Here is a 230,686-nt window from a genome sequence, read left to right as displayed (position 1 = left end):
CCCTTTACGGATAAAGAAGCGCGGAGATTCCGGCATTATCAGCATGCCAATCCACAGCAGCGCGCCGGGAAGCGCCGGGATCGCCAGCATCAACCGCCAGTTGTGCGACATGTCCGGGTAGACGTTCACAATCGCGGCGTTGACCGAATAGGCCAAAAACTGGCCGGTAACAATCATCAATTCATTCACCGTCACCAACCGTTCACGCTGCGACGGTCGCGCCAGTTCGGAAATATAAATAGGGACGGTGACGGAAGCGCAGCCCACCGCCAGCCCGAGAACAAATCGCGCGATAATCATCGACGACATATCCCAGGCGCCAGCGGTACCCAACGCGCCGAAAATAAAGATAATCGCCACCCAGAGAATATTTTTCCGCCGACCCTGGCGGTCCGACAGCCAGCCGCCCGCCACCGAGCCGATAGCGGCGCCAAACAGTAAAAACGAAGTCACCAGCCCTTCCTGTAGCGGGCTAAGGCCGAGATCGTTTTTCATAAAAATGAGCGCGCCGGAAATCACCCCGGTGTCATAGCCGAAGCAGAGACCACCGATGGTGGAAACGAGGGTAATGAGCCGGATTCGCTTGTCATTTGCCAACTTACGACTTTCAGTTATCACATGATCGGTCATTTTGTAGTCCTGTCAGGGATGAGCGTTCTATCGTTTTGTTTTTATGAATAAAAGTGTCATACGGCGCCATTCAGCACGACACTTTCCACAATCGTAAATCTGGCTGCACCGCATTTGCACTCGGGTGCATAATTTAACAACTTGTTATACTCGTTCGATTTAAAAAATCCATCTGATTTTATTTTGGAATTTTCATTTCGTTAACGGCGTCATGATTTGGCGAAAAAAGTGCGGAATTTACCGATCGCAGTCACGAAGTTGACGATCGAATGGCTAGATGACGGTGGAAAAACTCAGGATCCTGGCTACGTGGAGGGTTAAATGACTGACGGGGGGAGACGGATATAAAAAAGAGATCGGCCGCCACGGCACGATCTCTTCAATAAAAAGGTTGCTTCAGGCGTACTTACTGGCGGCCAGCCGCAACCGGGCCTGATATTCGATATTTTCTAACAGCTCCTGGACGTCATCTTCACCGATATCGAGGAACTGCCCCTCCAGCAACGCGGCGTGGATATCTTCGCGGGTCACCGGAATGCCCAACGGCACCACCTTCGGCTTCACCTCTTCTGCCGCCAGCGGGTGCGGATAGCGGCGACCCACCAGGTTATTGAAGACGATAGCCAGCAGTGCCAGCATCATAGAGTTGAGCAATACCGGCGTTAAGACAAACTGATAGCCTTCATTGTGCACACCGGCCCCGCCGAGGATCGCCGTCAGCGCCACCGCGCCGCCGGGTGGGTGCAGGCAGCGTAAAAAATACATTCCGGCGATCGCCAACGCTGCCGCCAGACCGCAGGCGATTGCCGTATCCGGCACCAGCAACCCGACCGTGACACCAATCAGCGCCGAGAGCACGTTACCACCGACGATCGACCAGGGCTGAGCCAGCGGGCTACTGGGGACGCCGAACAATAGCACCGCCGAGGCACCCATCGGCGCGATAAACCATAAATTCACCTCGCCCAGCAACCAGTGGCTAAACATGCTGGTCACCGCCAGTCCGGTACCGGCGCCGATCGAGCCCAGCAAAATATGCTTTTTAGCGACGGGTAAGGCATGGGGTTTTAAACGGCCGAGGAAAATACGCACCCGAGAAAATAATGGGCGCTGTAAAACGCTTAACATCGAACGAATCGCTCACATCACAGGAAGAAGTTATATTTCATTGTCTTTATTTAACGCTTAATTAACAACCATGTATTTATGATGCCTATTTTTTGCAACTTTATAAGTCAGCGCTGGTTATGCGATTTTTACGCTCTGCGTTAGAATCGACTCCCCCGCCCGGGGTTAAACCCACTCTACGGATTAAAGGTCACAATACGGTGAATAATAAGACAAATTTAACGAAAGACGTGGCATGGGCCAGCCAGAATATGCCGCGTACCCTGCGTCAGGTGGCGGCGCTTCCCGACCTTAGCCAGGTGCGCCTGGCCTGCTGTATGCATCTCGATATGAAAATGATCCCACTGGTGCAGGGGATCCTCGAGAAAGGAGCGAAAGTATTTTTGACCACCTGTAACCCGACCACCGTACAGGATGATGTCGTCTCATGGCTGGTGGAGCGTGGCGCAGAAGCCTGCGCCTGGCGCAACATGAGCGACGCCGACTGGCAGCAATCATGGGAAAAAGCCATCGTCTGGGGGCCAACCCACCTGTGCGAAATGGGCGCGGATATCACCACCCGACTCCATCAGCGAGGTGAATTCGGCAATATCGTTGCCGGACTGGAAGCCACGGGATCCGGCGTTAATCGCCTCGGTGACATTCGCCCCGGCTACCCAATCTTCAACTGGGACGATCTGCCAGTCAAAGAAGGGCTGCATAACCGCCATATGGTCGGCCTGACCGCCTGGCATACCTTCTTCCAGACCACCCACCTCACCTTACATGAGAAAAAAGTGCTGGTGATCGGCTACGGTCTGGTGGGGCAAGGCGTCGCCGCGGCGGCGAAAGCCTTCGGCGGCCAGGTGATGGTGGCGGAAATCGATTCGGCGCGCCGTTTACAGGCGGCTTACGACGGCTGGCACGTGGTTGATTTACAGGATGCCATCGCCTCTGCCGATGTGGTCGCGACCGCCACCGGCTGCAAGAAAGTAGTCAACAGCAAGGCGCTGGAAAGTGCGAAAGATGGCGTGTTTATTCTCAATGTCGGTCACGTGGCGGAAGAGATTGATGGTGAGTACCTGCGCCAGTTCCCGCAGGAAGAGGTGATGCCGTATATCAATGCTTACCGGATGCCAGGGAAAACCGTCTATCTGATGGCCGATGGCTCAATGCTCAACCTTACCGCTGGCTTTGGCGATAGCCTTAACGCCTTTGACGTGACTCTCGCGGTGATGGCCAGCGGCATCCGCCATATTGTGACTGACGGTATGCAGGCGAAAGCCGATGTCTACCTGCTACCGCAAGAGGTGTGGCAACAGGCGCTATAACTGCATTATCGGGGCGCCGGCCAGCGCCCCGTATTCAGTTCAATGGGTTTCCGGCAGTACGATATGACTCTCCGCCAACGTTCCCATGTCGTTAAACATCGCGCCAGCCGCCTCGACCAAATTCATCGCCAGCGCCGCGCCGCTCCCCTCGCCCAAGCGCATGCCCATATCCAGATAAGGCTCCAACTGCAGGTGCTCCAGCGCAATACGCGCCCCCTTCTCTGCCGACAGATGCGACGGGATCAGGTATGGATGCAGCTGTGGCGCAATCATGCAGGCCGCCAGCGCCGAAGCGTAAGACAAGAAGCCATCGAGTATCACCGGCAATCCGCAGGAAGCGGCGCCCAGCATCACCCCGGCCATGCCGAGTAAATCAAAGCCGCCAACTTTTGCCAGTACTTCAAGACCGTCATCGGCGGATGGCTGATTGACGGTAATTGCCTGACGTACCACATCCGCTTTATGCGCGAGCTGCGACACAGGAAGGTTTGCGCCGATGCCCACCACTTCACCGGCGTCACGGCCGGTCAGCACGCTGACAACCGCCGCGGCCGGTGTGGTGTTCGCCATCCCCAGTTCGCCCACGCCGAACACACGCACGCCCTGTGCGGCGAGATCGCGGGTGTAACCTATGCTCGCCAACAGCAGCGCTTCGGCCAGCTCCCGGCTCATCGCGGCCGTGCGGGCGATATTGCCGCTGCCGCGCGCCATTTTCATATTGACCAGACCGGGGATGGGCTCGGCATCAATACCGACATCGACCACCTGCACATCCGCTCCCGCCTGCGCCGCCAGTACGCAAACGCCGGTATTTTTGCGGGTCATATTGGCAGCCTGAATGGCAGTGACCACCTGCGGCGAGACGGTGACGCCTTCATGCCAGACGCCATGGTCGGCGCACATCACCACGATAGTTTTACGGGGAAAACGTAACGCTCCCTGCAGCCCCGGCATACCGATGAGCTGTATCGCCAGCGATTCCAAACGCCCAAGACTGCCGGGCGGTTTTAACAGGCCGTCGATATGCTCCCTGGCCCGCGTCATCGCGGCTGCATCAGGTTGCGGTATCGCGGACAGCCATTCCGTTAATGTATTCATAGGGTTCCTGTCAGCGCGCGAGTCATGTTTCACAGCAACGCCAGTAAAAAGATAACTTCGCCCAGCTCAATCACCGCCCCGAGGGTATCGCCGGTTTGTCCGCCCAGCGTGCGCTTCAATGCCTGACCCAGCCCCCACACCACCAGCAGCGTTATCACCGCCGCGACCAGACCATGCAGCCCCAGCAGCAGTGTTGCCAGAACCAGCGATAACACCAGGGTAATCACGGTCTGGCGGAATGTCACCTTGCCGATAAACACGTTGCCAAGCCCCTGTTCGCGCGCATAGCGCTGGCGGTACATCAGCAACACCGACATCCCGCGCGCCACGGCGCAAGCGGCAGCCAACGCCGCGAGCATTGACGTTCCACGCAGTGCCAGTTCGCTAATCACCAGGATCTTCGCCACCAGCACAAAGATCAGCGCCAGGCCGCCATGGGTACCCAGCCGACTATCGCGCATGATCTCCAGCATCCGCTCACGGCGACGGGCGGAGAAAATCCCATCGCAAGTATCCGCCAACCCGTCGAGATGAAAACCGCCAGTCAACAGTGCCAGCGCCAGTACGGTCAATAGCGCCGCTAACGGTAGGCCGCACCAGGCATGCAGCGCCAGCATCACCAGGCCGGCGATGGCTCCGAGCAACAACCCTACCAGCGGGAAAGTGACGATTCCGCGTTCATATTCATCAATTTCCAGTCCCTGAGACCAGCGAGCCGGAACCGGCAGACGACTCATAAACGATAGCGCGGCAAAGAACGACTTCATCATTTGATTTTGACTCCTATCCCTGAAACAACCAGCCAGACCTCGTCGGCCGCTGCGGCCAACCGCTGATTCACGCGTCCGGCAATATCTCGAAAGTGGCGCGCCAGGCGGTTATCCGGCACAATCCCCAGCCCCACCTCATTGGTGACCAGCAGCACCGGCGATGGGCAGGCGCGGCAGGCGACAATCAGCGCAGCGATCTCGTGCATGACCGCCTGCTCCAGCGCAGTGTAATCCCAGTCATCAGGATCCACGTCACCGCCTTCAGCAAACAGAATATTGGTGACCAGCGTAGTGACGCACTCAAGCAGAATGGCTTCATCGGGGGCATTATCGGGAGTAATAAGTGACGTCAGGTCACGGCAGCGCTCTGCGGTACGCCAGTGCATCGGACGACTATCACGATGATGTTGAATGCGTGTGGCCATTTCGTCGTCAAGAATTGGGGAAGTGGCAATATAAAGCACCGACGCGCAGGATGTGAGTAGAGATTCGGCGTGTCGACTTTTGCCGCTACGCGCTCCGCCGGTAATCAGTATCATTGCGGCGGCTCCTGGTGCTGGGACAGCATGTGATAAACCCTTCCGGTATCAATAAGTTCACGGCGGCAGTATAGCAAACTGTCAGCATAAAAGGGGGGCTTGCGCGGTGGTTTATTCGAAGGGAAAACGATTCCGGCGACGAGGACCGCCGCCGGAAATGGAGAGTGGCTTATTCGCCGACTTTTGCTTCGCCCATAACTTTGAGCTTTTTGGAGATGTCGCGACGTTCTTGCGACAGCTCGGCATTTTTGATGATGTAGTCATCAACGCGGTCTTCGTAGTCAGTCTTCATGCTGGCGATGATGCCCTGGATGGCTTCCACGCTCATACCCGGTTTGATGTAATCGCTGAGGTTGTCCAGCAGCAGGACGCGCTTCTGGTTATCACGGATCTTTTTCTCAACGTCCTGAATTTCACGCTGCAGTTTGTTCTTACGACGGAACAGACGAACAAACTCCAGTACGTCCTGGAAAGAAGGCTTAGTTGTTTCCATTTTTACACCCCTAATATTTGAGATTCGGATTCGCTAAAGCGACTGCCCTATAGGGCTAACATAACTGCTAGCAGCCGCTGATGACAATGTTTTTTCCTTTACGTTTATCATACCCCGAAACGCTGCTGAATCGAAGCAACCTGTTCACATAGCACGCGTATCTGTTTTTTATTTGCGCAGTGCGCGGCAAATCAAGTGCGACAGCAGCTCAAGTTGGCGCGCCAGCTCAATGGTAAGCCAAACATAGCCGTGAATCGGCGTTTCCGACAGATTGTCGTCCTGATGCTCTCTGATAAGCTGACGCAGCTCGGCAACGATCTCATTCAGTTTTTCCGTGTTGGCGCGCACCGGCTGCGGATTACCTTCGTACAGGGCATGAGCGAGGGTCAGCAATGTCTGCTGGGTCATCTGTTGGGTTTCGCGCAGCGTATGGGCGTTGAGCATCACAAAGTGGCCCGGACGCGAGGCCCACCAGGCGTTGATCTGCAGTTCCAGCATACACACCAGATTACGACTGACGGTCTGGATCGCTTCGAAGATCGCTTTTTGAATATGCGTCTCTTTACTGGCGGGGATGATCAGACCGCGCATTTTCACCACGTCATTGAGCGCTTGTTGCAGATGCTTTTCCAACCGCGGGCGCTCCACCAGGTTTGGCGAAAACCCGGCCTGATACAGGCGGTTGAAGGTAGTGACATAGTTCGCCATCTGAATACGCCAGTGCAGAAACGCCCGCTGCGGCCAGATGCCGGTAAACAGCATCGCCAGCAGCGAACCGAAGATAACATCGCCGCTTCGCCACAGCGCGGTATTCATATCGCCCGGCGGCGCGCCAACCACTACCGCCAGCGTAATGCCGATCAGCAACGCCTGATAGGGCCGTTTGCCAAGCGCCAACCAGCCGCAGAGAAACATCGCCACCGCGCACCATAGCACCATGATCGGCAACGAGATAAGCTCAAGTTTAAGCGCCACCAGCCCTAGCGCCGAGCCGAGAATGGTGCCGCCGATACGCTCGAAGGCCCGCGGCACCACGTTGCCCCAGAAAGAAATAGGCCCCATTACCACCACCAGGGTGATGAGCGGCCAGGTCCCTTCCGGCACGTTCAGCAAGCGCACCAGCAGGAAGGTCAGGACAAAGGCCAACGCAATACGGATACCATGCACAATTCGGTAATGGCGATATAAACGAATCTCGAATGGCTTTAGTGATTTATCAGCGCGCACGGCCTGCTCCGGCAAAACGAAAAGGCCAATTGTAGCCCCTTTTTCAACAAGCGCATTGCGCCAGTGTAAGAAACCTTGCCTATTTCAGGGATAAAGAGTCATGCGCCGACGCGATTCACCGCCACGTACATCTCAATATCCCAGTGACCGTCCCGGTTACCGTCGTTAAGGTAGATTTCAAAACAGGGTTTATCGGCGATCTGGTAGTCGCTGCTTTGCAGCAGACTGTCGAAGAACTGCATCCACGGTGTAGTAAAATCATGGTTAATAACACGTGCGCGGGCGCTGGCGTATTCGCCGCCGGCGATCCCCGTGAGGATCACCCCTTCGCTATTCGGCGGGATGACATAATCGTCGGCCACGGTGACGGCGGTATCGCAGCGCAGTTTTTCCGCTGGCACCTGCTCCGGGTTATCATAATAGACCGCAACCCACTCGCGCGCCGGCACCTGACAGTGCTCGACCCACGCCGCCAGCTGTTCAAAGCCTTGCTTTACGGTCTGCTCCCAGGGGCCAACCATATGGAACCCGGCAATCCTACGGGTATCGAGAGATTTAATGCTGTAGTTCATAGCGCCTCCAGTGTCGATAAAATACTGTATGAATATACACTAAATTTAGCAGCCGGATAAACAACAGTATGTGCGCGGATTCACAGAGTCGCCATGATGACGGGGCAAAAAAGGCCCGCCGCAGCATGCGGCAGGCCTGGTTGGCATCACGCGTTGCGCAGCGTTAAATACCGTGATGCAGATAGTCGCTCAGACGCGAGAACATCCCGCCCTTGCCGACGCTTTCAAGGGTTACCAACGGCCAGTGCGCAACCACTTTATCGCCGTCGTACAACGAGATTTCACCCACCCGTTGGTTGGCGGCGATCGGCGCCTCCAGATCTTTAGTATCAAGGACATATTTCGCTTTGATGCGCGGTACTTCAGATTTCGGAATCGCTAGCCAGAAATCCTGATCGGTGCCGAGTTTGATCTGCTCTTTGTCGCCATACCAGATATGCTCGACGCCAACCTGTTTGCCTTTTTGCAGTACCTGTACGGTATCAAAGTTCTGTTGGCCCCAGTGCAGCAGCTTGGCCGCCTGCTCTTCACGCCCTTTCGAGCTTTCAGCGCCCATCACCACGGCAATCAGGCGACGCTGACCATCAACCGCCGAGGCGATCAGGTTAAAGCCTGCGCCCGAAGTGTGGCCAGTTTTCAGGCCGTCAACGTTCATGGTTTTGTCCCACAGCAAGCCGTTGCGGTTCTGCTGGGTGATGCCGTTCCACGTCAGACTTTTTTCACTGTACATGTGATAGATGGCCGGCTCGCCGTGAATAATCGCCCGTGACAACACCGCCAGGTCATAGGCGGAACTGTGCTGACCCGGCGCGTCGAGACCGTGAACGGTTTCAAAATGGGTGTCTTTCAGATGCAGTTTTTCAACGTAGCTGTTCATCATCGCCACAAACTGCGGCTGACCACCAGCGACATAATCGGCAAGAGCCACGCAGGCATCATTACCAGAATCAACGATCAACCCGCGGCTAAGATCGCGCACGCTTACGTGGTCCCCGGCTTTGAGGAACATTAGCGAAGATCCGTCAAACACCGGGTTGCCCTTAGCCCAGGCGTCTTTTCCGACGGTCACCATATCGTCAAAGGTAATACGATGGCTGTCGATCGCACGGTCAACAACATAGCCGGTCATGAGTTTAGTCAGGCTGGCGGGGTTACGCTGCTGGTGTTCATTACCCGCGGTCAGGATTTGACCGGTGGTATAGTCCATCAGCACCCACGCTCCAGCCTGAATTGAAGGCGGCGTCACGGTGACGGGAAAATCAGTGGCGGCAAAAGCGCCGGAAACGCTCGATGCGAGCAAAGTTACAGCAAATAAAAAACGGCCTTTCAACGGCATATCCTCAACATTTACAGATTCGCCGTCCTTTTTACGGAAGTTCGCCTGAGAGATCAGGGTTTAATTGCAAGAAAATATGACATGAGAGAGGATGCACCTGGTCGTTGCCCTTCTGATGGTCCGGTAAATCGTTTACCATGAAGAATGCCCGACACCACGGATAACAAATCGATTATGCAAGAAAGCGCCAATCCCGGATTTTTATTCCACGACTACTAACATCAACCAGTAATCAATTGATTTTAATGTACATATAAAAACAAAGCACTCAACAATGTACTAACTTATGTACTCATTTTCTATTCAGTCGCGCGGTACCAGGATTGCCAACGGTAAATGTTGGTTCGCAACTCCTGCCCGCACTCCGCCGTCTGAGTATCTGCCTGCAAATCCGCGTCGCTATCAGCACCTGCATTACTTAGTTTGCATGGTGGGTTCATCAAATCCGGGGATATTGTTGGCCGCGTCGATTGCTCGCTGGCGCAGCTGCACAGCAGCAGGATCAAACTGGCACTTAGTATGATTCGGGTCGTTGACATATTTCACCACATCACGATAAACGGTACGGTAAATTACCTTGGCTTCAGCGTTCGCCGTCGCCGCCTTTTGTTCGCCAGTCGCTACCGCCTTTTCCTGCTTCTTTTCCTGCTTCTTCGCCTGGCTGTTTACGTGCTCTGAATGCGCGTACCAGCCTTTCAGATACCCCGCATAGAAAATGCCGGCGGCCATCGCCAGCGATACCCCCGCAATAAATTTCGCTTTGCCATTCATTCGTAAATCCCCCAGCACGTCAGCGCACTTTCCTGATCGCGGCGGTCAACCTGACCGTAACAGCCGTTGGCCTGCCCTTTCGTTAAGCGACAATCACGGCCGCCGTCGAATATCCAGCGCCGGATCTCCGCGCATGCCCCTTTTCGGTCGCCGGCATTCAGCTTGCGATAAAACGTAGATGGAAAGCATTTCCCCGGCCCGATGTTGTACGGGCAAAAGCTGGCGATACCAACTTTCTGCGGCTCAGTTAGCGGAATATGAACATTCTTTTGTACCCACGCCAGCGCCTTATCGCGTTCGATTGCATTGTAATGGTCACACTGGCGCTGCGTTAACTTCATCCCCTTCACTACCGGGCGGCCATCGATGCGCGTTACCCCCCGGCAAATCGACCAGACACCACCGGGGTCGATAACCGCCGTCAAAGTGTTGCCTTCCCGTTCACCAATAAACTGGTCGAATAGCACCGGCGCTGACGCGCCAGCGGCCAGAAGCGCCAGCATGGCGGCGCTGAACTTAGCTCTGTTGCTCATAGTCCTGTGCCTTACGCCGGTTGTCTTTGATTTTGAAATACAGATTGGTGAGGTAGGTAAGTAACCCAAAAACAATACTGGCCAGAACACCGATTGCAGCCCACTGGCTGGGACTTACCTTATCGAGAAGTTGCAGCAACCAGTAGCTGCCGCTTACGGTGGATGTTATATACGACGTTCCCGCCGCCACATCCGGCAAATTCTTCATTCGCATGCCTTACCCCCACGGGGATCACTGTGTGTAGTGATGTGAGGGTAAGGCGTTGCTCAGGTCGGAATCCTGACCTTATAGATTGAGTCCATACGTTGTTTTGTAATACTCAATGAATTTCTTCAATAATCCCGCTCCTTCTGGAGCATTTAACGCAACATTACACATAAAGAAGTCGCCTACATCACCATTCCAGAACTGGTCTCCACCAGGCAAAGCGCCCAGCGCAAACTGTGAAGCCGAGGGAGAACCAGCAGCCACAGCAGATACGGTCTCTCCGTTTACCCTAAGAAAAATATTTTCTCCATCGTACCCGCAGGCAAAAACAAAAGGAGTATTCAGATCCAACACCGGCCCATAACAGGATGATGTTCCGTACAGAAAGGCTATTTTTCCTGGATTATTTCCACCAACCGAGACGTTAATAATTGTGCGCACTGTGGAAGTAGAAAACGTACCGCATAAATTGCTGGACGCAGCCAGGGTACGAAGCGTTGCAATGCCAGTCCAGCTGAAAGTATGGGTTAAATCTGGTGTTGAACCGTTAAACATAGAGCGATCGCTCTCTGCGGAGTTAAATCGCGCGCCAGGATAACCACTAAACAGGTTATTTAGAAGAGAAGCTCCGTTATTCTCTCCTGCACGATTTAGTTTTGCGGTAGCAGTAACCCGATCATTAAACGAGATTATATCTGTTCCGTTCAATGTAACGAATTCATAATCTGACTGAAACCAATGATCTAATCCTGTATCCAGCAAAAGCGCATCTGCAACGCTTTCGCCCTGGGGTAAATCAGGATGATTAAAAACATCTGGTACCTGAATGCCAGCCATAATAATTACTCCGTAACAGTGATTTCAAAACGAATAGCGTAGTGGCGAACGTTGCGCGGGATATTCACTCCCTGCGAGTTCCACCAGGAGCGGCGGTCAGTTTCGACCATGAGGTTACCGCGGCGTGTCGGCCAATAGGTCACATCGTCAAATGCGTCAATCGCGTAACGTAGAGTGCGCTGTGTCGGCGCTGCCGAAAGCGTCAGACGAACGGTTTTGGCCCCGGTTATTTCAACGGCTGTGATGGTCGCGCCGGGGAAAGAAAAGCCGTGGTTAAGCGTATCGGGTACCCAGTCTGAATCGATTGCCAGTTTTGCGCCAAAGGCATCCAGCGGCGTACCTTCGAAAGTAATATCGACAACATTTCCGGTTAGTACGGAAGATACCGGCTGTACCGGTTTCCACGCCCCTTTATCGACGATGCTGGAGTAAACGTCAGCGTAAGTTTCTCCCAACATCAACCGCCCTTCTGGGCCAGTGTGGACTGTGCTGGGGCCAGTGCCTGGCTCATCACCTAATTTAAACTGATACATCGGCCCAGCCAGGTAACTATCGGCGCGGCTGTTCGCTACGTCCCATTGCCCCTGACTGGCGTAGTTCTCGCCGCTTGCGGCTTTCGACATGTTTGTTTGCCAGATAGCAACCAGAACATCATTAGCCTGTCCGGTGGCGGCTTTGTACCCGGGTAGAATAGTGTTGAAAAGGTCATTCAGCTGAGTGGCGTAGTTATCGCGACCTGTTGGCCCCGCCTCTCCCTGAATCCATTGCATCACGTCAAGAATGGCTGTCCGCCCGTATTCCGCAGCAATCGCAGCGGCACGCTGCAGGAACGTCACTGCGTTCTCGTAGTTCCAGTATCCCGACTGCGCGTTCGGGTAGAATGAGCTAATAGGCTGCGAGCCATGCCAGGCTGTTGCGGCAATATAGCCGGGGTCATCTCGCCCAAGTTCTGCGTTACGCTGCGTGATTCCGTATGCAGAGCAGATCGCCGGTGACTGTGCAGCAGAGTAGTCCAGCGCCGGTACAAAGTCGGTGAGCGATGCTGCAGACATATGAACAGTGCCCTGCTGACTCGAACCATTCACGCCAGCGAAGCCCCAGGTGGAAAACGCCCACGGCGGCAGATTCACAAGCCGCCCAGTGCTCCCCCCAAGTCCTGCGTTTGATTGCCCGTAAACGAATGCAATACGGATTGCCGTAGCCAGTGGCGCGGCCATAACAAGCGTATCCTGCACGCCATCACGCAACTGTCTCGCATCAAACGTGCGCGAGCCTTTATCCAGAACAGATGCAGTATTGTAATCATCGCCTATATATCTGCGGGGATTAAATACACGCGCCCCCCAATCCCCGCGAATATCCGGGATCGTTGTTCCACCACCACCGATTTTATCTGCAATATACGCTACTGAATCATCATCCAGTAGCGCGAAAGTTAATCCTGTTTTTGGGTTAAACCCTATGCCTATTTTTCCATCGGCGAGGGATTTTATGACAGCGATCATTCGAGGCGCATCGCGCGGCGGGACACTGCTAATTCCTGGTAAATTTAAATATGCTCCCCATATTCCGCCATCGTCCTTAAAACCAACAACGCGTTTATTAGCGGCAAGGACGGGGAAAGAAAAACCGGATACACCATTACGCGTAAGAGTACGGGTATTAATCACATCCAGACGGTCAGATATTATCGAATAAATAAAATCAAAATATGCCTTTCCTGCATAGACCGCCACCGGCTGGGCCGTCCCGTTGTTATTCTGGTAGTAATAAAAAGCCTGTAGCGCACCAACACCCTGAGGAACGCGAAAGTATTTCCCAACGGCTGTATTTGCTATACCTGTTGCGATATCGGGATAAGTGCCTTCAACATCCACAACAGCTTCAGCTGTCGTTGCTGCGACCTCCGCACGGGTTGCATCTGAAGCAGCGCTGCTTGCAGAGGCTTCGGCCTCATCACGCGCATTTTCCGCTGCTGTTATCGCGCTATCTACATCACCGAACTTATCCGCTATTTCCCGGGTTTCGTCTCTTGCCTCTTTTGCCTCAGCTGCGGCCTGTTTTGCCTCCGAAGTTGGCACAGAATACTGAAGGTCTACCCAGCCCTTTGTCGCGGCGTCCTGTTTCCCGGTAGGGTCTTGCAGGTTAACGATTTTGAGACCGCCGGCGTTATATGGTCCCCCGAGCAAAGGACGCTTGAGCGAAAGACTATCGCTAAGAAACGCCTGCTGCATAGCTAACCAGAGGCGGTCGAAATCGGCGTTAATAGTCTCCGCCAGCAGATCGCCGTTATCCTGATACTCGGTATCGCGCTTAATGACTAATTTACGTAGCAACATGACCACTGAACCGTTTGCCGGTGGCGTCATAAATACCACCTGCCCCCCGCCAGTTTGCCCTGCTCCCTGTACGGTATAGCCGCTGGTTTGCGGGGTTCCGTTAATTGAAACCTCGATATCGCCAGCATTCATTATCATAAACTGGTAGGCAAATACCGTCGTCAGCCCGTTGGCTGTATAGATGTTATAAGGTGTCTGGTTTGGTACCGACATAGTGAGGAACCCCGGCGGCTAGTAATCTACGGCGACAGAAAAATCGCCATCGTTAGGTTGCCAATGTTCCCGCGCCTGCGCGGTCGGAATCCCGACTAATTTACCGATACGCACAGGCGTAGCGCTGATCGCACCGGATCCAGAATCGATATAATCATCAGGCTGATTGGTCAGCGCCGGGTTAAAATCACGCATCTGGTCGTACATCGGGCCGTCGAGCACATCGGAATGCGCCCAAAGGAACCGGGACGACAGCGGCGCTTCGAATGCATCGAGGATACGTTTTTGTTTATTGGTGACGCTGAATTCTTCCCGTACGCCACAGCCGGTACCCTTCAGTGCCTGAATAAGCAATTTCCCGGCAAAGCTGCCGGGGCCGTTTACCTCTACGCACACCAACGGGATCTGGTACTTCAGCACCAGCTCTTTAATCTGCATCACCTGCCCACCGGTGATTTTGTCGTTGTCGTCAAACTCTGCCAGCTCGCCTGTGAGCCCCTGGCATACATGCCAGTACAGATGCCCGCGCGCGTCGGTGAAAATCAGAGAAAATGCCGAGGCGTCGGCCTTAACTTTGCCGGTGGCCACATCCCACCAGGCGACAGCGCCGACGATTTGCGTCTGGCCCAGCCACATCGAGCAGGAACGGTTTGCATAGCGAATTTCAGGCTGGACGTTGTACTCGCGGATACGTTCAGGATCGAGGCGAACATCACCCACCGGCTTACTATGCAGCTGGTACTGGCTATCCCATTCGTTAATGGTGCGCGTTTCCCTACGGCGCTTTTCCATTTCTTCACGGGTAAAGCGCTCCGGCCATTCGCAGCCTGCATAGAAATCTATAAGCGCATCAGGAGCTGCGGCGAACGCTACACCGGTGTCGGTGAGCTGGTAATCAACGCCCTCGACAAGTAGCCGTGCCGCCTTATGGATACCTACGAAAACATAATCTGGCCGGAACGGAATTTCGTAGCGTAGCTGCGTGGCGTCTTTCGCCTCGATGCGGTGTTCATCGCGGAATAACTTAATGGTCAGACAGTCGGCGCCTTCGGCCTCTTTCTCGTCATACAGGCTATCGTGGGTATGCGGTGTACCAATAAACAGTTTGCGGCCGCCGGGGATCAGGATGTGGGTTTGCTCGCCGAGCCGGTACCGGAGCTTTTCGCGCGCTTCTGGTGTCTGGATGTTGCGCGGCACTTCTACATCATCGTTCTGGCATTCGTTGGCGCGTGCTGAAGTGACGTTAGACAGAATGCCTTTGGCGTACATGCTGCCATTACGCAAATCCAGTGCGCCATTTACCCACCATTGCTCGACAGTGCCCTGCCCGTCTGGCAGCATGCCTTTTGTCAGCGGGTGATTGCGCAGTACGTTCTGGGTATCGCGGCTGGTTTTATACGCTGTGCCGTCGGATTCAGACTGATGCAGGATCCGGTATTGCCTGTCCTGATAATATCGCCAGGCGTTATACACCGCGAGGATGGTAGATTTACCAAAGCCACGAAAACAGCGAAGCACCGCGAGATCACCGCGATGCTCCAGCCAGTGGCAGGCGCGATAGTGGCAGTCGGGAACATCCCAGTTCATCCGCTCCGCCCACATCAGGAAGAACGCGAGGAACGAGATCATTTCTTACCTTTCTGCAAACGCTCGATAATGGCGGCCGCTTCGCGTTCGGCTTTCGATACCTGCTGGCCCAGCTCGAATGCTTCATCATCCTGCCCCGGATTGTCAGAAGGTGTTCCGCCACGCGTTTGCATGCCGATAAGCGAATGCACTTTGATTAGCAGCGTCAGCGATGCCGCCGCGTTCTTCTTATCCCAGTAGCGATCGCCGCGCTCGTCCTTCGTCAGCTCACTCACTTTCTTATCAGCACCGGGCCAGTTAGCCGGGTCGGCCTCCTGCAGCACCACATCGGTTAATTTATCGGTCAGCGCGGTAAGGCGAGTTTTGTAATCTGAATGCATAAAAAAGCCCCGTGGTTATCCATGAGGCTATGATGTATGCTTTTCGAGGTCGGAATCCTGACTATCACAAGGAGCATAAGAATGAAAAAACTAATACCTTTATTGTTAATTTTTCCCTTTATTGCCTTTGCCTCCCCAGATTTAGTTGAGGATTCAGGATATATCGTCCCAATATCAGGCCCAGGAATACCAGTTACTAATCCATATACCGACTATAAGATCATTAATAGTATCGACAATGGTAAAAAAATTGAAATCCATGTAGCTGTATTACACTTGCGAACCTATAAAGAAAACGCAGATTTTAGTGAATCCAATACTCACTATGTGGAAGGAAGCAAAACCTTATCTAGTTACGACACTAATGTTTACACAGCCGATTTTATAAAATTCTCCTCAGAAGCTGCTCTAAACTCAACAAAAGAAGACTTAAAAAAATTATATTGTACGCCTGACGGTTTTTACCCGGTTTCATCTCAAGAACGGCTATTCTACGAAACCCGAAAAGAAAATAAAAAAATAATGCTCAATTACTACAGTGATTCAGGAAAAACCCTCATGTTTGGGTTTGGGGTTTCTCCAGAATCATGTAAATCGAAATAGCTATCGCATACCGGGGTCTACCTGGTTAATCAGCGGTGCAATCCAGAAAAGGTTATTACCCGGCAGTAACGTACGCACGCTATGCAGCACACGGTCGCCAGCGTCGCCATTCAGCACGCCGGCGGTCACATCGGTAACCGTATCCAGCAGGCCGAAGGTTGGCCCCAGTGCAGAACCGATAAAGCCGCGGCTGGCGTACCGGGACTGCGTACCGGTGCCGAGTAAGGGCCCTAACCCTATCATCCCGCCGGATGCCTTTTCCGCCATGTTGTTATACTCCATCAGCGGGCCGAGGATACCAGAACGGTCGATGCCCTCGAGTACCATCTTCTGCGGCGTCAAATCCACTTCCCGACCATTAGCCGCCTGCTTAAGCGCATAGGTCAAAGAGCCTAGGCCAATCTGGAAGGCGGTACCGTAATAGAACTGCGCGGTACCTTCCTGCAGGCCGCCGAGCGTCGCGCGGTTATATGACGCCGTGGCAAAAGACTTAAACTGGAATACGGTTTTCCCCAGCGGGGTACTGGCCCATAGCGGCGTATCACCAATCCCCGGCGTGATAACGGTATTGTTTACATCCTTCAGCACAGCAGATTGCAGCAGGCCAGCGGCGTACTGGTCATCCCATTTTTCGAAATTGCCGATATGCCAGCCCTGAATAACTTCGCCGTGCTTCTGAAATTCTCGCTGGATGCGTTCGGCCATCTTCTCATTGATGCCGAGTTTTGCCAGGCGCTTCTTAGGGAACGCCCCGGACAGAATGCCGTCGGACGTGATCATGCCATTCACTGATTTGTTCATATCGTCAAAGTGGCCCATCATGGTCAGCTTGCCGAACACATCAGTAATACGTTCCATGCCAGCTTCTGCAGCTGTCGTACGAGAAGAGCTATCGACCAGATCCCCCATCGTACGCGCGCGGGTATGCAGTATGGTTTCAAGCCCCACGGCCATTTTCTTCTGCTCCGCCCGGCTGGCGAGGTAAGCCGGCGAGCGGGTGATCAGCGCACCATATCCACGCATGGTATTGCTGAAGCCGTTAACCATCATGCCGCGTGCCAGATCCGGGATAGCGGATACCGTCATGCCGCCGAGTTTCGTCACAAAGTTGGCGCTACGCAGGAAAGCACCGGCTCGGACGAAAAATGATGATGGGTCATCAGGCATACCATAGGTACCAACGAGGCGATCGCGGAGCGCCAGAATATCGCGCAGGTCAGCTTCGCGCGCCTTCGCCAGCTTTTCCTGCTCTGCCGGGCGTAAACGCATCAGCGCATCGTATTCGTCCTGGATGGCAGCGAGCTGCGAATCCAGCGACTTGTTGCCGAAGGTGCGAGTTAATTCGATTTCCGCTGAAGCTTCGCGGATATGACGCTGCAGGACGTAGTTAGCGTCGCTCTCCAGATAATCTTTCATCAGGCGATCGGGAACGCTCAACGTACGTGATTTAGTGCTGCCCGGTGCTTTCACCATAAAGACGTTGGCGAACTCCTGCGGAATTTTAGCCCCGACAATACGGTTAATTGTGGTATCGGCGGCGATTTCGGCATCTTCGCGGGACATGGTTTTCTCACCGCGTGACCACCAGTCAACCAGCATATTGCGGAATTTATCGCGCTCGCTAACGATTTTCCCTACCTTGTACACGCGTGGGAAATAGCTGGTCTGTCCCATCGCTTTCAGTTCGGCATCCGGCGGAAGTAAGCCCAGTTCCTGCTGTGCCGTCTTCACACGATTGATGACCGTACGCATTGCCTGCGCCGCTTCCTGCACTTTCGCATTAACGTGCACGTCACCGTTACGCAGCGCCTCGCCAACCTGTTCACGGAAGGCCGTATAACCCAGATCGCCACCTTCAGCTTTATACTGAGTGTATGCCTGTTTGTTCGCGGTAACGACGGCCGCCTCTTCTCGGCGCCAGCCACGTACGCGCGTCTCAGCTGCTACCGGCGTTTCAATCCCACGCAGGTTGCCTTCCAGCGTAAAGTTATTCTCCGCCAGTTCCAGCGCTGTCCGGCGCGCTTCTTTTGATGGGGATTCCATCAGGCGGGTGATCGGCGTCAGATAGCTACCGGCTTTTTTAGCCAGCTTTCCGAGTGGGCCGCCAGACACTGGTGTGAGATCTTCCAGTGTAGCTTCACGAATACGCATAGCACCGACGCTGCCACCATTTGGTAAAGTATCCGCCAGTGCATCGGCTGCGTTGTTAATTGTTGGCGAGGCGTTCATATTATCGAGCGCCTCCGCCACTTCACGGGTGGCCGCATTTCTTACCGATGGGGTGATCATCGCACCAGCGGTAGCAAATACACCGCTGAGAAGAGCGCCGGCGGTAATGTGTGCGGCGCTCTCCCTTGCTGTTCTGGTGTACTGCTCATTATTGAGCGCTACCTCACTGAGCGCGGTACCGGCGGCACCAATAGCAACCTGAGAACCAATACGAACCGCCAGGCTTCCCTGCGCACCGGGGATAAACATCGATGCGACCGTGACAGGATCGATAATTCCAGCGGCGATACTAGCCAAAGTTCCTTCAGCGCCGGTTTCAGACAGCACCCGGCGGTCTTCGTTTTCATCGTCTATCTGGTTTTTAATCCAGGCGGTTTCCTCCGGGGATTTTGAATCCGCAAAGGCGGATCCCCATTGTTCGTACCCCTTTAGTTCGTTTTTATCAGAATAAGGGTTATAACCGTCCGCCGGCTCGAATTGTTTAGCCGGGCGGAACATCCCGGCGAGCAGGTTATTCTGACGAAAAGCGGCATCCCATATAGACGGTTGTTGCTGCTGTGGTTCCGGGTTAGTTCCTTCAGGCAGAGATACATCAAAACCAGTTGGCGCCTGAAGAGCGTTATCCATTACGCTCGGCGGAACATCGGATTGCGGGTAGATAGGCATTATTCATTGCTCCATGAAAAGTATTTTTTAAACCGGTTCATACGGTCATCATGCAAACGCTGATATTGCTCATCGAGCGCACGGTGTTTTTCCTTAAAACCTCGAATATCTTTCCCGCGTGATATTTCCTCTTCGCCTTGTTGCTCCCTCTCCTGCTGCATTTTTTTATACGGCTCCCAGTCTTCCAACGACGGCTTCCAGCGCAAAGGACGGCCAAATTTATCGTTATACAGCTGAACCTTCGGAATCCCATTCTCATCTTTAGAGCGTATAACTATTGAGTACATCCCATCCCGAGGGGTCATTACATCCGGGGTTATTTCCAGTTCTCCACCGATTCGCGATTCTGGGGTACTTGATGTAATAACAGGCGCTGAGCCTGAGGTAATTCCTAGTTTGGTCGGACTGGTTTCAATTATTTCTCCACGATCGCCATAAGTCAGACGCTCTTTTTCTTCTTTCCACTGAGCAGCCTGCCACCCTGAAGGGCCATAGTTATAAAGCGCTTCAGGCGCATATTTCATAAGCTGGGCGCTGCCATTTACATCGCTAAGACTCCAGGTGCGCGCGATCTGGGTATTGGTCATCTTTTTGGCAATATCAGCATTACCACCTGAATTGCGATAATTAATGTCATAAAGTGACTGGTAGTCATTACGGAATTTTACAGTATCAGGATTCTGGTCATCCGCGGCGGGGCCGCCAAAGCTGTACCACGGTTTCATGCTGCTGACTGCGGAATCCATTGCGCTATCACGCTCTTTTCTATATTCCTTCGTGCTCTGCGTAGAAGACAATTGCGATTTCAGGGCGTCAGTCTGGTTGTAGGTCACGTTCTGCGCCTGTTTCACCGCTTCGTCTGACGCCATACCGGAGTCGGTAAGCTGTTTAACGGTCAGGTAAAAGCTTTGCATATCCTTTGGCATATCGCCCACAGAGGCTGGATCTGTTTCGTACAGAGCGTTAAATAAGGTTGAGCCCTGCTTCACCACATCAGGACTGCTGGAACGGGCAATCGCATTCAGTTGTGATGTAACTTGCGATGGGATAATGCCCGTCTGGTTAACCTGCTGCACGATAGCGTCGTGAGTGGTGGCGTCGTTAATGCGGAAGTTAAGCGCCGATGGCGTATTGTCCGCCGCCTTCTGCATGGATTTGTTGCTCGGGTCGAGTTTCTCGCCGGAGATCAGCGCGTCATTAAAGCGGGTAGCATCACGCTGCGCCTGAATATTGGCATTGCTCTTCTGCACCAGCGCACTAAGTTTGCCATACGCATCGAGTTTCAGTGCGTAATCCGGGTCGTTTGCCTGCGGCTTCACTTTCGCCAGCTCGGCCTGCTGTTCTGCCGGGGTGACGTACTGGATAGCCTGGAATGTTCTGGCGGTATCGATCGCGATATCCAGCTGCTTGACTGCTGTCTGCCCCTGCTCACCGTACGCAAACAAAATAGTGGAGGCGTTAGGCATAGCATCTGGCACCTCGCCGTTATACAACTGCGCCATCGTATTATTGAGAATCGGGTCAATCTGCTGGCGCAGTGCCGTACGCTGCTGGCGGATCTGCGATTCGGCGATATTGTCGATTTTGTTTACCGCTACCGGGTCGAGACCAGTTTTATTTTTGTTGTAGCGGGACAGCCAACCACGCGTTTCGGCTGGCAGCTGCTTAACGAAATCCGCCATTGAGATTTCGCCTTTGCGCGGGTCGCCGACTTTAGCGATCAGCTTATCGACGTTACCCATCCCCCAGTTATATGCAGCGCCGGCCAGTGGTTCTGACTGATATTTTTTACTGAGCTGCCCGGCATAATCACGCGCCAGCTGCGCATGTTGCACAGGGTCATCTGGGTTGTACTCCACGCCACGTTTAGCCGCCAGTTCTTTCCCTGTGTCCGGCATCAACTGAAATTCACCCTGCGCGCCTGCGGGGGATGTAACAAGGCTACCATCTGCATTGCGGTGCTTGCCGCCAGACTCCACCAGGCCAACGGCGCGCATATCAAGTTCGCCGGTGCTGCTGTTGACCAGCGTAAAGTCGCCATTAAGCCAGCCGGTGGGATTGGTTACTGCGTAGTTCTGCGCGCGCTGCTCCAGCGCTTTTTGGTTCGCTTCCGATACCGCCGCGTCGATACGTTCCTGCGGCCAGCCGCGCGCCTGGCCATACATCTCGATCGAGTGTTTACGGGCGCTGCGTATTAGCCCCGCCTGCATCGGGTTATCGTAGGCGCTGGCCTCCTGTTCAACTGAAGATGTCACCGTCGCGTTAAGCTGCTGGCGCTGGGCTTCCTCAGTCTGTGCCCGTTCGAAACCGCTATAAGTGCTTGTCCGGCGTACCTGCCCCGCTTTCCACTGCGCATCAAAATAGTTTAACTGGCTGGGCGGCACGCGCTTGCGCGCTTCCTCGTAATCGCCAGCGTCGGCCTTATCCATATCTGTGACCACACCGGACGATTTAAAGCCCTGACGCGTAACCGTGGCGCCCGTCTCCGGGTTTTCCCAGCGGTCATTAGATTTAGCTTCCAGATCGGTCAGAATAGCCTGCGTGGCCGCGACGTCGGCTTTATCCTGATCACGCTGCACCTGCTCTGCTACCTGCCCAGCAGCAGCGCCAAAACCAGATACTGCGTTACCCACAGCGCCCACATTGCTGACTGCGACGCGCGTAGGTTGTACCTGCGGCGTTACATTGCCAAAATTACCCGTTGGAATTCTCACGTTTATTACTCCGCATATAATCCGTATTTGCCAGTTTTAGCCTTTTGCCAGCCGCTGTATGCCGTCCCGCCGGCGCTTAATAGCGAACTGCCGGCGCTGATATTTCCAGCCGTCGCCGCATTCCTGCCACTGATACGATCGGCCTGTGCCTGCGCCTGCAGACGGTTAGACGAATTCACGCCATTAAGGATCGTCTGGTAGGCGTCCTGTTCGGCGTCTTCGGTAATACCTGAAGTGATACGCAGTGCGGTGCCTTCGCCAGTTTCGACACCCGATGCCGCCAGCGAAGCATTCGCGGCAGCGGCCTGCGCACGTCCAGCTTTGCGGATACGGTCAGCTTCCACTCTGGCGGCCGCTTTTGACGCTTCGGCGTCAGCTTCCGCCTGGGCGGCCTGATAGTTCGCCATTTTTTTCTGCTGCTGCCCGCTGTACGCTGCGCCGCCAGCGGCTAACACTGTGGACGCCACCAGGGCAATTTCTACGCCAGTGCACATCGTTAAACCTCCATCGAATAAAGCAGGCCTGTTTGCTGCAGGCCGAGACGGGAATACAACTGGCCGGTGCGTTCTGCGTGCACGCCAGTTGTGATCCCCATGTTGATAACGGCGGCGCCGTGCTCTTTTGACCAGTCGATAAACGCGCGGGCCAGTCGCGGGCCAGCACTGCCGCCACGATGTTCTGGCGCGACAAATAAGCCATACTCGAAGGCCATCAACTGGCGGGAGAAAAATTGCTCGGCAATACCGCCGCCAAGCCAGCCGATAACCTGCCCGTCTTTTTCGGCGACCAGTACACAGCCAGACGGTGAATAAATCAGGCTTTGTGCCAGTTCTGCGCATTTATCGGCGTCAAACGGTGAGTTTTCCGAATAGCGGGATTCGAGATACATCAGAGTTCCCAGCTCGATAAGTGCCGGGATATCTCCGGAAGTTGCGTTGCGGATCATCATTAGCCCCCGTTGCTGGTAAATGTGAAAATAATCGCCAGGAGGTGGAACGGTAGCGGCTGGCGCTGCTGAATGGTCAGGGTATCTTCGCCACGTTCCCACCCCAGTTTCCCCATGTTGTGATCACCGGTGAACAGAGGCGCTGGCTGGTTGAGGATTTTTGGCCCGAACGTACGGAACGGAATAATTTGCCCGTTGCACTCTGCGCCGGTGGTATCGAGGAAGCGCAAAGTAACTTCGCTGGTTCGCTTACGCGCATTCTGGGTGGTGCCTTCTGTCGTGGAAACTTCCGGCGTTAACGTCTCTATGGTGGTTTCGTAATGCATACCCGCTTCGATAAGATGCGCTTTGCGCGTAAGCGTAATTTTTCCCTCCGTTACAGTTTGCTGTGGCATAACAGAACCATCAGCTACCACATCAACGATCTGCCCTTCGAGATGCGAAAAGCCAGACCATACCGCGGCACCTTCATTACTATGCCCGGTTGATGCGGCGTCGGTATTTAACGATTTATCGAACACCTCAACGTACCGGACGGTTTGCCCGTTTACTACGCGGCGCGCCAGCGCATACACCACGTCATCAGTATTCGAGGGAATACTTGCCACCGATTCAAAAGCGCCATTAGTGATTTGTCTGGACCACGCGACTACGTTCTGCTCACGGTCGATACCCATCGTTATCAGCGCGCCATCGGCTCTTACCATCCAGATCACGGAATCGGATTGCTGCTGATAAGCCATGTCCGAGACACCGCCGGCGGTGATGTGTTCTGCCAGTACAGTCATATCGTTGGCCGAATAAGCGACGTAGCTATCGGGGTCATAGGCCACAGCGTAGAGCTTTCGGCCAGCGCGCTGCACGAACATGATTTCAGTACCGACACGCACCGGGCGTATGCTGTTACAGCCGTATGGGCTCGGATTTTTTACCGATATGTTTGTGGAGGTAATTGCTGAATCATTACCTGCGGTGATCGTAAATTCCCCGCCGTACGTCAGCGCAATCAGGGTGTTCATCTGCGCCAGGTGCACTATCGGGTTCAACTGGTCAGAGGAAAGCGTAAAGCTGATCGCGTCGTCGTCATCCGTGCCAAGCTCAAAGGAGAGATAAACGCCCGTTTCACTAAACCAGATGGTTTGCGGATAGCGTGTTGAGCCCGCCAGCACCAGGCGCTGCTGGTACAAGGTAACGGCGCCCGGGTATCCAAACTCAGGCGTCCATACCGTGTCTTCCCGTGTCCATGCTCCCGGTGATGCTGCCTGCGTGGCGCTCAGGTCAGTACGGATAGTGCCTACTGCCTTCTGCGCACTGGTCACGCTCTTGATAAGCACCAGCCCGCTGTTAATCCGGACGTACGAACCGACATCCTCAGCCACCCATCCATTACCTGTTAACGTACCGTCACCGCTCTCTGGCGGTTCCGCATCACTCAGGGTCAGGGTGATTTCCGATCCGACAAATTCCTTAACAGAGGGTTTGCACCACTTTTGCGGGGTGTCGCGTACTTCGTCGAATGGTTCGACGATGAACGGTGCAGGCTCGAGTACCCAATTAGTCTGCCCGCGGCGCTGCAGGCGGTACGGCGGTACGCTCTGGTGAACGAGAAACATCGTATCAGCGCCCTGTACGTAGTTAACCTCAGGCAGCATGCCGACGGTGTACGGACTGGCGATCTCATATGGGGTATTGTCGCCGTTAACCAGCTGCTGGCCGTTCTGGTAAAAACGCAAATAGCCGTCGCCAAACTCCAGGACGTACGCCTGCGAACGGTTAAATACGTACGGAATAAGGCGCGCAGTACGATCGCCGTATTTTGCATGTGCAGCATAGCGAGTGCCCGGGCGGCGCATTACCCCGCCCTGCACCACACACAGGCCGTTTTCAATAATTTTCGCGCCGTTGGCGTAACGCTCAATATCAACACGCCCCATCAGGCGTGGGGAAATCTCTCCCGCGGTAAAATTTGTTTTTATCAGGTTAGCGCGCATCTCAGAACCTCGACTCATACGTTGGGTAGCCGCCGAGTTCTTCCGGCGGGTCTTCCTGCCCGTCAATTGCTTTTGCCTGACGAAGTAAAAATGCCGCCTCCTGCGTCAGACTGTCGCGGAGACTTGCAGAACCGGTAACCGCATAGGCCAGCTTTGCGGACATAAACGCTTCAGCCAGATTTATCAGCGCGGGATCCCATGTCGATTCGTCTTCATTGCGGAAGATATAACGCAGATAAATCACCTGTTGGTTCGCCATCAGACGACCATTTTCAACCCGGTACGGTACATCGTCGTGAACGTCGCCAACGGACAAGATGCGAAGTACGTCACCGGGTAGGGGGAACTGGTAGCTGAAACCAAAGGCTGGCGGTGTCACGTCGGGGGATAAAACCACGCGCTTAACGGCGCAGTTCCATGGGTGTTTACGCAGCAGATCGTTGCGCACTGTGGGATAGATGTTTGAGCAGAGCCGGGCGTGTTCGCTCGCTTCGTCAAAACTGTTAATAGGATGGGCGCCGAGCGCCAGCAATGCGTTTGAGCAGATTGATACACTGGAAGCCATAGCCTTACCTCAGATGAAAAAAGGCCGGGAGATATCCCCCGGCAAAGGCACCAGCGGCTTTATGCTACGAAATCGATGGCGACGACTTTGTTTTCCGCTGCGCGGCCTGCGCCATAGGACGCATCGACGGAAATCTGAATGGTGTTGTTTTTATCGCGGCGCGGACCGATATCGACGTTGTACTCTTCGCCGGTACCGAAATGCACAGCAGATTTACACCAGGCCGCAGCGGTTTTGGTGGTGACGGCTGGATCGCCTGCGGATGCAGAATCCAGTTTTTCGTAGGCCAGCCACTTAAAGCCCAGCCAGTTACCGGACACCGCACCTTCCTGCAGCATTTTCACTGCCATAAAGTCGGCGCTGGTCAGTGTGGTATCGCTGAGGATTTGGGTCAGCATGTCGGCGTTGTAGGTGATATACAGCTCTTCACCGTTCTGCTCGTCACACTCGTTACGGCGGAACATCGCTTTGGCGGCGATTAGCTTCGCTTTGGTCATCCCGGTACCGCCGGCGACAATTTTCTGCGATGCAGGCAGCGCAACCGGAGCGTACGCGCCAGTGTTAGAAGTTTTGCGCAGAACGGTATCGAGCAGCGCACGATAGATAACGTCATCCTTTTTGCGGTTGGATGCGGCCAGCGTCAGCTGCAAATATGGCCCCTGCGGGTCAGCAAGCAGTTTGCGCAGGTCGCGCTTTTCTACCGGCACGAACACGCCGTAGTCAGCCATCAGCGCATTACGGGTGCCGGCATCAGGCAGATCCCAGACGGTATCACCGAAACGCTCGGTGATCTGGGTCATTTCAATGGTACCCATATCGTTGATGGTGAACGACGCACCGGTGATGTTGCCGCGGTCGTAAACAGCACCTTGCAGGCGGGAATCCTTCTGCTGTGCGGCAATTTCGAAAGAATCATGGAACTGCTGGATAAACGCAGCGGTGATCATGTTCTTAGCGGTATCAAATGACATAACAATCACTCCAGAAAGTATCGCCTGCGGGGTATCGGTTTCCCGGCCCAAATCAGCACAATGCGGTTGGCGCTGGCGCATTGCGGGAAAATCAGGTATCCGGCGTCCCCACCGGGCTGGTTGTGGAGTGATTGTTAGCGAGGCGCACGGTCGGAATCCCGACCAAATACCTATATCTGCACAAAAACTAGTGCCATACTGGTGATGCTCTAAGCAACTAAGGAATGAAGTGATGAAAATTGAAGAAAAGGTTTGTTTCGATATCTTAAAATATTTGCAAGAGTTTTATCCCCATCCATTAATGACTGATGGATATACCAAATTATTAAGGACTTATGGCGAAGATAAACTTGATGGCCACCTTCTCTATATGTATCAAAAAGGACTGATATCCTCAGACATTCATTACGCATATATTGATGAGGATGGGTCCCAGATAGACAACCCTAAACGCGGCGAAGGTCGTTGGCTTATCGATACCATGCAAACCTTTATAACAGCCACTGGCCTCGATTTGCTTGATAAGCAATAAGACCAGTGGCCCAGACCGTAGTTGTGACATGTCACGCTACGGTTTGATCGCCGTAACGCTTCTGGTAGTACGCTTTCACCTGCGCAGATACGCGTTCATGGTCGGCATGCTTAGGATTCATATACGCTTCAGACTTCATCAGATCGCGGATGGTCTGCTGCTCTGCCGGGTTACTGTCGGCGCCCGCCGGTGCGTCCTCCTGCATTTCCGCACCGATTTTCGCCAGCATGCGGATCACCATCGGGTTATTGCCGATTTCATCGATGCGGCCGCGATCGCCTTCATCGGTCAGGGAATTGAATGCGAGGAAGGCCAGGCCGATATTCTTGTTAAATTCGGCGTCTGTCTTCCAGACTTCGCGCAGCTGCGTGGTGGCGGATTCAGCATCAAGTTCCGCTGCACCGTTAACCAGCGATGGGGCGATTTGCGCATACTCGCTGATGATGAAACTCATCTGGTCGTTGGTGATGCCCTTGCCGTGTGCCGATTTCATAAACGACTGCATGCGCGGATCAGCTTTGAACTCTTCCCAGTTGAAGCCTTCGGCCTTTACCTCTGGGGCGTAGTCATCAGCAGTTTTTGGCGGCGTGCCGACGCTGCCAAGGCGCTTTTCAAGAGACGTGTGAGCATCCGCCAGTTTGCGGGCAGAGCCTTCAATGTCGAGTTTTCCACCTTCGCCCATAACGCGGTATTTTTCAGGTATCCAGTCATTCGCGCCCGCTTCGCCTGCACCGGTGCTGAGAAGTGAATTACCAGCAGAATTACCAGCGTCTGCATTTTCAGCACCACCACCATTGCCGCCATCGTTACCCCCTGCACTGCCAGCTGACGCATCAGCGCCCTGCTCGGCGTTCATGAATAAGTGTTTAATCTTCCACATCGTCGTTTACTCCATCTGCACGGTTGATTTGCATCAGAATGAAATCGAGCACGGCGCGTTGTCCGGCCCGGTAACAGGTTTCACGATCGCCCTCGGCACCGCCGGGGACGTACGCCGCGCGCCCAAATCGCCGCGTTAATTCATCCAGCACCTGCGGCCCGCCTGGCATTTCCTCGAAAATGCGCTTGTAGTCCGCCGGTGATGCTTGTTTTGTAATCATTAGCCCCCCGCTACTCGTTGTCCCAGCGCTGCGCCCACCTGCTGCCCTGCTGTGGTTGCCGCCTCGCTACCTGCCTGCATCATCAGCGCCTGCCCTGCCTGCTGCTGCCGTTCCTTCTGGCGCTTCTCGCGAATTTCTGCGACCGCATCGGAAGTACGAACAACCTTAGCCGGCACGCCGAGCGCATCAGCCACCACACGACCGGCTTCATCGGCATCGAGAAGATCGATAACCTCCTGGTCGATATTGGCGAGGTTCGCAATATTCGCGCCGAAACGTTCAATGGCGGTGACGTTCTCCAGCTGCTGCGCGCGGGCAAGCGGCGAAATATAGCGCACGTTGAAATTGGCGTTTTGCAGGCTATCCGGTGCTGGCGGGAATACACCGGCACGGAATGCCAGACCGAAACAGCGCTCTACCAACGGCTGCAGGTATTCCGCCTGGAATCGACCATAGACCGGGCCGAGCAACTGGCGGATCAGCGCCACACGCACATGGACTTCGGTTGCGGTCATTGCCGGGCCGTCCTGCGGTTGCAGCTGATCGGCCATCATGATTTTGCGGATAGACGCCTGCAGGCGTTCTTCTGCGGTAAATGCCACGTTGAAATCGGAGCCGGTGAGCAACGGTTTCATGCTGTCTACGCTGTTCGCCACGACGATGCGTCGCGGGCCAACCTTGACCGTGCGCGGGTTCAGCACGCCGTCGTCTTCCGCAATCCACATCCCTGCAATTGCCAGATCCTGCGCGGCCTTCTCCATGCGCTTTGTTTCGTTCAGCTCTTTGCAGTCCGGCAGCGCATCGTATACCGGGCCGATACCGTACGGCGTGCCGGGGATTTTCATCCAGCGCGGTACGCAGCAGGGGAATTCGTGATAGCCGGATTCGCGCACAATGAGCTTGCCGCTCACTTCCACGTTGTACGATGCAAAGCGCAGGTTTTTAGCCAGGCGCGCATTCACCACGTAGTTTTCCCGCGGGAAAATGCAGTGCAGGAAGTCGAATTTGTCATCCGGCTTTTTGGCGGCCGCATCGCGAATTTTTTTGCTGACCTTATCCGCACCGAATTCTTTAATCGCCTGCTCCGCGGTGAGCTGGTAGCGGCGATAAATCGTGTCCACGATGCCATCGCGGCGGGTGGATGTGACGTAGCACTGCGCCAGCGGCCACTGCTGGAACGAGAATCCGCCCTCTTCGCGGTCTTCGTCGATGTACAGCGCGAACCAGCCGGCGCATACCACATCGAGGTTAGCCTCATAGCCTTCAGCATCGAAGTTTGCAGCGTGGATGTTTTCCCATACCAGCGTTGCACAGGTGGACAACCACGCGGCGGCATCATCCGGCAGCGATTCGCTGTCGAGGTTCAGCCACTGTGCGTTTGCCGGCGTCATGCCGGACATGAGAGCAGACGCCAGCATGCGGGCGCTGTCGGTGGCCGTGCCATCAAGCAGCCGTGCCACCTTTGATTTCGCGCTCTGTGCGTCCAGCACCTCATCGGATAGCCCCGCGCCGCGCAGCGGATAGGTGTAGTCATAGCATTCCCGCCAGACGCTTTCGTGCACCTGTCGGTTGGCTTTCAGCGTATCGGCACGCTTAACCAGCTTTACGGCGAGATCATCCATCGATTATGCCCCTAAGGTGTTTTTTGCAGCCTGCGCGCCGGTAGACAGCAGGGAAGATCCTGTATCCGTGGCGCCTTCGGCACCGCTCGCCAGCAGCGATGAGCCTTTCTTACGTTTCTTACGCGCTGCAGTGTCGGCGTTTGCGGCCTTCGCTGCCGCATCGGCTGCAGCATCTGCCTCAGCCTGTGGATCCTGCTGCACGACTTTTGGTCTACCGCCCCCACACATAACAAGTCTCCTTAGCCCGGCACATGCCAGCCGTGTTCGGTTAATACAGGTGCGCCACGTACCGGCTGCGGCTTGCCCTCTTCGTTCGTCACCATTGCGCCCGCGCCGCCGGTGCTTACATCAGTGGCTTTGCGTACGAGGGTGAGGAATTCGAGGTTGTCGGTAAGGTTCTGGTCAGTCAGGTCGGTGAAGCCCAGCTCTTCGAAGCGCGCAACGATGGTGGCGCCCTGCGCATTGAGCGTGGCAAGAATGGCGTTGCGCTCGGCCAGCGCCGTAGCGCCCAGCAGCGTCGCAACGTTCTGCTGCACCGACGGTTCGGTAGTTTCAGCGTTCAGCGCCGCGCCGGTGGCGTCCTGCGGCTGCGTTGTCTCCTGCCCCGGTGTCTCGATGGTTTTCTTCTGTCGTGCCATTGTGGTGGCTCCTGTGGAACGTGGAGCCTAGAGTGTGCGCAGGGGTGTTGGTCGGAATCCTGACCAAATGGATAATTTGTTAAAAAACGGCCTGATTTAACATAATGTACGTTATCGGCACCACGCGATCGGCACTCGTTACCGATTTAGCGTGAAGAGGTTATTTGTTGCGGTTTGCTGGCGGGAAAGTATGAAAATCGGCTGCATAAATCGTGCATAAAACAGGGCGGTTTTTGCATAGCGTTTTTAGTCAGTGAACGCCCTGTTTTTGCAAGTTTTCATGTTCACATGCGCTTTGTGCGCCAGGCGTATACGAATCGCCGTGATGTGACCTGCGCCGGCAGCTCGGAGCGCGGGCGCTGTGTGACGTAACACCAGAAGTCTATCAGCGCTTCGCCCGTATGGTGGTTCGGTGCTGCGCCCTGCTTCCAGCCGATGATAGCAGACTTCGATACATCCAGCTCGCGGGCTATCTCCTGCAGCGGGATCCCCGTCCTGGTTATGTCGCTGATGACACGGAACCAGTCTGTTTTAAACGTGGCAACGACTGGCATAGGCCACCTCGCAAAACGCGCGCACGCGCGAGCATAGAGAGCGGTTTTGTTGAGAATCCGGCGCCGCTGAATCGCCGTTGAGTGCGTTAACTGGTGATTTCATATCGCTACCCGCAATAAATTACATGTTGGGCGTGTTACCACTGTTACCACTGTTACCACCATCTTTCTAACCTTTCCCTGAACGACTTATATATATATATGGGGTTTTTAGTAAATAGGTGGTAACAGTGGTAACAGTGGTAACATCCTTTAAATTTCAATGAATTAAATTGTTACCACCTACACAATGGAGGTGGTAACAGGTGGTTACGCTTGCCGCCAAACCTTCATTAACTTGCCTTCAACGCGCCTTGTTTCGCGCTTATAACCGCAATTTTGCAAAACATTACTAATTCGCATTTCTTCGCGTTTTCCGATGTGGCGAGGATCTAACCCAATTGCATCGCGCAACACGTCGCTAGCGCGTAAAAATTCGCAATTTCGCGGAATGTCATTAGTCATCAGGTCAGGTGTATCGAGCCATTTCTCGACCGTCTCGAGCCACGCGTCTTTAATGGTGTACTGCTCATGGACACTCGCGCCGAGGCGTTCAGCATCGCGGAACTGGATACCGCCGAGGCGCTTAAATGTCTCGCGGGCTTCCGCCCACAGCAGTAGCAGGTCGCGCTTAATAGCCTGCACATCGACGCTGGAGACCTCGACGGGCAACCACCGGCGGTTACCGGTTTTATCCGCGAGGAACTCGTCTTCGTTGGTGGTACCGATGAACACAAGGCGACGCGGGAACTGCGTAGCGAACTCCCGGTATTTGGGGATCCAGTTCTCATGCGTACGCGTCACGAATGCCTTGATGGATTCCAGCTCTTTGGTGTTAAGGCCGCGCAGCTCGCCAATCTCAGCGACCAGCCGCCCGCGCATCTTGCGCGCGAGGTCGTCGTCTTTCTCTGCGAACGATATCTCTGTGAAGAAAGCAGGATCGGGGCTGAGCGCTTCCACGCCCGAGGACTTGCCGCAACCCTGCCGCCCGACGAGAATAGGCACCATGTCAGCTTTTATGCCGGGCTCCAGCACCCTGCCCGCCAGCGCCGTCCACATGTACATGGACACCGCGCGGGTGTATGGCGTATCGGCGGTACCGAAGTGGGTATGGTAGAAATGTTCGATGCGCGGTACGCCGTCCCATTCCAGCCCGTTCAGCCAGGTAGTCGCTGAATCGAAAGGCTGTTCATCTGCGGCCAGCAGTACCACATCGCGGATAAGCTCGCGCCCAACCGCTTTAAAGCCGCGTTTTTCCATCGTGATACGCAGGCGCGCGTAATCCGGATCGGTGAACGCCTGCCACTGGCCGGAGCCCGCCGGTGCGAACATGATTTCATCGCGGAACTGGTCGAAACGAATATCGATATCCACGAAATCAGGACGCACAACCGCTTTGGCCGCGTTGCTGATGGTGGCCTCGATGCGCCCCCATTTGTCACGCTCGAACGCCGGCAGCGGTAAAGGTTCGGCAATTTCGGTGCTGGTGAGGTCTTCGAAATCGTCGTTGCGGATGCCGATAGCATTCAGGTAATCACCATCGTTGCGGTGGGCGCAGCTGGCGTGCAGGCACTTGAAATGGCCGAGGTCAAAACCAGCTGTACCCGCCGGGAAGTAAACCGTACTGGTAGGGTCGCCGCCGGTACTGTGTCCGTCCTCGAACGGGCAGCGGATATAACGCTCGCCGTTGGTACCGTCCAGCAGAGTCCAGCCGTTGGCGTCCAGGTATTCCGCCGTTTCGTCGGTGGCGCCGGGTGTAAAGGTTGAGCGGTCACGCATCTTACTGCTACCCGCTTCGGTGGTGACCGATACAGGGAGAACGTCGGCCAGCTGCTGCCACAGTGTTTCGAGCTGGTCAGCCGATACCGCCGGCGGATCATCCGGCAGCTCGTTATCCCATTCGATACGGGCGCCGCTGCTGTGCGTACCGCAGGCAACGAATTGTTGACCGTTGGCCAGCAGCTCGATAATGCCGAGTTCGCCCTCGAGGCGGTGAATGCGTTTGCGGAAATCACCTTCCACACCCAGCAGGTACAGGCATTTATTGCTGTTCGCACGCCAGCGCCGCGGCGGAACGTCGCCCAGCAGCTGCGCGAGCAGGTCGCGGATCTTTTGCTGCACGTCGGCGTCTTCGCTGTCGCAATCGAGCGCCAGCCAGCCGTTACCGGTACGAACGCAAATCCCGTAATCAGGCTCTTTTGACCAGCGCGCAAAGTCGTGCTCAGTCACAACATGCTCTGTCCAGTCTTTGATACCAGTTGCCAGGCGGTCGCGGTTATACAGGCTCGGCGTTTTGCCCAGCGCTTTCAGTTTGCTGTTGGGGGAAATGGCAGCGTTCGGATTGCACACGACCGGCAGCAGCTGGTCAGTACGGCCCAGCACCAGATCGAAGTGGAACCAATCGTCAGGCGTCGCCCCCCAGTTCTTAATCTCTGGCATGGATTACGCCTTTTGTTTTGAGGCTGATTTTTTAAGCAATTTTTCAAGCTGTAAGGCGCGCAGTTCGGGGATCTCATCGCCCCACTGCGATACGGCACCTTTCGACACTTTCAGCAGCCTAGCTAGTTTAGCCTTGCTACCGGCCAGTTCTATGGCTTTTGATTTTTTCATATCCGTATTTCCTGGACTGATGAAGTTTAGATGAGGTTAAGAAAACTAAACAAATAAGTCAAGAAAACGATACCCTGAATAAGTTAAGCTAACTAAACCACATGAGGGGTAACACCATGATTAACGAACGTATTCGCAAAGCCCGCCGTGAAATAAAAATGACGCAGGAAGCTCTTGCTAAGCGTATAGGTCTGACTAAAGCCACGATTTCGATGTGGGAGTCTGGTAACACCGCGCCAAACGGTAAGAACTTGATTAACCTAGCGGAAGCTTTAAACGTCTCACCTGAATGGCTTCTGACAGGAAAAGAAACTGATAAAAAGCCTGTGGAGTCTAACGCTAGAGTGGAAGGCGGTTTTTCTGGGTGGGATTCGAATACACCACTCGAGGCTGATGAGGTGGAAATACCTTTCTTCAAGGAAGTTGAGTTGTCGGCGGGCAACGGTACCTATGTCGATTTAGATCGGTCCGGTTGTAAATTACGTTTTGCAAAGTCTACATTGCGCAAAGCTGGTGTAGATATCGAGTCCGCTGCATGTGTTAGCGTTAGCGGAAATAGCATGGAGCCGGTGCTCCCGGACGGTGCGGTTGTGGGGGTGGATATGGCAAAATCGTCGATCAAAGACGGTAAAGTCTATGCCATTGACCAGGACGGACTACTAAGAGTGAAACTACTCTACAGATTGCCTGACGGTATCCGCATCCGTTCGTATAACCGTGACGAATACGCTGATGAAGAGTATTTCAACCATGATGCCAATAAGATTAAAATTATTGGGCAAGTATTCTGGTATTCAGTTCTTCTCTAAAAATTAAGCACTCCGCTCAAGCCCGCTAAATGCGGGCTTTTCTTTACCTATTTGCAAAAAAGTACATTTTTCTTAACCTCCGCTCTTGACTTTAATGGTTTAGAGGTCTTAACTATGCATCACAAGTTAAGATATCTATACCAAACTTAACGAGCTCTTTAACAAACAGAACCGCGTGACAGGCAAGCCGCTGTGCTCCTGGCAAAACGAAATAGCACCCGATGGGATCGAGGTAAGCGCCGAGTCCGTATGCGTACGGTAAGCGTAGAGGACGACACCGCGGCGAGCTGACAAGTCACGCAAGTTGAAACGCCCCGATGATGGGGCGCTTAGTTTCTTTAACTCTGGGTTACCGGAAAGGTATCCCACGCTTAAAGAAATTACTGGTTGTAAGGATCGTAATCCGTGATTGCCTTCCCTGGATTTTCATCTTCAGAAGGCAGTCGGGCCTCTAAAGCATTTCGGTTGAACAAATAGGAAGCCCTACAGTGCGAACAAACCATATTAACGGCTCGCCCAAGACCTGGCTTAGTAACCAGACCTTCCGCTTGCAATATAGATTTTCTCTTTTGCTCGTAGCAATTGGGACAAATATAAACCGGAGTTTGGTCAACATCTGCAGAAAGCTTGCTGCGATAGACCAGAGTACCCCGCATAGGCTGGTAAAGTTCATAGCTCGCCGCTTCAGCGGCCCAGTTCTCTTGCTTTACTTTCTCATTTTCCAGTTCAACAATTTTCTCCTTAGCCGCAATCAGCAACTCCTGAAGCGACATTTGCTGCATCTGAACATCCATTAGCTTATCGAGTAGGGTGTGCGTCTTCTCTTTAACCGCATAGTCGACAGTCAGATTCTGAATTTCTCTTGCTGCTTCAACCGCGCCTTTAATTGCTCCTCCCACGCCGGATAAAGATTCAGTTATCCGGGAAAGAATTCCTTTTTCTTCAGACATATCTAATCACTCTCAAACTGTAGGGGTGAAGAGATATTAGACGATTTCTCACTGTAGGGGTACAGGGAGAACCACCTCGCCTGATGTGGTTAAAAGCAGGCACTCGCCGATATCCATTGCATTGCTGTGTGTAGTCTTTGCCCGCCTCCCATAGCGGGCCTTTTTTCCTGTCGGAAAGCGCATCCACAAAGGTGCTATGTCTCGCCCGCTGGCACCGGGTGCGCTCCCCGACATGAAAAGGAGCACTACCAATGAAACCTGAACACCTCCACCGGCTGACGGGGCGCGATGTGCTCCGCTGGCGCCGTAAACATTTCGACTTTATCACCGGGCTGGCTATCGCACTCGCGTGCGGCCTGACCATTTCCTTAATCCTTCTTATCGCGAGGATCGCTTAATGCAAATCACCAAAGAGCAGGTTAAAAACTGGCGCGCGTGCACCGACGGTTACCGCTGGTTCCTTGAAAAATTCCCGCAGGGTGGCGCGTACGCTGATGTGCATGGCGCTCTGGTTGCCGATAAGCGCTTCGACGATGCACGCTGGCTGGTCGATAAGATGTACCGCACCTTCCTGGACAGCGCTGAATTTATCCAGGCTGAGACAGCGGCCACCGATAAGATGATCGGAGAGCTCACCAGCATGCCGCAACCTTCCGGTCAGGTAGAAGGTGAGAACAGCTCCGGCTACAACGCCCGAATCGGCAGCTCCGGCTACAACGCCCGAATCGGCAGCTCCGGCTACAACGCCCGAATCGGCAGCTCCGGCTACAACGCCCGAATCGGCAGCTCCGGCGACGACGCCCGAATCGGCAGCTCCGGCTACAACGCCCAAATCGGCAGCTCCGGCTACAACGCCCAAATCGGCAGCTCCGGCGACGACGCCCAAATCGGCAGCTCCGGCTACAACGCCCGAATCGGCAGCTCCGGCTACAACGCCCGAATCGGCAGCTCCGGCTACAACGCCCGAATCGGCAGCTCCGGCTACAACGCCCAAATCGGCAGCTCCGGCGACGACGCCCAAATCGGCAGCTCCGGCGACGACGCCCAAATCGGCAGCTCCGGCAACTACGCCCAAATCGGCAGCTCCGGCAACTACGCCCGAATCACCGCTTCAGGTGCAGGATCTGTAGTGGCCTGTGCTGGCAGCATCCAGCGTGTTGTTCTGGGTGAAGGTGGCTGCGTTGCAGTTCCATGGCACGACGGTGAACGCAAGCGTTTTGCCGTGGCGTACGTCGGCGAAAACGGCATTGAAGCCAATACCCCCTACTACCTGAATGACGAAGGCCAGTTCGTCAAGATTGAGGAATAAAACATGAGTCTTGAACAAAATCTCGAACTGAACAACCAGCTGCTGACCAAGCAAAACTCGCTGTATGAACGCAATATCGAGCTGCTCGAACGTCTGGTGCAGTCGCTGGCGTCTGGCGTTGCGCTGAAACCCGACACCGTGGCGCAGGTTCAGGAGTACCGCGAAACAGTTACCGAATCGAAAACCTCGCTGACGCTCGACGATCTGCAGTTCGGCGACGTTATTGCGCTGGCGGCGTTCTACCCGGTACCGCAGCAAATCACCGAAGACATGCTGCAGCGCGCCGTTGATTACCGCGACGCCGAAGCTGACGCCCGAGTAGTGCAGATTGATGCACTGGACAGCGCCCTGCAGGGTGTGAAACGCGCTAAAGCGCTCCTGAAACCAGCCCTGCTCGACCTGTCCCGCAACGTTCTTAAGTACTGGGACGACCTGCCGACCATCGGCGAGCGCCGCAGCTTTGCCGAGCGCCTTCTCGACGCCGCACCAACCGAGCGCGACGCAGTGAAGCCGAAGAAAGGCAGCAGCAAAGCCAATCAGGAACGTAAAGGCCCGTTCTACTGGAGTCACCCGGAAAGCTGCGCAATCGGTAGTGTGGAAGACCTCGGCGCCCTGAATGAGTTACTGGAAGACGGTCTGACAGTGGAGATCAACAAAGTCGAATTCCTTCAGTTGCAGGAAGCCGCCACAAAAGAAAACACCCAGCCGGAAACAAAACACGACCAGGCACTTACCAACCGGTACGAAAACCAACGGAAACATGCTGAAGAGTGCATTAAAACACTGTGTAAAGGCGGTTATCGCGCTGAGGCGGTCGGCATCCTGGACAGCTTCGGCGCGAAAAAGCTGGGCGAAGTGGAAGACAAAGACCTCGCTGATCTGATCGCCAAAGCCGAAAAAGCTCTGGAGGACTGAGTATGGAACCGGGGATTTACTTCGATATCAGCAACGAAGACTACCACGCCGGCGACGGCGTGAGTAAGTCACAACTCGATATGCTGGCAAAGTCTCCTGCGCTTTTACAGTGGGTAAAAGCCGCACCGGAAGACGAAGAGAAAAAGTCAGCGCTTGATATGGGAACCGCTCTGCACTGTTTGCTACTGGAGCCCGAAGAATTCAGCAAGAGATTCATCATCGCGCCAGCTTTCAATCGCCGCACGAACCAGGGCAAAGCGGATGAAGAGGCTTTTTTAAAAGAGGTAGCCGACAGTGGCGCAACGGTAATGACCGCCGAAGAGGGGCGAAAACTGCAACTTATGCGCGAAAGTGCAATGGCCCATCCGGTAGCACGCTGGTTACTGGAGTCACACGGGCATTGTGAGGTTTCGATGTACTGGAACGACACCGAAACGGGCGAACTCTGCCGGATCCGTCCTGACAAGTGGCTGCCAGACCATCGAATTATCATCGATGTGAAAAAAGTCGCCGATATGGATCGTTTCGCAAGGCACGTTGACGAATTCCGTTACCACGTTCAGGACGCGATGTATCGCGAAGGGGCGCTACACGCAACGGGTGAACAACATAGTTTTGTCTTCCTCGCAGTGAGCGAAAGCATCGACTGCGGGCGCTATCCGGTAAGGGTGTTCGAACTGGATCCGCACGATGCAGCCGCCGGTAGCGCGTTATTCAGGCGTGACCTGAACACCTACCATCATTGCCGCCAGTCAGATGAATGGAACGGCATAGAAACACTAAAACGTCCGGACTGGGCGCGAAAGCAGGACAAAGAACTCATGAATGACGAAGGACAGAATACCCAAAGCCGTGTACTCGATGACTTCGAAGTAATTTCTACACCTCTCGAACTCCCGATTTGCGATCTACTGGAACGCGTCCCGTTGTTAACCCCCGAGCAATTAGCGGAGGTGTATAGCCAGGTAGAGCGCATCGAAATCTTTTGCACGGCCATCCGCGAAAAGGTAGGCAGTGATCTGGCCGCCGGTCTCACGGTGCCGGGTTATAAACTGGTCACAGCATCAGAAGGCGACCAGAAATGGTGTGATCAAGACGCTGCGGAAGAGCTGCTGAAGTCTTTCAGACTGAAGCAAGACCAGATGTACAACCAGACGGTGATTAGCCCTTCACAGGCGGAGGCGCTATTGAAAGAAGACAGCCCACGCCGCTGGACGAAAGTCGAAGCGCTGATAACCCGCTCTGATGGTATGCCCGCCATCGCGCCTGAATCCGACCCGCGCCCCGCCCTCAACGTTAACCCTGTAAACGATTTCGAGGACGTTTCTGATGAAACGTTCGCTGACGACCTCATTTGATTTAAGGAACAACACCATGAAATTGAAACTCAATAACGTACGTCTGGCCTTCCCTGCTCTGTTCGAAGCGAAAACTGTGAACGGTGAAGGCGATCCGCGCTTCTCGGCTGTTTTCCTGATGGACCCTAAGCACCCACAACTCGAAGAAGTTCGCAAAACGCTTAAACAGGTGGCGAAAGAGAAATGGGGCGAGAAGTGGGAAACCATCTACGGCCAGCTGGAGAAAAAGCTCAATCTCTGCCTGCACGATGGCGACGAGAAAGCCGAGTATGAGGGCTTTCCGGGTAATTTCTTCCTGAACGCAGCGAACAAAGCCCGCCCTACCGTTATCGACCGCGACCGTACCGCGCTGGTACAGGCCGACGGCCGCCCGTATGCCGGCTGCTACGTTAACGCCGTGGTGGATATCTGGGCGCAGGATAACAACTTTGGTAAGCGCATCAACGCATCGCTAAGCGGCGTCCAGTTCCTGCGCGACGGTGACGCGTTCGCGGGCGGTGGTGTGGCAGCGCCGGACGACTTCGACGATATCAGCGAAGGTGCCGACGCTGGCGAGCTGATTTAACCCGTCCACTGAAATTCCCCTTATCACCCGGCCATGTGCCGGGTGTTTTGCAAAGAGCATCCCTTTTCGCAAAGCACCCGCGAGGAATATCTATGTCTGAAACCATTCTCTGGGGCGACCTGGAAACCTATTGCGAAATCCCCATCAACAACGGTACCCACGCTTATGCCGAGGGCGTCGAAGTAATGCTGTTCGCCTGGGCTATCGGTGACGAACCGGTTAGCGTCTGGGATTTGACAGCTGGCGAACCTATCCCCAGCAGACTGCGCAAGGCTATTGCCGACCCTAACACCATTCTGTTTTTCCACAATTCGCACTTTGACCGCACGGTGCTACGCCATGCAATGCCGGAGTTAGCGCCGCCAGTTGAGCGCTGGCGCGACACAATGGTGCAGGCGCTGGCGCACAGTCTCCCCGGCGCACTGGGGGCACTCTGCGAAGTGCTGGGCGTTCCGCAGGATAAGGCGAAGGATAAAGAAGGCAAATCGCTGATCCAGCTCTTCTGTAAGCCCCGCCCGAAGAACAGCAAGCTGCGCCGCGCAACCAGCAAAACGCACCCGGTGGAGTGGCAGCGGTTTGTTGCCTACGCCGGGCTGGATATCGAGGCAATGCGCGAAGTCTATAAACGGTTGCCGAAGTGGAACTATCAGGGCACCGAGCTGGCACTGTGGCATCGAGACCAACGTATCAACGACCGCGGCGTATGCATGGATGTACAGCTCGCACAGGCCGCTATCGAAGCGGTAGACCTTGAACAGAAGCGACTGGCAAAGCGTACGCAGGTGATGACCGACGGCGAAGTGCAGGCGGCCACACAGCGCGACGCGATGATTAAGCACATTGTCGAATCATACGGCGTCGAGTTGCCGGACATGCAACGCAGCACGCTGGAACGCCGAATCGCTGACCCTGATCTGCCGTCGCCAGTGAAAGAGCTGCTGGCTATCCGCCTGCAGGCCAGCACCACGAGCACCAGTAAGTACAAATCGCTGATGAAGGGCATCAGTAGCGACGGGCGTCTGCGCGGTACGCTGCAATTCTGCGGTGCATCGCGTACCGGGCGCTGGGCCGGGCGGTTGTTCCAGCCCCAGAACCTGCCCCGCCCGACGCTCGAGCAGGAACACATCGATGAAGGCATCGAAGCGCTTAAATCAGGTTGTGCCGATCTGCTTTTCGATAATGTCATGGAGCTGACCAGCTCGGCGCTGCGCGGTTGCATTATGGCGCCGGCGGGTAAAAAGCTGGTCGTATCTGACCTGTCGAACATCGAAGGCCGTATGCTGGCCTGGCTTGCCGGTGAGCAGTGGAAGCTGGCAGCTTTCCGGCAGTATGACGAAGGCACCGGCCCCGACCTCTACAAACTGGCTTACGCCAAAGCGTTCAACATCACCCCGGAAGATGTGACCAAATACCAGCGCCAGATCGGCAAGGTGATGGAACTGGGCCTCGGCTTCGGTGGCGGCGTCGCGGCGTTTCTGACCTTCGCGCTGGTCTATGGCCTCGATCTCGAGGAGCTGGCAACCGCCGCGCTGCCGAATATTCCGCGCGATGTTCAGCGTGAAGCTAAGAGCTGGTATGACGAATCGGTGAAACGTAAAGCGACGTACGGGCTATCGGAGCGCGTCTTCATCGCTTGCGATTCGCTTAAACGCCTGTGGCGCCGGGCGCACCCGGAAACCTGCGATTTCTGGTACCAGCTCGAGCGTACCGTCCGCGCCGCAATTGTCACCCCTAAGAAAACGCTTTATTGCGGCTATCTGAAAGTGCGCCGCGATGGCGCCTGGCTGCGTATCCAGTTGCCGTCCGGACGCGCACTCTGCTACCCGTCGCCGACGATCGAGAAGGGAAACATCACCTATATGGGGATTAACTCATACTCGCGGAAATGGCAACGGCTCAAAACCTACGGCGGAAAGCTGGTCGAAAACGTCACACAGGCCGCCGCCCGCGACGTTCTGGCCGGTAACATGCCGCTGATCGAGAACGCCGGATACAGCATTGTACTCACCGTGCACGATGAAGTTATTTGCGAAGCGCCGGACACCGACGACTACACCGACGCTGCGCTCTCTTCCCTGCTCTCCACTAACCCCGAATGGGCGCCCGATATCCCGCTGAACGCCGGCGGCTTTGAGGCGTATCACTACCGTAAGGATTAATCGTTATGGCATTCAAATACAGAGACAGTCCGCTGTATTACCGGTCTGCGCGCGAAGCCGTGCAGCTGGAGCAGGCGGGAGAATTTGACCGCGCGGCGAAGGTCTGGGCGAAAGCCAACCGGGAATCGCGCAACGAACTAAATCAGGAATGGAGCGAACGGCGGAATGACTTCTGCCTGATGCAGAACATGCGCGAACGGCGCAAGGCGGTGGAAGATGAGCTATCGAGGTAAGGTTTTGCTGCTACTGCTGGCAACACTCACGTGTTTCTGGACGCTGCTCGCCTGGGCCATTGCGGAGGTTTTGTAATGGCCTACGAACGCGAGAGCATTATAGAAAAACACCTCGCCGCTGCGGTGAAAGCCGCCGGCGGGATTGCCTATAAGTTCGTATCCCCTGGGCGCCGTTCGGTCCCCGATCGCATCGTTCTGCTGCCCGGCGGCCGTATCGTTTTTGTGGAGTGCAAAGCACCCGGCAAAGCACCACGCGCCGACCAGCTGCGCGAGCACGAAAGGCTGCGCGCGCTGGGCTTTAACGTGGTTGTGCTGGATAGCAAAGATCTGGAGGGAATATTGTGAAATTCGATACCCGCGAGGCGTGGCTTCATGCAGCTACGCAGGAAATGGCGCCAGCGTTCAAGGAATACGGCGCACCACTTCCGCCAAAAATAAGGATCGCTATTGGCTTCCCGTCTGCTGGTTTGCGCGGGCGGGCAATTGGCGAGTGCTGGAGTAAGGAGTGTTCCGAGGATGAGCATTTCGAAATCTTCATCCGACCGGATTACAGCGACCACGAAAATTTCACCATGCAGGTGCTGGCAACACTGGCGCATGAACTTATCCACGCTGCGCTCGGCATTGAGGAAGGCCACGGCCCTAACTTCAAACGCGTGTACAAAGCAATCGGCCTCGCCGGTCGCGCAACCGCAACGTATGCGGGACCTGAATTTATCGAGGCGATGCGCCCGGTTATCGCCAAAATCGGCGAAATCCCTCACGGCGTAATGAAATCAGATCGTGGCGTGTCCACGCGCAAGAAAAAGCAAAAGAACCGATATCACAAATGCGCTTGCCCCGAATGTGGCTACACCGTACGCGCTGCAAAAAAGTGGCTCGAGCTGGGGCCGCCCTGCTGCCCCTTCCACGGAGAAATGATAACCGATGGTGACCTCTAAGCTATTCACCCCCCGCCCATACCAAGACCTCATAATCAATCACGAAATCGATATCGAGCGCTGCAATATCTGGGCGGGTATGGGTATGGGTAAAACCGTGGCGACGCTGACTGCGCTGGAAGATCTCTTCATGTGCGGCGCAGAGACACAGCCCGCGCTGGTACTGGCGCCGCTGCGCGTGGCGGCCAGCACATGGCCTGATGAAGCTGTGAAATGGGGCCACCTGCGCAATATCGAAGTGCAGCCAATTGTCGGTACCGCCAAAGCGCGCGCAGCGGCGCTGGCAAACAGCAACGCCAGCGTGTTCACCATCAACTACGACAATCTGGTGTGGCTGGCCGAAGAACTCGGCGGCCGGTGGCCTTTCGCTACTGTCATTCCTGACGAAAGCACCCGGCTTAAGTCTTTCCGGCTGCGCGGCGGTGGTAAACGCGCGGCTGCACTCGGCAAAGTGGCGCATAAGCATGTGCGCCGCTGGATGAACCTCACCGGCACGCCGGCGCCGAATGGCCTGGTGGATTTGTGGGGTCAGGCGTGGTTTGTCGACCAGGGCCAACGCCTCGGGCGCACGTACGGCGCGTTCACCTCCCGCTGGTTTAACTCGATACAATTCCCCGGCCAGAGCTGGACAAAGCTGGAGCCGTTCGCGCATTCGCAGGACGAGATCCAACGCGCGCTGGCTGACGTCACTATCTCGCTTGATGCCGCCGACTGGTTCGATATCGAAGAGCCAATCCATAACGTTATTCGCGTGGATATGCCACCAAAGGCGCGCCAGCAGTATCGCGAGATGGAAAAAGAAATGTTCCTCGAGCTGAACGGTGAAGGCATCGAAGCGCCTAACGCGGCCGCCAAAACCGTTAAGTGTCTGCAAATCGCCAGTGGCGCGGTCTACACCGACGACGACGGGAGCTGGTCAGAACTTCACGACGCGAAGCTGCAGGCGCTGGACAGCATACTCACTGAAGCAGCTGGCGCGCCGGTACTGGTTGCCTACCACTGGAAACACGACCTCGAGCGGTTGCTTAAAGCATTCCCCCGTGGCCGCCATCTTGACCAGGATCCGCAGACGCTGCGCGACTGGAACGCCGGAAAAATACCGGTTCTGTTCGCCCACCCTGCCAGCGCCGGCCACGGACTGAACATGCAGGACGGCGGCAACATACTGGTGTTTTTCTCGCACTGGTGGGATCTGGAGCAGTACCAGCAAATTATCGAACGCATCGGGCCAACCCGGCAGATTCAGGCCGGACACAACCGCCCGGTATTCATACACCACATTATCGCCGCCGGCACTATGGATGAAATGGTGATGGAACGGCGCAATTCAAAACGAACAGTGCAGGACATCCTGCTCGATGCCATGAAAAAGAGAGGCCAGTAGGCCGTAGGAGGTGGTTTGTGGCCAGCATTGAAATGATAACCGAAAAAGAAGTGATGCAGATGATGCGCATTTCATCGCGTATGACCATATGGAAATATACCGAGCGTTACAATTTTCCAAAACCGATACGCACCCACCCCAAACAATACCTGCTGTCGGAGGTGGAAGCGTGGATCTTAAACGGCGGTATCAACCCGAAATCTTCTTGATATGCCAGAATATCTTTTCTGCGTACAGCTCGTAGGCGTCTTTCTGTTCTGCTATCCAGTCATGCTTATTGTACACAGTCAGGACGCCGCCAAGCTCATGCCCCAGCATCTTCTCGATAACATGCGGGGCAACCCCCTCTTCAGAAAGGCGAGTTGCCAGCGTGCGACGAAAGTCATGTGCGGTAAATTCGCCAATCCCCAGTGAAACCTCGATTCTTTTCAGGAAGCGATTAGCACCGGCGATAGACATAGGCTTAGTCAGATCAGGCCCAGGGAAAAGAATGTTTCCGTAGGTCATTTCTGCCTTTTTCAGCAAAGTATCCGCCGCGTCAAAAATCGGTCTCCTGACAACTTTTTTGGTCTTACTCCTTTCGGCTGGAAGCAGCCAGACCCCCTCTTCCCTGTTAAACTCACCCTTTACCGAATCCCGTATCTCGCTATTTCTTGCGCCATAAAGCATTAATAACTGATGCAACAACCGGTTCGACGTTGAACCACGGCTGCGCTCAATAGCCAGCCAGATTTTTGCAAGCTGGTTGTAGCTTAGCGTCACCTCACCGACTGAGGGCTTAACACCGATATCCTTAGGCTGCAGGAGCATCAGCTCAGGCGCGCTGACAAACTGCCTACGAACGCACCACCCTATCGCCGTTCGTAATTGAATCAGTAGCTGCCTGGCACGCCGAGGGTTAATACGCTCCTCTTCGGTGAACCGCTCCACCCATAACCGCACGGGGATATCTTCGACAGGAACCCCTGGGAAAACATCGCTCATATGTTTAATGACTGTCGATTTATAGAGCGCCTGCGTTTTTTCCCTCAACGAGATATCAACGTAGTTTTCCCTCCAGTAGTCCAGGCACTCTTTTACCGTGGGCTTGTTTTGGGCGCGTAGCCCGCCGGCCAGGATCCGGGGGTCAATCCCTTTATCAACTGCCTCGCGCAAATCGGCAACCTTGTTGCGAGCGTCTCTTAACGTTAAGGATGGGTAGCGTCCAAGCCCCAGACGATGCTGTTTGCCGTCCCAACGAAAACGGAACTGAAAGCTGATTACACCTTTAGGCGTTATGCGGATCCCAAGCCCGTCTGAATCAGTGATTTCAGCCGGGCCCGAATATGGTTTACCATAGAGAGAACGCAGTTTTGTGTCGCTAATTGCCATTCTGTATTTTGTACTCAGCTAAATGATGATTTATGTACTTATCCTGTACTCAATATCGCATGTACTGGCGTAATCGACAATGTTTAGCGGTGTACAAAAGTTATCAAATAATGGCAATAAAGACGTTAAAACAAACCAAAATCAAATACATATAACATCGAGCGCATACATCAGGTGACAGTAAAAAACGAAAGCATACAGAGCACATTCCTCTTCCACGACTACGAAACCTTCGGTACCAGCCCTTCGCTCGATAGGCCGGCGCAGTTCGCCGCCATCCGCACCGATGAAGACCTGAATATCATTGGCGAGCCGGAAGTATTTTACTGTAAACCCGCGGACGACTACCTGCCGCAGCCACAGGCGGTGATGATTACCGGTATTACGCCGCAGGAGGCGCTGGCCAAAGGCGGTAACGAAGCCGCTTTCGCCCACCGTATCAACGATCTGTTCACGGTGCCGAAAACCTGTATCGTCGGATACAATAATGTCCGTTTCGATGACGAAGTCAGCCGGAATATCTTTTATCGCAATTTTTATGATCCTTACGCCTGGAGTTGGCAACACGATAACTCGCGCTGGGATCTCCTCGACGTGATGCGCGCCTGCTATGCCCTGCGCCCGGAAGGGATCAACTGGCCGGAAAACGAAGACGGCCTGCCAAGCTTTCGTCTTGAGCACCTGACCGTCGCCAATGGCATTGAACACAGCAACGCTCACGACGCAATGGCCGATGTCTATGCCACTATCGCGATGGCGAAACTGGTGAAGACCCAACAGCCGCGTCTGTTTGATTATCTGTACAGTCATCGTAATAAGCGCAAGCTGGCGACGTTGATTGACATCCCACAAATGAAACCACTGGTCCATGTTTCCGGGATGTTCGGCGCCGCACGCGGCAATACCAGTCTGGTCGCGCCGTTGGCCTGGCATCCGGATAACCGCAATGCGGTCATTATGGTTGATCTGGCGGGCGATATGTCGCCTCTGTTGGAACTCGACGCTGATACCCTGCGCGAGCGTTTATATACCCCCAGAGCCGAACTTGGCGATTTACCCGCGGCGCCGATTAAGCTGGTGCATCTCAATAAATGCCCGGTGCTGGCGCAGGCCAATACGCTACGTCCGCAGGATGCCGACCGGCTGGGAATCAATATTCAGCGCTGCCGGGAGAATGCCGAGCTGCTGCGCGCTCATCCGCAGGTACGCGAGAAAGTGGTGGCGCTGTATGCCGAAGCCGAGCCATTCACGCCATCCGATAACGTTGATGCCCAGCTTTATAATGGATTCTTTAGCGATGCCGATCGCACAGCGATGAAAATCGTCCTCGAGACCGAGCCTCGCAATCTACCGGCACTGGATATTACTTTCGCCGACCCGCGCATTGAGCGGCTGCTGTTTAATTACCGCGCGCGCAACTTCCCCGGCACACTTGATGAAAACGAGCAACAGCGCTGGTTAGAGCATCGCCGTAACGTGTTTACGCCGGAGTTTTTACAAGCCTATGCCGATGAGCTGCAGGTGATGTATCAACAGTATGCCGACGATAGTGAGAAACAGGCACTGTTGAAAGCGCTGTGGCAGTACGCGCAGAATATTGTTTGATTTGTGGGAAATCCCGGGTTGCGGCTAACGCCTTACCCGGGCAACCAACGGCGGCAGGATTCGTAGCCCGGGAACAACGCATCGCGTTGCGACCCGGGAACGATTCGTTAGCTTTTAGCGCGGCTGGCGATGATCTCATCCGCCACATTACGCGGCGCTTCCGCATAATGGTGGAACTCCATGCTGTAGATAGCCCGCCCCTGCGACATCGAACGCAGCGTGGTGGAATAGCCAAACATCTCGGCCAGCGGCACGTCAGCGCGAATAACCTGGCTGCCGAAACGCTCTTCCATCCCCTGCACCATCCCGCGACGGGAAGAGAGATCGCCCATGATATTCCCGGCGTACTCTTCCGGCGTCTCCACTTCGACGTGCATCACCGGTTCGAGGATCACCGGATCCGCTTTCCGCGCCCCCTCCTTGAAGCCGAAAATCGCCGCCATGCGGAACGCCATCTCAGATGAATCGACATCATGATACGAACCGAAAGTCAGAGTCGCTTTAACATCGACAACCGGATAACCCGCCAGCACTCCGGTCCCCATCGCTTCGCGTAGCCCCTTCTCCACGGAAGGGATATACTCGCGCGGCACCACCCCGCCTTTAGTCGCATCGTCAAACACGAAGCCGCTACCCGCCGCCAACGGTTCCAGGGTCAGCACCACGTGGCCGTACTGCCCTTTACCGCCGGACTGACGGACAAATTTACCTTCGACATCCTTCACCGTTTTGCGAATGGTTTCACGGTAGGTCACCTGCGGGCGGCCAATATTCGCTTCCACGCCAAATTCGCGTTTCATACGATCGACGATAATCTCCAGATGCAGTTCCCCCATCCCGGAAATAATTGTCTGCCCGGATTCTTCATCCGTATGCAGATGGAACGAGGGATCCTCGGAGGCCAGCCGCTGCAACGCGATACCCATTTTCTCCTGATCAGCCTTGGTCTTCGGCTCAATCGCCAGTGAAATCACCGGTTCCGGAAACTCCATACGTTCGAGGGTGATCACGGCATTTGGATCGCAAAGCGTATCGCCGGTAGTCACGTCCTTCAGGCCGACGCAGGCGGCAATATCGCCAGCATGCAGCTCGTCGACTTCATGGCGATCGTTGGCGTGCATCAACACGATGCGCCCTATACGTTCTTTTTTACCTTTCACCGGGTTAAATACCGCATCGCCTTTTTTCAATGTCCCGGAATAAACGCGGATAAAGGTGAGCTGACCAACATAGGGGTCAGTCATCAATTTGAACGCCAGCGCCGACAGCGGCTCATCGTCACTCGGATGACGTTCCGCCGGTTGGCCTTTGTCATCAATACCCTGAATCGCCGGAATATCCAGCGGCGACGGCATCAATTCAATGACCGCATCAAGCATCCGCTGCACGCCTTTATTTTTAAAGGCGCTGCCGCAGAGTACCGGTTGGATCTCACCGCTGACCGTGCGTTTACGCAGCCCGGCAACGATTTCTGCCTCGCTCAATTCACCGCTTTCGAGATATTTATCCATCAGTTCATCGCTGGCTTCCGCCGCGGCCGATACCATTTTCTCCCGCCACTGCTGGGCTATCGCCATTAGGTTATCGGGTACTGGCGTATAGCTGAAGGTCATGCCCTGCGTCGCATCATCCCACAGAATAGCTCGCATCTTAATCAGATCGACAACGCCCGTGAAATGTTCTTCGGCGCCAATGGGGATCACAATCGGTACCGGATTGGCCTTCAGGCGGTCGATCATCATCTGTACCACGCGGAAGAAATCGGCTCCCGGACGGTCCATTTTGTTGACGAAGGCCAGCCGGGGTACGTGATACTTGTTAGCCTGACGCCAGACGGTTTCCGACTGCGGCTGCACACCGCCGACCGAATCATAGACCATCACCGCGCCATCCAGCACGCGCATAGAACGTTCCACTTCGATGGTGAAGTCTACGTGCCCCGGGGTGTCGATAATATTGATGCGGTGCGGCTCAAAACTGCGGTCCATACCGGGCCAGAAACAACTTACCGCAGCGGAAGTAATGGTGATCCCGCGCTCCTGCTCCTGCGCCATCCAGTCGGTGGTTGCCGCGCCATCGTGTACTTCACCCAGCTTATGGCTCATTCCGGTATAAAACAGAATGCGCTCAGTGGTGGTGGTTTTACCGGCATCGATATGCGCGGAGATACCGATGTTGCGATAACGTTCGAGGGGGATGGGTCGGGGCATGATGCGTCCTTAGTCGTATTGACTGTCAGTTAGCGGCTAAATCTGCCGCGGTTAGGTTTACGGCATTCATATTAGTACAACTGTACGAGTATATTCGAACTATTTTTGCTATCATTACTATCGGTCTGGTTGCGACGGCACGCGTGGCGTAACAAAAGGAGTTTGGGTATATTAGCCGCCAGCCGCCGATACGGGCTGCTGTTCGCATGAACAGCACAACCGCCGACACAGGAATATTATGATCGCCAATCACCCCGAACGTGAACAAATCCGCCTTGAAAATGTCCTTTTTGCCCTCGGCAATCCTCTGCGACTGGAGATAATCCGCACGCTGGCTGACGGTAGCGAGCAGACCTGTAACGCGCTGCGTAAAGAAGATATCGCCAAATCCACGATGACCCACCACTGGCGAGTACTGCGCGATAGCGGCGTAATCTGGCAGCGCCCGCAGGGACGAGAAAACTTAATCTCGCTGCGCCGCGACGATTTAGATGCCCGCTTTCCGGGGTTGCTGGATACGCTGCTGAGCGTGATGCAGCAGGAGAAGTAAACCGTCCATTTCTGCCGTATCTGTCCGGGCTACCAGATCGCAGAAACCTGTAGCCCCGGTAAGACGGCAGCCGCCACCGGGGAAAATCGACAAGCGCCAGATGCAAAAAAGCCGAAGGTTTCCCTCCGGCTTTTCTTATCACAACGCGTGATTAAGCAACGTCTTCGTACTGTGGTACCGGGTTGCGGAAGCTTTTGGTCACGCAGGCCAGGTAAACCAGGCCAATACCGCCCCAGATCAGACCCAGAATCATCGAACTCTCTTCCAGGTTCACCCACAGTGCGCCCACGGTCAGCGCGCCGCAAACCGGCAGAACCAGATAGTTGAAGTGGTCTTTCAGTGTCTTGTTACGCTTTTCACGGATCCAGAACTGGGAAATCACCGACAGGTTAACAAAGGTGAACGCCACCAGCGCACCAAAGTTAATCAGCGCCGTTGCCGTGACGAGGTCAAATTTAATCGCCAGCAGAGCAATCGCGCCAACCAGCAGAACGTTCCATGCCGGAGTACGCCACTTCGGATGAACATAACCGAAGAAACGCGTCGGGAATACGCCGTCGCGGCCCATCACGTACATCAGACGGGAAACGCCTGCATGCGCAGCCATACCGGATGCCAGTACGGTGACGCTGGAGAAAATCAGCACGCCCCACTGGAAGGTTTTGCCCGCTACGTACAGCATAATTTCAGGCTGCGACGCGTCCGGATCTTTAAAGCGTGAGATGTCCGGGAAGTACAGCTGCAGGAAGTAGGATGCACCGATAAAGATCAGGCCGCCAATCAGCGCGGTCAAAAAGATAGCCTTCGGAATCACGCGCTCTGCGTCTTTGGTTTCTTCAGACAGGGAAGAGATACCATCAAAGCCGAGGAATGAGAAGCACAGGATGGTTGCGCCGGTAATCATCGGCACCACGTGTGCGCCTTCAGACCAGAACGGACGGGTACTGGTCAGCGTGCCCGCGCCTTCGCCATGCGAAACGCCGTAGATAATCAGGCCAATAATCACCGCCACAATACCCATCTGTAAAACCACAATCAGAGTATTGAAGTTTGCCACCGCCTTGATACTGCGCAGGTTGGAAATGGTCATAAAGCCCACCAGCGCGACAACGAAGATCCACGACGGAACGGAAGGCACCAGCGCTTCAAAGTAAATTTTCGCCAGCAGAATGTTGATCATCGGCATGAACAGGTAGTCCAGCAACGATGACCAGCCAACCATAAAGCCGACAGCCGGGCTAATGGATTTCTGTGCGTAGGTATAAGCAGAACCCGCAGACGGGAAACGGCGAACCAGTTTACCGTAGCTCAATGCCGTGAAGAGAATGGCGATCAGCGCAAAGGCGTAGGCCGTCGCAACGTGACCATCAGTCAATCCAGAGACGATACCAAACGTATCGAACAGCGTCATCGGCTGCATATAGGCAAGGCCCATCATTACAACCGGAACTAACGTAAGCGTTTTACGTAATTCCACGCGAGAGGTATTTGGAGTAGCGTTATGCGACATAGTTATCCCCTTTTACGGCGAATGCCAGCGCGTAAGCAAAAAATTGCCCCATTTCTTTCTATTCCTCAGCGACAACGACTGTCGGTTTTTAGTAAATATCTATCCGGTACGAAGCCCGGCCTCTTGGTATTGAATGATGTGTCTTTCGACCAAAAAAATAACCGACACTTTAAAAAAGCGTCGGCTAGTCTCTGGTTTTCAGGCTGCGTATTTTGCAACAACTTCTGGCCTAATGACAAGATGTTGAAAGGTTTATTAATAGGCCAATAATTCTAACCGACTAATATTCATACTATTTTAGTATTATAGATCTGCCGAATAGCACTATTTGCTAATACCGTTTGTAACCACCATTGCGCCGCCAGGCCAAAAGCGTCTTCATTCCAGCCAATCCACGCCCGATGTATCGGCGCAGGGGCGGCGATCCGTTTTTCCACCAGTTGACGATCTTCCAACCTGGGTGCCGCCAGATAGCGTGGCAGGTAAGCCCAGCCCAAACCGGCGCATACCAGCGACAGCAGGCTGGCCATATCAAAAACCGCCAGGCTTGCCTGTTTCTCGCCGTGCGGCCAGCCGCCGCTACCGATAACCGCCCGATGTCGCTGCAGCGTCCGCCAGCTCAGCGGTTCTTTGGCCTGCGCCAACGGATGTTGCGCTGCCACCACAAAACACTGTTCCAGTTCGCCGAGTTGGCTGAAGCTGAAGTTCGCCAGCGCTGGCGGCTCATATAGCCCCCCCAGCACCATATCAACCTCCCCCGCGACGAGCATTTCCCAACCCTCGCTACGTTTGAACTGTAAACGAGCCACGTTGCGCTGTTGATAGAATTGTTCAATCAGCGGAGATAACCGTGAAAATGGAAAAGTCATATCGATACTGATGGTCAGCGTATTTTCCCAGCCCTGATGCAGCCGGATGGCCTGTTGTTCCAGCTCGCGGGCGATATGCAGCACCTCACGCCCTTTTTCAAGCAGCATCTGTCCGGTACGGGTAAAACGCGCCCGGTGACCGCTGCGGTCCAGTAGCTGAATATTAAGGTCGCTTTCCAGCTTATGAATGGTGTAACTCAGCGCCGAGGGAGTTTTATAGAGCTTTGCCGACGCGGCGGCAAAGCTCCCCTCTTTTTCTAAGGCATCAAGAATAACGAGGACATCCAGCAGTGGTTTCATCGCCCCCCCCTTGCGGTACGCGATCGCCTGCTGGCGGTTACTCCATCGGCATCACCAGCGGATCGGGGTACTGATATTCAAAGCCCAGCTCATAGCAAATCCGGTTACCGTCAATAATTTTGCCTTTCCCGCCTTTCGGGTTATCGGCAAATACCGGCAACGGCAGCCCAAGTTCGCGGGCCATCTGCGGGTAAAAGACGCCGCGCGCCGGATGCTGAGGCGCACATATATTATAGATGTGTCCGCCCTTCGGGGCCTGAAGCAGTAACTCAATCGCGGCAATCACATCCTGCAGATGCACCAGGTTTACACCATGCTGGCCGTCCGGCGCCGATTTACCGGCAAAGAAACGCCCCGGATGGCGCGAGGGCCCCACCAGCCCGGCGAGGCGTAAAATATCCACCGACGTTCCTGGCAGCGCATGCAGCCAGTCCTCCAGTTCTTTCAGTACTCTACCGCTGGCGGTCTGCGGCTGTCGCGGCGCACTCTCTTTTAGCGTTCCTTCAGTATCGCCATAGACCGATGTCGAGCTGGTAAAAATAATGCGCGGAATATGGCGGGCCAAAGCGGTATCGACAATCTCCTGTACCGCCTGCAGATAAAAATCTTCCCCGGGGCCGGTACGTCGCGCAGGTAACGTAATAACCAGCGCATCGACGTTCATCAATGCGTCCAGATCTTCGGCATCGCACACCAGCTGCGGCTCAAGACGTAGCGGATAACCTTCAATACCGCACATTCGCGCCGCCTCCACGCCATCCTGCGTCGTTTTACTGCCGGTGACCTGCCACCCGCGCGCTCTCAATGACAGCGCAAGCGGCATACCCAGCCACCCTAATCCGACAATCGCGACCTTTTTCATACCTGGCTCCTGACTCATTCGCTGTGCTGATACTAGGCTACGCCAGCCTGCGGGAACTGACAATTTGTTCAGCCAATATGAAATGAATTAATGATGGAAAAAAGGGCTTGCTTTATGCGCTGCAAGTGGTTTAGGTTAAAAGACATCAAATGCATAGTCATTCAACGAGAATTTTATGAGCAGCGTTCAATTTAAAAACCACCACCATCACCATCATCCTGACTAGTCTTTCAGGCGATGTGTGCTGGAAGACGTTTGGATCTTCCAGTGGTGCACGAACGCAAAGAGAGCCCCCGGAAGATTCACTTCCGGGGGCTTTTTTTTGGACCTAATTCGGACAGATTCAGACAGGTATTCAGAGGAAAACAACAATGTTAGACAACACCCGTTTACGCATAGCTATTCAGAAATCCGGTCGTTTAAGTGAAGATTCACGCGAATTGCTGAGCCGCTGCGGCATTAAAGTCAATCTGCACACCCAACGTCTGATCGCCCTCGCGGAAAACATGCCGATCGATATCCTGCGCGTTCGCGATGACGATATCCCGGGACTGGTGATGGACGGCGTTGTCGACCTCGGCATTATTGGCGAAAACGTGCTGGAAGAAGAGCTGCTGAGCCGTCGTGCTCAGGGCGAGGATCCACGCTATTTCACCCTGCGCCGTCTGGACTTCGGCGGCTGCCGCCTGTCGCTGGCGACGCCGGTTGATGAAAACTGGAACGGTCCGGCGGCGTTGGATGGCAAACGTATCGCCACCTCCTACCCGCACCTGCTGAAGCGCTACCTCGACCAGAAAGGTATTTCCTTTAAATCTTGTCTGCTGAACGGTTCCGTTGAAGTCGCTCCGCGTGCTGGTCTCGCCGATGCCATCTGCGACCTGGTATCCACCGGTGCGACCCTCGAAGCCAACGGTCTGCGCGAAGTTGAAGTTATCTATCGCTCAAAGGCTTGCCTGATCCAACGCGACGGCGAGATGGATGCAGTGAAACAGCAGTTGATCGACCGTCTGCTGACCCGTATTCAGGGAGTGATCCAGGCCCGCGAATCGAAATACATCATGATGCACGCGCCGAGCGAACGTCTGGAAGAAGTCGTGGCGCTGCTTCCGGGTGCCGAACGGCCAACTATTCTGCCGCTGGCTGGCGACAAACAGCGCGTGGCCATGCATATGGTCAGCAGCGAAACCCTGTTCTGGGAAACCATGGAAAAACTGAAAGCGCTGGGCGCCAGCTCCATTCTGGTGCTGCCGATTGAGAAGATGATGGAGTAATCCAGCGGTTTGGATACGGGACAAACAGGGGGAATGACTATGAGCTTCAATACCATTATCGACTGGAATGACTGCAGCGCCGCACAACAGCAACAACTATTAATGCGCCCGGCAATCTCAGCGTCCGCTAGCATCAGCAAAACGGTGGCGGAAATTCTCAGCAACGTCAAAGATCGCGGCGACGCGGCGTTACGCGAATACAGCGCCACCTTTGACAAAACCACCGTGACGACGCTGAAGGTGACCGAAGCGGAGATTGCCGCCGCTGGCGCCCGCCTCAGCGACGAGCTCAAACAAGCGATGGCGGTGGCGGTCAGCAATATCGAAACCTTCCACAATGCCCAGCGTCTGCAGGCCGTCGATATCGAAACTCAACCCGGCGTGCGCTGCCAACAGCTTACTCGCCCAATCGCCTCCGTCGGCTTATATATTCCGGGGGGCTCGGCGCCGCTGTTTTCCACCGTGTTGATGCTGGCGACTCCGGCGCGTATTGCTGGCTGTCAGGAAGTGGTGCTGTGCTCGCCGCCGCCGATCGCCGATGAAATCCTGTACGCGGCGCAGCTGTGTGGCGTTCGCAATATCTTTAACGTCGGCGGCGCGCAGGCGATCGCCGCCATGGCCTTCGGCACCGAATCAGTGGCGAAAGTCGCCAAAATCTTTGGCCCGGGCAACGCCTTTGTCACCGAGGCTAAGCGCCAGGTCAGCCAGCGTCTTGATGGCGCGGCCATCGACATGCCTGCTGGCCCATCGGAAGTCCTGGTGATCGCCGACAGCGGCGCGACGCCGGATTTCGTGGCGTCTGATTTGCTCTCTCAGGCGGAACACGGCCCGGATTCACAGGTTATCCTGCTGACCCCGGACGCAGAAATGGGAACCCGCGTTGCGGCCGCGGTTGAACGCCAGCTGGCCGCCCTGCCGCGTGCCGAAACCGCGCGCGAAGCGCTTTCCGCCAGCCGTATTATCGTCGCCCGCGACCTCGACCAGTGCATTGAGATCTCCAACCTGTACGGCCCGGAGCACCTGATTATCCAGACCCGCGATGCCCGCAAGCTGGTTGACGGCATCACCAGCGCCGGTTCGGTATTCCTTGGCGACTGGTCGCCGGAATCTGCGGGCGATTACGCCTCCGGCACCAACCACGTACTGCCGACCTATGGTTATACCGCGACCTGCTCCAGCCTGGGTCTGGCGGATTTCCAGAAGCGCATGACCGTGCAGGAGCTGTCGCGCGAAGGCTTCGCGGCCCTCGCCCCAACCATTGAGATCCTGGCAGCGGCCGAACGGCTGACCGCCCACAAAAACGCCGTGACGCTGCGCGTGGCAGCCCTTAAGGAGCAAGCATGAGCATTGAAGATTTAGCCCGAGCCACTGTTCGCGCGCTGACGCCGTATCAGTCCGCCCGCCGTCTCGGCGGTAAAGGCGACGTGTGGCTGAACGCCAACGAATTCCCGACTGCCGTGGAATTCCAGCTCACCGAGCAGACGCTGAACCGCTACCCGGAGCCGCAGCCGCAGGCCGTTATCGAAAACTACGCGCAATATGCCGGCGTTAAGCCAGAGCAGGTGTTGGTCAGCCGCGGCGCCGACGAAGGTATTGAACTGCTGATTCGCGCCTTCTGCGAACCGGGTCAGGACGCCGTGCTTTATTGCCCGCCGACCTACGGCATGTACAGCGTCAGCGCCGAAACCATCGGTGTCGAATGCCGGAAAGTACCGACGCTCGCCGACTGGCAGTTAGACCTGCCGGGTATCGAGGCCAATCTCGATGGCGTAAAAGTGCTGTTTGTCTGCAGCCCAAACAACCCGACCGGACAGATTATCAATCCACAGGATCTGCGCGCGCTGCTGGAAATGACTCGCGACAAGGCGATTGTCGTTGCCGATGAAGCCTATATCGAATTTTGCCCGCAGGCGACACTGGCTAGCTGGCTCAGCGACTATCCACATTTAGTTATTCTGCGCACCCTCTCGAAAGCCTTTGCGCTGGCCGGGCTGCGCTGCGGCTTTACGCTGGCTAACGCTGAGGTTATTAATGTGCTGTTGAAAGTCATCGCGCCCTATCCGCTGTCGACGCCAGTGGCGGATATCGCCGCTCAGGCGCTGTCGGCACAGGGCATCCGCGCGATGCAACAGCGCGTTACGCAGATCCTCGACGAACGCGCTTATCTGGTCAATGCGCTGCGCGGCATCGCCTGCATCGAGCAGGTGTTCGATTCCGAGACTAACTACCTGCTGGCGCGTATAACCGCCTCCAGTGCGGTGTTTAAATCTTTGTGGGATCAGGGCATTATCTTACGAGACCAAAATAAACAACCTTCATTAAGCGGCTGTTTGCGTATCACTATCGGTACCCGTGCAGAGAGCCAGCGCGTGATTGACGCTTTGACTGCGGAGAATGTATGACCCAGAAGTTTCTCTTTATTGACCGTGACGGCACGCTGATTTCCGAACCGCCGGTTGATTTTCAGGTAGACCGCTTTGAAAAACTGGCGTTCGAGCCGCAGGTAATCCCTGCGCTGCTCAAACTGCAGCAGGAAGGCTATCAATTGGTGATGATCACCAACCAGGATGGACTCGGTACCGAGAGTCTGCCACAGGATGAATTCGACGGCCCGCACAACCTGATGATGCAGGTCTTCTCCTCGCAAGGCGTTAACTTCGATGCCGTCCTGATCTGCCCGCATATGCCTGGCGATGATTGCGACTGCCGCAAGCCGAAAACCCGGTTGGTACTCCCCTGGTTGGAAGATGGCGTAATGGATAAGGCTCACAGCTACGTCATCGGCGACCGCGCAACCGACATCGAGCTTGCGGATAACATGGGCATCATCGGCCTGCGCTACGATCGTGAAACGCTGAGCTGGCCGACTATCTGCGAACAGCTGACTCGTCGCGACCGCTACGCCCACGTCGAGCGCATCACCAAAGAGACCCAGGTGGATGTAAAAGTATGGCTGGACCGCGAAGGCAGCAGCAAAATCCACACCGGCGTCGGTTTCTTCGATCACATGCTTGACCAAATTGCCACCCACGGCGGCTTCCGCCTGGAGATTAACGTCGGCGGCGATCTTTATATCGACGATCACCACACCGTGGAAGATACCGGGCTGGCGCTAGGCGAAGCGCTGAAGCTGGCATTGGGCGACAAACGCGGCATTAACCGTTTTGGCTTTGTGCTGCCGATGGATGAGTGTCTGGCGCGCTGTGCGCTAGATATCTCCGGCCGCCCGCACCTCGAGTATAAAGCCGACTTCACTTACCAGCGCGTGGGCGACCTGAGCACCGAGATGGTAGAACACTTCTTCCGCTCGCTCTCCTACACCATGGCGGTAACGTTGCACCTGAAAACCAAGGGCAAAAACGATCACCACCGCGTGGAGAGTCTGTTCAAAGCCTTTGGTCGTACATTACGCCAGGCCATCCGGGTACAGGGCGACACGTTGCCATCTTCGAAAGGGGTATTGTGATGAACGTGGTGATCCTCGATACCGGATGCGCCAACCTCAATTCGGTGAAATCCGCAGTTAGCCGCCACGGCCACGAACCGGTGGTCAGCCGCGAGCCGGACGTGGTACTGCGCGCCGATAAACTGTTTCTGCCCGGCGTGGGTACCGCGCAAGCGGCAATGGATCAGCTGCGCGAACGCGAGCTGATCGATCTGATTAAAGCCTGTACCCAGCCGGTGCTGGGGATCTGCCTTGGCATGCAGTTGCTCGGCAAACGCAGCGAAGAGACCAACGGCGTCGAGTTGCTGGGCATTATCGATGAAGAAGTGCCGAAGATGACCGATCACGGGCTGCCACTGCCGCACATGGGCTGGAATCGGGTGTATGCCAAAGCGGGCGACCGACTGTTTCGCGGCATCGAAGAAGGCGCGTATTTCTATTTCGTGCACAGCTATGCCATGCCGGTCAATCCGTACACCATCGCCCAGTGCAACTATGGCGAGGCCTTCACCGCGGCAGTGCAGAAAGATAACTTCTTTGGCGTACAGTTCCATCCTGAGCGCTCCGGTAGCGCGGGCGCGCAGCTGCTGAAAAATTTCCTGGAGATGTAATGATCATTCCAGCTTTAGATTTAATTGACGGGACCGTGGTGCGTCTGCATCAGGGTGATTATGGTCAGCAGCGCGATTACGGTACCGATCCGCTGCCGCGCCTACAATCCTATGCCGCCCAGGGCGCAGAAGTGCTGCACCTGGTTGATCTGACCGGGGCAAAAGATCCGGCCAGACGCCAGATCCCCTTGCTAAAAACATTGGTCGCGGGCGTTAACGTGCCGGTACAGGTCGGCGGCGGCGTGCGTACGGAAGAAGACGTTGCGGCGCTGCTTGAGGCGGGCGTCGCGCGCGTGGTGGTCGGCTCGACCGCCGTCAATTCACCGGATAGGGTCAAGGCATGGTTTAAACGCTTTGGCTCTGAACATCTGGTGCTGGCGTTGGACGTACGCATTGATGCCGAAGGCAATAAACAGGTGGCGGTCAGCGGCTGGCAGGAAAACTCCGGCGTCACTCTGGAAGCATTGGTGGAAAGCTATCTGCCGGTCGGCCTGCAGCACGTACTGTGCACCGATATTTCGCGCGATGGCACCCTCGCCGGCTCTAACGTCTCATTATATGAAGAAGTCTGCGCCCGCTATCCGCAGGTGGCATTCCAGTCTTCCGGCGGAATCGGCGATCTCAATGATATCGCCGCGCTGCGCGGTACCGGAGTTCGCGGCGTGATTGTCGGCCGCGCGCTGCTGGAAGGTAAATTCAACGTAACGGAGGCGATCCAATGCTGGCAAAACGGATAATCCCCTGCCTTGACGTCCGCGACGGTCAGGTAGTGAAAGGCGTGCAATTCCGCAACCACGAAATTATCGGCGATATCGTGCCGCTGGCGAAACGCTACGCCGATGAAGGCGCGGATGAGCTGGTGTTCTACGATATCACCGCCTCCAGCGATGGCCGCGTGGTCGATAAAAGCTGGGTATCGCGCGTAGCGGAAGTGATTGATATTCCGTTCTGCGTTGCGGGCGGGATTAAATCTCTGGACGATGCAGCACAGATCCTCTCCTTCGGCGCCGACAAGATTTCTATCAACTCGCCTGCGCTGGCGGATCCGACGCTGATTACCCGTCTCGCCGATCGATTCGGCGTGCAGTGCATTGTGGTCGGCATTGATACCTGGTTTGACGAACAGACCGGTAAATATCACGTTAACCAGTACACCGGCGATGAAAACCGCACTCGCGTGACGCAGTGGGAAACATTGGACTGGGTGCAGGAAGTACAGAAACGCGGGGCGGGAGAAATCGTCCTCAATATGATGAACCAGGACGGCGTGCGTAATGGCTACGATCTGGAGCAGCTCAGGAAAGTACGCGAAGTCTGCCACGTGCCGCTGATCGCCTCCGGCGGCGCCGGAACCATGGAACATTTCCTTGAGGCCTTCCGCGACGCCAACGTCGACGGCGCCCTCGCCGCTTCCGTATTCCATAAACAGATTATTAATATTGGTGAATTAAAAGCGTACCTGGCGGCCCAGGGCGTGGAGATCAGGGTATGTTGAGTGAACAACTGGATTGGCAAAAAACCGACGGCATGATGCCGGCGATCGTGCAGCACGCCGAATCAGGCGAAGTGCTGATGCTGGGATATATGAATCAGGAAGCGTTGGCCAAAACCGAGCAAAGCGGCAAAGTGACCTTCTACTCGCGCACTAAACAGCGCCTGTGGACGAAAGGAGAAACGTCCGGCCATTTTCTGAACGTAGTCAGCATTACCCCGGATTGCGATAACGATACTCTGCTGGTGCTGGTGAACCCAATTGGCCCAACCTGCCACAAAGGCACCTCCAGTTGCTTTGGTGAAACCGGGCACCAATGGCTGTTCCTCTATCAGCTCGAGCAGCTGTTAGCTGAACGTAAACATGCCGATCCGGAGAGCTCCTACACGGCGAAACTCTATGCCAGCGGTACCAAGCGTATTGCGCAGAAAGTGGGTGAAGAAGGTGTGGAAACCGCGCTGGCAGCGACGGTACATGACCAGTTTGAACTGAAGAATGAGGCATCGGATCTGATGTATCACCTGCTGGTGCTACTGCAGGATCAGGGGTTGAACCTGGGAGAAGTGATAGAGAATTTAAGGGCGAGACATAAATAATCATTACGCTTGCTCATAAACATAAAAAGGCAGATTTATCACCAAATCTGCCTTTTTATTATACCGGATTAATACTTATTTTGACTTTGTCGGCAGTGCTGACAGACAGCGCTTGTTAAGTTGCCGGCGTTCTTTATCAAAAAACCAACCCCATTTGTTGAAGTATTTAACCGCTGAACTCATATGATAAAAAAGAAACTTAACGCTGTGGTATGATTTTCGTTGTGATAAATGAACGACTGTCGAATCAGGACAATAAGTAACATTAAAATTCCCCGCGCTAATGCGACGCGAAAAATCAACATCTTCTAAATACATAAAAAATCGAAGATCGAAACCTCGAACTTGCTTAATGGCATTATTGCTCACCATCATGAAACATCCTGACATCGATGGTGCGTAGAATGCCGCATCAAAATTAGCATGACGAAGTTCATAGTCATCATTGATATCAGGGAAAAAGGATGACAGAAAGCGTCGACCAAAAAGCTGAAATGGCGCAGGCAATAGTTTTGTCGCATATTGCAATGCACCATTTGGATAAGTAATCTTTGGCACAGAAAGATCGACTGCTCTTTCCTTACAAAAATGAAAGAGCTTATCGACTTCACCCTGCGCATAATAAATATCAGGATTACAAATTAAAAAATAGTCACATTTGTTTTTATAAGTATCAAAAACTTTATTATGCCCGGCACCGAAGCCCTGATTATCAGACAGTTTTATGACATCGACTTTATCATGATTATAATCATCCAACCAATGACAAAAAGAGCCATTATCTACGATAACAAGTTTACTGATACTCTTTTCATTCAATAATGAATTAAGCGTGAGCTCAATTTCCTGAAAAGAATGTTTATAAAGAACAAGTGAAGCTAGTATATTCACATAGCACCTTACTAAATTTTTCCAACACAAACATAAAACATGACAGATAATGTACCGAGTTTATCTAATGGTCAATTCCAGATTGTCCGAAAGGGCAAATCCCTGATAAGGGGTTGCCACTGTTAATCATGTTCAGGGAGACTCGAAGACACAGCCAAAGTGTATGAATAAGATACCTTCACTATTAATTTATTCTATACCAACTATTTTATGTATTTTAAAGATGTTGATATTTGCAGAAGGGCAAAAAATGAAACTCCCCTTCACGTACGTACCAAATCGTCAAGCTGTACATAAAGGGGGGTTAATAACCAGAAATTTGACGCCAGGTACTTGAACGTAATGCTTAATAAGTGACCTGAACCACCATTTCCTGATGTTAAGCGTTAAGAGAGTGAGCGATAGCATCAGCGATTCGCGATGATGCTTTGCCATCTCCGTATGGATTGTGTGCAAAGCTCATTGCTTCATACGCAGATTGGTCTGTCAAAAGCGCAGAGACCGCATCAAATATACGCTTCTCATCGGTACCGACAAGTTTTACGGTGCCCGCATCTACCGCTTCTGGTCTCTCAGTAGTATCACGCATCACCAGTACAGGCTTCCCAAGGGATGGCGCTTCCTCCTGGATACCACCGGAATCGGTCAGGATGATACTCGATGCGTCCATCAGGAATACAAACGGAAGGTAATCAAGAGGCTCAATCAGGTAAATATTATCCTGTCCACGCAATACAGAGTTAACCACACCGCGCACGTTAGGGTTTAAGTGCACAGGATAGACAAAATCTACATCCGGGAATGTTTTAGCTAACTTGAGAACCGCATTACAGATTCTTTCAAAACCACCGCCGAAACTTTCACGGCGATGTCCGGTAATTAATACAATTTTACGATTATCATCAATAAACTCGAACTTTGCCTTCAACTCACTAGCCAGCACAGAGTCTTGTGCCAATTTATCTTTGACCATGAGAAGAGCATCGATAACGGTATTGCCAGTAATAATGATGCGATCTTGCGGCACATTCTCCAGACGTAAGTTATCAGCGGAAGTCGTAGTTGGAGCAAAATGCAAATTAGCCAGTGCTCCGGTAAGTTTTCGGTTACCTTCTTCTGGCCATGGCGAATAAATATCATTGGTTCTTAAACCGGCTTCAACATGACCGACTTTAATTTGCTGATAATAACTAGCAAGAGTAGCTGATAATGTGGTAGCGGTATCACCATGAACCAATACATAATCAGGCTTAAACTCTTGAAGGACAGAACGCAGCCCCAAAAGAATAGAAGATGTTATGTCAGTGAGATCCTGACCTGACTTCATAATATTGAGGTCATAATCGGGAGTAATATTGAATAACTGTAAGACCTGGTCGAGCATCTCTCTATGCTGCGCGGTAACACATACCTTACTTTCGAATCGACTATCTCCTTTAAGGCACTCGACTACCGGGGCCATTTTGATTGCTTCAGGTCGGGTCCCGAAAATAGATAATATTTTAATCGCACTCATGATTTCTCTCGTAAACTAATCATATTGAATCTCCTTGCCATAAAAGAAAGCAGTAACCTGGGGAAAGATTACGCCCCGCTGCATGCAAGGACTGGTGTGAGGTACCTACGGTTCATCACGCACGATACATCTTTCCGCACCACCAACAGTCTTCATTAGAGCGAAAATGTACCTTGTTAGCCTCTTTCCCTGAATGTACATCTCTTACGATCTTTTAATCCCAAACAGTTCTTCCGTTAAGATGCTGAATCTGTCCTCCCAAAAGATGGGTTTCTCTACAACAGGTTCAACGCCCGCTAAGTGCTGTTCAAGCGTCACGGCGAGTCCGCTATCGACTCGACTCGTCATTTCGCCAAATCGGGTTGTGATAACAGGGATACCAGCAGCCACATACTCATAGTATTTAACAGGATCGACGGATTCCGTTAATTCATTAATACGAAAAGGGATTAACCCGTATGTAAATGAATTAATTAGAGCGGGGACGTCTTTGTGATCAATTGCCGGTTTAATAACAACGTTATCCGGTATATAGTCTGGTCTGACATAAAGGGGGCCAACAATAACCACCCTGGCATTGGGTCTGGATTCAGAAAGTTTTGTAATAAACTCCCAATCAAACCACTTTGCAACGCTACCAATATAGCCATAGGTAACAGGCTTATCGGTGCTCCCCTGCTGTTCAGCTTTTATTCGCTGAATAGTAGAATAAAAACTCTTTGAACACGCATTTCTAACAAGATAAGCACGACTAGCATTATTACCGAACTTATTGAGTAAGCCTTCGGAAGAAAACATTGTAATATCGGTATTACCAAGCAGTTTCCTGAAGAGACGCGCGACGCTTTTTTCCGCATAACCAGTAAAGAAATGCGGATAATCATCCATTGCATCAGCAACGATATGATTAAATGCCATACAGCGAATCAGTTCAAGACCTAAGACACTAGGTTTCCCGACAACCAATATTGCCTGTTGCCCATTAATTATGCTTTTTAATCTCTTAATAAAACGGTGTATGGTTACCCAATTCACCACCTTATAGAGTAAGTTAAACGGTTCAATAGGAACAACATTACCCACACGAATAAAATCAATGTTGGCATGCTTCGAAATACTTTTTGATTCAACGCCAACAATTTTGGTTCTAATGTCTGAGTACTTCGGAAAGCGGGAAGGCAAAGGGTCAACCCAGATGACTTTTTCCACATCATGATCAGCAATAAAATCTGCAAAAAAATGTGGACGCTGCGCAATGCTATCCCAGTTAACCGGGGATAAATACACCACTATCATATTAGTGAACCCCAGGTCTGTAGCTATGTGGCTTCCATTTCCCCCACTTGCTTTCAAAAACAGCCTGATTCTTTTGCATCAGCAATTCTTTTTGATTATTTTTGAGTTTATTAAAACTTGCAGAAAGATGATGATGCACAAAAGCGTCGTCTACTGCCGCCATATCCCAACCGGCTAGCTCTACGCGCTTACAGTAGTCATCATCCTCAAAAAAGCCTAATCCATAATCGGGTGAAAGGCCGCCAACTTTTTCATATACTTCACGCCGTATTGCTGCGCAAAAGAAAGCAAGACAGCGCATTGGATACAATTGGTTGGCATGGTTAGAAATGTATTGCAAAGACCTAACATGCATTTCGGACCAGTTGTTGTAGGTAATATTAATTTTAGATTCATTACCGATATTGTTCGTCACCGGTCCAACAAGTCCTAGCCCAGGATTACGTTTGAACGCTTTAACGATGCCACCAAGCCAGAATGGAGAAACATAGGTATCGTTATTGAGTACAATAAGAATATCGCCAGTCGCCTGTTCGAGGCCAACGTTATTCCCTGCTGCGAATCCCATATTTTCATCATTAAGGATAACCGTATAGTTTGGTTTATCCATATAGTTTTTTTGCAGATAATCACGGGTATCATCAGTAGATAAATTATCTACAATGATGACTTCGTAATTATCGTATTCTGTATTTCGTTCAATGCTATGCAAGCACTCTTTCGTCAATGCCAGGTTGTTATACGTCAGTACAATCAGGCTGACTTTAGGCTTACTCGCGTTTAGTGTTTGAAGAGCATCGCCAAGTTGGCGTGCGCGACTTTCCCAGTCATGGTTTTTTGCCCACTGGCTACGTTTTTCTTTCAGATCTTCATCTGTCGTTTCCGCCATAGCCGTAGCAATCTGAGCAATGAATTGCTCTTTTGTATCAGCAACGTGGACGACATCGCCCATCACGATGACTTCCGGCATAGCTGTACATACTACCGGCTTTCCTGCCGCCAGATATTCATACACTTTTACTGGATTGGTACACAACGTCAGTTCGATGAGCTTGAAGGGAATCAAACATACGTCAAAATCCTTCAAGTAAGGTGTCAGTTGTGCATAGGGCACTTCGCCGAGAAATTTGATGTTATCAATTTTCTTCGCTGCGGTAATATCGCATGTTGCGCCGCCAATCATAACAAAATCATATTGCGGATAGGCTTTTGCTGCTGCAATTAAGAGATCAAGATCAAACCATTCCGCAATGGCACCATAGTACCCTACGACTGGGCGTGTTTTAGTCAGAGCACCCTGCTGAGGAATTTTTGCAAAATAATCTGCCTCGCAACCGTTACGGATAATGATATTTTCGCGATGCTTCGCAACACTCTCGGAGAGTCGTTGTGCTGTGGTGATGACCAGGTCTGAAGATTTGAATAACTTATCCTCTTCCGTCAACATCGTGGACTCGTTGTTTTCAAAGCCAGCATGGTGATCCATACAGTCGTAGATTATATTGTTAGAAGATAATCCTTCCACAACTTCTCGCCAAAATGGTAAGTCGATAATTGAATTGGTGAAACCGAAACCAAAAGCCTGTCGTACCAGATAAATGCTATGGATTAGAAAGTGGATCTGTTCTTGATCCAATTTATCCTTATAAATATTGACTTCATGTTTGTTGATATTCAATTTACATAAGACAACATTTTCCACTGGCATTTTTTCAATAGAAAAACCAGGAGAGGTACTTACATTAAATGTCGTCGAAAAATAGACGACACGGCTGCCCAATTTCGCCAGTTCTTTGACTAACTGCTGTGGCCGTTGCAAACGAAAATCCCAGTCAATAACCGGGAAAAGCAAGATATCAAAGCCGCCATTTCGCTTATGCAGCTGGTGTAAACATGACAAGTCACCGTTGATATCACCGCTATCTTTACCAAGATGCCCAGCAAAAGAACTTGTTACAGGATGCGATTCCAGATTAATACCACGAACACGTTGATAGGTTTTTTTGACTTTACCGCGTGTGGCTGGCGAGAGCTGATAATAAAACGGTCGCACTATATTTTTGATTTTACTTTTTAACATTTTAAATCAATCCCTATTGCCTTTTAAAAAACCGAACACCCGTTGTAAGGCATTCTGTTTTTTAGTCTCTTGCGTTAATTCAGTACTAACCGCAGTTACCGCTGCTAGTCTTTCCTTCTCTTCATATTCTTGAACTTTTAAATTCAGAGATTGTGCCCATTCAGAAATTTCCATGGCATTTTTCTCAGTAACTTTGAGCGTTTCAATCCATTTTTCATAACCCAGAATGGCGTCCTGTAAGACTTTATTCTGAAAACGGTTAACCAGGATTTCACGCTCCTTAAAGTATGATCCACTATCAAAGAAATAGGCAGTACTACCAGCATCCGTCGATTTGCTCAGTAAAAACCGGCGAATATGGAATTCTGCATTAAAGAATTTACTCTCGCTAATGAAATATTGCTGGTATGTCAGGTAAACAAATTTAAGTAAGGTAGCATCGTCAGCATTATAGCCAGCTAATTCTTTGAGTTCTTCAGCAGGAATACCTGCTTTCACATCAACAATCAATTCTGCTACTGCATATGGTGCATTGCCGAAAGTAAATACTTTTTTGCCCGCGACTAAAGCTTCAAAACCGAGTGAAGAATTAATAGTGAAAACAGCATCAGTTAGAGCGATCAATTCCGGTGTGCTATATTGGTCGACAATGACGGGAATATTCCCAGCATTAATAGCACACTGACCTTGTGCAGGGTGTTTCTTGATAATAAACTGAAGATCATCCCGTGAATAGCTTAAGCATTCATCGACAAACTGCTGCATAGATTCAAATTTAGAACCGGCAACAATGTTGGAGTCGTCTTCAACCTGCAACGCGATTAAGATAGTTTTCTTATTAGCAAGACCAAGCTGTGCTCGGATTTCATCTTTACGCTCAGCGCTAATACGGTAATTGCTTCTGACTTTACCTAACGTCAGTCGAGCCATGGTACGTTCATTTTCTGATAGTTCGAAATTCTCGAACTCGTTCCAGAAGCTTTTCAAAGCACTAGTACTATTTACACCTTCCCTGTCGCTGTAATAAACCACGGGATTCGGCGCTCGTGACAATCCAAGCTCATTGAAAAAAGCGGTGATATTGTTTTCACGGCAGAAGGATTTCAGCAAACCATCATAATTCCAGCAAAATACCATTTGTGGAGTCAGATCAGCGAGTGATTTTTCTATAAACGCGCTATGCAGCGAGTCCTCCTGGCCATTCAGAACGCGTTTCCAACGCTCAAACCACTCGTTTTCATCATAAGAGAGGCTGTAATCAGAAGGCGAAAGGCACTTCCATCCATCAGCACAAATAACATCTTTAAGCTCATTTGTTGCAATAAAAGCGACGTCCCAGTTTTGATCAACAAAAGACTCAGCCAACTTTTTATAACGATCATAAATACATTGGAAGGTTAATGCATCATTCCTAATGGTGAAAGGGAGTAAATAAAACACCACGCTATTACGAACAATACTCTGCGTCACGATTGCGTCAACCGGCTTCACAATGGAGTTAGGTAATACATCATTCTTGATAACGCTGTTTGCCCCAATGACGCAGCCGTCACCAATATTTACTCCTTCCAGAATCGAAACATTACTACCAATCCAGACATTTGAACCAATCGTTACGGGTTTAAATGACATGCCCTGTTCAACAACTGGAATCTGGTCCTTAAAATGATGTGATGAAGAGGTAATGATCGTATTTGCGCCAATAAGCGTATTTGCACCGATTTTAATTCCGCCAGTTGCATTCAACCAGCAGTTATAACCAATAACGGTTTTCTCACCGACATACAATTTCCCGCCGTCATGAGATTCAATAACCGCATTCTCTCTAATTTCAACACCATCCATAATGTTGTAAACCCCCTCTTTAAAGGAAGGTTTAAACAATACGGACTCCGCAACACTTGCTGACTCTGAAATGAAAGATGTTTCTTTAGTTTTGTTCATTACTTTGGTTTCTTTATCTTTAATCAGTAAGCTTAAATCTTCGATAGTTCTGTTTTTTGGGTATTTACATACGGCAACAACAAACCCCCAAAAAATCTCGTCATCGATACGATAGAATTTATCCTGATCCTGAAGATATACATCGACCTGATAAAAATAATGATTCAGGACACGTCGTAGGTCGGCACTCGTGTATTCAAGAACATGGTAACTGTTGAGTGGGTTTTCTCTACTAACTTCTCTTACTGGTGTAGACACCACAAACTGGCCATCGTCTTTAAGCACTTTCATGAAACCATCAAGCAATATCTGAGGGTCAGGAACATGTTCAAGAGTTTCGAGGCAAACGACGGTATCGACTTTATGCAAAGAATCCGCTATCTCACGGATATCGCCACACACATACTTCAGTTTATCTGATTTGTATTTTGATATTGCAAAATCAACCGCACTTTGATCAATATCGACACCAGTAACATCGTGGCAAAAGTCTTTTAAAATATCGCTACCATAGCCACTACCGCATGCGCAATCCAATACCGACATATCTGCAGTTAACTGCTTAGCCGCAAAGTAATAGCGAGATTCATGCCTTTCGATGTTTTCAGCATCATAGGCATTCTGCTTAATATCAAGGCTCTCATCAGAGGAGAAATAGAGTCTCTCAGTTGCCATCAATTAAAGTCCTCTTGTTTAAGTAATGTCGGCTGCATATTGATAAACCCGATTGTTTTTACCTTACCGACAATACTCAACAACTTCATGCCCCAGCGATGATCGTGTTCATGATATTGACCATCAGCAAACATATCAATAAGACCCGCATTCACGGTATAGGCGCCGGGACTCAAATGGTTTGGAACCTGCACAGTAATTTTCCGTTTTCCGGTGCCTGGTGGTATATCGATGCCAATCACTCTACTATTAAAGCCCCATACATCAATACCTGATGTATTACGCAGAGTCATAGTGAATACCGGGTTCTCAAATGCTATTTCAAGATCCAGCACAATAGAAATGGCCATAGACTGATCCACAGAGACATCAGTAGTATCTTCAGTCTCAGCGGTCGAGATAATCACATCCGTGATTTTTCCGCCTCCCATCCCGAATCGATACTCTGAACGCAACGCCACCTGGCTTTTGAGCCACTGGATCTCTTTTGTTTTCATCAATTCCTGATAGGAGTTCACCACCACATCAGGTTGATCGTCCAAAAGCATACAACCTTTGTCGATAAGAATTGCACGATCGCAGGTATTTCTGACTGCGGTCAAATCATGCGACACGAATAAGACCGTTCCGCCCTGCTCCTGGAACTGTTCAAAAGCACGGTGGCATTTCGTCTGGAACAGGTAATCCCCTACCGAAAGCGCTTCATCGACGATCAGGATATCGGGGTTAACATTGATTGCCACAGAAAACGCAAGTCGAACAAACATCCCACTGGAGTATGTTTTAACCGGACGATAAATAAAGTCCCCAATCTCAGCAAAGTCGCAAATTGCGTCGATACGACTTTCTGTCACATCCCGCTCAATACCTAAGAGAGAAGCATAAAGATAAATATTTTCGATGCCAGTAAATTCAGGGTTAAATCCAGCCCCGAGCTCAAGTAAAGCCGCAACCTTACCTTTGACTTCAATGGACCCACGTGTTGGTTGTAATGTGCCCGCAATCATTTGGAGAATAGTGGACTTACCCGCACCATTTGCACCAACGATACCAACACGTTCGCCTTTTTTAATACAGAAAGAGATGTTTTGCACAGCAGTAAACTTACCCGACCCTTCTCCGGGTATTTTCTTAAGCAAGCTGTAGACATTATGAAAAGGAGAACGATATTGATAAAATTCTTTCGTTAAATTTTCAATTTTTACAATATAATCAGACGACATCAGCGAATCCTCGGCTCAATCTTTTAAAGATCCAGCGTCCAAAAACAAATAGTACAACGGCGACAGCAAAATAGATGAAATAGCTGAGCAATGAGAATGACTCTATATTGAATGCGACAGCACGAAAGTCAATGACAATCAGAGATATAGGGTTCAAATATACTATAGCTTTAACAATTTCAGGGAATACGCTGAGAGGGAAAAGAATAGGACTGACGAACAGGAACATTGTTGACGCAAGATTAACTATGTGCGAGATATCTCTTATGTAGGTTCCCAAAGCACTAAAAATATAAGACAAGCCGAGTGTCAAAATAATAAACGGAGGTAGAACCAAGCCCATTGCCAGCAGAGAGCGTACTATACTTTCGCCCGAAACCACTACAGCAATCAGCAACAGAATTACCCCTATCATCAGGTTAAATAGTTGCGCGAGAAAGTTTGAAATGACTAACACTTCAAGAGGGAATACAACTTTTTTGACATAGTTAGCATTACCACTGATTAACTGGCTGCTTGTCATTAATAGTTCAATAATAAAGAAATGAAAGATCAGACCAGAGAACAGGATAACAGGATAGCTGGCAAGTGAACCACCGCCCCATTTCGTCTTGAATGCAAATCCGAATACCAAAGTATAGACAGCAAGAAGGAAAAGTGGATTTAGCAAGCTCCAGAAGACACCGAGCGTCGATCCCTTATATCTGGAATAGATATTGCGCTTAGCGATCTGTAGCACAAGCTCATTATGAGTACCGAATTTCATTACTATCCTCAAATTGCCATAAATTTTTTAAATGATATGCCCTGCATGTCTTTATCAGACAATAGTAATTGATATTCCTCATCAATTGGCCAGGTTATATTCAAATCTGAATCGTTCCAGATAATTGAATGTTCCGCTTTGGGATTGTAGTAATCAGTGCATTTATAAATAAACTCAGCGCTTTCAGACAACACGTAAAAGCCATGTGCGAATCCTTCAGGGATCCATAACTGACGCTTGTTTTCAGCGGATAACTCAACGCCAACCCACTTCCCACAAGTTGGTGAGTCCTTGCGAAGGTCAACAGCGACATCAAATACAACCCCTGCCCCCACACGCACAAGTTTCCCCTGCGTGTTTTCACTTTGAAAATGGAGTCCTCGAAGGATTCCTTTTTTGGATTTAGAATGATTATCCTGAACAAAATTAGTCTTTTTACCCGTCACAAACTCTTCGAATCGAGTTTGATTCCAGGTCTCCATAAAAAATCCCCGTTCGTCGCCAAAGACCGTCGGCTCAATAATTTTCACATCAACAATATCTGTATCAATAACTTTCATTAGAGTTAACTCTTGTAAGTTTTAATGCTTGCATCCAACCATTTCCTACAATACTGAAGGGTTGCATAAGAGGCTGAACATCAAGTCTGAAATTATTCTGTTATGGGGTAGTCAAAATAAATGATAAATAAAATATGGTTTCTTCCAGATACCTGAATCCTATTACATAGTTATAATAATACGTTATCAACCATTGTGTGATGGTATTCCCACCATTCAGATTCAGAGAATCTTAAAAATTTATCACACGGTTTCTATATCCTCTAACGGTGGCAGGTGAACATACTATGCCCCGCAGAGTTTTGGTTTATCCCCTGGAACCGTCCACAGCATACGCTGCCGTTAGAGACAACTATTCAATGATTTGGGTTGATCTTTCTTAGCAAACTCTACTCCGAAGCGTCTGCTTTACTCATTAATAATATTCGCTTACTTACCCAGTACTTCAGTCACCACACGCTCAACACCCTGACGCCAGTCCGGGAGCGTCACACCAAACGCCTGTTGGAATTTCTCATTCGACAGACGTGAATTCAGTGGTCGCTTTGCTGGCGTCGGGTAAGCAGTTGTCGGAATACCCTTCACTTCCTGGATAACTAATTCAGCACCATGCTCCTTCGCCACGTCAAACACAAAACGCGCGTAGTCGTACCAACTGGTTTCACCGCTCGCAACGAGATGATAAGTCCCGGCTACGGCCTTATTACCCATCTCTTCGCGGATAGCAATCGCCGTGCAGTCTGCCAGCAGTTCAGCGCCCGTTGGAGCACCATGCTGATCATTAATAATGGACAAGGTTTCTTTCTCACCCGCCAGACGCAACATAGTTTTGGCAAAATTGGCGCCGCGGGTGGCATACACCCAGCTGGTACGGAATATTAAATGGCGGGGATTAGCCTGCTCCAGCGCAATTTCTCCCGCGCGCTTAGTTTCACCATAAACATTCAGCGGGCCCGTAGTCTCATCTTCCCGACGATAATGGTTACCTTCTCCATCAAAGACATAGTCAGTGGAGTAATGGACCATCAATGCGCCAAGCTTAGCCGACTCTTTAGCCAGAACCGCTACGCCTTTCTCATTCAGTAGGTCAGAAAGTTCACGTTCACTTTCCGCCTTATCTACCGCCGTATGAGCAGCAGCATTAACCACAACGTCTGGTTTTACCGAACGTACGGTCTCCGCTATCCCTTCCAGATTCGTCAGATCGCCGCAAAGACCTTTATCGAAATAATCGACTGCCACCACTTCACCTAACGTGGATAATGCGCGCTGTAGCTCCCAGCCCACCTGACCATTTTTGCCAATCAGTAAAATCTTCATTATTTGTATCCTGTCATTGCCGGAAGGACGATTAATCTTCATTCAGCAGGCGCTTCAGATAGGCACCATATTCCGTCTTCTTAAGACGTTCAGCCTGAGCCGCTACGCCTTCCGCCGACAACCATTTATTGCGATACGCTATTTCTTCCAGACAGGCCACTTTCATACCCTGGCGTTTTTCGATGGTATGAATAAACTGTGATGCTTCAATCAGGCTGTCATGGGTACCCGTATCCAGCCAGGCAAACCCACGCCCCAACAGCTCAACCTGCAGGTCGCCGCGCGCCAGATACATTTGGTTCAGGGTCGTGATTTCCAGCTCACCGCGCGCAGAAGGACGCACCTCTTTAGCCATTTCTACGACATTGTTATCGTAGAAATAGAGTCCGGTGACAGCCCAATCGGATTTCGGCTTCAGCGGTTTCTCTTCTATCGACAGCGCCTTGTAGTTTTCATCAAACTCCACCACGCCGAAACGTTCCGGATCCAACACCTGATAACCGAAAACGGTAGCACCTGATGTTTTCGCTGCAGCGGCTTCCAATTTCTTACCAAAACTCTGACCGAAATAGATATTGTCACCCAATACCAGTGCGCAGGAATCATTGCCGATAAATTTCTCGCCAATAATAAAGGCCTGCGCCAGACCATCTGGCGACGGTTGAATGGCATAACTGAAATTGACGCCAAACTGAGAACCATCGCCCAGCAGGCGCTGGAATGCTGGCATATCTTCCGGCGTGGTAATGACCAGAATATCGCGAATACCCGCCAGCATCAGTACCGATACTGGGTAGAAAATCATTGGCTTATCGTAAATCGGCAGCAGTTGTTTGGAGACGCCCTGCGTAATCGGATACAGACGAGTACCGGAACCACCGGCCAGAACAATACCTTTCATTTGCAGATCCTTCTTTAATTATTCAGGCCAAGACGTTCGCCAGCGTAAGAACCATCCAGAACACGCTGCCACCAGGTGCGATTATTCAGATACCAGTGGACTGTTTTCTCGATCCCGCTTTCAAAGGTCTCTTCCGGCACCCAGCCCAGATCACGCTGGATTTTCGTCGCATCGATGGCATAACGTAGGTCGTGTCCTGGGCGGTCGGTGACAAAGGTGATGAGGTCGGCGAACTGGCTGATGTTGCCCGGTTTGTCCGCCACGATCTTATCCAGAATGGCACAGATGGTACGCACAACATCAATGTTTTTACGCTCGTTATGACCACCAATGTTATAGGTTTCACCGCTCAGCCCTTGTGTCGCAACTTTATATAGCGCGCGAGCATGATCTTCAACATACAGCCAGTCGCGGATCTGCTCACCATTGCCGTACACCGGCAGTGGTTTACCCGCCAGAGCGTTGAGGATGGTCAAAGGGATCAGTTTTTCCGGGAAGTGGTACGGGCCATAGTTGTTAGAGCAGTTAGTCACCACCACCGGCAGGCCGTAGGTACGGTTCCAGGCGCGGACCAGGTGATCGCTGCCAGCCTTCGAAGCTGAGTACGGACTGCTTGGCGCGTAGGGAGTCGTTTCGGTAAACAGATCATCCGTGCCATGCAGGTCGCCATACACTTCATCAGTGGAAATGTGATGGAAACGGAAGCTCTGTTTTTTCTCATCAGGCAGCGACACATAGTGCTGACGGGCGGCTTCCAGCAGTGTGAAGGTCCCAATCAGGTTAGTCTGGATAAACGCTGCCGGGCCATCAATGGAGCGGTCAACATGGCTCTCCGCTGCAAGGTGCATCACGATATCCGGCTGGAAATCATTGAACTGAACGGCTACTGCATCGGCATCAGTAATATCGGTCTGAGAAAAAGAGTAACGCGCATTACCGGCCACTGGGCTCAGTGACTCAAGGTTGCCGGCATAAGTCAGACAATCCATGACGCGCACTGTATCCTGGGTATTTTCAATGATATGACGAACAACGGCTGAGCCAATAAAACCGGCACCACCGGTGACAAGGATCTTCATACTTTATCTCAACTTTCAATTAGTTAAACACATTTACCGGCACCGTCATAAATTGAAGGCACGCTACCGCCATTGGCTATCGCAACCAAAGCGCGTCATAATTTGTGTTGTTATGCCTGGATGGTGCCAGAGCACCGTTCCAAACAGCTAGCATCTGTGCCCTCTTTCCCCCCTTCTCAACCAACGACTAAAACAGTGACTGGTTAAACAAGGGGTTTACTTTTATTATGGTTGGGCCACGCTACTGTCCAGTTTTCATCCCATTCGTACTATCAGGACTTTCTCAATTAGCCAATTTAATGCAATGACTTACTCCCGTAGGGAAGACACTGAGTCTATAGAGTTGAATTATCACTCATTTTTCATATATATCAAAGTGTTGAATCAAGAAAAAGTCGCATTCCTGCTCCCCAGCAGCCCGCATTATAACCCTGCTCTACAAGAATAAAAATGAAAATGCATAAGATAGGAATGCTGTTCAAAAAAACCAAAAAATGATATTTGCCAATACAATCATAATGTTATGATTCGATGAGTTTGTAATCGATAGATTGCTAACAATTATTAAAACCAATATACAATTCATCGCTGTAACGCTCAAAATATATACCTTCTGATATCACGATGTATTAATCGACGGGGAGCAGGTCAACGACGGCATAGTTTTTATCTTTTGTAAACCACACCAGCCGATTAACTCATAAAAATACACAAATAAAACAATAATTTGAAAGCAAAAAAGCCTTAGTGATAATAAATTTCATTTGCCTGGATAACCATTTTAAACCATGACAAATACACCTTCGGTGTTACTCTTTCCCGGCAAAAGCAAAGCGGATGACCCAAACCCCAAGCCAGTGTAAAATCGGTGGTTATGTATAACGGGGAAAAACAATCCCGGAGGAAAGAATGAAATTTTTGGTCACTGGAGCTGCAGGCTTTGTCGGCTTCCATGTCAGTCAGCGCCTTCTTGAGGCTGGTCATACCGTTATCGGTATCGATAACATGAATGACTACTATGATGTTAACCTTAAGCAAGCTCGGCTGGACCTTCTGGATTATCCCTTATTCAGTTTCGTCAAACTGGATATTGCCGATCGCGAAGGTATGGCGAAACTTTTCGCTGCAGAAAAGTTTGATCGTGTCGTACACCTCGCCGCACAGGCTGGAGTGCGCTACTCGTTGGAAAACCCACATGCCTATGCCGACGCGAACCTGATGGGCTTTCTCAATATTCTGGAAGGCTGCCGCCATCATAAAGTGCAGCATTTGGTCTACGCCTCATCCAGTTCAGTTTATGGTTTAAACCGAAAGATGCCGTTCTCGACCGATGATTCTGTCGACCACCCGGTATCGCTGTATGCCGCGACTAAAAAAGCCAATGAGTTGATGGCGCATACCTACGCACACCTTTACGGTATCCCAACCACCGGGCTGCGATTCTTCACCGTATATGGGCCGTGGGGACGCCCGGACATGGCCTTATTTAAATTTACGAAAGCCATGTTGGAAGGGAAAAGTATCGACGTATACAACTATGGCAAGATGAAACGCGATTTCACCTATATTGATGATATTGCAGAGGCCGTAGTCCGCGTCCAGAATGTAATTCCTCAGGCAGATCCAAATTGGACTGTTGAAACCGGCTCACCGGCAACCAGTTCAGCACCTTTTCGGGTGTACAACATCGGTAACAGCTCACCGGTCGAATTGATGGACTACATTACTGCGCTGGAAGAGGCTATGGGGATGGAAGCGAAGAAAAACATGATGCCGATGCAGCCTGGCGATGTGCTGGAGACCAGCGCTGAAACACAGCCGCTGTATGACCTTGTTGGTTTCAAACCGCAAACCACGGTCAAGGAAGGAGTAAAAAACTTCGTGGAGTGGTATAAAGGGTATTATACCGTCTAATAGTCATTTCGGAGACAGAACCGTTCTGGCCAGATAGCGGTTCTGTTACATTATTATGTTCCATATAATATTCATTTGGCCGTCATAATCATACCTATCGATTAAATTCTCTTTTGGTTCTTTATTCATTGTCTTTTTGCTCTATTCTAATTTAGAACACATACAATATGCTTCACTGCTATTCCTACGGAGAATTTTAAACTGCTACCCCCATAAGCAAACTGGATATAGGATTATTCTCAAAACCAGGGTATATTGTCAGAGACAATGCCGCACAGCATAGCCAGCCATTATGTTTACCGTAATGGAGCATATCAACACTCATACTCTGGTAAAAATTATGGAGAATCTATTTTTCTTAGTTATCGCTGCCATACTTTTAGCTACTGCCGTCTTTTCCCTTTTTTCTTATATAAAAGACAGAAGAAAAAATAAACTTACTTTCACAAAGAGAAGATAGGTACATTTTCAAACATCGGGATAGTGGGGGTATTGATACCAGCATATCGCATCTGCTGCATACAATACTCTCAGGTATTTATTGGCTTATTTAAAGGGGCAATGGTAGGTTTGCTGGAGAGGATACAAAGAGGAACACCAGATTTTTGATGGTAGTCGCTAAACAGCACTATTTAGCGTACTACCATCAAGAGAGGTTAATCAGTCATTACCGAACAGGTCGCGAGTATAGACTTTATCCTGTACATCGTCTAACTCTTCCGCCATACGGTTAGAGATGATGACATCAGCTTCTTGTTTGAAAGCATCAAGATCCCGAACCACACGCGAGTTGAAGAATTCATCTTCTTTCATCACTGGTTCATAGATAATAACAGGGATCCCTTTTGCCTTAATTCTTTTCATGATCCCCTGAATGGAGGAAGCGCGGAAATTATCTGACCCACTCTTCATAATCAGACGATATACGCCAACGACTTTTGGTTTACGAGCCAGAATAGAATCAGCAATAAAATCTTTTCGGGTTCGGTTAGCATCGACAATAGCAGAAATAATATTGTTTGGTACCGACTCATAGTTCGCCAACAACTGCTTGGTGTCTTTTGGTAAGCAGTAACCACCATAGCCAAAGGATGGGTTGTTATAGTGGTTCCCAATACGCGGATCCAGGCATACACCTTCAATGATCTGCTTACTATTGAGTCCCTGGCTTTCAGCATAGCTGTCCAGTTCGTTGAAATACGCAACGCGTAGAGCAAGGTAGGTATTAGCGAATAGTTTGATCGCTTCCGCTTCAGTCGAATCGGTAAACAGGGTTGGGATATCCTGCTTGATCGCACCTTCTTTTAACAGATTTGCAAAACGTTCGGCCCGTGCTGAACGCTCACCGATCACAATACGCGACGGATGCAAATTGTCGTACAAAGCACGACCTTCACGCAAGAACTCAGGGGAGAAAATAACATTATCAATCCCTAAACGTTCTTTGATATCACGGGTGAAACCAACCGGGATGGTCGATTTTATGATCATCACCGCGTTCGGATTGATCTCCGTGACATCACGGATAACGGCTTCCACCGTGGAGGTATTGAAATAGTTTGTTTTTGGATCGTAGTCAGTCGGAGTAGCAATGATAACGTAGTCGGCATTACGATACGCGTCGTGTTTATCCGTGGTGGCACGGAAGTTTAACGGTTTTTCTGCCAGATATTCCTGAATCTCTTTGTCCACAATCGGGGAGATCTTCTGGTTAAGCATATCAACTTTGGCTGGTACGATATCTAGTGCAACCACTTCGTGGTGTTGGGCGATCAGTACGCCATTTGATAATCCTACATAGCCTGTACCGGAAATAGTAATTTTCATTCGATCACACTTTAATCAGTTAACTGGACGGTAGCATATTAGCCACCCTGGTAATCAACACTTGTGGCGGTTTTACTCTCGAGAAGATGGGATGTCAAGAAAGAGCCATAAAGTGACGCGCAGCCCTACATATCAGACTTTATAGCTCTGATGCAGAATAAGTTCTATTTAAGAAGATTTAATAATTCTTCTGTTTTGGCCTTCATTAAAGCATTGTCTGCTTTTGACTCCACGTTGAGACGTACCACCGGCTCGGTGTTCGAGCTACGCAGGTTAAAACGCCACTCTGGGTATTCAATACTGATACCGTCAGTGGTATCCACGTTAACGGCATCCGCCTCAAAGCATTCACGGACGCGAGCAATCGCCGCTCCTGCGTTCGCAAGCTTACGGTTTATTTCACCGGAAGCAGGAAAGGCTTCCTGGCGATCCGCTACCAACTCCTTCAACGGGCTGTTCTTCACACACAGCAGCTCCGCCACCAGCAGCCACGGAATCATCCCGCTGTCGCAGTAGGCGAAATCACGGAAATAGTGATGCGCACTCATCTCCCCGCCGTAAATCGCGTCCTCCTGGCGCATCCGCTCTTTAATGAACGCATGTCCCGTCTTTGACATCACTGGTATTCCACCGCTGCGGGTCACGATATCCATTGTGTTCCACGTCAGCCGTGGGTCATGGATAATTTTTGCACCTGGCTGCTTCTGCAGGAATGCATCCGCCAGCAGTCCAACGATATAATACCCTTCAATAAATTCCGCATCATTATCAAACATAAAACAGCGGTCGAAGTCACCATCAAAGGCGATGCCCATATCCGCACCGTGCTCGCGCACCGCGTCCGCGCTGTCCTGGCGGCACTCCGGCAGCAGTGGGTTCGGGATACCGTTCGGAAAGTTGCCGTCCGGCTGGTGATGCACCTTAACAAAGGTCACCGGTACGCCCGCAGCCGCAAAACGTTTTTCCACTTCATCAATCACATGCCCGGCTGCGCCGTTGCCGGAGTTAACCACCAGCTTCAGCGGACGGGTAAAGTTGGCCAGGTTCACGTAGCCCATCAGGTGGTCCACGTACGCCTGAAGAATCGAAACCTGGCGCAGCGTGCCGCGACGGGATGCGTCCACTGGCGCAAACTGGTTCTCTTCCGCCAGACGCTGAATATCGCGCAACCCGGTATCGCCGCTGATGGGTTTCGCGTTTTCCCGCACCAGCTTCATCCCGTTATAGTTCATCGGGTTGTGGCTCGCCGTCACCTCTATCCCGCCATCCACACCCAGATGGAAGGTAGCAAAGTAAATTTCTTCAGTGCCGCTCAGACCAATATCCAGCACGTCGGTTCCCGCATCCATCAGGCCATTCGCCAGAGCCAGCTTCAGGGACTCGCTGGTCAGTCGGACATCGCCGCCCACCACAACCTGTTTTGGCTTCAGGAACTCGCCGTAAGCACGCCCTATGCGATAGGCGATATCTTCGTTTAATTCTTCGCCCAGTTCACCGCGAATATCGTAGGCTTTAAAACAGTTTAATTGTGCCATCTATTTAATCCTTAAATACAAATTAGCAACGACCGTACTGGTCCTTAATACGAATAATGTCGTCTTCGCCCAGATAGGATCCAGATTGAATTTCCAGCACTTCCAGCGGGATACGTCCAGGGTTTTCCAGACAATGTTCAGCACCTATGGGAATAAACGTAGACTGGTTTTCAGTGAGCAGGAACTGCTTACCGTTGACCGTTATCTGCCCCGTACCCGCAAGGATCACCCAGTGCTCGGCACGGTGGTGATGCATCTGCATGGAGAACGCTCCACCTGGCTTGACGGTGATGCGGTTGACATTAAAGCGTGGAGTCTGCACCACAACATCACTACGTCCCCATGGCCGGTAAATTTCGCGGTGGCGTTTGTATTCGCTGCGCTGGTTGGTCTTCAGGTACTCCACGACCTTTTTCACGTCCTGGGAACGGTTTTTGTTCATTACCAGCACTGCATCCTTGGTGCTGACAATCACCAGGTCCTCAACGCCGATAGCCGCCACCAGCTTCTCGTCACTGTTGATATAGCAGTTCTGGCTGTTGTGTACCCAGGCATCCCCGGTCATCACATTGCCCTGCTCATCTTTCGGGCTGACGTCCCACAGAGCAGACCAGGAGCCGACATCGCTCCAGTCCGCATCCAGCCCCACCACCACCGCATCGGCGGTCTTTTCCATCACTGCATAGTCAACGGACTCATCCGGACAGACGCTGAACACGTCATGCGGGATACTGATAAAGTCGCTGCCGCAGTCGGCGGCCCGGACAGCGGCCGTACAGGCTTCCAGAATATCCGGACGGAATTTTGCCAGCTCGGAGAGATACTTTTTCGCCCGGAACATAAACATGCCGCTGTTCCAGTAATATTCGCCGGAGGCAAGATAGGCCTGTGCACGCTCCAGGTCAGGCTTCTCCACAAAACGGGCGACCTGATAAGGGGTGTGTTCCCCCTGCCCCAGCGCGTCGCCGCGCTGGATATAGCCATAGCCGGTTTCCGGGGTGTTCGGCACGATACCGAAGGTCACCAGGTGGCCGGCCTGCGCGTACTGCTCCGCCACGCGGATAGCGTCGTGGAAAACCAGCTGATTATTAATGATATGGTCCGCCGCCAGCACCAGCATCAGTGGGTCGTCACCATTCTGCGTGGCCTGCAAGGCTGCGAGGGCAATCGCCGGGGCAGTATTGCGGCCAACCGGCTCAAGAATGATATTTTTCGACAACTTATTGAGCTGTCGCAGCTGTTCGGCCACCAGAAAACGGTGCTCCTCGTTACAGATAACCATGGGTTCATGAATATCCAGTCCGGAGAGGCGGGAAATGGTTTCCTGCAACATGGAGTTCTGTCCGTACAGCCGGAGAAACTGTTTTGGATAGAGTTCACGAGACATAGGCCACAGACGGCTACCCGTACCACCAGCCATAATCACAGGAAGTAACATGATACAATCCTTAATAAAATGAAATATTAAATATGACGTTATGGAACATGATGACTTCTTCTTTTACAAATTCAACTAAAATCGTAAAAGAAGAAAACTTGATATAGAGGTGGAATAGCAGGTTATAATACGTTCGATAAGAGGATTAATTTTAATTAAATACTACACAATCTAATTAAATAACAACCTGACTCTCGTCAGGTTGTTATTATCAGCGAATTAATCTAACCACTCGGTATGGAATACACCTTCTTTATCGGTACGCTTATAAGTATGAGCACCGAAATAGTCACGCTGTGCCTGAATCAGGTTTGCAGGCAGAACTGCAGAACGATAGCTATCGTAGTAAGCGATGGCCGCAGAGAAGGTCGGAACCGGAATGCCATTCTGCACAGCGTAAGCAACGACATCGCGAAGCGCTTGTTGATAATCATCGGCGATTTGCTTGAAGTAAGGAGCTAGTAGCAGGTTAGCAATGTCAGCATTTTGCTCATAGGCATCAGTGATCTTCTGCAGGAACTGAGCGCGGATGATACACCCTGCACGGAAAATTTTAGCGATCTCGCCGTAGTTCAGATCCCAGTTGTATTCATCAGACGCTGCGCGCAGTTGTGAGAAACCCTGCGCGTAAGAGACGATTTTGCCCAGATACAATGCGCGACGAACTTTCTCGATAAACTCTGATTTATCGCCTGCAGTCTTCGCTTGCGGCCCGGTAAGGATCTTTGAAGCTGCAACACGCTGCTCTTTCAGGGAGGAGATATATCGAGCAAATACGGATTCGGTAATCAGAGATAATGGTTCACCCAGGTCTAGTGAGCTCTGGCTGGTCCACTTACCGGTGCCTTTGTTCGCGGCTTCATCAAGAATCACGTCGACGAGGTATTTATCTTCTTCATCCTTCTTGGTGAAGATATCTTTGGTTATATCAATCAGGTAACTATTTAATTCACCTTTGTTCCATTCGGCAAAAGTCTGTGCCAACTCCTCATTAGACAATGTCAGACCGCCTTTCAGCAACGCATAGGCTTCTGCAATTAGTTGCATGTCTCCATATTCAATACCGTTGTGCACCATTTTGACATAATGACCAGCCCCATCCGCACCAATGTAGGTTACGCACGGCTCGCCATCTTCTGCGACAGCTGCAATCTGCTTAAGAATTGGAGCAACCAGCTCGTAAGCTTCTTTCTGCCCGCCAGGCATGATTGAAGGACCTTTCAGTGCCCCCTCTTCCCCACCGGATACGCCAGTACCGATGAAGTTGAAACCTTCCGCTGAAAGCTCACGATTACGGCGAATGGTGTCCTGGAAGAAGGTATTGCCACCATCAATGATGATGTCACCCTTGTCCAGATATGGTTTCAGGGAGTTGATGGCACTATCAGTGCCTGCCCCTGCTTTCACCATTAACAAGATACGGCGCGGGGTTTCGAGTGATTCAACAAACTCTTGAACTGTATAATGTGGGACCAGCTTCTTACCCGGGTTCTCGGCAATCACTTCTTCAGTCTTTTCACGGGAGCGGTTGAAAACGGAGACAGTATAACCACGGCTCTCGATGTTGAGCGCAAGGTTGCGCCCCATCACTGCCATACCGACAACCCCGATCTGCTGCTTGGACATTACATACTCCTGTCTGGTGTGGTCACTGCGACAAATTCACAGCTTAAATGTGATGATTATGTTAGCTCAAAGCACAGGGCTCTCATAGCGAAAATTCATTAGCTAACATGAAACATAACCCTATAGAGCTAGAAATGAACAATGAGGGATATAAATTCAAAAACTAATATGCTGATTTATTTATAAAACCCTTAAAAATAGTTAGAAAAATTATTTTGAGATCGAGCCAAATGCTCCATCCACGAATGTATAGCAAGTCAAACTCAATTCTTTTTTCCATCTTTTCAAGTGTATCAGTTTCACCACGCCAACCATTTATTTGTGCTAACCCCGTAATGCCAGGTTTCACTTTGTGTCGAAGCATATAACCTTGAATCAGAGTACGGTACTGCTCATTATGAGAAACTGCATGAGGTCTCGGTCCTACAACAGACATTTGCCCAAACAACACATTGAAAAACTGGGGGAGTTCATCGAGAGAGGTGCTCCGCAAAAACTTGCCAACTTTCGTAACTCGGATATCATCTTTGGTAGCCTGAACGACCTTATCATCGTTTTCCATTACAGTCATAGAGCGAAATTTCCAAACCTGTATAGGTTTGCCATCCATGCCATATCTGATTTGTCTAAATATAACTGGGCCATTAGAACTGAACTTGACCGCCAATGAGATCATTAAAAGAATTGGCGAAATCAATAGCAGAATAATCGAAGAAACTAAAATATCCTCAAGCCGTTTGAACACCATATTAATACCATTCAAAGGCGAGTCAAATAGTGGCACAACTGGTAAACCATTAATTTCCTCAGTCCTCGACTGAAGGATGTTAAAGGTAAAAATGTCAGGAATCAAAAGAACCGAACACGTTGTATCAGCTAATTGACTAACGATAGTTCTAATTTTCACTTCATCCTTCATGCTCATCGCAATATAAATTCTGTCAATCCTCCCCTCCCGCGCATTTTTAATTAATTCTTCCGTGGTTCCAGCATATGGAATATTTTCATAATCAATGTCGTTTCGTGGTTCATCATCATATATACCATTGACAACAAAGCCGAGCCAAGGTTCCTCAATAAAGCCTTTTAGCAAATTAATCCCTGCGGGTAAGGATCCAACAACTGCCACTCTTCTGGTATTATAACCAAGCTTCCGAAGAATGCCTGCAAGCAAACGAATAAATAAACGACAAGCAAAAAAACCGACGCTGACAAACAAATACCACTGGATAAAAAAATAAAATGTCATCTCTGTAGATGGATCTAAAGACAAAAGCCCTAAGGTAATTAAAGAGCAAAGTGACCAGTTTTTAAGAATTAAGATGAATTCAGTGGAAAAAGCGACTCCGCGCCATGAACGATAAAAATCAGTAATTCCCCCTATCATCTGAAATATAGCCAATGCCAATAATGGCATCACTATATAATGATAGTCATTTTTTATAGAATGAATTATACAAACCAAATACAACCCAGCAAATATTATAATCACATCCGAGAAACGCTGAGCCATTGAAATCAATGAGGCATTGGCATTTGAACGATTGCGATGGTTAAAAGTAGACATGAGAATTTCCTTTAGATATAGACTTGCATAATCCCAAAACCAATCTATATATACATCCTAATTCAATAATCCTATCAATAATATAACCACATGTTTAACTAGGCATTTTTACTATCGTCAACAAATGGCTTCAGTGTGATTGAGTTATAAGCATACGGGAACTAATATCGTTTATCACTTAAAAAGTGATAAACTTAACTGTCGTATATTACAAAACTAAAATCAAAAAATAAAACCTGCATTATTATAGAAGGGATATTTGCGAATTAAGATATTTTATTAATTTATCTCGTTCAGGGTAAGCAGTTTCGTTTTTGTTGTCACCATAGCCACCGACTAACTCAATGGCTTTACAAAAGGAATCAAAGTCATTTGCCACAAATACATTACTTAACGAAGAGAATCGGTTCGCAGAATCAGTTTGGTGATCATTCCTATGCTCATTCAATGAACTAAGTCGAGGAACAATTACTATCGGCTTATTTAGTTCAATAGCTCTAATTATATTCCCCATCCCAGCATGAGAAATAACAACAGAACATTCATCAATATACTTTGAAAATTCCTCCTCAGAGACAAAGTCTATGACTGAAACATTCTCAAGCCTTTTAACATTAACCTTATCACCGGATTGTATGACTATTCTCTCTTGCTGTTTGTTTATGAATTCAGACCAGCGATATAAATAATCCAATAATCTAGAAAAAGGAAGTTGCGTGCCTACACTGCAAAAAATCATTATATGACCCGCCCATGGTAGCTAACTTTTTCACCATTACCAAGATGTTCCCATTGTGTCAAGACCTGATTACTAAACATTCGTGCTATATTCCCAGACAAAGATAATTTTTCGGTGTTTGCTATACTATCAATCCAAATAGTTTTTCCTCCCAATAGCCTGGTAAAGAGTAAACATAAAAGTCCAGGAGCAGCCCCTGTTGAAATGGCTAATGCAGGCCTTATATTAAATATATACTGAAGTATTATAATACTACCTATCAATGTTTTGAGTGGTTTGCTCTTATTAAAATCAGGTAATTTCTTTACATCTTTCCCTAAAAAATTAATCCCATCAACAGTAGAGGCGATATAAAACTCATGTTCTCCCAGTTTTAGCTCTTTAATTATTCTCGTCAACTGAACCCAATGCCCACCACCAGAACTAACAAATAAAATCCGCCTCATCCTATACCCTCATCACATTGTATCAAAATCTGTTATCTTGCTTTTTACTTTCTCAGCCTGATGTTTCCATCTATCCTTACGCTCTGACTTTAATATCTTAGTTTTAACATGTAATTCCTGGGTATGCTCTACAGCATAAGCGCAACCCATACTGATAGATCTAGCATTAAGCGATTCAACAAAAATCGCAGCATCACCAAATAAGTTCCGAAGAGTTGTAGTATCTGATAAAACCATCGGTTTATCAGCACTTAAAGCTTCATTAGAAACACTTAGTTGCACATTATCACGTGTAGTCAACCCCAAAATTACGCTGCTAGATAAGAATAAATCATCGTAGGCTTTTTTAGTTAAATATCCAGTAAATACTACATTAGCGGGAGCTGAATTTATTACATCGCAAGAGATTTTTCCGTCATGGTTTCCAGTAATATTAAAAGTTATATGTGGAAGTTTTTTCGCAGCGTGAAGAACGACATCAAGGGGCTCATCGACATCAAATGAACAAGGAAATAAAACTGTGTTTTTTACAGGTTCAATATCCCCAACTGAATATGAGAAAGGCATATCTTCAAGAACAAAAACATTTGTTTCACTAATACCTTTAGATATCAACTCCGTTTTAACCTGTTCATTATGGGCAATAAGAGCATCTATTTTATTAAGCGCAGAACGGACAAATGGAAAATTAAACCACTTTGGTCTTAATGCACTATTATGGAAGTCACCAACCAAAAATACACTGCGTCTTCTTAGGCGCTTGTAAGCAATCCCAACAAAAATCATAAATGTAGGTGGTAATTGCATCCATACTACATCTGGTTTTTCGCTTGCCAATATATATATAGTCTTTGTTATTTTTATGAGATAATCAAGTGGTTTTAAAAACTTATGTTTATATCTCGTAGTAATATAATGATCACTATATCCCCAAAATTCTTTCATAACATCAGCTCTTCGTTGAAAGCCAACCCATGCAATCATAACGGATCTCACAGACACCTCTTAAATATTAAATGGCAAACCAAACAGGAAAAGATGCATCATATTTAATGTCACGCTTTCTATGACATATAAATCTGGCCGGGCTCCCCCCCCAAACCTCATAGCTAGGAATGTTTTTTGTTACTATACTTCCTGGATATATTACAGCCCCTTCAGAAAGAGTAACTCCTGGCATTATCAATACATTAGGGAAAATCCATACATTCGAACCAATTTGTACTCTTCCTTTTACAAGGTTCGCAAATGGATCATTTAAATCATGACCCATTGTATAAATCTTGACGCAATGGGAGATATTTACATTATCACCAATTTCCAAGCCACCTCTATTATCCAGATAGCAACCGTAGTTAATTGTTGAATGCTTACCTATTGATAAACAACCAATATCAAATATTTTAACTCTTCGATGCACTGTACTCTTATTTCCTACTGTAGCTCTAAATAAGATACGTAGCACGAATCGTCTAATGCTAAAAAATGTCGATAGTGACAAAACAGAGTTAAAAAAACTTATAACCATTTTTTTTACATTCAACTTAATTAGTTTCATCATGATCACATCTCATTTGCTTTGAAAACCAATCAGATATCTTAATATTTTTGAAGTCAATATATTGAAGTTCCATTGGAGCGAAACTAGAATTATTGCCACCAAAAAAAGTTGAAAATAGGACACCATCGATTTTTAAATCACGGGTTCTTCTGAAGAAAATATCACGCCTATCAAGAACCAACCTATTGTCAACCCATAATTTCACAATCCCATCATGGATATTCACTGTATTGAGCTTGATTTTAAGTGTTATACTTTGCCATTTCCCGCGAGTATAAAACCACGGCGGGCCAGATAATCCTACCCCCCACTTCTTTTTTTTGTCTGTCTGAGGAAGATAAGCATAAACTCTCCCCATACCATTCTCTTCCCAAAGTAAACGAACACTGAACCCATCATATCCATTCGGTATTTTTCCTCCTGTGTTTCCATTTCCTCCATATAGGCCAGGTAGTTTTCCCCCTTTAACAAAATCAAAAGATTTTGGAAAGCGAACAGCATACTGCACAATGACACAGTCCCTCTTCTTATTATAAAATGGTGTCCATTTAAAATTCATGCCTCCATATGGAAGGTGTTTATTTTTCATCGATTGAGGATCAAAAGAACCCGCGGGGTAATACACCCTAAATGCTCCTTCGATTTCATCAAATATATAATAATTTCGCACTCCATTATGATTTAGAATATTCTTATTTAAAGTTCCCTTAAGACCTAGGTCTTTAAAATTTAACTCCTCAGCTAAAGATTTCCTAGGCATTAGCAAAGATAAGATTATATAAATAACGTAAAGATCAAACGTTATCTTTAAGCCATTTTGTAAATTCATCAATTGCATCTTTTACCTTTTGATGATTTTTAGTTATCTCTTTCCCTAAATTGGCTCTTAACTGTTCCTTCTCTTCCCTGAAACATACCAATGCCTCATCAAAAGCTTTATGATCCGGTATCTTCACTATAATATTTCCATCGGAAATCATATCATGAACTTTCAATAGTTTATTCTCAATTGCAACAGCAATTGTTGGTACACCTAAAGATGCAGGAAGCAGCACACCATGAGCTCGCGAGCTAATAATGACTTCGCTATTGCCAACAAATTCATCCATGAATTCAACTATTGAGTAGTTTCTTGCGTCCCAAATCAACCAGTCAACATTACTATTGTTTGCAATTAACTCCTCTTCACGCTCCTTGTACACTGATACGAATCGAACCTTTTCACCATTATCAATTAAATAATTACCAAATTTAATCAATTCCTTAGTAAAATCTTGTCCATTTTTATCATGTGGCCAATCTCTTAAAACAATCGAGATATATCCTTTATCAGAGTAATATGGTTTTTTAATTTGATTGGGATACCAAATATCAGATAATAAAGTAGGATCAGTAAATTCAGAAACGGATTCATTGCCAAGCATTTTGCAATAAGCTCTACTTTTATCATCTCTAACCGAAATATAGTCACATTTATTTATTATTTCAACTGCACGCTGATATCCCTTGCCGTGATTATCAAATGGTCCCAAGCCAATACAAAATGCAGCAAGTTTCCTTGGCATATAAATTTTATCTAACCCGCCACATAGGGATACTTTCAGTCGTTCTAGCGCAGTAAATAAGTTTTCTTGGGCTTTAATAGATTTTACAACTTTAGAAATAAAACTCGATTTTATCCCCGGAGGTGGATTGAATGAAAAAAATTGTCCGCCTCCACCAAATACAACAACGTCTGCCGATATAGGCTTTTTTATATGTATCCAGTCAATATTTGCATTATATTTCCTGGCTAGCGATGGATGTTCAACCCCTACTGAAATGTGTTTTTCTGGCACTACTTTTTTCACAATATTTATAACACTCAGCATCAATACATCATCACCAATATTACCTGGAGCATATGCGCCACGAATATATACTTTATTTTTTTTCATGAATGACTTACTTCCTTAATTTTATCAAATCTATAGATTTGAATACTGAAAAAAGAACCAGAACAACACACGCTGTAGTTTTAACAGCAAGGTTTTCGATTCTAAAGCTAAAATATATAGAAGCTATAGGAACAAAAACCAAAGTTAATACATGAATATTAAATACCAAAGATACTGCAATGATTTTTCTTTTTAAAAAATAAGGCATCGTAATTATAAAATGTATTAATTGCGAAAAAAATAATGCACCAGTGATTCCAACGGCCCCATACTTTTTCGTTTTCCAAGTTAATGCAACAAATATAAATGCCCACCCCAAGTTACTCAACACACTGAACCAAGACAGATTTAATATGATGATTTTCCTAGCAACACCGCCCTTAAATGATGTCAAAATTGCGCTAAGCAATACAAATATCACACTAACTTTAAAATCATAAGTTAAGTTAAATTTCCCATAAATTTTAACAAAGAAATCAACAAATATAATAAGAGGCACTGTACATATTATCGTAAAAAGCCAACTCGAATAAAAATTAACTCTATCTAGCAACTCATTATTTTTATTTTTATTTGCTGCCAATACAGGAATTAAAACAGCGCCCAACACAACGGAGACTTGCGTAAAAATAGAACTCCATTGCATCGATGCAGAAAAAATCGCAAGTTGATTAAGCCCGTCAGAAAGAAGTGATAGCAACTTATTAGAATACCACGTAATAGGGGCAACAATTATACCAGTTAGGAAAACTGGTAATCCTACAAGGGTAATAACGCCCCTCTCCCGCCATGAACCTTTAATAATAAATTTTACATTATTTTTTTTGAACAAAATAAATATTAAAAAAGCACTTATAATGAGAGTTACAGACTGACTAATAATAACACTATAAAATGCCCCACCAATATCATATTTAGATGTCAATATATATGCTAATAATATTGATATACCTGCATAAAGTAAATTAACAGCTGCATTTAATTTAAAGCTTCTAAAACCGGAAAAAACACCTTGAATCCAACCCAACCCGATCGTAAGCACAATAATATAAGCTGTACTGCCAACGAATATCAAATAGTCCTCATGGAACAGCAGATATACAGAAAATTCATTAGGAAAACAACTAGCAAAAAAATAAACAGCGGATGCAAATAATATAGAAAAAATTAATGTTATTACTGTTCCCGCACCTACTTTATTCTTATCAAATTCGATATATTCAGCTATATGTTTAGAAGTAGCTGTTGTTATCGATTGGGAGAAGACATTTGCCAGCATCACTACTACACTTTGTATTATCGCAAATATCGCAAATTTTTCGGCCCCTAGAGTTCTGGCAACAATAATTCCGACAATAACAAATGAAACCTTATTAGCAAAGGTTGAAATCATGCTCCAGGTTGAGTCTTTCAGCAACCTTGATAAAATTGAACTATTTTGCATACGCATATACCTTATACAACTTGTTTTCTATTAAGTAATATCATAACTGCTCCCCCAACAATAATTCCTAAGGAATAAGGGTGATAAGGTATTGCTGACACAAAATACATTATTAAACAAAATATTATAACAGCCTTTTTTACCGTTCTTTCAAGACCATTAACTGCAACCTTTGTAAACAAGGCAATGAACATAAACCCAAACACCCCATATTTAACATACATTGTTAAATATAAGCTATCAACGGAAATATTTTGGGTTTCAAGGCCACGATATGCAAACCATGGAATATCAAAATATGTTCCAGCACCAAATCCGAAAATATAGTTATACCACGACATTTCATCTATTAAACTTAACGCAGGTGAGAATCTATTAGTAATCTGGAAGAGCAAAACATCACCTGAAAATCCACTAACTACCCTATCGGCACCAACATAAACGCTTACCCCTAAAAACAGGCCAGCAATAAGAACGGCAGATAGGGAGTATATAATCGCTTTCTTTACATCTTTAAAACTAACAAATATAACACTTGCGAAAATCGCCAAAAGCATAAAGCGGGAGTTACCGACAAGAACACAGATAATTGCTGCATAGAAACATAATCTAGCCCATTTTCCACATTCATTCTTCATGTTGCTAGTAAAATAATTGATAATGTATATTGCTGCAACATAAGTTGATGCATCAAGATATCTATAGGAATTATCTTCATAATATTCATCTTTATACACTGATACTCCAAGCTTCGGTAATATCAGATGAATAATGCTAAACATAAACATTATAAATAGAATTTTCAAGATCGTATTTTTATTATAGCTATCTATCCTCAGTACTAACCCAGAGAAATACATAGCTGTAAAAATCATTATAATTGGTCGAATATCTTTTAAAAGATATTTATCTAAAATATTATCAGCGATGATTGATACTAGTATAACACATAGGTAAGTAAAAACTCCAAAAATGGTCGAGTACGGAATAGTAATATTTTTTCCATTAGAACAACTCATGCTTTTCAGTAAAAGGAAAAACAACCCGATCAGATAAAAGTCAAAATAATACACCCCTTGTAGTGATATGAAATCGGCATAGGAGTTTCCTGTAGGTATAATGGAAATGATCAAAAGAAATATAAAAAAAGATTTATTTGGTGATCCGATCAATACCATGGCCGAGAATACAATGAACATCGAAAAAAGTATAAAAGCCATTTTCTTAATTCCTATTATATTTTTTTCCCACACCCATTCTTGTAATATAATTAATTATCATTCATTTTCCTTTTATTTACCTTATGGCAATTTTTATGAGTTTATGAGAATTAAAAACATCTACTAAAAAAATCAGGTAATTCGTCACAGAACTACCTGATATATTAATAACTATTTTTTATCTGTATATGAATACCCGTAGCTACTATATCCATATGAATAATAGCTACTTGCTTTCTTCACAACGCCATTGAGTATACAACCTTTCACACCGACACCGCTGTGCTCAAATCTCTTAACGCTAATTTCAATTTCTTTGGCTGTATTCTGTTCAAATCGTGCGATCAACAGTGTGGTGCCAGCATAGTTACCTATTATTGCCGCATCTGTCACCGCCAAAATTGGAGGGGTGTCCAGAACAACGATATCATAATGCGAACTAGCCCAATTAATTAGCTCTCCGAAATGGCGGTGCATCAGCAACTCAGCAGGATTCGGGGGCACCATTCCTCTTGATATAAAGTCAAAACCAACTGAGTCTATTCTCTTTATAGCTTTCGATAGCTCGATTTTTCCAGATAATATATCTGAAAGTCCATTATCATTATTCACGTTGAATAACTTATGTGTGTACCCTTTACGCATGTCCACATCAATATAGAGTACTTTCTTGCCTGTTTGTGAAATAACTGCTGCTAAGTTAGAGCTAACAAAAGTTTTTCCTGCGTTCGGGCTTGCCCCAGAAATCATCAGTACATTATTCCTAGCTTCCATCATTGCAAAATGAAGACTAGTCCTAAGCCCTCTAATTGCTTCTATAGCTAAATCGGCAGGGTTATCCAATGCCAAGAAAACATTTTTTTGCTCAGGCTTGTTATTACGCCAACCTCGAGTTTTATCTACTTTCTTAGCATATTCTTCTGAAACAGGTATGCTTGCATAGACATTAATGCCTAACTCTTCTAATTGCTCTGGTGTTTCAATCCCTCGGCGTAAGAACACCCGAACCAGAACCAAGCCAACAGATATAATCCCCCCGAGGATCATACCGATTAACACTACCAGTATTTTATTAGGTCTGACGGGTTTTGGCTGAGTTACAGCTTCATCAATAATGCGTACGTTACCTATAGCACTTGATTTTGCAATATTTAACTCTTGCTGACGATTGAGTAATTGCATATATACTGCACGCCCAGACTCAACATCTCGGCTCAATCGAAGTATATCTTGCTGTGTTTCCGGCATTGCTGAAACGCGTTTATTTAGTTTAGATTTCTCATCTTGTAATGTTTTTCTCTTCTCCATTAATGCTTTATATGTCGGGTGTTCTTTAGTATAAAGCTGTGATATTTCAGACTCTCTAAACGTCAATTCATTTAACTGATTGTCCACATTAACAATTTGATCAAGAACTGATTTTGCTTCTAGGGATAAATCCACGGAGTCATTTTGTTTACGGTATGCATTCAGTTTATCCTCAGCCAAATCAAGTTCGTTTCGAACTTTGGGTAGTTGATTACCTAAAAACTCTAAACTTTTTGCATCTTGTGCTGCTTGCCTTGCAATATTTTGAGCCAAATAATTATTAGTAATACTATCTACAATTTTTTTAATTAATGAAGCATCATCACCAACCAGTGAAACATTTAAAATACCTGTATCTTTTCCTTGATCAGTGACATTAAGATATTTCTGCAACTCAGTTATTGCTTGCAGTCTAGAAACATAGTTAATTGTGAATTCAGTACCAATTTCGGCATTTATTTTATCAATTTTTATTGAGATGCCTTTGCCATCTATTAATTCACCTACTCTTCCATTAATACTAAAATCATCACCTGATAGTAAGTATCTATTCCCCCCTAAAAACTTTAGCGTCAACTCTGATGGCTGATCACTATTCTCAGATAGAGGCATATATAAATGTGAGATTGAAACCTCTCCACTTTCTTTACCAGTAATCCGTGCTATGCCACGCCCAATTAAAGGGAAATAATTTTGCTGAATTTCAGTTTGTAAGTTTAAATCGTCGACAGTTTTACCTAGAATCATTCGAGATTGTAATAATGCAATTTCTGGAGCAGATTGGGGTTGGCTGTCAGGAAGCATTTGACTTAAATTACTTAGTATAGCATTAGCTTGCTTCTGTTCAACCTGAACGAGAGCATCGGCTTGATATATTGGGGTCGCAAAAAGTGCATAAACAATTGCTAATAATGTAAATAATGAAGTTACCGAAATAATTAACTTTCGATGATCGATTAACTCTCCAACTAATCTAGATAAATCTATTTCACTCGCATCGTTTACATTCGTTTTGTTAGTTGCTGATGACATGACCTAATTCCTGATTTTATGCGCTTAGTTTTTTAGCCCAATGCTTTCCGGCCTGCTCAATTAATCGATAGACAGACAGGAAGGCTTCTTCGCTTTTTTTGTAGGGATCCGGAATTTCCCGTTGATCTATCCAATGTCCAAAAAGCATTATTTTACCTCTCGCCTCTGGAGCAATCCGACCAATTTGTTCTAAATGATATTTTTCCATTACTAAAATCAAATCATATTGCCGCCCCAAAGAGGAAGTAAACTGCTGTCCACTATGCCCCTCTAAAGAGATGCCATGTTGCGCAGCAACTTTCACTGCACTGGGATCTGCAGCATGATTAACCAATGCAGCAGTACCCGCCGAGTCAATTTTTTTATTGGGTAACAAATCCTTTAGAAAGCGCTCCCCTATTGGGGAACGACAAATATTCCCAGTACATACAATAAGAATCCTGTCAAACATTTCTATCACCAAGTCCTAATAAACTTGCCGGTTTCGGTCATATCATGGACACCAGTTATTGTTGGTACCAATTGGGAAATCACTCGATTCCAACGCACTATTGGTGCTGTCGTCACATAAACGATATCATATGGTTGTAGCTGAAACTCTGTACCAAGTACCATTGCAGAGGCATCTTGAGCATTTAGCTGGTAAATATTAGCAATCTTTCCTTGCTTATTATCTTTCATTTGACGAATAACAAATACCCCTGTCGCATCGCTTAAAGCTTGCGACATTCCCTCAGCATTCCCAATTGCTTCAGCTAAGGTCATACCACTGCGATCCATTTTCATCGTACTTTGCTTACCCACTTCCCCCATAACAAAGACCTTCAAGTCGTCGTTACGTGGAACGAAAAGAATATCGCCAGGATAGAGCAGATGATTTTGAGTCAAATCCCCTTTCTGCATAAGAGCATACAATGATACCTTTGTATCTTTGCCATTATGAGTTAATACAACATTCCGCCAATCAGCATCAGGTGCTAGTCCCCCAGCGGCATTAATCGCGTCCATAATTGTAAGCGGTATATTAGTAATTGCTTGTTTTCCAGATGTTATTACCTCTCCTGTAACGTATGCCTTCTGGGAGCGAAAAGCTGCAACGCTAACATCGACCTGTGGGCTTTCAATATAGGTAGTAAGACGATTTGCAATATCTTGGCGAACTTGGCTAAGCGTTTTACCGGCAACCGTGACTTTACCTATATATGGATAGAAGATGGTACCATCTGAATTTACCCAATTACCTGTATCACTTGCACTACGATACTGACCAGCAGGAGTAGTAAGTTCTGGATGATCCCAAACGGTTACCATCAGTACATCACCTACGCCAATACGATACTCGTAACTCCTGAGTAGAGTATCTAATTGTGGATTAGGACGTGCCAGCACAGTTTCCGGGCGTAATTGTTCAATGAGCCCCGGAGTCATAGGATATACATTAACCAACTTATCCAGATCATAATCACTATCAGGTAATTCAACTACATTCTTCCGTAGGTTATTAAGTCCTTGACCAGGAATGACAGTACAACCAGCCAAAAAACTTATCGCCAATGCCACTGCGGAAACTCTAACAATATTTTTCTTCATAATGTCACATCATCAATAAACTAAAGTTAGCCAACCCCTAAGTTACAATTCAGAACCATCACTTTTACGGTTAGTTTTCCAACCCTATACGGTTCTTATTGTATAACTTAGTCACAAACTAAACGGTATCTCTATCCCGGCACTGGCACCAATATCATCGCTATCACTACTATCGGCATCGGTGTACCAAAGGTTAGTATTTAATCTAACTGATTTGTATACATCTCCACTCCAACCCAATTGCACACCTTTTAATGTATCGGAATGTGGAAACGCTTTATTAATGGATTGATTTTCTGGGTTTACTTTCGCATATGCCAAACGCGCGCTCCAGCGTTGATTGTCCTCAGTCACCAACTCAACTTTACCAGCCACTAATTGACCATCCCCCCCCATTGCGTCACCAAGAGGATAACCCTGTTGGTAATATCCATCTTTATAGATATGGTGAGTGTAAATATAATTTGTACGACTCATATTGGATCGCGTATCATGGGCTTCAACATACCAGTTAACTGCATCTTTACCCCAGCCATGATGGCCTTCCACCCCCCCAAGGAACGTGTTAGCAGAAGGCAGGTAGCCAGCTTCATCCTCACCAATCATCTGACCATAGAAACTTACTGGCCAACCCAATGTCGGTTCTAACTTAAATTTGAAGTCAAAGCCAGCAAGCTGGTTACCTGGTTCATTATCCGTGCCGGTATTATCCTTACCCGTCATACCATCCCAGAAACTACTAAACGATTGTGGTCGCCCTTCCCCGCCCCACTGCATAATGCGCGAAGCGCCGAGCTCAAGTGATTGGAACGGCGAGAAGGTTAAACGGCCACCGATGATTTTGGCATGTGGTACCGCGGTATATTGGTTCATCTGACTGGCGGAGATTTGGTATTGCCATGGACCGACCCAGCGTAGCCACCAGGTTTCCGGAGCGGCCTGCTCGGCACGCTGCATCAGGAAACCAGTCATTGGTCGCATGGCATCACCACGGATCAGGCTGCCTTCGTAGCCAGGTCCCCACCACTGCGGCACCTGGCCAAAAGAGAGCCACTGGTTCCAGAATTTTACCGCACCATAAGCGCCGTTGGCATTGAAACGAGAACCGTTGCTGATGCGTTCGCCGCCCTCAACATTCCCTTGCAGATGAACATCCCACCATTCACCGCTGTTATTGAACGCCAGAGAAAGTGAGTTATCCGCAGCCTGGGTTTGGCCAAACCCTTGCGGCGTTCCTGGTTGGTCAGTCGACGTGTAGCCGCTAACGCGAAAGTCAGCCTTCAAATTAGACAGACGCTGGTTAATACGCGCCAGGACAACTTGTTCAGAAGAGTATGATGGTTTTGCCTTCTTTAAGGCCCGGGTTATCTCTTCCTGGCTTAGCGGCCAGGTGGAAAGACTGAGATGGATGACACCACGATCGGACAACCATGCCAGATCGTTGCGAAGTTCATTATCATTTTGCACCAACCCTGCCGCATAAACCGGTGAGCTAATGGATACAACCAGACCCAGTGCAAGTGCAATACGCGCAATTTTCATCATTATTCAAGTTCCATTTACGAGTCCCTTCCCACCAAGTGGGTACGGCAATGGGGATTTTAAGAATTCAGGAGCTTATGAGTTCGACAAGCCGATACGTTTTACAACAGCGCTCCATTGCCGCGACGGACAACATCCTCAAAGTACGAGCGGTTTGCTGCAGGCGGATGTGAACTTAATACATTACATAATGTAAGCGATATTGGTTGCCAAGGCTACTTTCATGCACTAAGTGAAACGCACATGATCGGTAGCCCGGAGCAACTGGACTTACCATACGATGAGTGAAACACGAGGGTATTCAAAACACCGGATCAGCACAGCGTCAAGATACGCTACCGCCCTTGGCTTAACAGCTACCAACGTACTGTACCCCTTACCCAGCAATTTTTTCCAAACACTACTGTTGACAATCTAACCAAAGCTATTATTTTTACCGCTCCAAGTTTACGAGATTCCGCACTCAAATGGGAGAGTAAATTTAACGAATTCAACCTTGTAAAATGATATTTCTCATTTAATCAACAAAGCCCTAACCATAAAATAAGATTATTTAACGGGCTCAGTCAAAGAGTTCTGCGAACTCCAGCACCCACCACAAAATGACTGTAATGCATTGATTTAAAAGGATTTAAAATAAATCATTATTCCAGTGAGAAAAATCATCCATTAATAGTCAACTACAAAATCTGATAGTCATCATTACCCAGCACGTTTATAAGCACCAGATTGATAATCTCTGATTGCCATTACAATCTTTTTATTTAAGAACAATCTTACAAGAAATACCCTAAGCACTTCTCAGAACAATCTCACAAGCAATATCCTGCAGGTCTCAACATTCTGATGTTCTGTTAACATGATTATGTTTCAGCAATATGAAATATCACCATCCGAAAACCCCTTAATTATCTGCGGAAAATTATTTATCATACTGCCCCAGTGATGTGGCGAATCGCCTCGCACCCGGGGATTAGTATGATTAATAGATATGCTTATGCAAATCGGCCCTGGTAAACGGCTTATCAAGCGGACCAATCATAGTGGCAACTTCACCTAACAGCGATTGCGTTGGCGCCTTAACCCCGATGTTTAGCAGAATTAGTGGAATGATCACCACACTTAAAGCGCCCATCCATGAAAGCTGTGCATTACGCGACGTCGGCGCACGCCACTGTAACAGCAGAAAAATTAATCCGCCACAAGCGCCCAGCATGAACCCGCTAACCACTTCAGATACCGAGTGCGCATGAATCATTAAGCGTGAATAGCCGACAAAGCCAGCAAGGATATAGCCTAAAAATACAGCGGCATAACGAACCCAAAGCGACATTCGGGAACTCAGCAGCCAGAGGAGTATTGGCCAGAATGCGGTGGAAAGCGCGGTATGCCCGCTAAAACCGGTGAAATCAAGTTCACGTATGCCAATTCCCCAGCCCATAAACGCCAGTTTGGAAATACAAACGATAGCGCCAGTGATGCCATAGAGCAGCGCCCATTGCCAGGCCAGCGCCCGGGAAGCTTTGCACAGCAGCAACACCGTAAACAATACCGCTGCGCTTGGCAGAAGAACGGTACTATCGCCGAAAAAAGAGACAAATTGCCAGTTCATTTACTGTTCATCCTCTGACGACACATCTCTTCCCCACCTCTTATCCATGGCTTCCCTATGGGCATATTCATCCATTAACATCACGTTTTTATGCATACATCACCGTTGTTTAATGGGTAAACATGATCTCAGTCAAGTTTTATTTCGCACCTATAACAGGTGCTACGCTTGTTTCTTTAAGAAACCTCGCACTAAGCGATTATCAATTAAGATTTATTCTGACTCATCCGACCAAATGGTCTGATGTATTCGAAACAAGTACCGTTGAGTCAGCAATTCAATATGTGGAGATAAAATTCAGCTGAGATGAAAATCCTTTATTTCCATCAAAAAACCAAATTAAGAAAAGCCCCGGTTTCATTTCAGTTAGATCTTATATCGCTGGCGCGGCACTCAGTATCGTAATATCAACTGCACGCCAGCGATGACTCCGTTAGCTCACATCAGACCCCATTTCACGCCAGCAGCTTTTTAATGCTCTCGCGGAATTTGGTTCCTTCTTTATGGTTACGCAGACCATAGCTCACAAATGCCTGCATATAGCCCATTTTCTTACCACAGTCATAGCTTTCGCCGGTCATCAGCATCGCGTCAACAGACTGTTTCTTAGCCAATTCAGCAATCGCGTCGGTTAGCTGGATACGACCCCACGCCCCTGGCTCGGTACGCTCAAGTTCATCCCAGATATCGGCAGATAGCACATAGCGTCCGACCGCCATCAGGTCGGAGTCCAGGGTCTGCGGTTCATCTGGTTTTTCAATAAACTCGACGATGCGGCCAATCTCACCTTCGACCTTTAGTCCATCTTTAGTTTGAATGACGGAGTATTCGGAGAGATCGCCCGGCATACGTTTGGCCAGTACCTGGCTGCGCCCGGTTTCATTGAAACGAGCCACCATTGCCGCCAGGTTATAGCGCAAAGGATCCGCGGTTGCGCCATCGAGAATAATGTCTGGCAAGACCACCACGAATGGGTTATCGCCAACGGCCGGGCGGGCGCACAGTATTGAGTGGCCCAAACCTAACTGCTGCCCTTGACGAACATTCATGATCGTTACACCTGGCGGGCAGATGGCCTGAACTTCGGCTAACAGCTGGCGCTTAACGCGTTGCTCCAACAGCGCCTCCAACTCGTAGGAAGTATCGAAATGGTTTTCTACGGCATTTTTGGATGAATGGGTGACCAGCACAATTTCTTTGATTCCGGCAGCGACAATCTCATCAACGATATACTGAACCATCGGCTTATCGACGATCGGCAGCATCTCCTTCGGTATCGCTTTGGTTGCAGGCAACATATGCATCCCTAACCCTGCGACCGGAATAATTGCTTTCAAACTCACCATTATTTCATCCACCTATATGGTTATAAACTTCCGAAGTTTTGTCATATTGTCGCTGTCACTGACATTTGTTACCGATGCTACAGCACCGTAACCCGTACGACTTTAAACAAAATCCTAAATTACTCTATTCGTCCAAGAATACACTTAAAAAATGTTAGCTGACAGGTCGCTTTAAGAAATTTCTCATGCCTTTTTCCTGGTAAGAAAACTCACTGTCTGTTTTTACAAAAGATACACATAATGCATTGTTATTAAACAGAAAAATAGTTATCAGCCTGCCTGGTTATGGATGTTAATTGATCGATTTAGTGCCGTTATTCTTAATAATCCCCAGGAACAAACCGTTTCAGATAATGTCAAATCCAACGCAAAATACCAGTGTGTCCGGGCAAGCAGCAAACGGTCTACATTATTGTCAGCAAACGCCCTGCTGGCGGGAGATGATGCGACTGCATCCCTGTAACAATGGACTATCCTAAGGGTCTTCTTAAACTCGCTCTCTGACAAGCTACGGAATTCAGTAGGAAAATTCTCACATACAGTCCTTTTACGGCAAATACGGGAATATTTTGACCTTGCCAGTCGTTAATAGCCCTTTCCTATACTTACTCGTTCCACACAGTAATTGCATGGGTTTATAATTAATTCCAAATCATCCTTAATAAAATTTTGCCATCGCTAACGGTGTTTCTGGTTCCAGGTTAGGCGTCACCACCAGAAAGCGTTGCAATTTACCAGGCGCTTATCCATGATCGTTAGATGGTACGATTATGTGTTCAAGGTTCTGACTGACTATGGAATGGATTGCCGATCCCTCTATCTGGGCAGGTCTCATTACACTGGTGGTGATTGAGCTAGTGCTGGGGATAGATAACCTGGTATTTATTGCGATCCTCGCCGAAAAACTTCCCCCCGCCCAGCGCGATCGCGCACGCGTGACTGGCCTGCTACTGGCGATGGTGATGCGCCTACTGTTACTGGCATCAATTTCCTGGCTGGTCACTCTGACTAAACCCCTTTTCACCTGGCACGATCTTAGCTTCAGCGCTCGGGATTTGATTATGCTGTTCGGCGGGTTGTTCTTGTTGTTTAAAGCAACGGTGGAGCTCAATGAACGGTTGGAAGGGAAAGATAGTAATAATCCTACCCAGCGAAAAGGAGCGAAATTCTGGGGCGTAGTGGCGCAAATTGTCGTCCTGGACGCCATTTTTTCTCTGGACTCCGTAATCACCGCCGTCGGAATGGTCGATCATCTGGCAGTGATGATGGCCGCAGTGATTATTGCCATCGCGCTGATGTTGATGGCCAGCAAGGCGCTTACTCGCTTTGTTAACAGCCATCCAACGATTGTTATCCTCTGCCTTAGCTTCCTGCTGATGATTGGTTTTAGCCTGATTGCCGAAGGTTTTGGCTTCCCTATTCCTAAAGGCTATCTGTACGCCGCTATCGGCTTCTCGGTCATGATCGAATCGTTCAATCAGTTGGCCATCTTCAACCGCCGTCGCTTCCTCTCCGCCAATTTAACCTTGCGACAACGGACAACAGAAGCGGTAATGAATTTGCTCAGCGGCCAGAAGGAAAACACCGAACTCGATAACGAGACGGCAGCCATGGTTGCTGACCATGGCGACAGTCCGCTATTTAACCCGCAAGAACGTCTGATGATCGAGCGCGTGCTGAATTTAAATCAGCGCTCCGTCAGCAGTATTATGACCTCGCGTCACGATATCGAGCATATTGATTTAAGCGCACCGGAAGAGGAAGTCCGTGCGCTCCTGGAGAAAAACCAGCACACCCGCATCGTCGTCACTGGCGGTAAAGATAATGAAGATCTGCTGGGGGTCGTTCACGTCATTGACCTCCTGCAGCAGTCGCTGCGTAATGACCCTCTCGATCTGCACGTGCTTCTACGCCAACCGCTTATCTTCCCGGAAACCCTGCAGCTGCTGCCGGCGCTGGATCAGTTCCGCCAGGCGCGAACTCACTTCGCCTTTGTCGTGGACGAGTTCGGCTCCGTCGAAGGGATCGTGACCATAAGCGATGTCATGGAAACCATCGCCGGGAACCTGCCCAATGAAGTTGAAGAGATTGATGCCCGCCACGATATTCACAAAAATGCCGACGGCAGCTGGACGGCTAACGGGCACATGCCACTGGAAGATCTGGTGCAGTATGTCCCCCTCCCGCTGGATGATAAGCGCGAATACCATACTATCGCTGGATTGCTGATGGAGAATCTGCAGCATATTCCGCGCGCCGGCGAAGAAGTGGAGATTGGGGGCTACACCCTACGGACGCTGGAAGTGGAAAGCCACCGGGTACAGAAAGTACTGATTATTCCCCCCGTCGAACCCGAAGATGGATTGGATTATGAAGTGTGAGTATGTAGCGTATCAATAACAGACAAAGCAATCAGGCCGCCGTGATCCCTCGCGACGGCCTGATAATCACAGCTTATCGAGCAGCTTCTTCACATCTTTGCCGTTCTGGCTATTGCTGTTACGCTCCGCCCAGTCGTTCAGACGCTGTCTGACTTCATCCTGCAGCTGCTTACGCAGGATCTGATCGACCTGCAGGCTGTAGCTGAGCGCCTGCCACTTACCGTAGATACGCAGCGGGATTGCCGTCTGTTTGAGTCGGTCAATCAGCTTACTTTCGCCTTTCCAACCGCCTAATACACGCACATTAAAGCGCATATCGCAATCTTCGGCCTGCAGATTAAGGCGGCCCTCGCCGGTGAGAGCCATCACTGCCGATTGCCCTTGCAGGCTATTTAGCGTTATCAGACCATTATTCAACGTCAAATCGCTGCTTAACGAATCCAGCTGAGTCGCATTATCGAAATTATCCTGGGCCTGCACATTGGTGCTCCGCGCCACCGCCTGCTGCACAAGCTGCTGGAAGTTGAGCCCTTCGGTACGCGTATCCTTCATCTGTAACTGCGCCTGCCCTTGCCAGTTGCGACGAAACTCATCCGCATCAATATGGGCGCCGGAGAAATCGCCGGTAAGCGATAATTTTCCCGTCAAGTTGATTGGGTAGTTAAACGCTTTCAGAATCGTGCCGATTTCTACGTTATCCAGTTTTGGCTGGAACGCCGCGTGCGAGCTATCACCCCGCACATCCAGCACGCCAGGTAACGAAAGCTGGCCGCCATCGAGACTTCCCTGCAGCTGTTTCACCGTCAGCAGTCCTTGCTGATTACTGATATCGCCCTTCACCTGACCAAACTGCATGCCGCGCCACTGAACCTGATCCGCCGTCAGCGCTAGCTGCCCGTTAAAACCGAGCAGACTATGATAATCCTGTTGGATATCATTATCGGCGATCACTGGACGCAGCTGCCTCGGCTGGCTTTGCCCACGCTGGCCGACATGACCTTCTCTGACCGCCACGCTTTGAGCAAGCAAACTATCCAGATTCAGCGTAGCAGCATGTAGATTGAGCATCCAATCGGGCTTGTCGCCCAGCACAACGCTACCGTTACCGGCTATCGTGCTGTCATTGGCAGTGAGATTAAGGTTGTTGAAAGTGAGCTTCTTCTCATCTTCAATCCAGTTTGCCTGCAGGCTGGCCTGGCCATTCAGACCATCCGGCGGCAATTCGGCGCCGCGCACCTGCCAGTTGAGTTGCGATATATCGGCTTTCAGAGAATGGGGATAATCCCCGCCCTGCACCTGCGCGGTGAATGACAGCGCTAAATCGCGCTGATCGCGATTAACTCTGCCGGAGAAATCAACGGTCGCCAGATGGTTGTCATCCTGTTCCATCTGCAGGCGAATATCGCGTACGGTGACCTGTTCGCCGTTTTCATGTTGGAAGAACAACACGCTATCGGCGACCTGCAGCTTACGAACATCGTAAGACCAGCCGCGATCTTGCGGCGCCTGCGGCAAGGTATTGTCATGCGGAACAACCGGCGCGTTCTGGTCGCGAACGGCTTCAGTTTTCGAGGTAAGCTGGATCACCGCGCCTTTCAGCATCACCTGTTTAACCTGCAGCTGATGCGAGATTAACGGTATCAACGCAACATCCAGCCGCATGTTATCAGCGCGTACCACCGGTTCGGAAGCCCCGGGAGCCGTGAGCGCCATACGGCCGGAGAGAATGCTCAACTGCGGCCAAACGTGCCAACGCAGCGGACCATCAAGTTTGAGTTGATAACCGCTACGTTCCGCCACTTCCTGCACCATATAGTTACGGAAGTCATTAGGGTTGACCAGCAACACCAGCGCAACGAGCCCGGCGACAATTACGGTCAACAAGATCATCAGCGTGGTTAGAATTCGTCTCATGGCATCCTCAGTCAGCCGCTTGCTTTATCAGTCCTTGTCGATTCGACTCGCTACCGCGCCCTGCTGATCGCGATATTTAGCGTCTTCGCGGCGGTTATACGGCCGTGCTGCCGGGCCGGAGAGCGGTTCAAAGCTCAGTGCGCCGATAGGCATTCCCGGACGCAGCGCCAGCGGCAGCTTACCGGAATTATAGAACTCCAGCACGATGCAACCGGACCAACCCGGATCGATACGGTGGGCGGTCACATGCACCATCAGGCCAAGACGGGCCAACGATGAACGACCATCCAGCCAACCGACGAGATCGGCAGGCAGAGTAACGGATTCATAGGTTACCGCCAACGCCAGTTCGCCGGGATGCAGGAAGAAAGCTTCACCTTCCGGCAGCACTATTTCTTCACTCATCACGCGATCCAGCGCCGCACTGACTTCCGCCTTAGGACCGCTCAGGTCGATAAAAGGCGCCGTATGGCCGCGGAAGGTGCGGAATTTATTCCCCAGGCGAACGTCAACCGTCGCGCCGTTAATCCGCTCGACCGGCGGGCGCGGGCTGATTGCCAGGCGCCCTTCATCCAACCAGGCTTCTATATCTCGGTCACACAGACGCATGAGCTTTCTCCTTTAAGGCATCGAGCCCTTACGCCTTCCGGGGATAAGGGCAATTGGGATTCTCTTTGCACGTTACACAATAAGTACGTGTTATTCAAAGAACTGACTGATTTTGGCCTTCAGAATATCAATGGCGATACGGTTTTTACCGCCGCGCGGCACGATGATGTCGGCATACTGCTTGGAAGGTTCGATAAACTGCAGGAACATCGGGCGCACCGTCTTCTGATACTGCGCCATAACGGAGTCCATTGAGCGGCCGCGCTCATTAACATCACGCTTGATACGGCGCATCAGGCAGATATCGAGCGGCGTATCGACGAAAATAGAAAAGTTTAATTCATTACGCAACCGGGCATCCGTCAGAAGCAGGATCCCTTCAAGAATAATCACTTTTTTCGGTTTGATATGAATGGTTTCCGGCATACGCGTATGTTCTACATAGCTATAAACCGGTAATTCAATCGGTTGACCGCTTTTTAGCATCTGCAAATGCTGGAACAGTAAGCTATGATCCATCGAACTGGGATGGTCATAGTTCGTTTTTACGCGCTCTTCCATCGACAGATGGCTTTGATCTTTGTAATAACTGTCTTCCGGAATAACGCCAATATGTTCATCGCCAACTTGTTCACGCAATTCGCGATAAAGAGTGCTGGCGATAAGACTTTTGCCCGAAGCCGATGCGCCGGCGATGCCTACAATGACGCACTGATGAGACGTATCAGTCATAAATTTTTGCGACCTGATTAACCTGGATGTATATGGAGGGTGACGGTTGACCGTCAAACGCGGCAATTATAGGGATTTCAGGGCGGCGATACCAGTGATATGCGCCCTGTACGCTCATTCCTCTTCCGGCGTCCAGCCATCGGTATACCAGATATGCAATAAAGCATAAGAACGCCACGGCTGCCAGCGGCTGGCATAACGAGCGATGCGTGCCGGCGTCATGCCGGGAAAGCGCTGCTTAATCAGGTAGTCATCCGGCAAGAAAATATCTTTCGCCTGCCAGCCACGCAGCGCGTAGTAATTTGCCGTCCAGCGGCCGATCCCGGGTAGACTCTGCAGTTGCTTCATCCCGGCCGCGATATCAGCGGGCGCCGCCAGCGGCAGCTCGCCGCTCAATGCCGCCTTCCCCAAATGAATCAGTGCCTCAGCGCGGCGAAGTGGCATACCCAGTGCTTTCAGCGCCAGCGGCTCAGCCTGCGCCAGCCGTTGCGGCTCAGGGAAAACAACATAACCCGGCGCTTCCGTCAACGGTTCGCCGTAAGCGGCCGCCACCTTCGCCGTCAGCTTCGCCGCCATCGCCACGCTCACCAGTTGCCCCAGAACCGCACGCACCGCCTGTTCAAAAGCATCCAGCGCGCCCGGTAGCCTCAGCCCTGGCCGCGGTAGCGCCAGTTCGCCTAATGTCTGGGTAACTTGCTGTGGGTCGCAGGCTAGATCAAACAGCTGCGCCACGCGCGCCAGGCACTCGGTTTCGACCGGCAACAGTCCGGGAGAGAGCGTCACCTGCAGTCCCTGCGCCCCATCGTCCGGTTTAACGGTGATCAATCCACAATGCCCCTTCAGAGAAAAACTGCGGGTGTATTCATTTTGCTGGAAGGTTTCAATTCCCGCCACCGCACGGGCGCTGAGAAATCCGAACATCCATTGCCAGTCATAGGGCGGTTGCCAGGGTAACAATGTCATGCGTTCTCCTTATTAATCGCTGCAAGCATAGATGCTCTACATCAGATGCGCCTTGCTTTTAAATTCCAGTTGTCGGCATGGCGGCAATCCGCTAAAGTCGCCCCCCTTCTTCACTGGCATGGGGATTTTCAGGTCATGTTTATTGGTTTTGACTATGGTACCGCTAACTGTTCGGTTGCCGTCATGCAGGACGACAGTCCACAGCTTTTAACGCTGGAGAACGGCAGCCCGCTGCTACCGTCAATGCTCTGCGCGCCGACACGCGAAGCGGTTAGCGAATGGCTGTATCGTCATCATAATGTCCCCGCCGATGGGGCGGAGAACCAGGCCCTGCTGCGTCGCGCCCTTAATTATAACCGCGATGAAGATATCGACGTCCTGAGCAATAGCGTCCAGTTTGGCCTCGCCTCGCTGCATCAATACGTAGACGACCCTGAAGAGGTCTACTTCGTTAAGTCGCCAAAGTCGTTTCTTGGCGCCAATGGCCTGAAACCGCAGCAAGTCGCATTGTTTGAAGATCTGGTCTGCGCCATGATGCTGCATATTAAACAGCAGGCGCAAACGCAGCTAACCGAAGAGATTAATCAGGCAGTCATTGGCCGTCCGATTAACTTCCAGGGGCTCGGCGGCGATGACGCTAACGCCCAGGCGCAAGGTATTCTGGAACGCGCAGCCCGGCGCGCGGGGTTCCAGGATGTTGTTTTCCAGTTTGAACCCGTCGCGGCAGGGCTCGATTTTGAAGCCACGCTCAGCGACGAAAAACGCGTACTGGTCGTCGATATCGGCGGCGGTACGACCGACTGCTCGCTGCTGCTGATGGGTCCGCAGTGGCGGCAGAAAGCCGATCGTCAACAAAGCCTGCTGGGCCATAGCGGCTGTCGTATCGGCGGTAACGATCTGGATATCACCCTGGCCTTCAAATGCCTGATGCCGTTGCTCGGCATGGGTGGTGAAACGGAAAAAGGCATCGCGCTGCCGGTGCTGCCATGGTGGAATGCGGTGGCGATTAACGACGTTCCGGCGCAGACCGATTTCTACAGCGCCACCAACGGCCGCATGCTCAATGACCTGCTACGCGACGCCCGCGATGCCGACAAAGTCGCACTGCTGCTTAAAGTCTGGCGCCAACGCCTGAGTTATCGCCTGGTGCGCAGCGCGGAAGAGAGCAAAATCGCCCTTTCCGCACAGGCGAGCTTCAACGCAGAGCTGCCGTTTATTAGCGATGAACTGGCTACTGCTATCAGCCAGCAAGGTCTGGAGGAGGCGCTCAATCAGCCGCTGTCCCGCATTATGGAGCAGGTAAAACTGGCGCTGGAAAGCAGTAATGAAACCCCGGATATCATCTATTTAACCGGCGGTAGCGCCCGCTCGCCGCTGATTAAGAAAGCGCTGGCCGCGCATCTGCCAGGCATTCCGATCGCGGGCGGTGATGATTTTGGCTCTGTTACCGCCGGGCTGGCTCGCTGGGCGCAGGTTGTTTTCGCCTGAAACGCGAGCGTCATTCGGTAACCTAAGTTGACATTGCCGCTTTTTCGCTCTAATTTGCAGGATGAAGGGTAAGGGAGGATTTCTCCTCCCCCTGATACACTGTTAGTAAGTCGGGAAACTTATCAGTAACAGCACTATCAGTATGATGAGCAAATTCATCATAACCCTTTCCTTATTTAAGGCCCCTTCCTCAGGAGGGGCTTTCCTGTATTTAGCCTCCGCTAAATCAAGCCGACGTTACCATGCCCCACCCGATACTCATCTTTTCGGCGTTCTGCTTTGCGAACATCCTCGTGAAAGCCCGCTGATTCAGACGTTTCCATACCTTCTTTTCATAATTCCTCCATTTTTAAAGGGCGTTCCGTTACTAAACTAGTATCATTTAGCGAAAGCTTCAGATTGAGATAGCAACATAATGAAAGACAATAACAAACGTCGTTGGGGAATGGCTCTGGTGGTGGTTATCGCGGCAGGCGCCGCCTATTGGTTTTGGCACCAGCGCGAAGCAGCGCCGGTTCCGGGGGCGCCAAATGTCGGCCAACAAGGGGCGAAAGCGACGGGCGGCGGACGCCATGGGCGTTTCGGCGCAACGCTGGCTCCGGTTCAGGCAGCAACCGCCACCAGCGAATCGGTCCCCCGCTATCTCACGGGTCTGGGTACCGTCACCGCAGCGAATACCGTTACCGTACGCAGCCGGGTCGATGGCCAGTTGCTGAGTATTCATTTCCAGGAAGGCCAGCAGGTAAAAGCAGGCGATTTGTTAGCACAAATTGATCCCAGCCAATTTAAGGTCGCCCTTGCCCAGGCACAGGGGCAGTTAGCCAAAGATAACGCCACTCTCGCCAACGCGCGCCGCGATCTCGCCCGCTATCAACAATTGGTCAAAACGAATCTGATCTCCCGTCAGGAGTTGGATACGCAACAATCCCTGGTCGTGGAGTCCGCCGGTACGGTTAAAGCCGACGAAGCCGCCGTCGCCAGCGCCCAGCTTCAATTGGACTGGACACGCATTACCGCACCTATTGACGGCCGAGTAGGGTTAAAGCAAGTCGATATTGGCAACCAAATTTCCAGCGGCGACACGACCGGTATCGTTGTCCTGACGCAGACTCATCCTATCGATTTAGTGTTTACCCTGCCGGAAAACGACATCGCCACGGTGGTACAGGCGCAGAAGGCAGGTAAGGCGCTGTCCGTTGAAGCCTGGGACCGTACCAATAAACAGAAAATCAGCGCAGGTTCCCTGTTGAGCCTGGATAACCAAATTGATACCACGACTGGCACTATCAAGCTTAAAGCGCGCTTTAATAACCTTGATGATGCGCTGTTCCCGAACCAGTTCGTTAACGCCAGAATGTTAGTGGATACCGAGCAGAATGCCGTGGTTATCCCTACCGCCGCATTACAGATGGGCAATGAAGGCCACTTCGTGTGGGTCCTGAATAGCGAGAATAAAGTCAGTAAACACACGGTGACGCCAGGTATTCAGGACAGTCAGAAAGTGGTGATTAATGCCGGATTGTCGGCGGGGGATCGCGTCGTGACTGATGGTATCGACCGCCTGACGGAAGGGGCCAAAGTCGAAGTTGTCGACGCCCATCGCGCCACGCAGGAACAACCCGCCGCACACCAGAGCGGTAAAAACGGAGCGCGTTCCTGATGCAGGTGTTACCCCCAAGCAGCACGGGCGGCCCTTCCCGACTGTTCATTATGCGCCCGGTGGCGACCACGCTGCTGATGATCGCTATCCTTCTGGCAGGGATCATCGGCTATCGTTTCCTGCCGGTCTCCGCGCTGCCGGAAGTCGACTACCCCACCATTCAGGTGGTCACACTCTATCCCGGCGCCAGCCCGGATGTAGTGACGTCTTCCATTACCGCGCCGCTTGAGCGTCAGTTTGGCCAGATGTCGGGGCTCAAACAGATGTCATCGCAAAGTTCAGGCGGCGCGTCGGTCATTACTCTGCAGTTTCAACTCGAGCTATCGCTGGATGTCGCCGAGCAGGAAGTGCAGGCGGCGATTAACGCCGCAACTAACCTTCTGCCATCAGATTTACCTAACCCGCCGGTGTACAGCAAAGTGAACCCGGCCGATCCGCCGATTATGACCCTGTCCGTCACCTCCAGCGCGATCCCCATGACTCAGGTTGAGGATATGGTCGAAACCCGCGTGGCGCAGAAAATCTCCCAGGTCTCCGGCGTCGGGTTGGTCACGCTGGCAGGTGGTCAGCGCCCTGCGGTACGAGTCAAGCTCAACGCCCAGGCCATCGCCGCGCTGGGGTTAACCAGTGAAACCATTCGTACCGCCATAACCAATGCTAACGTGAATTCGGCGAAAGGCAGCCTCGACGGCCCAGCTCGCGCGGTCACGCTTTCCGCCAACGATCAAATGCAGTCGGCGGAAGATTACCGCCGCCTGATTATCGCCTATCAAAACGGTGCGCCAATTCGCCTCGGCGATGTCGCCACTATCGAACAGGGCGCAGAGAACAGCTGGCTTGGGGCATGGGCCAACAAGCAGCGGGCGATCGTCATGAACGTGCAACGCCAGCCAGGCGCGAATATCATTGCCACTGCCGACAGCATCCGCCAGATGCTGCCACAACTCACGGAAAGCCTACCTAAATCGGTTAAGGTGCAGGTCTTGTCGGATCGCACGACCAATATTCGCGCCTCAGTGAGCGATACCCAGTTCGAACTGATGCTCGCCATCGCGCTGGTGGTGATGATTATCTATCTGTTCCTGCGTAACGTTCCGGCAACGATTATTCCCGGCGTCGCCGTGCCGCTGTCGCTGGTCGGCACTTTTGCCGTCATGGTGTTCCTTGGTTTTTCGATTAACAACCTGACGCTAATGGCGCTGACTATCGCCACCGGTTTTGTCGTCGATGACGCCATTGTGGTGATCGAAAACATTTCCCGTTATATCGAAAAAGGGGAAAAACCGCTCGCCGCCGCACTGAAGGGCGCGGGTGAAATCGGCTTTACCATTATTTCGTTAACATTCTCGCTGATTGCGGTGCTGATCCCGTTGCTGTTCATGGGCGACATCGTCGGCCGTCTGTTCCGCGAATTTGCGATTACCCTGGCGGTGGCGATACTCATCTCGGCGGTGGTTTCGCTGACGCTGACGCCAATGATGTGCGCGCGTATGCTTAGCCACGAATCGCTGCGTAAACAAAACCGCTTTTCACAAGCCAGTGAACGTTTCTTCGAGCGCGTGATCGCCGTTTACGGCCGCTGGCTAAGTCGGGTGTTGAACCACCCGTGGCTGACGCTGAGCGTGGCATTAAGCACCCTCGCGCTGTCGATTCTCCTGTGGGTCTTTATTCCAAAAGGCTTCTTCCCGATCCAGGATAACGGCATTATTCAGGGTACCTTACAGGCGCCGCAGTCGGCGTCGTTCGCCAGCATGGCGCAGCGCCAACAGCAGGTATCCGAGCTGATTCTTAAAGATCCGGCGGTAGAAAGCCTGACCTCCTTCGTTGGCGTTGACGGCACCAACCCGGCGCTGAACAGCGCGCGTCTGCAGATCAACCTTAAACCGCTGAGCGAACGTGACGATCGCGTGCAGGCGGTGATCGGCCGTCTGCAGAAATCGGTCGCCAGCGTGCCGGGCGTTGAGCTCTATCTACAGCCGACCCAGGATCTGACGATCGATACCACCGTCAGTCGCACCCAGTATCAGTTCACCTTGCAGGCTAACTCGCTCGATGCGTTGAGCAACTGGGTACCGCAATTAATGTCGCGGTTACAGTCATTACCGCAGCTTTCCGACGTCAGCAGCGACTGGCAGGATAAAGGACTCGCAGCTTATATCAACGTCGATCGCGACAGCGCCAGTCGTCTGGGTATTTCGATGGCGGATGTCGATAACGCGCTGTATAACGCCTTTGGCCAGCGGCTGATCTCGACAATTTACACCCAGGCAAACCAGTACCGCGTGGTGCTGGAACATGATACTCAAGCCACGCCGGGGCTGGCGGCGCTGGATAATATCCGCCTGACCAGCAGCGACGGTGGCATCGTGCCGCTGAAGTCGATCGCCAGCGTCGAACAGCGCTTCACCCCACTGTCGGTTAACCATCTCGATCAGTTCCCGGTGACGACTATCTCGTTCAACGTGCCGGATAACTATTCGCTGGGCGAAGCGGTAGACGCGATTCTGGCAGCCGAGCAGTCGCTGGATTTACCAAGCGATATCCGTACTCAATTCCAGGGCAGTTCCCTCGCCTTCCAGTCGGCGCTCGGCAGTACCGTCTGGCTGGTGGTTGCCGCGGTGGTCGCCATGTATATCGTTCTCGGCGTGCTGTATGAGAGCTTCATTCACCCCATCACCATTCTTTCTACGCTACCGACCGCCGGTGTCGGCGCCCTACTGGCGCTATGGCTGGCCGGTAGCGAGCTGGACGTGATTGCGATTATCGGCATCATTCTGCTGATTGGTATCGTCAAGAAAAACGCTATCATGATGATCGACTTTGCCCTTGCAGCCGAACGCGAGCAAGGGATGCCGCCGCGCGAGGCTATCTATCAGGCCTGTTTACTGCGTTTCCGCCCCATTCTGATGACCACGCTGGCGGCCCTGCTCGGCGCGCTACCGTTGATGTTAAGTACCGGCGTCGGCGCCGAACTGCGTCGTCCGCTGGGGATCGGCATGGTTGGCGGTCTGATGCTTAGCCAGATCCTGACCCTGTTTACCACGCCGGTGATTTATCTACTCTTCGACCGCTTGTCTCTGTACATCAAGAGCCGTTTCCCGCGTCGTGAAGAGGAGGCGTAAGTGAAGTTTTTCGCTCTCTTCATTTATCGCCCGGTCGCGACCATCCTTATCTCGCTGGCGATCACTCTGTGCGGAGTCCTCGGATTCCGCCTGCTGCCGGTGGCGCCGCTGCCGCAGGTGGATTTCCCGGTAATAATGATCAGCGCCTCGCTGCCCGGCGCGTCGCCGGAAACCATGGCCTCGTCGGTCGCGACGCCGCTGGAGCGTTCGCTGGGACGTATTGCCGGGGTCAATGAAATGACCTCGTCGAGTTCGCTCGGCAGCACGCGCATCATCATGCAGTTTAATTTCGATCGCGATATCAACGGCGCCGCGCGCGATGTGCAGGCGGCGATTAACGCCGCGCAAAGCCTGCTGCCTAGCGGTATGCCAAGCCGCCCAACCTACCGCAAAGCCAACCCATCCGATGCGCCGATCATGATCCTGACGCTGACCTCGGATACCTATTCGCAGGGCGAGCTGTACGATTTCGCCTCAACCCAATTGGCGCAGACGATTTCGCAAATTGACGGCGTCGGCGATGTTGATGTTGGCGGCAGTTCATTGCCGGCGGTGCGCGTCGATCTCAACCCGCAGGCGCTATTTAACCAGGGTGTCTCGCTGGACGCCGTGCGCAGCGCGATCGATAACGCCAACGTGCGCCGGCCACAGGGCGCGCTTGAGGACAATACCCATCGCTGGCAGGTGCAGACTAACGACGAACTGAAAAGCGCAGCGGAATATCTACCGGTGATCGTCCACTACAACAACGGTGCAGTGGTACGGCTGGGCGACGTGGCGACAGTGACGGACTCAGTGCAGGATGTGCGTAACGCCGGGATGACCAACGCCAAACCGGCGATCCTGTTGATGATCCGCAAACTGCCGGAAGCCAATATCATCCAGACGGTTGACAGTATCCGCGCCCGCCTGCCGGAACTGCAGCGCACTATCCCGGCGGCCATCGATCTGCAAATCGCCCAGGATCGTTCGCCAACCATCCGCGCGTCGCTCGAAGAGGTCGAACAAACGCTGGTGATTTCGGTGGCGCTGGTCATTCTGGTGGTATTCCTGTTCCTGCGTTCCGGGCGGGCAACGCTGATCCCGGCGGTTGCCGTACCGGTATCGTTAATCGGCACCTTCGCCGCCATGTATTTATGCGGTTTCAGCCTGAATAACCTCTCTTTGATGGCGCTGACCATCGCCACCGGCTTTGTCGTCGATGATGCCATCGTGGTGCTGGAAAACATTTCACGCCATCTTGAGGCAGGGATGAAACCGCTGCAGGCCGCGTTACAGGGCAGCCGCGAAGTCGGCTTTACCGTGCTGTCGATGAGCCTGTCGCTGGTGGCAGTGTTCCTACCGCTGCTGTTGATGGGCGGCTTGCCAGGCCGCCTGCTTCGCGAGTTTGCCGTTACGCTGTCAGTGGCGATAGGTATCTCTCTCGCGGTTTCACTCACCCTCACCCCCATGATGTGCGGCTGGCTGCTGAAAAGCGGCAAACCCAACGAACCGACGCGCAACCGCGGTTTTGGCCGCCTGCTGATCGCCATTCAGGGTGGCTACGGCAAATCGCTAAAATGGGTTCTGCAGCACAGCCGCCTGACCGGTCTGGTGTTGCTTGGCACCATGGCGCTCAGCGTCTGGCTCTATATCTCGATCCCCAAAACCTTTTTCCCTGAACAGGATACCGGGGTTCTGATGGGCGGCATTCAGGCAGACCAAAGCATCTCCTTCCAGGCGATGCGCGGCAAACTGCAGGACTTTATGAAGATCATCCGCGAAGACCCCTCGGTCGATAATGTGACCGGCTTTACCGGCGGCTCGCGAGTCAATAGCGGCATGATGTTTATCACCCTGAAACCCCGCGACCAGCGTCACGAGACGGCACAGCAAATCATCGACCGGTTGCGGAAAAAACTGGCGAAAGAGCCCGGCGCCAACCTGTTCCTGATGGCGGTGCAGGATATTCGCGTCGGTGGTCGTCAGTCGAACGCCAGCTATCAATACACCCTACTGTCGGACGATCTCGCGGCGCTACGCGAGTGGGAACCAAAAATTCGCAAGGCGCTGGCGGCGTTGCCGGAGCTGGCTGACGTTAACTCGGATCAACAGGATAACGGCGCGGAAATGGATCTGGTGTACGACCGGGATACCATGTCGCGCCTCGGAATTAGCGTGCAGGACGCCAACAACCTGTTGAATAACGCCTTTGGTCAGCGGCAGATCTCGACCATCTACCAGCCGCTGAACCAGTACAAAGTCGTCATGGAGGTCGATCCGGTTTATACCCAGGATATCAGCGCGCTGGATCAAATGTTCGTCATTAATAAAGACGGTAAGCCCATCCCGCTGTCGTACTTTGCGAAATGGCAACCGGCAAACGCGCCGCTGTCGGTTAACCATCAGGGACTGTCGGCTGCTTCGACGATCTCCTTTAACCTGCCGACCGGCAAATCGTTATCGGAAGCCAGCGACGCCATCGACCGGACGATGACCCAGCTCGGCGTGCCGTCGAGCGTGCGTGGAACCTTTGCCGGCACCGCGCAGGTGTTCCAGCAGACCATGAACTCACAGGTGATCCTGATTATTGCCGCCATCGCTACGGTGTATATCGTGTTGGGGATCCTCTACGAAAGCTATGTGCATCCGTTGACTATCCTCTCTACCCTGCCGTCAGCGGGAGTTGGCGCACTATTGGCGCTGGAGCTGTTCGGTGCCCCATTCAGCCTAATCGCCTTGATAGGGATCATGCTATTAATTGGCATTGTGAAGAAAAACGCCATCATGATGGTCGATTTCGCCCTTGAAGCGCAGCGTAACGGCAATCTTGCGCCGGAAGAAGCTATTTTCCGCGCCTGTCTGCTGCGTTTTCGCCCGATCATGATGACCACGCTGGCGGCGCTGTTCGGCGCGCTGCCGCTGGTACTATCGGGTGGCGATGGTTCAGAGCTGCGTCAGCCGCTGGGGATCACCATCGTCGGCGGCCTGGTAATGAGCCAGCTGCTGACGTTGTACACCACCCCGGTGGTCTATTTGTTCTTTGACCGTCTGCGGTTGCGTTTTTCGCGAAAAACTTCTCAATCGGTAAGCGAATAACATGACAGATCTGCCGTCCAGCGTACGCTGGCAGTTATGGATTGTGGCCTTCGGCTTCTTTATGCAGTCGCTGGATACCACCATCGTCAATACCGCCCTCCCCTCGATGGCTAAAAGCCTCGGGGAGAGCCCGCTGCACATGCACATGGTGGTGGTCTCATATGTCCTCACGGTAGCCCTGATGCTGCCAGCTAGCGGCTGGCTGGCGGATCGGGTCGGCGTGCGTAATATCTTTTTTAGCGCGATTGTTTTATTTACCGTCGGATCGCTGTTTTGCGCCCAGGCAACCACTCTCGATCAGCTTGTCATGTCTCGCGTACTACAGGGCGTTGGCGGCGCGATGATGGTACCGGTCGGTCGGCTGACGGTGATGAAAATCGTCCCCCGCGATCAATATATGGCGGCGATGACTTTCGTAACCCTACCCGGTCAGGTCGGTCCGCTGCTTGGCCCCGCGCTCGGCGGCGTGCTGGTGGAGTACGCCTCCTGGCACTGGATCTTCTTAATTAATATCCCGGTTGGCATTATCGGCGCTATCGCCACATTATGGTTGATGCCCAACTACACCTTGCAGACCCGGCGCTTTGATATTCTCGGTTTTATTCTGCTGGCGACGGGGATGGCGACGCTGACCCTGGCGCTCGACGGTAAAAAGGGGCTCGGTATCTCGCCGCTCCTGCTGGCGGCGCTGGTCGCTGGCGGCATCATCGCCATCGGACTTTATTTATGGCACGCCCGCGGCAACGTCAACGCCTTATTCAGCCTGAATCTGTTTCGCAATAAAACTTTTTCGCTCGGTCTGAGCGGCAGCTTCGCCGGACGTATCGGCAGCGGCATGCTGCCATTTATGACCCCGGTATTCTTACAAATTGGCCTTGGCTTCTCGCCGTTCCATGCCGGGCTGATGATGATCCCGATGGTGCTGGGCAGCATGGGGATGAAACGCATCGTCGTGCAGGTGGTTAACCGCTTCGGCTATCGCCGCGTGCTGGTCTTCGCAACCCTCGGATTAGCGCTGGTCAGCCTGCTGTTTATGGCCGTCGCCCTGGCTGGCTGGTACTGGCTGCTGCCGCTGGTGTTGTTCCTGCAGGGGATGGTTAACTCCAGTCGCTTTTCTTCAATGAACACCCTGACGCTGAAAGACCTGCCTGACGATCTGGCGAGCAGCGGCAACAGCATGCTGTCAATGGTGATGCAGCTGTCGATGAGTATCGGCGTCACCATCGCCGGGCTGCTGCTCGGCATGTACGGCCAGCAGCATATCAGCGCCGATGCGCCGGTCGCGCATCAGGTATTCCTCTACACCTACCTGAGCATGGCGGTGATTATCGCCCTCCCGGCACTCATCTTTTCCCGCGTACCGGATGACGTCGGCAGCAACACCGTCATTCGCCGACGCAAAAGGAGTGAACCGTGAAACTATGGCGCCCGGGTATCACCGGTAAGCTGTTCCTCGCTATTTTCGCCACCTGCATCGTACTGCTGATCAGCATGCACTGGGCAGTGCGCATCAGCTTTGAGCGCGGATTTATCGACTACATCAAACGCGGCAATGAACAGCGGCTCACCATGCTCGGCGATGCGCTAAGCGAACAGTACGCTCTGCATGGAAACTGGAAATTTCTGCGCAATAACGACCGCTTTATCTTCCAGCTGTTACGCACCTTCGAGCGCGATAACGATGAGCATCCGTCAAAAGGTCCAGGCATGGGGCCCGGCCCGCATGGCGATCCGGGCCCTGGCCCTGCGCCGGGCCCCGGGCCAGCGCCTGATATGCCGCCGCACGGCTGGCGTACTCAGTTTTGGGTTATCGATCAAAAAGGGCGTGTGCTGGTTGGCCCGCGAGCGCCGGTGCCGCAGGATGGCACCCGGCGCGACATTCTCGTCGACGGCGTCTCGGTCGGCGCGGTAATCGCCTCGCCGGTCGAGCGGCTGACGCGCAATACCGATATCAATTTCGACCGCCAACAAAAACGGACAAGCTGGCTCATTGTCGCTCTCGCGACCCTCCTCGCGGCGCTGGCCACTTTCCCTCTGGCTCGCGGACTACTGGCGCCGGTTAAACGGCTGGTCGAGGGGACTCACAAGCTGGCGGCAGGCGATTTTTCCACCCGCGTCACCGTCACCGGCGGCGACGAACTCGGTCGTCTGGCGCAGGACTTCAACCAGCTTGCCAGCACCCTGGAGCGCAACCAGCAGATGCGCCGCGATCTGATGGCCGATATCTCCCACGAGCTACGCACTCCGTTAGCGGTGCTGCGCGGCGAGCTGGAAGCCATTCAGGACGGGGTACGTAAATTCACCCCTGACTCGATTTCCTCGCTACAGGCGGAGGTCGGCACGTTGACCAAGCTGGTGGACGATCTGCATCAGCTTTCGATGTCTGATGAAGGTGCCCTGGCCTATCAGAAAGAATCGGTGGATTTGATTGCCCTGCTCGAAGTCGCCGCCGGGGCGTTCCGCGAACGTTTCGCCAGCCGCGGCTTGACGATTGGCGTTTCATTGCCGGATAGCGCCATCGTCTTCGGCGATCGCGATCGTCTGATGCAGCTATTTAACAACCTGCTGGAAAACAGCCTGCGCTATACCGACAGCGGCGGCCGTTTACAAATCAGCGCCGCGCAAAACGGTCGCCTGCTGGCGCTCGATTTCGCCGATAGCGGCCCCGGTGTTACCGACGAACAACTGGCCCGGCTGTGCGAACGTTTTTACCGTACCGAAGGATCACGCAATCGCGCCAGCGGCGGATCCGGTCTCGGCCTGGCTATCTGTATGAATATTGTTGCGGCCCACGGCGGCAGCCTGAACGCCGGCCATTCGCCTTTTGGCGGGGTTAGCATTAAAGTAGAGTTACCTCTGGAACACGATTTATCGAGGGACGTATGACTGAATTACCCATTGATGAAAACACGCCACGTATTTTGATCGTGGAAGACGAGCCCAAGTTGGGCCAGTTGTTGATCGACTACTTGCAAGCAGCGAGCTATGCGCCGACGCTGATTTCGCATGGCGATCAGGTATTGCCATACGTTCGCCAGACGCCGCCGCATTTGATTCTGTTGGATTTAATGCTGCCAGGCACCGACGGCCTGACCCTGTGCCGCGAGATCCGCCGTTTCTCCGATGTACCGATTGTGATGGTCACCGCTAAAATCGAAGAGATCGATCGTCTGCTGGGGCTGGAAATCGGCGCCGATGACTACATCTGCAAGCCGTACAGCCCGCGCGAAGTGGTCGCCCGCGTCAAAACGATTTTGCGCCGCTGCAAGCCGCAGCGTGATTTACAGGCGATGGATGCGCAAAGCCCGCTGATTGTCGACGAAAACCGTTTTCAGGCGTCGTGGCGCGACAAGCTACTGGATCTGACTCCCGCCGAGTTTCGTCTGTTAAAAACGCTGTCGCAGGAGCCGGGCAAAGTCTTCTCCCGCGAGCAGTTGTTAAACCATCTGTACGACGATTATCGCGTGGTGACTGACCGCACCATCGACAGCCATATCAAAAACCTGCGCCGTAAGCTCGAATCCCTGGATGCCGACCAGTCGTTTATTCGCGCCGTTTACGGCGTCGGCTATCGCTGGGAAGCTGACGCCTGCCGAATGATTTAAAACCCAAGCCTCTCGGTCCGGGAGGCGCAAAGGTTTACTCCCCCTTTCTGCAGCGCTACAATGCCCGCCCTTAATGTGGGGGCACTCCCCCGAATCGCCGCACCTGGCGCGGCGAATCTGACCTGTCATCAGAACGAGAAAATCATGTTTAAACCGGAACTCCTTTCCCCGGCGGGAACGTTGAAAAATATGCGTTACGCTTTCGCTTATGGCGCCGATGCCGTTTACGCCGGCCAGCCGCGTTACTCCCTGCGCGTACGCAACAATGAATTCAACCACGAAAACCTGCAGCTTGGCATCAATGAAGCCCATCAGCTGGGGAAAAAATTCTACGTGGTCGTTAACATTGCGCCGCATAACGCCAAGCTGAAAACGTTCATTCGCGACCTCAAGCCGGTGGTGGAGATGGGGCCGGATGCGCTGATCATGTCCGATCCGGGTTTAATCATGCTGGTGCGGGAAAACTTCCCGGATATGGACATTCACCTGTCGGTACAGGCCAACGCCGTTAACTGGGCGACGGTCAAATTCTGGCAGCAGATGGGGCTGACCCGCGTGATCCTGTCCCGCGAACTGTCGCTGGACGAGATCGCCGAAATTCGCAGCCAGGTGCCGGAGATGGAAATCGAGATTTTCGTTCACGGCGCGCTGTGCATGGCCTACTCGGGCCGCTGCCTGCTCTCCGGTTATATCAACAAACGCGACCCCAACCAGGGCACCTGCACCAACGCCTGCCGTTGGGAATATAACGTCCAGGAAGGCAAAGAAGACGACGTCGGCAATATCGTACACAAGCACGAACCCATTCCGGTACAGAATGTCGAACCGACACTCGGCATCGGCGCGCCGACCGACCAGGTATTTATGATTGAAGAAGCGAAACGTCCGGGCGAGTACATGACCGCCTTCGAAGACGAACACGGCACTTACATCATGAACTCGAAAGATCTGCGCGCTATCGCCCACGTAGAACGCCTGACCCAAATGGGCGTTCACTCGCTGAAAATCGAAGGCCGCACGAAATCACATTACTACTGTGCCCGTACCGCGCAGGTGTACCGCAAGGCCATTGATGACGCCGCCGCAGGTAAACCGTTCGACACCACCCTGCTGGATACTCTGGAAAACCTCGCGCACCGCGGCTACACCGAAGGCTTCCTGCGTCGCCACACCCATGACGACTACCAGAATTACGAGAACGGCTACTCCGTCTCTGAGCGCCAGCAGTTCGTTGGCGAATTTACCGGCGAGCGTAACGGCCAATTGGCTGCAGTGGCGGTGAAAAATAAGTTCTCCGTCGGCGATAGCCTGGAGCTGATGACCCCGCAGGGCAATGTGAATTTCACGCTCGAACACATGGAAAACGCCAAAGGCGAAGCTATGCCGGTCGCGCCGGGAGACGGTTATATTGTCTGGCTGCCGCTGCCGGAGGATATGGCGCTGCAATATGGCCTGCTAATGCGCAATTTCAACGGTGAATCGACGCGAAACCCGCATAAAAATTAGTTTATTGCCGTTATTTTTTCACTATGTATGGATATTAGAATCGGATCACACACCGTTTCGTTCGAAGCAGGTATTATCCATTCCGCTGAAAAACATAACCCATAAATGCTAGCTGTACCAGGAACCACCTCCTTAGCCTGCGTAATCTCCCTTACGCGGGCTTATTTTTTTATACCTTCCCCTTTCTGACTTTCTTATTCCCTCACCTCATTCCTGCGATACACTGAGGATGACGACGAAAAATGAGGCGATAAAGGATGACCCAATTTCCAGCCAGCTTATTAATTCTCAACGGTAAAGGCGCTAATCACCCGCAACTGCGCGAAGCCGTTAATCTCCTGCGCGAGGAAGGCGTCAATATTCACGTCCGCGTTACCTGGGAAAAAGGCGATGCGATTCGCTTTGTCGAGGAAGCCGAACGGCTCGACGTTGCCACGGTGATTGCCGGCGGCGGCGATGGCACCATTAACGAAGTCGCCACCGCGCTGGTGCAGCGTGGCAGCACCATGGCGCTGGGAATTCTGCCGCTCGGCACGGCCAATGATTTCGCCACCAGCGCCGGGATCCCGCAGGATTTAGCCAGCGCGCTGAAGCTGGCGATAGCCGGGCGCGACGTCCCTATTGATGTGGTACGCGTTAACAACAAGGCCGGATTTATCAATATGGCCACCGGCGGCTTTGGTACCCGTATCACCACCGAAACGCCGGAAAAACTAAAAGCCGCGCTCGGCGGCGTCTCCTATCTGATTCATGGCCTGACGCGCATGGATACCCTGAAGCCGGACCGTTGCGAGATCCGCGGCGAGCACTTCCATTGGCAGGGCGATGCGCTGGTCATCGGCATCGGCAACGGCCGCCAGGCTGGCGGTGGTCAGCAGCTATGCCCGCAGGCGTTGATTAACGACGGATTACTACACCTGCGTATTTTTACTGGCGAAGAGCTGCTGCCGGCATTGTTCAGCACCCTCGCCAATCCCGATAACTCGCCAAATCTGATTGACGGCGTCTCCTCCTGGTTTGAAGTCACTGCCGCTCATGAAATGACCTTTAACCTTGATGGCGAACCGCTAAGCGGCAAATCGTTTCGGATGGAAATCCTCGGCAATGCCTTGCGCTGCCGCCTACCGCCGGACTGCGTCCTGCTACGCTAAAACAGCAGGCGGGATTTCTCCCGCCCTGCTGGCTTTACGAATATTCCACCTCATCCCTGACGCCGCTTGTCTTACGGGCAAAACCGGGCTGCTCGACGCGAATAAACGGGCACAGGAAGAAGGCCAGAATATACAGGGCGGTGTAGGCCACCACCACGCCGATGGTGCTGAAGTACGGCAGCAACACTACCGCAATCGCCGGGGCCAGGAAGTTCGACAGCCCGGCCGACAGGTTATACACCGAAATCGCCGCCCCTTTATGCTTCGGCTCCAGCGCCGGGAACACCGCCGCCATCGGCACGAACGCCGCCACGAAAATCCCCAGCGCGATGGCCGGCACCAGCGCCATGGCGAAGTTGTGGCCGAAGTGCTGCGGCAGGTAGTAAAACGCCAGGCTCGACAGCGCCATACCGATACAGCCGAACCAGCGCACCACTTTCATCCAGCCCATTTTTTCCGCCACGATCCCCCAGAACACGTTGGAGAAAATGGTGGTGAAGAAGAAGACCGCCCACACCTGCAGCCACTCGGAGGTGGTGAAGCCGAGCTCATCGACGAACATCAGCGGCATGATCACCGCAAAGCCGAACAGCGACAGGGTGTTGATAATACGCACGATGCCGGAGAGCATGATGCTGCGGTTGGTGTAAATCAGCGTCACCGCACGCCCCAGTTCGGAGAACTTCTCACGGGTGGTGAGGTCCTGCATATGGCGCGGGGTTGCGGTATGGCGCAGCGCCGCCAGCGCAATCAGCCCGCCGGTGACGCAGAACACCAGCGCCAGCCACAGGGTACCCATCTCGCCAATATGCGGAATGGTGAAGCTCGGAATATAGCTGCCGAACACGCCGATACCGACCGAGTACACCGCCCAGAACCAGCCCAGCGCCGAGCTGGAGCTGTCGCTGCGGACGTTATGAATGATGGCAACGATAAACGAGTACAGGAACAGCGGGTAGGCCAGGCCGCGGATGCCGTAAAACAGCAGGATTAATGCATAGTTGGCGCGCCCGAGGCCGAAGACGAGGAACAGGACGTGGAACACGCACCACAGCACGAAGCCGATAAACATGGTTTTGCGCGGGGTGATGATTTCCGCCACCACACCGGAAACCCAGGCTGACAGGGCGGCGGCGAGGCCGTAGAGGGTGAAGGCGAAAGAGGCCTGCGCCGGGCTGAAGCCCAGTTCTTTAATGTAGTGCGACAGGAACGCCAGCTCAAACCCGTCGCCGGTCATAAACACGGCGATGGCGACGTATCCCCAGATAAGATTCAGCGGCAGACCGAGCCACTGGTTATGATTAACGGACATGGTGACCTCGTTGTTGTAGGATGCAGGAGAATCACTCCGGCGTTTTTGCCGGAGCGCCTTATCGTCTTATTGCTGTCGAAAGTGTCGGTCGTTGAGATACAGGGACTGGAATTGGGCGTAACGCAGCATCAATTGTTGATGGCGCCGCGGATCCGCCTGCCAGGTTTGCCAGACTTCCGGCTTATGACAGACGCTGGCCAACGGCTTACCCGCCGCCAGGCAGGCCAATCGCGCCGCGCCCAGCGCGCCACCGGTTTCACCGCCTTTATGCGTCACCACCGGCATCGCCAGGATATCCGCCAGCAGTTGCGCCCAGAACGGGCTGCGCGCGCCGCCGCCGACCAGCGAACACTGCTCGATGCGGGTTCCGCTCTCCTGCAACACGCGCAGGCCGTCAGCAATACCAAAGCTCACCCCTTCCAGCACCGCATATCCCAACTGAGCACGCAGGCTGGCGTGAGTCATCCCCCAAAACATGCCGCGAGCCAGCGGGTCGTTATGCGGCGTACGCTCGCCGGAAAGATAAGGCAGGAAGAATGGCGCATTGGCCTTCTCTTCTTCGCTTAGCTGGGCAATCTCCTCCAGCAGCGCCACTTCCGTAGTACTGGTCAGACGGCAGAACCACTGCAGGCAACTGGCGGCGCTGAGCATCACACTCATCTGGTGCCACAGATTCGGCAGCACGTGGCAGAAAGCATGTACCGCCGACTGCGGCGCCGGGCGATAGCTATCGGTGACGACGAACAGCACACCGGAGGTGCCCAGGGAGATAAACGCATCGCCCGGCGACACGGCGCCAACGCCAATAGCGCTAACCGCATTATCACCGCCGCCTCCCGCGACCAACACGGAAGGATTAAGCCCCCAACGCTCGGCAATATCCGCCGCCAGCGTAGCGGAGACCTCGCACCCTTCCACCAACTCCGGCATCTGTTCACGCGTCAGACCACACGTTTGCAACAGCGCATCAGACCAGTCGCGCCGCGCGACATCCAACCACAGGGTTCCGGCGGCATCCGACATATCGGAGACTTTTTTACCGGTCATCTTGTAGCGCAGAAAATCCTTCGGCAGCAGCACGCTGGCGGTGCGGGCGAAGTTTTGCGGCTCATAACGTCGCACCCACAACAGCTTCGGCGCGGTAAATCCCGGCATCGCCAGGTTACCGGCGACCTGATGCAGATCCGGTGCCATCTCTTCCAGCTCGGCGCATTCCGGCGCGCAGCGGGTATCGTTCCATAGAATCGCCGGGCGAATCACTTCGCCGCTGGCGTCCAGCAACACGGCGCCGTGCATCTGTCCGGAGAGGCCGATGGCTTTAATGGCTGACCAATGTCCCGCGCATTTCTCACGCAGCGTAGTAATCAGATATTCCGTCGCTTCCCACCAGGCCTGCGGCGATTGTTCAGACCACTGGGGATACGGCCGCTGGATAGTCAGCGGCGCGCTATGACTGGCGACGACCTCGTTGTTTTCGTCAAGCACTAACGCTTTAACTTCCGAGGTGCCGAGATCGATACCTAAATACATAGCGCCTCCTGCTGAGTCAGCGCATAGACGGCGGCGATTTGTTCACGCAGCAGCGCCAGGAAGTCGGCCGATTCCGCCAGTTCGCCGAACAATGCGTTATCACCGGCATAAAGGGCGATCGGGTCGGGCGCGTTAAACATGGCGTGAACCGCCGCTGCATCAAGGATTCCATCCTGATACTGATAAGGTAAGGTTCCTTTATGCCACTGCTGCATAAAAACAAAAAACAGCGCTGGCAGCATGGCGGTGGCCTGCGGGCGCACGCCGCGCTGGTAGCACTCCTGAAGTGTTGGAGCAATCATCGCCGGTATTTTCGAAAACCCGTCGGCCGCCACACGCTGGTTGGTGTCCTGGATATGGGGGTTGGTAAAGCGCTTGAGCACCACGTCGCGATAGGTCGCCAGGTCGATACCATTGTCACCCAGGCACGGAATCACATCCTCGCTGACATAACGATCGGCCATGGCATAGATAGCGTCGGTCAGGGTGCTTTCGTGGATATACTGCTGACCCAACAAGGTACCCGCCCAGGCAATGCAGCTATGGGAAGCGTTGAGGATACGGATTTTCGCCTCTTCATAAGGGATCACCGACGCCACCATCTCCACGCCCACAGTCTCAAGCGACGGACGTTCAGCGCGGAAGTTATCTTCCACCACCCACTGAATAAAGGTTTCGCCCATCACTGGCGCCTTATCATCAATGCCGGTTTGCGCTTTGATGCGCGGTGCCAGATCGGCGGCCGGGCGCGGCGTGATGCGGTCAACCATGGTGTTAGGGCACGTCGCGTTCGCCGCCAGCCAGTCAATCACCGGCTGCTTGCCGGTCAGCCGCAGAAACTCCACCAGCCCATCATGGAAACGCTCGCCGTTATGACGCACGTTGTCGCAGTTGAGCAACGTTAGCGGGCCAGCATTATCGGCCATGCGCTTTTCCAGAATCCGGGTGATGGTGCCGTAAATCGTTTTGCACTCGCCCTGCAAATCCGCTTGCAGATCGGCATTGCTGGTCTCAAGGCGGTGTTGCGTATCGAGGTAATAACCCCCTTCCGTCACCGTGAAGGCAATCACTTTCGTTTGCGGCGCCGCCCCTTCGTTAATCAGCGGCTGCAGATCCGCCTGCCACGGCAGTAATTTTTGAATTGAGGTGATCTCTTCATATTCGCGTTCCCCTTCCGGACTAACCGTTTCCAGCACGTAACGGCCATTTTGCGCCGCCAGCGCCTGCACTACCTGCTCGGCGTCATTACGGATATTCCCCGCGGCGATGTGCCAGCGCGTGTCGCCGGAAACCAGCAGCCGGTGCAGGTACCACGCCTGGTGCGCGCGATGGAAAGAACCCAGACCAATGTGAAGCCATGTGTAATGCGTGTTCATGCTCTGCTCTCCTTAAAGTGATGCGGTTCACTGTAGATGATCATTTGAATCAAATAAGAGCCGTAGATCACAAAAGAACAATTGACCATTAAAATTACAAATGACCAATAAAGAGCAAAAGCTTGCCTGTTTTCAAAACCGCAGCCAAAATGCGGTTATCTTCGCGACGCACGGTTTCTCGGGCAATATCGCCCGTCACCTTCACCACCGCGTTCGCACATTTAAGGCAGGATACCGTGAGTAAAGAAGACGATATCAGGCTGGACCAGAAGGTCCGCGCCGCATGGATGTATTACATCGCCGGTCAGAATCAGAGCGAAATCGCCAACCAGCTGGGTACTTCCAGGCCAGTGGTCCAACGCCTGATCGCCGCGGCGAAAGAAGAAGGGATTGTGTCGATTGGCTTGCATCATCCTGTCGCGAACTGCCTCGATTACGCACAGTTGCTACAGGAAAAATACCAACTCATCGACTGCAATATCGTGCCGACCTACAGCGAAGAGAGCACTCTGGACAGCGTCTCGTTCGGCTGTTATCAGCTGATGGCGCGCTACCTGCAGGGCGATAACGCCAAAATTATCGGCATTGGTTCCGGGTTAACGCTAAAAAAAACCATCCAGCGTATTGATTTCGATAGCCAAAATAGCCGTTGCGTGGCGCTGATCAGCGCCATGAACGATGAGGGAAAATGTAACTATTACGACGACGTACCGCTGCTACTGGCGCGGAAAATTCAGGCCAACTACTATCAGTGGCCTGCCCCGCGCTATGCGCAAACCCGCCAGGAGCATGAAATGTGGTGCGGCAGTCGCCTGTTCGACAACGTTTCCGGCGCAGCGCAGCAGGCGGACGTCATTTTCGTCGGTATCGGGCCGTTAGGAACCCAGAGCCCAATCTTCAAGGACGGTTTTATTAACCAGGCCCAGCTTGATGAATTAACGGCGCGAGGCGGCATCGGCGAGATCCTTGGCCGTTTTATTGATGCCGAGGGCGGCGTGGTGGATAGCGAAATTAACCGCCTGATCACCAGCTACGATATCCGCCAAAACCACTGTCCGCGCATTGCCGTCGCCTGCGGCGAAAACAAGCGACCGGCGATCCTCGCGGCGTTAAAAGGCGGCTGGATTAACGGCCTGGTGACCGATGAACATACCGCCCGCTGGCTGCTGACGCGCTAACGCCCGCGGTGTTTCACGAAAGATGCTCGCGGCTGCCGATCAGCAGCGGCGGGATCTCCACCAGCGTCTGGCTGGCTTCGCCGGCATCGATGATGTTAAAGACCGCTTCCAGCATCGCCGGGACGTTCTGCTGCACCATATCAATGTCGTGACCCAGCAGGTAAACAAACGGGTCCCAGTCAAAACAGCCCATCGGTGGTTGATCGGCGCCGGTCAACCCGCGTTGCGCAAGCCATCTCACCACGCCTTCGAGCGAAATCGTCGAGTTGACGAAGAAGCCCTGTAGATGCTCATCGGCACCGTTAAAACGCGACTGCATGCAGGCTTCGACTTTGCCTTTTGAATAGCCAGGCGCAAGAATATTCTCCTCAGGCACGCTCATGCCGCGCGCCGCATGAGCATCGCGAAAGCCGCGCAGGCGCTCATGGGTGTTGTGATCGCTGCTGCGCCCGCCGACAAAAGTCAGCGGCGCCAGCTTGCCGTGGCGATTAAGGCTGTTATCAAGGATTTTATCGGTCAGGGCGCGGGCGCCAGCGTAGTTATCGGAAATCACCGACGGTGCCATCGACCCCGGCAGGTCAAGGTTCACCGTCGGCACCCCCGCCTGCTGGCACAGCTCGGTAATTTTATCCGGATTGGTCGCCCCGGTGGCAACCACCCAGTCCACCTGCCAGGAAAGCATCGCCTTCACCGCTTCGATTTCCAGCTCCGGACGACGGCGGGTACAGGTGATAATCGGCAGCAGGCCGCGCTCGCGGGCCATCTCTTCAAAGCTTTCCGCCACCGAACCAAAGTAGCGGTTATCGTATTTGGGGACGATCATGCCGATGACGTGCGATTTTTTACTGCGCAACATGCTGGCCTGACGATTCACCGCGTAGCCCTGCTCTTCCGCAATCCGCGTCACTTTTTCCGCAAGTTTGGCGCTGATACGGCGTTTTTTCCAGTTGCCATTGAGGATCGCGCTGACCGCGCTTGCCGAAACGCCGGATAATTCCGCCAGATCGTAGATAGTGATTTTTTTCATTTTCCCAACTTGCGTCACAAATTCATTTCGCTGTTAATTTCCCCACTTGCTCAATCGATGAAGCTGGCGCAACATTAGCTTCATCGATTGAGCAACCATGACGCTCGCTAGCGTATACACTCAATAATCGTTCAGGTTTCAGTAAGCTGAAACAAATAACGCTGATATTCAATACTTTAACTCACTTACGCCTGCTCTGATAGGCCAGATTGTTGTAGCAGGTTGAGAGACCGCGCTGCCCCTCACCGTCGTCCGGGCCAGCTTGATGAGCAAAACAGACAACATGAAGGATTATAAAATGAACCACTCTGTATCCTCTATGAATACTTCTCTTAGCGGCAAAGTCGCCGCAGTCACCGGCGCCGCTTCCGGTATCGGCCTCGAATGCGCGAAAACGCTGCTCGGCGCGGGCGCTAAAGTTGTCCTGATCGACCGCGAAGGCGAAAAGCTCAACAAGATTGTGGCAGAGCTGGGTGAAAACGCTTTTGCCTTACAGGTTGACCTGATGCAGGGCGATCAGGTGGATAAGATCATCGATGGGATCCTCCAGCTTGCCGGGCGTCTTGATATTTTCCATGCCAACGCTGGCGCCTACATCGGCGGCCCGGTCGCCGAGGGCGATCCGGATGTCTGGGATCGCGTACTGCATCTCAATACCAACGCCGCCTTCCGCTGCGTGCGTAGCGTCCTGCCGCATATGATCGCGCAGAAATCCGGCGACATTATTTTCACCAGCTCCATCGCGGGCGTGGTGCCGGTTATCTGGGAACCTATCTATACCGCCTCAAAGTTCGCCGTACAGGCATTCGTCCATACCACACGCCGTCAGGTTTCTCAGCACGGCGTACGCGTCGGCGCCGTATTACCGGGCCCGGTGGTAACCGCCCTGCTGGATGACTGGCCAAAAGAAAAAATGGAAGAAGCGCTGGCTAATGGCAGCCTGATGCAGCCCATTGAAGTCGCCGAATCGGTCCTGTTTATGGTAACCCGCTCGAAAAACGTCACCGTACGCGATCTGGTTATTCTGCCTAACAGCGTTGATTTATAACCCCCGGTATCGGTGACGGAAAGGACGATTTTATGAAAGGCGAAACTCAAACCATTATCGGCGTCGATGTCGGCTCCGGCAGCGTGCGCGCCGGGGTGTTTAACCTCAACGGCGAACTGCTGGCCCACGCCACCCGGGAAATTACGCTCTTCCGTAGCGCCGGCAGCGTGGTGGAACAATCCAGCCGTGAAATCTGGCAGGCGGTATGCGACTGCATTAAACGCGCGGTAGAGAAATCCGCCGTCGCCCCTGAATCGGTAGCCGGTATCGGCTTCGATGCCACCTGTTCGCTGGTGGTGATCGGTGAGAATGACGCGCCGCTGGCCGTCGGCCCCACCGATGAGGCGGATCGCAATATTATCGTCTGGATGGATCACCGCGCTACCGAACAGGCGGAACGTATCAACGCCACCCGCCATCCGGTGCTGCAGTACGTCGGCGGCACCATTTCCCCGGAAATGGAAACGCCGAAGTTGCTGTGGCTAAAAGAAAACCGCCCGCAGATTTTTGCCGGCGCGCGCCACTTCTTCGATCTGGCCGACTATCTGACCTGGCGCGCGACGGGCGATCTTGCCCGCTCCGTGTGCACCGTAACTTGCAAGTGGACCTATCTGGCGCACGAAAAACGCTGGGATGCCGACTACTTCCGTCAGATTGGTCTGGCGGAGTTGGCGGATGAAGATTTTCGTCGTATTGGCCAGCGCATCGTCAACCCGGGAACACCGTGTGGCGATGGGTTGACCGCGGCGGCGGCTGAAGAGATGGGCCTGCCGGTCGGCACACCGGTGGCAGTGGGCATGATCGATGCCCATGCGGGCGGTATCGGTACCGTCGGCGTGCTCAACGGCGCGGTCAATAATATGGCCTACGTCTTCGGCACCTCCTCCTGCACCATGACAACCACCGAGAAAGCGGTGTTCGTTCCGGGCGTTTGGGGGCCTTACTATTCGGCGATGGTACCCGGCTACTGGCTGAATGAAGGCGGGCAAAGCGCCGCTGGCGCGGCTATCGACCAGTTGCTGAGCTTCCACCCGGCGGCGGCGGAAGCGCGCGAACAGGCGAAAGCGGCAGGCGTTCCTCTGCCGGTATGGTTGGCGGATCGGGTGCTGGCGCAGGTGAGTACGCCTTCCGCAGCAGTAACACTCGCGGCTGGCCTGCACGTGGTGCCGGAATTCCTCGGCAATCGCGCGCCGCTGGCCGACCCGCATGCCAAAGCGCTGATCGCCGGACTGGGTATGGAGCGGGATCTTGATAACCTGACTGCGCTGTACGTTGCCGGATTGTGCGGCATTGGCTATGGCCTGCGGCAGATTGTGGATGCCCAACGCGCTTGTGGTATGGAGAGTGAAAATATCGTCATCAGCGGCGGCGCAGGACAGCATCCGTTAGTGCGCCAACTGTTGGCCGATGCTTGCGGTGTAACCGTGGTTAGCACCGCCAGCAGCGAACCGGTGCTGTTAGGTTCCGCGATCCTCGGCGCGGTCGCAGGCAACGTCGCCGCCTCGCTACCGGAAGCAATGAAGCAATTCACTAGAGTGGATAAAACTTATCGCAGCGAGACGGTATATAGCCCGCAGCATCAGCGCAGGTATGAGGCCTACAAGGCTCTACAACAGGCCGGTCGGCTAATTCGCGAATAACTTACCTCTTATTTTAATAACAAGAATGCTCCGCTGTTGTGCAGCGGGGCAGCCCCTCTGCATCCTGAAATCGAGGTCAACATGTCTGTTAATAGCAACCAGTGGCTCGGTCTGCCGCTGAATCTTATCTGGGGATACGTCGCCATCGCCGTGTTTATGACCGGCGACGGGTTTGAGCTGGCGTTTCTGTCGCACTACATTAAAGAACTGGGCTTCAGCCCGGCGCAGGCCTCTTTCGCCTTCACCCTCTACGGCCTCGCCGCCGCGCTGTCAGCCTGGGTTTCCGGCGTGGTGGCGGAAATCATCACCCCGCGCAAAACCATGTTTATCGGCTTCGTGCTGTGGTGCGTGTTCCACGTCCTGTTCCTCGTCTTCGGCCTCGGGCGCGCCAACTATGCATTAATCCTGCTGTTTTACGGCATCCGCGGCCTGGCCTATCCGCTGTTCCTGTACTCGTTTATCGTTGCCATCATTCATAACGTCCGCAGCGACAGCTCCAGCTCGGCGCTGGGCTGGTTCTGGGCGGTGTACTCGGTCGGTATCGGCGTGTTCGGCAGCTATATTCCGAGCTTCACCATTCCGCATATTGGCGAGATGGGTACCCTGTGGCTGGCGCTGGTGTTCTGCGTCACCGGCGGGCTGATTGCGCTGGCGGCGCTGCGCCATACCGCAACCCCGCGCCATATGCAGGATCTCTCCACCCGTGAGAAGTTCTCCGAGCTGGGGCGTGCGGTGACGCTGATTTACACCAACCGCAGCATCATGCTCTCCGGCATCGTGCGTATTATCAACACCCTGTCGCTGTTCGGCTTTGCAGTGATCATGCCGCTGATGTTCGTCGATGAGCTCGGCTTCACCACCTCCGAGTGGCTGCAGGTGTGGGCGGTCTTCTTCTTCACCACCATTTTCTCCAACGTGTTCTGGGGGATCGTGGCGGAGAAAATGGGCTGGATGAAAGTGGTGCGCTGGTTTGGCTGTCTCGGTATGGCGCTGTCGAGCCTGGCGTTTTACTACCTGCCGCAGCACTTCGGCCACAACTTCGCCATGGCGCTGGTGCCGGCCATCGCGCTGGGGATTTTCGTGGCGGCGTTCGTGCCGATGGCGGCGGTGTTCCCGGCGCTGGAGCCGAAGCATAAAGGGGCGGCGATTTCGGTGTATAACCTGTCGGCCGGGCTGTCGAACTTCCTGGCCCCGGCGATTGCGGTAGTGTTGCTGCCGTACTTCAGCACCATCGGCGTGGTGGTGGCCTACACCGCCCTGTATATTCTGGCCTTCTTCCTGTGCCCGTTTATTCGCGTCGAGCAGCCCGGTTTTGCGACCACCGAAGCGGCTAAACCATTGACGGTCAGCGCGGCGAAATCATAAAAAAACCCCGGAGACCGGGGTGAGTCATCTGTTCAATCCGGGCCGTCGCGCCCGGATTTCTTTGCGTCATGCGATGGTGACTTTACCGTCCAGATAGACATCCTGAACCGCGTTAATCAACTTCACGCCTTCGCTCATCGATTTCTTAAACGCTTTACGGCCAAGGATCAGCCCCATGCCGCCAGCGCGTTTGTTGATAACCGCCGTACGCACCGCGTCAGCAAGGTCGGTTTCACCGCCCGCCGCACCGCCGGAGTTAATCAGCCCCGCACGGCCCATGTAGCAGTTCGCCAGTTGATAGCGCACCAGATCAATCGGGTTATCGCTGGTCAGTTTGCTGTAGACGCGATCGTCGGTGTAACCAAAGTTCACCGCTTTATAGCCGCCGTTGTTCTCAGCCATTTTCTGCTTCACGATGTCTGCGCCGATGGTGGCCGCCAGGTGGTTAGCCTGGCCGGTCAGGTCGGCGGAAACATGATAATCAACGCCATCTTTCTTGAACGCCGGGTTGCGCAAATAGGCCCACAGCACGGTGACTAGCCCAAGCTCATGCGCGCGCTCGAAGGCGGCGGAGATCTCTTCAATCTGACGGCGTGACTGTTCTGAACCGAAATAGATCGTCGCCCCGACCGCCACCGCCCCCATGTTGAACGCCTGCTCGACGCTGGCGTACAGGGTCTGGTCATACTCGGTCGGATAGCTCAGGGTTTCGTTATGATTCAGCTTAACCAGGAACGGAATACGGTGCGCATAGCGGCGCGAAACCGAGGCCAGCACGCCGTAGGTAGAGGCTACACAGTTACAGCCGGCTTCAATGGCTAATTCAACGATATTCTTCGGATCGAAATAGAGCGGGTTGGCGGCGAACGACGCCCCCGCCGAGTGCTCTACGCCCTGGTCGACCGGCAGAATGGAGAGGTACCCCGTTCTCGCCAGACGCCCGGTATTGTAGAGGGTCTGCATATTACGCAGCACCGCAGGCGGACGGTTGTTATCCACCATCACCCGGTCGACGTAATCGGTACCCGGTAAGTAGAGTTGGTCGGCTGGAATAGTCATACAACGGTGCTGTAAAAGGCTGTCGGCGTCTTTGCCAAGCAACTGCGTAATATCAGTCATAGCTATCTCCCGTAAGTGCCAACGTCATGTCAGCGTGAATTCTCCGCCCGGAATTTTTGGGCCGCCATAAGTCTGGTCGCACAAGCGGGATTTTTCCATTATCAAGCCATCTTTAAGAGCAATCGTGTCGGCACGATTCATGGACAGCAAAATGTTACAGCGGTCAAACTTTCACCTTAAAGGTATTTAAAAGGTATTATTAAATGGTACTGTTTATGCGTACCTTACCTGTCATGAAGGATTTAAAGATGAAAACAACCGCAAAGCTGTCGTTCATGATGTTCGTTGAGTGGTTTATCTGGGGCGCATGGTTTGTTCCACTCTGGCTATGGCTGAATAAAAGCGGCTTTAGTGCGGGGGAGATCGGCTGGTCCTATGCCTGTACCGCTATTGCAGCGATCCTTTCACCGATCCTGGTCGGCTCGCTAACCGATCGCTTTTTCTCCGCGCAAAAAGTCCTCGCGGTGCTGATGTTCGTCGGCGCCGCGCTAATGTATTTCGCGGCGCAACAAACCACCTTCGGCGGTTTCTTCCCGTTGTTGCTGGCTTACTCTCTCACCTATATGCCGACCATCGCACTGACCAACAGCATTGCCTTCGCCAATGTCGCAGATGTTGAGCGCGATTTTCCACGCATCCGCGTGATGGGGACAATTGGCTGGATCGCCTCCGGCCTGGTATGTGGTTTCCTGCCACAAATGCTGGGCTATGAAGATATTTCTCCTACCAATATCCCGCTGATTATCACCGCGGTCAGTTCAGTCGTACTGGGAGTTTTCGCCTTCGTGCTGCCCGACACGCCACCGAAAAGCAGCGGTAAGCTGGATCTGAAAGTGATGCTGGGACTGGATGCGCTGATCTTGCTGCGCGATAAGAATTTCCTGGTCTTTTTCTTCTGTTCCTTCCTGTTCGCCATGCCCCTGGCCTTTTATTACATCTTCGCTAACGGCTATCTCACCGAAGTCGGCATGAAAAACGCCACCGGCTGGATGACGCTGGGCCAGTTCTCCGAAATATTCTTTATGCTGGCCCTGCCTTTCTTTACCAAACGTTTTGGTATTAAAAAGGTATTACTTCTTGGTCTTACCACTGCGGCGATCAGATATGGCTTTTTTGTCTACGGCGGCGCAGAACAATATTTCACTTACGCCCTACTGTTCCTCGGCATTTTGCTCCACGGCGTGAGCTATGACTTTTACTACGTTACCGCCTATATCTACGTCGATAAAAAAGCGCCGATTCATATGCGTACCGCCGCCCAGGGGCTTATCACGCTCTGCTGTCAGGGATTCGGTAGCCTGCTTGGCTACCGCCTGGGCGGCGTCATGATGGAAAAAATGTTTGCTTATCAAGAACCCGTGAACGGGTTGACCTTTAACTGGGCAGGAATGTGGGGATTCGGCGCTATCATGATCGCCATCATCGCCGCCCTGTTTATGATTTTCTTTCGCGAGTCGGATAACGAAATCACCGCTATTAAGGTGCCAAATGATCCACGCGAGCCTGCACTGACACAAGGGGAAGTAAAATGAAAGCGGAACGTATTCTTGGGGCGCTCTATGGCCAGGCATTAGGCGATGCGATGGGCATGCCGTCTGAACTCTGGCCGCGTTCGCGGGTGAAAGCCCACTTTGGCTGGATTGCGCGTTTCCAGCCCGGCCCCGCAGAGAACAACGCCGCCTGCTATTTCAAACGAGCGGAATTTACCGATGATACCGCCATGGCGCTGTGTCTTGCCGATGCCATTATCGAATGTAAAGGCGAAATAGAACCGGAGGTCATTGGTCGTAATATCCTCACCTGGGCGGAAGGATTCGATGCGTTCAACAAAAATGTGCTGGGGCCGACGTCGAAGCTTGCGCTCAATGCCATTCGCGAGGGGAAACCCGTCAGCGCGCTGGAAAATAACGGTGTCACTAACGGCGCGGCAATGCGCGTTTCCCCGCTGGGGTGTTTACTGCCGCCCACCGAGCTTGACGCTTTTATTGATGCGGTGGCGCTCGCTTCCAGCCCGACGCACAAATCCGATCTCGCCGTTGCCGGCGCAGTGGTCGTGGCCTGGGCAATTTCCCGGGCGATCAATGGCGATAGCTGGCAAACGATCGTCGACGCACTCCCTGCCGTCGCACGCTATGCGCAAGAGAAACGGATAACCACCTTTAGCGCCTCTCTGGCCGCACGACTGGAACTGGCGCTCCAGGTGGTACGCAACGCAACGGGTACGGAATCGGCCAGTGAGCAGCTTTACCAGTTGGTTGGAGCAGGTACCAGTACCATCGAGTCGGTACCGTGCGCTATCGCGATGGTCGAAATGTCGCAGGGCGACCCAAACCGATGCGCGATTCTGTGTGCAAACCTCGGCGGAGACACCGATACGATTGGCGCGATGGCCACCGCTATTTGTGGCGCTCTGGGTGGCATTTCCGCCATCGATCCGGCGCTAAAGCGGCAGCTTGACGACGTCAATCAGCTTGATTTTACCCGCTATGCCGCCGAACTAGCCCACTATCGCGAACAACGGGAGAAATAATGAATCTGGCTCAGCAATTACCGACATTAGGCAACCGCCGTCCCATTACCGTCATCGGCGCGGCGGTCATTGATGTGATAGCGGATGCCTACGCGCTCCCCTGGCGGGGCTGTGATATCGAGTTGCAGCAGCAGAGCGTCAACATTGGCGGCTGCGCGTTGAATATTGCTGTCGCGCTAAAACGTCTGGGTATGCAGGCCGACAATGCGCTGCCCATTGGCCAGGGCGTTTGGGCTGATATTATCCGCAATCGTATCGCCCGCGAGGGGATCGCCAGCCGTCTTGATGACGTGCGCGGCGAGAATGGCTGGTGCCTTGCACTGGTCGAACCGGACGGCGAGCGTACGTTCATGTCATTTAGCGGCGTGGAAAATCAGTGGAATACCGACTGGCTAGCCCAACTCCGCGTGATACCGGGTAGTTTCGTGTCGCTTTCAGGGTATCAGCTGGCCTCGCCGTGCGGAGAGGTGTTGGTAAGCTGGCTTGAGCGCCAGAATCGCGTGACGCCATTTATCGATTTTGGTCCACGCATCGCTGACCTTCCCGATGCGCTGATGCAGCGCTTGATGGCCTGTAAACCCATGGTCTCGCTAAATCGCCAGGAAGCTGAAATCGCCGCAGCGCTTTTTGGTCTACCGTCGGAAATGCCGTCGTTTGGTCACTCCTGGCTGGAGAGGTTCGCCGCGCCGCTGATCGTCCGTCATGATAGAGAAGGCGCCTGGTATTTCAGCCAGCAGGAACAAGGGTTGGCAAAGCCGTTTCCGGTGAAGGTCGTTGATACTATCGGCGCAGGGGACAGCCATGCAGGTGGAACGCTGGCAGGATTGGCCTCAGGATGGACACTGAGCGAGTCGGTAACCCTGGGCAATGCCGTCGCATCGTGGGTCGTCGGGCATCGGGGCGGCGACTGCAGCCCGACGCGCGAGACGTTACTCCTCGCACACAAAGACGTATAAATCACTGCGGCAACGGCTGATGCTGTATTCGATTGGTCGCTGTTGTTGATCAAGAGCGACCTGTTTAATCACCAACACCGGGATTTTTTCATCCACCCTGATATGTGACTGAAATTCAGCATCCGGCATACACGCGCTCACGCGGGAGCGCGTGCGCTGCGGGAAAATATGCTGGCTACGGAAATAGTCATACAGGGACACCCCAATTTCATCCACATCATGAATTAACTGAGCGGGAACCCATGACTCTTCGATGGATACCGCCTCTTCGTCAACATAGCGGATGCGTTTGAGGAGAAATACATCGCTCTGTGGGGCGATAGCCAACTGCGCCGCAACGTCATCCGGGCAGGCGACGATCCGCTTATTCACCCACAACGTATCCGGTTTTTTGCCCCTCAGCACTACCTGCTGTGAAAAGCCGCGCGCCTCTTTCAACGAGTATTCGAAAATATTGTTGATTTGCGTGCCGTAACCGCGAGCGCGCGTCACCACGCCTTCATCTTCCAGCGTTTGCATCGCTTTACGCACTGTGATGCGCGATACCCCGGTTAGCTGGCTCAGATCGCGTTCGCCGGGCAGAATATTGCCATGCTCCAGCGCGCCGCTGCGCACCGCGTTTTTAACGGTCTCGGCAAACTTCAGATACAGCGGCGTATTATCCGCCGCCGCAATGCGTTCATTAAGTTGTGCAATCAGACGGGTATGCGCTTGTTCCATAGTGAGTTTCCTGGCGAACGTCCTGAATCAGTATACGTTTCGCCAGGCGCGAAAACTACCACCATTCGTGGAAGTGGTGCACCGGCCCAATACCATGACCCACTTCCAGCGAGTCAGCCTGCGCCAGCGCTGCCGAAAGCCAGCCTTTGGCCTCCGCCACCGTCTGTCCCCAATCGGCATGGCGCGGGCGCAGCGCCGCCAGCGCGGCGGATAAAGTACAGCCGGTACCATGGGTATTTTTGGTCCGTACGCGCGGGGCGGTAAAACGCTGTTCGCCTTCGCGGGTAAACAGCCAGTCCGGGCTTTCCTCATCGTCCAGATGACCGCCCTTCATTAATACCGCGCCGCAGCCCAATGCCAGCAACGCCCTGCCCTGCTCCAGCATTTCGCGCTCGCTTTGCGCATGCGGCGCATCGAGCAATGCCGCGGCTTCCGGCAGATTTGGGGTGATCAGGGAGACTTGCGGCAGCAGGCGCTGGCGCAGGGTCGCAATCGCCGCGTTGGATAACAGCGGATCGCCGCTTTTCGCCAGCATGACGGTATCCAGCACCACGTTAGCAATCTGATAACGTGCAAGGCGCTCGGCCACCGCTTCGACGATATCCGTTTCCGCCAACATGCCGATTTTAGTGGTATCGATCCGCACGTCGCTAAACACGGAGTCCAGTTGCGCCGCCACGAAGTCCGGCTCAATGCGATATACCGACTGCACACCGCGGGTATTCTGCGCCACCAGCGCGGTGATCACCGAGCAGCCGTAAGCGCCGAGCGCGGAAAACGTTTTGAGATCGGCCTGAATCCCGGCGCCGCCGCTGGGATCGGTGCCGGCGATAGTTAATGCGTTAATCCGCTTCATGCCTGCCCCTCCATATAGAGCGCATCCAGAAATGCCGGAACAAAGCTGCCGGGTCCACCGCGCTGCGCCGCTTTTCCCCCTGCTATTTTCATCAAGCCGCAGGCTGCGGCAACGTTCTCCAGGCGGTCGCCCGGCATCGCCGTGCTGGCCGCCACAACGGCCGACAGCGCGCAGCCGGTCCCGACAACCCGCGTCATCAGGACATCACCGCCGCTCACCACAAGCGAACGCGCACCATCGGTGATGTAATCCACTTCACCGGTCACGGCGACCACGGTGTTGAGCTGACGCGCCAGCATCTGTGCAGCAGGTAACGCCGCCGCCGCGCTATCGGTAGTATCTACGCCGCGTCCGCCGCCGCTGATCCCCGCCAGCGCCATAATTTCTGAGGCATTACCGCGGATAGCCGCAGGTTGCAGTTCCAGCAACTCATAGCAAAAGTCGGTACGCAGCGTCAGCGCGCCTACCGCGACCGGATCCAGCGTCCAGGGTTTCCCGGCGCGTCGGGCGCTATGCGCCGCCGCGCGCATCGCCGCGGCGCGATCGACCGTTAACGTGCCGACGTTAATCAGCAGAGCGTCAGCAATAGCGGCGAACTGCGCGGCTTCATCAGGATCGATAACCATCGCTGGCGAAGCGCCAATCGCCAGCACGACGTTGGCAGTAAAGGTCTGGACCACATCGTTGGTCATACAGTGGATAAGAGGCGAAGAGGTGCGGAAAAGCTGCTGCAGGTGCGCAATGTGCGCCGGATTAAGCGGTTCGTGCATGGTTTGCTCCAACCAGAGAGCAGGAAGCGCAGACCATGTGGTCTCTGACTTCCCTACGCTGGCATTATCCAGATCAGGTGGTACGGGTATTTCTCAGCCTTCGCAAGGAAGGGCACCCCGAGTCATGTAGATTGAATCTCTATACTTTTTGCCAGCTTAGGGGAAGTTGCTTGCTGAAGCAAGCCCGCCCTTCCGGTTATCGCTGAATCGCTACGGGTTTAACAGACACCTCAGAGTCATTTAAGATGCCGACGCCACCATCGCCCTCAACCGCGATACCCTGAATAAGATCATCCTCAAAGAGGAGACGCTGAAGCAGGCCGTGGATAAAGGTGAGGCGAAAACCCGCAGCCATAGGTCGCGGGAGGTTCCTCTCGATTAGTAAGCTTCCGGCAGCGGCCGGTCGATCGAAACCAGTTTACCGCGCTTCATCGTGATATAGCCCCCGGCTTTCAGATCCGCCAGCACGCGGAAAACATGCGTGCGCGACAGGTTGGTGCGCTTAATAATAAACAGCGCCAGGCCTTCATTTTCCCCCTGATGGGTGCTCTGGCGATAGAGATAACGAAACAGCATCGGTCTGATAGTTTGGTAGCTGGTCATCTGCCGACGCTCGTTATGCAGGTCGATAGTAAAAATCGACATATAGGTCAGAATGGTCGCCAGCTCCTGCACGCGCTCAGGGCCGCCGTGCAAAAAGAGGTGATCGAACAGGGCGTAGGATATTTTAATCAGCTTCACTGCCGTGCTGCCGCTATATTCAAATTTCACCAGTGGGCAATACCGTTCCATAAGCCCGATCGGCATAGACTCAATGGTATTGCCAATACTCAGGCCATTATCCGGCATCAATATTGATAACGAACCTTCAGTACAAAAATAAATATATCCCGACTGGACGACTAGTTTTTTATTAGCCGCAACCGTTACCACTTCCCCTTCGGCAATTATTTGCGGAAAAAAGGTATCAATCCTGAGCTGCTGATAATAGCTATGGATATCCTGAAAATTCACACCATGCCCCTTGTTGCGCCGTCTGCCGTGGTATCGAGTATAGCAGTGAAGGGGAACAGAGTTCGAGATGATTATTTTTTCACTAATGACCAGTCCCATATGGGACTATCCACTCAACGTATTCGCTTTACAATGGCCAGTAATTAGTCCGCATTTGAATTATCCGCCTCAATTAAATATTGAGCGCGGTATAAATAATCTAAGAGGCCTTTCAATGAAATTAAATCAGATCGCTAAACATTTGGCTTTGGCCAGTGTTTTAACTTCGCTGTCCGTTTCCGCATTTGCGGCAGCCCAACCGCAGGGCGCCACCCCGGCCACGCAGCAGGCGAATCTCGCACTGTACAACAAGCTGCCGTTTGCCGATAAAACCGACTTCGACAACGCGCATAAAGGCTTTATCGCCGCGCTGCCGCAGAGCATGATTAAAGGCGAGCAAGGCAATATCATCTGGAACCCGGCGAAATATGATTTCGTCAAAGAAGGTGAAAAAGCGCCGGATACCGTTAACCCGAGCCTGTGGCGCCAGTCGCAGCTGATTAATATAGGCGGTCTGTTTAAAGTTACCGACGGCGTTTATCAGATCCGCAACCTTGATCTCTCCAACATGACCATTATCGAAGGCGAGAAAGGGATTACCGTTATCGACCCGCTACTGAGCGCCGAACCGGCCAAAGAAGCCATGGATCTCTATTACGCTAACCGCGGTAAGAAACCGGTTGTCGCTGTGCTGTTCACCCATAGTCACGTTGACCACTACGGCGGTATCCGCGGCGTCGTTGACGAAGCCGACGTGAAATCCGGCAAAGTGAAAATCTACGCCCCGGAAGGCTTTATGCAGGAAGCGGTTTCCGAAAACATCATGGCCGGTACCGCGATGAGCCGCCGCGCCAGCTATATGTACGGCAACCTGTTGAAGCCTGACGCCAAAGGTCAGGTTGGCGCCGGGCTCGGCACCACCACTTCTGCGGGTACCGTGACGCTCATCCAGCCGACCAACTACATCACCAAAACCGGCCAGCAGGAAGTCATTGATGGCCTGACTTACGATTTCATGATGGCTCCGGGCTCGGAAGCGCCATCTGAGATGCTGTGGTATGTCAAAGAGAAGAAAATGATCGAAGCGGCGGAGGACGTGACCCATACCCTGCACAACACCTATTCGTTGCGCGGCGCGAAAATCCGCGATCCGCTGGCGTGGTCGAAATATATCAACGCGGCGATAGACCGCTGGGGCAACGATGCCGAAGTGATTATCGCTCAGCACCACTGGCCGACCTGGGGTAACGACAACATCATTAAGCTGATGAAAGGTCAGCGCGATATGTACCGTTACATCAACGATCAGACTTTGCGTATGGCCAACGAAGGTCTAACGCGCGATGAAATCGCCGCTAACTTCAAGCTGCCGGAATCGTTAGAGAAACAGTGGTCCAGCCGTGGTTACTACGGTTCCGTGAGCCACGACGTGAAAGCGACCTACGTCTATTACCTCGGCTGGTTCGACGGCAACCCGGCCACCCTCGACGAGCTGCCGCCGCAACAGGCGGCGAAGAAATTCGTTGAATACATGGGCGGCGCCGATGCCATCATGCAAAAAGCAAAAGCTGACTACCAGCAGGGTAATTACCGTTGGGTCGCGCAGGTCACCAGCAAAATCGTCTTTGCCGATCCGCAGAATACCGATGCGCGTAATCTGGAAGCCGATGCGCTGGAACAATTAGGCTACCAGGCGGAAGCCGGCACCTGGCGCAACTTCTACCTGACCGGTGCGCAGGAACTGCGTAACGGCGTACAGAAGCTGCCGACGCCGAACACCGCCAGCCCGGATACCGTGCGTGCGATGACGCCGGAAATGTTCTTCGACTACCTGGGCGTGCATATCAACGGACAAAAAGCCGGTGCGGCAAAAGCGACCTTCAACATCGATCTGGGTAACGATGGCGGCAAGTACAAGCTGGAGCTGGAAAATGGCGTGCTCAACCACACCGCGAATGCGGTCGCGGACAAGGCCGATGCCAGCATTACTCTGACCCGTGACACCCTGAATAACATCATCCTGAGACAGGAAACCCTGAAGCAGGCTGAAGATAAGGGCGATGTGAAGATTAGCGGCAATGGCGCTAAGCTCGACGAAATGCTGAGCTATATGGACAAATTTGAATTCTGGTTCAACATCGTCACGCCGTAAGCGTTAATCGCTGATACCTCCCCCGCCGCCGTTCTGGCCGCGGGGGATTTTTTTATCGCGCCCGGACGCATGTTCTGATTTGCGTTCCCTCTGCCGCAGGCTCAAAATTATCTCAGGATCGCTTTTATTGTGCCGAGGTATCTATGGCCGTTTATCACCATGCGCTGGTGCTGATCAACAGTAGCCTGGATGGCGTACCGCTGCTGCAGCACGCCGCCACGATGGCGCAAGAAAACGGGATGCGCATTACCATCGCCCACATCAGCACCGACTACCGGGCGCTGAACTACGTTTCCGATAGCCTACTGGATGACGATGTGTCGCAAGAGGTGATTCAGGCAAAAGTTCTACTCAATGAGCTGGCGACGACTGTCGCCCTGCCGGTACAAACGCTATCGCTGGTCACCACGCGCCGCTTTGCTGACGTCGAGGAGTGCGTGCAACAGCGCCATGTCGATTTAATTATCGCCGGGCACCATAACCGGCTGCTGGGCGTACTGGCCTCGCACTCACTGGAGTACATCAACCATCTGACCGTCGACGTGCTGATTAAGCATCTCTCCTAACGCAGCTCGGCCTGCAACAGGGAAAAACAGGCTTCGATTAACGGCGGCAACTCCTGCGGCCCGCGCATCAGGGCGACAGTGCGCGTCAACGCCGGCTGCTGCAGCTGAGCCACCTTCAGCGCCGGGTCCTGCAGGTGGGTTGTATACAGCGCCGGCAGAATGGCGACCGCCAGCCGCGAGCGCACCAGCCCATACAGGGTTTCGATATAGTCCACCTGATAACGCGTCGTGAGCGTCAGACGATGACTTTCCGCCAGCGCCGCCACCAGCCGCTGAATATTTCCCTTTGAAAAGACGGCGATATCGCGCCCCACCAGCTGCTTCCAGGGTAAGTGCGGATGCGTAGCCAGCGGATCGTCACCGTGCAGGACCGCCACGAACGGATCCTCGCGTAGCGGATAAACCAGTAGCTCAGCGGGCAGCGAACTGTCGACCGCGCCAATGCCAAAATCAATCTCGCCGCTTTGCAGCGCCCGCATTAGCGCATCGTTCGTCTGATCGTGGAATTCGATGCGCAGGCGTGGAAAAGCCTGCGCCAGAGTCTGCGGCAATAGCGGAAACAACAACGAACTGACTGATGGCACCAGACCAATACGCACCGTTCCATCGCCGCCCGCTTCGACAATTTGCTGCATATCGAAAAAAGCCGCCTGCGCCACGCTCAGTATCCGCTGAGCATGCGGTAAAATCGCCGCCCCCAGTTCGGTGAGCGTCACCGCCGAGGCGGTACGGTTGACCAGCTTGCCGCCGAGCACGGTTTCAATCTGCCGCAGAGCGCTGCTGAGCGCCGGTTGGCTAATCGCCAGCCGGTTGGCGGTATCGGTAAAATGGCGCAGCTGAGCCAGGGTGACGAAATACTGAAGCTGCTTGAGAGAGAGCGCGGGCAGACGCTGCCAGGGTTCGTTCATTGTAAGGTTCGCTACCAGTGGTCTTGCAGAATAACCCGAGCTTATCGGGCGATAAATTTATTCATCTGGGCAAACGTTTGCTGTGCCCATAGAGTATCCGCATTATCCTTGTGCCGGAGTTGTTATGTCCAGCAATGCTGAAGTCCGTCGTCGCGCCGTGCAGGCCGCACGCGGCGAATCCCCGTTTGATCTGTTGCTCATCGATGCACAAATCGTTGACATGGCCACTGGCGAAGTCCGCGCTGCTGACGTCGGCATCGTCGGCGAAATGATTGCCAGCGTACACCCGCGCGGCAGTCGCGCCGACGCGCACGAAGTGCGGTCGCTGGCAGGCTGCTACCTGTCGCCAGGGCTGATAGACACCCACGTCCATCTTGAAAGCTCACATCTGCCGCCCGAACGCTATGCCGGGATCGTCCTGACGCAGGGTACCACCGCGGTATTCTGGGATCCGCATGAGCTGGCCAACGTGCTGGGCGTTGACGGCGTGCGCTATGCCGTCAACGCCAGCCGTCATCTGCCGCTGCAGGTGATGGTCGCCGCGCCGTCCAGCGTCCCCTCCACGCCGGGTCTTGAAATGTCCGGCGCCGATTTCGCTGGCGCGGAGATGGAAACCATGCTCGCCTGGCCGGAAGTACGCGGCGTGGCGGAAGTGATGGACATGCACGGCGTGCTGCATGGCAGCGAGCGGATGCAGGAGATTGTCCAGGCCGGACTCAACAGCGGCAAACTGATTGAAGGCCACGCCCGCGGGCTGAGCGGCGCCGATCTGCAGGCGTACCTCGCCGCCGGCGTCACCTCCGATCATGAGCTGACCTCTGCGGACGACGCGCTGGAAAAACTGCGCGCCGGACTGACTATCGAAATCCGCGGCTCACACCCGTATCTGCTGCCTGATATCGTCGCGGCATTAACAACGTTACCGCATCTCTCCTCGCAAATCACGGTCTGCACCGATGATGTGCCGCCGGATATGCTGCTGGAGAAAGGTGGGATTATCGCCCTGCTCAACCTGTTGATTGAACACGGTTTACCGGCAGTCGATGTACTGCGGTTCGCCACCCTCAACGCCGCTATACGCCTGCAACGCAACGATCTCGGACTGATTGCCGCTGGCCGACGCGCGGACCTGGTGGTCTTTGATTCGCTGGAAAAACTGGTCGCCCAGGAAGTCTATGTCGGCGGTAAGATTATCGCCCGCGCAGGTCGCCTGCTGACCACCATCACGGCCGCGCCGAATGTCACGCCGCCGCGCGATACCTTGCAGATGGCGCCGCTCAGCGCCGAAGATTTTATTCTGCGTATCGGCGGTATTCGCCACGGCGTCGCCCGCCTGCGCCACATTAGCGGCGCGCGCTTCACACAATGGGGTGAAGTCGACGTACAAATCCGCGACGGCGAAGTGCAACTGCCCGCTGGCTTCAGCCTGATCTGGGTGAAGCACCGTCACGGCCGCCACCAGGCCACACCGCAAATCGCCCTGCTCGAAGGCTGGGGCGAACTGCGCGGCGCCATCGCCACCAGCTACTCGCACGATTCACATAATCTGGTGGTGCTGGGACGCGATGCCAACGATATGGCGCTGGCGGCAAACCAACTTATCGCCTCCGGCGGCGGCATGGCGCTGGCGCAGCGCGGCGAAATTCTGGCCCACGTGGCGATGCCAATTGCCGGGATGCTGTCGGATCTTCCCGCCGCCGAACTGGCGCGGCAGTTCCGCGAGTTGCGCGATTTAAGCAGCAAAGTCGCCGACTGGGAGCCGCCGTACCGGGTATTTAAAGCGATTGAAGGCACTTGCCTGGCCTGCAATGCCGGGCCGCATTTAACCGATTTGGGTCTTACTGACGGCGGTAGTCGCCAGATAGTCGACCCGTTGATAGCATGCCGGGAAACCCCGGAACCGACTCATCACAACAATAATCCTCAGGGAGCCTGAGCATGGCCGATAATACCCTTAACTCCGCCGCCCGCGGTAACTGGCTGGAGCGCCGTTTCGCGCTGCAATCGCGCGGCGGCACGCTACGCACCGAATGTCTTGCCGGGATCACCGGCTTTCTCGCCGCCGCCTATTTACTGGTGGTGATCCCCGGGCTGCTGGCGATTGGCGGAATGGATAAAGGTGCCGCCACCACCGGCACCATTCTGGTGTTCGTCGCCGGAACGCTGCTGATGGCGTTTTACGCCAACCTGCCGTTTATCGTCGGCCCGGGTATTGGCGGTTCGGTACTGGTGGGGGTGACGCTGGCAGGCAGCGAAGGTATCGGCTGGCAGATTGGCCTCGGGATTGCCTGCTGGTCGGGGATCCTCTTCTTCCTGCTGACCAAATTCGGCCTGCGCGAAGTGGTGACCCGCTCAGTGCCGCAATCGATCAAGCTGGGGCTGACGGCCTCCATCGGCCTGTTCGTGGCGGTACTCGGGTTTCGTAACGCCGGGCTGGTGCTAGCGAATGCCAAAACCAACGCTCTGATGCTCGGCGATTTTCTCGCCCCCGGCGCGCTGGTGGCGCTGTGCGGCCTGTTTCTGGCAATAGCGCTGCAGGCGCGTAAGATACCGGGCGCTATTCTGTGGGCCATCCTGTTCGCCACCCTGGTCGGTATTCCCTTTGGCGTAACCAAATTGCCGGGCAGCTTTATCGACGTACCGCATTCACTGACCCCGGTGCTGGGGCAGATTGATCTGCTGGGCGCGTTAAACATCGCCTTCCTGCCCTTCCTGTTCGTCTTTTTTGCCTCCGAGTTTTTCTCGACCATGGGCACCACCCTGGCGGTCGGCGGCGAAGCGGGCTTGCTGGATGAAGAGGGTAATATGCCGCAGATTAACCGCCCGTTTATGGTTGATTCGATTGCCGCGGCGCTAGGCCCGTGGGTGGGTATTCCGGCGGCGACCGCGCTGATTGAGTCTTCGGCGGCGGCGGAAGCTGGCGGCAAAACCGGTCTCACCGCGCTGGCGGCGGCGGTGATGTTCCTGCTGATGCTGCTGTTCACCCCGGTTGCGTTAATGATCCCGAAAGAAGCAACCGCCCCGGCGTTAATTCTGATTGGCCTGAATATGTTTAGCGGGCTGCGCAAGGTCGATCTCGGCAACTTCACCGATGGGCTGCCGGTATTAATGATGGTGATGATTACGCTTATCGCCAACAGCTTCGGCACCGGCATCGCTGGCGGGCTGCTGTTTTACATTGTGATCAAGGCGATCGCCGGCAAGTGGCGTGAAATCCCGATTGGCCTGTGGGTGCTGGCGATCCCGCTGGTGTACTACTTCGCAACGCTGGTGAAGCACTGAGCAACCCCGGTATGGCGAACGGCGCCATACCGGGGTCATATTTAACGTACTGAGCGACGGTCAGCCTTTTGAATACTGCACCAGCCGTTATCACTATCAGCGGTTTAATTATAATTCCGTCGTGCAGCGTAACGGCGGATAAGCCCCGGCAAGCTATTGCGCTTGAGCGCAGCGCATTTTCACTTCTTCGTATAGCAAACGCACCGCAGCAGAAAGCTGTTTGCGGTGCGGACAGATCATATTCAGCGGCGTCAAATCGCCCTGATATTCCGGCAGGAGCCGCTGCAACCGCCCTTCGCGCAGATCGTCACTGACGTCGAGCAACGATTTATAAGCGATCCCTTCCCCGGCAATCGCCAACTGGCGGATCACCTCCGCGTCATCGCTCATGATCGCACCGTTCACCTGCACGGTATGGACGTCATCACCCAGACTGAGCGGCCAACGGTCAAAAGGCCTGCCGCGCAGAACGTATACCAAAGCGTTGTGCTGCGCGAGCGCTTCCAGGCTGCCTATCGGCCCGTGTTGCGCAACCCACTGCGGCGAAGCCACCAGTACCCGTCGATTTTCCGGCGCGACCGGTAACGAGATAAACGAAGCATCGTCGTGATAGCCGTAGCGAAACGCCACATCCACCGGGTCTTTAAAAACGTCTGTCAGATGGTCGGAAAAGTGCAGCCGCAGGCGCAGCGCCGGGTGACGCGCGCGAAACGCGCGAAACACATTGAGCAACAGATTGCGTCCGAGGTCGGACGGCACGGCGATTTGCAGCGTGCCACGGATTTCATCTCCCGGCGCCTGGATTTTTTGTAGCCCGGCTTGCAGGGTGTCGAGCATTTGGGTCGCGTAAGGCAGCCAGGTTTCCCCCTCCGGCGTCAGACGCAAGCTACGGGTTGAGCGGGCAAACAGGCGGATGTTGAGCGTGGTTTCCAGGCGCTTAATCGCCGCGCTCACCTGTGCTGGCTGCTGTCCCGCCTCACGCGCGGCTTCGCTAAAACTACCTAACGCCGCCGCGCGGACAAATAAGGTCAGATCTTCCAGCCTGAACATGCCGATTCTCCACTGCTTCAGATTGATCCCAAAATACCTACCCACGTCACAACAACGCAAGCGGCGCAAGACTTCCGCCGTGTTTTGCTTACACTTTTTAAAAAACCAGTGCTTGCCATTTCAGCAGCGCTTCAGGAATGATACGAGGCTGCTATTTTGAGTCCAGGTAATATTGAGGAAAACATGCGTAAAACAAAAATGATGCTTCTGGGCGTACTTCTTGCCAGCGCCAGCGCAAGCTGGGCGGCGCCGGCTTCCGGGATTGAACAGTATGCGATGAAAGAGTTCACCGCTGATTTCACCCAATTTCACATCGGCGATACCGTGCCCGCGATGTATCTCACGCCAGAGTACAACATTAAGCAGTGGCAGCAGCGTAACCTACCTGCGCCAGATGCCGGCAGTCACTGGACCTATATGGGCGGTAACTATGTGCTGATTACCGACACCGAAGGAAAAATCCTTAAAGCGTACGATGGCGAGATCTTCTATCATCGCTAAGCTATCGCCACAGGCGAAAATGCGCATCCGTCCCGGCTGCGACAACGACTACCCTCGCCTGCGTCAGCTGTTTCTTGATGCGCGCAAAGCCTCATGGGGCTGGCTCGACGGCGCGCAGTGGCGGTTGGACGATTTTGACGCCGCGGTAAAAGACGAACAGCTGTGGGTCGCCGAATGCGGCGATGCGCTGGCGGGGTTCGCGTCGGTATGGGTTATCGACAGCTTCCTGCATAACCTGTTTGTTGATCCGCAGTGGCAGGGTAAAGGCGTCGGCAGCCTGCTGCTGGAGCAGGTTCAGCGCTCGTTTAGCCACGGTGGCACGCTGAAGTGCCTGTCGCAAAATGAAAACGCCCTGCGCTTCTACCAGCATCACGGCTGGAAACTCGAAGCTCAGGGCGCGTCTCCTGACGGAGATTATTGGCTGATGCGCTACCCGCAGCCTTAAACGGCGCGGAAGGCGATTTCGCTCGGGATCACTTCTCCCTGCCAGTACGCCTGTGCCGCCACTCGTCCCGCCAGCTGACGGTAGATGTCGGTAAACTCGCTATCCGGGCGCGCAACCACCGTCGGCGTGCCTTTATCCAGATCTTCGCGCAGCGTGATATGTAGCGGCAGCTGGCCCAGCAGCTGGGTGTGGTATTTCTCCGCCAGCTTCTCGGCGCCACCGGTGCCAAAGATAGGTTCGTGGTGACCGCAATTGCTGCAGATATGCATGCTCATGTTTTCCACGATACCCAATACCGGCACCTCCACTTTCTCAAACATCACGATGCCTTTTTTGGCGTCGATCAACGCGATATCCTGCGGCGTCGTGACCACGACCGCGCCGGTTACCGGAATGTTCTGCGCCAGAGTCAGTTGGATGTCGCCCGTGCCCGGCGGCATATCCAGCACCAGGTAATCCAGATCCGGCCACAGCGTCTCTTGCAGCATCTGCATCAACGCCTTGCTGGCCATCGGGCCGCGCCACACCATGGCGTTGTCGTCGGTCACCAGATAACCGATGGAGTTGGTGGCCAGACCGTACTTCATGATCGGCGCCATATGGGTGCCATCCGGCGAAGTCGGGCGACTGTCTTCCGCGCCAAGCATGGTCGGAATCGAAGGGCCGTAGATATCGGCATCGAGGATACCGACTTTCGCCCCTTCCGCCGCCAGCGCCAGCGCGAGGTTCACTGCCGTAGAGGATTTACCGACCCCGCCTTTCCCCGAGCTCACGGCAATAATGTTTTTCACGCCGTTAATGCCCGGCTGGTTCTTCACTCGCTTTAAGGTGGCGATACTGTGAGACAGTTTCCAGTCGATGGCCTTAGCGCCAGTGATGCGCAGCAGCTCGGCGCTGCATTGCTCCTTCAACGCCTCAAATGCGCTGCTCCAGACGAATGGCATCTGGATCTCAACATGCACGGTGTCGTCGAGCCAGGCGACGTGGTGCAGCGCCTTCAGCGTGGTGAGATTATGTTTCAGGGTTGGGTGCTGGAAATTAGCCAGGGTCCCGGCGACCATCGCACGTAGACGTTCGGGGGATTTGGCCTGGGATTGCGAACTCATCCCGACTCCTTTGTTATTGTGAGTTGATTCTTGTCCAGTAAGTTTACCTGAAAGGGAATAATTCCCCCACCATAAGCTTTGGGCTTACCAAATTATTACCTTTCAGGTAACATCAAAAGCCCTTTTTACAACAGAAGATGTAATGCCCACTATGACTCAAGTCGCGAAGAAAATTCTGGTAACGTGCGCGCTGCCGTACGCCAACGGCTCTATCCACCTCGGCCACATGCTGGAGCACATCCAGGCTGATGTCTGGGTCCGTTACCAGCGAATGCGCGGCCACGAAGTCAACTTCATCTGCGCCGACGACGCCCATGGCACGCCAATTATGCTGAAAGCTCAGCAGCTTGGCATTACCCCGGAGCAGATGATTGGCGAGATGAGTCAGGAGCATCAGACCGATTTTGCCGGGTTCGATATCAGCTATGACAACTACCACTCGACGCATAGCGACGAGAACCGCGAGCTGTCCGAGCTTATCTATACCCGTCTGAAAGAAAACGGTTTTATTAAAAACCGCACCATCTCTCAGCTTTACGATCCGGAAAAGGGCATGTTCCTGCCGGACCGTTTCGTGAAAGGTACCTGTCCGAAGTGTAAATCCCCGGACCAGTACGGCGATAACTGCGAAGTGTGCGGCGCGACCTACAGCCCGACCGAACTTATCGACCCGAAATCCGTGGTTTCCGGCGCCACTCCGGTGATGCGCGAGTCCGAACACTTCTTCTTCGATCTACCGTCCTTTAGCGAAATGCTGCAGGCATGGACCCGCAGCGGCGCGTTGCAGGAACAGGTCGCGAACAAAATGCAGGAGTGGTTCGAATCCGGCCTGCAACAGTGGGATATCTCCCGCGATGCGCCGTATTTCGGTTTTGAAATCCCGAATGCGCCGGGCAAATATTTCTACGTCTGGCTGGATGCGCCGATCGGCTACATGGGTTCCTTCAAAAACCTGTGCGACAAGCGCGGTGATGCTACCAGCTTCGACGAATACTGGAAGAAAGATTCCAGCGCTGAGCTGTATCACTTTATCGGTAAAGACATTGTCTACTTCCACAGCCTGTTCTGGCCAGCCATGCTGGAAGGCAGTAACTTCCGCAAGCCGACCAACCTGTTCGTACACGGCTATGTGACGGTGAACGGCGCCAAGATGTCCAAATCGCGCGGCACCTTTATTAAAGCCAGCACCTGGCTCAAGCACTTCGATGCCGACAGCCTGCGCTACTACTACACCGCGAAGCTCTCCTCGCGCATTGATGATATCGACCTGAACCTGGAAGACTTCATTCAGCGCGTCAACGCCGATATCGTCAACAAAGTGGTGAACCTGGCTTCCCGTAACGCTGGCTTTATCAACAAGCGTTTCGACGGCATGCTCTCAGCCGAGCTGGCCGATCCGGCGCTGTATAAAATCTTCACCGATGCGGCTGCCGCCATTGGCGAAGCATGGGAAAGCCGTGAATTCGGTAAAGCCATTCGCGAAATCATGGCGCTGGCTGACGTCGCTAACCGCTACGTCGATGAGCAGGCGCCGTGGGTGGTCGCTAAACAAGAAGGCCGCGATGCCGACCTGCAGGCCATCTGCACCATGGGGCTGAACATGTTCCGCGTGCTGATGACCTGGCTGAAGCCGGTTCTGCCGGGCCTGAGCGCGCGCGCCGAAGCCTTCCTCAACAGCGAGCTAACCTGGGATGCTATCCAGCAGCCGCTGTTGGCGCACAAAGTTAACGCTTTCAAAGCGCTGTACAACCGCATCGAAATGAAACAGGTTGAAGCGCTGGTTGAAGCGTCAAAGGAAGAAGTCAAAGCCGCCGCTACGCCGGTAACCGGCCCGCTGGCCGACGATCCGATTCAGGACACCATCGCCTTTGACGATTTTGCCAAAGTCGATATGCGTATCGCGCTGATTGAAAACGCCGAGTTCGTCGACGGTTCCGATAAGCTGCTGCGCCTGACGCTGGATCTCGGCGGCGAGAAGCGCAACGTCTTCTCCGGCATCCGCTCCGCCTATCCGGACCCGCAGGCGCTGATTGGCCGCCTGACGGTGATGGTCGCGAACCTGGCGCCGCGTAAAATGCGCTTCGGCATCTCCGAGGGGATGGTGATGGCCGCCGGCCCTGGCGGGAAGGATATCTTCCTGTTAAGCCCTGACAGCGGCGCTCAGCCAGGTCAGCAGGTTAAATAACCCCTTGCGAAAGCGCTGCTCCGGCAGCGCTTTTTTTTATTCCTTTTTCCCCTGGTTGCGGCAAAGCGTAATCGACATAATAATCATTATTGCTTGATCCTCTCGGGCGCACGACGCAAATCAACATAGGGAACCGTGATGAAATTTAACCGCAAGATGGCTGGCGTGCTGGCCGTATCCGTTCTGCTGGCGGCTCTCGCCGGCTGCGATAATAAAAAAGAAGAGAGCAAAACCTTTGCGCTGTCGACCAACGGCGTCGATCTTAGCTTCACCTACCATTACGATGGCGACAAAGTTCTGCGACAGGATGCTGATAACACGATCCCATATAAATCGATCGGCGCGGGAAATAAAGAACAAGCGCGGGCGATTATCGAGCCGATGAGCAGCGTGTATCGCAACGTACAAGGCGTTGAACAGACCATCGACTATAAAGATGATTACGCGCTTGAACACCTGACCGTCGATTTTAGCAAAGCGAAAATCAGCGAGTTGTGCAAGCTGCCAGGTTCAACCTTTACCGACTGTTCGCAGCCGTTTGTCTCGATGTCGGTATCGACCAAACTGCTGGAATCGCAGGGTTTTAAAGAGGTGAAAAAGTAAGGGGATGAGAGGCCCGGGCACAGGCCCGGGACAAGTCTGGCACTCAGGCTTTAGCGTGCTCACGCTCGGTCAGGCCACGCAGGAAATAGCGCATAAATTGATCGCCGCACTCGCGGAAGTTTTTATGCTCCGGCGCGCGCATCATGGCGGTGATTTCCGGCATCGAGACGCGGAACTTCTGCTGGGTCAGGATCGCCAGGATATCATCGGTCTTTAGCGAAAAGGCGATACGCAGTTTTTTCAGCACGATATTGTTATTAACCCGGCGCTCAACCGCCAGCGGTGGCGCAGATTCATCTTTGCCGCGTTTGTCGTAAATCAGGCCGTTGAGGAAGTTCGCCAACACGATGTCCGGGCAGCGCACAAACCCTTCTTCATCTTCTTTTTTCAGCCAGGGTACCAGCTGTTCCGCGCTAACCGGCGCATCCGCCAGCGCAAAGATGCGAACCAGGCCGTTGTTATTGGTTTTCAGGGTGTAGCGCAGGCTACGTAAAATATCGTTACTGATCATAATGCCTTCATGATGAAAAATGCTGGCGCTAAGTCTACCATGATTCCGCGTTTTTACAGCCCAATCGCCTCTTTCAGGCTTTTCAGGTAGCGACGGCTAACCGGCACCGTTTGTCCGGCGCGCATCAGCAGCTCCGCCTGGCCATTCTCTTCCAGGCGGATCTCTTTCAAATGCGCCATATTGACCAAATACTGGCGATGACAGCGCAGCAGCGGCGTACGGCTTTCCAGGGTGCGTAGCGTCAGCTCGGTAAATCCCTCTTTGCCTTCACTGTCGGTGACGAAGATACCGCTCATTCGGCTACTCACAAACGCCACGTCTTCCATTTGCAGCAGCCAGATACGGCTGTGTCCGGTGCAGGGAATGTACTTCAGCGCCTGCCGGGCATCATCGAGCAGCGACACATCCTGCAGACTGCGTTCCTGGCGCAGGCGGGCTAGCGTTTTCTCCAGTCGCGCGCTTTCGATAGGCTTGAGCAGATAATCGAAGGCGTGTTCTTCAAAGGCCTTCACCGCATACTCATCGAAGGCGGTTAAAAAAACGATATAGGGACGATGCTCCGGGTCGAGCATGCCGACCATCTCCAGCCCGCTGATGCGCGGCATCTGAATATCCAGGAACAGTACATCGGGGCGCAGTTTATGCACCGCGCCGATAGCCTCAACGGCATTACCGCATTCGCCGACGATCTCAATATCGCTTTGCGCCTCCAGCAGGATGCGCAGGTTTTCCCGCGCCAGCGGCTCATCATCGACGATTAAAACTTTTAACATGCATTCTCCTCCAGAGGCAGTCGTAGCGTGATGCGGGTAAATCGTTCCGCTTCACAGGTGACGCTAATCCCGCAGTCCGCGCCGAAGCGCGTGCGTAGTCGCCTGTCCACCAGACTCATCCCGAGTCCACTGGCATTGGGGTTATCCCGATAAAGCCCGGCGTTATCTTCAACGTCCAGCTGTAACCAACGCTCATACTGGCTGGCGCGAATGGTAATTTCCCCCACGCCAAGATGCTGAGAGGTCCCGTGCTTAATCGCATTCTCAACGATCGGCTGTAGGGTAAAGGCCGGCAGCTGAAGATGCTCAAGCGACGGCGGAACCTGCATCTGTATCTGTAAATTCTCCTGGAATCGCGCCTTCTCGATCTGCAGGTAGGCATTCACATGTTCGATTTCATCCGCCAGAGTGACAATCTCCGACGGCCGCTTCAGATTCTTACGAAAGAAGGTCGACAGATACTGCACCAGTTGTCCTGCCTGCTCGCTATCGCGGCGGATCACCGCTTTCAGCGTATTCAGGGCATTAAACAGGAAATGCGGATTTACCTGCGCGTGCAGCAGCTTGATTTCCGACTGGGTCAGCAGCGCCTTTTGCCGCTCATACTGACCGGCAAGGATCTGCGCCGACAGCAGTTGAGCAATCCCCTCCCCCAGCGTGCGGTTAATCGAGCTGAACAAGCGGTTTTTCGCTTCATACAGCTTGATCGTGCCAATCACCCGTTGATTCTCGCCGCGCAGCGGAATAACCAGCGTCGAACCCAGTTTGCAGTTGGGGTGAATCGAGCAGCGGTACGGCACTTCGTTACCGTCGGCATAAACCACTTCGCCGGTCTCGATCGCCTTTTGCGTGTAGGATGACGAAATCGGTTTGCCTGGCAGGTGGTGATCGTCGCCAATGCCGGTAAACGCCAGCAACCGGTCGCGGTCGGTAATCGCCACCGCGCCAATATCCAGTTCCTGAATCAGCACCTGAGCGACCTTCATACTGTTCTCTTCATTGAATCCCTGACGCAGGATCCCCTCGGTGGAAGCCGCCACCTTCAACGCAGTGGCGGAGAACGCCGAGGTGTATTTCTCAAACATCGCCCGTTTATCCAGCAAAATACGCATAAACAGCGCGGCGCCGACGGTATTCGTGACCATCATCGGCGCGGCGATGCTCTGCACCAGATGCAGCGCATCCTGAAACGGCCGCGCAATCAGCAGGATAATCAGCATCTGCACCAGTTCGGCGAAAAAGGTAATCGCCCCGGCGGTGATGGGGCTGAAAACTTTATCCGGGCGTCCACGTTTGACCAGAACGCTATGCACCAGGCCGCCGAGCAGCCCTTCCACAATGGTAGAGACCATACAGCTTAAGGCGGTCATTCCCCCCAACGAGTAGCGATGCAAGCCGCCGGTCAAGCCCACCAGTCCACCGACCACCGGGCCGCCGAGCAAACCGCCCATTACCGCGCCGATAGCGCGGGTGTTGGCAATGGAGTCTTCGATATGCAGACCAAAATAGGTCCCCATAATGCAGAAAATGGAGAAGGTGACGTAACACAGCAGCTTATGCGGCAGGCGCACGGTAACCTGCATCAGGGGAATGAACAGCCGCGTTTTGCTCATCAGCCAGGCGATGACCAGAAACACGCACATCTGCTGGAGCAGCAGCAATATCAGATCAAACTCGTACATACCCGCAGACCACACCACCGTCGAAAGCGCGTAACATACACTGACCGCCTATAACTTTCTTTGAAGCTATACAAGAAAATGATAAATCATGGTAATGATCACACTTCTTGCCGCCTCTTTGTCGCCAAAAAGCACAAAAAATGAACAATCGATAAACCCCTTCTACAGTTAAAAAAGGAGAATGCTGCGGGAGTGGGAAATGGCGCTATATACGATAGGCGAAGTGGCTCAGCTTTGTGATATTAATCCCGTGACGTTGCGCGCCTGGCAGCGGCGTTATGGACTCATTAAGCCGCAGCGTACCGACGGCGGCCATCGTTTATTTAACGACAGTGAAATCGACCGCATCCGCGAAATTAAGCGCTGGATTGACGCTGGCGTACAGGTCAGCAAGGTGAAAGGCCTGCTGCCCGATCGCGAGGATGATGCCGAAGACGGCTGGCGCGAGCAGCAGGAGATCCTGCTCGGCTTCCTGCAGGAGGGGCATTATCAGCGACTGCGGCTGTGGCTCAAAGAGCGCAGCCACAGCTATTCGGCAAAAACCCTGGTCGACCATCTGTTCAACCCGCTGCGCCACCGCTTGCTCAGCCCACAGCCGACGCTACTGGCACTGCGCAGCCTGCTCGACGGCATTTTGATCAATCATATTGCCCAATGTCTCGCCCATGCCTGGAAGCGCCCCGGACATCACGCGGTGGTGATAGGCTGGAATACCGATGACACCACCCGCCTGTGGCTGGAGGGGTGGATTGCCTGCGAACAGGGATGGCGGGTTGACGTTGTGGCGCATTCGCTCAATCAGATCCGCCCGCAGCTGTTTCCCGACAGCACCCTGCTGGTATGGTGTCCCGCGCCACCGGGTAGCCCGCAGGAAGCACAACTGCGCGGCTGGGAACAGCGAGGCAATCTGATTTGGCTAAATAGCAATTAATGTTTCATTAACACCAGCGCTTCACCGTATAATCCCTCCGTTAACAAAAGGAGCCTATCATGAAGCCAGCGAAAATCGCGGTCATCACCCTCTTCTTATTCATGGCCATCGGCGGGATCGGCGGCGTGATGCTGGCGGGTTATTCGTTTATTGTGCGTGGCGGTGTCGGCTGATCCACCGGTTCAACCTTTCAAACAGGCGGTCAACGATGATCGCCGCCAGCCCGACCAGCAGCGCGCCCTGCAGCACGTAAGCGGTATTGAAGCCGCTGAGACCGATGATAATCGGCGTGCCGAGTGTGTTGGCTCCTACCGTTGAAGCAATTGTCGCAGTACCAATATTGACGATGGTCGAAGTACGGATCCCGGCCAGCATGACCGGCGCCGCCAGCGGCAGTTCCACTTTGCATAGTCGCTGCCAGCCAGTCATCCCCATCCCTTCGGCAATCCCCGATACCCCCGGCGGTATTGAGCTCAATCCGGCCAGCGTCCCCTGCAGCACGGGAAGTATTCCATACAACGCCAGTGCAATCAGCGCCGGCTGCCAGCCAAAGCCCATTACCGGCACCGCAATCGCCAGTACCGCTACCGGCGGAAACGTCTGCCCCATAGCGGCAATCGTCTCGACCAGCGGGCGAAATTCCCGTCCGCCGGGACGGGTTACCGCAATCCCTGCCCCGACGCCGATAAACGTCGCCGCAAGGCTGGAGAGCGCCACCAGCCAAAAATGGGCCAGCGTCAACGCCAGAAAACTCTCCTGTTGGTAAACCGGGCGCGGCAGCTCCGGAAACAGCCAGCTAAACAACGGCGCACTATGGGGCAACGCCAGCAGCAGCACGATAAACAGCGCCACCAGCCAGCACAGCGGATCGCGAAGGGCTTTCACACCGCGCCCCCATCGCGCAGCAGGTCGGCAAAGTGCAGCGTACCGCACGCCTGACCTTGTTCATCCACCACCGGCAGCACTTCACGGCGGTGAGCGACAAACTGCGACAGCGCTTCGCGCAGCGTCATCGAAACGTTCAGCGCATCCCCCGCCAGCCGTTCATCGCGACGCAAATAATCACCGACGCCGCGTAGCGAAAGCAGCCGCACCCCCAGTTCGCTGCGGCCAAAGAAGGTTTCCACAAAGGCATTTTTCGGCTGCAGCAACATTTGCAGCGGTTCGCCTTGTTGCACCACTTCGCCGCCGTCCATTAACACCAGATGATCCGCCAGGCGCAGCGCTTCGTCGATATCGTGCGTCACCAGCACGATGGTGCGCCCGAGCAGACGATGAATGCGGATCATCTCCTGCTGCAGTGTTTCACGCGTCACCGGATCCAGTGCGCCAAACGGTTCATCCATCAGCAGCACTTCCGGGTTAGCCGCCAGCGCCCGCGCCACCCCGACGCGCTGCTGCTGACCGCCGGAAAGCTGGTGCGGGTAACGCTCGCGCAGTAACGGCTCCAGGCCGAGCAGCGCCATCAGCTCATCGACCCGTTCGGCGATTTTCCCGCGCGGCCACTTTTGCAACTGCGGCACGGTGGCAATATTTTGCGCCACCGTCCAGTGAGGAAATAAACCGATCGATTGAATGGCGTATCCCATCCGGCGGCGCAGCGCCAACAGCGGCTGCTGGCGGATATCCTGACCGGCGAAACGGATCACCCCGCTATCCTGCTCCACCAACCGGTTAATCATCTTCAGCGTGGTCGATTTTCCGGAGCCGGAAGTACCAATCAATACTGAAAACGCTCCTTCGCGCAGATGCAGGTTAAGGTCCTTCACCGCAGGCTGCCCGGCGAAGGATTTGTTCACCCCGTCGAACTCAATCATTCGCCTCTCCTTTTAGTAACGCGACCCACAGCGCAAAGACGGCATCCACCACCACCGCCAGCGCAATCGTCGGGATCACCCCTAACAGCACCAAATCCAGCGCGCTGCTGAGCAATCCCTGGAACACCAGTGCCCCGAAACCACCGGCGCCAATCAGCGCCGCCACCACCGCCATACCGACGGTCTGCACGCTCACCACCCGCAGACTACGCAACAACACCGGCAGCGCCAGCGGCAATTGTACCTGGCGAAAACGCTGCCCCGCGCTCATTCCCATCGCCATTGCGCTTTCCAGCGCTTCCCGCGGTACCTGATGCAGACCGGTCACCACCCCACGCACCAGCGGTAATAACGCATACAACACCAGCGCGATCAGCGCCGGCGCCATACCGGTTCCGGAGACGCCAAGATGCCCCAGCCACGGAAAATGCCGGGTCAGTCCGGCCAGCGGCGCAATCAGCAGGCCGAACAGCGCCACCGAGGGAATGGTTTGAATCACATTGAGGAAGGTAAACACCGGCGCCTGCCAGCGCGGACGCCGCCAGATGGCAAAGCCAATCGACAGACCGAGCAGTAGCCCCGGCAGCAGCGTCCCGAACAGCAGCCACAGATGTTGGCGCAGGGCGTCGTTAAAGACATCCTCGCGATTGACATACTCTTTCAGTAACGAGAGCGAATCGAGCGCCCCCAGCCACAGTAGCAGGCAAGGAAGCAACCACAGTTGAGCGTTGAGCAGCCAGCGCCACAGCGCGCGTGGAGTCAAACGGCGGATCGTATCGCTGGCGATAAGCAAGCACAGCGCGAGAGAGAGCCACAACCCGCTACCGGGCGAGGTGCGCGCCAGCGGCGAACCTTGCTCCGCCAACTGTAGCGCAGTGTGGCCAGCGCCCCATAGCAGCAGTGGCAGCAATAAGTCGGCAATGATCAGACTCCCGAGCAGCGCCAGCCGACCGGGGACCCAGCACAGCAGCAACAGCAACAGCACTGTGGCCAGCTGCACGCCCGCCAGCCACGGTATCTGCGACCATAGCCAGCGCGCCTCTCCGGAGAGCAGGCGGTTGGGGGCATAAGTGACAAACGGCAGCGTCGCCACCGCTAACAGCAGCAGCGTTAGCAGTAGCGCCACGCGGTTATAACAACGAATAGTCACCAAAAATTACTTCAGCAGCCCTTTTTGTTGCAGATAGTCAGCCGCCACTTTTTTCGCATCGCGCCCTTCGACCGCAATACTGGCGTTCAGCTTCTGCAGCGTTTTTTCATCGAGGCTGGCAAAGACCGGCGCCAGCCACTGCGCCATCTGCGGATAGGCTTTCAGCACCGCTGCGCGCACCACCGGCGTCGGGGCATAAATCGGCTGTACGCCTTTCGGGTCGCTCAACGTTTGCAGGCCCAGCGCCGCGACCGGGCCATCGGTGCCGTAGGCCATCGCCGCATTAACGCCGGAGGTTTGCTGCGCCGCCGCTTTAATCGTCACTGCCGTATCGCCGCCCGCCAGCGACAACAGTTGATCCTGATTGAGCTTGAAACCATAGGCTTTTTCAAAAGCCGGCAACGCATCAGGGCGTTCAATAAACTCAGCAGACGCCGCAAGTTTAAAGTTGCCGCCTTTCTGCAGATACGCGCTCAGATCGGACAGTGAAGTCAGATGATTTTGCTCCGCCAGGTCCTGACGTACCGAGATGGTCCAGGTATTGTTGGCAGGCGCCGGCGTCAACCAAATAAGTTTGTTCTTTTCCGCATCGAGCGCTTTGACTTTTTCATACCCCTGTTTGGCGTTTTTCCACGCCGGATCGTTTTCATCTTTAAAGAAGAAAGCGCCGTTGCCGGTATATTCCGGGTAGATATCCAACTCACCGGCGGCGATCGCCCCGCGCACCACAGGCGTGGTGCCAAGCTGAACTTTGTTGACGGTTTTCACCCCGTGGTTTTCCAGTACCTGCAAAATAATATTGCCGAGCAGCGCCCCTTCAGTGTCGATTTTCGACCCGACTTTCACCGGCTCCGCCGCCTGCAGCGGCAGGCTAACCAGTGCCGCCAGCGCCAGCGCGCCGGACCATTTCGTTGCCATCATCATCCCGCTTCCCTCTGTTCTTTTGCGCTCCGTTTACAGAAGCTTAAGAGAAAAGCGTAGCCCATTTGGCCGCTGAACGAAAAAGAAAAGGCCGATTAATCGGCCTTTTAAGGGTGAAATCTTTATCTCATTACAGCAGTTCAAACTCGCTCTGCTTAACGCGGGCGGAATCAACGCCAATAAAGACGTTGAATTTGCCCGGTTCGGCGACGTACTTCATCTGCTGGTTCCAGAACTTCAGCGCATCAACATCAATCGGGAAGCTGACGGTTTGCGTCTCACCCGGTTTGAGGTTCACTTTCTTGAAGCCGCGCAGCATTTTCACCGGGCGACTCATTGAGGCGGTAACATCCTGCAGATACAGCTGGATCACCGTCTCCCCCTCGCGTTTGCCGGTATTCGTCACCTGCACGCTGGCGGTCACGCTGCCGTCGCGCGGCATCGTCGGCGCCGACATTTTGACGTCGGAAACGCTAAAGGTGGTGTAGCTCAGACCATAGCCAAACGGATATAGCGGGCCGTTCGCTTCATCGAAATAACGCGAAGTGTATTTATTCGGTTTTTCCGGATTATACGGGCGACCGGTATTCAGGTGGCTGTAGTAGGTCGGAATCTGCCCCACCGAGCGTGGGAAGGACATCGGCAGCTTACCGGACGGATTGACATCGCCAAACAGCACATCGGCAATCGCGTGGCCGCCTTCGGTACCGGCAAACCAGGTCTCCAGCAGCGCATCCGCCTGCTGATCCTCTTTTACCAACGCCAGCGGGCGACCATTCATCAGCACCAGCACCAGCGGTTTACCGGTCGCTTTCAGCGCGCTAATCAGGTCACGCTGGCTTTGCGGCAGCGTAATGTCGGTACGGCTGGAGGCCTCATGCGCCATCCCCTGCGCCTCGCCCACCACGGCAACCACCACATCAGACTGTTTGGCGGCCGCCACGGCTTCGTCGATCATCGCCTGCGGCGAACGCGGGTCCACCTGTACCGCTTTCTCATACAGGTTAAGGAAGTCGACAATGCCTTTATCGTTGGTGACGTTCGCGCCTTTAGCGTAAATCACTTTACCTTTATCGCCCAGCGCCTCTTTGATACCGCTCAGCACGGTGACCGACTGGTCGGCCACACCCGCCGCCGACCAACTGCCCATCATGTCGCGCTTGCTGTCAGCCAGCGCGCCCACCACCGCGATCGTGCCGGACTTTTTCAACGGCAGCGTATCGAGACGATTTTTCAACAGCACCAGACTTTCCTGCGCCACTTCGCGCGCCTCTTTACGATGCAGGCGGCTTTCGGCGTTGGTGTCCTGCGGATCGGAATCTTTTGGCCCCAGATGACTGTACGGGTCGTTAAACAACCCCATGTCGTACTTCACGTTAAGCACATGGCGGGTGGCGTCATCCAACTCGGCCATCGTCACCTTGCCGGATTTCACCAGCCCCGGCAGATACTTGCTGTAGTACTCATCGCTCATGCTCATGTTGATGCCGGATTTCAGCGCCACGCGCACGGCGTCTTCCGGGTCGGCAGCAACGCCGTGTTTAATCAGTTCTTTGATCGCGCCATGGTCGGAAACAGTGATGCCTTTAAAGCCCCACTGATCGCGCAGCACGTCTTTCAGCAGCCATGCGTCGGACGTCGCCGGCGTGCCGTTAAGCGAATTCAGCGCCACCATCACCGCGCCGCTACCGGCATCAAGCCCGGCTTTATAGGGCGGCATGTAGTCGTTGAACAGGCGCTGCGGGCTCATGTCGACGGTGTTGTACTCTTTCCCGCCCTCCACCGCACCGTAGGCGGCGAAGTGTTTGACGCTGGTCATCACCGAATAGCGGTCTGCCGGGCTCTTGCCCTGCATCGATTCCACCATCGCTTTACCCATCTCGGTGGTCAGCCAGGTATCTTCGCCAAAACCTTCGGAGGCGCGGCCCCAGCGCGGATCGCGGGACACATCGACCATCGGCGCCCAGGTCATATTCAGGCCATCGTCGGCCGCTTCATATGCCGAAATGCGCCCGACGGTTTTGACCGCGTCGAGGTTAAAGGAGGACGCCAGGCCAAGGCTAATCGGGAAGACGGTGCGCTGTCCGTGCAGCACGTCGTAGGCGAAGAACAGCGGGATCTTCAGGCGGCTTAACTGCATCACTTGATCCTGCATCGCGCGGATATCCGGGCGGGTGACGGTATTAAAAATCGCCCCGACCTGGCCGTCTTTAATCATGTCGCGGATCGCCTCTTTCGGATTATCCGGGCCGACGCTGATTAAGCGCAACTGGCCGATTTTTTCATCCACCGTCATTTTTTTCAGCAGTTCACTGACAAACGCATCCCGCGCCTGCGGCGTCAGGGGATGATTGCCAAACAGCTCATCGGCCAGCGCCGGTTGTAGCGCCAGACTCACGGCGACGCTTACAGTACACAACCATTTCATTATTATGTATCCCTCTTCGCTTCGGATAGTCAGGCGAAAACATAGCAAAAACCGCAGTTTGCCATATATATAAACAAGGCGCCCGTAGAATGCTAAGGTTCTTATCTGAATTATGAAAACATTCATGCGCCAAATTATCATACAAAGCAGTATGCTAAGAGCAGGTCTATTTTCCTGCCACTACAAAGGAGTGAATCATGTCATCGGCAATAACAACAAATAACCATCCCTTTCTGGCGGAACTGGCGCGACTGGTTGGCTCCTCACATCTCTTGACCGATCCAGCGAAAACGCAGCGCTACCGTAAAGGGTTCCGCTCCGGCCACGGTGACGCGCTGGCGGTGGTCTTCCCGGGCACCCTGCTCGAATTGTGGCGCGTGCTGAGCGCCTGCGTGCAGGCAGACAAAATTATTCTCATGCAGGCGGCGAATACCGGCCTGACCGAAGGTTCTACCCCGAGCGGCAACGATTATGACCGCGAGATCGTCATTATCAGTACCCTGCGTCTGGACAAACTGCACTTGCTGGATAAAGGCGAGCAGGTGCTGGCCTATCCGGGGACGACCCTCTATTCGCTGGAAAAAGCGCTTAAGCCGCTGGGTCGCGAGCCGCACTCGGTGATTGGCTCTTCCTGCATCGGCGCCTCAGTGATTGGCGGCATCTGCAACAACTCCGGCGGTTCACTGGTGCAGCGCGGCCCGGCGTATACCGAGATGTCGCTATTTGCGCAAATTGACGCCGACGGCAAACTGAAGTTGGTTAACCATCTGGGGATCGATTTGGGTTCAACGCCAGAGCAAATCTTAAGTCGTCTCGATGATGACCGCATCAAAGACGAAGATGTACAGCACGATGGCCGCCACGCTCACGACTACGATTACGTGACCCGCGTGCGCGACGTCGACGCCGACACCCCGGCGCGCTATAACGCCGACCCGGACCGCCTGTTCGAATCTTCCGGCTGCGCTGGCAAACTGGCGGTCTTCGCCGTGCGCCTCGATACCTTCCCGGCAGAAAAACGCCAGCAGGTGTTCTATATCGGCACTAACCAGCCGGAGGTGCTGACCGAAATTCGCCGCCATATTCTCGCCGAATTCAATCATCTGCCAGTGGCCGGTGAATACATGCACCGCGATATTTACGATATCGCCGAGCAGTATGGCAAAGATACCTTCCTGATGATTGATAAGCTCGGCACGGACAAAATGCCGTTCTTCTTCACCATGAAAGGGCGCACCGATGCGATGCTGGAAAAAGTATCGCTATTTAAACCGCACTTCACCGATCGCTTTATGCAGAAACTGGGTCATGCCTTCCCGGCGCACTTACCGGCGCGGATGAAAACCTGGCGCGATAAATACGAGCACCATCTCCTGCTGAAAATGGCCGGCGACGGCATTGAAGAAGCGCAAAGCTGGCTGAAAGAGTACTTCCAGCAGGCCGAAGGCGATTTCTTCGTCTGTACCGCAGAGGAAGGCAGCAAGGCATTCCTGCATCGCTTCGCCGCCGCTGGCGCGGCGATCCGCTATCAGGCGGTGCATGCCGATGAAGTAGAGGATATTCTGGCGCTGGATATCGCTCTGCGCCGCAACGATACCGAATGGTTCGAGCATCTACCGGCCGAGATCGACAGCCAACTGGTCTATAAGCTCTACTACGGCCACTTTATGTGCCACGTCTTCCATCAGGACTACATCGTGAAGAAAGGCGTCGACGCCCACGAACTGAAAGAGAAAATGCTGGAACTGCTGCAGGCGCGCGGCGCGCAGTACCCGGCGGAACACAACGTCGGCCACCTGTATGAAGCGGCGGATAGCCTGAAACGTTTCTATCGCCAGAACGATCCCACCAACAGCATGAACCCGGGTATTGGCAAAACCAGCAAACAAAAATACTGGGGCGAGCCGCAGAACCCGATTGAACCACAATAATCGCGCGCCGGGGCTATTCAGCCGTGGGGCTTCTGTATTACGCTGCACGCCGGAGAAAAAGACTCTCCGGCCAATTAGCTTGAGGAGCCCCCATGTCCGCCAAGGATAAGTTACAAGACGCCGACTTAGAGATCCGCGAAGCGCTGCCCGATGACGCGCACGCGATTGCCGCGCTGTACGTTTGGCACGTGCTTAACGGCCGCGCCTCTTTTGAAGAGATCCCGCCCACCGTCGACGAAATGCGCAAGCGAATTAAAACCGTGCGTGATAACGGGCTTCCCTGGCTGGTCGCGCTGTGGCGCGGCACCATCGTCGGCTACTGCTATGCGACGTTCTATCGCCCTCGCCCGGCCTATCGCTACACCCTGGAAGAGTCGATTTACGTTGAATCCGGCATGGGCGGGCGCGGCATCGGCAGCGCGCTGCTGACGCGCCTGATTGCGCAATGTGAACAGGGACCATGGCGACAGATGCTGGCGATTATCGGCGATGGCCATAACAATGCCCGCTCGATTGCCATTCATGAGAAGTTCGGATTTACCGTCACCGGACAACTGCGCAGCGTCGGCTATAAGATGGGAGACTGGCGCGATACCTTGATTATGCAGCGCCAACTCGGCGACGGCGACTGGACGCTGCCGGAGTAATATCAACATCCCCGGCTCGCAGCGTAAACGCCTTAGCCGGGCTACCGTGCAGCGTAGTTGTGTCGTTGTAACCCGGATAAGGCGCAACGCGCCGCCATCCGGGGTGTGCGGATTAATCGTTTTGCGCGGTCTGCGCGCCGCCTTTCAGCATCGCTTCCGCCATCTGCGCTTCACGCTGCTTTTTATAGCTCAGCGCCGAGGCCGGAACCGGCATCACCTTCCCGGTTTCAATCCAGGTCCGCAAACGGCTGGCGTCGGCGAAGTGGGTATATTTGCCGAACGCATCCATCACCACTAACGCCACCGGGCGTTGATTAATCACTGTACGCATAATCAGGCAGTGGCCCGCGGCGTTGGTAAAGCCGGTTTTGGTCAGCTGAATATTCCAGTTATCGCGATACACCAGGTGATTGGTATTGCGGAACGGCAGCGTATAGGCCGGATGCGCGAATGTGGCGGTATCTTCTTTCGTGGTGCTCAACTGGCCGATCAGCGGATACTGCTCGCTGGCGATCAGCAATTTGCTCAGATCGCGAGCAGTAGAGACGTTATGCACCGACAGGCCCGTCGGCTCCACGTAGCGGGTATGGGTCATCCCCAGCGCCTGCGCTTTGGCGTTCATCGCGCGGATAAACGCGTTGTAGCCGCCCGGATAGTGGTGCGCCAGGCTGGCGGCGGCGCGGTTTTCCGAGGACATCAGCGCCAGCAGCAGCATATTGCGGCGGCTGATTTGGCTGTTAAGCCGCACGCGGGAGTAAATGCCTTTCATCTCCGGCGTCTGGCTGATATCAACGGTTAGCATCTCATCCAGCGGCAGATGGGCATCCAGCACCACCATCGCGGTCATCACTTTGGTGATCGACGCCATCGGGCGCACCAGATCCGGCTGGCTGGCGTAAATGGTTTTTTTGGTGGCCAGATCGACGATCATGGCGCTACCGGAAGCGATGTCCGGCTGCGAGGCGGCAGCCGTCGCGGTAGTTTTTGCCATCGCCTGGGGCGCAAAAGGCACAGCCAGCAGCAACGTCAGGCTGAGCAAAGAAACTCGAAATTTCGGCATCATGGGTATTCTGAAAAGTATTTTTGCACGTTATTGAACGTACGCCGCGGCGTTCGCGGGGCAACGCCGCTGGCAAACGCAATCATACCGCGCCATAACGCTCTGTGGCTAATAAGAATAGTGAGCAAATGCTGCATTGCCGACATAATTATTCATATCTGCCGGCAATGCATCAGGTTAGAAGAGTCGGTAGCCGTAGCCCCACAACACGACGGTGATGGCCAGCAGTACTTCCAGCACCAGCACCCCGATAGCCAGGGTCGAGCTGGCGAAGCTGAGCCCCTCTTCCTTGTTAATACTCAGGAAGGTCGGAATACCCAGATACAGCAGATAACCGGTATAGAACAGCGCGATGGTGCCGATCAGCGCGCACAGCCATACCAGCGGATACAGCGCCACAAGCCCGCTTAGAAACAGCGGCGTCGCAACGTAGCCGGCAAAAACCATACAGCGTTTCAACGACGGCTGCTGCGGATAGTTTCTCGCCATCCACCAGATCACCCGTCCCATCACCGCCACCCCGGCCAGCATCACGGCATAAAACACGACCGCTAATACCAACCCGGTCATCAACGACAGTTTAATCACCGTGCCGTCGCCGAAGTTCCAGCCTAACTGCGTCGTACCGATAAAGGCGCAGATAACCGGAACCGCCGCCATGACCAGCACATGGTGCGTGTAGTGGTGCGAAATGGTCTCATTTTCACTCTTGATCACACTCATCTCTTGGTTAGGATGAGAGAAGAGTCCCCAGACATGGTTCATAGCGTCCCCCTTGTCACGGCTTCGTACAGCACTGATCCAAGTATAATTCACTCTGTAGATTATTTTGCATACAGCGACAAAAATGCTCTTCAGCTCGTTTTAATCATCAGGGTGTATGATTAGGGGATTAGTCATTGCAGGAGTTTATGTTTATATGGATATCAATAACCTGATTTCCCATTACGGCTATGCGGCGCTGATTATTGGCAGCATTGCGGAAGGTGAAACCGTCACTATTCTTGGCGGCGTGGCGGCGCATCAGGGTCTATTGAAGTTTTCTCTGGTGGTCATTTCAGTGGCTTTAGGCGGTATGATCGGCGATCAACTGCTCTATCTACTGGGGCGCCAGTTCGGTGGCAAGCTGTTACGCCGCTTCTCCCGCCAAAAGGCGCGGATCCGCAAAGCGCAGCGCATGATTCAACGCCGCCCTTATCTGTTTGTTATCGGCACCCGCTTTATGTACGGCTTCCGGGTTATCGGCCCGGTCTTAATTGGCGCCAGTCGCCTACCGCCGAAAGTGTTTCTGCCGCTGAATATTTTTGGTGCGTTGCTTTGGGCGCTGATCTTTACCACTCTCGGTTATCTCGGCGGCGAGGCGATAGGCCCGTGGCTGCATCATCTCGATCAACACGTCAAACACCTGGTTTGGCTGATCCTCGTGGTCGTGCTGGTGGTAGGCGTACATTGGTGGCTGAAGCACCGGGAAGCGAAAAGAAAAGACAAGGATGAAGAGGATGAGCGGAAATAGCGGCGCGACGCGCCGCTGTGTGTCATGTTACTTCGTCGTCTGGTGATAACCGCCGCCCAGTGCCGAAGTCAGCTGAATGCTGGCGTCCAGCCACTGGCCGTGCAGACGCAGCGCGGCGATCCGTTCCTGCAGCGCTGGCAGCTTGGCCATACTTACGCGGGAGCCGGGCAAGATACCGGCGTTCATCCGCGCCTGAGCGAGATTCACGACCCGCTGCGCGTCTTTTTCCACTTGCTGTTGCTGCTGGTTTTTCTCCATCAGCGTTTCAACCTGGCTGGCGGTTTTCGCCACCTGGTTCACCGCATCGACTACCGCTTTGTTGTATTTCGCAATCGACAGGCCATTCTGCGCGCTGGCGATATCGAGATTCGCGTTCAGCCTGCCGCTATCAAAGATAGGCAGCGTCAGTCCGGCAGTAATGCCCATTTGCTGCGCCGAATGGCGGAACAGATCGCTTAAGTGCAGCGCATCCTGTTGCAGGAAAGCCATCAGGTTGATATCCGGATAAAACGCCGCTTTCGCCGCATCGATTTCACTCAACGAGGATTCGATATACCAGTGCGCTTCCTGCAGATCCGGGCGACGGGCCAGCAGCTCATAGCCCAATTCGCTCGGCATCTGCGCGCTGACCGCAGGCAGCGCCGCCGTATGCAGATTAAGCGACTGGCTCTGACTGTTGGTTAACGCCATTAGCCGCGCTTCAATCTCTTTCATGTTGCCCGCCACATCGGCCAGCTGTTGATCGGTTTTGCTGACGTTAATATCGTTCTCCGCCCCTTCAGCGGAGTTGGTGATACCGCGCTGATACAGCGCAGTGTCAACGCTAACGATATTATTCTGTTCGCTTTTGACCTGCTGCAACACCGTTTTCACCGCCGCTTCAGTCTGCCACTGCCAGTACAGGCGCGCCACGCTGCTGGCCAGGAGTTCGCGGGTTTGCGCCTCTTCGGCGACCTGCGCTTTCACTTCCCCGATACGCGCTTTCACCAACGCACGGTTTTTACCCCACAGGTCCAGATCCCAGCCGGCGGTCAGGCCGAAGGTACCGTTGGTGTACCACGGGCCAGTATTGCCGTCGGTATCGGTGGCGAACGGCCCCATCAGACCTTCAGAAGACATCTTCTGCCGTTCGATGTCGGCGGAGAAATCCATCTCCGGGCCAAGGTTAGCCTGCGACATCCGCGCCTGCGCTTCGGCAAGTTTGATGCGCTGCTCGGCAATCTGCATATCCGGCGCATTGGCTAACGCGCGTTGAATCAGGTTATCCAGTTGGGCATCATGGTAATCTTTCCACCAGTCGGTATGCGGCCAGCCGTTTTTTACGGCGGCAGGCAAATCCATCGATACATGAGATGCCGGAGTTTGCTGCTGCAGCGGGCCGCCGATGTCGTGCGATGGCGCGCAGCCTGTCAGCGCGATGGCCAAAGGCAATCCTGCCAGCACGCTTTTGCTCAAAGTAAGGTTCATTCTTCAGGTCGGGTTACTAAAAAAGGTTGGTCATCATAAATTAATTGAATTGCATTCGTTAAGTAAAGCGTGTGGAGAAACAATTAGTCAGCTAAAAATAAATTCAGTCATTACTGGAGTCGCTATGAGTCAGAATATTTACGATGATCCGGGATTTTTTGCCGGTTATGCCACCCTTGACCGTTCGGTAAAGGGGCTCGACGGCGCACCGGAATGGCCGTCAATTCAGAACATGCTACCCCCATTAGACGACCTGCGAGTGATTGATCTTGGCTGCGGCTACGGCTGGTTTTGTCGCTGGGCGCAGCAACAGGGGGCAAAACAGATAATCGGGTTCGATCTGTCCAGCCGTATGCTGGCGCGCGCGCGGGAAATGACCACCGGCGACGCCATTGATTATCGCTGCGCCGATCTACAAACCCTGACGCTGCCCGCCGCCAGTTGCAATCTGGTTTACAGTTCGCTGGCGCTGCATTATTTGCCGGACATCGCCCCGATGTTCGCCACCCTGTTTCAGGCGCTGACGCCCGGCGGCATGTTGGTATTTTCCGCCGAACACCCTATCTATACCGCACCGCCGCAGCAGGGCTGGCAGGTTGATGACCAGGGGCGAAAAAGCTGGCCGGTCAGCCACTATCAGCAGGAAGGAGAGCGCATCAGCAACTGGTTCGCTGACGGGGTAATCAAACAGCATCGCAAGCTCTCAAGCTGGATTAACGCGCTGATTACTGCTGGTTTTGTACTGGAGCATCTCGATGAATGGGGGCCGACGGCGCAACAAATTGCCGAACAACCCGCGCTGGATGAAGAGAAAGAACGCCCGATGATCTTTTTACTACGCGCGCGAAAACCGGCGTAAACGGCATGCGGCCCGGCAATCCGGGCCGCCAAACGGTTTATTCCTGCAGGCTGCCGCCGTTGCTGGCAATAACAGACTGGTACCAGGCAAAGCTTTTCTTCTTCCGCCGCGCCAGGGTTCCCTGCCCGCTATCGTCGCGATCGACGTAGATAAAGCCATAGCGCTTGGACATCTCGGCTTTAGAGGCGCTGACCAGATCGATTGGCCCCCAACTGGTAAAGCCCATCAGCTCGACGCCATCGTCAATTGCTTCACGCGCCTGTACCAGGTGATCGTTCAGGTAGCTAATGCGATAGTCATCGTTGATGCCGCCATCGGCTTCTACCTTATCCTTCGCCCCCAGGCCGTTTTCAACGATAAACAGCGGTTTCTGATAACGATCCCACAACACGTTCAGTAGCGTGCGCAGGCCCAGCGGGTCTATCTGCCAGCCCCACTCCGAGCTTGCCAGGTGCGGATTCGGAACCATGCTGAGAATGTTGCCACGCGCCTGCTGGTTCAGCTCTTCATCGGCGGTCACGCAGCCGGTCATATAGTAGCTAAAGGAGATAAAGTCGACGGTCTCTTTCAGCGCTGCGCGGTCGCCATCGGTAATGGTGAGCGTAATGCCGTTTTCGCGGAAATAGCGCTGCATATAGCCCGGATAGGCGCCACGACACTGCACGTCGCCAAAGAACTGCCAGCTGCGGTTTTGCTGCAGAGTTTCAAACACATCTTCCGGTTTGCAGCTTAGCGGATACATCAACCCGCCGAGCAGCATATTGCCGATTCTCCCCTCCGGCACCAGTTCGTGGCAGACTTTGACCGCCAGCGCGCTGGCCACCAGTTGGTGGTGAATAGCTTGATAAACCTCGCCTTTACTGCTGCCAGCCGGCAGGCCGACGCCAGTCATCGGCGCATGCAAAGACATATTGATTTCGTTAAAGGTCAGCCACAGTTTGACCTGATTTTTATAGCGATTAAACACGGTGCGGGCGTAGTGTTCAAAGAAGCCAATCACTTCGCGACTCCCCCAGCCGCCGTAGTTTTTCACCAGCGCCCACGGCATTTCATAGTGCGACAGCGTAACCAGCGGCGTGATGCTATGCGCAGCCATCTCGGCAAATAATTTGTCGTAGAACGCTAATCCGGCCTCGTTTGGTTCGGCGTCATCGCCGTTGGGGAAGATACGCGTCCAGGCAATCGACACCCGCAGGCAGTTGAAACCCATCTCGGCAAACAGGGCAATATCCTGCGGATAGCGATGGTAAAAATCGATAGCCACATCTTTGATGCCGCTATCGCCGGTCACGCGCTCGACGACCTCGCCAAAGACGCCCTGCGGCTGCACATCAGAGGTCGATAACCCTTTGCCATCTTCCAGATACGCGCCTTCCACCTGGTTTGCCGCGGTCGCGCCGCCCCATAAAAAGCCTTGCGGGAATGTTTTCATCTCTCTCTCCTGTGATTAATGGCTGACTGACAACAGTGGTTGACCGGCGTCCACGACGCTCGCGGACAGGATATCAACGCAACGATAGTCGTCGCTGTTGCTAATAATTATCGGGGTCGCCAGATCATAGCCAGCGTCCAGAATCGCCTGACGATCGAACTCAATCAGCAGATCGCCCGCCTGGACTTTGTCCCCTTCTTTGACGTACGCGGTAAACGGCACGCCGCTGAGTTTGACGGTATCAATGCCGACGTGGATCAGTAGCTCAATTCCGCTATCGCTCAGTAGACCGATCGCATGTTTGGTCTGAAACAGCGAGGCCACCTCGCCGGAGAACGGCGCGATCACTTTACCCACCGCCGGAATAATGGCGACGCCTTTGCCCAGCAGGCCGCTGGCGAAGGTGCTATCCGGAACCTGATCGAGCGCTAAAACGCTGCCGGACATCGGAGCCAGAATCTCGTTTTCCGTCGCGGGCGCGATGACCACCGCCGCCGGCTCGGCGTTATTGCGCGGCAGGCCAGCGAAGAAGGTTAAACCGCAGGAGATAAACAGCGCCGCGACGATACCTACCACGCCTCCCCACACGGTATTATCAAGCCCCTGCGCCGGAATCATCTGCGCGAGGGTAAAGATGTTAGCGAAGCCGAAGGAATAAACCTGGCTGTTGCTGAAGCCGACAATGGCGCCGCCGATAGCCCCCGCCACGCAGCCGAAGATAAACGGGCGACGTAGCGGCAAGGTTAAGCCGTAAATAGCGGGCTCGGTAATACCGAAGATCCCCGCGGATACCGCAGAGCCGGCCAATACCTTCTGGCGGGCATCGCGGGTTCTCAGGAAAATGCCCAGCGCCGCGCCGACCTGCCCCATCACCGCCGGCAGCAGCATCGGCAGCATCGAGTCATGACCGAGCACCGTCAGGTTGTTAATCATCAGCGGAATAAGCCCCCAGTGCAGGCCAAAGATCACGCAAACCTGCCACAGCGCGCCCATCGCCGCTCCCGCCAGCCACGGCGCCACTACGTAGATAATCTGATAACCCTGGGCCAGCAATTGGCTCAACCAGGTCGCCAGCGGGCCAATCAGCAGAAACGTCAGCGGGACCACGATCGCCAGGCAAATCGCCGGAGTGAAGAAATTTTTCATCGACGACGGCAGCAGCGCATTGCCCTTACGTTCAATCCAGCAGCTAAGCCACGAGGCAAGGATAATCGGGATTACCGATGAGCTGTAGTTGATGAAAGTCACCGGAATACCGAGGAAATGTTCCGCTACGGCGCCCGGCGCCTGGCTAGCCTCAAAGGCCTGGATCATCAGTGGATGGGTTAACGCACCGCCAATAACCATGGTGATAAACGGATTGCCGCCAAATTTTTTACCCGCGGTATAGCCAAGGAACAGCGGGAAAAAGAAGAACAACGCATCGCTGGCGGCAAACCAGATTTGGTAGGTTCCCTGCTGCGGGGTTAGCCAGCCGCAGACCACCGCCAGCGCCAGTAAGCCTTTGAGGATCCCCGAAGCTGCCAGCACGCCGATAAACGGTGTAAAAATACCGGAAACAACGTCAATGACCTGCCCCAGTAGCGATCCCTTTTCACCTTTCTCCGCCACCGGTTCGCTGTCGTCTCTCAGTCCCGCTTCGTTACGCACCGCCTGCCAGACATCGTGCACGTGGTTGCCGATGACCACCTGAAACTGGCCGCCGCTCTCCACCACCATAATGACGCCAGGGTTCGCCTTTAGCCCTTCGGCATCGGCTTTGCCGTTCTCTTTCAGTTTAAAGCGCAGACGTGTCGCACAGTGAACCAGACTCACAATGTTCTCTTTGCCGCCGACGCGGTTGAGAATATCCTGCGCGAGTGCTTTATATTCCATGCTTTTTTCCTTACTGCCGCTGCCCGTAGGCAACCGGCGACTGAGTAATAAAAATAAAAAAAACCCGAGAACCACGCCGGTTGGCGTCGCGCTCAGGTTTTGCCTGCATCATGCAGTAACAATCCAGTTTTATTGGGGGATTAACGCCCCTCTTTTCTTACCCGTTCAATATGAATGGCAAGAAACATAATCTCTTCGGTCGTCAGCGCCCGCTGATAATTTTTTTGCAGGTGCTTAGCCACCGTTTCCGCACACTTCCACGCTTTGGCGTAATTGTCTTTTACCGCGCTGTGCAATGTGACGTCGTCATCCGGCACCACCGTGCGCGTTAGCATACGCTGGGCGAAAAACTTCAGGTGAGTCACGAAGCGCTGGTAGCTGAGCGACTCTTCGTCATAATTCAGCTGCAGCTGATACTTCACCAGTTGCAGGATCTCCTGCATCACCCGAGTCACGTGCATCACTTCCGGCATTTCGCTATTTAGCTGCGCCGTCACCAGATGCAGGGCAATAAACCCGGCTTCATCCTCCGCCAGTTCGACGCCAAGCCGACGGGCGATAATGGCCCTCGCCTCCTGACCCAGCTCAAACTCCTTTGGATACAGCCGTTTAATCTCCCACAGCAGCACATTACGAATCGCAACGCCGTTTTTCTGCCGCTCGATGGCAAAGTGGCAGTGGTCGGTCAGGGTAATGTATAAACTCTCCTGCAACTTACCCAGCCTCACGCGGGCCAGCTCGATTATCCGATCGCAGGTGGTCATCACTTCTAACGGTATCTGACTGAGTAATTCGCCTAAGCGGCCAACCAGTTCATCACTCTGTAGAGCGAAGACTTTTTCAATCTTACTTTCGTCTAACGAGTCGCCCACGCGCTTCTGAAAGGCTAGCCCTCGCCCCATCACCACCTGTTCGCGCTGCTGCTCATTGACTACTACCACCACGTTATTATTAAGTACTTTGGCGATTAGCATATGAACCCCAGAAACAAAAAAACCTGACCCCCGACAAATGCCAGGTAATCAGGTTTCGCCTGCCGAAGCAGTAGCAATCCAACTTCCGCACTGTATCAACTTCTTGTTGCGACTCAAGCGCGACGGGATAAAAACGTGATACAGCTCGCGACTCATTGTGCGATATACCTTAGAACGTGACCACCGTTTTCCATTCGATGACCCACGCATCCTGCGTTTGCGCCACGCCGCCGGGGCGGTGCCAGTATTGCAGGCCGGGCTGTAGTTCAAGCCAGGAGACCGGGCGGAAACGGTAATACAGCTCGCCGTTAATCGAATGACCGGCAACTGGCTGATATGCAGGGTCGGCGTAATCCTGCGCCCCGCTCAGGGTATTCATATACTGCTGATTGCGCGCGTAATGGCTGCTCATGTCCATCCAGGTCAGACCGAAGCCAATCCAGTCCTCGGGGCGGGCATCAAACAGCCCGCGGTAGCGCATTGAGGCAGCAACGGCGGTGTGAATGTAGTTGCTGCGCTGATCGCTGAGGCTGCCGCTTAAGGAGACACTCATTCCCCGATGAGGATCGTCAGCATGACGGGTAATTTGCTGGTTCATCCCGGCATACATAAACCAGGTACGGTTATGCTGAGCGTAACCTTCCGGGTCGGTTGCGCCGGCGCCGCCGGATTTACCGCTATACAGGTCGCTTTGCGGTGCATTCGTGAAAACCACACCGAGATTATACGCCCCCGGCAAGCCAAACGGCCGCGGGCGCGCCTCAATTTCCAGCGGCAATAAAATGCCTTTACTGCCTTTAGTCGACCAGCTCCAGGCGTGGCTGCGGGAAGCCGCTTGGGGGTTTTGTTCCATCACCCCACCTTTGAGCGTCAGCACGGGCGTCAGCTTGTATTCCAGCGTGGTGCCCCAGGTATGAATGTTCCAGTTATTCCAGGTCAACGAGTTGGCAGATTTACCGCCGCACTGCGACAGTAGCTGAAAATCACAAGGGATAATCTGGTCAAAGGTCTGCACCTTGTTCATCATACCGATACGCCACGTCAGACGCCGGTCATCAAAGCTGCGGGCAAAGGTCAGCCAACCAAGACGCGTTATCGAACCGCCGCCCCAGCTCTCCTGCGACAGATCGTTAAAGTTAACCCGTGGATCCTGCAGACGTTTAGTGGTGAGGTTATCATCATGGTTACGGTTGACGATGTTACCTTCAATGCGCGCGTCGGCCATGCCGGTCCAGCGTTCGAGGTCCTGGGTAAACGTCAGCGCCACCTGGTCAATATAGGCAAGGTGTTTATCATGATCGTAACCGCCTGCGGCGTTATAGCCCATCTCATTGAGATAGCCTAAATTATAGCGAAAACCGTTATCTTCAAGGATCGGGCGGATACCTAACATCTCGCCTAATAATCCGCTCTGGGGTGGTTCAAAACCTAATACGGTACCGTTCCATGGCGTATTTTCAGCGGCATTGGCCGTAGATGCCGCCACCCCGAACACCGCGAATAGCAGCGCATGTTTTATTTTATAATTGTACATGAGATATCCATTGTGATTGAGTAAAGGTAATAAGCTGCCACAGGCAATTTAATTGCCTGTTCTGTAGTTTTATTTTTTAATTAGTTAAAGCATGGCCGTCAGTATTTAAACCGCCGCTATGCCAGATCTCACCAAACCGCAATACACTGATTTACATCATCATTTATTCACCATTAAATTAAGAGCAAAAAAAAACCTAAGCACTCCCGGCCAGATACGGCGGAAGCGCTTAGGTTTTGCCTGGGTACAGTAGCAACCCTAAAAATGATACGGCGACAATATCACTCCACTGTAGTAAATACTATCAATGGAGGATATTGAAGTAATAAATTGTGAACGGAATAACACTATCTGATTTAATAACGGGCGATCGCCTGCGCAATATCCGCTGAAGTTTGCAGTGTACGGATTTCATTAAATACGCCGAGCGCTTCGCTATATTCTTTACGTAAATACCCCAGCCACTGTTTGATACGCGCCACATGATATAACCCCGTGTCGCCCTGCTTTTCCAACTGGGTATATTTTTTCAGTAGCTCAATGACCTGCGGCCACGGCATACGCGGCTCATTGTACTTGATTACCCGGCTGAGATTCGGCACGTTGAGCGCGCCGCGGCCAATCATCACCGAATCGCAACCGGTGGCGGCCATGCAGTCCTGCGCGCTTTGCCAGTCCCAGATTTCGCCATTGGCGACCACCGGGATCGTCAGTCGTTGACGGATCTCGCCAATCGCCTGCCAGTTGATGCGCTCCGCTTTATAGCCGTCTTCTTTGGTACGGCCGTGAACCACCAATTCGCTGGCGCCCGCCTGCTGCACCGCATCGGCGATTTCAAAACGCCGTTCGCCGCTGTCCCAGCCAAGGCGAACCTTGACGGTTACCGGCAGGTGATCGGGTACCGCTTCGCGCATCGCTTTCGCGCCGCGGTAGATAAGTTCCGGGTCTTTCAATAATGTCGCCCCGCCGCCGCTGCCATTCACCAGCTTCGACGGACAGCCGCAGTTTAAATCGACGCCCCATGAACCAAGTTCCACCGCGCGGGCGGCGTTCTCCGCCAGCCATTGCGGATATTGCCCCAACAACTGGACCCGCACGTGGGTGCCGGAGGGAGTACGGCTTTGATGATGGAGTTCCGGGCAAAGTTTATAGAACGATTTTACCGGCAGCAGTTGGTCCACCACACGCAAAAATTCGGTGATGCACAGATCGTAATCGTTAACTTCAGTCAGCAGCTCGCGCACCAGCGAGTCGAGCACGCCTTCCATCGGCGCCAGTAATACACGCATATTGTTACCCGGAAAAAAAGAGGCGCTATGGTAGCGCCTCTGTGCGTCGGTTGAAAGATCTCAATGCATGGCCTCAACGCGGCTTGAGGCAGTTTTCCTCTTTCCAGCCGTAAAGCCATTCGATGCCGCGATAAAACTCGTCCTGCGTTTTACCTTTCCATAGAAGATTACGCACCTGACGTTCGACACCCGCCGCGTGATAGATTCGCCCCATTTCTCGGGTTGACCAGACGATTCGCGCGGTCCGCGGAATACGCACCGACTCATACAGCGCGAACGCGCGAGCAGCATCGCCGTCACACTGCTGCAGCGCTTTGCCAATCGTCACCGCATCCTCCAACGCCATACAGGCACCCTGCGCCATATACTGCGCCACCGGGTGGGCGGCATCCCCCACCAGGGCAATGCGATCGTTACCCCATTTATCTACCGGCTCGCGGTCGGCGGTGGACCAGCGTCGCCACGAGGTCGGCTTATCCAGCATCTGCCGCGGGCGCGGATGAATGCCTTTAAAGTAAGAGAGCACCTCTTCTTTACTGCCGTCGCGCACGCCCCACTCCTCGCTTTCGCGGCTGTGGAAGGTGACGACCAGGTTGTACTGTTTACCGCCGCGCAGCGGGTAATGTACCAGGTGACAGTGTGGGCCAGCCCACAGCACCGGGGCGTTAATGCGCAGGTCTTCCGGCATTTCCGCCGCCTCAACCACCGCGCGGTACACCACGTGGCCGGTGACCCGCGGCGCATCGCCGAGCAGACTCTGGCGTACCACCGACTTCACGCCATCGCAGCCCAGCAGAATATCGGCGGTCCAACTGTTGCCTTGCTCATCAAAGACTGTCACTTCATCGGCGGTCTGGCGGATATCCACTACGTTGGTCGAAGTACGATACTCCACGCCGGGATGCGTCAACGCCGCTTCCCACACCGTGGCATGAATATCCACCCGATGGATCACTGCATACGGGCCGCCGAAATGGTCGCGGAAGGCCTGACCGGTCTCGATGCGCACCACCTCTTCGCCATTCACCGCATCCATCATCGTGATGTGATCGGTAAACACCGCACGCTGTCGCGCAACTTCGCCGACGCCCAGACTGTCGAGCGCCGAAAAAGCGTTGGGGCCCAGCTGAATGCCGGCGCCGATTTCACCGATTTCATGGGCCTTTTCCAGCAGCATCACTTTGATTCCCTGGCGCGCCAGAGAGAGCGCCGTCGCCGCGCCGCCAATGCCGCCGCCGACGATAATTGCTCGCGTTACTTTCGCCATTGTTCCCTCCTCCCTAGGCCGGAATTTTGTCTTGTTGATTTTCCGGCGCGGCAGCGATAAACGCCGGTAGCCGGGTACAGGCGTCATAAACCGCCCGGCAGCGCGGATAGTGGCTCAGGTCGCAGCCCATCCGCTGCGCATTGGCCCACTGCGGCACCAGACAACAGTCGGCGAGCGTTGGCGTATCGCCGACGCAGAAATCACCAGACTTCGCCTGGCGCAGCAGCAGCTCCAGCGCGCTGAGTCCTTGCTGGATCCAGTGGGCATACCAGCGTTTTTTATCCTCTTCGCTGACCTTAAGCTCATCGCCAAGATAGCGTAAAACCCGCATGTTATTAATCGGATGGATATCGCAGGCAATGGCATAGACCATCTCCAGCACCCGCATCCGCGCCGGGTCGTCCTGCGGCAGCAGCGGCACTTGCGGATAGTGACGGTCAAGCCAATCCACAATCGCCAGCGACTGGCCCAGCGATTCGCCATCATTGGTGATAAGCGTCGGCACCAGCCCCACCGGGTTAAGCCGCCGGTACTCCAGCACATTCTGCGCCCCGATGCGGATATTCACCCCCACGCTTTGATAGTCAATCCCTTTTAGCGCCAGCACGATACGCACCCGATACGAGGCCGAGCTATTAAAAAAACTGTACAGCTTCATCGCTCACCTCACACCACACGAACGGCGATCGGCGTCAGCCCGTCGACATTGCCGGTGATGACATCACCCTTCACTACCGCGCCGACGCCTTCCGGCGTGCCGGTGAAAATCAGGTCGCCAGGCTGCAGTTCGAAAAAGCCGGAGAGATAGCTGATGGTTTCATTCACCGACCAGATCAGGTGGCGGATATCGCTACGTTGATGATCTTCACCGTTCACCTGCAGCCAGATCCCAGCCTGATCCACATCGCATGCATCGGCGGCTTTGTGCAGCGGCGCAATCGGGGCGGAGAGATCGAACGCTTTACCGATCTCCCACGGACGGCCCATCTGGCGCATCTCCATCTGGCGGTCGCGGCGAGTCATATCAAGACCGGTGGCATAGCCCCAGACGTATTCATGCGCCTGTTCCAGCGGAATATCGCGCCCCTGCTTACCGATAGCAACCACCAGCTCAATCTCATAGTGATAGTTGTCGGTCTGCGCCGGGTACGGCAGATCCAGTGTCTCGCCAGCCGCCACCGGTACGACCGCGTCCGCCGGTTTGCAGAAGAAGAACGGCGGTTCACGATCCGGATCGAAACCCATTTCGCGGGCATGGGCGGCATAGTTGCGGCCAACGCAGTAAACGCGGCGCACCGGGAACTGCTCATCGCTGCCAACAACGGGTACGCTAATCGGGGCCTGGGGTGCAAAAACGTATTGGTTCATGATGGTTTTCCTTATTATTAATAACGCGCTTCACGGAACAGGCCTAAGGCCTCTTGTACTGGGCGGTCCGAGAAGCTGAATAACACGCACTCTTCATCAGCGTTGAACGACACGCCGTGCCACGTCGGCACCACGAAGATATCTTTCGCCTGGAAGGCGAAGGTTTGTTCGCCGATGGTCACCTGACCGCCGCCTTCCACCACGTGATAGATGGTGCTATCGGTGGTTTTCGCCACCCTGGAGCGGAAGCCCTTCGGCAGCAATTGCAGGAAAGCGCCCATTGATGGCATCGGGTAACCGCCGGTTACCGGATTGACGTAGCGCATCTTGTAGCCATCCCATTCATCGGCCTCGCCTAGACGGGTCAGGTCGTGCAACGCCTCGCGGCTGCGGTCGTAACGGTAGTTGAAAATCGGCGATGAATTCCCCACCTGATGGCGCAGCGGCAGCATATTCGCGGCGTAGCGCGGCAGATAATCCCCCTCTTTACGCGTCACCGGCTGCTGCTCCTGCGGGTAATCTTCGGCAAAACCGCAGCCGAGATAGTTCACCAGCGGCAGATCGAGGCCATCCAGCCAGATAACCGGTTCATCCCCCGGGTTACCGTGGTCGTGCCAGCGCCATTGTGGGGTCAGGATAAAATCGCCGGGGCTCATCTGCGTACGCTCGCCGTCGACGGCGGTAAACGCGCCGTGACCTTCGACGACGAAGCGCAGCGCCGATTGGTTATGGCGATGGCTCGGCGCCACTTCGCCGGGCATGATTAACTGCAGGCCGGCGTACAACGATGAGGTAATCGACGACTGGCCGCGAAGCTGCGGGTTCTCCAGCACCAGTACGCGGCGTACCGCCTCTTTGGCGCCGATTAACTGCCCGCTTTCCAGCAGCAGCGGGCGGATTTCCTGGTAGTTCCAGTACGCCGGGGCGCAGTTGGCGTTCGGCGTTTGCGGCACCAGATGGTGCAGTGATTCCCACAGCGGACTCAGGTGCTGCCCGGAGAGATGGTGATAGAACTGCTGGCGATCGCGGTGCGCCTGCGGAGTGGATTGCGTCATTATTGTTCTCCTTACTTATTCGCGATGCCGGCAGAGGGCAGCGCGTCGGGTACAGGTGTAGGGTGGCGGACCGCCAGCGTCAGCAGGATAAGCATCACTGCGCTAATCGCCGCCGGTACCGCAATAACGTAAAACAGCGTGTCGAAAGAAAAATTCATCGCCATCATCATGCCGCCGGAGAGTGACCCGACGATAGCGCCGCAGCGGCCGACGGCGTTGGACCAGCTGACGCCGGTTGCCCGACTCTGGGTCGGATAGAGCGTGGCGGTCAGCGCATTAAGGCCCACCTGCGAACCGCTGACGCCAATACCGGTACCAAAAATCGCCAACGCCATCTGCCACAGACCGTTCTCGCTTAAGCCGATCATCACGATACACAGCGCCCCCAGACAGTAGCTCAGCGCCAGCACGCGGAAGGGATTGAAACGGTCCATCAGGACGCCAAGCAACAGGGCGCCAAGCGTACCACCGACCTGAAACGCGGCAGTCACCCACGAGGCGTGCTGCAAATCGATACCACGATGGTTAAGCAGCGTCGGCATCCAGCTGGAGAGCAGATAGATAATCAGCAGGCTCATAAAGAACACCACCCACAGCATCAGCGTGATCGCTAACTGACGGCCCGCGAACAACTGGCTAATGCTGCCTTTCGGCCCGGCGGCCGGTTCATCCAGCCAGAAATGGCTATCGTCGTAGCGCTCGCCGGTAATAGCACTCACCGTATTGGCAATGGTGGACTGCGGCAACCCGCGGCGTACCTGCCAGCGCGGCGACTCCGGTAGCGCCCACAGCAGCGCAACGGCCAGCAACAGCGGCAGGATCCCACCTAAGGCCAGAATGCCGTGCCAGCCAATTTGCGCCACCAGCTGCGCGCTCACCACCCCGCCCAGCGCCGAGCCGAGCGTGAAGCCGCAGAACATCAAGGTAACTAATGCGCCGCGGCGGCGAGCCGGCAGATATTCCGAGGTCATAGTAATGGTGTTAGGCATGGCCCCACCCAGGCCCAGCCCGGTGAGAAAACGCAGAATAACTAGCATCTCAAGACTGGTAGAAAACGCGGAGAGCAGACTAAACAGGCCAAACAGCGCAACGCAAAACTCAATCACCCGCTTTCGGCCGAAGCGGTCAGACAGCGGGCCGCAGAGCAGCGCCCCGGCGGTCAATCCTAATAGCCCGGCACCGAACAGCGGCGCGAGGTCGCTGGCGCTAAGCTGCCAGTGAACGCGGATATCGGGGGCGATAAAACCAATGGCGGCGGTATCAAAACCATCGAGCATCACCACCAGAAAACAGCAGATAATCACACGCCACTGCAGCGCGCCAACTGGCGCTGCGTTAAGTAACGTCTGTAGTTCACGTCGTTGAGCCATAATGATGCCTCAGTGCAGGTCAGGGTAGATGTTGTGTTTATTTCTTTTATGTTGCGATTTTGTAACTTAGGCGATGAAATGTACAATGGCTTTTCGGGCATAGACATAACCTGGAGGTTATTGATTGATGGCGAACTGGACGCAAAAATTAAAGCTGCAGCATCTGAAAATGCTGGTGGCGCTGGGCGAACAAGGCAACCTCACCCAGGTGGCGAAAATGATGAATATCACCCAACCTGCGCTCTCTAAGTGGCTGACGCAGTTCGAAGAAGAAGTGGGAATGCCGCTATTTGAACGCCATAGCAAAGGCCTGCGCCCTTCGGAAGGCGGTAAACTGCTGCTCCAGCATGCTCAGCGGCTAATCAACGACATGTCGCGCTCGCAGTATGAAATCGAAAGATTTAAGCAAGGCGGGCTGGTTGGCAGCCTGATGATCGGCTGCTCGCCGGTGGCGACCGATTGCGTCGCGCAGGCGATCCTCGCGCTGCTTAAAGAGATGCCGACCCTGCATCTGAATATCGAAGAGAAAGTGATGACCCCGCTACTACACGATCTGCTCTCCGGCGTGGTCGACGTGGTCGTCGGACGCGTCGGCGGACGGGCGCTGGAGCTGCCGCTCAATTACCGCGTGCTGTATACCGAACCGGTGTGCTTCGTCGCCCGCCCGGACCATCCGCTAGCCAGCCGGGCGCGTCTGAGCTGGGCGGATCTCGCCGTCTGGCGCTGGATAGTCTGGCCCACCGGCACACCCATTCGTCAGAGTATTGATAACGCGCTGGTGGATAACGGCGTGATGCTGCCGGAAAACACCATTGAGTCGGCATCAATGAATGTCACCAGCAATTTGCTGCAAAGCAGCGATATGATCTCGATTCTTTCCTTGCGGCTGGCACAGTATTACGCCGAGCATCAGCAGCTAGCGATTCTTAATTTGCCGCGTATTGAACAAAAAGGTAGCGTTGGGGTGTTCTGGCGCAAAAGCGAAGTGCCATCGCAGGCGCTAAGCCGTTTTCTCCACTATCTTGCCATATAGCATTACTGTTCCCATTTTCTATGCTGACGATGCGTAGAATTCATGATGTGATCGGTAGCACATTTCAGGGTTTAATTGTATGATGAATAGCAATTCATCAAGGGTTATTACCATGAGTAAGTCGCTGAATATTATCTGGCAGTATTTACGGGCTTTCGTCCTGATTTACGCCTGCCTGTATGCAGGCATTTTTATCGCCGGGCTGCTGCCCATCACCATCCCCGGCAGCATTATCGGCATGCTAATTCTGTTCGTACTGCTGGCGCTGCAAATTATGCCGCCGCAGTGGGTCAACCCCGGTTGCAATATCCTGATTCGCTATATGGCGCTACTGTTCGTGCCGATCGGCGTCGGCGTGATGCAGTACTGGGATTTGCTACGCGCGCAGCTTGGCCCGGTGGCCGTCTCCTGCGCCATCAGTACCTTATTAGTCTTTTTGGTGGTGAGCTGGAGTTCGCATCTGGTCCACGGTGAACGCAAAATCGTCGGGCAAAAAGGAAGTAAAAAATGATCCATGAAATCTGGTGGTCGCTGCCGTTAACGCTGATCGTTTTCTTCCTCGCGCGCAAGCTGGCGGCGCGGTTTAAATTTCCGCTGCTGAACCCGCTGCTGGTGGCGATGGTGGTCATTATTCCTTTCCTGCTGGTCAGCGGAATCTCTTATGAGCGCTATTTTGCCGGCAGTAAAGTCCTCAACGACCTGCTGCAACCAGCGGTGGTGGCGTTGGCCTTCCCGCTGTATGAGCAGTTGCACCAGATCCGCGCCCGCTGGAAATCGATCATCACCATCTGCTTTATCGGTAGTTGCGTGGCGATGATCACCGGGACTACCGTCGCCCTGTTGATGGGTGCGACGCCGCAAATCGCTGCCTCTATTTTGCCCAAATCGGTCACCACGCCAATTGCGATGGCGGTCAGCGGCAGTATCGGCGGCATCCCGGCCATCAGCGCCGTATGCGTGATTTTCGTCGGTATCCTTGGCGCGGTGTTTGGCCATACGCTGCTAAACGCCATGCATATCCACACGAAAGCATCGCGCGGCTTATCGATGGGGACCGCGTCGCACGCCCTCGGTACCGCCCGCTGCGCCGAACTGGACTATCAGGAAGGGGCATTTAGTTCGCTGGCGTTGGTACTGTGCGGCATTATTACCTCGTTGGTCGCGCCATTCCTGTTCCCGGTTATTGTGGCGATCGTCGGATAATCGTGATTTAAATCACAATTATAAATGCAACATATAAAAGTTGCATAAACAATGAGATGTATATCACATATAGGCTCTTATGGGGCTCGTACACTAGATTCCCATTACATTGTTATGAGGCAACGCTATGCACTCACGTTTTCAAGCTGCTTTGACTAATCTGGCGGCAGACCTGCAGGCGGCCATCGCCCCGATGCTCGCAGACCCGCACTTCCCGGCTCTGCTCGAAGCCGATCAGGTGGCGGCGCTGCAGCGCGCGACAGGTTTGGACGAAGACGCGCTGGCCTTTGCGCTGCTGCCGCTTGCCGCCGCCTGCGCGCGTGCCGACCTTTCTCACTTCAACGTCGGCGCCATTGCCCGGGGCGTCAGCGGCCGCTGGTATTTCGGCGGCAACATGGAGTTTCTCGGCGCCACCATGCAACAGACCGTACATGCCGAACAAAGCGCCATCAGCCATGCCTGGCTGCGCGGTGAAACATCTCTGCGCGCCATTACCGTGAATTACACGCCATGCGGCCACTGTCGTCAGTTTATGAACGAACTGAACAGCGGCCTGACGCTGCGCATTCATCTGCCGGGCCGCGAAGCGCACGCTCTGCAGCACTATCTGCCGGATGCCTTTGGTCCGAAAGATCTTGAGATTAAAACCCTGTTGATGGATGAGCAGGATCACGGCTTCGCCCTCAGCGGCGATGCGCTGACTCAGGCGGCCATTCAGGCGGCGAACCGTTGCCACGCGCCGTATAGCCACTCACCTTCCGGCGTGGCGCTGGAGCTGAAAGACGGCACTATTTTCAGCGGCAGCTATGCGGAAAATGCGGCGTTTAACCCAACGTTGCCGCCGCTGCAGGGCGCGTTGAACCTGCTGAGTCTTAACGGTTACGACTACCCGGATATCCAGCGCGCGCTGCTGGCCGAGAAATCCGACGCGGCGCTAATCCAGTGGGATGCGACCGTCGCGACGCTGAAAGCGCTGGGCTGTCAGAATATTGACCGCGTACTGTTAGGTTAATCCTTATTGAGCCCTGGCAGATTGCCGGATGGCGGCGTCGCCTTATCCGGCCGACTATCGGCAATCTGCCCACATTGCTGAAAATTCCCGCAATTAAACGATGGTTTCTTGCGCTTGTCCGGCGGGTAAAGTAGCCTGAAGCATCCATCCTCCACCATCGAGCCCAGTTCATGTTAAAGCGTGCGTTATACAGCCTGTTAGCCCTGCTCGGCCTGCTGCTGTTGACCGTGCTGGGTCTTGACCGTTGGATGAGCTGGAAAACCGCACCCTATATTTACGATGAACTGCAGGATCTCCCCTACCGCCAGGTCGGCGTCGTGCTGGGTACTGCGAAGTATTATCGTACCGGTGTGATTAACCAGTATTACCGCTACCGCATCCAGGGCGCGCTAAATGCCTACAACAGCGGCAAGGTGAACTATCTGCTGTTAAGCGGCGACAACGCGCTGCAAAGCTATAATGAGCCGATGACCATGCGCCGCGATCTGATCAAAGGTGGCGTCGATCCTGCGGATATCGTGCTGGACTACGCCGGTTTCCGCACCCTCGATTCGATAGTGCGCACCCGCAAAGTGTTCGATACCAACGATTTCATCATTATCACCCAGCGTTTCCACTGCGAACGCGCGCTGTTTATCGCCCTGCATATGGGGATTCAGGCGCAGTGCTACGCGGTGCCGTCGCCAAAAGATATGTGGACCGTGCGTCTGCGCGAGTTTGGCGCCCGTTTCGGCGCGCTGGCGGATCTGTACATCTTTAAACGCGAACCGCGTTTCTTAGGCCCGCTGATTCCGATTCCAGCCCAGCAGGAAGTTCCGGAGGATGCGCAGGGGTACCCGGCGGTGACGCCGGAACAGGTACTGGAGTTGCAGAAGAAAAAGTGACCCACCCTCCTCTGTATCACCGTGCCATTCATAAAATAAATTAATTAATTTCGATTCAATAATCGTTCCTATTTGCATTTTAGGTATTCCTGCTATCGCCACGAATCACACACAAATAACAGGGTTATTTGTGAATGTTTTCACAGAATAGCCTCCCTCACACGCTTAGCCTTCTGGTAGTTGTTTCACTTTATTTGCCTTAATTAAACTAATCATTAAGGGATCAATTATGTCGCAACACGAATACCTGGATGAGATTATTCCCGCCTTTACGCCATTGCTGGCGATTAAAGAAGCCTCCCGCTGCCTGCTGTGCCACGATGCGCCGTGCAGTCAGTCCTGCCCGGCCGAAACCGACCCGGGCAAGTTCATTCGCTCAATCTATTTCCGCAACTTGAAAGGCGCTGCCGAAACCATTCGAGAAAATAATGCGTTAGGCGCCGTTTGTGCACGAGTATGCCCGACGGAAAAACTCTGCCAAAAGGGCTGCTCCCGTTCCGGGATTGATAAGCCTATCGATATCGCCCGCCTGCAGCGGTTTGTCACCGACTTCGAACAGCAGACGCAAATGCAGATTTACCAACCGGGCCGTAAAGATAAAGGCAAAGTCGCCATCGTTGGCGCAGGCCCTGCCGGGCTACAGGCCAGCGTCACGCTGTGCAATCTGGGCTACGACGTTACCGTGTTTGAAAAAGCGACACAGCCCGGCGGCTGGCTGCGACACGGCATTCCTGAGTTTCGCCTGCCGCAGCCGGTGCTGGACCATGAAATTGCACGCATTGTGGAAATGGGTGTGACGATCCGCTGCGATTGTGAGGTCGGCAAAACCGTCACTCTGGAGGCGCTTAAAGCCGAACATCGCGCCGTCCTGCTAACTGTTGGCCTGTCGAAAGGCTCAACGCTACCGTTGTTTAATGACGCCGGTTCGGTAGAAATTGCCGTCGACTTTTTACAACGTGCGCGCGGCAATGCGGGCGACATCTCCGTACCACAAAGCGCGCTGGTGATTGGCGGCGGCGACGTTGCGATGGACGTTGCCAGTACGCTGAAAATTCTCGGGTGCTCGTCCGTCACCTGCGTAGCCCGTGAGGAACTGGCTGAATTTCCGGCCAGTGAAAAAGAGTTCACCACGACTCAGGCGCTAGGCGTATCCATCATTGATGGCTTTACGCCAACTGCCGTTGCCGGTAACAAGGTAACCTTCAAACACGTGCGTCTGCCCGGTGAACTGACGCTGACCGCCGAGAACATTATCCTCGCCGTTGGCCAGCATGCCGATCTTGCCGCCTTCTCCGATATTCAGTCACAGCGCAACACCGTGGACACCCGCCACTACCAGACCACAGACCCGCAGCTGTTCGCCGCAGGCGATATCGTCCAGGGAGACAAAACCGTGGTTTACGCCGTGAAAACCGGGAAAGAAGCCGCTCAGGCCATTCATCACTATTTAGAGGAGGCGCAATCATGTTAACCAAAGATCTCTCTATTACCTTTTGCGGCGTGACGTTCCCCAATCCGTTCTGTCTCTCCTCTTCGCCGGTCGGCAACTGCTATGAGATGTGCGCCAAAGCTTACGACAGCGGCTGGGGCGGCATCGTCTTTAAAACCATCGGCTTCTTTATCGCCAACGAAGTTTCGCCCCGCTTTGATCATCTGACCAAAGAAGACACCGGGTTTATCGGCTTTAAAAATATGGAACAGATTGCCGAGCATCCGCTGGCGGAAAACCTCGCCGCGATCCGGCGGCTCAAACAGGATTACCCGGATAAAGTGCTGATCGCGTCGATCATGGGTGAAAATGAGCAACAGTGGCAGGATCTGGCGCAACTGGTGGAAGAAGCCGGTGCGGATATGATCGAGTGCAACTTCTCCTGCCCGCAGATGACCTCTCACGCCATGGGCAGCGACGTGGGACAAAGCCCCGAACTGGTTAAGAAATACTGCCGGGCGGTGAAACGCGGCTCGACTCTGCCAATGCTTGCCAAAATGACGCCCAATATCGGCGATATGTGCGAAGTGGCGCTGGCGGCGAAACGCGGCGGCGCTGACGGTATTGCCACCATCAACACCGTTAAGTCGATCACCAATATCGACCTCAACCGTAAAATAGGCCTGCCGGTCGTCAACGGCAAGTCCAGTATTTCGGGCTACTCTGGTAAGGCCGTGAAGCCTATTGCGCTGCGTTTCATTCAGCAGCTACGCACCCATCCTGAGCTGAAGGATTTTCCGATTAGCGGTATTGGCGGCATTGAAACCTGGGAGGATGCCGCGGAGTTCCTGCTGCTGGGCGCGGCGACGCTACAGGTGACGACCGGCATCATGCAGTACGGCTATCGTATCGTTGAAGATATGATAAGCGGTCTGTCGCATTATCTTAACGACCAGGGATTCAACTCGCTGCAAGAGATGGTTGGGCTGGCGAATGCCAATATCGTTCCGGCAGAAGATCTCGATCGTAGCTATATCGTCTACCCGCATATTAATCAGGAAAAATGCGTCGGCTGCGGACGCTGCTATATTTCCTGCTTCGACGGCGGCCACCAGGCGATGGAGTGGAATGAACAAACTCGCACCCCGCACTGCGACACCGAGAAGTGCGTCGGCTGCCTGCTGTGCGGCCACGTTTGCCCGGTTGCCTGTATCAGCCTCGGCAAGGTGGAATTCAAACCTGGCGAAGAAGCGCACGCGGTTACTCTTTAACGCCCTGACAAGCCCGGCCCACTGCAGTGGGCCGGATGGACATGGATATGAGTACACTTGTCGCCATTGCGCTCACCACCGGCATTTTATCCGGCATCTGGAGCTGGGTTGCCGTGTCGTGGGGGTTACTCAGCTGGGCGGGGTTTCTGGGGTGTACCGCTTACTTTGCCTGCCCGCAGGGTGGGTTAAAGGGGCTGGGGATTTCGTTTTGCACGCTGCTTAGCGGCGTTTTTTGGGCTGAAGTGATTATCCACGGCAGCGCGCTATCACCAGCGCTGACCGTTGTCAGCTATCTGCTAACCGGGGTTGTGGCCTTCGCCATGTGTATTCAGGCTAAAAACGGCTGGTTCTCTTTTGTTCCCGGTACCTTTATCGGCGCCTGTTCAACCTTTGCCTGCGACGGCAACTGGCGAGCCGTGCTGCCTGCGCTGCTGATTGGGTTGGTTTTTGGTTATGCGATGAAAAACAGTGGGCTGTATATTGCCGCTCGTAGCAAGTAGCCCGGCCGAACGAAGTGACGCCGGGACTCCCGGAGTCGGCGCTTCGCACCTCGTCCGGGCGGCAAAGTAAAAGCCCGGCATTTTTTCGCCGGGCTTCTCTTATTTCTTACGTGCGTATTTCAGTGAATCCAGCGCCACGGCGAAGATGATGATCGCCCCTTTGATAATGTACTGCCAATACGGGTTAACGCCGATATAGGTCAGACCGTAGTTAATGACGGTGAAGATAATCACCCCGGTCACGACGCCGAAGACGGTGCCGACGCCGCCGCTGAAGGAGACCCCGCCCACCACGCAGGCCGCGATCGCATCCAGCTCATACATAAAGCCGAGGTTGTTGGTCGCCGAACCGATACGTCCGGCTTCCAGCAGCCCGCCAAAGGCATAAAACACGCCGGACAACGCATAAATCATCAACAGGTTCAGCGCGACATTAACGCCAGAGACGCGGGCCGCTTCCGGGTTACCGCCGATAGCAAAGATGTTTTTGCCGAAGCGGGTTTTGTTCCACAAGATCCACACGAAGATGGTCGCAATAAGCGCGTAGAAAGTGATGTACGACAGGCGGAAAGTACCTAACGCCACAAAACCCTGGGCGAACTGTGAGAAGTGACTATCGAAGCCAGAGACCGGCGATGCGCCGACAAAGTCGTAGTACAGGGAGTTGATGCCGTAAACGATGATCATCGTACCCAAAGTGGTGATAAACGGCGTCACGTTAAGGTAGGCAATCACGATACCGTTAATCAGGCCAATCACTGCACCAATCGCGCAGACCAGCAGGATCACCAGCGGGATAGGCATGGTCGCCATGTCCGGGAACACTTTGTTGGCATTATCCACCGCCTGCAGCATGGTTGCCGCTACCACCGCCGCCAGGCCCACCTGACGCCCGGCGGAAAGGTCCGTCCCCTGGGTGACGATAAGACCTGCGACGCCGAGGGCGATAATAATACGCACCGACGACTGGGTCAGGATGTTACTTAGGTTCAGTAAACTTAAGAAGGTGGGATCCTGGAAAATAATAATGGCCAGCAAGACCAAAAGAACAACGTAAATCCCACCCTCTTTCAGGTAAGTGAGAAAACTCTTTTTATTTAACGCACTCATGGAAAGCCCCTGATATCAAAGGTGCAATGACGCAAGACGCAGAATTTCATTTTGCGTCGTGGTTTTGGTCTCAACAATTCCGGCAACCAGCCCGTTGCTCATCACCAGAATACGATCGGTAATACCCAGCAGTTCCGGCATTTCAGAAGAAATAATAATGATGCCCTTATCTTTTTTGGCCAGTTCAGCAATCAGCTGGTAAATTTCGAATTTTGCGCCGACATCAATGCCGCGCGTCGGTTCATCCAGCATTAATATTTCCGGCTGAGTTAATAACCAACGCCCGATAATGACCTTTTGTTGGTTACCGCCAGAAAGTGAACCGATTTGCGTGTGCTGTCCGGGTGTTTTTACACGCATCGAATCGATAACCCATTGGGTATCGCTTTTCATCCGTGAATTATCCAGCAGACCGACTTTATTCTTGTACTTTTTGATATTGGAGATCAGCGAGTTAAACCCAATATCGAGGTAGGCATAGATCCCCGTCGAACGCCGTTCTTCGGTCACTAACGCAAAACCATGGTTGATGGCTTCGTTAGCACTATGGTTATTAATCTTTTTGCCATGCAGCGTAATGGTGCCGCTGGCTTTTTCGCGAATACCAAACAGCGTTTCGACGATATCAGTACGTTTGGCGCCCACCAGTCCGGCAATACCAAGGATTTCGCCCTTGTGCAGATCGAACGAGACATCGCGAATTGACGGCTGGCGCAACGAAGTCAGGTTACGGACCTCAAGGATCACTTCGCCCGGTTTATTTTCGCGAGTAGGAAAACGCTGGTTCAATGAGCGGCCAACCATCATCGCAATGATCTTATCCATATCCAGCCCTTCCAACGGCTGGGTAGCGATCCACTGACCGTCGCGCAGAATAGTAATCTCATCGCACAGCTGGAATATCTCTTCCATTTTATGGGAGATATACACAATGCCGCATCCGCGCTCTTTTAGCTTGCGGATGATTTTAAACAGGTGATTGACCTCTTTTTCGGTCAACGATGACGTCGGCTCATCCATAATGACGATTTTGGCGTCATAGGAGAATGCCTTGGCAATTTCAATCATCTGCATCTGCGATACCGATAAGGTGCCGACGCGGGCGCGCGGGTCAATATCAATATCCAGTTCATCAAATATCGCTTTGGTATCGCGATACATTTTGTCCTGATCGACAAACATGCCTTTGGTGGGATAACGCCCCAGCCACATGTTGTCCATCACCGAACGTTGTAATACCAGATTTAATTCCTGGTGAACCATTGAAATACCGTTTTCCAGGGCCTCTTTTGCCGAATGGAAATCGATCTCTTTTCCCTGAAAAAGAATACTGCCGGAATCCTTTTGATAGATCCCAAAAAGGCATTTTAATAATGTCGATTTGCCTGCGCCGTTCTCTCCCATTAAGGCATGGATCGAGTGCGGACGGACCTTGAGGTTGACATTATCAAGAGCCTTAACGCCGGGGAACGATTTGTTGATGCCACTCATTTCCAACAAATATTCGCCTGACTGTGCGCTATTATTGCTGACCATAGTTATACCTGGCTGCGTTCGTGCCGATCCGCAACGATAAAATACTATCGAAGCAAATTCGGGTTCGGTATCAGGAATAATCGGGCGCGCTCAGCGCGCCCGCAATGCAGTGAAAACTTATTTACCGATAAACTGGCTGAGATTGTCTTTATCCACGCCGACGTACGGTACGCGAACAATCTTATTCTCAATTTTCCAGCTGGTGCCAGCCGCAGGCTCTTTGCCGTCAGCCAGGTTCTTCGCCAGATCGAAGGTCGCTTTGGCCTGGTTGTTGGCATCGTTCAGCACGGTACCGGCCATCGCGCCGGATTTCACCAACGCCAGCGCTTCTGGCAGGGCATCGACGCCGAATACCGGAATGCTGCTCTTGTTGTGCGCTTTCAGCGCTTCTACCGCACCCATCGCCATCGCATCGTTGTTGGCGATCACCACTTCGATTTTGTTGGCGTTCGGGCCAGAGAGCCAGGCGTCCATCTTATCTTTCGCCTGCGCGGTATCCCACATCGCGGTATCTAGCGCCAGCTGCTGGGTTTTGATGCCTTTGTCGTTCAGCTCTTTAATGACGTAAGTTGTACGCGCTTCGGCATCCGGGTGGCCCGGCTCGCCTTTCAGCAGGACAAACTGAATTTGGCCGTCTTTGTTCAGATCCCAGTTCGGATTCGCTTTCCAGTGTTTGGCGATCAGGTCGCCCTGGATAATCCCGGATTCTTTTGAGTCGGTACCGACGTAGTACGCTTTGTCGTAGCTATCCAGCGCCTTGCGCGATGGCTCTTTGTTAAAGAACACCACCGGCACATTCTGCCCGCGCGCTTTATCGATAACCGTGCCTGCCGCCGCCGGGTCAACCAGGTTAATCGCCAGCGCTTTCACCCCTTTCGCCAGCAGCACGTCGATCTGATCGTTCTGCTTGGACTGATCGTTCTGCGAGTCATTCATCAGCAGCTGTACATCCGGCGCGGATTTACCGTCCTTCTCGATCGCCTTACGAACAACCGACATAAAGTTGTCGTCATATTTGTAGATCGTGACGCCGATACGGGTATCCGCCGCGTGTGCTGCGGTGCCGAAAAGCATGCCAGCCATTACAGCGGACAGAGCTAGTACCTTCTTATTCATGGAATCTCCGGTTTTATTATTTTGCTTCGTTTTTATGCGTGAAATTCGCTGGCGGGGGCTGTTACATTAGGGTTACCGCACAACGATATTCACAACGTTAATTCTATCTTCCGTGTAGGGTAACGCTCCAAAAAAACGGCTTTATCAAGTGCCTAACTCGTTGTTTATGATGACGAATAATCTCATCATCAGCACAGTATTGGTTCGGACTGGTCAACGCTGCCATCATAAACAGGCGAATGTTAATATACTGTGAATTTACTCACAGATTGAAAGCGGTTACATCCACTGAAAGGGTCAGTTAGTGATCGGCCCCACACTTTGCTTCTGCGTCACCGAATGGCGGCGTACCAGCGTCGGCATAAAACAGTGACTGGCCTCGCTATCGAGTTTCCCCGCCGCGCCTTGTAACGCCAGCTCGGTCGCCAGTTTCGCCATCGACATAATGGGATAACGCACCGTCGTCAGCTGCGGGTCGGTGTAACGGGAAATCGGAATGTCATCAAAACCGATCAGCGAAAGATGCTGCGGCACGGCAATACCGTTGTCTTTCAGGGTCGTCAGCGCCCCCGCCGCCATGCTGTCGTTGTAGGCGAACACCGCCGTCAGGCCTAAATTACGTCCCAGCAGTTCAACCATCGCCGCTTCGCCGCCCTGCATATCCGGCGATCCCGAACCCACCCAGCTATCCGGAGCAACAATGCCCTGCTCCTGCAACGCCCTGGACCAGCCTTCCCGGCGCAGGTCATCATCTTCGATACCGTGGTTGGAAGAGAGATAACCGACACGCTGATGACCATGATTGAGCAGCATTCGCGTTGCCATCAACGCGCCGCTGATATTATCCAGGCCAACGCAGCGATGCGCGAAACCAGGCACGATACGGTTAATCAGCACCATCCCGGGGATATGCTGCATAAAATCGCCGAGTTCGGCATCGCTTAACGCCTTCGAATGCACGATCAGCGCCGAACAGCGCTGACGAATCAGCACCTCGATGGCGTTACGTTCTTTTTCCGCTTCATGGTAGCTATTACCGATCAGCACATATTTTTGATGCTGCTGCGCAACGGTATCCACCGCTTTGACCAGCGCGCCAAAAAAGGCATCTGACACATCCATCACCACCACGCCGATGGTATCGCTCACCTGGGTGGCCAGCGCCTGGGCATTCGCATTTGGCCGGTAACCCAACTGCGTCACCGCCTTCATGACCACTTCCCGCGTATCCGGGCTCACCAGCGAGCTGTTGTTCAGCACGCGTGAAACCGTCGCCACGGAAACCCCCGCCTGACGGGCAACATCACGAATGGTGATCATACATACCCGCCTTAATCGCATTACAATACGTCACACCCACCTCCTGTGTTCAGCAAGGTGGCTATTCTGGCAGCGACGTTCGCCACGCTACGTGAGTGAAGTCACACGACTGGAAACGGTTACATCCATTTTGTTAATGATTGTGATCGAGATCGTTATACGGATGTGTTTCTGGATGATGTCCCTGAGGCTCTCATGGTTAACTGACGCCAGAGCCACTCAACGGGGCCCTGACGGAAATGGCGCAGCCAAAACTGCGAAAAGAGGAGATTAACGACCCACACCGCCGGCACAAATGCCAGCAACTGCAAGCGGTCAAATTTCATGAACAGGTCAAAACGGTAGAACAACGTGGTACAGATCAGAGTCTGCAGTAAATAGTTGCTAAGCGCCATCCGCCCAACGCAAGCAATCGCGCCAACCAGGCGCAACCGGCACAACTGCGGCCAGAACCCCCACGCCAGCGCGGCATAGCCGATGGTTTGCAGCGGCGCGCCGAGCTCGCGCGGCGCCTGCAACAGAAAACCGCACCAGCGATAATCCCACTGCAGATACCACTGAGCGGCGATCGCCGGCACGTTAACCGCCATCCCGGCGATAATCAGCACAACCCCGACGCGGCGGTAGTGGTTGAGGCTAAACTGCCCTTTCAACCAGCCGCAGCGCATCAGCGCCGCGCCCATCAGCATCATCCCCGCCAACTGCCAGCCGTACTGCACACCCAACGCCACCAGGTTGTCCGAGAGCATATCCGCGCGATTGCTGACCGCTTCCATGCCGCCGCGCAGCTTCCAGTACTGCTCGTACTGTAAATTAGCCGCATCAGGAACCCATGAACGGCTGGCGCCGTTACCCGCAATCAACCCCAACAGCACCAGTACTACAATACCGATCAGATAAAGCACGACCCCGGTATTGAACAGCGATTTGACGTGATGGGCGTCGCGCACCATTCGCCAGGCAATGAGCCCCACCAGCGCGTAGGCCAGCAGAATATCGCCATCCCAGAAAAAGAGACCGTGAATAAAGCCAAGCAGAGCAAGCAGCGTCAACCGCGACTGGATCCAGCGCTTGCCGCGCGCCAGCAGCATGTGCAATCCGGCGCCGAACAGCAAAGCAAATAAGGTCAGGAATTTGACCTGCGCGAACAGATCGAGGATCGCCCAGGTCCAGGCATCGCTAAGTGAAATATGTCCGGCCCAGGCCGGATTCAGATAGGCCGCCTTGGGTAAGCCGAAGGCGGAGATATTCAGTAGCAGGATGCCGAGGATGGCGACGCCGCGAACAAAGTCCAGCGTGACGTTTCTCTCCATGCACCCTGCTCCGAATTAATTGTGGTGACGTACGGCGCGCAGGAATTCCTGGCGGGTATTCTGGCTGGATTTAAATAGACCGCCAAGCGAGGTGGTGGTCGTGGCGCTGGTCGCATCACGGATGCCGCGCGCTTTCACACAGTAGTGCACTGCGTCGATCGATACCGCCACATTGCTGGTGCCCAGCAATGTCTGCAGCGCGGTGAGGATCTGCTGCGTCAGACGCTCCTGCACCTGCGGGCGCTGGGCGAAGAACTGGACGATGCGGTTAATTTTCGACAGGCCGATCACCGAATCTTTCGGGATATAGGCGACCGTGGCTTTACCATCGATGGTAACGAAGTGATGTTCACAGGTACTGGTCAGCGTGATATCACGCACGGTGACCATCTCGTCAACTTTCATTTTGTTTTCGATAACGGTGATCTTCGGGAATCTGGCGTAATCCAGGCCGGAGAAAATCTCGTCAACGTACATTTTGGCGATGCGATGCGGAGTCTCCATCAGGCTGTCGTCACTGAGATCGAGATTCAACAGCTGCATAATCTCAGTCATGTGCCCGGCGATCAGACGCTTGCGAGTTTCATTATCAATTTCTTGTACTGGCGGACGCAGCGGCGTCTCCAGCCCACGAGCGACCAGCGCTTCATGAACGAGTATGGCTTCTTTACTCAATGATGACATTTAGGTTCTCCTGCAGGTGTGGCGCTCTTTGCTCTTCTGAGGGCAAAGTTTGCACTCATTGTGCGTGAGGTGGCGCACATAATCCAGTAGCCGGGGTGATAATTATTGAAATTGGCGCAGCCTTTCATCATTACCGGCGCAGCTGGACGTCGTCGATACGCGAGGCCAGCGAGCGTTACTGCCGCCGCCGCGCGTAATCATTAGTACTGTAGATATGTAGAGACGTTTTTTATAACCCATATGAATGATGCAATAGCTTTACGCTACGGGAAAGTGAAAGTTGCTCACGGGTTAATGAAATATCTGTATTATTAAGCATTACACATAGATACCCAAGGAGCCCTGCATGGAACTGCTTGAAGAACATCGCTGTTACGAGGGTCGGCAGCAGCGCTGGCGGCATCACTCCCGTACTCTGAATTGCGCCATGACGTTCAGCCTCTTTTTACCGCCGACGGCAGCAACCACGCCGCCGCCAGTGCTGTATTGGCTGTCCGGTTTGACCTGTAACGACGAGAACTTCACGACTAAGGCTGGCGCGCAGCGCGTCGCCGCCGAATTGGGTATTGCACTGGTGATGCCGGATACCAGCCCACGCGGCAATGACGTCGCCAATGATGACGGTTACGATCTCGGGCAAGGCGCCGGTTTCTACCTTAACGCCACTCAGGCGCCGTGGGCGACGCACTTCCGCATGTACGACTACCTGCGCGATGAGTTGCCGCAGTTGATTTACAGCCAGTTTACCCTTGCTGACCGCTGCGCCATCAGCGGCCACTCGATGGGCGGCCACGGCGCGTTAATGATGGCGCTAAAAAATCCGGGGCGTTTTACCAGTGTCTCGGCTTTCGCACCCATCGTCAATCCACGCAATGTCCCGTGGGGACAAAAGGCGTTCAGCGCCTATTTGGGTAATGATGAAGCGACGTGGCAAGAATGGGACAGCAGCGCATTAATGCAGGCCAGTCAGGCTGAGAATGCAATCCCCACACTGATTGACCAGGGTGACGCCGACCAGTTCCTCAGCACCCAGCTGCAGCCCGCCGTACTGGCGGAAGCGGCGCGGCAGAAACAGTGGCCGCTGACGCTGCGTATTCAGCCCGGCTACGACCACAGCTACTATTTCATTGCTTCATTTATTGAGGATCACTTGCGCTTTCATGCGCAGCACCTGCTGAGGTAGCCACTCGCCGACCAATTTCCACCACCTGGTCGCCCGCTAGACGGTAGTAATTGGTAATGTGAGTGCTGTTTCTCACCATAATAGATGCGGCGGGCGAAAAAAGCGTTGGCAGAGAGTCGTCAGCTCGGCTGACGACTCTCTTTTACTGTGCGATCAGAAGCGATAATCGACAGCCATAAAGTAGCGTCGGCCATCTTCGGTATAGCTGTAATCATCACGACTCAGGTCTTTGTCGCCAACGTTCAACACGCCGGAGCGCAGCTTCACGCTTTTGCTGACCTGCCACGCGGCGCCAATATCAAACATGGTATAGCCGCCCGGGGTTTTGCCAGTCGCGCTTACCGCGCGCTGCTCGCCGGTGTAGTTCGCCGTCACATAGAAGGACCAGTCCTCCAGCGGCTTCCAGTCGAGGGTGCCATTGGCGGTATGGAACGGCAACGTCTGCAGCGGTTTGTTACCGCCGTTGCTCAGGTCACGACCATCGTTATAGGTGTAGTTGACCGTCAGCTTCCACTCTTCGCCGAACGGCACCTTCACTTCGGTTTCCACACCTTTAATCCGTGCCTTGTTGACGTTGAAGTAGCGGAACACCGGCACACGTTTACCGTTCACGGTTTTCCAGCCAACAAAGTTCGGGTAGCCCGGCGCTTCGCTGGCGCTGGAGGTACGCAGGATATCGATCATATCGTCGACATTGTTCTGGAAGGCGGTCACGCTGCCCTCGATACCTTCCAGCCATCCCTCTTCACCGCTGTAGTACAGACCCAGTTCAAAGCTTTCACTGGTTTCCGGTTTCAGGTCCGGGTTACCGATAATGCTACAACTGCCGCGGCAAGAATTGGTGGTCCAGTCCGGGTTTAGCTGCAGCAGCGACGGCGCTTTAAAGGCCGTCGCCCAGCCGCCCTTCACGGTCACGGTATCGGTCGCGTTATAAACCAGATAAGCACGCGGGCTCCAGTGATCGCCGTAGGTCTGGTGATCGTCCATACGGATACCGGTAGTCAGCGCCAGCGGTTCAACGATCCGCCACTCATCTTCAAGGAACAGTGCATACTGGCTGGCGGAGGTCGATTTACCGCCACTGCTCAGGTTCACCGGATCTTTCAGCTTATCATGGCGCCATTCGCCGCCGAGGGTCACGATCTGGTTGATCATACCCAGCGGCATCACATACTTACCGTCTATCGCGTTACTTTCCGAGGTGATGGTTCCCGACTGCCCCGGGTTTTTGTTATCGACTTTCTCGCCGTAGAATTTCACTTCACTGTTGCCGATATCCCAACGCCCGTTGTGGGTCAGGGAGTAGTTCTGGCGCTCCAGACGGTTTTTGTCGAGAGAATCGGAATCGCGATCCTGTCGATCGAAGCCATAACCTGCGGTAATGTCCTGATTCTCGGTCGGGGTCCAGGCGAACTCGACGTTGCCGTCACGGCTGGTGAAGCCTTCAATGCGCGGCGTTTCACCAGCGGCGCTGCTGGAGGACTGTTGGTCGTCTTTGCTGCGCTTCGCCAGGCTGCCGTAGGCTTTCATGCCCAGTACGCCGTCAATCAGCGGACCGCTGGTGAAGAACTGGCCGTTCCAGGTATCGCCGCGATCGCGGTGTTCCTGAATCGTGGCATCGGTGCTGAGGGTACCGGTCCATTTCTGGCCGATTTTTTTGGTGATGATATTAACGACGCCGCCGAGCGCGTCGGAGCCGTACAGAGAGGACATCGGGCCGCGAACCACTTCGATACGTTCAATGGAATCGACCGGGATCCAGTTAAGGTCGAAATCGTTATGGCGGAAGACGGCGTTACGTGAATTCACGCGTTTGCCATCGATAAGGATCAGCGTATAGCTGCTATCAAGGCCGCGGATGCTGACGCCTTTGCGGTTATCCCCTTCGTTAGTGAGCTGAACGCCTGGCACATCGCGCAGCACGTCCTTCAGGTTCTGCACTGGCTTGCGCTGCAGGTCCTGCTGGGTAATCACGCTGATACTGGCGGGAGCGTCTTTGACGCTCTGTTCAGTCGCCGCGGCGGTGACAACCAACGTTTCGTCATCATTTGCGGCCAGCGCCGGAAATGCTACTGATATGACGGACGCGCACAGTCCCGCCCGGACAAAAGGGTTTAACCTGAACATTCCAAATCTCCATGAGGTCAACAACAAATCAAACAAAGGGGTGCTGCTTTCACATACTGTCGGCACGCGGCTCTTGCGGCTGCGCGCGCAGATTTTTACAGTCGATGTGGCTGGTCGCCCCTTGCGATCGGTGTTGAACGGCAAGATATGGAGATTGGCTTCATCCTGAATTTGCCCAGATGATAAAGATAATGATTACAATTATCAATAAGTGTTTCTATTTGTAAGCCGTTCAGACATAAAAAAACCCTCTTTACAGAGGGTTTTTCGGCGTGCGGCAGAGCGCGGAGTTAGCCTTTAAAGCGCTCCGGGAACCGCATTTCGCTGTAGCGGACGAAACGAGTGCCTTTTACCAGTTTGTAGCCAAACCAGATAACCAGGAACAACGGAATACCGATGTAAGTCGCTGCCACGCCGCCCCAATCGATGGTGTCCTTGAGGAAAGCTTCATAGTTCTGGCCGAGGGTGATAATCAGGCACAGAACAAAGGCGAAGATCGGCCCCAGCGGGAAGAAACCAGAACGATACGGCAGGTTATTGATATCGTTCCCCTGCAACACGTAGCCGCGGCGGAAACGATAGTGACTAATCGCAATACCCAGCCAGGCGATAAAGCCGGTCATCCCGGAGGTATTCAGCAGCCACAGATAAACCGTCTGGTTGCCAAACATCGACGTCAGGAAGCACAGCGCCGCAATCACCGTAGTGGCATACAGCGCGTTGCGCGGCACGCCGCCTTTCGACAGTTTCGAGAAGATGCGCGGCGCTTTGCCGTCGCAGGCCAGGGTGTACAGCATACGGGTAGAAGCGTACATCCCGGAGTTACCCGCCGACAGTACCGCCGTCAGGATAACCGCGTTCATGATCGCCGCCGCAGAGAGCAGGCCGGCATGCTCGAACACCAACGTGAACGGGCTGACCGAAATGTCCTTGACGTCATTACGCAGCAGGCTCGGATCGGTATACGGAATGATCAGGCTGATAATCAGAATCGCAAAGACGTAGAACAGCAGAATACGCCAGAACACCTGACGCACGGCGCGTGGAATGTTTTTCTCCGGATTTTCCGATTCACCTGCAGCGATACCGATAAGCTCAGTTCCCTGGAACGAGAAGCCGACAATCATCGCCACGCCGATCATCGCCGCGAAGCCGCCAGCAAATGGCGCATCATCGATACCCCAGTTGCTCCAGCCCGCAGGCGTCGAACCTTCGAAGATACCGAAAATCATCATGATGCCGACGATGATAAAGATAATAACAGTGGCGACTTTAATCAGCGAGAACCAGTACTCCGCTTCGCCGAAACCGCGAACCGAGATCCAGTTCAGCAGGAACATAATGCCAAGGAACAACGCGCTCCAGATCCAGCCGGGTGTATCCGGGAACCAGTAGCTCATTACCAACTGCGAGGCAACGAGGTCAACCGCGATGGTCACCGCCCAGTTGTACCAGTAGTTCCAACCCAGCGCGAAACCAAAACCTTCTTCGACGTAGTTCTGACCGTAAGTCGCAAAGGAGCCCGAGACCGGCATAAACGCCGCCAGCTCGCCGAGACTGGTCATCAGGAAATACACCATCAAACCGATCAGAATGTAAGAAAGCAGCGCGCCGCCTGGGCCTGCCTGAGAAATTGTTGCGCCAGAGGCAACGAAAAGACCTGTACCGATGGAACCGCCAATCGCGATCATGGTCAAGTGGCGCGCTTTTAGCTCGCGACGGAGCGTGGGCGCTTCTGTGGTTTTAGTTTCCGAAACCATGTGAAAATGCTATCCATCCAAAAAATGAGGCGCGATTGTAGCAGACGATCGCCAGTCCATCCGGTACAAATGCAGAGTTATAAGAGAGCTTCATGATCTGACACAAATTATTAGTAAAGCAGTAATCTTCGGCTGGCGCATAAAAAAAACAGAAAAAAAAAGCGGTGCTTACGCGAGATATACCACTACACCTCGCAGTAGCGGATGAAGCGCTGCAGCGCCTTGGATACGTGTTTTTGCCGATGGCGGATACGCCACAGGGTGCGCGTCAGGCGAGGTAACGGCAGCGTTAGCTCCACCAGCGTACCGGCCTCCAGCTGTTCAGCAATGACCCGCCGCGACAGGCAGCTAATACCTAACCCGTGGCGGACCGCGTGTTTAATCGCTTCAGAGTTGCCAAGCTCCATACCCAACTGAAATGCAGGCAGGTGCGACAACAGGACATAGTCAACGATTTCCCGCGTGCCGGAACCATTTTCCCGCAGGATCCACTGCGCTTCCGCCAGCCGTTGCAACGTCACTTCGCCCTCTAAGAACGGGGAATCCGGCGCGGCGAACACCACCAGTTCATCTTCAATCCACGGCTCGGCGATAATATCCGCCGCATGACACGGCCCTTCAATCAGGCCAATATCCACGCGCAGATCGCTGACAGCATTAATCACATCCTGACTATTGCCGACACTCAGCTCCAACGGTAGCTCAGGAAAATCGCGACGGTAGCGGGCGATGATTTCCGGCAGAATATAGTTGCCGATCGTGCTGCTGGCATAGACGCGGATAGCGCCGTTATCGCCGCGGAACAGCTGTTCTATTTCCCCGGCACGCTCCAGCAGCGCCAGCGCGCGCGGATAAAGTAAGCGACCATGTTCATTGACCACCAGCCGTTTGCCGACGCGGTCAAAAAGCTGTACACCCAATTGCCCTTCCAGGTCGGTCAGCGCCGCGCTCACCGCCGACTGCGACAACGCCAGCATCTGCGATGCCTGCGTGGTCGACCCGCTTTTCAAAACCTCAGCAAAAACTTCCAGCTGCCGTAGCGTGATATGCATAACTCACCTGTTTATTAACCCAATCTGGATAACCATCAGCGCTATGGTGACATAAATCCACACGGCTGTAGCCTGATGGATGACGGGTATACCACTTATTCCGATAAATTATAAACATATAATCAATTTTATTTTTAAACCAGCCGGTCGTATTCTTTGCCCAGACAAAGGAGAAGGTTATGACAGCACTCACTTTACCCACTAAACATCGTCCCCTGCGACATTTCGTCCCGGGATTGGCGCTGACTGCCGCCTTGACCGGCGCCGCGCTTTGGGCGGGCAGCTTTCCCGCCATTGCTGGTGCGGGCTTCAGCGCGCTGACGCTGGCTATCTTATTCGGCATGGTTATCGGTAACACCGTTTACCCGCATATCTGGCAGTCCTGCGATGGCGGGGTCATTTTCGCGAAGCAGTATCTGCTGCGCCTGGGGATCATTCTGTACGGCTTTCGCCTGACATTTGCCCAAATCGCGGATGTCGGCGTCAGTGGGATCCTGATTGACGTACTGACGCTTTCCAGCACCTTCTTTATTGCCTGTTTCCTCGGGCAGAAGGTCTTTGGCCTTGATAAGCACACCAGTTGGCTCATCGGCGCCGGGAGCAGCATCTGCGGTGCCGCGGCGGTTCTGGCTACCGAGCCGGTAGTCAAAGCCGAAGCCAGTAAAGTGACGGTAGCCGTGGCCACGGTCGTTATCTTCGGGACCATCGCTATTTTCCTGTATCCGGCGATGTATCCACTGTTGGCGCACTGGTTTACTCCGGAAACCTACGGCATCTATATGGGATCGACCATGCATGAAGTCGCCCAGGTGGTTGCCGCAGGACATGCGGTTAGCCCGGATGCGGAAAATGCCGCGGTTATTGCGAAAATGCTGCGCGTGATGATGCTGGCTCCATTCCTGCTGTTCATCGCCGCTCGCGTTAAACAGCTGGCGCCGGCCAGTAACGGTGAAAAAAGTAAAATCACTATTCCGTGGTTTGCCATCCTGTTTATTCTGGTGGCGGTGTTTAACTCCTTCCACCTGCTACCGAAAGCCGCGGTTGATATGTTGGTCACGCTTGATACCGTGCTGCTGGCAATGGCGATGGCCGCGCTGGGATTAACCACCCACGTCAGCGCGCTGAAAAAAGCTGGCGCCAAACCGCTGCTGATGGCGCTGGTGCTGTTCGTCTGGCTGATTGTCGGCGGCGGCGCGATTAACTTCGCTATCCATCATCTGATGGGTTAAGCACGACGTTTTCTCATCGATCGACATTCATTGCTGTAACTCTCCGGTTAAGCCGCTATCATTACCCTCCCCCCAGCGGCTTAACTGGAGTTTTTTTATGAAATATATTGGAGCGCACGTGAGCGCCTCCGGCGGGCTGGCCAATGCCGCCATCCGCGCCGCCGAAATCGAAGCGACCGCCTTCGCCCTCTTCACTAAGAATCAGCGTCAGTGGCGCGCCGCGCCGCTAACCGACGAAATCATTACCGAGTTCAAAGCCGCCTGCGAAAAATATCACTTCGGCCCAGGGCAGATCCTGCCGCACGATAGTTATCTGATTAACCTCGGTCACCCGGTCGAAGAAGCGCTGGAGAAATCCCGCGAGGCGTTTATTGATGAGCTAACCCGCTGTCAGCAGCTGGGCTTAACGCTGCTGAACTTCCATCCCGGCAGCCATCTGCAGCAAATCCCGGAAGATGCGTGTCTGGCACGCATCGCCGAATCCATCAACATCGCGCTGGCGAAAACCGAAGGCGTCACCGCGGTTATCGAAAACACCGCCGGTCAGGGCAGCAATCTCGGCTTTAAATTCGAACATCTGGCCGCCATCATCGACGGCGTAGAAGATAAATCCCGCGTAGGCGTCTGCATCGATACCTGCCACGCCTTCGCCGCCGGGTATGACCTGCGCAGCGCGGAAGAGTGTGAAAAGACCTTCGCCGAATTCGAACGCATCGTTGGCTTCCAGTACCTGCGCGGTATGCACCTGAACGATGCCAAAAGCGCCTTTGGCAGCCGCGTCGACCGCCACCACAGCCTGGGCGAAGGCAACATCGGCCATGACGCGTTCCGTTGGATCATGCAGGATAGCCGCTTCGATGGGATCCCGCTGATTCTGGAAACCATTAATCCGGATATCTGGGCGGAAGAAATTGCCTGGCTACGAGCGCAGCAGACTGCCGAAATGGCGTGAAAATAGAGACAAAAAAAGGGCCGAACTCTCGGCCCTTTTCTATTCAGGTTGGATTACGCCGCTTTTTCGACTTCCGCCGCCGGCGCCTCCGGGCGTTTCAGCACCGCGTAAGAGAGGCCCGCGACCAGCGTACCGGCAATAATCGCCAGCAGATAGCCCAGCACCGGGGTGATCGCGCCGGGGATCAGCAGGACGAACAGGCCGCCGTGCGGCGCCATCAGTTTCGCGCCAACCGCCATCGAGATAGCGCCGGTTACCGCACCGCCGACGATACAGCAAGGCAGCACACGCATCGGGTCACGAGCGGCAAACGGAATCGCCCCTTCAGTGATAAAGCACAGGCCCAGCACCAGCGCCGCTTTACCGCCTTCACGCTGCGATTTATCGAACTTGTTGCGCGCGACCAGCGTCGCCAGACCGAGCGCCAGCGGTGGTACCATCCCTGCCGCCATAATCGCCGCCATCGGCGCATAGGTTTGGGTACTCAGCAGCCCCACGCCAAAAGCGTAAGCCGCTTTGTTCACCGGGCCGCCCATATCGGTACACATCATGCCGCCAAGGATCGCGCCGAGCAGAACCGCGTTCGCGGTACCCATGGTTTGCAGCCAGTGGGTCAGCCAGGCCAGGATACCGGCAACCGGTTTGCCGATCAGGTAGATCATCGCCAGACCGACGATCAGGCTGGAAACCAGCGGAATGATCAGAATCGGTTTCAGCGCTTCCATACTCTGCGGCAGTTTCAGCTTCGTGCTGATCAATTTAGCCACGTAACCGGCAAGGAAACCGGCGATGATCCCGCCAATGAAGCCGGAACCGCCGCTAACGGCCAGCATACCGCCGATAAGACCCGGCGTCAGACCCGGACGGTCAGCGATGGAGAAAGCGATAAAGCCCGCCAGTACCGGCACCATTAGCGCAAAGGCCGAGCCGCCGCCGATTTGCATCAGCGCCGCCGCCATGGTGTCTTTCACTTCAAACGCTTTAATACCGAACGCAAACGACAGCGCGATACACAGACCGCCCGCGACCACCATCGGCAGCATATAGGAAACGCCGGTCAGCAAGTGGCGATAAGCGCCAGCCGACTCTTTTTTGCCTTCGCCAGACGCTTGCGATTTACCGGATGGCTGATACGGTTTCGCTTCCGCTACGGCGTTATCCAGTTCCTGCGCCGTTTTCTTCAGCGCCAGACCGGTAGTCGTGCGATACATCGGCTTACCGGCGAATTTCGCCAGATCGACTTCGATATCGGCGGCAACGATCACTAAATCTGCTTGCGCGACCTCTTCCGCAGTGATGGCGTTACCCGCCCCCACAGAACCGCGGGTTTCCACTTTCACCCACCAGCCGCGTTTTTTGGCCTCAGTTTCAATGGCTTCCGCCGCCATAAAAGTATGAGCAACGCCGGTCGGACACGCGGTCACGGCGACAATACGTTTCTGCCCCGGTGCGGCGGCCGGAACGGCTACCGCCGCTGGCGCAACGTACGGCTTCGCATGATCTTTCGCTTCGCCGAGAAACAATTCAGGGTGAGCAACCGCGCGGTTAATATCGCCCAGATAGACATTTTTACCGTTCAGCGCGCTGTCAGCTGGCAGCGAGGTGCCCAACACGATCGCCAGTTCGGCATCGTTCGGGTTATCGATCAGCTCAAGATGCGCTTTCTGCGCCGCGGCGCTGAGCAGGGTTTTCGCCATATAGGCGCGAGCCTGTCCAAGCCCGGCATCGATAATCAGCAGCGTTTTCATTATGCCTCTCCTGCTGTTAATTAAAGGGTTGTAAGTCGACGCGCGCCATCATTGCGGCCAACTGGGTACGATCGGTAATGCCAACGTTGCTCTGGCTCACCGCCAGGGCGGCGACGGCTGTCGCCAGACGCAGCGTGTGCTCGCTGGATTCACGCATCAGCAGGCCGTATATCAGGCCGCCAACCATAGAATCACCGGCGCCGACGGTACTGACTACTTCAACGGAAGGCGGCTTGGCAATCCACTCGCCGGAGGCATTGACCCACAGCGCGCCCTCTTCGCCCAGCGAAATCACCACGTGGGCAATCCCCTGTTCACGTAGCGCATGGGCGGCTTCGATCACGTCTTGCATTTCAAGCAGCTTGCGGCCAGCCCAGATTTCCAGCTCGCGACGATTTGGCTTAACCAGCCACGGCGCGGCTTTCAGCCCGGCCACCAGCGCTTCGCGGCTGCTATCGAAAATAATGCACGGGCACTGGCTGCGCAGACGCGTCATCCAGTCGGTGAAAGCTTCCGGGCTAACGCCGGACGGCAGACTGCCGCTGACGCAAACCATGTCGAACTGGCCCAGCCAGCTCAGTGAATCCGTCACGAAGCGCTCCCAGTCTGCTGGGGTCACTTCAAAACCGGAGAAGTTGAAATCGGTCACTTCACCGTCTTTTTCCGTCAGCTTGACGTTGATACGGGTACGCCCCTGCACCACCTGGAAGCGGTTGGCGATACCCAGTTCGCTGAACAACTGCTGGAAGCCGTCCTGATTGTCTTTACCAAGGAAGCCGCCGACAGTAACGTCGATGCCGAGATCTTTCAGCACTTTCGCCACGTTGATGCCCTTGCCTGCTGCGTGCAGGCCGGTGGTACGTACCAGGTTCACTTCCCCGCGTTCGACTTCCGGGGTAAAACCCACCAGATCGTACGCCGGGTTTAAAGTAATTGTTGCTACACGTCTGCTCATTTATGCGCCCTCCCCAAGGCCTGCGGCGATTGCTTCGCCAATCGCATCCAGCGCTTGTTGCGCATCTTCACCCTGCGCGGTAAAACGCAGACGGTGACCTTTTTTCACACCCAGCGCCACCACCTTCATCAGGCTGCGGCCATTAGCCGGTTTGCCGGAACCATCAAGGTTGGTGACGGTAATGTCGCTGGAGAATTGTTTAATCGTATTAACCAACATGGTGCCCGGACGGGCATGCAGGCCATGCTCGTTACGTACGACAAACTCCGCGTTCAGCACATCTTCAGCCACGGCGTCGTCGCGGGTCAGCAGCGCCAGCAGCGTGGCGGCATCGGCCTTCAGCAGGTGGTCTGCTTTTTTATCAATGAGCAGATTTCCCAGGCGCTGAAGTACCGGCGTCGGCTGCTCATCGGCCATCGCGACGGTGACCAGCAACGCAACCGGCTGTTCGTCGGTGGTAAAAGCGTTAGCAGCGCGGCTGACGGCCACGGCGCTGCGCAGATTGCCTGCCGCGCAGTCGTTCAGCCAGATACCCTGGCCCAGGTTCAGCGGCGCGTCATTAATGGCACGGCTGACAAACTCGGCGCTGACCGCCCCCGCTTCTTTCAACCGCGCGGCGTTCAACGCCTGCAACGTCAGCAGATCGTTAGCGACCACGTCCAGACTCAGCGTCTCGTTATCGAGCTTCAGCGCTTCGCTCTGCTTTTCTCCCATCAACAGGGCGCGCAACTCTTCAGCCGTGGTCACGGTTTTCAGCTGCTCGGCAACCGAGTCGTCGCTCAGGACGTGCGTAAGTTGGCGCAGCAGCCCGAGGTGCTCGTCAGAGCTAGCGGCGATACCGATAGCAACATAAGCAGTCTGCCCTTCACCCCAGGTCACGCCCTGCGGGAACTGATACACCTGCACGCCGGTTTTCAACACCTGATCGCGGGTATCGGTGGTGCCGTGAGGAATCGCAATGCCGTTGCCAAGGAAAGTGGAGGTCTGCTGTTCGCGTGCCAGCATGCCGTTAACGTAGCCGTCCGCCACATTGCCCGCACTCACCAGCGCGGAAGCAATCTGACGTATTGCCTCTTCTTTATTCGCGGCCTGTTGGCCGGGATGGATATCCTGTACAGATAACTGGAACATAGTTCTCCTCTCTGCTGAATTGAATCGTTTCAGCTAACCTGAGAAAAAATACGTCACCCGATGATGGCATAATAACCTGATGACGCTGAAACGTTTCAATTAGTCTGTACCTTTATTGTGCACTGCGCAAGAAAACTCCGCGGCCTGATGACAGAATTTAGAGATACCGCACATTTTTGCTGAAGCACAGGATCAAAAACGCATGCCGCTTCAGCTTTTTGCTGAACGACATAATTTGAAACGCCTTTTTAATTTTTCGTGCCATACCACTGTTCATTTTATGAGTGTCGGCGTAAACTTCGCGTCTCCTGAAACCATCGACATTCCAGCATGCAGAACAGTAGCGCCGCCCTTCCCCGCCGCGGATTTGACCTGACCTCTTCCGCCTTTTTGATCGTCGCTTTCCTGACGGGGATCGCCGGGGCATTGCAAACCCCGACCCTGAGCCTGTTTCTGACCAACGAGGTGCACGTGCGCCCGGCCATGGTCGGCTTCTTTTTTACCGGTAGCGCAGTGATCGGTATTCTGGTGAGCCAGTTTCTCGCCGGACGTTCCGACCGCAAAGGCGATCGGAAACAGCTGATCGTCGTCTGCTGCCTGCTGGGCATGCTGGCCTGTGCGCTGTTCGCCTGGAACCGCAACTACTTTATTCTGCTGTTTGTCGGCGTCTTCCTCAGCAGCTTCGGCTCTACCGCCAACCCGCAGATGTTCGCCCTCGCTCGTGAGCATGCCGATAAAACCGGACGCGAAGCGGTCATGTTCAGCTCGATTCTGCGCGCTCAGGTGTCGCTGGCGTGGGTCATTGGGCCGCCGCTGGCCTATGCGCTGGCGATGGGCTTCGGCTTTGCCGTGATGTACCTCAGCGCCGCCGCGGCGTTTATCGTCTGCGCGTTGATGGTCTGGTTTTTCCTGCCCAGCATGCGTAAGGAAGGCAAAACCGCCGTCGGCCATCTTGAAGCGCCGCGCAGCAACCGCCGCGATGCGCTGCTGCTGTTCAGCATCTGTACGTTAATGTGGGGCACCAACAGCCTGTACATCATTAACATGCCGCTGTTTATCATTGATGAACTGCATCTACCAGAGAAATTGGCCGGGTTGATGATGGGCACTGCCGCCGGTCTGGAAATTCCTACCATGCTGATCGCCGGTTACTACGCTAAACGCTTTGGCAAACGCTTCCTGATGCGGATCGCCGCCGTTGCCGGGCTACTGTTTTATGTCGGTATGCTAACCGTTCATACCCCGGCTCTGCTGCTGGCAATGCAGGCGCTGAACGCGATTTACATCGGTATCCTCGCCGGTATCGGGATGCTCTATTTTCAGGATCTCATGCCGGGTCAGGCGGGCGCGGCGACCACGTTGTATACCAACACCACCCGCGTCGGCTGGATCATCGCCGGTTCGCTGGCGGGCGTGGTCGCGGAAATCTGGAGCTATCACGCAGTGTTCTGGATAGCGCTGGTGATGGGAGTTATCGCCCAGGGCTGCCTGTGGCGTATTAAAGACGTTTAGGGCGCAGTCAACGCTTCGAGATGGATAAGATAGGCCATTGCCTGCTGACGCGTGCTGCTGCACATTTCCGCCGCCGGCTGTAAACCGGCGCAAACTTTCGGGCGCAGCGGCGAGGTAAAAATCTTGCAGCGCAGATGTTCATCGAGCTGCACGCACGGGGTGTTTGCCGGCTTGCCGTCAGGCATTCCGGGAATGGGGCTTGAGATGGACGGCGCAGTGCAACAGGCTCCGCAGTCCGGGCGACATTCCATACCTGACTCCTTAATGAGTGGGGGGCGGACAGTAGCAAAATATCGCTCGTCAGGAAAGCTGAAGCTGAGGATACCGCGTTTTCAGCCGCATCCTTCAGAGATTTGCCTGGAGATAGCAAAAGTCGCGAATTCCGCTTGCCTGGAAGGCCCGGCGCGAGTAGTTTTACGCGATATTTTTGACCCTTTAAGTGACAGGATTACTGCAATGCCAAGAGCGAATGAAATTAAAAAAGGTATGGTGCTGAATTACAACGGCAAACTGCTGATTGTTAAAAACATTGATATTCAGTCTCCTAGCGCCCGTGGCGCAGCAACGCTGTACAAAATGCGTTTTTCCGACGTGCGTACCGGCCTGAAAGTAGAAGAGCGCTTCAAAGGTGACGACATCGTCGATACTGTGACCCTGACCCGCCGTTTCGTTGATTTCTCCTACATCGACGGCAACGAATACGTGTTCATGGATAAAGAAGACTATACCCCGTATACCTTCACCAAAGAGCAGATCGAAGAAGAGCTGCAGTTTATCCCAGAAGGCGGTATGCCGGATATGCAGGTTTTGACCTGGGATGGCCAACTGCTGGCGCTGGAGCTGCCGCAGACGGTAGATCTGGAAATCGTTGAAACCGCACCGGGCATCAAAGGCGCCTCCGCCAGCTCGCGCACCAAGCCAGCAACCCTGAGCACCGGTCTGGTGATTCAGGTTCCGGAATACCTGACCAGCGGTGAGAAAATCCGCATTCATATCGAAGAATGCCGCTATATGGGCCGCGCGGACTAACGTCCCGTGCCTGACGGTAACCCGGCTCTGCGTCGCGCAGGCCGGCTCCGTTCCCGGATAGCGACGCTACGCGCCTCATCCGGGCTACCGGACGGCGCAAAACCGTAGCCCTGCTAAGCGTAGCGCGAGCAGGGAAAACCCCCGGGTGACGGCTGACGCCTGACCCGGGCTACCGGACGGTGCAGAACCGTAGCCCTGCTAAGCGCAGCGCGAGCAGGGAAAACCCCCGGGTGACGGCTGACGCCTGGCCCGGGCTACCAAACGACCAAACCGTAGCCCGGCCGGGCATTCTTCCTACAATATTTACAGCAATTCAGGGTATTTGGTCATTTTCAGCGCCAGCTCTACGCCGCGTACTTCTGCCATCCCTTTCAGGCGGCCAATCGCCGAATAACCCGGATTGGTTTTCTTACGCAGATCGTCAAGCATCTGATGACCATGATCCGGACGGAACGGGATCGGGCGCAGATCGCCGACTTTTTTACGGCGCAGCTCTTCGCTCAGGATCGCATTCACCACCGCCACCATATTGACATCGCCGTTCAGGTGCGCCGCCTCGTGGAAGGTTTTTGGATTCGTTTCACGACAGGTTGAACGCAGATGAGTGAAGTGAATGCGATCGCCAAAGGTTTCCACCATCTTCACCAGATCGTTATCAGCGCGCACGCCATAGGATCCAGTACACATGGTGAAGCCGTTATAAATGCTATCTACCGTCTCTTTCAGCCACTGCATATCTTCAATGGTTGAGACGATACGCGGCAGACCGAGGATTGGACGCGGCGGATCGTCCGGGTGGACCGCCAGACGTACGCCAACTTCTTCACACACCGGCACAATCGCGCGCAGGAAGTAGGCCATGTTCTCACGCAGCTGCGCTTTATCAATGTGATCGTACTCCGCCAGACGAGCGCGGAATTGATCGAGGGTATAGCCCTCTTCCGCTCCCGGCAGACCGGCAATGATATTGCGGGTCAGTTTCTCGATATCCGCCGCGCTCATTGCGCTGAAGTAAGCTTCAGCCTGCTGCTGCTCTTCATCGCTGTAATCCGCCGCCGCGCCGGGGCGCTTGAGGATATGCAACTCAAAAGCGGCAAACGCAATCTGGTCAAAACGCAGCGCTTTGGAGCCGTCAGCCAGTTGGTATTCCAGATCGGTACGCGTCCAGTCCAGAATCGGCATGAAGTTATAGCAAACGGTATCAATACCGCAGGCCGCCAGGTTGCGGATGCTCTGTTGATAGTTGGCAATCCAGGTCTCATATTCCCCGCTGTGGGTTTTGATATCCTCATGCACCGGGATACTTTCCACCACCGACCAGCTCAGACCCTTTTCCGCCAACAGCGCCAGACGCTGTTGAATTTCTGCAAGCGGCCAGACCTGGCCATTCGGAATGTGGTGCAACGCAGTCACGACGCCCGTAGCGCCCGCCTGGCGCACATCATCAAGCGATACCGGATCATTCGGTCCATACCAACGCCAGGTTTGCTCCATCGCAATGCCCTCTCAAAGTTGTTATACCAATAATATGAAACATTATGACGACTACCATACATGCTTCTGGTGGATGGTCAATTTCGCCCGCTGCATTGATTGATCCAGCTCACACTAAGTGGATAAATTCGGCTTACCAATTTAAATTGCTGTCATATAACTTTACACTGCATGATGTTAATCATTGGTTAATCAGGTGTATAAAGATGACAACTATCGCTACCGCCGCACTGCCTGAAAGCGTGCAATTTCCACAGTACGATCGCCGCCAGCTACGCTCGCGGATCGTGCACTTTGGCTTCGGCGCTTTCCATCGCGCGCACCAGGCGCTACTGACTGACCGGGTACTCAACACCAGCGGCGGCGATTGGGGAATCTGTGAAATCAGCCTGTTTAGCGGCGATAAGCTGATGAGTCAGCTTCGCCAACAGGATCATCTGTTTACCGTGCTGGAAAAAGGCGCCGGGGGTAACCAGCCGATTATCGTCGGCGCGGTACATGAATGCCTGAACGCTAAGCTGGATTCACTGGCGGCGATTATCGAAAAATTTTGCGAACCGCAGGTCGCGATTGTCTCGCTGACCATCACCGAGAAAGGCTACTGCATCGATCCGGCTACCGGTAAGCTGGATGCAACACAGCCTCGTATCGTCCACGATCTGGAAAACCCGACGCTTCCGCAGTCCGCTCCCGGTATTTTAGTTGAAGCGCTCGCTCGTCGCCGCGAACGCGGTCTGACCCCGTTCACCGTGCTCTCCTGCGACAACATTCCCGACAACGGTCACGTGGTGAAAAATGCCGTCCTCGGCATGGCGGAAAAACGCAGCCCGGAGCTGGCAACCTGGATTGCTGAACATGTCAGCTTCCCCGGCACCATGGTGGACCGCATCGTCCCTGCGGCCACCGACGAATCTCTGGCGGAGATCGCCTCAGTGATCGGCGTTGAAGATCCCTGCGCCATCAGTTGCGAGCCGTTTATTCAATGGGTCGTCGAAGATAACTTCGTCGCCGGGCGCCCAGCCTGGGAAACGGCGGGCGTACAGATGACCGATAACGTTCTACCGTGGGAGCAAATGAAGCTGCGCATGCTCAACGGCAGCCACTCTTTCCTCGCCTGGTTGGGCTATCTGGCAGGTCTGGCGCACATCAGCGACTGTATGCAGGATGAGGCCTTCCGCCATGCCGCCCGCCGCCTGATGCTTGATGAACAAGCGCCGACGCTGTCGATTACCGGCGTCGATTTGGTCGCCTATGCCGACAGTCTGATCGCGCGTTTCACCAACCCGGCGCTGAAGCACCGCACCTGGCAAATCGCCATGGACGGCAGCCAAAAGCTGCCGCAACGTATGCTCGACGGCATTCGCGTCCACCTCGCGCGCGGCAGTCGCTGGCCGCTGCTGGCGCTGGGCGTGGCCGGTTGGATGCGCTACGTCAGCGGCGTAGATGACGCCGGACAGGCAATTGACGTGCGCGACCCGCTGGCCGACAAAATCCAGCAGCTGGTTGCCGCCAGCTCGCAAGACGATCGCGTCAGCGCCCTGCTCAGCCTGGAAGAGATATTTGGTCAGGATCTGCCAGGTAACCCGCAGTTTGTCGAAGATATCACTGTAGCCTGGCATCAACTGGCGGAACTTGGCGCTCGCGAAACCGTCGCCAGAGCGCTGCGCGCTTAACAATTTCTGCTATTTAGCGGACAGAATGTTTTTCTGTCCGCAGTATCCCTTCTCTTTTCCCCTTTTTTTCGCCAGGATAGTCTCGACTGTTACAACATTACATTTCTATGCTGGAGAAAATGTGACCAAAACTAACCTGATCACGGGATTTCTCGGCAGCGGTAAGACGACCTCTATTCTTCATCTGCTGGCCCACAAACCTGTGGATGAAAAATGGGCCGTGCTGGTCAACGAATTCGGCGAAGTCGGCATCGATGGCGCTCTGCTGGCGGAAAGCGGCGCGTTGCTAAAAGAGATCCCCGGCGGCTGCATGTGTTGCGTCAACGGCCTGCCGATGCAGGTTGGACTCAACACCCTGCTGCGCCAGGGGAAACCTGACCGTCTGCTGATCGAGCCGACCGGGCTTGGCCATCCGAAGCAAATCCTCGATATCCTGACCGCCGCCGTGTACGAACCGTGGATCGATCTGCGCGCCACCCTGTGCATTCTGGATCCGCGTCAGCTGCTGGAAGAGAAGATCGTCACCAATGATAATTTCCGCGATCAACTGGCTGCCGCCGATGTGATCGTCGCAAACAAAGCCGATCGAGCGACGCCGGAAAGCTGCGCCGCGTTCGATGCCTGGTGGCAACAATATGCCGGCGAGCGCCTGCAGGTGAGCACTACCCAGGGAGAGCTCGATCTCGCGCTGCTGGACCTGCCGCGGCGCAACACCGCACCGCTGCCGGCAAGCCCTGACCACGTCCATAGCCACGGGCAAAAACAAGGTTTGGCGGCGTTAAGCCTCCCGGCGCATCAACGCTGGCGTCGCAGCCTGAATAGCGGCCAGGGATACCATGCCTGCGGCTGGATTTTTGATGCCGATACTCAATTCGACACCGTCGGACTGTTGGAATGGGCGCGTCTGGCGCCGGTAGGCCGGGTGAAAGGCGTGATGCGCATTGCTGAAGGGTTAGTGCGCATCAACCGTCAGGGGCTCGACCTGCACATCGAAACGCAAAACGCGCCGCCGCCGGATAGCCGCATCGAGCTGATTTCCGAATCTGATGTTGACTGGAATGCGCTGCAGTCCTCGCTGTTGAAGCTTCGTTTAAGTTAATGCGGCTATTTTTGGCCACTGTTTAAAAATCGCATTTGTTATGACTAAAAACCAAATACCCCTTATCTTGTTGCTAAACGCTGCGGGCGTGGCCCTATTTTGTTCCTGGTATCTACCGGCAAACCACGGTTTCTGGTTCCCGCTCGATTCGACCATTTTCCACTTTTTCAACCATGGTGTCGGCACCAGCCACGCGTACGCCTGGCTGTTAGCCATCATCAACAACCGTGCCTTCGATGCCTGCTCATTGCTGTCGATGGGGTGCCTGATGCTGAGCTTCTGGATAAAAGCGCAGAGCGCCGAGCGCCGCCGCATCGTGATTATGGGGCTGGTGATGCTACTCGCCGCCGTGATTATCAACCAGCTGGCCCAGCATCTGATGCCGGTAAAACGCGCCAGCCCATCGCTCTCCTTCAGAGACATCACGAAAGTCAGCGATGTTGTCTCATTGCCGACCAAAGACGCGTCAAAAGACAGCTTCCCGGGCGACCACGGCATGATGTTGCTCATATTTGCTTCGTTTATGTGGCGTTATTTCGGCCGGCGGGCGTTGGTTATTTCACTGGTTATTTTTGTGGTCTTTGCCTTCCCGCGAGTCATGATCGGCGCCCACTGGTTCACCGATATTGCCGTCGGCTCGCTTAGCGCGGTATTGATTGGCGCGCCATGGGTGTTAATGACCTCGCTTTCCGACAAAACGATCGCCTGGTTTGACCGTTCGCTTCCAGGCGGAATAACCAGGAATTAAGATCATTTTTACATTTTATTAATATTATCCATAAGGGGTCGTTCTGACCCCTTTTTATCTATTCGCCGATGATTTATACATGGCATCATCTTCCTGTCACATTAATCATCATTGGAATGAAGGTGTTGCATATTTTTTAGGCAAAAAAAGCCCTATTTTCTCCTTTGCCGATGATTCACTTTTTGTCGCAAAAATACTTATAAGAAATCACGCAAAACCGCTCGCCATCCCACGGTTGATAGGGTAATCTCTTTCTCGTTTTGCCTTCCCAAGCAGCATGAATTCATCATTTGAATAAAATTGTGCGGTACTCCACAAATTTATGCTTAAGGAATTGTCTCATTGCTTTCAGGAATCTAGGCTCTACCACGTTTGGCATTTTTTATAACGACATTGTCGTTAAGGACAACAAGGGAAAATAAACATAATGGTCAAATCTCAGCCGATTTTGAGATATATCTTGCGGCTCGCGCCCGCGATTGCAGCAGCGGTTCTGCTTTCCGCGTGTAGTTCAACAAGTACCGCCAGAAATATGCATTCTGAGACGCATGCTGTGGGTAGTGGCGATTTATCATCACTGCAAGCCTCTCAGGATGAATTTGAAAAGATGGTCAGCAATCTGGACGTGAAGTCCCGCTTGATGGACCAATACGCTAGCTGGAAAGGCGTGCGTTACCGCCTCGGCGGCAGCACCCGGAAAGGGATTGATTGTTCAGCATTCGTTCAACGCACTTTCCGTGAACAATTTGGCCTGGAACTGCCTCGCTCCACATCCGAGCAGCAAGATTCCGGCAAATCGATTTCGCGCACCCAGTTGCGTACCGGTGATTTAGTTCTGTTCCGTGCAGGCTCTACTGGCCGTCATGTTGGTATTTACATCGGCAATAACCAGTTTGTACATGCCTCCACCAGCAGCGGCGTCACCATCTCAAGCCTGGATGAGCCGTACTGGAAGAAGCGCTATAACGAAGCACGCCGCGTTCTGAGCCGTTCCTAATCTTCTTCTTACCGTGAGTTATCCCTTGGCTGACGGTAAGAAATGAAAAAACACTGCCCCGGCGGTGTTTTTTTGTCTTTCTGCCGATGAACTCCGCAAATTAAGCTATCTCTTTTAAAGGAGATGGAACACTATTCTTTTGGCATCCCATTGGCGTGATTCAATAATACGGACAGATTCTGGCCTATGCTAACCCGCTACTTTTCACCCCGACGTAAAATCTGGTTCACCAGTATTTGTATCGGCATTGCCGTCGCCCTGCTGGCTGGCAGCATCCAGTTTATGGTCATCTACCACAACCGATCTGAACGCTTCGATCAGATAATCAAAAACGTCAGCTACTATCTCGATAGCTACTTTAGCGATTTAAACAAAACTATCGCTGGCCTCCAGCCGCTGCTCGACCAGCCCTGCGAACATATCGACTCCGGCTTAGCCGCCAGAGCCGCTTTTAGCCCCAACGTACGCGCCTTCCTGCTGGTAAAAAACGGCGAAGCGTTCTGCTCATCCGCAACAGGGGCCATGAACACGCCGTTTAAGCAGCTGATCCCCGAGTTGAATACCGACAAAGCAGTGGATATGGCCATCCTGCAGGGTACGCCGATGATGCCGGATTCCGCAGCGCTGGCGCTGTGGGTTCAGCGCCCGGGCGACAAGGACAGCGGGATCTTTGTATCAATCAACGCTAACCTGACACCCTATATTCTCTATTCCGCACGGCAAAATGATTTCAGCGGTATTGCGCTGGCTATCGGCCATACCGCAATATCCACCTTCAGCAGTACGATTATCGACCCGCAGTCCTTACACAACGATCCCATACGCCAGCTTCAGGTTCCCGGGTTGCCGCTTAACGTGTATCTCTACGCCAATAGTTGGCTTGGCGAGAATACACAATTCGCTTTGCTGCTCGGCGTGGTATGCGGCATGCTCACCGGTTTGCTCAGCTACTACATCCTGACGATCAAATCCGATCCGCGGAAATCGATCCAGTTGGGGATCAAAAATAACCAGTTCTACGTGGTCTACCAGCCGGTAGTGAAAGCCGATACACTACAGATTAGCGGCGTTGAAGTGCTCATGCGCTGGCGGCATCCGGTGGTCGGAGAAATCCCGCCCGATGTGTTTATCAATCTGGCGGAAACACAGCAGATGATCGTCCCCCTCACCCATCACCTGCTCGCGTTGATTATCCGCGACATCCCCACCCTGCAGCGTATTTTGCCGGCAGGCACTAAGCTTGGCCTCAATATTTCGCCCGCGCACCTGCATACAGACGGTTTTCAGCAAGATATGCAGCGCTTTGCTGCCGCGCTGCCGGCAAACTACTTCGACGTGGTGCTGGAGATCACCGAGCGCTCCATGATTGATAAAAACAAATCGATGGCTATTTTTGACTGGTTGCACCAGCAAGGCTTCGAAATCGCCATCGATGACTTCGGCACCGGCCATAGCGCACTTATCTATCTTGAACGCTATAACTTTGACTATCTGAAGATCGACCGCGGTTTTGTGCAGGCCATCGGCACCGAAACCGTCACCTCGCCGGTACTGGATGCAGTTCTCACGCTAAGTCGTCGCCTGCAGTTGAAAACCGTTGCCGAGGGTGTCGAAACGCCAGAGCAGGCGGAATGGCTACGCGACCATGGTGTGCAATATCTGCAGGGCTACTGCTTTAGTCGCCCGCTACCGCTGGAGAAACTGGTTGCCGCCCATGATGAACCGGCAAAGTATTTCACAAGCCGCTAAGGGTCGCTTATGATGCGAAATCACTTGGGTTAACGGTCAGAGGATGATATCCCATCTATGTTTGCGCGCATCAGCCTGCTGCTGCTGGCTTTATTTAGCCTCAGCAGCCAGGCGCAAACCATCAAAGAGAGCGACGCGTTCGCCATTATCGGCGAGCCAAAGTATGCCGTTGACTTTCATCACTTCGATTACGTCAACCCCGACGCGCCCAAAGGCGGTGGCATCACCCTGGCCGCCATCGGCACGTTCGACAATTTCAACCGTTACGCCCTGCGCGGCAACCCCGGCGTGCGCACCGACGCGCTGTATGACACCCTGTTTACCACTTCGGACGATGAACCAGGCAGCTATTACCCGCTGATTGCCGACCGCGCACGTTATGCCGATGATTTCTCATGGATGGAAATTACCCTCAATCCGCGCGCCCGCTTTCATGACGGCAGCCCGATTACCGCCAGCGACGTCGCCTTCACCTTTCATAAATTTATGACTGAAGGGGTTCCGCAATTTCGTCTGATCTATAAAGGAACGACCGTCAACGCTATCGCTCCGCTGACCGTCCGCATTGAGCTGGCGAAACCGGGCAAAGAAAACATGCTGAGTTTGTTGTCGCTGCCGGTCATGCCGCAGGCATTCTGGCGTAATCATAAGCTCAGCGACCCACTCTCCGTACCGCCGCTCGCCAGTGGCCCGTATCGCATCAGCCGTTGGCGGATGGGGCAATATATCGTCTATTCGCGGGTGCAGCATTACTGGGCCGCCGACCTGCCGGTTAACCGCGGGCGCTGGAACTTCGACACTATTCGCTACGATTACTATCTTGACGATAACGTCGCCTTCGAGGCCTTTAAGGCCGGGGCCGTCGATCGGCGAGAAGAAAACTCGGCGAAAAACTGGGCCACGCGCTATATCGGGCGCAACTTCAGCAACGGGTATATCGTCAAAGACGAGCATGACAATACTTCGGCGCAGGATACCCAGTGGCTGGCTTTTAACATCCAGCGGCCGGTGTTTGCCGACCGTCAGGTACGTGAGGCCATCACGCTAGCTTTTGATTTCGAGTGGATGAATAAGGCGCTGTTTTACGGTGCCTATAGCCGTGCCAATAGCTACTTCCAGAACACCGAATATGCCGCTCGCGGCTATCCTGACGCCGATGAGCTCACTCTGCTGGCGCCGATGAAAAAGGATCTGCCGCCAGAGGTCTTTACCCAGATCTATCAACCGCCAGTCTCCCGCGGCGATGGCTTTGACCGCGAAAATTTACTCAAAGCGGACGCATTGCTGAATAAAGCGGGATGGGTGCTCAAAAACCGCCAGCGGGTCAATGCCAAAACCGGCAAGCCGCTGCGCTTTGAACTGCTGCTGCCTGCTGGCGGCAATGCCAGTTGGGTGCTGCCGTTTCAGCACAATTTACAGCGTTTAGGCGTCGCCATGGATATCCGCCAGGTGGACAATTCGCAGTACAGCAACCGGCGACGCAGCCGCGACTACGACATGATGCCGAGTCTGTGGCGCGCGATGGCCTGGCCAGGCACCGACCTGCAAATCTCCTGGGCTTCGGATTATATCAACTCCAGCTATAACGCCCCCGGCGTCCAGAGCCCGGTGGTCGACAATCTTATTGCGCAGATCATCCGCTGGCAGGGCAACAAACAGAAACTACTGCCGCTGGGTCGCGCGCTGGACCGTGTGCTGACCTGGAACTATTACATGCTGCCGATGTGGTATATGGCGCAGGACCGGACGGCTTACTGGGATAAGTTCTCCTTCCCGGAAACCCGCCCCATCTACTCCTCCGGCTTTGATAGCTGGTGGTACGATGTCAACAAAGCCGCCAGACTTCCTGCGGACCGACGTTAAGGATTCAAGATGGGCGCCTATCTGTTCCGCCGACTGTTACTGGTAATCCCGACGCTGTGGGCGATAATCACCATCAACTTTTTTATTGTGCAGATTGCGCCGGGCGGGCCGGTCGATCAGGCTATCGCCGCCGTGGAATTCGGCGACCGCAGCGGGATGCCTGGCGCCGGCGATAGCGGCATGGGCGCCAGCCACGCGCGCACCGGGGTGGGCAATATCAGTGAAGGCCACTACCGGGGCGGACGTGGCCTCGACCCGGAAGTGATAGCCGAAATAACCCGCCGCTACGGCTTTGATAAACCTATTCACGAACGCTATTTCAAGATGCTTGGCGACTATCTCCGTTTTGATTTTGGCGATAGCCTGTTCCGCAGCGCTTCAGTTTTACAGCTGATTAAAGACAGCCTGCCGGTGTCTATTACCCTCGGTCTGTGGAGCACGCTGATTATCTATCTGGTATCTATACCGTTGGGGATCCGCAAAGCCGTCAGCAACGGTAGCCATTTTGACGTCTGGAGCAGTACGTTCATTATTATCGGCTACGCCATCCCGGCATTTCTGTTCGCGATCTTGCTGATCGTCATTTTCGCTGGCGGCAGTTATTTCGATCTCTTCCCGCTGCGCGGCCTGGTCTCCGCCAATTTTGATAGTCTGCCGTGGTATCAGAAGATCATCGACTATCTCTGGCATATTACCTTACCGGTACTGGCGACGGTGATCGGCGGTTTTGCCGCCCTAACCATGCTGACCAAAAACAGCTTTCTTGATGAGATCCGCAAACAGTATGTGGTCACCGCCCGCGCCAAGGGCGTCGGTGAAAAGCAGATCCTGTGGAAACACGTATTCCGCAACGCCATGCTGTTGGTGATCGCCGGTTTTCCCGCCACGTTTATCAGTATGTTCTTCACCGGTTCACTACTGATCGAGGTGATGTTCTCACTCAATGGTCTGGGGCTACTCGGCTATGAAGCCACCGTTTCGCGCGATTATCCGGTCATGTTCGGCACTCTGTACATCTTCACGCTGATCGGCCTGTTGTTGAACATCATCAGCGACATCAGTTATACGCTGGTCGACCCGCGTATTGATTTCGAGGGCCGCTAATGCCATTTCTCTCCCCCGTCAATCAAGCCCGCTGGGCGCGTTTTCGCCACAACCGTCGCGGCTACTGGTCGTTGTGGCTATTTCTGGCGCTGTTTATCTGCAGCCTCTGCGCCGAACTTATCGCCAACGATAAGCCGCTGCTGGTGCAATATCGCGGCAGTCTGTATATTCCAGCGCTGAAAACCTACAGCGAAACCACCTTTGGCGGCGATTTCGCTACCGCCGCCGACTATCAGGACCCGTGGCTGCAAAAAAGACTGGCGGAGAACGGCTGGGTGCTGTGGGCGCCGGTGCGTTTCGGTGCCACCAGCATTAACTTCGCCACCGACACCCCCTTCCCTTCGCCGCCGTCGAAGCACAACTGGCTGGGCACTGACGCTAACGGCGGCGACGTATTAGCGCGAATTCTCTATGGCGCGCGTATCTCGTTGCTGTTCGGCCTGCTGCTGACGCTCTTCTCCAGCGTGCTTGGTGTACTCGCCGGCGCGCTGCAGGGCTACTACGGCGGAAAGCTCGATCTCTGGGGGCAGCGTTTTATCGAAGTATGGTCCGGCATGCCGACGCTATTTTTAATTATCCTGCTCTCAAGCGTGGTGCAGCCCGATTTTTGGTGGTTGTTGGCGATTACCGTCCTGTTTGGCTGGATGACGCTGGTTGGGGTAGTACGCGCCGAATTCCTGCGTACCCGCAACTACGACTATATCCGCGCCGCTCAGGCGCTGGGCGTAAGCGACCGCCATATTATCCTGCGCCACATGCTGCCAAATGCGATGGTCGCCACCCTTACCTTCCTGCCGTTTATTCTTTGCAGCTCAATCACCACCCTGACCTCGCTCGATTTTCTCGGTTTCGGTCTGCCGCTGGGTTCACCATCGCTGGGTGAACTGCTTCTGCAGGGCAAAAATAATCTTCAGGCGCCGTGGCTCGGCATCGCGGCATTTTTGTCGGTCGCGCTGTTGCTGACGCTGCTGATTTTCATTGGCGAAGCGGTCCGCGATGCCTTCGACCCCAGTAAGGCGGTATAACATGAGCCAGCCGTTATTAGACATTGACGACCTCTCTATCGCTTTTCGCCGCCAGGGAGAAAGCCAGACCGTCGTGAGTAACCTGACACTGCAGATTGCGGTGGGCGAAACGCTGGCGCTGGTTGGTGAATCCGGTTCAGGCAAGAGCGTCTCCGCGCTATCGGTACTGCGTCTGCTGCCCTCACCGCCGGTCAGCTATCCGAACGGCGATATCCACTTCCACGGCCAATCGCTGCTGCACGCCGATGAACACACCCTGCGCGGGATCCGCGGCAACCGTATCGCGATGATTTTTCAGGAGCCGATGGTTTCGCTCAATCCGCTGCATAATCTGGAAAAACAGCTGTATGAAGTGCTTTCGCTACACCGCGGTATGCGTAAAGAGGCGGCGCGAGGCGAGATTCTCGATTGCCTGGATCGGGTTGGCATCCGCAACGCCTCACGGCGACTTGCCGATTACCCACACCAGCTTTCCGGGGGCGAACGCCAGCGAGTGATGATCGCCATGGCGCTGCTGACCCGCCCGGAGCTGCTTATCGCCGATGAGCCAACGACCGCGCTGGACGTCTCGGTGCAGGCGCAAATCCTGCAGTTGTTGCGCGAACTCAAACGCGAGCTCAACATGGGTATGCTGTTTATCACCCACAACCTGAGCATCGTCCGCCAGCTTGCCGATCGGGTGGCGGTGATGCAAAACGGCCGCTGCGTCGAACAAAACGGCTGCCGCGAACTGTTTCAGGCGCCGCAGCACCCTTACACCCGTCGTTTGCTGGATAGCGAACCGACCGGAAAACCGGTGCCGCTACCCGCCGATGCGCCCATTCTGCTGCAGGCCCGCGATCTCAGTGTCGCCTTTCCGATCCGCAAAGGGATCCTGCGTCGGGTGGTCGATCACAATCGGGTCGTCAATCATCTGAGTTTTACGCTACGGGCGGGAGAAACGCTGGGGCTGGTCGGCGAATCCGGTTCCGGCAAGAGCACCACCGGGCTGGCGCTGTTGCGCCTGCTCGACTCCAGCGGGGAAATGCAGTTCGCCGGCGAATCGATCCAGGGGCGCAATCGCCACCAGATGCTGCCGCTGCGCCGCCGTATTCAGGTAGTCTTTCAGGATCCCAACTCGTCGCTCAACCCACGCCTGAGCGTTCTGCAGATTATCGAGGAGGGACTGCGCGTCCATCAGCCAACGCTGACGCCTGCTGAACGCGAGCAGTCGGTCATTCAGGTGATGCAGGAAGTCGGGTTAGATCCTAATACGCGACAGCGTTATCCGGCGGAATTCTCCGGCGGTCAGCGCCAGCGTATCGCCATTGCTCGGGCGCTGATCGTTAAACCGCAGCTTATCGTGCTGGATGAACCGACCTCATCGCTGGATAAAACCGTACAGGCGCAGATCCTGACGCTACTGAAGACGTTGCAGCAAAATCATCAGTTGGCCTATCTGTTTATCAGCCATGATTTGCGCGTTGTGCGCACGCTCTGTCATCAGGTGATGGTGCTGCGGCAGGGAGAAGTCGTCGAGCAAGGTGAATGCGAGCGCGTGTTTACCGCACCGCGGCAGGAATATACCCGCCAGCTGTTGGCGTTAAGCTGACGGTCAAAAAGGGTTGTTGCCGGAAAACGGCTCAGCAATCGCGACGCCAAAATTTTTCAGGCGGCAGGTCGCGGCGAATTCATCCTGCATGTTGACGAACAGGCAAGGTTCCCCTTCACACTCAAGGATAGAACTATCCACTTCAATGTCGCTCAGCGCCTGGCTCAGCGTGCGCATCACCGGCCACGCGTTCTCGCCGTCCGGACTGAGCAGCTTTAACGCCACCAGGCTATTTTCGCCCTGCGTGCCGTTTTGCGGAATCGGTTCAACTCTTGAACCCGCAAAACCGGCCAGCCAGCGATAGCTCTGCGGCAGTCGGTGTACGATAGAGAGTTGCTGTGTATTCACTTGGTTTCCCCGGAAGCAAAAGGCTTCACAATAAATTTACATCAATATTAACACATTGTTGACAAATAGTCCTGCAACAGCATCGAAAACGCTGGCACCCACACGAGGCCTGGGTTAACGGCTTATTATCAAGAACTTTATAGTTGCCTTACGGAAACAGTTCGCGGCTATATGTACCCGTTTCTGTGATCCAAAACAACTTTTTTATCGCAACATTGCGACTTTTTACACTAATTGATTTTACATAAAAGAAACAAATAGCTAAACAGGGAAGCGAATTTCGGTTGATATGTATCAAAAAAGGGGCGGAAATCGCCCCTGAAAATGTGACTTAATGTGCGACTTTTCGCCGCCGGCTGGCGTAGAGATAGAAGAGAATAGAGCTGATGGCGCAAAACGCGATAGAAATCAGCATCGGCCAGGCGGTGGTAAAGGTAGCCATCGATAGCAACGCGCCAATAATCGCACCAATCCCAAAGCGGAAAGTGCCGGCCAACGATGAAGCGGTACCCGCCATATGCGGAAACTCATCGAGGATCACCGCCATCGCGTTTGAGGAGACCATCGACACGCAGCCGACGAACGCCGCCACGCCCAGCACCAACGACCAGAAGCCGACGTCGAGCAGCGCGCAAACCACCATCCATATTGCCATCACCAACTGGATCCACAGGCCCGTGCGGAACATATTCAGCGCCCCGACCCGGCGAACAAAGCGGCTGTTGATGATGGTCATGATGAACAGGAACACGATATTCAGCGCAAAGTAGTAACCGAAGTGCTGCGGCGACACGTGATTAATGTTGATGTAGACAAACGGACCGGCGCTAAGGAACGAGAACATCCCGGCAAAACTGAAGCCGCTCGCCAGCATATAGCTCAGTACCCGCTTATGGCGGAACAGCGTGGCGAAATTGCCAAGCGTGGTGCGAATATGGAACTTCTGCCGCCGCTCCACCGGCAGCGTCTCGCTAATAAAGAAAGCGATCATCGCCGAGGCCAGCAGCGCCGCCAGCGCGAGGATCCAGAAAATCGCATGCCAGCTAAACCACACCAGCACCGCCCCGCCGACCATCGGCGCCACCAGCGGCGCAATGGTCGTGACCAGCATGACAAACGACATCATCCGCGAAAACTCTTCTTTCGGATAGATATCGCGCATCAGGGCGTTGATCACCACACTCGCCGCCGCCGCGGCCAGGCCGTGGAAGAAACGCATGGTAATCAACATATCGATGGTCTGCGACAATGCGCAAGCCACCGCCGCCGCGGCGAAAATGAGCGTACCGCCAAGGATCACCGGCTTCCGGCCAATGCTATCGGCCATCGGCCCGTACAACAGCTGGCCCAGCGCAAAGCCCAGAATATAGGTACTGAGCGTCATCTGCGCGCTGCCGTCCGGCACATTAAACTGCGCCGAGATAACCGGTAGCGCCGGTAGATACATATCAATAGACAGCGGCATTAACATGGCCAGCAGGCCAAGAATAAACACAATCCCAAATGAAGAATTCTGCTTCGTCGTCACGTTTTACTCCGTGCAGGTGGGGCGCCGACGCTGGCGATTTCTTCCGCCGTCAGCGGGCGGTATTCGCCAGGCTCCAGCGACTCATCGAGCGTAATCTCGCCGATGCGCTCGCGATGTAATCCAACCACGTGGTTACCCACGGCGGCAAACATACGTTTGACCTGATGGTAGCGGCCTTCGCTGATGGTCAGGCGCACTTCGGTCGGAGTGATGACTTCCAGAACGGCGGGCTTGGTGAGCTCTTTTTCGTTATGCAGCTGGACGCCCCTGGCAAAGTGCTCTGCCGTCCCCTCTTCCAGCGGCTTTTCCAGCGCCACCAGATAGGTTTTTTCGCAGTGATGACGCGGCGAGGTGATGCGATGCGACCACTGACCATCATCGGTCATCAGCACCAGCCCGGTGGTGTCGATATCCAGACGCCCGGCGGCATGCAGCTTGTGCGCGACCGGCTCATCAAGGAAATAGAGGATTGTCGGATGATCGGGATCGTCAGTTGAACAGACGTAACCCTGCGGCTTGTTGAGCATAAAGTAACGAGGACCGTGTTGCTGGGTCAGCGTATTGCCGTCATATTCCACCTCGTGCTCCGGCTGGAGCTTAAAGGCGGTATCTTTCACAATGTCGCCATCCACGGTAACGCGGCTGCCGCGGATTTCACGCCCGGCAATAGCACGGCTGACGCCAAGCTGCTGAGCGATAAACTTATCAAGTCGCATGAGATTTTTTTAGCCTGTAATAATGCTGGAGCGGGCAATTCGCCCGAAAAAGAAGAATTCCATTGGCTAGTATAACGGGCTCTTAACACCACTCAAGGGAAAAGATTCGTGGCATACTATTTGCGAGTTAATTAACCCCCGAGAATTGATGACTTTTACATTACGCCCCTACCAAAAAGAGGCGGTCGACGCCACCCTTGCCTGGTTTCGCCGCCACCATGAACCTGCCGCCATCGTACTGCCGACCGGCGCCGGAAAAAGCCTGGTGATCGCCGAGCTGGCGCGGCTGGCGCGTGGACGCGTGTTAGTACTGGCTCACGTAAAAGAGCTGGTGGCGCAGAATCACGGCAAATACTGCGCGCTTGGGCTTGAGGCGGATATCTTCGCTGCCGGTCTGCAGCGTAAGGAAAGCCGCGGCAAAGTGGTGTTCGGCAGCGTACAGTCGGTAGCGCGTAACCTCGAACAGTTCCAGAGCGAATTCTCCTTGCTGATCGTCGATGAGTGCCACCGCATCAGCGATGACGACGACAGCCAGTATCAGCAAATTATCAGCCACCTGCGTCAGGTTAACCCGCAGCTCAGGCTGCTCGGTCTGACCGCTACCCCATTTCGTCTGGGTAAAGGCTGGATCTATCAGTTCCACTATCACGGCATGGTGCGCGGCGATGAAAAAGCGCTGTTTCGCGACTGCATTTACGAGCTACCGCTGCGCTACATGATCAAGCATGGCTACCTGACGCCGCCGGAACGTCTCGATATGCCGGTGGTACAGTACGATTTCAGCCGTCTACAGGCGCAAAGCAATGGTTTGTTCAGCGAGAGCGATCTCAACCACGAGCTAAAAAAACAGCAGCGCATTACGCCGCACATCGTCAGCCAAATCGTGGAGTTCGCCGAAAGCCGCAAAGGGGTGATGATCTTCGCCGCCACCGTCGAACACGCGCGGGAAATCACCGGCCTGCTGCCGTCGGCGGAGGCAGCACTGATTACCGGCGAAACACCGGGGGCAGAGCGCGATCGCATCATCGACGCCTTTAAAGCGCAGCAGTATCGCTACCTGGTTAACGTCGCGGTGTTGACCACCGGCTTCGATGCCCCGCACGTCGATCTGATCGCCATCCTCCGCCCAACCGAGTCGGTCAGTCTTTACCAACAAATCGTTGGCCGTGGCCTGCGCCTGGCGCCAGGGAAAACCGACTGTCTGATCCTCGATTACGCCGGTAATCCCCACGACCTGTATGCGCCGGAAGTCGGCTCGCCAAAAGGGAAAAGCGATAATGTTCCGGTGCAGGTCTTCTGCCCGGCTTGCGGTTTCGCCAA

The 230,686-nt window shown here is 53.6% G+C and carries 202 protein-coding genes, 2 pseudogenes, 1 riboswitch and 1 other annotated feature (2 of these 206 running past the window's edge); of the genes and pseudogenes, 83 read left to right on the top strand and 121 right to left on the bottom strand.

Annotated features, from left to right (window positions below):
- Together PYR66_08430 and PYR66_08425 are read right to left on the bottom strand one after the other, a co-directional pair.
- On the bottom strand, positions 1–630 hold the 5' end (the start) of the coding sequence (locus PYR66_08430) for a sugar porter family MFS transporter (protein ID WEF29722.1). Its footprint begins 795 nt before the window's first position; only the first 630 of its 1,425 coding nucleotides appear in the window; its start codon is at positions 628–630; its stop codon lies off the left edge, out of view.
- Positions 631–1,026: 396 nt separating this feature from the next.
- The gene (locus PYR66_08425; GenBank protein WEF29721.1) at positions 1,027–1,758 is read right to left on the bottom strand and encodes an HPP family protein; all 732 of its coding nucleotides are present in this window, start codon (positions 1,756–1,758) and stop codon (positions 1,027–1,029) included.
- 200 nt (positions 1,759–1,958) lie between these two features.
- Here PYR66_08425 and PYR66_08420 point away from each other — a divergent pair, with 200 nt between their 5' ends.
- Positions 1,959–3,068 carry an adenosylhomocysteinase gene (locus tag PYR66_08420; protein WEF29720.1) on the top strand — a complete coding sequence of 370 codons (1,110 nt, stop codon included), beginning with the start codon at positions 1,959–1,961 and terminating at the stop codon, positions 3,066–3,068.
- 39 nt (positions 3,069–3,107) lie between these two features.
- On the opposite strand, the gene cobT is transcribed toward PYR66_08420, so the two are convergent.
- The 14 genes from cobT to PYR66_08350 form a co-directional block, all read right to left on the bottom strand.
- Positions 3,108–4,166 carry a nicotinate-nucleotide--dimethylbenzimidazole phosphoribosyltransferase gene (gene cobT, locus PYR66_08415; protein WEF29719.1) on the bottom strand — a complete coding sequence of 353 codons (1,059 nt, stop codon included), beginning with the start codon at positions 4,164–4,166 and terminating at the stop codon, positions 3,108–3,110.
- 29 nt (positions 4,167–4,195) lie between these two features.
- Entirely contained in the window at positions 4,196–4,936 is a 741-nt protein-coding gene (gene cobS, locus PYR66_08410; protein ID WEF29718.1) for an adenosylcobinamide-GDP ribazoletransferase, read from the bottom strand.
- Positions 4,933–5,475, bottom strand: coding sequence for a bifunctional adenosylcobinamide kinase/adenosylcobinamide-phosphate guanylyltransferase (cobU, locus tag PYR66_08405; GenBank protein WEF29717.1), 543 nt, complete (start codon positions 5,473–5,475; stop codon positions 4,933–4,935). Before cobU ends, cobS begins: the two co-directional genes overlap by 4 nt.
- A gap of 169 nt (positions 5,476–5,644) precedes the next feature.
- Entirely contained in the window at positions 5,645–5,968 is a 324-nt protein-coding gene (locus tag PYR66_08400) for a DUF496 family protein (protein WEF29716.1), read from the bottom strand.
- A gap of 168 nt (positions 5,969–6,136) precedes the next feature.
- Positions 6,137–7,195 carry an FUSC family protein gene (locus PYR66_08395; protein ID WEF29715.1) on the bottom strand — a complete coding sequence of 353 codons (1,059 nt, stop codon included), beginning with the start codon at positions 7,193–7,195 and terminating at the stop codon, positions 6,137–6,139.
- A 98-nt stretch (positions 7,196–7,293) separates the two neighbouring features.
- A complete protein-coding gene (gene sbmC, locus PYR66_08390; protein ID WEF29714.1) occupies positions 7,294–7,767 on the bottom strand; it encodes a DNA gyrase inhibitor SbmC in 474 nt (157 codons plus the stop codon).
- A gap of 163 nt (positions 7,768–7,930) precedes the next feature.
- The gene (gene dacD, locus PYR66_08385; protein WEF29713.1) at positions 7,931–9,097 is read right to left on the bottom strand and encodes a serine-type D-Ala-D-Ala carboxypeptidase DacD; all 1,167 of its coding nucleotides are present in this window, start codon (positions 9,095–9,097) and stop codon (positions 7,931–7,933) included.
- Between the two features lie 420 nt (positions 9,098–9,517).
- The gene (locus PYR66_08380) at positions 9,518–9,874 is read right to left on the bottom strand and encodes a hypothetical protein (GenBank protein WEF29712.1); all 357 of its coding nucleotides are present in this window, start codon (positions 9,872–9,874) and stop codon (positions 9,518–9,520) included.
- Positions 9,871–10,407, bottom strand: a complete 537-nt coding sequence (locus PYR66_08375; GenBank protein ID WEF29711.1) for a lysozyme — start codon at positions 10,405–10,407, stop codon at positions 9,871–9,873. The genes PYR66_08380 and PYR66_08375 overlap by 4 nt, the downstream gene beginning before the upstream one ends.
- Complete coding sequence (locus PYR66_08370) at positions 10,391–10,615, bottom strand: class II holin family protein (GenBank protein WEF29710.1); 225 nt, start codon at positions 10,613–10,615, stop codon at positions 10,391–10,393. The genes PYR66_08375 and PYR66_08370 overlap by 17 nt, the downstream gene beginning before the upstream one ends.
- Positions 10,616–10,693: 78 nt before the next feature.
- The gene (locus PYR66_08365) at positions 10,694–11,452 is read right to left on the bottom strand and encodes a hypothetical protein (protein ID WEF29709.1); all 759 of its coding nucleotides are present in this window, start codon (positions 11,450–11,452) and stop codon (positions 10,694–10,696) included.
- Between the two features lie 5 nt (positions 11,453–11,457).
- Positions 11,458–14,004, bottom strand: a complete 2,547-nt coding sequence (locus PYR66_08360) for a hypothetical protein (GenBank protein WEF29708.1) — start codon at positions 14,002–14,004, stop codon at positions 11,458–11,460.
- A gap of 18 nt (positions 14,005–14,022) precedes the next feature.
- Positions 14,023–15,633, bottom strand: a complete 1,611-nt coding sequence (terL, locus tag PYR66_08355; protein WEF29707.1) for a phage terminase large subunit — start codon at positions 15,631–15,633, stop codon at positions 14,023–14,025.
- On the bottom strand, positions 15,630–15,971 hold the full coding sequence (locus PYR66_08350) for a hypothetical protein (protein WEF29706.1): 342 nt from the start codon (positions 15,969–15,971) through the stop codon (positions 15,630–15,632). Before PYR66_08350 ends, terL begins: the two co-directional genes overlap by 4 nt.
- 81 nt (positions 15,972–16,052) lie before the next feature.
- Here PYR66_08350 and PYR66_08345 point away from each other — a divergent pair, with 81 nt between their 5' ends.
- Positions 16,053–16,574 carry a hypothetical protein gene (locus PYR66_08345; protein ID WEF29705.1) on the top strand — a complete coding sequence of 174 codons (522 nt, stop codon included), beginning with the start codon at positions 16,053–16,055 and terminating at the stop codon, positions 16,572–16,574.
- Here the strand turns inward: PYR66_08345 and PYR66_08340 are convergent, their stop codons facing one another.
- Genes PYR66_08340 through PYR66_08310 form a run of 7 tightly spaced genes read right to left on the bottom strand, consistent with a single transcriptional unit; the run spans position 16,575 to position 26,656 of the window.
- Positions 16,575–19,469 carry a hypothetical protein gene (locus PYR66_08340; GenBank protein WEF29704.1) on the bottom strand — a complete coding sequence of 965 codons (2,895 nt, stop codon included), beginning with the start codon at positions 19,467–19,469 and terminating at the stop codon, positions 16,575–16,577.
- Complete coding sequence (locus tag PYR66_08335) at positions 19,469–22,183, bottom strand: transglycosylase SLT domain-containing protein (protein ID WEF29703.1); 2,715 nt, start codon at positions 22,181–22,183, stop codon at positions 19,469–19,471. Before PYR66_08335 ends, PYR66_08340 begins: the two co-directional genes overlap by 1 nt.
- A gap of 5 nt (positions 22,184–22,188) precedes the next feature.
- Positions 22,189–22,677, bottom strand: a complete 489-nt coding sequence (locus tag PYR66_08330) for a hypothetical protein (protein ID WEF29702.1) — start codon at positions 22,675–22,677, stop codon at positions 22,189–22,191.
- Between the two features lie 2 nt (positions 22,678–22,679).
- Positions 22,680–23,129: a GNAT family N-acetyltransferase gene (locus PYR66_08325; protein ID WEF30385.1), complete on the bottom strand. Its 450-nt coding sequence runs from the start codon at positions 23,127–23,129 to the stop codon at positions 22,680–22,682.
- 2 nt (positions 23,130–23,131) lie between these two features.
- Positions 23,132–25,138 (bottom strand): hypothetical protein, encoded by a 2,007-nt coding sequence (locus PYR66_08320; GenBank protein ID WEF29701.1) that lies wholly within the window; start codon positions 25,136–25,138, stop codon positions 23,132–23,134.
- The gene (locus PYR66_08315) at positions 25,122–25,685 is read right to left on the bottom strand and encodes a hypothetical protein (GenBank protein WEF29700.1); all 564 of its coding nucleotides are present in this window, start codon (positions 25,683–25,685) and stop codon (positions 25,122–25,124) included. The genes PYR66_08320 and PYR66_08315 overlap by 17 nt, the downstream gene beginning before the upstream one ends.
- Before the next feature lie 59 nt (positions 25,686–25,744).
- Positions 25,745–26,656, bottom strand: coding sequence for a phage capsid protein (locus PYR66_08310; protein WEF29699.1), 912 nt, complete (start codon positions 26,654–26,656; stop codon positions 25,745–25,747).
- A gap of 232 nt (positions 26,657–26,888) precedes the next feature.
- Between PYR66_08310 and PYR66_08305 the strand changes: the two genes are divergently transcribed.
- Complete coding sequence (locus PYR66_08305; GenBank protein WEF29698.1) at positions 26,889–27,188, top strand: hypothetical protein; 300 nt, start codon at positions 26,889–26,891, stop codon at positions 27,186–27,188.
- 31 nt (positions 27,189–27,219) lie between these two features.
- Here PYR66_08305 and PYR66_08300 read toward each other — a convergent pair whose 3' ends face one another.
- The 8 genes from PYR66_08300 to PYR66_08265 form a co-directional block, all read right to left on the bottom strand.
- Positions 27,220–28,068, bottom strand: a complete 849-nt coding sequence (locus PYR66_08300; GenBank protein ID WEF29697.1) for a hypothetical protein — start codon at positions 28,066–28,068, stop codon at positions 27,220–27,222.
- The gene (locus PYR66_08295; GenBank protein WEF29696.1) at positions 28,055–28,288 is read right to left on the bottom strand and encodes a hypothetical protein; all 234 of its coding nucleotides are present in this window, start codon (positions 28,286–28,288) and stop codon (positions 28,055–28,057) included. The genes PYR66_08300 and PYR66_08295 overlap by 14 nt, the downstream gene beginning before the upstream one ends.
- Positions 28,288–29,910, bottom strand: coding sequence for a portal protein (locus tag PYR66_08290; protein WEF29695.1), 1,623 nt, complete (start codon positions 29,908–29,910; stop codon positions 28,288–28,290). Before PYR66_08290 ends, PYR66_08295 begins: the two co-directional genes overlap by 1 nt.
- A gap of 3 nt (positions 29,911–29,913) precedes the next feature.
- Entirely contained in the window at positions 29,914–30,138 is a 225-nt protein-coding gene (locus tag PYR66_08285; protein WEF29694.1) for a hypothetical protein, read from the bottom strand.
- 11 nt (positions 30,139–30,149) lie between these two features.
- Positions 30,150–30,548 carry a hypothetical protein gene (locus PYR66_08280; protein ID WEF29693.1) on the bottom strand — a complete coding sequence of 133 codons (399 nt, stop codon included), beginning with the start codon at positions 30,546–30,548 and terminating at the stop codon, positions 30,150–30,152.
- Between the two features lie 284 nt (positions 30,549–30,832).
- Complete coding sequence (locus tag PYR66_08275; protein WEF29692.1) at positions 30,833–31,102, bottom strand: hypothetical protein; 270 nt, start codon at positions 31,100–31,102, stop codon at positions 30,833–30,835.
- A 309-nt stretch (positions 31,103–31,411) separates the two neighbouring features.
- A complete protein-coding gene (locus tag PYR66_08270; protein ID WEF29691.1) occupies positions 31,412–33,580 on the bottom strand; it encodes a VapE family protein in 2,169 nt (722 codons plus the stop codon).
- A gap of 3 nt (positions 33,581–33,583) precedes the next feature.
- Positions 33,584–33,751, bottom strand: coding sequence for a Cro/CI family transcriptional regulator (locus tag PYR66_08265; protein ID WEF29690.1), 168 nt, complete (start codon positions 33,749–33,751; stop codon positions 33,584–33,586).
- A 116-nt stretch (positions 33,752–33,867) separates the two neighbouring features.
- Here PYR66_08265 and PYR66_08260 point away from each other — a divergent pair, with 116 nt between their 5' ends.
- Positions 33,868–34,560 carry a helix-turn-helix transcriptional regulator gene (locus PYR66_08260; GenBank protein ID WEF29689.1) on the top strand — a complete coding sequence of 231 codons (693 nt, stop codon included), beginning with the start codon at positions 33,868–33,870 and terminating at the stop codon, positions 34,558–34,560.
- 380 nt (positions 34,561–34,940) lie between these two features.
- Here PYR66_08260 and PYR66_08255 read toward each other — a convergent pair whose 3' ends face one another.
- Positions 34,941–35,510: a hypothetical protein gene (locus PYR66_08255; protein WEF29688.1), complete on the bottom strand. Its 570-nt coding sequence runs from the start codon at positions 35,508–35,510 to the stop codon at positions 34,941–34,943.
- Between the two features lie 251 nt (positions 35,511–35,761).
- On the opposite strand from PYR66_08255, the gene PYR66_08250 reads away from it, so the two are divergent.
- The 12 genes and pseudogenes from PYR66_08250 (at position 35,762) to PYR66_08195 (ending at position 44,583) form a co-directional block, all read left to right on the top strand.
- Complete coding sequence (locus tag PYR66_08250) at positions 35,762–35,908, top strand: hypothetical protein (protein ID WEF29687.1); 147 nt, start codon at positions 35,762–35,764, stop codon at positions 35,906–35,908.
- Complete coding sequence (locus PYR66_08245; GenBank protein ID WEF29686.1) at positions 35,908–36,819, top strand: hypothetical protein; 912 nt, start codon at positions 35,908–35,910, stop codon at positions 36,817–36,819. The genes PYR66_08250 and PYR66_08245 overlap by 1 nt, the downstream gene beginning before the upstream one ends.
- A 3-nt stretch (positions 36,820–36,822) precedes the next feature.
- Positions 36,823–37,734 (top strand): hypothetical protein, encoded by a 912-nt coding sequence (locus PYR66_08240; protein ID WEF29685.1) that lies wholly within the window; start codon positions 36,823–36,825, stop codon positions 37,732–37,734.
- Between the two features lie 2 nt (positions 37,735–37,736).
- Positions 37,737–38,555: pseudogene (locus tag PYR66_08235) on the top strand (PD-(D/E)XK nuclease-like domain-containing protein).
- Entirely contained in the window at positions 38,556–39,092 is a 537-nt protein-coding gene (locus PYR66_08230; GenBank protein ID WEF30384.1) for a DUF2800 domain-containing protein, read from the top strand.
- A 16-nt stretch (positions 39,093–39,108) separates the two neighbouring features.
- A complete protein-coding gene (locus PYR66_08225) occupies positions 39,109–39,657 on the top strand; it encodes a DUF2815 family protein (GenBank protein ID WEF29684.1) in 549 nt (182 codons plus the stop codon).
- A 92-nt stretch (positions 39,658–39,749) separates the two neighbouring features.
- A complete protein-coding gene (locus tag PYR66_08220) occupies positions 39,750–41,816 on the top strand; it encodes a DNA polymerase (GenBank protein WEF29683.1) in 2,067 nt (688 codons plus the stop codon).
- A gap of 5 nt (positions 41,817–41,821) precedes the next feature.
- Entirely contained in the window at positions 41,822–42,049 is a 228-nt protein-coding gene (locus PYR66_08215; protein WEF29682.1) for an ANR family transcriptional regulator, read from the top strand.
- Positions 42,050–42,124: 75 nt separating this feature from the next.
- Complete coding sequence (locus PYR66_08210; protein ID WEF29681.1) at positions 42,125–42,394, top strand: VRR-NUC domain-containing protein; 270 nt, start codon at positions 42,125–42,127, stop codon at positions 42,392–42,394.
- Positions 42,391–42,990: a SprT-like domain-containing protein gene (locus PYR66_08205; protein ID WEF29680.1), complete on the top strand. Its 600-nt coding sequence runs from the start codon at positions 42,391–42,393 to the stop codon at positions 42,988–42,990. Before PYR66_08210 ends, PYR66_08205 begins: the two co-directional genes overlap by 4 nt.
- Positions 42,977–44,374, top strand: a complete 1,398-nt coding sequence (locus PYR66_08200) for a DEAD/DEAH box helicase (GenBank protein WEF29679.1) — start codon at positions 42,977–42,979, stop codon at positions 44,372–44,374. Before PYR66_08205 ends, PYR66_08200 begins: the two co-directional genes overlap by 14 nt.
- Before the next feature lie 32 nt (positions 44,375–44,406).
- Complete coding sequence (locus PYR66_08195; protein WEF30383.1) at positions 44,407–44,583, top strand: AlpA family transcriptional regulator; 177 nt, start codon at positions 44,407–44,409, stop codon at positions 44,581–44,583.
- On the opposite strand, the gene PYR66_08190 is transcribed toward PYR66_08195, so the two are convergent.
- Positions 44,564–45,745: a tyrosine-type recombinase/integrase gene (locus PYR66_08190; protein WEF29678.1), complete on the bottom strand. Its 1,182-nt coding sequence runs from the start codon at positions 45,743–45,745 to the stop codon at positions 44,564–44,566. The two genes, PYR66_08195 and PYR66_08190, sit on opposite strands and share 20 nt — an antisense overlap.
- A 195-nt stretch (positions 45,746–45,940) precedes the next feature.
- Between PYR66_08190 and sbcB the strand changes: the two genes are divergently transcribed.
- The gene (gene sbcB / locus PYR66_08185; GenBank protein ID WEF30382.1) at positions 45,941–47,350 is read left to right on the top strand and encodes an exodeoxyribonuclease I; all 1,410 of its coding nucleotides are present in this window, start codon (positions 45,941–45,943) and stop codon (positions 47,348–47,350) included.
- A gap of 107 nt (positions 47,351–47,457) precedes the next feature.
- Here sbcB and fusA read toward each other — a convergent pair whose 3' ends face one another.
- The gene (gene fusA / locus PYR66_08180) at positions 47,458–49,560 is read right to left on the bottom strand and encodes an elongation factor G (protein ID WEF29677.1); all 2,103 of its coding nucleotides are present in this window, start codon (positions 49,558–49,560) and stop codon (positions 47,458–47,460) included.
- Between the two features lie 238 nt (positions 49,561–49,798).
- On the opposite strand from fusA, the gene PYR66_08175 reads away from it, so the two are divergent.
- Positions 49,799–50,110 carry a helix-turn-helix domain-containing protein gene (locus tag PYR66_08175; protein WEF29676.1) on the top strand — a complete coding sequence of 104 codons (312 nt, stop codon included), beginning with the start codon at positions 49,799–49,801 and terminating at the stop codon, positions 50,108–50,110.
- A gap of 151 nt (positions 50,111–50,261) precedes the next feature.
- Here the strand turns inward: PYR66_08175 and PYR66_08170 are convergent, their stop codons facing one another.
- The 3 genes from PYR66_08170 to PYR66_08160 all read right to left on the bottom strand — a co-directional run bounded on the left by PYR66_08170 (position 50,262) and on the right by PYR66_08160 (position 53,651).
- Entirely contained in the window at positions 50,262–51,620 is a 1,359-nt protein-coding gene (locus PYR66_08170) for an APC family permease (GenBank protein WEF29675.1), read from the bottom strand.
- A gap of 287 nt (positions 51,621–51,907) precedes the next feature.
- Positions 51,908–52,789, bottom strand: coding sequence for a LysR substrate-binding domain-containing protein (locus tag PYR66_08165; GenBank protein WEF29674.1), 882 nt, complete (start codon positions 52,787–52,789; stop codon positions 51,908–51,910).
- Between the two features lie 37 nt (positions 52,790–52,826).
- Positions 52,827–53,651, bottom strand: coding sequence for an SDR family oxidoreductase (locus tag PYR66_08160; protein WEF29673.1), 825 nt, complete (start codon positions 53,649–53,651; stop codon positions 52,827–52,829).
- Between the two features lie 175 nt (positions 53,652–53,826).
- Here PYR66_08160 and hisL point away from each other — a divergent pair, with 175 nt between their 5' ends.
- The 9 genes from hisL to hisIE all read left to right on the top strand — a co-directional run bounded on the left by hisL (position 53,827) and on the right by hisIE (position 61,066).
- Positions 53,827–53,877 (top strand): his operon leader peptide, encoded by a 51-nt coding sequence (hisL, locus tag PYR66_08155; GenBank protein ID WEF30381.1) that lies wholly within the window; start codon positions 53,827–53,829, stop codon positions 53,875–53,877.
- Positions 53,853–53,975 (top strand) — a sequence feature (His leader region). (Overlaps the previous gene by 25 nt.)
- 47 nt (positions 53,976–54,022) lie before the next feature.
- Positions 54,023–54,922, top strand: coding sequence for an ATP phosphoribosyltransferase (gene hisG / locus PYR66_08150; GenBank protein WEF29672.1), 900 nt, complete (start codon positions 54,023–54,025; stop codon positions 54,920–54,922).
- Positions 54,923–54,961: 39 nt separating this feature from the next.
- Entirely contained in the window at positions 54,962–56,266 is a 1,305-nt protein-coding gene (hisD, locus tag PYR66_08145) for a histidinol dehydrogenase (GenBank protein ID WEF29671.1), read from the top strand.
- Entirely contained in the window at positions 56,263–57,324 is a 1,062-nt protein-coding gene (gene hisC, locus PYR66_08140) for a histidinol-phosphate transaminase (protein WEF29670.1), read from the top strand. Before hisD ends, hisC begins: the two co-directional genes overlap by 4 nt.
- Positions 57,321–58,388 (top strand): bifunctional histidinol-phosphatase/imidazoleglycerol-phosphate dehydratase HisB, encoded by a 1,068-nt coding sequence (hisB, locus tag PYR66_08135; GenBank protein ID WEF29669.1) that lies wholly within the window; start codon positions 57,321–57,323, stop codon positions 58,386–58,388. The genes hisC and hisB overlap by 4 nt, the downstream gene beginning before the upstream one ends.
- Positions 58,388–58,978, top strand: a complete 591-nt coding sequence (gene hisH / locus PYR66_08130; GenBank protein ID WEF29668.1) for an imidazole glycerol phosphate synthase subunit HisH — start codon at positions 58,388–58,390, stop codon at positions 58,976–58,978. Before hisB ends, hisH begins: the two co-directional genes overlap by 1 nt.
- Positions 58,978–59,715: a 1-(5-phosphoribosyl)-5-[(5-phosphoribosylamino)methylideneamino]imidazole-4-carboxamide isomerase gene (gene hisA / locus PYR66_08125; protein WEF29667.1), complete on the top strand. Its 738-nt coding sequence runs from the start codon at positions 58,978–58,980 to the stop codon at positions 59,713–59,715. Before hisH ends, hisA begins: the two co-directional genes overlap by 1 nt.
- Positions 59,697–60,473: an imidazole glycerol phosphate synthase subunit HisF gene (gene hisF, locus PYR66_08120; GenBank protein WEF29666.1), complete on the top strand. Its 777-nt coding sequence runs from the start codon at positions 59,697–59,699 to the stop codon at positions 60,471–60,473. The genes hisA and hisF overlap by 19 nt, the downstream gene beginning before the upstream one ends.
- A complete protein-coding gene (gene hisIE, locus PYR66_08115; protein WEF29665.1) occupies positions 60,467–61,066 on the top strand; it encodes a bifunctional phosphoribosyl-AMP cyclohydrolase/phosphoribosyl-ATP diphosphatase HisIE in 600 nt (199 codons plus the stop codon). The genes hisF and hisIE overlap by 7 nt, the downstream gene beginning before the upstream one ends.
- A gap of 75 nt (positions 61,067–61,141) precedes the next feature.
- Here the strand turns inward: hisIE and PYR66_08110 are convergent, their stop codons facing one another.
- The 11 genes from PYR66_08110 to rfbB form a co-directional block, all read right to left on the bottom strand.
- Positions 61,142–61,957, bottom strand: coding sequence for a glycosyltransferase (locus tag PYR66_08110; protein ID WEF29664.1), 816 nt, complete (start codon positions 61,955–61,957; stop codon positions 61,142–61,144).
- Positions 61,958–62,336: 379 nt separating this feature from the next.
- Positions 62,337–63,464, bottom strand: coding sequence for a UDP-N-acetylglucosamine 2-epimerase (non-hydrolyzing) (wecB, locus tag PYR66_08105; protein WEF30380.1), 1,128 nt, complete (start codon positions 63,462–63,464; stop codon positions 62,337–62,339).
- Positions 63,465–63,677: 213 nt separating this feature from the next.
- Complete coding sequence (locus PYR66_08100; protein WEF29663.1) at positions 63,678–64,769, bottom strand: glycosyltransferase; 1,092 nt, start codon at positions 64,767–64,769, stop codon at positions 63,678–63,680.
- 1 nt (position 64,770) lies between these two features.
- Positions 64,771–66,849 (bottom strand): glycosyltransferase, encoded by a 2,079-nt coding sequence (locus PYR66_08095; GenBank protein ID WEF29662.1) that lies wholly within the window; start codon positions 66,847–66,849, stop codon positions 64,771–64,773.
- A gap of 6 nt (positions 66,850–66,855) precedes the next feature.
- Positions 66,856–69,468, bottom strand: a complete 2,613-nt coding sequence (locus tag PYR66_08090) for a methyltransferase domain-containing protein (GenBank protein ID WEF29661.1) — start codon at positions 69,466–69,468, stop codon at positions 66,856–66,858.
- A complete protein-coding gene (locus PYR66_08085) occupies positions 69,468–70,691 on the bottom strand; it encodes an ABC transporter ATP-binding protein (GenBank protein WEF29660.1) in 1,224 nt (407 codons plus the stop codon). Before PYR66_08085 ends, PYR66_08090 begins: the two co-directional genes overlap by 1 nt.
- Entirely contained in the window at positions 70,681–71,457 is a 777-nt protein-coding gene (locus PYR66_08080; protein ID WEF29659.1) for an ABC transporter permease, read from the bottom strand. The genes PYR66_08085 and PYR66_08080 overlap by 11 nt, the downstream gene beginning before the upstream one ends.
- Positions 71,458–71,465: 8 nt before the next feature.
- Entirely contained in the window at positions 71,466–72,017 is a 552-nt protein-coding gene (rfbC, locus tag PYR66_08075; protein WEF29658.1) for a dTDP-4-dehydrorhamnose 3,5-epimerase, read from the bottom strand.
- Positions 72,018–72,446: 429 nt separating this feature from the next.
- A complete protein-coding gene (rfbD, locus tag PYR66_08070) occupies positions 72,447–73,337 on the bottom strand; it encodes a dTDP-4-dehydrorhamnose reductase (GenBank protein WEF29657.1) in 891 nt (296 codons plus the stop codon).
- Between the two features lie 31 nt (positions 73,338–73,368).
- Complete coding sequence (gene rfbA / locus PYR66_08065; protein ID WEF29656.1) at positions 73,369–74,238, bottom strand: glucose-1-phosphate thymidylyltransferase RfbA; 870 nt, start codon at positions 74,236–74,238, stop codon at positions 73,369–73,371.
- Between the two features lie 14 nt (positions 74,239–74,252).
- Positions 74,253–75,317 (bottom strand): dTDP-glucose 4,6-dehydratase, encoded by a 1,065-nt coding sequence (rfbB, locus tag PYR66_08060; protein ID WEF29655.1) that lies wholly within the window; start codon positions 75,315–75,317, stop codon positions 74,253–74,255.
- A 909-nt stretch (positions 75,318–76,226) separates the two neighbouring features.
- On the opposite strand from rfbB, the gene PYR66_08055 reads away from it, so the two are divergent.
- Together PYR66_08055 and PYR66_08050 are read left to right on the top strand one after the other, a co-directional pair.
- On the top strand, positions 76,227–77,231 hold the full coding sequence (locus PYR66_08055; GenBank protein WEF29654.1) for an NAD-dependent epimerase: 1,005 nt from the start codon (positions 76,227–76,229) through the stop codon (positions 77,229–77,231).
- 340 nt (positions 77,232–77,571) lie between these two features.
- Positions 77,572–77,691 (top strand): small membrane protein, encoded by a 120-nt coding sequence (locus PYR66_08050; protein WEF29653.1) that lies wholly within the window; start codon positions 77,572–77,574, stop codon positions 77,689–77,691.
- A gap of 200 nt (positions 77,692–77,891) precedes the next feature.
- On the opposite strand, the gene ugd is transcribed toward PYR66_08050, so the two are convergent.
- The 19 genes from ugd to galF form a co-directional block, all read right to left on the bottom strand.
- Positions 77,892–79,058, bottom strand: coding sequence for a UDP-glucose 6-dehydrogenase (ugd, locus tag PYR66_08045; GenBank protein WEF29652.1), 1,167 nt, complete (start codon positions 79,056–79,058; stop codon positions 77,892–77,894).
- A 164-nt stretch (positions 79,059–79,222) separates the two neighbouring features.
- Complete coding sequence (cpsG, locus tag PYR66_08040) at positions 79,223–80,593, bottom strand: phosphomannomutase CpsG (GenBank protein ID WEF29651.1); 1,371 nt, start codon at positions 80,591–80,593, stop codon at positions 79,223–79,225.
- Between the two features lie 22 nt (positions 80,594–80,615).
- Positions 80,616–82,031 (bottom strand): mannose-1-phosphate guanylyltransferase/mannose-6-phosphate isomerase, encoded by a 1,416-nt coding sequence (locus tag PYR66_08035; protein WEF29650.1) that lies wholly within the window; start codon positions 82,029–82,031, stop codon positions 80,616–80,618.
- A 219-nt stretch (positions 82,032–82,250) separates the two neighbouring features.
- The gene (gene gndA, locus PYR66_08030; GenBank protein ID WEF29649.1) at positions 82,251–83,657 is read right to left on the bottom strand and encodes an NADP-dependent phosphogluconate dehydrogenase; all 1,407 of its coding nucleotides are present in this window, start codon (positions 83,655–83,657) and stop codon (positions 82,251–82,253) included.
- Positions 83,658–83,820: 163 nt separating this feature from the next.
- Complete coding sequence (gene wcaJ / locus PYR66_08025; GenBank protein WEF29648.1) at positions 83,821–85,224, bottom strand: undecaprenyl-phosphate glucose phosphotransferase; 1,404 nt, start codon at positions 85,222–85,224, stop codon at positions 83,821–83,823.
- Between the two features lie 244 nt (positions 85,225–85,468).
- Positions 85,469–85,963 carry a glycosyltransferase gene (locus PYR66_08020; protein ID WEF29647.1) on the bottom strand — a complete coding sequence of 165 codons (495 nt, stop codon included), beginning with the start codon at positions 85,961–85,963 and terminating at the stop codon, positions 85,469–85,471.
- Positions 85,963–86,409 carry a hypothetical protein gene (locus PYR66_08015; GenBank protein ID WEF29646.1) on the bottom strand — a complete coding sequence of 149 codons (447 nt, stop codon included), beginning with the start codon at positions 86,407–86,409 and terminating at the stop codon, positions 85,963–85,965. The genes PYR66_08020 and PYR66_08015 overlap by 1 nt, the downstream gene beginning before the upstream one ends.
- 12 nt (positions 86,410–86,421) lie before the next feature.
- Entirely contained in the window at positions 86,422–87,354 is a 933-nt protein-coding gene (locus PYR66_08010) for a glycosyltransferase (protein WEF29645.1), read from the bottom strand.
- Positions 87,355–87,421: 67 nt separating this feature from the next.
- Positions 87,422–87,970, bottom strand: a complete 549-nt coding sequence (locus tag PYR66_08005; GenBank protein ID WEF29644.1) for an acyltransferase — start codon at positions 87,968–87,970, stop codon at positions 87,422–87,424.
- Positions 87,954–88,799, bottom strand: coding sequence for a hypothetical protein (locus PYR66_08000; protein WEF29643.1), 846 nt, complete (start codon positions 88,797–88,799; stop codon positions 87,954–87,956). The genes PYR66_08005 and PYR66_08000 overlap by 17 nt, the downstream gene beginning before the upstream one ends.
- Positions 88,765–89,907: a polysaccharide pyruvyl transferase family protein gene (locus PYR66_07995; protein WEF29642.1), complete on the bottom strand. Its 1,143-nt coding sequence runs from the start codon at positions 89,905–89,907 to the stop codon at positions 88,765–88,767. Before PYR66_07995 ends, PYR66_08000 begins: the two co-directional genes overlap by 35 nt.
- A 7-nt stretch (positions 89,908–89,914) precedes the next feature.
- A complete protein-coding gene (locus PYR66_07990; protein WEF29641.1) occupies positions 89,915–91,351 on the bottom strand; it encodes an oligosaccharide flippase family protein in 1,437 nt (478 codons plus the stop codon).
- Between the two features lie 11 nt (positions 91,352–91,362).
- On the bottom strand, positions 91,363–92,571 hold the full coding sequence (locus PYR66_07985; GenBank protein WEF29640.1) for a DUF6369 family protein: 1,209 nt from the start codon (positions 92,569–92,571) through the stop codon (positions 91,363–91,365).
- Positions 92,572–92,742: 171 nt separating this feature from the next.
- Positions 92,743–94,911 (bottom strand): polysaccharide biosynthesis tyrosine autokinase, encoded by a 2,169-nt coding sequence (locus PYR66_07980; GenBank protein ID WEF29639.1) that lies wholly within the window; start codon positions 94,909–94,911, stop codon positions 92,743–92,745.
- Positions 94,912–94,927: 16 nt separating this feature from the next.
- Positions 94,928–95,362 carry a protein tyrosine phosphatase gene (locus tag PYR66_07975; GenBank protein ID WEF29638.1) on the bottom strand — a complete coding sequence of 145 codons (435 nt, stop codon included), beginning with the start codon at positions 95,360–95,362 and terminating at the stop codon, positions 94,928–94,930.
- 5 nt (positions 95,363–95,367) lie between these two features.
- On the bottom strand, positions 95,368–96,501 hold the full coding sequence (locus tag PYR66_07970; GenBank protein ID WEF29637.1) for a polysaccharide export protein: 1,134 nt from the start codon (positions 96,499–96,501) through the stop codon (positions 95,368–95,370).
- Between the two features lie 111 nt (positions 96,502–96,612).
- Entirely contained in the window at positions 96,613–98,046 is a 1,434-nt protein-coding gene (locus PYR66_07965) for a capsule assembly Wzi family protein (protein ID WEF29636.1), read from the bottom strand.
- 979 nt (positions 98,047–99,025) lie between these two features.
- Positions 99,026–99,655 (bottom strand): phosphatase PAP2 family protein, encoded by a 630-nt coding sequence (locus PYR66_07960; GenBank protein ID WEF29635.1) that lies wholly within the window; start codon positions 99,653–99,655, stop codon positions 99,026–99,028.
- 455 nt (positions 99,656–100,110) lie between these two features.
- Positions 100,111–101,001, bottom strand: a complete 891-nt coding sequence (galF, locus tag PYR66_07955) for a UTP--glucose-1-phosphate uridylyltransferase GalF (GenBank protein WEF29634.1) — start codon at positions 100,999–101,001, stop codon at positions 100,111–100,113.
- A gap of 794 nt (positions 101,002–101,795) precedes the next feature.
- Here galF and PYR66_07950 point away from each other — a divergent pair.
- A complete protein-coding gene (locus tag PYR66_07950; protein WEF29633.1) occupies positions 101,796–103,382 on the top strand; it encodes a TerC family protein in 1,587 nt (528 codons plus the stop codon).
- A gap of 66 nt (positions 103,383–103,448) precedes the next feature.
- On the opposite strand, the gene asmA is transcribed toward PYR66_07950, so the two are convergent.
- The 4 genes from asmA to alkA all read right to left on the bottom strand — a co-directional run bounded on the left by asmA (position 103,449) and on the right by alkA (position 107,600).
- Positions 103,449–105,296 (bottom strand): outer membrane assembly protein AsmA, encoded by a 1,848-nt coding sequence (gene asmA, locus PYR66_07945; protein WEF29632.1) that lies wholly within the window; start codon positions 105,294–105,296, stop codon positions 103,449–103,451.
- A 27-nt stretch (positions 105,297–105,323) separates the two neighbouring features.
- A complete protein-coding gene (gene dcd / locus PYR66_07940) occupies positions 105,324–105,905 on the bottom strand; it encodes a dCTP deaminase (GenBank protein ID WEF29631.1) in 582 nt (193 codons plus the stop codon).
- Positions 105,906–105,995: 90 nt separating this feature from the next.
- On the bottom strand, positions 105,996–106,637 hold the full coding sequence (udk, locus tag PYR66_07935) for a uridine kinase (GenBank protein ID WEF29630.1): 642 nt from the start codon (positions 106,635–106,637) through the stop codon (positions 105,996–105,998).
- Between the two features lie 114 nt (positions 106,638–106,751).
- A complete protein-coding gene (gene alkA, locus PYR66_07930) occupies positions 106,752–107,600 on the bottom strand; it encodes a DNA-3-methyladenine glycosylase 2 (protein WEF29629.1) in 849 nt (282 codons plus the stop codon).
- A gap of 135 nt (positions 107,601–107,735) precedes the next feature.
- On the opposite strand from alkA, the gene yegD reads away from it, so the two are divergent.
- From yegD to yegS, 9 genes are all read left to right on the top strand, one after another.
- Complete coding sequence (gene yegD / locus PYR66_07925; GenBank protein WEF29628.1) at positions 107,736–109,088, top strand: molecular chaperone; 1,353 nt, start codon at positions 107,736–107,738, stop codon at positions 109,086–109,088.
- Between the two features lie 415 nt (positions 109,089–109,503).
- The gene (locus PYR66_07920) at positions 109,504–110,748 is read left to right on the top strand and encodes an MdtA/MuxA family multidrug efflux RND transporter periplasmic adaptor subunit (GenBank protein ID WEF29627.1); all 1,245 of its coding nucleotides are present in this window, start codon (positions 109,504–109,506) and stop codon (positions 110,746–110,748) included.
- Positions 110,748–113,870: an MdtB/MuxB family multidrug efflux RND transporter permease subunit gene (locus PYR66_07915; protein ID WEF29626.1), complete on the top strand. Its 3,123-nt coding sequence runs from the start codon at positions 110,748–110,750 to the stop codon at positions 113,868–113,870. The genes PYR66_07920 and PYR66_07915 overlap by 1 nt, the downstream gene beginning before the upstream one ends.
- Positions 113,871–116,948, top strand: a complete 3,078-nt coding sequence (gene mdtC / locus PYR66_07910) for a multidrug efflux RND transporter permease subunit MdtC (GenBank protein ID WEF29625.1) — start codon at positions 113,871–113,873, stop codon at positions 116,946–116,948.
- Between the two features lies 1 nt (position 116,949).
- The gene (locus tag PYR66_07905; protein ID WEF29624.1) at positions 116,950–118,365 is read left to right on the top strand and encodes an MFS transporter; all 1,416 of its coding nucleotides are present in this window, start codon (positions 116,950–116,952) and stop codon (positions 118,363–118,365) included.
- Positions 118,362–119,834, top strand: coding sequence for a two-component system sensor histidine kinase BaeS (baeS, locus tag PYR66_07900; GenBank protein ID WEF29623.1), 1,473 nt, complete (start codon positions 118,362–118,364; stop codon positions 119,832–119,834). The genes PYR66_07905 and baeS overlap by 4 nt, the downstream gene beginning before the upstream one ends.
- Entirely contained in the window at positions 119,831–120,553 is a 723-nt protein-coding gene (gene baeR, locus PYR66_07895; protein ID WEF29622.1) for a two-component system response regulator BaeR, read from the top strand. The genes baeS and baeR overlap by 4 nt, the downstream gene beginning before the upstream one ends.
- A gap of 144 nt (positions 120,554–120,697) precedes the next feature.
- A complete protein-coding gene (yegQ, locus tag PYR66_07890) occupies positions 120,698–122,059 on the top strand; it encodes a tRNA 5-hydroxyuridine modification protein YegQ (GenBank protein WEF30379.1) in 1,362 nt (453 codons plus the stop codon).
- A 257-nt stretch (positions 122,060–122,316) separates the two neighbouring features.
- Positions 122,317–123,210, top strand: coding sequence for a lipid kinase YegS (gene yegS, locus PYR66_07885; protein ID WEF29621.1), 894 nt, complete (start codon positions 122,317–122,319; stop codon positions 123,208–123,210).
- 34 nt (positions 123,211–123,244) lie between these two features.
- Here the strand turns inward: yegS and PYR66_07880 are convergent, their stop codons facing one another.
- From PYR66_07880 to PYR66_07870, 3 genes are all read right to left on the bottom strand, one after another.
- Positions 123,245–124,522 (bottom strand): RbtT/DalT/CsbX family MFS transporter, encoded by a 1,278-nt coding sequence (locus tag PYR66_07880; protein WEF29620.1) that lies wholly within the window; start codon positions 124,520–124,522, stop codon positions 123,245–123,247.
- Positions 124,523–124,588: 66 nt separating this feature from the next.
- A complete protein-coding gene (xylB, locus tag PYR66_07875) occupies positions 124,589–126,052 on the bottom strand; it encodes a xylulokinase (protein WEF29619.1) in 1,464 nt (487 codons plus the stop codon).
- The gene (locus PYR66_07870; protein ID WEF29618.1) at positions 126,043–127,428 is read right to left on the bottom strand and encodes a mannitol dehydrogenase family protein; all 1,386 of its coding nucleotides are present in this window, start codon (positions 127,426–127,428) and stop codon (positions 126,043–126,045) included. Before PYR66_07870 ends, xylB begins: the two co-directional genes overlap by 10 nt.
- 236 nt (positions 127,429–127,664) lie before the next feature.
- Between PYR66_07870 and PYR66_07865 the strand changes: the two genes are divergently transcribed.
- Positions 127,665–128,606 (top strand): sugar-binding transcriptional regulator, encoded by a 942-nt coding sequence (locus PYR66_07865; GenBank protein ID WEF29617.1) that lies wholly within the window; start codon positions 127,665–127,667, stop codon positions 128,604–128,606.
- 13 nt (positions 128,607–128,619) lie between these two features.
- Here the strand turns inward: PYR66_07865 and PYR66_07860 are convergent, their stop codons facing one another.
- Positions 128,620–129,633, bottom strand: a complete 1,014-nt coding sequence (locus tag PYR66_07860) for a substrate-binding domain-containing protein (protein WEF29616.1) — start codon at positions 129,631–129,633, stop codon at positions 128,620–128,622.
- Positions 129,634–129,931: 298 nt separating this feature from the next.
- Between PYR66_07860 and PYR66_07855 the strand changes: the two genes are divergently transcribed.
- From PYR66_07855 to PYR66_07845, 3 genes are all read left to right on the top strand, one after another.
- Complete coding sequence (locus tag PYR66_07855) at positions 129,932–130,681, top strand: SDR family oxidoreductase (protein ID WEF29615.1); 750 nt, start codon at positions 129,932–129,934, stop codon at positions 130,679–130,681.
- 32 nt (positions 130,682–130,713) lie between these two features.
- Positions 130,714–132,321, top strand: a complete 1,608-nt coding sequence (locus PYR66_07850) for an FGGY-family carbohydrate kinase (protein WEF29614.1) — start codon at positions 130,714–130,716, stop codon at positions 132,319–132,321.
- A gap of 81 nt (positions 132,322–132,402) precedes the next feature.
- A complete protein-coding gene (locus tag PYR66_07845) occupies positions 132,403–133,686 on the top strand; it encodes an RbtT/DalT/CsbX family MFS transporter (protein ID WEF29613.1) in 1,284 nt (427 codons plus the stop codon).
- A gap of 66 nt (positions 133,687–133,752) precedes the next feature.
- On the opposite strand, the gene fbaB is transcribed toward PYR66_07845, so the two are convergent.
- A complete protein-coding gene (gene fbaB, locus PYR66_07840; GenBank protein WEF29612.1) occupies positions 133,753–134,805 on the bottom strand; it encodes a class I fructose-bisphosphate aldolase in 1,053 nt (350 codons plus the stop codon).
- A gap of 248 nt (positions 134,806–135,053) precedes the next feature.
- Here fbaB and PYR66_07835 point away from each other — a divergent pair, with 248 nt between their 5' ends.
- Genes PYR66_07835 through PYR66_07825 form a run of 3 tightly spaced genes read left to right on the top strand, consistent with a single transcriptional unit; the run spans position 135,054 to position 138,291 of the window.
- Positions 135,054–136,337, top strand: coding sequence for a nucleoside permease (locus PYR66_07835; protein ID WEF29611.1), 1,284 nt, complete (start codon positions 135,054–135,056; stop codon positions 136,335–136,337).
- Positions 136,334–137,335 (top strand): ADP-ribosylglycohydrolase family protein, encoded by a 1,002-nt coding sequence (locus tag PYR66_07830; GenBank protein WEF29610.1) that lies wholly within the window; start codon positions 136,334–136,336, stop codon positions 137,333–137,335. The genes PYR66_07835 and PYR66_07830 overlap by 4 nt, the downstream gene beginning before the upstream one ends.
- Positions 137,335–138,291, top strand: coding sequence for a PfkB family carbohydrate kinase (locus tag PYR66_07825; GenBank protein ID WEF29609.1), 957 nt, complete (start codon positions 137,335–137,337; stop codon positions 138,289–138,291). Before PYR66_07830 ends, PYR66_07825 begins: the two co-directional genes overlap by 1 nt.
- On the opposite strand, the gene PYR66_07820 is transcribed toward PYR66_07825, so the two are convergent.
- From PYR66_07820 to PYR66_07805, 4 genes are all read right to left on the bottom strand, one after another.
- Positions 138,265–139,011 carry a GntR family transcriptional regulator gene (locus PYR66_07820; protein ID WEF29608.1) on the bottom strand — a complete coding sequence of 249 codons (747 nt, stop codon included), beginning with the start codon at positions 139,009–139,011 and terminating at the stop codon, positions 138,265–138,267. The genes PYR66_07825 and PYR66_07820 overlap by 27 nt on opposite strands.
- Positions 139,012–139,066: 55 nt before the next feature.
- The gene (gene thiD / locus PYR66_07815) at positions 139,067–139,867 is read right to left on the bottom strand and encodes a bifunctional hydroxymethylpyrimidine kinase/phosphomethylpyrimidine kinase (protein WEF29607.1); all 801 of its coding nucleotides are present in this window, start codon (positions 139,865–139,867) and stop codon (positions 139,067–139,069) included.
- Positions 139,864–140,637, bottom strand: a complete 774-nt coding sequence (gene thiM, locus PYR66_07810; GenBank protein ID WEF29606.1) for a hydroxyethylthiazole kinase — start codon at positions 140,635–140,637, stop codon at positions 139,864–139,866. Before thiM ends, thiD begins: the two co-directional genes overlap by 4 nt.
- Before the next feature lie 33 nt (positions 140,638–140,670).
- A riboswitch (TPP riboswitch) is annotated at positions 140,671–140,767 on the bottom strand.
- Positions 140,768–141,015: 248 nt separating this feature from the next.
- Positions 141,016–141,651 carry a helix-turn-helix domain-containing protein gene (locus tag PYR66_07805; protein WEF30378.1) on the bottom strand — a complete coding sequence of 212 codons (636 nt, stop codon included), beginning with the start codon at positions 141,649–141,651 and terminating at the stop codon, positions 141,016–141,018.
- Positions 141,652–141,865: 214 nt separating this feature from the next.
- Here PYR66_07805 and PYR66_07800 point away from each other — a divergent pair, with 214 nt between their 5' ends.
- Both PYR66_07800 and PYR66_07795 read left to right on the top strand, forming a co-directional pair.
- Positions 141,866–143,842, top strand: a complete 1,977-nt coding sequence (locus tag PYR66_07800) for an alkyl sulfatase dimerization domain-containing protein (GenBank protein WEF29605.1) — start codon at positions 141,866–141,868, stop codon at positions 143,840–143,842.
- A 143-nt stretch (positions 143,843–143,985) separates the two neighbouring features.
- Positions 143,986–144,408, top strand: a complete 423-nt coding sequence (locus PYR66_07795; protein ID WEF29604.1) for a universal stress protein — start codon at positions 143,986–143,988, stop codon at positions 144,406–144,408.
- Here PYR66_07795 and PYR66_07790 read toward each other — a convergent pair.
- Positions 144,405–145,316: a LysR family transcriptional regulator gene (locus tag PYR66_07790; protein WEF29603.1), complete on the bottom strand. Its 912-nt coding sequence runs from the start codon at positions 145,314–145,316 to the stop codon at positions 144,405–144,407. The two genes, PYR66_07795 and PYR66_07790, sit on opposite strands and share 4 nt — an antisense overlap.
- Before the next feature lie 124 nt (positions 145,317–145,440).
- On the opposite strand from PYR66_07790, the gene PYR66_07785 reads away from it, so the two are divergent.
- Both PYR66_07785 and PYR66_07780 read left to right on the top strand, forming a co-directional pair.
- Positions 145,441–147,252 (top strand): adenine deaminase C-terminal domain-containing protein, encoded by a 1,812-nt coding sequence (locus PYR66_07785; protein WEF29602.1) that lies wholly within the window; start codon positions 145,441–145,443, stop codon positions 147,250–147,252.
- A gap of 2 nt (positions 147,253–147,254) precedes the next feature.
- Complete coding sequence (locus PYR66_07780; GenBank protein ID WEF29601.1) at positions 147,255–148,598, top strand: NCS2 family permease; 1,344 nt, start codon at positions 147,255–147,257, stop codon at positions 148,596–148,598.
- A gap of 153 nt (positions 148,599–148,751) precedes the next feature.
- On the opposite strand, the gene PYR66_07775 is transcribed toward PYR66_07780, so the two are convergent.
- Complete coding sequence (locus PYR66_07775; protein ID WEF29600.1) at positions 148,752–149,648, bottom strand: LysR family transcriptional regulator; 897 nt, start codon at positions 149,646–149,648, stop codon at positions 148,752–148,754.
- A gap of 183 nt (positions 149,649–149,831) precedes the next feature.
- Between PYR66_07775 and PYR66_07770 the strand changes: the two genes are divergently transcribed.
- Together PYR66_07770 and PYR66_07765 are read left to right on the top strand one after the other, a co-directional pair.
- Positions 149,832–150,149, top strand: coding sequence for an RcnB family protein (locus tag PYR66_07770; protein WEF29599.1), 318 nt, complete (start codon positions 149,832–149,834; stop codon positions 150,147–150,149).
- Complete coding sequence (locus PYR66_07765) at positions 150,124–150,594, top strand: GNAT family N-acetyltransferase (GenBank protein WEF29598.1); 471 nt, start codon at positions 150,124–150,126, stop codon at positions 150,592–150,594. Before PYR66_07770 ends, PYR66_07765 begins: the two co-directional genes overlap by 26 nt.
- On the opposite strand, the gene apbC is transcribed toward PYR66_07765, so the two are convergent.
- Positions 150,591–151,700 carry an iron-sulfur cluster carrier protein ApbC gene (apbC, locus tag PYR66_07760; protein WEF29597.1) on the bottom strand — a complete coding sequence of 370 codons (1,110 nt, stop codon included), beginning with the start codon at positions 151,698–151,700 and terminating at the stop codon, positions 150,591–150,593. The two genes, PYR66_07765 and apbC, sit on opposite strands and share 4 nt — an antisense overlap.
- Positions 151,701–151,851: 151 nt before the next feature.
- Here apbC and metG point away from each other — a divergent pair, with 151 nt between their 5' ends.
- Both metG and PYR66_07750 read left to right on the top strand, forming a co-directional pair.
- Positions 151,852–153,885 carry a methionine--tRNA ligase gene (gene metG / locus PYR66_07755; GenBank protein WEF30377.1) on the top strand — a complete coding sequence of 678 codons (2,034 nt, stop codon included), beginning with the start codon at positions 151,852–151,854 and terminating at the stop codon, positions 153,883–153,885.
- A gap of 138 nt (positions 153,886–154,023) precedes the next feature.
- Positions 154,024–154,488, top strand: a complete 465-nt coding sequence (locus PYR66_07750) for a YehR family lipoprotein (GenBank protein ID WEF29596.1) — start codon at positions 154,024–154,026, stop codon at positions 154,486–154,488.
- A 43-nt stretch (positions 154,489–154,531) separates the two neighbouring features.
- On the opposite strand, the gene PYR66_07745 is transcribed toward PYR66_07750, so the two are convergent.
- Genes PYR66_07745 through PYR66_07735 form a run of 3 tightly spaced genes read right to left on the bottom strand, consistent with a single transcriptional unit; the run spans position 154,532 to position 157,454 of the window.
- Positions 154,532–154,999, bottom strand: a complete 468-nt coding sequence (locus PYR66_07745) for a DUF1456 family protein (protein WEF29595.1) — start codon at positions 154,997–154,999, stop codon at positions 154,532–154,534.
- Between the two features lie 53 nt (positions 155,000–155,052).
- Positions 155,053–155,772 (bottom strand): two-component system response regulator BtsR, encoded by a 720-nt coding sequence (gene btsR, locus PYR66_07740; protein ID WEF29594.1) that lies wholly within the window; start codon positions 155,770–155,772, stop codon positions 155,053–155,055.
- Positions 155,766–157,454: a sensor histidine kinase gene (locus PYR66_07735; protein WEF29593.1), complete on the bottom strand. Its 1,689-nt coding sequence runs from the start codon at positions 157,452–157,454 to the stop codon at positions 155,766–155,768. Before PYR66_07735 ends, btsR begins: the two co-directional genes overlap by 7 nt.
- A gap of 199 nt (positions 157,455–157,653) precedes the next feature.
- Between PYR66_07735 and PYR66_07730 the strand changes: the two genes are divergently transcribed.
- Both PYR66_07730 and PYR66_07725 read left to right on the top strand, forming a co-directional pair.
- Entirely contained in the window at positions 157,654–158,385 is a 732-nt protein-coding gene (locus tag PYR66_07730) for a MerR family transcriptional regulator (protein ID WEF29592.1), read from the top strand.
- 59 nt (positions 158,386–158,444) lie between these two features.
- The gene (locus PYR66_07725) at positions 158,445–158,558 is read left to right on the top strand and encodes a protein YohO (GenBank protein WEF29591.1); all 114 of its coding nucleotides are present in this window, start codon (positions 158,445–158,447) and stop codon (positions 158,556–158,558) included.
- Here the strand turns inward: PYR66_07725 and PYR66_07720 are convergent.
- The 5 genes from PYR66_07720 to bglX form a co-directional block, all read right to left on the bottom strand.
- Positions 158,533–159,270, bottom strand: coding sequence for an ABC transporter permease (locus PYR66_07720; protein WEF29590.1), 738 nt, complete (start codon positions 159,268–159,270; stop codon positions 158,533–158,535). The two genes, PYR66_07725 and PYR66_07720, sit on opposite strands and share 26 nt — an antisense overlap.
- Positions 159,267–160,202 carry an ABC transporter ATP-binding protein gene (locus tag PYR66_07715; protein WEF29589.1) on the bottom strand — a complete coding sequence of 312 codons (936 nt, stop codon included), beginning with the start codon at positions 160,200–160,202 and terminating at the stop codon, positions 159,267–159,269. Before PYR66_07715 ends, PYR66_07720 begins: the two co-directional genes overlap by 4 nt.
- Positions 160,195–161,352 (bottom strand): ABC transporter permease, encoded by a 1,158-nt coding sequence (locus tag PYR66_07710; protein WEF29588.1) that lies wholly within the window; start codon positions 161,350–161,352, stop codon positions 160,195–160,197. Before PYR66_07710 ends, PYR66_07715 begins: the two co-directional genes overlap by 8 nt.
- Before the next feature lie 6 nt (positions 161,353–161,358).
- Entirely contained in the window at positions 161,359–162,276 is a 918-nt protein-coding gene (locus PYR66_07705) for an ABC transporter substrate-binding protein (protein ID WEF29587.1), read from the bottom strand.
- Positions 162,277–162,403: 127 nt separating this feature from the next.
- Positions 162,404–164,701 (bottom strand): beta-glucosidase BglX, encoded by a 2,298-nt coding sequence (gene bglX, locus PYR66_07700; protein ID WEF29586.1) that lies wholly within the window; start codon positions 164,699–164,701, stop codon positions 162,404–162,406.
- Between the two features lie 197 nt (positions 164,702–164,898).
- Between bglX and dld the strand changes: the two genes are divergently transcribed.
- Entirely contained in the window at positions 164,899–166,632 is a 1,734-nt protein-coding gene (dld, locus tag PYR66_07695) for a D-lactate dehydrogenase (GenBank protein WEF29585.1), read from the top strand.
- A gap of 92 nt (positions 166,633–166,724) precedes the next feature.
- Entirely contained in the window at positions 166,725–167,279 is a 555-nt protein-coding gene (locus tag PYR66_07690; GenBank protein WEF29584.1) for a GNAT family N-acetyltransferase, read from the top strand.
- A gap of 112 nt (positions 167,280–167,391) precedes the next feature.
- Here PYR66_07690 and pbpG read toward each other — a convergent pair whose 3' ends face one another.
- A complete protein-coding gene (gene pbpG / locus PYR66_07685; GenBank protein WEF29583.1) occupies positions 167,392–168,342 on the bottom strand; it encodes a D-alanyl-D-alanine endopeptidase in 951 nt (316 codons plus the stop codon).
- Positions 168,343–168,516: 174 nt separating this feature from the next.
- The gene (locus PYR66_07680; protein ID WEF29582.1) at positions 168,517–169,104 is read right to left on the bottom strand and encodes a Yip1 family protein; all 588 of its coding nucleotides are present in this window, start codon (positions 169,102–169,104) and stop codon (positions 168,517–168,519) included.
- 154 nt (positions 169,105–169,258) lie between these two features.
- Here PYR66_07680 and PYR66_07675 point away from each other — a divergent pair, with 154 nt between their 5' ends.
- Positions 169,259–169,852: a DedA family protein gene (locus PYR66_07675; GenBank protein WEF29581.1), complete on the top strand. Its 594-nt coding sequence runs from the start codon at positions 169,259–169,261 to the stop codon at positions 169,850–169,852.
- A 27-nt stretch (positions 169,853–169,879) separates the two neighbouring features.
- Here the strand turns inward: PYR66_07675 and mdtQ are convergent, their stop codons facing one another.
- Positions 169,880–171,319, bottom strand: coding sequence for a multidrug resistance outer membrane protein MdtQ (gene mdtQ, locus PYR66_07670; GenBank protein ID WEF29580.1), 1,440 nt, complete (start codon positions 171,317–171,319; stop codon positions 169,880–169,882).
- A 124-nt stretch (positions 171,320–171,443) separates the two neighbouring features.
- Here mdtQ and PYR66_07665 point away from each other — a divergent pair, with 124 nt between their 5' ends.
- Positions 171,444–172,178, top strand: a complete 735-nt coding sequence (locus PYR66_07665) for a class I SAM-dependent methyltransferase (GenBank protein WEF29579.1) — start codon at positions 171,444–171,446, stop codon at positions 172,176–172,178.
- Between the two features lie 37 nt (positions 172,179–172,215).
- On the opposite strand, the gene ascB is transcribed toward PYR66_07665, so the two are convergent.
- From ascB to PYR66_07615, 10 genes and pseudogenes are all read right to left on the bottom strand, one after another.
- Positions 172,216–173,610 (bottom strand): 6-phospho-beta-glucosidase, encoded by a 1,395-nt coding sequence (ascB, locus tag PYR66_07660; protein ID WEF29578.1) that lies wholly within the window; start codon positions 173,608–173,610, stop codon positions 172,216–172,218.
- 15 nt (positions 173,611–173,625) lie between these two features.
- A pseudogene (gene bglF / locus PYR66_07655) lies at positions 173,626–175,597 on the bottom strand (PTS beta-glucoside transporter subunit IIABC).
- A 28-nt stretch (positions 175,598–175,625) separates the two neighbouring features.
- Positions 175,626–176,459, bottom strand: coding sequence for a transcriptional antiterminator BglG (gene bglG / locus PYR66_07650; GenBank protein ID WEF29577.1), 834 nt, complete (start codon positions 176,457–176,459; stop codon positions 175,626–175,628).
- Between the two features lie 169 nt (positions 176,460–176,628).
- Positions 176,629–177,993 (bottom strand): carbohydrate porin, encoded by a 1,365-nt coding sequence (locus PYR66_07645; protein ID WEF29576.1) that lies wholly within the window; start codon positions 177,991–177,993, stop codon positions 176,629–176,631.
- 356 nt (positions 177,994–178,349) lie between these two features.
- Complete coding sequence (gene dusC, locus PYR66_07640; protein ID WEF29575.1) at positions 178,350–179,282, bottom strand: tRNA dihydrouridine(16) synthase DusC; 933 nt, start codon at positions 179,280–179,282, stop codon at positions 178,350–178,352.
- A gap of 73 nt (positions 179,283–179,355) precedes the next feature.
- Positions 179,356–180,549 (bottom strand): 3-hydroxybenzoate 6-monooxygenase, encoded by a 1,194-nt coding sequence (locus tag PYR66_07635; GenBank protein WEF29574.1) that lies wholly within the window; start codon positions 180,547–180,549, stop codon positions 179,356–179,358.
- Between the two features lie 13 nt (positions 180,550–180,562).
- Complete coding sequence (gene maiA, locus PYR66_07630; protein ID WEF29573.1) at positions 180,563–181,207, bottom strand: maleylacetoacetate isomerase; 645 nt, start codon at positions 181,205–181,207, stop codon at positions 180,563–180,565.
- 8 nt (positions 181,208–181,215) lie between these two features.
- A complete protein-coding gene (locus tag PYR66_07625) occupies positions 181,216–181,917 on the bottom strand; it encodes a fumarylacetoacetate hydrolase family protein (GenBank protein ID WEF29572.1) in 702 nt (233 codons plus the stop codon).
- Positions 181,918–181,934: 17 nt separating this feature from the next.
- Positions 181,935–182,972 carry a gentisate 1,2-dioxygenase gene (gene gtdA, locus PYR66_07620; GenBank protein ID WEF29571.1) on the bottom strand — a complete coding sequence of 346 codons (1,038 nt, stop codon included), beginning with the start codon at positions 182,970–182,972 and terminating at the stop codon, positions 181,935–181,937.
- Positions 182,973–182,983: 11 nt separating this feature from the next.
- On the bottom strand, positions 182,984–184,342 hold the full coding sequence (locus tag PYR66_07615; GenBank protein ID WEF29570.1) for an aromatic acid/H+ symport family MFS transporter: 1,359 nt from the start codon (positions 184,340–184,342) through the stop codon (positions 182,984–182,986).
- A gap of 127 nt (positions 184,343–184,469) precedes the next feature.
- Between PYR66_07615 and PYR66_07610 the strand changes: the two genes are divergently transcribed.
- The 8 genes from PYR66_07610 to PYR66_07575 all read left to right on the top strand — a co-directional run bounded on the left by PYR66_07610 (position 184,470) and on the right by PYR66_07575 (position 191,674).
- Positions 184,470–185,375 (top strand): LysR family transcriptional regulator, encoded by a 906-nt coding sequence (locus PYR66_07610; protein ID WEF29569.1) that lies wholly within the window; start codon positions 184,470–184,472, stop codon positions 185,373–185,375.
- Positions 185,376–185,487: 112 nt separating this feature from the next.
- Entirely contained in the window at positions 185,488–185,886 is a 399-nt protein-coding gene (locus PYR66_07605; GenBank protein WEF29568.1) for a CidA/LrgA family protein, read from the top strand.
- Complete coding sequence (locus PYR66_07600; GenBank protein ID WEF29567.1) at positions 185,883–186,578, top strand: CidB/LrgB family autolysis modulator; 696 nt, start codon at positions 185,883–185,885, stop codon at positions 186,576–186,578. The genes PYR66_07605 and PYR66_07600 overlap by 4 nt, the downstream gene beginning before the upstream one ends.
- Positions 186,579–186,705: 127 nt before the next feature.
- Positions 186,706–187,590, top strand: coding sequence for a cytidine deaminase (cdd, locus tag PYR66_07595; GenBank protein WEF29566.1), 885 nt, complete (start codon positions 186,706–186,708; stop codon positions 187,588–187,590).
- Positions 187,591–187,760: 170 nt separating this feature from the next.
- A complete protein-coding gene (gene sanA / locus PYR66_07590; protein ID WEF29565.1) occupies positions 187,761–188,474 on the top strand; it encodes an outer membrane permeability protein SanA in 714 nt (237 codons plus the stop codon).
- 229 nt (positions 188,475–188,703) lie between these two features.
- The gene (locus PYR66_07585; protein ID WEF29564.1) at positions 188,704–189,945 is read left to right on the top strand and encodes an NAD(P)-dependent oxidoreductase; all 1,242 of its coding nucleotides are present in this window, start codon (positions 188,704–188,706) and stop codon (positions 189,943–189,945) included.
- Entirely contained in the window at positions 189,939–191,174 is a 1,236-nt protein-coding gene (gene preA / locus PYR66_07580) for an NAD-dependent dihydropyrimidine dehydrogenase subunit PreA (GenBank protein ID WEF29563.1), read from the top strand. Before PYR66_07585 ends, preA begins: the two co-directional genes overlap by 7 nt.
- A gap of 47 nt (positions 191,175–191,221) precedes the next feature.
- On the top strand, positions 191,222–191,674 hold the full coding sequence (locus tag PYR66_07575) for a DUF1097 domain-containing protein (protein WEF29562.1): 453 nt from the start codon (positions 191,222–191,224) through the stop codon (positions 191,672–191,674).
- 99 nt (positions 191,675–191,773) lie between these two features.
- On the opposite strand, the gene mglC is transcribed toward PYR66_07575, so the two are convergent.
- From mglC to folE, 6 genes are all read right to left on the bottom strand, one after another.
- The gene (mglC, locus tag PYR66_07570; protein ID WEF29561.1) at positions 191,774–192,784 is read right to left on the bottom strand and encodes a galactose/methyl galactoside ABC transporter permease MglC; all 1,011 of its coding nucleotides are present in this window, start codon (positions 192,782–192,784) and stop codon (positions 191,774–191,776) included.
- 15 nt (positions 192,785–192,799) lie between these two features.
- The gene (gene mglA / locus PYR66_07565; GenBank protein ID WEF29560.1) at positions 192,800–194,320 is read right to left on the bottom strand and encodes a galactose/methyl galactoside ABC transporter ATP-binding protein MglA; all 1,521 of its coding nucleotides are present in this window, start codon (positions 194,318–194,320) and stop codon (positions 192,800–192,802) included.
- 117 nt (positions 194,321–194,437) lie between these two features.
- The gene (gene mglB, locus PYR66_07560) at positions 194,438–195,436 is read right to left on the bottom strand and encodes a galactose/glucose ABC transporter substrate-binding protein MglB (GenBank protein ID WEF29559.1); all 999 of its coding nucleotides are present in this window, start codon (positions 195,434–195,436) and stop codon (positions 194,438–194,440) included.
- A 297-nt stretch (positions 195,437–195,733) separates the two neighbouring features.
- Positions 195,734–196,756: an HTH-type transcriptional regulator GalS gene (gene galS, locus PYR66_07555; GenBank protein WEF29558.1), complete on the bottom strand. Its 1,023-nt coding sequence runs from the start codon at positions 196,754–196,756 to the stop codon at positions 195,734–195,736.
- A 155-nt stretch (positions 196,757–196,911) separates the two neighbouring features.
- On the bottom strand, positions 196,912–198,069 hold the full coding sequence (gene yeiB / locus PYR66_07550) for a DUF418 domain-containing protein YeiB (GenBank protein ID WEF29557.1): 1,158 nt from the start codon (positions 198,067–198,069) through the stop codon (positions 196,912–196,914).
- A gap of 15 nt (positions 198,070–198,084) precedes the next feature.
- Positions 198,085–198,753 (bottom strand): GTP cyclohydrolase I FolE, encoded by a 669-nt coding sequence (gene folE, locus PYR66_07545; GenBank protein WEF29556.1) that lies wholly within the window; start codon positions 198,751–198,753, stop codon positions 198,085–198,087.
- A gap of 346 nt (positions 198,754–199,099) precedes the next feature.
- On the opposite strand from folE, the gene fghA reads away from it, so the two are divergent.
- On the top strand, positions 199,100–199,936 hold the full coding sequence (fghA, locus tag PYR66_07540) for an S-formylglutathione hydrolase (protein WEF29555.1): 837 nt from the start codon (positions 199,100–199,102) through the stop codon (positions 199,934–199,936).
- Between the two features lie 153 nt (positions 199,937–200,089).
- On the opposite strand, the gene cirA is transcribed toward fghA, so the two are convergent.
- The 3 genes from cirA to yieE form a co-directional block, all read right to left on the bottom strand.
- Positions 200,090–202,063: a catecholate siderophore receptor CirA gene (cirA, locus tag PYR66_07535; GenBank protein WEF29554.1), complete on the bottom strand. Its 1,974-nt coding sequence runs from the start codon at positions 202,061–202,063 to the stop codon at positions 200,090–200,092.
- 290 nt (positions 202,064–202,353) lie between these two features.
- Positions 202,354–203,823 (bottom strand): amino acid permease, encoded by a 1,470-nt coding sequence (locus tag PYR66_07530; protein WEF29553.1) that lies wholly within the window; start codon positions 203,821–203,823, stop codon positions 202,354–202,356.
- Positions 203,824–204,008: 185 nt separating this feature from the next.
- Complete coding sequence (yieE, locus tag PYR66_07525) at positions 204,009–204,875, bottom strand: DNA-binding transcriptional regulator YeiE (protein WEF29552.1); 867 nt, start codon at positions 204,873–204,875, stop codon at positions 204,009–204,011.
- A 179-nt stretch (positions 204,876–205,054) separates the two neighbouring features.
- Between yieE and PYR66_07520 the strand changes: the two genes are divergently transcribed.
- Together PYR66_07520 and nfo are read left to right on the top strand one after the other, a co-directional pair.
- Positions 205,055–206,104 carry a YeiH family protein gene (locus tag PYR66_07520; GenBank protein WEF29551.1) on the top strand — a complete coding sequence of 350 codons (1,050 nt, stop codon included), beginning with the start codon at positions 205,055–205,057 and terminating at the stop codon, positions 206,102–206,104.
- A gap of 97 nt (positions 206,105–206,201) precedes the next feature.
- Positions 206,202–207,056, top strand: coding sequence for a deoxyribonuclease IV (nfo, locus tag PYR66_07515; GenBank protein WEF29550.1), 855 nt, complete (start codon positions 206,202–206,204; stop codon positions 207,054–207,056).
- Positions 207,057–207,109: 53 nt separating this feature from the next.
- Here nfo and fruA read toward each other — a convergent pair whose 3' ends face one another.
- The 3 genes from fruA to fruB are packed head-to-tail and all read right to left on the bottom strand — an operon-like array spanning position 207,110 to position 210,890.
- A complete protein-coding gene (gene fruA, locus PYR66_07510; protein ID WEF29549.1) occupies positions 207,110–208,804 on the bottom strand; it encodes a PTS fructose transporter subunit IIBC in 1,695 nt (564 codons plus the stop codon).
- Between the two features lie 16 nt (positions 208,805–208,820).
- Positions 208,821–209,759, bottom strand: a complete 939-nt coding sequence (gene fruK, locus PYR66_07505) for a 1-phosphofructokinase (protein ID WEF29548.1) — start codon at positions 209,757–209,759, stop codon at positions 208,821–208,823.
- Complete coding sequence (fruB, locus tag PYR66_07500) at positions 209,760–210,890, bottom strand: fused PTS fructose transporter subunit IIA/HPr protein (protein ID WEF29547.1); 1,131 nt, start codon at positions 210,888–210,890, stop codon at positions 209,760–209,762.
- A gap of 330 nt (positions 210,891–211,220) precedes the next feature.
- On the opposite strand from fruB, the gene setB reads away from it, so the two are divergent.
- Positions 211,221–212,402, top strand: a complete 1,182-nt coding sequence (gene setB, locus PYR66_07495; GenBank protein ID WEF29546.1) for a sugar efflux transporter SetB — start codon at positions 211,221–211,223, stop codon at positions 212,400–212,402.
- Here setB and PYR66_07490 read toward each other — a convergent pair.
- Positions 212,399–212,653: a YkgJ family cysteine cluster protein gene (locus PYR66_07490; GenBank protein ID WEF29545.1), complete on the bottom strand. Its 255-nt coding sequence runs from the start codon at positions 212,651–212,653 to the stop codon at positions 212,399–212,401. The genes setB and PYR66_07490 overlap by 4 nt on opposite strands.
- Before the next feature lie 205 nt (positions 212,654–212,858).
- On the opposite strand from PYR66_07490, the gene yeiP reads away from it, so the two are divergent.
- Positions 212,859–213,431 (top strand): elongation factor P-like protein YeiP, encoded by a 573-nt coding sequence (gene yeiP / locus PYR66_07485; GenBank protein WEF29544.1) that lies wholly within the window; start codon positions 212,859–212,861, stop codon positions 213,429–213,431.
- Between the two features lie 303 nt (positions 213,432–213,734).
- Here the strand turns inward: yeiP and uxuA are convergent, their stop codons facing one another.
- Positions 213,735–214,925, bottom strand: a complete 1,191-nt coding sequence (uxuA, locus tag PYR66_07480; protein WEF29543.1) for a mannonate dehydratase — start codon at positions 214,923–214,925, stop codon at positions 213,735–213,737.
- A gap of 206 nt (positions 214,926–215,131) precedes the next feature.
- On the opposite strand from uxuA, the gene PYR66_07475 reads away from it, so the two are divergent.
- From PYR66_07475 to yejF, 9 genes are all read left to right on the top strand, one after another.
- Positions 215,132–216,598: a fructuronate reductase gene (locus tag PYR66_07475; GenBank protein ID WEF29542.1), complete on the top strand. Its 1,467-nt coding sequence runs from the start codon at positions 215,132–215,134 to the stop codon at positions 216,596–216,598.
- Between the two features lie 121 nt (positions 216,599–216,719).
- Complete coding sequence (locus PYR66_07470) at positions 216,720–217,697, top strand: GTP-binding protein (protein WEF29541.1); 978 nt, start codon at positions 216,720–216,722, stop codon at positions 217,695–217,697.
- Positions 217,698–217,737: 40 nt separating this feature from the next.
- Positions 217,738–218,445: a phosphatase PAP2 family protein gene (locus PYR66_07465; GenBank protein ID WEF29540.1), complete on the top strand. Its 708-nt coding sequence runs from the start codon at positions 217,738–217,740 to the stop codon at positions 218,443–218,445.
- Between the two features lie 427 nt (positions 218,446–218,872).
- Positions 218,873–219,442, top strand: a complete 570-nt coding sequence (gene mepS, locus PYR66_07460; GenBank protein ID WEF29539.1) for a bifunctional murein DD-endopeptidase/murein LD-carboxypeptidase — start codon at positions 218,873–218,875, stop codon at positions 219,440–219,442.
- A 186-nt stretch (positions 219,443–219,628) separates the two neighbouring features.
- Positions 219,629–221,191: a cyclic di-GMP phosphodiesterase gene (locus PYR66_07455; GenBank protein WEF29538.1), complete on the top strand. Its 1,563-nt coding sequence runs from the start codon at positions 219,629–219,631 to the stop codon at positions 221,189–221,191.
- A 57-nt stretch (positions 221,192–221,248) separates the two neighbouring features.
- On the top strand, positions 221,249–223,054 hold the full coding sequence (locus PYR66_07450) for an extracellular solute-binding protein (GenBank protein ID WEF29537.1): 1,806 nt from the start codon (positions 221,249–221,251) through the stop codon (positions 223,052–223,054).
- Between the two features lie 9 nt (positions 223,055–223,063).
- A complete protein-coding gene (locus PYR66_07445) occupies positions 223,064–224,158 on the top strand; it encodes a microcin C ABC transporter permease YejB (GenBank protein WEF29536.1) in 1,095 nt (364 codons plus the stop codon).
- Entirely contained in the window at positions 224,158–225,183 is a 1,026-nt protein-coding gene (locus PYR66_07440) for a microcin C ABC transporter permease (GenBank protein ID WEF29535.1), read from the top strand. The genes PYR66_07445 and PYR66_07440 overlap by 1 nt, the downstream gene beginning before the upstream one ends.
- A 1-nt stretch (position 225,184) precedes the next feature.
- Positions 225,185–226,774, top strand: coding sequence for a microcin C ABC transporter ATP-binding protein YejF (yejF, locus tag PYR66_07435; GenBank protein WEF29534.1), 1,590 nt, complete (start codon positions 225,185–225,187; stop codon positions 226,772–226,774).
- A gap of 3 nt (positions 226,775–226,777) precedes the next feature.
- On the opposite strand, the gene PYR66_07430 is transcribed toward yejF, so the two are convergent.
- The 3 genes from PYR66_07430 to rsuA form a co-directional block, all read right to left on the bottom strand.
- Positions 226,778–227,122, bottom strand: coding sequence for a YejG family protein (locus PYR66_07430; protein ID WEF29533.1), 345 nt, complete (start codon positions 227,120–227,122; stop codon positions 226,778–226,780).
- A 331-nt stretch (positions 227,123–227,453) separates the two neighbouring features.
- Positions 227,454–228,650: a Bcr/CflA family multidrug efflux MFS transporter gene (locus PYR66_07425; GenBank protein WEF29532.1), complete on the bottom strand. Its 1,197-nt coding sequence runs from the start codon at positions 228,648–228,650 to the stop codon at positions 227,454–227,456.
- Positions 228,647–229,366 (bottom strand): 16S rRNA pseudouridine(516) synthase RsuA, encoded by a 720-nt coding sequence (rsuA, locus tag PYR66_07420; GenBank protein ID WEF29531.1) that lies wholly within the window; start codon positions 229,364–229,366, stop codon positions 228,647–228,649. Before rsuA ends, PYR66_07425 begins: the two co-directional genes overlap by 4 nt.
- Positions 229,367–229,514: 148 nt before the next feature.
- Between rsuA and PYR66_07415 the strand changes: the two genes are divergently transcribed.
- A protein-coding gene (locus PYR66_07415; GenBank protein ID WEF29530.1) for a DEAD/DEAH box helicase crosses the window boundary here: on the top strand, positions 229,515–230,686 show its 5' portion. 586 nt of this gene lie beyond the right edge of the window; 1,172 of the gene's 1,758 nt are visible here — the first part of the coding sequence; the start codon lies at positions 229,515–229,517; the stop codon falls past the right edge of the window.

It is taken from the genome of Klebsiella aerogenes (genome assembly GCA_029027985.1).
In the GTDB taxonomy this organism is placed as follows: domain Bacteria; phylum Pseudomonadota; class Gammaproteobacteria; order Enterobacterales; family Enterobacteriaceae; genus Klebsiella; species Klebsiella aerogenes_A.
Note: the sequence above shows the minus strand (reverse complement) of the source record. Positions and strands in the feature narration are given on the sequence as shown.

What these genes read in the sequence shown, in the direction of transcription:
- PYR66_07920 (WEF29627.1), top strand. Translation starts at nt 109,504, where the DNA reads ATGAAAGACAATAACAAACGTCGTTGGGGAATGGCTCTGGTGGTGGTT.
- PYR66_08080 (WEF29659.1), bottom strand. Translation starts at nt 71,457, where the DNA reads ATGAAATTCGGTACTCATAATGAGCTTGTGCTACAGATCGCTAAGCGC.
- PYR66_08050 (WEF29653.1), top strand. Translation starts at nt 77,572, where the DNA reads ATGGAGAATCTATTTTTCTTAGTTATCGCTGCCATACTTTTAGCTACT.
- PYR66_07855 (WEF29615.1), top strand. Translation starts at nt 129,932, where the DNA reads ATGAACCACTCTGTATCCTCTATGAATACTTCTCTTAGCGGCAAAGTC.
- PYR66_08035 (WEF29650.1), bottom strand. Translation starts at nt 82,031, where the DNA reads ATGTTACTTCCTGTGATTATGGCTGGTGGTACGGGTAGCCGTCTGTGG.
- PYR66_08210 (WEF29681.1), top strand. Translation starts at nt 42,125, where the DNA reads ATGGCCTACGAACGCGAGAGCATTATAGAAAAACACCTCGCCGCTGCG.
- rfbD (WEF29657.1), bottom strand. Translation starts at nt 73,337, where the DNA reads ATGAAGATTTTACTGATTGGCAAAAATGGTCAGGTGGGCTGGGAGCTA.
- rfbA (WEF29656.1), bottom strand. Translation starts at nt 74,238, where the DNA reads ATGAAAGGTATTGTTCTGGCCGGTGGTTCCGGTACTCGTCTGTATCCG.
- hisC (WEF29670.1), top strand. Translation starts at nt 56,263, where the DNA reads ATGAGCATTGAAGATTTAGCCCGAGCCACTGTTCGCGCGCTGACGCCG.
- fruK (WEF29548.1), bottom strand. Translation starts at nt 209,759, where the DNA reads ATGAGCAGACGTGTAGCAACAATTACTTTAAACCCGGCGTACGATCTG.
- PYR66_08350 (WEF29706.1), bottom strand. Translation starts at nt 15,971, where the DNA reads ATGCATTCAGATTACAAAACTCGCCTTACCGCGCTGACCGATAAATTA.
- PYR66_07775 (WEF29600.1), bottom strand. Translation starts at nt 149,648, where the DNA reads ATGTTCAGGCTGGAAGATCTGACCTTATTTGTCCGCGCGGCGGCGTTA.
- PYR66_08270 (WEF29691.1), bottom strand. Translation starts at nt 33,580, where the DNA reads ATGCCAGAGATTAAGAACTGGGGGGCGACGCCTGACGATTGGTTCCAC.
- hisIE (WEF29665.1), top strand. Translation starts at nt 60,467, where the DNA reads ATGTTGAGTGAACAACTGGATTGGCAAAAAACCGACGGCATGATGCCG.
- PYR66_08010 (WEF29645.1), bottom strand. Translation starts at nt 87,354, where the DNA reads ATGAAAGAATTTTGGGGATATAGTGATCATTATATTACTACGAGATAT.
- PYR66_07445 (WEF29536.1), top strand. Translation starts at nt 223,064, where the DNA reads ATGGGCGCCTATCTGTTCCGCCGACTGTTACTGGTAATCCCGACGCTG.
- PYR66_08175 (WEF29676.1), top strand. Translation starts at nt 49,799, where the DNA reads ATGATCGCCAATCACCCCGAACGTGAACAAATCCGCCTTGAAAATGTC.
- setB (WEF29546.1), top strand. Translation starts at nt 211,221, where the DNA reads ATGCAGAACAGTAGCGCCGCCCTTCCCCGCCGCGGATTTGACCTGACC.
- wcaJ (WEF29648.1), bottom strand. Translation starts at nt 85,224, where the DNA reads ATGTCTACTTTTAACCATCGCAATCGTTCAAATGCCAATGCCTCATTG.
- PYR66_07475 (WEF29542.1), top strand. Translation starts at nt 215,132, where the DNA reads ATGACAACTATCGCTACCGCCGCACTGCCTGAAAGCGTGCAATTTCCA.
- hisF (WEF29666.1), top strand. Translation starts at nt 59,697, where the DNA reads ATGCTGGCAAAACGGATAATCCCCTGCCTTGACGTCCGCGACGGTCAG.
- bglX (WEF29586.1), bottom strand. Translation starts at nt 164,701, where the DNA reads ATGAAATGGTTGTGTACTGTAAGCGTCGCCGTGAGTCTGGCGCTACAA.
- cirA (WEF29554.1), bottom strand. Translation starts at nt 202,063, where the DNA reads ATGTTCAGGTTAAACCCTTTTGTCCGGGCGGGACTGTGCGCGTCCGTC.
- PYR66_07915 (WEF29626.1), top strand. Translation starts at nt 110,748, where the DNA reads ATGCAGGTGTTACCCCCAAGCAGCACGGGCGGCCCTTCCCGACTGTTC.
- nfo (WEF29550.1), top strand. Translation starts at nt 206,202, where the DNA reads ATGAAATATATTGGAGCGCACGTGAGCGCCTCCGGCGGGCTGGCCAAT.
- PYR66_07455 (WEF29538.1), top strand. Translation starts at nt 219,629, where the DNA reads ATGCTAACCCGCTACTTTTCACCCCGACGTAAAATCTGGTTCACCAGT.
- PYR66_08160 (WEF29673.1), bottom strand. Translation starts at nt 53,651, where the DNA reads ATGAAAAAGGTCGCGATTGTCGGATTAGGGTGGCTGGGTATGCCGCTT.
- PYR66_07830 (WEF29610.1), top strand. Translation starts at nt 136,334, where the DNA reads ATGAAAGCGGAACGTATTCTTGGGGCGCTCTATGGCCAGGCATTAGGC.
- hisH (WEF29668.1), top strand. Translation starts at nt 58,388, where the DNA reads ATGAACGTGGTGATCCTCGATACCGGATGCGCCAACCTCAATTCGGTG.
- preA (WEF29563.1), top strand. Translation starts at nt 189,939, where the DNA reads ATGTTAACCAAAGATCTCTCTATTACCTTTTGCGGCGTGACGTTCCCC.
- PYR66_07980 (WEF29639.1), bottom strand. Translation starts at nt 94,911, where the DNA reads ATGTCATCAGCAACTAACAAAACGAATGTAAACGATGCGAGTGAAATA.
- mdtQ (WEF29580.1), bottom strand. Translation starts at nt 171,319, where the DNA reads ATGAACCTTACTTTGAGCAAAAGCGTGCTGGCAGGATTGCCTTTGGCC.
- PYR66_07490 (WEF29545.1), bottom strand. Translation starts at nt 212,653, where the DNA reads ATGGAATGTCGCCCGGACTGCGGAGCCTGTTGCACTGCGCCGTCCATC.
- PYR66_08295 (WEF29696.1), bottom strand. Translation starts at nt 28,288, where the DNA reads ATGATTACAAAACAAGCATCACCGGCGGACTACAAGCGCATTTTCGAG.
- PYR66_07835 (WEF29611.1), top strand. Translation starts at nt 135,054, where the DNA reads ATGAAAACAACCGCAAAGCTGTCGTTCATGATGTTCGTTGAGTGGTTT.
- PYR66_08305 (WEF29698.1), top strand. Translation starts at nt 26,889, where the DNA reads ATGAAAATTGAAGAAAAGGTTTGTTTCGATATCTTAAAATATTTGCAA.
- PYR66_08370 (WEF29710.1), bottom strand. Translation starts at nt 10,615, where the DNA reads ATGAAGAATTTGCCGGATGTGGCGGCGGGAACGTCGTATATAACATCC.
- PYR66_08240 (WEF29685.1), top strand. Translation starts at nt 36,823, where the DNA reads ATGAGTCTTGAACAAAATCTCGAACTGAACAACCAGCTGCTGACCAAG.
- PYR66_07905 (WEF29624.1), top strand. Translation starts at nt 116,950, where the DNA reads ATGACAGATCTGCCGTCCAGCGTACGCTGGCAGTTATGGATTGTGGCC.
- PYR66_07680 (WEF29582.1), bottom strand. Translation starts at nt 169,104, where the DNA reads ATGAACCATGTCTGGGGACTCTTCTCTCATCCTAACCAAGAGATGAGT.
- PYR66_07845 (WEF29613.1), top strand. Translation starts at nt 132,403, where the DNA reads ATGTCTGTTAATAGCAACCAGTGGCTCGGTCTGCCGCTGAATCTTATC.
- PYR66_08000 (WEF29643.1), bottom strand. Translation starts at nt 88,799, where the DNA reads ATGAATTTACAAAATGGCTTAAAGATAACGTTTGATCTTTACGTTATT.
- rfbC (WEF29658.1), bottom strand. Translation starts at nt 72,017, where the DNA reads ATGAAAGTTATTGATACAGATATTGTTGATGTGAAAATTATTGAGCCG.
- yejF (WEF29534.1), top strand. Translation starts at nt 225,185, where the DNA reads ATGAGCCAGCCGTTATTAGACATTGACGACCTCTCTATCGCTTTTCGC.
- galF (WEF29634.1), bottom strand. Translation starts at nt 101,001, where the DNA reads ATGGTGAGTTTGAAAGCAATTATTCCGGTCGCAGGGTTAGGGATGCAT.
- PYR66_08215 (WEF29682.1), top strand. Translation starts at nt 41,822, where the DNA reads ATGGCATTCAAATACAGAGACAGTCCGCTGTATTACCGGTCTGCGCGC.
- dld (WEF29585.1), top strand. Translation starts at nt 164,899, where the DNA reads ATGTCATCGGCAATAACAACAAATAACCATCCCTTTCTGGCGGAACTG.
- PYR66_07730 (WEF29592.1), top strand. Translation starts at nt 157,654, where the DNA reads ATGGCGCTATATACGATAGGCGAAGTGGCTCAGCTTTGTGATATTAAT.
- PYR66_08015 (WEF29646.1), bottom strand. Translation starts at nt 86,409, where the DNA reads ATGAGGCGGATTTTATTTGTTAGTTCTGGTGGTGGGCATTGGGTTCAG.
- uxuA (WEF29543.1), bottom strand. Translation starts at nt 214,925, where the DNA reads ATGGAGCAAACCTGGCGTTGGTATGGACCGAATGATCCGGTATCGCTT.
- asmA (WEF29632.1), bottom strand. Translation starts at nt 105,296, where the DNA reads ATGAGACGAATTCTAACCACGCTGATGATCTTGTTGACCGTAATTGTC.
- hisA (WEF29667.1), top strand. Translation starts at nt 58,978, where the DNA reads ATGATCATTCCAGCTTTAGATTTAATTGACGGGACCGTGGTGCGTCTG.
- thiM (WEF29606.1), bottom strand. Translation starts at nt 140,637, where the DNA reads ATGCACGAACCGCTTAATCCGGCGCACATTGCGCACCTGCAGCAGCTT.
- PYR66_08340 (WEF29704.1), bottom strand. Translation starts at nt 19,469, where the DNA reads ATGCCTATCTACCCGCAATCCGATGTTCCGCCGAGCGTAATGGATAAC.
- PYR66_07825 (WEF29609.1), top strand. Translation starts at nt 137,335, where the DNA reads ATGAATCTGGCTCAGCAATTACCGACATTAGGCAACCGCCGTCCCATT.
- PYR66_07820 (WEF29608.1), bottom strand. Translation starts at nt 139,011, where the DNA reads ATGGAACAAGCGCATACCCGTCTGATTGCACAACTTAATGAACGCATT.
- PYR66_07770 (WEF29599.1), top strand. Translation starts at nt 149,832, where the DNA reads ATGCGTAAAACAAAAATGATGCTTCTGGGCGTACTTCTTGCCAGCGCC.
- PYR66_08315 (WEF29700.1), bottom strand. Translation starts at nt 25,685, where the DNA reads ATGGCTTCCAGTGTATCAATCTGCTCAAACGCATTGCTGGCGCTCGGC.
- PYR66_08380 (WEF29712.1), bottom strand. Translation starts at nt 9,874, where the DNA reads ATGAATGGCAAAGCGAAATTTATTGCGGGGGTATCGCTGGCGATGGCC.
- PYR66_07850 (WEF29614.1), top strand. Translation starts at nt 130,714, where the DNA reads ATGAAAGGCGAAACTCAAACCATTATCGGCGTCGATGTCGGCTCCGGC.
- PYR66_08345 (WEF29705.1), top strand. Translation starts at nt 16,053, where the DNA reads ATGAAAAAACTAATACCTTTATTGTTAATTTTTCCCTTTATTGCCTTT.
- PYR66_08190 (WEF29678.1), bottom strand. Translation starts at nt 45,745, where the DNA reads ATGGCAATTAGCGACACAAAACTGCGTTCTCTCTATGGTAAACCATAT.
- mglA (WEF29560.1), bottom strand. Translation starts at nt 194,320, where the DNA reads ATGGTCAGCAATAATAGCGCACAGTCAGGCGAATATTTGTTGGAAATG.
- PYR66_08400 (WEF29716.1), bottom strand. Translation starts at nt 5,968, where the DNA reads ATGGAAACAACTAAGCCTTCTTTCCAGGACGTACTGGAGTTTGTTCGT.
- PYR66_08090 (WEF29661.1), bottom strand. Translation starts at nt 69,468, where the DNA reads ATGGCAACTGAGAGACTCTATTTCTCCTCTGATGAGAGCCTTGATATT.
- sbmC (WEF29714.1), bottom strand. Translation starts at nt 7,767, where the DNA reads ATGAACTACAGCATTAAATCTCTCGATACCCGTAGGATTGCCGGGTTC.
- cdd (WEF29566.1), top strand. Translation starts at nt 186,706, where the DNA reads ATGCACTCACGTTTTCAAGCTGCTTTGACTAATCTGGCGGCAGACCTG.
- PYR66_07765 (WEF29598.1), top strand. Translation starts at nt 150,124, where the DNA reads ATGGCGAGATCTTCTATCATCGCTAAGCTATCGCCACAGGCGAAAATG.
- PYR66_08005 (WEF29644.1), bottom strand. Translation starts at nt 87,970, where the DNA reads ATGATGAAACTAATTAAGTTGAATGTAAAAAAAATGGTTATAAGTTTT.
- PYR66_07860 (WEF29616.1), bottom strand. Translation starts at nt 129,633, where the DNA reads ATGAAAAAAATCACTATCTACGATCTGGCGGAATTATCCGGCGTTTCG.
- PYR66_07520 (WEF29551.1), top strand. Translation starts at nt 205,055, where the DNA reads ATGACAGCACTCACTTTACCCACTAAACATCGTCCCCTGCGACATTTC.
- alkA (WEF29629.1), bottom strand. Translation starts at nt 107,600, where the DNA reads ATGACATTGTTACCCTGGCAACCGCCCTATGACTGGCAATGGATGTTC.
- xylB (WEF29619.1), bottom strand. Translation starts at nt 126,052, where the DNA reads ATGTATTTAGGTATCGATCTCGGCACCTCGGAAGTTAAAGCGTTAGTG.
- PYR66_07745 (WEF29595.1), bottom strand. Translation starts at nt 154,999, where the DNA reads ATGATCAGTAACGATATTTTACGTAGCCTGCGCTACACCCTGAAAACC.
- PYR66_07665 (WEF29579.1), top strand. Translation starts at nt 171,444, where the DNA reads ATGAGTCAGAATATTTACGATGATCCGGGATTTTTTGCCGGTTATGCC.
- yegD (WEF29628.1), top strand. Translation starts at nt 107,736, where the DNA reads ATGTTTATTGGTTTTGACTATGGTACCGCTAACTGTTCGGTTGCCGTC.
- hisD (WEF29671.1), top strand. Translation starts at nt 54,962, where the DNA reads ATGAGCTTCAATACCATTATCGACTGGAATGACTGCAGCGCCGCACAA.
- PYR66_08365 (WEF29709.1), bottom strand. Translation starts at nt 11,452, where the DNA reads ATGGCTGGCATTCAGGTACCAGATGTTTTTAATCATCCTGATTTACCC.
- galS (WEF29558.1), bottom strand. Translation starts at nt 196,756, where the DNA reads ATGATCACCATTCGTGATGTTGCCCGTCAGGCGGGGGTTTCCGTGGCG.
- PYR66_07585 (WEF29564.1), top strand. Translation starts at nt 188,704, where the DNA reads ATGTCGCAACACGAATACCTGGATGAGATTATTCCCGCCTTTACGCCA.
- btsR (WEF29594.1), bottom strand. Translation starts at nt 155,772, where the DNA reads ATGTTAAAAGTTTTAATCGTCGATGATGAGCCGCTGGCGCGGGAAAAC.
- PYR66_07715 (WEF29589.1), bottom strand. Translation starts at nt 160,202, where the DNA reads ATGATTGAGTTCGACGGGGTGAACAAATCCTTCGCCGGGCAGCCTGCG.
- PYR66_08300 (WEF29697.1), bottom strand. Translation starts at nt 28,068, where the DNA reads ATGTGGAAGATTAAACACTTATTCATGAACGCCGAGCAGGGCGCTGAT.
- PYR66_08280 (WEF29693.1), bottom strand. Translation starts at nt 30,548, where the DNA reads ATGGCACGACAGAAGAAAACCATCGAGACACCGGGGCAGGAGACAACG.
- gtdA (WEF29571.1), bottom strand. Translation starts at nt 182,972, where the DNA reads ATGACGCAATCCACTCCGCAGGCGCACCGCGATCGCCAGCAGTTCTAT.
- PYR66_08250 (WEF29687.1), top strand. Translation starts at nt 35,762, where the DNA reads ATGAAACCTGAACACCTCCACCGGCTGACGGGGCGCGATGTGCTCCGC.
- PYR66_07960 (WEF29635.1), bottom strand. Translation starts at nt 99,655, where the DNA reads ATGAACTGGCAATTTGTCTCTTTTTTCGGCGATAGTACCGTTCTTCTG.
- rfbB (WEF29655.1), bottom strand. Translation starts at nt 75,317, where the DNA reads ATGAAGATCCTTGTCACCGGTGGTGCCGGTTTTATTGGCTCAGCCGTT.
- PYR66_08095 (WEF29662.1), bottom strand. Translation starts at nt 66,849, where the DNA reads ATGTTAAAAAGTAAAATCAAAAATATAGTGCGACCGTTTTATTATCAG.
- metG (WEF30377.1), top strand. Translation starts at nt 151,852, where the DNA reads ATGACTCAAGTCGCGAAGAAAATTCTGGTAACGTGCGCGCTGCCGTAC.
- PYR66_07645 (WEF29576.1), bottom strand. Translation starts at nt 177,993, where the DNA reads ATGTACAATTATAAAATAAAACATGCGCTGCTATTCGCGGTGTTCGGG.
- fghA (WEF29555.1), top strand. Translation starts at nt 199,100, where the DNA reads ATGGAACTGCTTGAAGAACATCGCTGTTACGAGGGTCGGCAGCAGCGC.
- dusC (WEF29575.1), bottom strand. Translation starts at nt 179,282, where the DNA reads ATGCGTGTATTACTGGCGCCGATGGAAGGCGTGCTCGACTCGCTGGTG.
- mglC (WEF29561.1), bottom strand. Translation starts at nt 192,784, where the DNA reads ATGAGTGCGTTAAATAAAAAGAGTTTTCTCACTTACCTGAAAGAGGGT.
- folE (WEF29556.1), bottom strand. Translation starts at nt 198,753, where the DNA reads ATGTCATCATTGAGTAAAGAAGCCATACTCGTTCATGAAGCGCTGGTC.
- PYR66_08220 (WEF29683.1), top strand. Translation starts at nt 39,750, where the DNA reads ATGTCTGAAACCATTCTCTGGGGCGACCTGGAAACCTATTGCGAAATC.
- rsuA (WEF29531.1), bottom strand. Translation starts at nt 229,366, where the DNA reads ATGCGACTTGATAAGTTTATCGCTCAGCAGCTTGGCGTCAGCCGTGCT.
- PYR66_08230 (WEF30384.1), top strand. Translation starts at nt 38,556, where the DNA reads ATGAATGACGAAGGACAGAATACCCAAAGCCGTGTACTCGATGACTTC.
- sanA (WEF29565.1), top strand. Translation starts at nt 187,761, where the DNA reads ATGTTAAAGCGTGCGTTATACAGCCTGTTAGCCCTGCTCGGCCTGCTG.
- PYR66_08290 (WEF29695.1), bottom strand. Translation starts at nt 29,910, where the DNA reads ATGGATGATCTCGCCGTAAAGCTGGTTAAGCGTGCCGATACGCTGAAA.
- fruA (WEF29549.1), bottom strand. Translation starts at nt 208,804, where the DNA reads ATGAAAACGCTGCTGATTATCGATGCCGGGCTTGGACAGGCTCGCGCC.
- hisG (WEF29672.1), top strand. Translation starts at nt 54,023, where the DNA reads ATGTTAGACAACACCCGTTTACGCATAGCTATTCAGAAATCCGGTCGT.
- PYR66_08320 (WEF29701.1), bottom strand. Translation starts at nt 25,138, where the DNA reads ATGAGTCGAGGTTCTGAGATGCGCGCTAACCTGATAAAAACAAATTTT.
- hisB (WEF29669.1), top strand. Translation starts at nt 57,321, where the DNA reads ATGACCCAGAAGTTTCTCTTTATTGACCGTGACGGCACGCTGATTTCC.
- PYR66_07990 (WEF29641.1), bottom strand. Translation starts at nt 91,351, where the DNA reads ATGCAAAATAGTTCAATTTTATCAAGGTTGCTGAAAGACTCAACCTGG.
- ascB (WEF29578.1), bottom strand. Translation starts at nt 173,610, where the DNA reads ATGAAAACATTCCCGCAAGGCTTTTTATGGGGCGGCGCGACCGCGGCA.
- cobS (WEF29718.1), bottom strand. Translation starts at nt 4,936, where the DNA reads ATGATGAAGTCGTTCTTTGCCGCGCTATCGTTTATGAGTCGTCTGCCG.
- PYR66_07530 (WEF29553.1), bottom strand. Translation starts at nt 203,823, where the DNA reads ATGGTTTCGGAAACTAAAACCACAGAAGCGCCCACGCTCCGTCGCGAG.
- PYR66_07975 (WEF29638.1), bottom strand. Translation starts at nt 95,362, where the DNA reads ATGTTTGACAGGATTCTTATTGTATGTACTGGGAATATTTGTCGTTCC.
- PYR66_07880 (WEF29620.1), bottom strand. Translation starts at nt 124,522, where the DNA reads ATGTCCGTTAATCATAACCAGTGGCTCGGTCTGCCGCTGAATCTTATC.
- PYR66_07785 (WEF29602.1), top strand. Translation starts at nt 145,441, where the DNA reads ATGTCCAGCAATGCTGAAGTCCGTCGTCGCGCCGTGCAGGCCGCACGC.
- cobU (WEF29717.1), bottom strand. Translation starts at nt 5,475, where the DNA reads ATGATACTGATTACCGGCGGAGCGCGTAGCGGCAAAAGTCGACACGCC.
- PYR66_07605 (WEF29568.1), top strand. Translation starts at nt 185,488, where the DNA reads ATGAGTAAGTCGCTGAATATTATCTGGCAGTATTTACGGGCTTTCGTC.
- PYR66_07635 (WEF29574.1), bottom strand. Translation starts at nt 180,549, where the DNA reads ATGGCGAAAGTAACGCGAGCAATTATCGTCGGCGGCGGCATTGGCGGC.
- PYR66_08085 (WEF29660.1), bottom strand. Translation starts at nt 70,691, where the DNA reads ATGTCGTCTGATTATATTGTAAAAATTGAAAATTTAACGAAAGAATTT.
- PYR66_07750 (WEF29596.1), top strand. Translation starts at nt 154,024, where the DNA reads ATGAAATTTAACCGCAAGATGGCTGGCGTGCTGGCCGTATCCGTTCTG.
- pbpG (WEF29583.1), bottom strand. Translation starts at nt 168,342, where the DNA reads ATGATGCCGAAATTTCGAGTTTCTTTGCTCAGCCTGACGTTGCTGCTG.
- PYR66_08255 (WEF29688.1), bottom strand. Translation starts at nt 35,510, where the DNA reads ATGTCTGAAGAAAAAGGAATTCTTTCCCGGATAACTGAATCTTTATCC.
- bglG (WEF29577.1), bottom strand. Translation starts at nt 176,459, where the DNA reads ATGCTAATCGCCAAAGTACTTAATAATAACGTGGTGGTAGTAGTCAAT.
- PYR66_08260 (WEF29689.1), top strand. Translation starts at nt 33,868, where the DNA reads ATGATTAACGAACGTATTCGCAAAGCCCGCCGTGAAATAAAAATGACG.
- yeiP (WEF29544.1), top strand. Translation starts at nt 212,859, where the DNA reads ATGCCAAGAGCGAATGAAATTAAAAAAGGTATGGTGCTGAATTACAAC.
- cobT (WEF29719.1), bottom strand. Translation starts at nt 4,166, where the DNA reads ATGAATACATTAACGGAATGGCTGTCCGCGATACCGCAACCTGATGCA.
- PYR66_07610 (WEF29569.1), top strand. Translation starts at nt 184,470, where the DNA reads ATGGCGAACTGGACGCAAAAATTAAAGCTGCAGCATCTGAAAATGCTG.
- PYR66_07970 (WEF29637.1), bottom strand. Translation starts at nt 96,501, where the DNA reads ATGAAGAAAAATATTGTTAGAGTTTCCGCAGTGGCATTGGCGATAAGT.
- cpsG (WEF29651.1), bottom strand. Translation starts at nt 80,593, where the DNA reads ATGGCACAATTAAACTGTTTTAAAGCCTACGATATTCGCGGTGAACTG.
- PYR66_07575 (WEF29562.1), top strand. Translation starts at nt 191,222, where the DNA reads ATGAGTACACTTGTCGCCATTGCGCTCACCACCGGCATTTTATCCGGC.
- udk (WEF29630.1), bottom strand. Translation starts at nt 106,637, where the DNA reads ATGACTGATACGTCTCATCAGTGCGTCATTGTAGGCATCGCCGGCGCA.
- PYR66_07780 (WEF29601.1), top strand. Translation starts at nt 147,255, where the DNA reads ATGGCCGATAATACCCTTAACTCCGCCGCCCGCGGTAACTGGCTGGAG.
- PYR66_07725 (WEF29591.1), top strand. Translation starts at nt 158,445, where the DNA reads ATGAAGCCAGCGAAAATCGCGGTCATCACCCTCTTCTTATTCATGGCC.
- PYR66_08195 (WEF30383.1), top strand. Translation starts at nt 44,407, where the DNA reads ATGATAACCGAAAAAGAAGTGATGCAGATGATGCGCATTTCATCGCGT.
- yeiB (WEF29557.1), bottom strand. Translation starts at nt 198,069, where the DNA reads ATGGAGAGAAACGTCACGCTGGACTTTGTTCGCGGCGTCGCCATCCTC.
- ugd (WEF29652.1), bottom strand. Translation starts at nt 79,058, where the DNA reads ATGAAAATTACTATTTCCGGTACAGGCTATGTAGGATTATCAAATGGC.
- PYR66_08055 (WEF29654.1), top strand. Translation starts at nt 76,227, where the DNA reads ATGAAATTTTTGGTCACTGGAGCTGCAGGCTTTGTCGGCTTCCATGTC.
- PYR66_08100 (WEF29663.1), bottom strand. Translation starts at nt 64,769, where the DNA reads ATGATAGTGGTGTATTTATCCCCGGTTAACTGGGATAGCATTGCGCAG.
- terL (WEF29707.1), bottom strand. Translation starts at nt 15,633, where the DNA reads ATGATCTCGTTCCTCGCGTTCTTCCTGATGTGGGCGGAGCGGATGAAC.
- yegS (WEF29621.1), top strand. Translation starts at nt 122,317, where the DNA reads ATGACCCAATTTCCAGCCAGCTTATTAATTCTCAACGGTAAAGGCGCT.
- yieE (WEF29552.1), bottom strand. Translation starts at nt 204,875, where the DNA reads ATGCATATCACGCTACGGCAGCTGGAAGTTTTTGCTGAGGTTTTGAAA.
- fbaB (WEF29612.1), bottom strand. Translation starts at nt 134,805, where the DNA reads ATGACTGATATTACGCAGTTGCTTGGCAAAGACGCCGACAGCCTTTTA.
- PYR66_08360 (WEF29708.1), bottom strand. Translation starts at nt 14,004, where the DNA reads ATGTCGGTACCAAACCAGACACCTTATAACATCTATACAGCCAACGGG.
- yegQ (WEF30379.1), top strand. Translation starts at nt 120,698, where the DNA reads ATGTTTAAACCGGAACTCCTTTCCCCGGCGGGAACGTTGAAAAATATG.
- PYR66_07800 (WEF29605.1), top strand. Translation starts at nt 141,866, where the DNA reads ATGAAATTAAATCAGATCGCTAAACATTTGGCTTTGGCCAGTGTTTTA.
- PYR66_08265 (WEF29690.1), bottom strand. Translation starts at nt 33,751, where the DNA reads ATGAAAAAATCAAAAGCCATAGAACTGGCCGGTAGCAAGGCTAAACTA.
- PYR66_08425 (WEF29721.1), bottom strand. Translation starts at nt 1,758, where the DNA reads ATGTTAAGCGTTTTACAGCGCCCATTATTTTCTCGGGTGCGTATTTTC.
- PYR66_08325 (WEF30385.1), bottom strand. Translation starts at nt 23,129, where the DNA reads ATGATCCGCAACGCAACTTCCGGAGATATCCCGGCACTTATCGAGCTG.
- PYR66_07795 (WEF29604.1), top strand. Translation starts at nt 143,986, where the DNA reads ATGGCCGTTTATCACCATGCGCTGGTGCTGATCAACAGTAGCCTGGAT.
- PYR66_07675 (WEF29581.1), top strand. Translation starts at nt 169,259, where the DNA reads ATGGATATCAATAACCTGATTTCCCATTACGGCTATGCGGCGCTGATT.
- PYR66_07690 (WEF29584.1), top strand. Translation starts at nt 166,725, where the DNA reads ATGTCCGCCAAGGATAAGTTACAAGACGCCGACTTAGAGATCCGCGAA.
- dcd (WEF29631.1), bottom strand. Translation starts at nt 105,905, where the DNA reads ATGCGTCTGTGTGACCGAGATATAGAAGCCTGGTTGGATGAAGGGCGC.
- apbC (WEF29597.1), bottom strand. Translation starts at nt 151,700, where the DNA reads ATGAGTTCGCAATCCCAGGCCAAATCCCCCGAACGTCTACGTGCGATG.
- PYR66_08310 (WEF29699.1), bottom strand. Translation starts at nt 26,656, where the DNA reads ATGTCATTTGATACCGCTAAGAACATGATCACCGCTGCGTTTATCCAG.
- PYR66_08020 (WEF29647.1), bottom strand. Translation starts at nt 85,963, where the DNA reads ATGATTTTTTGCAGTGTAGGCACGCAACTTCCTTTTTCTAGATTATTG.
- PYR66_07965 (WEF29636.1), bottom strand. Translation starts at nt 98,046, where the DNA reads ATGATGAAAATTGCGCGTATTGCACTTGCACTGGGTCTGGTTGTATCC.
- PYR66_07615 (WEF29570.1), bottom strand. Translation starts at nt 184,342, where the DNA reads ATGGCTCAACGACGTGAACTACAGACGTTACTTAACGCAGCGCCAGTT.
- PYR66_07600 (WEF29567.1), top strand. Translation starts at nt 185,883, where the DNA reads ATGATCCATGAAATCTGGTGGTCGCTGCCGTTAACGCTGATCGTTTTC.
- PYR66_07985 (WEF29640.1), bottom strand. Translation starts at nt 92,571, where the DNA reads ATGGCTTTTATACTTTTTTCGATGTTCATTGTATTCTCGGCCATGGTA.
- fruB (WEF29547.1), bottom strand. Translation starts at nt 210,890, where the DNA reads ATGTTCCAGTTATCTGTACAGGATATCCATCCCGGCCAACAGGCCGCG.
- PYR66_07465 (WEF29540.1), top strand. Translation starts at nt 217,738, where the DNA reads ATGACTAAAAACCAAATACCCCTTATCTTGTTGCTAAACGCTGCGGGC.
- PYR66_08375 (WEF29711.1), bottom strand. Translation starts at nt 10,407, where the DNA reads ATGAGCAACAGAGCTAAGTTCAGCGCCGCCATGCTGGCGCTTCTGGCC.
- PYR66_07735 (WEF29593.1), bottom strand. Translation starts at nt 157,454, where the DNA reads ATGTACGAGTTTGATCTGATATTGCTGCTGCTCCAGCAGATGTGCGTG.
- maiA (WEF29573.1), bottom strand. Translation starts at nt 181,207, where the DNA reads ATGAAGCTGTACAGTTTTTTTAATAGCTCGGCCTCGTATCGGGTGCGT.
- PYR66_08170 (WEF29675.1), bottom strand. Translation starts at nt 51,620, where the DNA reads ATGTCGCATAACGCTACTCCAAATACCTCTCGCGTGGAATTACGTAAA.
- mepS (WEF29539.1), top strand. Translation starts at nt 218,873, where the DNA reads ATGGTCAAATCTCAGCCGATTTTGAGATATATCTTGCGGCTCGCGCCC.
- mglB (WEF29559.1), bottom strand. Translation starts at nt 195,436, where the DNA reads ATGAATAAGAAGGTACTAGCTCTGTCCGCTGTAATGGCTGGCATGCTT.
- PYR66_07995 (WEF29642.1), bottom strand. Translation starts at nt 89,907, where the DNA reads ATGAAAAAAAATAAAGTATATATTCGTGGCGCATATGCTCCAGGTAAT.
- PYR66_08165 (WEF29674.1), bottom strand. Translation starts at nt 52,789, where the DNA reads ATGAAACCACTGCTGGATGTCCTCGTTATTCTTGATGCCTTAGAAAAA.
- PYR66_07870 (WEF29618.1), bottom strand. Translation starts at nt 127,428, where the DNA reads ATGAACACGCATTACACATGGCTTCACATTGGTCTGGGTTCTTTCCAT.
- PYR66_08275 (WEF29692.1), bottom strand. Translation starts at nt 31,102, where the DNA reads ATGCCAGTCGTTGCCACGTTTAAAACAGACTGGTTCCGTGTCATCAGC.
- baeR (WEF29622.1), top strand. Translation starts at nt 119,831, where the DNA reads ATGACTGAATTACCCATTGATGAAAACACGCCACGTATTTTGATCGTG.
- PYR66_07705 (WEF29587.1), bottom strand. Translation starts at nt 162,276, where the DNA reads ATGATGATGGCAACGAAATGGTCCGGCGCGCTGGCGCTGGCGGCACTG.
- PYR66_08330 (WEF29702.1), bottom strand. Translation starts at nt 22,677, where the DNA reads ATGTGCACTGGCGTAGAAATTGCCCTGGTGGCGTCCACAGTGTTAGCC.
- PYR66_08200 (WEF29679.1), top strand. Translation starts at nt 42,977, where the DNA reads ATGGTGACCTCTAAGCTATTCACCCCCCGCCCATACCAAGACCTCATA.
- fusA (WEF29677.1), bottom strand. Translation starts at nt 49,560, where the DNA reads ATGCCCCGACCCATCCCCCTCGAACGTTATCGCAACATCGGTATCTCC.
- PYR66_07450 (WEF29537.1), top strand. Translation starts at nt 221,249, where the DNA reads ATGTTTGCGCGCATCAGCCTGCTGCTGCTGGCTTTATTTAGCCTCAGC.
- PYR66_07790 (WEF29603.1), bottom strand. Translation starts at nt 145,316, where the DNA reads ATGAACGAACCCTGGCAGCGTCTGCCCGCGCTCTCTCTCAAGCAGCTT.
- gndA (WEF29649.1), bottom strand. Translation starts at nt 83,657, where the DNA reads ATGTCCAAGCAGCAGATCGGGGTTGTCGGTATGGCAGTGATGGGGCGC.
- PYR66_07950 (WEF29633.1), top strand. Translation starts at nt 101,796, where the DNA reads ATGGAATGGATTGCCGATCCCTCTATCTGGGCAGGTCTCATTACACTG.
- PYR66_08285 (WEF29694.1), bottom strand. Translation starts at nt 30,138, where the DNA reads ATGTGTGGGGGCGGTAGACCAAAAGTCGTGCAGCAGGATCCACAGGCT.
- PYR66_08225 (WEF29684.1), top strand. Translation starts at nt 39,109, where the DNA reads ATGAAATTGAAACTCAATAACGTACGTCTGGCCTTCCCTGCTCTGTTC.
- PYR66_07440 (WEF29535.1), top strand. Translation starts at nt 224,158, where the DNA reads ATGCCATTTCTCTCCCCCGTCAATCAAGCCCGCTGGGCGCGTTTTCGC.
- thiD (WEF29607.1), bottom strand. Translation starts at nt 139,867, where the DNA reads ATGAAGCGGATTAACGCATTAACTATCGCCGGCACCGATCCCAGCGGC.
- PYR66_07625 (WEF29572.1), bottom strand. Translation starts at nt 181,917, where the DNA reads ATGAACCAATACGTTTTTGCACCCCAGGCCCCGATTAGCGTACCCGTT.
- PYR66_08245 (WEF29686.1), top strand. Translation starts at nt 35,908, where the DNA reads ATGCAAATCACCAAAGAGCAGGTTAAAAACTGGCGCGCGTGCACCGAC.